This is a genomic window from Sulfitobacter sp. KMM 9851 (genome assembly GCF_057178245.1).
The window spans coordinates 1,874,367-2,100,087 of the sequence record NZ_CM169991.1; the positions used below are offsets into that span (position 1 = coordinate 1,874,367).

Here is a 225,721-nt window from a genome sequence, read left to right on the forward strand (position 1 = left end):
CGGCGACCACGGCGGGCATCGGGGCCTATCATGCAGGTGTTGAGTGGTCGTGGTGGCCGGGACCAAGCTCTTGCTCCGGCGGGGGGCTTGACCTTGGCGGGATGGACGGCGGCACGCTGCTGTCGATGGATGCGCCAAGCGGGCTGGTGATGTGCGATGCGATTGTCTGGCAGTTTCTGGGTCTGTCGATGGCAGGCTGGAACGCAGTATTGTCTTTGGTGCTGCTGGGGCTGTGGTTGGCAGCACTGCGGCGCCCGGCATAATCAACGACCAACAGAGACCTATACTGTCACGGGATCAGGCGGTGATTCTGGCATCGCTATTCGAAATGCAAAATCAGCTATCCACTTTGTATAAACCATGACCAATATGGTCACTATGCTACCTTGTCATTGATCACATCGACAGCATACTCCCTAGGGCATCACCTTAGGAGCCTCAAAATGACACATGAAAAAGACTGCATCCTTCTGGGCGTTCCCATGGACAGCGGCAAACGCCGCCGCGGTTGCCTGATGGGGCCAGACGCCTATCGCACCGCCGGGCTGGAAGGCGCGCTGCGCGATCTGGGGCATCAGGTAACGGATCGCGGCAATGTCGCCCCTGCCCCCTATCATGCCAAGTCCCACGCCAAGACCCACGCGCTAGAGGAAACCATCGCTTGGACCGAAAGCCTCGCCGCTGCGGCGGATGCGGCGCTGGACGAGGGGCTGCCGATCTTTATGGGTGGCGATCACGCGCTGGCGCTGGGGACGGTTCTGGGGGCGATGAAACACGCCGAGCGGGTGGGACGCCCACTGTTTGTGCTCTGGCTTGATGCCCATACGGATTTCCACACCCCCGAGACCAGCGACAGCGGCAATCTGCATGGCACGCCGCTGGGCTATGTCACAGGGCGGGCGGGTTTTGACGGCTTTCCGGCGATCGACACACCACTGGCGCACGAAAACATCGCCATGATCGGATTGCGGTCGGTCGATGCGGCAGAACGTGCGGCCTTGCAGGAAACCACGATCACCTATGTCGATATGCGAGAGATTGACGAAAGCGGCATCGCCAAGCCGTTGCAACGCTTCCTCGACAAGGTCGAAGCGGCGGGCGGTATGCTGCATGTCTCGCTGGATGTTGATTTCCTCGACCCGTCGGTCGCGCCGGCGGTGGGCACAACGGTGCCGGGGGGCGCCACGGTGCGCGAAGGCCATCTGGTGATGGAGATGCTGCATGACAGCGGGCTGATGACCTCGCTTGATCTGGTCGAATTGAACCCGTTTCTGGATGAACGCGGGCGCACGGCCCAGTTGATGGTCGATCTGACCGCATCCGCATTTGGCCGTCGCGTATTCGACCGGCCCACCCGCGCATTTTAATAGAAAGACCCAAGACAATGACCAACCTGAAACCCTCCGACAAGGCCCTGGTGCCCTTTGTTTCCGTGCATCACATGATGAAGCTAATTCACCACATCGGCGTCGAAGACATGCTGCGCGGCCTGGCCGACTATATCGAAGCCGACTTCAGACGCTGGGAGCTGTTCGACAAGACCCCCCGCGTGGCAAGCCATTCTGAAAAGGGTGTGATCGAACTGATGCCGACCTCTGACGGCGATGTTTACGGGTTCAAATACGTGAACGGCCATCCTGACAACACCAAGGATGGGTTTCAGACCGTGACGGCCTTTGGCCTGCTGGCCAATGTCGGCAATGGCTATCCCGTGCTGTTGACGGAAATGACGATCCTGACAGCCCTGCGCACGGCGGCGACCTCTGCTGTGGTGGCGCGACTGCTGGCGCCCAAGGGCGCACATGTGATGGCGATGATCGGCAACGGCGCGCAGTCCGAATTCCAGAGCCTTGCGATGAAGGCGATCTGCGGCGTGGACGAAGTGCGGCTGTACGACATCGACGCCGCGGCCACGGCCAAATGCGCGCGCAATCTGGCGGGCCACGGCATCAAAGTGGTCGAATGCGCCAGCGCCGAAGACGCGATGCTGGGCGCGCAGATCATCACCACCTGCACGGCAGATAAACAATACGCCACGATCCTGACCGACAATATGGTTGGTGCCGGTGTGCACATCAACGCGATCGGCGGTGACTGCCCCGGCAAGACAGAACTGGCCCCCGCGATCCTTCACCGCTCGAACATCTTTGTCGAATTCCCCGAACAGACGCGGATCGAGGGCGAAATTCAGCAGCTTGACCCCGATCATCCGGTCACGGAAATCTGGCAGGTGCTGACCGGTCAGGCCAAGGGCCGCACCGATGACAAGCAGATCACGCTTTTCGACAGTGTCGGCTTTGCCATCGAGGATTTTTCGGCCCTGCGCTATGTCCGCGACCAAATCGCTGAAACAGGCCTGTTCCACCCGCTTGACCTGCTGGCCGACCCTGACGATCCACGCGACCTGTTCGGCATGCTGCAACGCGCGGGCTGATCCCCGCCGCCGTCAAGGATGTGGTCGGGCCTTATGGGACGGTGAATTCGCATCGCCCCCGGCCCGGCCACTACGTCAACTCTTTGTCACGTCATATCCATAGAGCCAGTCATAGGCCCCCAGCATCCTCCCAGGCGCCAGCCGTGATGCGACCCGCAGCCCCAGATGTGCCATGCTGCGGGTGACACCGGGGCGCAGATGATAGCGCGCGGCATTGCCCTGCGAGACTTTGATCACGCGGCGGGCGCGGTCATACCGGGCGGCCTGATACGCGGCCAGCGCCCGATCACGCGGCAGCCGGGCCAGACAATCGGCCAGCATCCAGGCATCCTCCAGCGCCATGTTCGCGCCTTGCGCCAGAAATGGCAGCGTCGGATGCGCCGCGTCGCCCAGCAGGGCCACACCGCCTTGATGCCAGCGTGCTGCGACCGGGTGGTGGTGTAGCCCCCACAGCGTCACCTCGCGCACCGCCGCGATCATCTCGCCCGCCTGCCCGGCAAACCCGGCAAAGGCATGGTGCAGGTTGGCCGGATCGTCGCGGTGGTGCCAGCCTTCGGCGGCCCAATCTTTGCGTTCTTCGACCGCCACAAGGTTGATCAGATGCCCCCCCCGCAACGGATAGCTGACCAGATGCCGCCCCGGCCCCATCGCCACGCGTGCCTCTGCCGGGTGGTCAAAGGTATTGGGAATCAGCGCCCGCCACGCCACCTGCCCGGAAAAGCGGGCAGCATCGGCGCCGTTCAACTGCACCCGGCCCACGGAATGAATGCCGTCCGCTGCGATCACCAGTTCGGCGCGCCGCTTGCCGCCTTGGGCCATCTGGACCTGCGGCAAGGTGTCGGGGCGCAGACTGGCCACCTGTGCGGCCATCTCGAAACTCACGTTTGCGCGGCGCGCGGCGCGTTGCAGCACCTCGATCAGGTCGGCCCGGTGCACGAAATAATAGCGCTGATCCTCGGCCAGCCGGGTCAGATCCAGCCGCGCCACCGCGCGACCGTTCAGGCCATCGCTTAACTGTACCGCCTGCCCGCGCACCGCGCCGCGCGCGGACAACCCAGCCCCCAGGCCCATGGCGCGCAGCACGGCCAGCCCATTGGGGCTGATCTGTAGGCCTGCTCCCACCTCTGCGATCTGGGTGGCCTGTTCAAGCAGGGTCACAGCCACGCCGCGCTGTGCCAGCAGGGCCGCTACAGCCAGCCCACCAATGCCGCCGCCAACCACGATTGCGTTTGAAATATCCATGACGTCCCGAAGTTCCTCGCCTGCGCCACCGCCGAAAACACAAACGCCGAAGCAATTGCTCCGGCGTTCGTATTATTGCTTGGCGAAAATCACTCGTCGCGGTGCACTTTTTCGCGCCGCTCGTGACGCTCTTGCACTTCCAACGTCATCGTGGCGATGGGCCGTGCATCCAGACGTTTCAGCGAAATCGGATCACCCGTAACCGAGCAATAGCCAAATTCGCCTTCGTCGATGCGCCGCAGCGCCGCGTCGATCTTGCCCACCAGCTTGCGTGCGCGATCCCGTGTGCGCAGTTCCAGCGCACGGTCGGTTTCTTCTGATGCGCGGTCTGCCACATCGGGAATATTGCGTGTCCCGTCCTGCAAGCCTTCGATGGTGTCACGGCTGCCGGCCAAAAGCTCGGCCTTCCAGTTCAACAGCTTGCGACGAAAATACTCCAGTTGACGGTCGTTCATGAACGGCTCGTCTTCTGCCGGACTATACTCATCCGGCAGGAACACTTCCTGCTTCATTTGTTTTTCCCCGGCGGTTCTCAACTCAGACATGTCGTGTCTGTCTCCCGATATCGCACTCTGCCGCAGCGTCTAACGCAGCAATTGCCGATTGTCACTACACAATCCCGCCGTTTTTTGCTTAAACCCCGTGGATCAAGCGCGCGTTACAGAAGGTTGAAAACAAGATGAAATTCCAAGGCACCCAAGATTATGTTGCAACCGACGATCTGAAAATCGCCGTAAACGCCGCTGTCACGCTGGAACGGCCGCTGCTCGTCAAGGGCGAGCCTGGCACCGGCAAGACCGAACTGGCGCGGCAAGTATCGACGGCGTTGGGTCTGCGGATGATCGAATGGAACATCAAATCGACGACCCGCGCGCAACAGGGCCTTTATGAATACGATGCGGTGAACCGTCTGCGCGATAGCCAACTCGGCGAAGAGCGCGTGCACGACGTGAAAAACTACATCCGCAAGGGCAAATTGTGGCAGGCCTTTGATGCAGATGAAAAGGTGGTTCTGCTGATCGACGAGATCGACAAGGCCGACATCGAATTTCCCAACGACCTGTTGCAGGAACTCGATAAGATGGAGTTTTTCGTTTACGAGACCGGCGAAACCATCAAGGCGGTCAATCGCCCGATCGTGATCATCACCTCAAACAATGAAAAGGAACTGCCCGACGCGTTTCTGCGCCGCTGTTTCTTTCACTACATCCGCTTTCCCGAGATGGAGACGCTGAAACAGATTGTCGAAGTGCACCACCCCGGTATCAAACAGGCGCTGCTGACTACCGCGCTGACCCAGTTCTACGAAATCCGCGATCAGCAGGGGCTAAAGAAGAAACCTTCGACCTCCGAAGTGTTGGACTGGCTGAAGCTGCTTTTGGCCGAGGACATGGACGCCGAAGACCTCAAGAAAGATGGCCCCAATGCCCTGCCAAAACTGCACGGTGCACTGTTGAAAAACGAACAGGACGTGCATCTGTTCGAACGCCTGGCCTTTCTCGCGCGCAGCCAGCGGTAGAGCTGCAACAGCGCGGCGGATAGATCACGACCGCGCTGATTTGCCTCGCTTTTATCGCAAAGCTTTCGTAGTCTGGGCTTGATCACGGGCAAAAAGACCCGGACACCGAGGCGAAAAAGGCAGGCAGATGATCCTACGAACCGCAGCTTTGCGGCGTGCACGGCTTTCGTTGCACGGCGCGTCGATACCGGCCCGAGTATGAGGGCGCGCGCGATCCTGCCGCTGGTGATGCTGCTCAACGCCTGTGTCCCTGCCTCGCATTCCGACGTTGCCACCCGGACCACGATTGCCCTCGCGCCGCTGCCCGCGATGAAGAACTTTGCCACCAGCGCGCCGCAGAGCCCGGTCAGGTCCAACCGTGATCTGGCGCAGGATTTCCTAGAACTGTCTTTTCAGATGGAAAGCGGTCGCGCCCTGCCCGTGCTTACCCGTTTCGAGGCGCCGATCACCCTGCGCGTGACCGGCACGCCGCCCGCAACGCTGGGCCCCGATCTGGCGCGGCTGATGTCGCGCCTGCGGCGTGAGGCCGGGATCAACATCACCGAAACGAACCGGTCCAACGCCAATATCACCATCGAAGCCGTCAGCCGCGACGATATCCGCCGGATGCTGCCCCAGGCCGCCTGTTTCGTGGCCCCCAATGTCAGCACCATGGCCGAATACCAGCGCGCCCGGCGCCAGCCCAAGACCAATTGGACCCTGCTGCAAGAGCGGCGCAAGTTGGCGATTTTCCTACCCAACGACGTCAGCCCGCAAGAGGTCCGCGATTGTCTGCATGAGGAGTTGGCGCAGGCGTTGGGGCCGCTTAACGATCTGTACCGGCTGCCCGATTCCGTGTTCAACGATGACAATGTGCATACGGTGCTGACCGGTTTCGACATGCTGATCCTGCGCGCCTATTACGATCCCGCCCTGCGGTCGGGCATGACGCGCAATCAGGTCGCCACCGCCCTACCCGACATCCTCGCGCGCATTAACCCGGGCGGCACCGGCCTGGCACCGCAACGCTCGGACGCGACGCCGCAAGTCTGGTCAGATGCCATGCAGACCGCTCTTGGCCGGGACACCAGCCGCAGCGCACGGCGCAATGCCGCGAATGACGCCATTCGCATTGCAACCCGGATGGGATGGCAAGACAACCGCCGCGCCTTTGCACATTACGCCATGGGCCGGGTGATACAGGGCGAAGACGCGCAAGCGGCCCAAGATCACTATGTCACCGCCGATCATTTCTATGCCCAGACCCCCGGTGCCGATTTGCACCGTGCCTATGTGGCGACCCAGATGGCGGCCTATGCCGTGTCCATTGGGGACGGCGCACAGGCGCTGCGCCTGATTGGGCCACATATCGCCCGCGCCGAACGCAGCGAAAACGCCGCGCTTCTGGCCACGCTGCTGCTGCTGAAATCCGAAGCACTTGAGCTGGAGGGCCGCGCGTCGGAGGCGCGCAGCGTCAGGCTGGACAGTATCGGCTGGGCGCGGTACGGCTTTGGCCCTGACTGGGCCGTGCGGGCCAAGCTGCGTGAGATCGCATCGCTGAACCCGCGCAAAGGATGAACGGACGAACACGATGATAGCAATTGGACTGGCAGTATTGGGTGCGTTGATGGGCGTCGTGACGGCGCGCAAACGTGGCGGCAATCGCAAGGACATCGCGCAATACGCGGCCGGTTTTGGCATCGCCTTTCTGGTAGTCGGCATGATTGTCACGGTTCTGTTGGACCGCGCCCTGACACTCTGATGGTGTCGCGCTGATGTTTTTGCCGTTCTTCGACCAGTTGCGCCGCCACGGCGTTCCCGTTTCCTTGCGTGAATTTCTGGCCTTCCTTGACGGCATGGCCGCAGGCTTGGCGACCTATGACGTAGAGGCGTTCTATTACGTTGCGCGGGTTTCGATGGTCAAAGATGAACGGAACATCGACAAGTTTGATCGTGCCTTTTCCGCCGCCTTTAAAGGCTTGGAAAACATAAGCTTGGACGATGTTCTTGAAGCGGTTGACCTGCCCGAGGACTGGCTGCGCAAAATGGCCGAGAAACACCTGACAGAGGCGGAAAAAGCCGAGATCGAAGCATTAGGAGGCTTCGATAAGCTTATGGAAACGCTTAAAAAACGTCTCGAAGAACAAAAGGGCCGTCATCAGGGGGGCAACAAGTGGCTGGGCACGGCGGGCACATCGCCGTTCGGCGCCTATGGTTACAATCCCGAAGGTGTCCGCATCGGCCAGAAAGAAAGCCGCCATCAGCGTGCGGTCAAGGTCTGGGACAAACGTGAATTCAAGAACTTGGACGACAATGTTGAACTGGGGACCCGCAACATCAAGCTGGCCATGAAACGCCTGCGCCGTTGGGCGCGTGACGGGGCCGCGGATGAGCTGGATCTGAACGGCACAATCCGCGCCACCGCCGAACACGGATATCTTGACGTGGTTACCCGGCCCGAGCGGCGCAATGCCGTCAAAGTGTTGCTTTTTCTGGACGTGGGCGGGTCGATGGACCCACATGTCAAAGTTGTCGAAGAACTGTTCAGCGCCGCGCGGTCAGAGTTCAAGCACCTCGAATACTTCTACTTTCACAACTGCCTTTATGAAGGCGTGTGGCGCGACAACCGCCGCCGCTGGGATGCGCAACAGCCGACACATGAAGTGTTGCGGCGCTATGGCCCGGATTACAAATGCATCTTTGTGGGCGACGCGTCGATGTCACCCTACGAGGTCGCCTATCCCGGCGGGGCCAGCGAACACTGGAACGCCGAAAGCGGGGCAACTTGGCTTGCCCGCGCGCGCGACCAATGGCAGAGCCATCTGTGGATCAACCCGGTGCCGGAACAACATTGGCCCTATACCCAGTCGATTGACATGATCCGCGAAATCTTTGGCCCCGATGCGATGGTACCAATGACATTGGAAGGTCTCAGCCGGGGCATCAAGGCAATGACCCGCTAACCGAAGCCCGAGGGGGAACTTTGCGCCGTGCGCGCCGTTGAGGTGGCAAGCAATGCGAAAGGAATATCCCATGGCTTCAATCATGAAATCAGGCAGCGCGAAATGGTCCGGCACCTTGAAAAAGGGCAAGGGCCACGTCTCAACCGAAACCGGCGTGCTGGACGACCAGCCCTACGGCTTCAACACCCGCTTCGAGGGTGCCAAGGGGACCAACCCCGAAGAACTGATCGGTGCGGCCCACGCGGCTTGTTTTTCGATGGCACTGTCGATGATCCTTGGCGAAAAGGATCTGACAGCCGACAGCATCGAGACCACCGCCGAGGTTTATCTTGAACCCAAGGACGGCGGTTTTCACATCCCGCGTGTGCACCTCAAGGTTCAGGCCAAGGTGCCCGGCGCCAGCGAAGAGGACTTTGCCGAAGCGGCCAACACCGCCAAGGAAAACTGCCCCGTGTCCACCTTGTTGAACGCCAAAATCACGATGGCTGCGGAATTGCTCTGACAGCCACCGGGCGCGCGGGTGATCTGCCACGCGCGCCCAACTTTCCCCTTGCTCCAGCTAGCAAAATAAACCGCCTGCGGAGGCATACGGCGCTTGCTCCTGCGCGCGCAGGCCCCATATTGGCAACATGATCCGCGTCTTGCCCATCTTGCTGGCGGTGCTATATGCGCTTGCCATGTACCGATTTTCCGCTTGGCGCACCGCGCGGGAACTCGACGCGCATTCTGCACCGCTGCTTGATCCAAAACTCAGCGACATGAGCAAACGTCTGGCGGACGCCCTCGATCTGCCGCGCATCAAGGTGCATCTGTATGAGATCGCGCCCGTAAACGGCTTGGCGGCACCTGATGGGCGTATTTTCATCACCCGTGGGTTCTATAACAAGTTCCGCGAAGGTGCGGTGACCGCAGAGGAACTTGCCAGCGTCATCGCGCATGAATTGGGTCATGTGGCGCTGGGACATTCGCGCCGACGTATGATTGATTTCTCTGGGCAAAACGCCCTGCGCACGGCGCTTGCAATGGTGCTGGGGCGGTTCGTTCCGGGCGTGGGTGTCTGGATCGCCAATGGGCTGACCACCCTATTGGCCGCGCGGCTGTCGCGCAGCGATGAATACGAGGCCGACGCCTATGCCGCTGCGCTACTGACCAAGGCCGGCATCGGGATTGCGCCGCAGATTTCATTGTTTGAAAAGCTAGACGCGCTTACTCAATCCGGCCAAGGCCGCCCGCCGGCATGGCTGCTGAGCCATCCCAAAACCGAAGAACGTATCGCGACCCTGCGCAAAATGCAGGCGCGGTGGGAGTTGGAATAGCTACGGGGTCAGCGCCTTGGCCAGCCGGGGCAGCCGCGCCTTCTTGAACAGGCTGCGCAGGTTCCAGTCCTGACCCGAGAGCCTGCGCGCCTCGTCCAGCACGCCTTGGGCAACGCCCAACACCAAATCGGGCTGCGCCTGCCAGATGCCATGCAGAAAGCTGTCGGGGTCTGCCCGGCTCAGCCCCTCTTCGGCAAGGATCTGGCGCGGGAAATCTTTTGCGTTGAGCGTAAGGATCATGTCGGCGCTGCTGGCCACTGCGACAGCAAGCACATGAATGTCATCGCCATCGGGCAACCACAGCCGCGCCTGCACCTCAGGTGCGGCGGGGTGTTCGGCCTGCGGCCATTGGCTGCGCAGCAGGGCAATTTCGCCCTGAGCCTGCGCTTCGCCCGCTGGCCCCAGCTTGATCGCAGCGCGCGCCCATTCGTCCAGGATGCGCCCCGACCAAATCGGCTCGAACACGCCTTGGCGCGCCACACCCACGACCATCTCGCGCATTACTGTCGGATACAGAACGCAGGTGTCGATCAAGACGCGCGTTTGGGCAGACATCAAAGGCGGAAGAACAGCGATTTCAGATAGCCGCTTTCGGCGAGTTGCGGCAGTTGCGGATGGTCCGGTCCGGCAAACCCGGTGTTGATCAGCACCGCGCGCCGCCCGGCCCGGCCAATCCCGCGCACCGATGCGGTGCGGAACTGTGCAAGGTCAGCGGCGTGGGAGCACGAACAGAGCCCTAGAACGCCATTTTCCGCAACCAGTTGCGCCGACAGACGTGCGACACGCTCATACGCGCGCAATCCTGCCTCAACCGCCTGACGCGACGGTGCAAACGCGGGGGGGTCGCAGATCACGACGTCGAATGTCGCCCCTTCGTCGCGCAGTGCTGTCAGCACGTCAAAAGCATCGCCCTGACGGGTTTCAAAGCGGTCCTGCATGCCCATCGCAGCGGCGCCGGCATTCGCCAGTTCCAGCGCAGGTGCAGAGCCGTCGACGGCCAGAGCCGACGACGCGCCACTGGCAAGTGCGGCCAAGGAAAAGCCACCAACATGGGCAAAGACATCCAGCACCCGTGCACCATTGCGCGCCAGATTGGCGGCAAAGGCGTGGTTTGGGCGTTGATCGTAGAACAGGCCGGTTTTCTGACCGCCGGTCAGATCGGCCATATAGGTGGCGCCGTTCATCGGCACCGGCAGCGGGCCGTCGGGGGCGGCACCGGCCAGCACGGCAGATACATCGTCAAGCCCTTCAAGGGTACGCGTGCGCCCGCCTGCGTTTTTCAACACGTTGGAAACACCGGTGACGGACTGCACTGCGGCCACCAATGGGGCGATCAGCGCGTCGGCCCAAGCGGCGTTTGGCTGGATCACGCAGGTATCGCCAAATCGGTCGATGATCACACCGGGCAGACCGTCGGCTTCGGCATGGATCAGACGGTAATAGGGCGCATCATAAAGCTGTGTGCGCAGCGCCAGCGCGCGGACCAGATGGGCCTCGAACCATGCCTGATCAATCTCGGCTTCCGGGTTCTGGTCCAGCATACGTGCGATGATCTTGGACGCCGGATTAACCGCAACCAGCCCCATGGGCGTGCGGTTCTCATCCTCCAGCCGTGCCAGCGTACCGGGGGCCAGCCCCTTGGTGCGGCGGTCGGTCACAAGTTCGTTGGCATAGACCCAAGGAAAGCCGTGGCGGATTGCGCGGGCATTGGCTTTGGGCAGGAGCCGCACCACGGGAAGCGTGGCGGGCGATGAGGCGGATGGGGTAAGGGGCGCTGTCATAGCGCCCCTCCTAGTCCTTTCGCAGCCTTTGGGAAAGGGTGCATTTGCACCTCGGTCCTTATGCGGCGGGTTTGTTCATTTCCTGGCGGATCACTTCGGCCAGATGGCCGGTGATGCGTACCTTTTGCGTTTGGCCGCGGGCTTCTGCATCAATCGCGCGCTGGCCGCCAAAGGCGTCAAGGTTGGCCTTAATTTCGCGGGTGGGGGCCAGGACCATGCCGGTTTCGGCGTGGCGCAGCGTCATCAGGAAGGTGATCGAATGTACACCGCCCACAGTATAACGGGCCTTTTCGGTCAGCGCATGAAAGCGTTTCACCTCGATGTCCATGATCGCGGGTGTTGTGCCCGTCATGTCTTTTACACCATGGTTCAGCGCCGCATCAAAGATCTTTTGGACCTGCTCGTAGCGGTTGCCGATCGGATCTTCGCGCCAGACGATGTCGCCTTGGGGGTAATAGCGGTTAGCTTCGGAAACTTTCAGCGTTTGCGGCACCGATACGCGCACATCGGTGACCCGCATGCTGGCGGCGACCGGCTGTACTGAGGTATCCAAGAGCGCCATACGCGGCGCGTGATCCAAGGATGCCGTGTTGGACAGGGTTGAGACCGTTTCCAGCGGCGCGTTGCGTGTCGGCAGGTCTGGTACAGCGCCACAGGCAGAGACCATGATGCCAAGGCCAAGTGCAGCAATCAGTTTCAACTTTGTCATTCTATCCTCGCTCCGGGCCCTAAGCCACTGTTCGATTGATCGGTGATGTGACCAATATGAGCGGAGAATGGGGCGTGATTTAGACAAATTGTTACTGATAAAGGGGCAATTGTGCGGCCAAGACTGCAATCAATCGGCACGTTCGCGTCGCGCAGCGGGTCAGTTGCGGTGGGGGTCAGTTGCGCAGGCGGCTGCGCCAGCCACCGCGGCGGCGGGGGGTGGTCACGGTGGTCAGCCCTTCGGTCAGGACTTCGGTCATCGGGTGCGGCTGATCCGGCGGCGCGTGCTGCGCCAGCAGGCGGCTGATCACCGCAGAGGTGTCAGCCCCCATCGGCAGTTTCAGCGCCCAGTCAAGAAAGATACTGCGGCACTCTGATTTGGTGATGCCCTCGATCCGGTAGGCTTCGCGGATCAGGCCGCCTGGGTCGTCTGGATCGGCTTGGGTCATTGCGGGTCCTTGTCTGCTGGTGCGTCGGTCGGTGGCAGTGCTGCCGTGATAATCCGGTCGCAGGCATCGTAGGTCTGGCGCATTTGCGTCTCAAGCGCGGTCAGGGTGTCGCATTCAAGCGCCCGGCACAGGAATGCCGCCCCCGCCTGCCCCAGATCGTCGCTGGCGATCGGATGCGACGACAGCAGCCGCGCGGCGCATTGCAGGGTCCATGCCATCGCGTATCCCTGTGTCAGCGCCTCGCAGCCAGCAGCGTCGATCACGCCGCTGTCGTGGGCGGCCTGCACCCCGGCGGGAATGTCCCGCGCGCCCTGCCCGGCAATCAGCAGACCAGCCTGTGCCAGCAGTTCGATATCTTGCAGGCGGCCCGCGCCGGTTTTGGCATCCCAGGGGCCAGAGGGGCTGCGCGCGGCGGCGATGCGGGCGCGCATCTCGGCCACGTCGGCCAGCACCTTGGCTGCGGGCGCGCTCTGGCTCAGGATCTCGCGGCGCAGGTGTTCCACATCTTCGGCCAGTGCCGCAGGCCCCGCAATCACGGCGGCACGGGTCAGCGCCAGATGTTCCCAGACCCAGGCCTGCGCCTTTTGATAGCTATCGAAACTGGCAAGGCTGGTGGCAACCGGCCCCTGATTACCCGAGGGCCGCAGGCGCATGTCGACATCATAGAGCTTGCCCTGCGACATTGGCGCGGTCATCGCGGTGATCATCGCCTGGGTCAGGCGTGCATAGTATAGTCGGGCCTGAAGGGGGCGCGGCCCGTCCGACGCATCTACCCCATCGGCATCGTAAATCACCAGCATGTCCAGATCAGAGGTGGCTGTCAGCCGCCCGGCCCCCAGCGACCCCATGCCAAGGATCACGGCGCCGCGCCCCGGCGGGGGCCCGTGCCGCGTGGCAAACTGATCCACCACCACCGGCCAAAGTGCTTGCAACACCGCGCGGGCCAGTTCGGCGTATTGCGCGCTGGCAGTCGCGGCATCGGTCAACCCGCGCAACAGGTGTACCCCGATGCGGAAATGCCATTCGCGGGCCCAGCGGCGGGTGCCGTCGAGCCGGGTTTCATAGTCGGCCTCTTGTGCCAGATGGTCTTCCAGCATCTTTGTCAGGGCCGCCTGCCCCGGCCAGTCGCTGAAAAAATCACCGCCGATCACCGCGTCGAATACACCTGAGTTGCGCGAGAGGTGCGCGGCAAGCGCCGGCGATGTGGCGACAATATCAATCAGCAGGTCGCCCAGTTGCGGGTTCGCCTTGAGCAGCGAGAACAGTTGCACCCCGGCGGGCAATCCCGCCAAAAACCCGTCGAAGGCCAGCAACGCCTCGTCCGGTTTGCTGGCCTGTGCCAGACGGCCCAGCAGCATAGGTTTAAGCGTGCCAAAGATATCGGCCCCGCGTTCGCTGCGCAGCGCCGGATAACCCGGCCAGCGTTCGAGTACGGAGGTGTCAAAGACATGTGGCACCCGGTCGGGCGCGTCTGGGGCGCTGCGCGAGGCGGCAAAGAAACCCTCGGTCAACTCGTGCACAGCACTGAGCCGCGCATTTAAATCGGCGCGCAGGGCATCGGTGCCCATGTCCATCATACAGGCCAAGCGATCAAAGCCCGTATCGTTTTCCGGCAGGCTGTGGGTCTGGGCGTCCTGCACCATTTGCAGGCGGTGTTCGACCGTGCGGTGTGCGCGGTAATGGTCCGTCAGCGCAGCGGCGGCCTCTGGCGGCACCCAATCCTTTTCGGCCAGCACGGCCAACCCTTCGCAGGTGCCGCGCAACCGCAGGTCGGAATCGCGCCCGCCTGCAATCAATTGGCGGGTCTGGGTGAAAAATTCAATTTCCCGGATGCCACCACGGCCCAGTTTCATGTTGTGCCCCGGCAGCGTGATCGGCCCGCCCAGCCCTTTGTGTTCGCGGATGGCAAGCCGCATGTCGTGGGCATCCTGGATGGCGGCAAAGTCCAGATGCCGCCGCCAGACAAAGGGGCGCAGCGTGGCCAGGAAACGGTTGCCCGCGCCGATATCACCGGCCGCCGGGCGGGCCTTTATATAGGCGGCGCGTTCCCATGTGCGGCCAAGGCTTTCGTAGTACCGCTCGGCCGCGTCCATCGACAGGCACACCGGCGTGACGCCCGGATCGGGCCGCAGCCGCAAGTCGGTACGAAAGACATAGCCCTGCGCCGTCAGATCACTGAGCGTCCCGCTCATCGTGCGGGTGGCGCGAATAAAGACGCTGCGGGCGTCGTGGAAATCGGCGGGGTCAAATCGGGTTTCGTCGAAGAGGCAGATCAGGTCGATGTCCGACGAATAGTTCAGCTCATGCGCGCCCATCTTGCCCATGGCCAGCACCACCATGCCTGCGCAATCGTGCAGATCATCCAGTGTCATCCCCGGCAGTTTGCCGCGTTTTATTGGGCCCATCAACGCGCTGCGCAGCGCCGCCCCGGAGGCGGCATCAGCAAAATCCGTAAGCGCCCCGGTAACCTGTTCCAACGCCCACGCGCCCCCCAGATCGGCAAGGGCCGTCATCAGGGCGACGCGGCGCTTGCCCTGTCGCAGCGCATCGGCAATTTGATCGGGGGCGTGGGTCGCGGCATCGGTAATGACCTGCGCCACGGCGCTTGCGGGGTCGTCCACGGCCCCCAGCAGCCAGTCCGTTTCTTTTTCAAGCAGGGCCATGAGATAGGGCGCGGTAGAGGCTGCGGCGCTAATGAGGTCGCGCGTTTCGGCAGGCAGATCGCCCACAAGCGCTGCGGCGTCATCGGCCCGCTGCTGCTGGTAGATACGCGGTGTTCGGGTGATCAAATCGGCAAGGGATTTGGCGTGGGGTATACCTGTCATACTGCCAGCTTTGCGATGTGGCGCGGGTGGCGTCAATGGGGTTGCGCCTACCGTGGGCTTTGGCCAGATTGCCGCGCGGAGGTGCCGACATGAGCAAAAGTCTGAAACGCGTACGTGCTGCCCTTGAGGGGGCTCGTGTGGCTGTCGATATCCGCGAAACCGCCCTGGCGCGCACGGCGCAGGACGCGGCGGATGCCCTGGGCTGTGGGGTTGACCAGATTGCCAAATCCATCGTGCTGCGCGGTGAGACGTCCGGCACTGCCGTGCTCTTCATCACAGCGGGCGGGCGGCAGGTCGATCTGGTCCGGGCTGCCGCGCTGGCGGGCGAACCTTTGGGAAAGGCCGACGCGGCACTGATCCGGGCGCAGACCGGCTTTGCCATCGGTGGGGTATCCCCGGTCGGTCACCTGACGCCGCCGCGCGTCTGGTTTGACGAAACACTGCTGACATTCGACCATATCTGGGCCGCCGCAGGCACGCCGCACCATGTCTTTCGTCTGTCACCCGATGAAATGGCACGAATTTCCGGCGCACAAGTCGCTGATTTTACATAGCCTTTCATAATAATGTAAAAAACATTCACATTAACCCTTGCAAGGGGGCGGGATAATGACAATCTATTCAATGTGAAAGACATTCACATCGAACAACGCACCAGGGCCGGTGAAAGGCCCACCAAAACCTGAAAGGCCTTTGTAATGAACACACTTACCTCCGAGCAGACCTACAGCGCCCGCCCCAGCTGGTTCGCCCGTGGCGAAAACTGGCTCGACGACAAGGGCAAAGGCGCCTGGATCGCCGCCATGGTCCTGGGGTTCATCTTTTTCTGGCCCGTCGGCCTCGCCCTTCTTATGTACATGATCTGGAGCAAACGTATGTTTTCCAAAAAATCCTGCAACCGCATGTCGGCACGCACCATGATGTCCGCCACCCGCAGCACCGGCAACAGCGCCTTTGATGCCTACAAAGCCGACACGCTGCGCCGCCTCGAGGAAGAGCAGACCAACTTTGAAGCTTTCCTGGAACGTCTGCGCGACGCCAAGGACAAGGCCGAGTTCGACCAGTTCATGGACGACCGCGCCAAGCGCAGCGACACCACAGCCGAAGCTTGATCAGCCCCCCCGGCCCCAAAGCCGGGGGGATCTTCACGACAGTACGCCCCCCAATTCCGGCCTACAGCCCATCAGATTTCATCAGGAGACCTTCATGACCCCCGACCCCGATCTGCATCCGCAATTCTACGATGGTGTCGTGACAAAACGCCTGTTGGCCTGGATCGTCGACACGGTTCTGGTCTTGTTGCTTTGTCTGCTGATCCTGCCGTTCACCGCCTTTACCGGGCTGTTCTTTTTCCCGTTCCTGTGGCTCGTGGTTAGCTTTGTCTATCGGGTGCTGACCATCACGGGTGGCTCTGCCACATGGGGGATGCGTCTGATGGCACTCGAATTGCGCGACAGCCGTGATCACCCTTTTGACTTTGGCACCGCGCTGATGCACACTCTGGGCTATTCGGTGTCTGTCGCCATGGCCCCGTTGCAGCTTATTTCCATCGTTCTCATGCTTGGCTCGGCCCGTCGTCAGGGGCTAACTGATATGGTGATGAACACGGCTGCACTTAACCGGCGCGCATAACGTTAAAGCTTTAGACAAACTTGTCCTTGGCGCGTGGCGACCGGATTGGTATCATCAGGCGATCAACTTCGGAATCCCATGCGCCATACACTTCCGCTCACACCGCAGTTCTACGTGACCGCGCCGCAGCCCTGCCCCTATCTGGAGGGCCGGATGGAACGCAAGCTGTTCACCGCCTTGCAGGGCGACAATGCCGCACGGCTGAACGACAGCCTGTCGGGTCAGGGATTTCGACGGTCGCAGAATGTTCTGTACCGTCCGTCCTGCGCAGATTGCGCCGCCTGCCTGTCGGCCCGGATCGACGTCAACGCCTTTCGCCCCAGCAAAAGCCAGCGTCGCATTGTCAAACGCAACGACCATGTGACGCGCCGCGCCACGTCGCCCTGGGCCACCGAGGATCAGTATGATCTGTTCCGCCGATACCTCGACAGCCGTCATGCGGATGGTGGCATGGCCGATATGGACGTGTTCGAATTCGCCGCGATGATCGAAGAAACGCCGATCCGCAGCCGGGTGGTCGAATACGTCGATACCCAGACCAAAACGCTGATCGGGGTTTGCCTGACGGACGTGTTGGGGGATGGGGTCAGCATGGTCTATTCTTTTTACACCCCCGACCGCCCGCGCGATGGGTTGGGCAATTACATCATCCTTGATCATATCGAGATCGCGCGCGCCGCCGGCCTGCCTTATGTCTATCTGGGCTATTGGGTCCCCGGCAGCCCCAAGATGGGTTACAAAGCCAAGTTTTCGGGGCTTGAGGTCTATATGGGCGGCGGTTGGCAAAAGATGCGCGACCCTGACGCGTTCAAACCGGACCGGCATCCGCTAAGCACCGATCCGATTGCGGAACAGGTCGCCAATATCTCACTGCCCGATATCGCGCGCAGCGACCGCGGCTGATGTGTTTTCGCTGAATGGGCGCGTCCGCTTCTGACCCTGCCCTGCGTCCCGTTTTGGCGGTTCTGGCTGTTGTCATCCACGATAATCACGTGCTGTTGGTGCAGCGCGCCAACCCGCCCGATGCCGGGCTTTGGGGGTTTCCGGGCGGCAAGGTCGACTTTGGCGAGGGTCTGTTGGCGGCAGCGGCGCGGGAATTGCACGAGGAAACTGGGGTGACGGCAACACCGCTGCGCGTGATCGACGCGCTGGATGCTTATGACGTGGCCGAGGATGGCGCGCTGCGCCAGCATTTTGCGCTGGTTGCGGTGGTGTGTACGTGGCAATGCGGTGACCCGGTGGCGGCGGATGACGCATTGGATGCGCGGTGGGTGCCTTTGGCAGGGCTGGACGGCGCGCTGCCGATGAGCCGCGATGTGGTGCGGGTGGCACGGCAAGCGGCGGCGGCGGCAGAGAAATTATAGGCCGCAGGTCAGCGCCCGATCGCATCCTATACGGCACAACAAAAAAGGGCACCCCGCGCGCCAGCCCTTTGCATTTAGTGGTGCATTTGAGCATTGCAGGGCCTCAAAGCGCAACGTCCGGTTTGAGCCCATACCTTAGGATTTTCTGAATTGCAGCGAATGTCGGCTACCATAAAAGGTCCGTAAAACCATAGCCTTCTTAGTTGCATTGATATTCATTATCCGTACCGTCTGTAAGATTAGAAAGAGCATCTTCCAGTTCGTGAATAACTGCGGGCCAACGGTTATCTGCTTCTCCTACTGGTGGCCAATGCCCAATCAAGTCTGTTCCCGTAGCGAAGGACACTGAAACTGCTGTTTTGTCCGGTAGTTGCCCCGTCAGTCTACAGAAATGTGCATCAGCATCGTTGCTATAGACAGGCAATCCGCGACGGCAGCTAACGGAAATCACTCGGTCAAACATACTCAGATTAAGTGGAAAATAGTGGGTCTCTGCATCGCCGCTCGCGATTCTCAGTTCAGAGTAATTTTTGCGCTCTTCGGGAGATTTGTACCATTCCAGACTATCCAAGCGAGAAGATACTGAAAGTTGCGCAATTTCCCAATCGGTACTTCTGCCCAACAGCAATTCAAGTACTGGCGGCGTACGAGAGCTTTCGGCGCCGCCAAAGCCGTTGTATGTAAAGCCTGTCAAAGTGAGAGGCGGCTGTCCGATCTGCCACGAAAGTGCTGTTAAATCAGTGGCTTCATCTGTGATACTCTTAAGCCGGATGCCACCGCTGTACAGTCGACCGTATTGAGGTAGCTGATACAGTTTTCCTTCCTTGCATACTGGTATGCGAACCGCCTCTTCTGCGAAGCTCTCACCACAGAGAAGACAAAGTACTACAACGTCTAGGCACAGCCCGGTGTAACCCTTTGCCTTCATAGTTCCCTCTTCACCAATTTTCTTGTGATGTAACAAAAAGCAGCAGTGCTCGATAGTGCATAGCTCGTTTGGAAAGCATCTGTTTGTTAAGGAGCTTTCTGAAAGCCGACATTGGATCGACTGCAATCCAAAGTCTGTTTCGTCCGCCAAGCCGACCTCCAGCGCGGAAGGCTCCCGAAGGTTTCTTCGGGAACCTTGGTTGGACATAGCGTTAGGTCCACAAGGAGGCCGGCCACGATCTACACTACCCAACGCAAAGGGCTGGCCCCGCGCGGGGCCAGCCCTTTTTCATGTCCCATGGTCTGCCGATCAGTTCGGGATCAGGTCCGGTACGATGGTCACGATCGCCGGGAACATCCACAACAGCGCCAGTCCGGCCACTTGGATCATCACGAACGGGATGATCCCACGGTAGATATGGCCCGTTGTCACGCTGGCCGGGGCCACGCCGCGCAGATAGAACAGCGCAAAGCCGAAGGGCGGTGTCAGGAACGAGGTTTGCAGGTTGACCGCAATCATGATCGTCACCCATTTGGGATCAAACGTACCGCCATAAATGACGGGCCCCACGATCGGGATCACGATGTAGATGATCTCGAGGAAGTCCAGCACGAAGCCCAGAATGAACAGCACCACCATGACGATAAGGAAGACGGTCAGCTCATTGTCAAAGCTCTTGAGGAACTGTTGGATGTAGTGCTCCCCGCCAAAGCTGATCACCACGAGGTTCAAAAGCTGCGAGCCGATCAGGATGGTGAACACCATCGAGGTCACTTTGGCCGTTTCACGCACCACCGGGCTTAGCACGCCGGAGGTATAAAGAATCCAGCACGAAAACAGCAGCCCGAACACCGCGTAGAGATAGGCACCATAGGCCACAAAGAAGGCGACCCAGCTTTCGAACGTCACACCGTCTTGATTGATGCGCAGGTCGAAATTGACCCCGACAAGGATGCAGATGACGATGGCCAACGTCGACCAGATGATCACCTTGGGCGATCGGTCCTGATCGCGCAGCTTGCGGTAGGCGGCCAGCATGAGCGCCCCACCTGCCCCCAGTGCCGCGGCCGGCGTCGGATTGGTGATGCCGCCAAGGATCGAACCCAGCACCGCAACGATCAGCACCAGCGGCGGAAAGACCACCCGGATCAGTTCGTTTTGCGAACAAATTTTGGTGGCAAAGACCACACCGTAAAGCACCATCGCCATCGGCAGCGCCATCAGCACCACCATCACGCCCGGGCTTGTCAGCGGGCCAACCAGCAGGACATCGACGAGGATGCAAAGCACCACACCGATGCCACCGATCATCAGCGGGCGACGATCTGCCGTGGGCGACACGCCCCGCGCAGTGGTCAGGAACAGTGTCAGCAGGATCAGGATGATCGCAGTGCCTGTGCCGACGGGGGCCGCCGAGGCGACCTTGGCCGCGCGCTTTTCGATCAGCGCCTCTTCGGACAGGCGTTCGCTTTGCTGGATGCCGCCCGCGTCATTGATGGCCTGTTGTTCGGCCACGGCTGCATCCCACTTGTCCTGGCCGTGCAGTTCGATCATCGAGACCTTGCATTGTTCACCCACATTGGTGCGCAGGCTGGCAGCATCTCCGATATCGGAAAAACTGGAAACCGTGGTCGATTGCCCGCCGACGATGCCGAAATTGCCCAGCAGCACTGTGCCTACGATGACCAGCACAGGCGCGCCAACAAACCAGGTAAAGGCTTCGCCTTTTGTCACCGGTTCGGCATTGGTGGACCCCATCGGAACCGCCGGCGCCTTGTCCGGGTTCAGCAGCGCATAGCCAAAGGCATAAAGCGCATAAAGCAGGGCCAAAAGGATACCGGGCAGCAGCGCCGCCTGAAACAGGGTGCCGACGGACACAACCGCCGGCTCACCCAGAAAGGTCAGCGCGTCGGTACATCCAGCAGAGGTAGCACGCGCCTCTTGGGCCGCGGAATAAAGATCACCCGCCAGTGTCCCCAACAGCACGATCACGATCGACGGTGGAATAATCTGGCCCAAGGTGCCAGAGGCCGCGATAACCCCGGTGGACAGTTCAGGCGAATAGCCGTTGCGCAGCATCGTCGGCAGCGCCAGCAGACCCATGGTGACAACCGTCGCACCCACGATCCCGGTGGACGCGGCAAGAAACGCACCCACAACCACAATCGACACGGCCAGACCGCCGGGCAGCGGGCCAAACACGCGCGCCATTGTGGTCAGCAGGTCGTTGGCGATCTTGGACCGTTCAAGCGTGATGCCCATCAGAACGAACATCAGCACCGCCAGCAGCGTTTCAATCGACTGACCCGCCAGCACACGTTCGTTCATGCGGTTCACGATAAAGGACACATTGCGGTCCAGCGCCACTTCCCACCCCTGCGGGAAGACGGATTCGCCGATGCGCGGCAGATCGGGATATCGGAACTTTGATATCGCGTCCGCCTTTACGCCCGAGTTGAGCAGATCACGGTAGGCCTGCGTCGACTGGTCAATGGCGTTGTGCACCATCAGCCCCGCACTATCGAGTGCCGCAATGATCCCAAAGGAAATAATACCCGCACCACCGATGGCAAATGCCACCGGAAAGCCCGAAAGGATGCCGCCGAACAGGCAGACAAAAACGATGATCAGGCCAATTTCGACCCCGTCGAGACCAAATAGCATGGAATGCCCCTTGAATTAATGCGTGCCTTCGTAGGCTTCTTCGCCCTCGCCCAGCGTGTCGCGGTCGAGATATTTATTTTCGCTCTCCGGCCCTTCGCGGAATTCCAGCAGCGCGCGGTAGAACACCGCGATCGCCTGTAGGATTACCATGGCGCAGAACGCGATGAGCAGCAGTTTGAACAGGAAATAGCCGTTGAACCCGTTGGGCGAGAACCCAATCGTCTCGACGTTCCATTTCAGCAGCTTGGCCTTGCGCAGCAGCAGCTCCAACCGATCCGATGCGGATGGGTTGGGCGTGACCAGATGCCGCCACAGAAAGAACCAGCCGTAAAGCCATGTCACGATCGCAAAAGGAATCATAAAGAACAGCGCGCCGAACATGTCGATCACACGTTTGGTGCGGAATTTCGCCCCGGCGTAGAACAGATCGACCCGCACATGCCCGCCCTGCACCATCGTGTAGGAGACGCACAAACAGACCACGAGCGCGTTGAAAAGCTTTAGTTCTTCTGCGAACCACGAGATGTCGAATTGCAGCGGGATGCCGAACCCGACAGAGATGTCAGGCCGGGTAAAGATACGCTGCATGAAGACGATGATGATCTGTTGCAGCACCATCAAAAGACCGGCCCAGGCGAACAAGCGGCCAACCCCGTTGGCAAAACCTTCGAGCGCGCGCACACAGGCCCACATAAAGCGGCGGTAGATCAGGCCAAAGAGGGTCACGATCAGCAGAAGCGTTGCCGCGACAAAGAACAGTTCGACCGAGCCGCCGTAATAGATAAAGCGCATCAGCGCTTCGCCATTCGACCAGTCCAGCCACATGCCCGGATTAAGCAGCGCCGCGAAAATGTTGTAAAAGGCTTCCAGGAAGTTGCCGAGAACGAATTGAATCATCCCGCCGTCCTGAAACGCGTCCAAACAGCTCAGCTTTGCGCCTTCCGCTGCCCGGAAAAATCCAGCGCATACTACGTCGTCTGCCATAAATCCCCCCTGGGTGACGTCGGGGTTGCCCCCCAAACTTTCACACCTGTCGTGTCCCCCGGCACAAGGCCGGTCGTCAAAAGGTACGAGGGGCCATGATAGGCCCCTCGCATCGTCATGTCAGGGTGATTAGCCCTGCCCCAGCACCCGCTGGCGCTGGTTGACATAGAAGGCATCCGACTTGGACAGCCATTCCGCGCTCGACTGCAACGATGTTTCGAAGCTGTTGCGGATGTCGGCGAACAGGGTGTCGTCCATGTTCTCGTCCATGACTTCTTTGGACGCGGCACCGAATGCATCCCAGACGTCGTCGGGGAACTGCATGGTTTTCACGCCCTGTTGCTGCAGACGCGCCAGTGCGGCACCGTTGTTGGCCAATGTTTCGGCCAGACCGGTGTGCGTGGTTGCCATCGCGGAATATTCGATGATCTTCTGCTGGGCTGGTGTCAGTTCGTTGAACACATCCAGGTTGACCGATGCGGTCAGGCCCGAACCTGGCTCGTGGAAACCAGCGGTGTAGTAAATCTTCGCAACTTCCTGGAAGCCGGCGCGTTCGTCGGCAAACGGGCCAACCCACTCCAGACCATCCAGCGCGCCCGAGGACAACGCCTGGTACAATTCGCCGCCCGGGATGTTCTGGACCGATGCGCCCAGTTTACCCAGCACCTTGCCACCAAGACCAGGCATGCGGAATTTCAGACCGTTGAAGTCGGCGGCAGAGTTGATTTCCTTGCGGAACCAGCCACCGGACTGCGAACCGGAGTTGCCGGCGAGGAACATCTTCATGTTGAAGATTTCACCGATCTGGTTGTGCAGCTCGTGGCCGCCGCCATGCAGATACCAGTTGGTCAGTTCCTGCGCGGTGGCGCCAAATGGCACGGCTGTAAAATACGCAAGGCCTGGGTGCTGGCCGAGGAAGTAGTAGTCAGCAGCGTGATAGATGTCGGCCTGACCGGAAGAAACCGCGTCAAAAACTTCGAATGCGCCAACCAGTTCGCCTGGGGCTTTCTTTTCGATGGTCAGGGTGCCGTCGGACATTTCATCAACCATGTTGTTGAAATATGTCGCGGCATCGTCCAGCACGGCAAAGCCGCGTGGCCATGCGGTAACCATTGTCAGGGTGCGCTTGCCTTGCGCATAAAGCGGTGCTGCCAGCGTGGTGGCCGCGGCGGCGGTGCCGCCAAGGGCAGATGTCTTCAAGAATGAACGACGATCCATAGGTGATACTCCTCCCGAGTAGATGCCCACAGCGCTTCATTGGGCGTGCAGGTCATTTCAAGTCTGGTTACACTAGCGATGCCGCCACGTTTGAAAATACCTACTACTACGTATGCCGGGCGCGGCGGGCCGGAATTTTCATAAATTACGCCGTCGAATTTGTCTAAGGCCCCGCGGTTTTCGGGAAAACGAATCAGCTGATAGTGCATCCTGCGCCCGCTCGGGGCTTTGATTCGCGGCGGATTCGGCGTATCGATTCGCGTCATGCGCCGTCTGCTTACCCTTTTCTCGTTCAGCTATGCCCAAAAGCTTACGCTTCTGGCCTCGGTCCCCTTGGTGGTGGCGGTTGCCGCGATTGCGGTGCTGGTAGCGATGCAGGCCCGCGCCTTGGCAGAGCGAGAGATCCGCACGCTTGAAACCCAGTTGATCGAGGCCAAGAAAGACGAGCTGCGCAATTACGTCACGCAGGCACGCAACGGGTTCTATTTCATCTACGGTTCCGCCGCGCCCGACGATGATGCGGCCAAGCGGCAGGTGGCACAGATCCTGTCGGCGATGATCTATGGCGAGGACGGGCAGTTCTTTGTCTATGATTACGACGGCAACGCGCTGGTCAGTCCGCGCCAGACCGACCGCATCAACTTTAACTGGTCGGGGCAGACCGACAGCGAAGCCACCCCAGTTGTCGACGAGTTGATCCGCATCGCACGGTCGGGTGCGGGCTATCACACCTATATGTGGCCAAAACCCAGCACCGGGGAAGATGCGCGCATGATTACCTATGTCACATCGTTCCCGTCCTGGCGGTGGGCCGTGGGTACGGGTGTGTTTATCGACGACGTGCTGGCCTCGGTCGCCACCGCGCGCGCCGATGTCGAAGCGCGCGTGCAGCGTACATTTGTCTATATCGTGGCGATTACGCTCGTGGCGCTGTTTTCGGTCTTTGCCACCGGTATGCTGATCAACCTGCGCGAACGGCGGCTCGCGGATGCCAAGCTTAAGCGGCTGACGCAACGTGTGTTTGACGCGCAAGAAGAGGAACGCGGCCGCGTGGCGCGCGAATTGCACGATGGCATCAGCCAGATCCTCGTCGGTGTGCGCTATGCGCTTGATAGCGCGCGGCGGCGGTTGGACCGGGGCGACGGCAGCGCCGCTGAACCACTGGGCAAGGGCATCGCGACGCTGGGCGATGCCATTTCCGAAGTCCGCCGCATCAGCCGTGATCTGCGCCCCGGTGTGCTGGACGATCTGGGCCTTGGCCCCGCGATCAAGACCTTGGCCGAAGATTTCGAGGCCCGCACCGGCATCACCTGCCAATTTGAAACTGTGGTGTTTCGTAACCGGCTGGACAATGACGCCAAGATTGCGCTTTACCGCATCGCACAAGAGGCGCTGACCAATATAGAACGCCATGCCGCAGCCAGTGTTGTGCGCATCGACCTGCGCGGCCACCGCCGTGGCGGCACCCTGCGGATCAGCGACAATGGCCGCGGTCTGCGCCCCGGTCAGCCCGCCAAAGCCCCCGGTCTGGGCCTGCGCAACATGCAAGAACGTATGGACCAGCTTGGCGGCACACTGAAAATTTCTGCCACCCCCGACGGCGGCACCACAATCGAGGCCACCGTGCCCCTGACCCACTTGTTGACCCCTGAATCCGGGTCGATGCCCAAAGAAAAGGCCGCTGCCGAATGACCATCCCACCCCGCACAGCGCCCCTGCCCGCCGATGCCGTGTCGCGTCCGACCCGCGTGCTGATCGCAGATGATCACCCGATGGTTGCCGAAGGTATTCAGTCAATTCTCGAAAGCTATGATGATATCGAGGTCATCGCGACGCTGCATACTGGCCGCGCGGTGGTCGACCAATTCGAAGCGCTGGCCCCCGATGTTATCCTGATGGATCTCAATATGCCCGATCTTGGCGGATTGTCGGCCACCGAGATCGTGCTCGAACGCCGCCCCGATACCCGCATCGTGGTCCTGTCGATGCACGACAATCCTGAATACATCGCCACCGCCCTGCGCCACGGCGCGATGGGCTATATCCTGAAAGACGTGCCTACCGACGAAATCAAAAAGGCGATTGATGTTGTCATGGGCGGCGCGCGCTATCTGTGTACCGGGGCACAAGGGTCAATCGCCCCAGAACGGAACGCAGCGCGCGAGGCGCTAACCGACCGCGAACAGACGATCCTGTTGCAACTGGCACAGGGCAAATCCAACAAGGACGTGGCCGGATCACTGGATATTTCCGTGCGCACGGTCGAGACCCACCGCAAGAACATCAAACGCAAACTGGGCATTTCCAGCACTGCCGGGCTGACACGCTATGCGATGGAACACGGTGTGTTGCAGGGCACCGGCGTGAAGCTGTGACCATCTGGTCCGATCAATTTCCGCCAGATTTTAGCAAAACATCCCTGTAAACCCACTTCGCGCAATAAAATGTCAAAATTTTTCACCCCTGCGACATAAATTTATGCGATTTGCCTGTTGACGCCCCTTTCCCCCGCTCATAATCTCACGCCACGCTAAAGGAGCCCGGAACATGACAACCCTAGTCGTCATTATTGGACACACGCGCATGGGCCGGTAACGGTTAACCATACTCTTTCCCATGCGCCCCCGTCACAACCGGGGGTTTTTTTATGCCAAACGCAAATATCAGATGCCTTACGGAGCAAGCACAATGAAACGCCAGATGACCGGAGCGAAAATGATCGTCCAAGCCCTGATTGACCAGGGTGTGGACACCATCTTTGGATATCCTGGTGGTGCGGTCCTACCGATTTACGACGAGGTGTTTCAGCAAAACTCGATCAAGCACGTGCTTGTGCGCCACGAACAAGGTGCCGTGCACGCCGCCGAAGGCTATGCGCGCTCGACCGGTAAACCCGGTGTGGTTCTGGTGACATCCGGCCCCGGCGCCACCAACGCCGTAACCGGGCTGACCGATGCCTTGCTCGATTCCATTCCGATCATCGTGCTGACGGGCCAGGTGCCGACCTTTATGATCGGGTCAGACGCCTTTCAGGAATCTGACACCGTGGGCATCACGCGCCCCTGCACCAAACACAATTGGCTGGTAAAAGAGACTGACAAGCTCGCCGGCGTGCTGCACGAGGCCTTTCATGTTGCCACCCATGGCCGCCCCGGCCCGGTGCTCGTGGACATCCCCAAGGACGTGCAGTTTGCCACCGGCACCTACACGCCGCCCAAACCCTCGACCTCGCATTACCAACCCCAGGTCAAGGGCGATTTGGAAGAGATCACCGAATTGGTGGCCGCTCTGGAAAAGGCCAAGCGCCCTGTGTTCTACACTGGCGGCGGGGTGATCAACTCTGGCCCGGCGGCAAGTCAGCTGTTGCGCGAATTGGTGGAGGCCACAGGCTTTCCCATCACCTCGACGCTTATGGGCCTTGGTGCCTATCCGGCCTCGGGTAACAACTGGCTGGGGATGCTGGGCATGCACGGCCTTTACGAGGCGAATATGGCGATGCACGGCTGCGACCTGATGATCAACATCGGCGCGCGGTTTGATGACCGTATAACCGGGGTGATCGACAGCTTCAGCCCGAAGTCCATCAAGGCGCATATCGACATTGATCCCTCGTCGATCAACAAGGTGATCCGCATCGACATTCCGATTGTGGGTGACGTGGCGCATGTACTCGAAGACATGCTCAAGATCTGGAAGGCCCGCGGTCGCAAGACCAACTCCGAAGCCGTGGCGAAATGGTGGAAACAGATCGACGAATGGCGCGCTGTCGATTGCCTGAAGTTCAAGCAGGCCGGCAAGATCATCAAACCGCAATACGCCCTGTCGCGGCTTGAGGCGCTGACCAAGGATCATGACCGCTACATCACCACCGAGGTTGGCCAGCACCAGATGTGGGCCGCGCAATACCTGAATTTCGAAGACCCCAACCGCTGGATGACTTCGGGCGGGCTTGGCACCATGGGCTATGGCTTTCCGGCCTCTATTGGTGTGCAGATGGCACATCCAGACGCACTGGTGATCAACGTGGCGGGCGAAGCGTCTTGGATGATGAACATGCAGGAAATGGGCACCGCGATGCAGTATGGCCTGCCGGTAAAACAATTCATCCTGAACAACGAACGCCTTGGCATGGTACGCCAGTGGCAGGAACTGCTGCACGGCGAACGCTATTCGCAATCATGGTCTGAATCCCTGCCCGACTTTGTGAAACTGGCCGAGGCCTTTGGCGCAAAGGGCATCATCTGCTCCGACCCCGACGATCTGGACGACGCGATCATGGAGATGATCAACCACGACGGTCCGGTGATCTTTGACTGTCTGGTGGAAAAGCATGAAAACTGTTTCCCGATGATACCGTCGGGCAAGGCGCATAATGAAATGCTGCTGGGGGGCGCGGATACCCAAGGCGTTATTGATGCCAAAGGTTCCGTAATGGTGTGATCCGTTTTCTTTTAAAGAAAACGGACCGGGATTTTCAAAAAATCCCGTTAGCAAGATAAAGAGGACAACAACATGTCAGCCCTAAAACTCAAAAAAGGTGCCACCTCGCACTCCGCCTATAACCTACGGCCCAACTTTTCGGACGTGATTGAACGCCACACCCTTGCCGTTCTGGTCGAAAACGAACCCGGCGTGCTGGCGCGGGTGATCGGGCTTTTTGCCGGGCGCGGCTATAACATCGACAGCCTGACAGTGGCCGAAGTGGACCACACCGGGCATCTGTCGCGCATCACCATCGTCACCTCTGGCACGCCGCAGGTCATTGAACAGATCAAGGCACAACTGGGCCGCATCGTGACCGTGCACGACGTGCATGACCTCACCGTTGAAGGTGCCAGCGTGGAGCGTGAGTTGGCGATGTTCAAGGTAATCGGCAAGGGCGATCACCGCGTCGAGGCGCTGCGGCTTGCCGATATTTTCCGTGCCAATGTTGTCGACAGCACGCTAGAAAGTTTTGTGTTCGAGATCACCGGCGCGCCGGAAAAGATCGACGCCTTTGCCGATCTGATGCGCCCCTTGGGTCTGGCCGAAGTGGCCCGTACCGGGGTTGCCGCCCTGTCACGCGGCGAATGATCTAATAACAATTACCCCGGTTGCGACTGTTGCCGGGGCTGCTCACCCCTTGCCCGCGTGCTGTGCGTTGCCCATCCGTGGCGCCGGTTCGATCCGTGGGGCAAAGGGGATGATCTGCGCGCTTTGGTTGGGGGCACTCGGGTAGCTCGGGCCGACTGTTCGGTTACGCAGTGCAGCGGGCAATTCCTTGGCCGCGCTCTCTTGCAGCAGACGCAGATTATACGCCCTACGCATGCGGCGTTCCTGATTGACATCAAACTGCACCATATCCCCGGCCTCTAGTTTCACCGCCGGCGCGTCCGCATGGGACGATCTCTCGTAGTAGGCTAGATCACCCTGATCTTCACACCAAAAAACCGCTTTATCAGCACCTTCGTCACACCAGAGAACCACACCAATCATTAAGATCCACCCGTTATTGTGTAATCTTTAGGTATCCTGCAACAATGCAGGGGTGTGAGGCACCGGAAATTCTGCAACGTAAGCTTGCAATTTGTGTCGATTTGCTTAGGGTCAAATACAAATTAGCATCACCCCTGACGCATTTTAGCGTCACCAAACCCCATGATGCGCCACCCCTTTGCGATCTGTCGGCCCTGCGCCGGCGGTTTAACTGTTTGTGAGGCACACCATGGCCCAACCGATGCGTTCTCCCGCTGAATTGCGCAGCATGTTTGGCGCAAATCTGCGCCGATTGGCCGAAGACTATGCGTCAATCTCTGAATTGTCGCGCCAGTTGGGCATCAACCGCACGCAGTTTAACAGGTACCTCTCGGGCGAAAGCTTTCCGCGGCCCGATGTGCTGGCCCGGATGTGCGCGTTCTTTGACGTCGACGCCCGTGTTCTGCTGGAACCCGTTGATCAGATTGCCCTGACACAGGATCCGATCAACAACCCGTTTCTGGGTGATTTTGTCGGCGCCGGCGCGCGCAATGTGCCCGCAAGCCTTTTCCCCAATGGGTTTTTCCGATTTTCACGCCGGTCTTTCGTCACTCACGACGTTTTCGTTACCGGGCTGGTCCGGGTGCACCGCGACGGCGAAAATACCTATCTTCGCGGATATGAAAACATCCAGGCGATGAAGATACAGAATCTGCCCACCACCGCACGCGCGCGCGAATTCCGCGGTATTGTGACCCAGCAAGAAGACGGCATCGCCATCATCGCGTCACGGCACAACACCATGACCTGCTCGTTCAATTACCTCAGCCGCGTGGCCTCGTTCGAAAACAACTTCTGGGTGGGCTATGTCACCCGCACAGTGCCTGAATCGGCAGGTGGGATGCGCGCCACACGGCTGGTCTATGAATACCTCGGGCATGGTATGAAAACCGCCCTGCCCGCCGCCCGTGCCTGTGGCTTTTCCAACGCTGCGGACCTGCTGCCGTTTCACCGACGCCTGCTGCGCCCCGACGATCCTTTTGTCTAGTCCGCCCGTCCGCGCGCGCGCTAGTTGTCAGATGTCGGCGGCGATAAAAACACGTCGCTGACGGCCCAGCCGCGCTAGACCTGTCCCTGCTAAGCTGACCACATCGTCAGGAGCAGCAGCATGGATCACACACCCCCCGATCTGGGCCCCGATCTCGCCACCGATCTAACCCGCGTCCGCCGCCCTGTTGCGCAGGCCAACGGATTGCCCAACGCGCATTACACTGATCCCGCCACCTATGATGAGGAACGCCGCGCGGTGCTGTTCGACAATTGGGCTGGCCTGGGCGTCGGCGCCGATGTGCCCGACATTGGCGATGCGCGGCCCGTGACCTTTCTCGGCGCGCCGCTCTTGATGCTGCGCGACCGTGACGGACAGGTGCGCGTGTTTCAGAACATCTGCCGTCACCGGGGCATGATCCTGGTCGACGCCCCGCGCCGGATCGAAGGCGCCATCCGCTGTCCCTATCACAGTTGGTGCTATGCCACCGATGGCCGCCTTGTCAGCACCCCGCATGTCGGCGGTCCGGGGCAGAACACCCACGAAGGCATCGACCGCGCTACATTAGGGCTGATCGAGGTACGCAGTCACATCTGGATGGACGTCGTTTATGTCAACATCTCTGGCACCGCAGCGCCCTTTGCGGTGGTGAATGCCGATCTGATCGCCCGCTGGGCCGAATTTGACCGCCCCCTGCACCACGGCGGGGCCGACAGCCGCTTTTCACTTGAGGTCGGGTGCAACTGGAAACTCGCGGTGGAAAACTACTGCGAAAGCTACCACCTGCCCTGGGTCCACCCCGGCCTCAACAGCTACTCCCGGCTCGAAGATCACTACCACATCGAAAACCCCGGCCAATACTCCGGCCAAGGCACCTTGGTCTACCGCCAACTGACCGGCGACGATGGTCAGAAATTCCCGGATTTCACAGGAATTTCAGATAAATGGGACACGGCGGCGGAATATATCACCGCTTTTCCCAATGTGCTGCTGGGGGTCCACCGCGACCATACATTCGCCATCGTGCTGGTCCCGCAAGGATTGGACCGGACGGTGGAACACGTGCATTTCTACTATGCGGACCCCAACACAGACCCCGCCCTGCGCGCGCGCAACACCGCCCAATGGAAAGAGGTGTTCGAAGAAGACATCTTTGTCGTCGAAGGCATGCAGCGCGGCCGTCACGCGCCGGGGTTTGACGGTGGGCGGTTCTCTCCGGCGATGGACGGGCCAACCCATCTGTTTCACGATTGGATCGCACGCCAGATGGAAACGTACCGTGGCACAGGCCGACAGGCGGCGGAATGAAAACCCTCGACGCGGCGCTGCTGGCGGCCCATGCGGCGGGCGACGGTGCGGCGCTGGTGCGGCTATACGCTCAGGCGGCAAAAGATGCCGCGACACCGGATGCCGCCGCCTTTTACTTAACTCACGCCCATGTCTTCGCGCTTGAGACCGGCGACACCACCGCCCCGGCCCTGCGCCAGCGGCTGATTGCGATGGGCCGTGAAAGCCCGCTGACCGCGCCGATACCGCCGCTCAGATAACGGGCGGTTGCCGCTGGGGATATGCGGTGGCGCCGTGCCAGTCCTCGGCCAGTTGCAACAGCCGGGCGTCACTGCCACGCGGGCCGATCAACTGTAGCCCCCCCGGCAGGCCAGCAGCCCCAAACCCGGCGGGCACATTAACGACCGGTAGACCAATCAGACTCGCCGGCACCACCACCTGCATCCAGCGGTGATAGGTATCCATCGTCACACCAGAAATTTCGCCCGGATGCACCTGCATCACGTCAAACGGCCACAGCTGCGCCGAGGGCAATACCAGCACATCCACCTTGTCAAACAACGCATGCGCGGCGCGAAACCAGTCCGATCGTTGCAGGCTGGCACGTTGGATATCCTGTCCCGAAAATCCCTGCCCGCGTTCCACTTCCCAGATCGCCGCAGGTTTCAACGCATCGCGCCGCGCCGGGTCGTCATGGGTCGCCCCCAAGGACGCGGCAACGGCAAAAGACCGCAGGGTGATCCAGCTATCCCACATCGCATCTGCATCAAAGGGGGGTGCGATGCTGGACACCCGGTGGCCCAGACCTGCCATCTGCGCAAGCGCCGCCTCTGACAACGCGGCAATGCCCGCCTCATAGGGCAAGGCCCCGCCCCAATCGCCAAGCCAGCCAATCCGCTGACGCGGCAGCGGCAGATCCAACTGCGGCAACGTATCGGCGGGATTGTTGCCATGGGGATGGCGTGGGTCCGCCCCGGTCATCACATCCAGCAACGCGGCCAGATCACGCGGGCTGCGCGCCATCGGCCCCGCAGTGGACAACTGATGCAAAAACATCTCGCCCTCCGACCCGCCCGGCACATCGCCCCAACTGGGCCGCATTCCATAGACATTGTTCCACCCTGCAGGATTGCGCAGCGATCCCATCATGTCAGAGCCATCGGCCACACAAACCATCCGCGAAGCCAACGCCGCCGCCGCCCCGCCCGAAGACCCGCCCGCCGATTTGGTTCTGTCATAGGGGTTGCAGGTCGCGCCATGCACCGGGTTGAATGTGTGGCTGCCCAAGCCAAATTCCGGCGTGTTGGTCTTGCCGATGATCAAGGCACCCGCCGCCCGCATCCGCGCCACAATGGGCTCGTCCCGCGTGGCGATCTGCCCAGCAAACAATGGCGATCCCTGCGAGGTCGGCAATCCCGCCGCATCCGCCAGATCCTTGATCGCCATGGGTATCCCATGCAACCACCCCTTGCGCGGCCCTGCATCCGCCGCCGCGGCTTCGGCCAGCAGATCATCAGCATCACGCAGCGACACCACGGCGTTCACAGATCCGTTCACCGCAGCAATCCGGTCCAACGTCGCCCGCATCACCTCAACCGCAGACAGCTCCCGCGCCGCCAAGGCCGTCGACAACGCCAGCGCATCCCACTCCAGAAACTCCATGCGCAGTTCTCCCGACTTTTTTGAGTCAAAAATACCCTCGGGGGGTTTGGGGGGCTGGCCCCCCAAAATTAAAAGCCGTGGGCTTGGGGGGCAGGCCCCCAAACGCTAGTTCCCCTGCGCTTCCGACCGGCTTTTGCCCGATACCGCCAGCGCCAGCGTCGCCCCCATCAACCCGTCCAGATCACCATCCAGCACACCCTTGGTGTCCGATGTCTCGTAGTTGGTGCGCAGGTCCTTGACCATCTGATAGGGCTGCAACACATACGACCGGATCTGGTTGCCCCAGCCCGCGTCACCTGCATTCTCATGCACTTCGTTGACCAGCGCCGAGCGTTTGTCCAATTCCATCTGATACAGCCGCGATTTCAGCGCCTTCATGGCAATATCCCGGTTCTGGTGCTGCGACTTTTCCGAGCTGGTGACAACGATCCCGGTGGGATGGTGGGTGATGCGCACGGCGGAATCGGTGGTGTTCACGTGCTGTCCGCCCGCACCGGACGACCGATAGGTGTCGATGCGGATATCGGATTGATTCACCTCGATCTCGATATTGTCGTCCACCACCGGATACACCTTGACCGATGTGAAGGACGTATGCCGCTTGGCCGCGCTGTCAAAGGGCGAAATGCGCACCAACCGGTGCACGCCGCTTTCGGACTTCAGCCAGCCATAAGCGTTGTGGCCGCTGATCTTGTAGGTGGCGGATTTGATCCCCGCCTCTTCACCCGCGCTCTCGGCCTGAAGCTCGACCTTATAGCCCTTCTTTTCGGCCCAACGCACATACATCCGCGCCAACATGCTGGCCCAGTCGCAGCTTTCGGTGCCCCCGGCCCCCGAGTTGATCTCAAGGAAACTGTCGTTGCCATCGGCCTCGCCGTCCAGCAGCGCTTCCAGCTCTTTCTGGGCCGCGGTTACGGCCAGGGCCTTCAGCGCGGCTTCGGCCTCGCTGATGACCTCCTCGTCGCCTTCCATCTCGCCCATCTCGATCAGTTCCAGATTGTCGGCCAACTCCTGCTTGATATTGTCATGCACCGCCATCGCATCGACCAGCATCTGCCGGTCGCGCATCAGCTTCTGCGCCGCTTCGGGATTGTCCCATAGGGTCGGGTCTTCGACACGGGCGTTAAACTCTTCCAGCCGGTAGGGGGCGGTCTCCACGTTCAAACGCTGCGCCAGCAAGTCCAGCGATTTGTTGATCTGGTCTGCCGTGTTCTGTGCCTCTGCGCGCATCTATGCCTGCCCTTAATATGTTTTGCGGCCCCGCACATCGGGGCCGCATGAGAGATAGACCAGCCCGGAACGGTCGGCAAGGGTGGCTGCCACCCCCGCGCCCGTAAGGTGGGGTTTCACCCCCAAGCCCCCGCTGCCTGTTAATAAAGCCCGCCGGAGCTGAGCGTGCCAAAGCTCGCCTTCGGCCCCACGGTCGCCTTCTTGCCCGTCGATGTCGTGACCTGTCGCCCCTGCTGCTGGCCCAGTTCCTCGACCAGCGGCAGATCAGCGCCCATGGCAAAACCGCCGTCAAAGGAGATGCCGAAAATCGGCTCTTCGCCGTCGCGGAAACATTCTGACACCACATTGCCCCCCGATGCGCCATCGCTCAGGCGCGCGCCGCTGAAACGGTCGATCTTTATGAAACGACACTGCTCCGGCACCTTGAATTCGCCACCGCCGTATTTTTTGATCGCTTGAGCCATGAACCGCTGGAACACCGGCGCACAAAGCCGTCCGCCACCGGCACCCCGGCCCATCGGGCGCGGCGTGTCGTAGCCGATATAACAGCCCGCCACGATGTTGGACGAAAAGCCGACGAACCACGCATCTTTTTCGTCGTTCGTGGTCCCGGTTTTGCCCGCGATTGGCACTGGCAGGTTGATCGCCCCACGCGCTGTGCCCCGTTCGACCACGCCGCGCATCATCGAGGTAAGCTGATAGGCCGTCACCGGGTCCATCACCCGTTCCCGGTTGGAAATCACCCGCGGCGCGACACCCGGTTCAAGGTTCACGTCTTTGCAATCGTAGCACTGACGCTCGTCATGTTGATAGACCGTGCGGCCGTAACGGTCCTGCACGCGGTCCACCAGCGTCGGCTGCACCCGTTCGCCGCCATTGGCAAACATCGCATAGGCCGACACCATCTGGTATAGCGTGGTTTCCTGACTGCCAAGTGCGTTGGCCAGTACCGGCGACAGGTCTTTGTAGACACCAAAGCGTTCAGCATAGCTGCCGACCACATCCATCCCGACTTCTTGCGCCAGACGGATCGTCATGAGGTTGCGCGACTGCTCGATCCCGGTGCGCAGCGGTGCCGGCCCGTAAAACTTGTGCGACGCGTTCTGTGGCCGCCAGACACCCTGCGGGGTATCGATCTCGATCGGGGCGTCGACAACGATGGTGGCAGGGCTATAGCCACTGTCCAGCGCCGACGCATAGACAAAGGGCTTAAAGCTCGACCCCGGCTGGCGGCGCGCCTGGGTGGCGCGGTTAAACACCGATGCCTGATAGGAAAATCCGCCCTGCATGGCGATCACCCGGCCGGTATCGACGTCCATCGCGACAAAGCCGCCCTGCACTTCGGGCACCTGCCGCAGCGTCCAGCGGATAAACTCACCGCTGGCGTCTTCGGTCATCCGGCGCACCAATACCACGTCACCCACAGTCAGCAGATCACCTGCAACCCGCGCCTGTGGCCCCAGCTTGCCGTCTTCGAGCCGCTTGCGCGCCCATTGCACGTCCTTGGCCGGAATCCAGTGGCCGTCGTCATCTTCGTCGACATTTTCGATCCCGACACGCGCGTCACTTTCGCCGACTTCCAGCACCACCGCTGGATACCACTGGTTTTCCAGATCAATGTCGCGCGGCACGCGCAGATCGGCCAGCGCCGCGCGCCAGCTTTCTTCGCTGCCCAGCTTGTCTGCGGCAATGGTCTTTTTCGTGCCGCGCCAGACACCTGTCCCGCGGTCGTATTGTTCGAGCTGCAGGCGCAGTGCATTCGCCGCAATCGGCTGCATTTCATTGTCGATGGTGGCGCGCACCGTCAGACCACCGGTAAAGAATTCGCCCTCGCCAAAGTTCTCGCTGAGCTGGCGGCGGATTTCATCGGTAAAGTAATCGCGCGGTGGCAATTCGGCCTTAAAGCTCTCAAAATCACCGTTCTGGACCGACCGCAGCGGCTGCGCTACTTCGCTCTCATAGGCGGCCTCGGTGATATAGCCGTTTTCCTTCATCTCGCGCAGCACAAAGTTGCGCCGTGCCATCAAGCGGTCCTTGGCGCGGACCGGATGATAATCCGACGGAGCCTTGGGCAGCGACGCCAGAAACGCGGCTTCATGCGGGGTCAGTTCGCCCAATGTCTTGTTGAAATAGGTCTGGCTGGCCGCCGCCACGCCGTAGGAGTTCTGACCTAGGAAAATTTCGTTCAGATACAGCTCAAGGATACGCTCCTTTGACAGCGTATCCTCCAACCGCGCGGCCAGAATGATCTCCTTGATCTTGCGCTCGGCCCGGCGATCACCGGACAGCAGAAAGTTTTTCATGACCTGCTGCGTGATCGTAGACGCCCCGCGCACGTCCCTGCCGCGCGATTTGACCGCGTCAATCGCCGCCGCCGCAATGCCGCGCAGGTCATAGCCTTCGTGGATGTAGAAATTTTTGTCTTCGGCGGAAATGAACGCCTGTTTCACCAGATCGGGGATCGTGTTGGCAGGCGCGAAAAGCCGCCGTTCCTTGGCAAACTCGTCAATCAGCCGCCCCTGCCCCGAATAGATCCGGCTAATGGTCGGTGGCGTGTATTGCGACAGTGATTCGTGGCTGGGCAGATCGCGCCCATACATCCAGAAAACCGCGCCGATGGTCAGCGCCACCATGCCGATGCTCATGGTCAGGGTCGTAAAAATACCCCCCAGGAAAGACAGGACAAATCGAAACACGTGTGCGGACCACCATTTTGGGCAAAGACAAGTCCGATGCTATACAGGAAGGTCGCGGCGGGGTCAAAACACAAGCCCGCCAGTCCGGGGCGGATACCCGCCCAGTTTTCCCGGGCAGGATGTCTGGCCTTTTATTGCCTTATCAACGGTTTAAGAGCGGCGTCATGGTCGCGCCACTTCAGGATCGCATCTGCCATCGCGGCCACCATGACCGCACGCCAAACCGGATCGCGCAGATTGGTCAGGTCGCGCTTGGAACTCAGAAAACCGATCTCGACCAGAACCGATGGGATATCCGCCGATTTCAGCACCGAAAATCCCGCCCGTCGCAACGGATGTCGGTTCATCGGGCCACCAGCCTGGGCCATGCCCTCTGCCAATGTCCGCGCCAAGGCTTCGGAGCGCGGTTCGGTTTCCTGACGCGCCAGATCCAGCAGGATACCCGCCACCTGATCATCCGATCCGGTCAGATCCGCGCCCGCGATGATGTCAGACCGGTTGTGCCGTGCCGCCAAATGTTCCGTTGCCTCGTCGCTCGCCTCGTCTGACAGGGTATAGACGGTGGCCCCCTTGGCCCCCCCTTGGGTCAGGATGTCGGCATGCAGCGAAATGAACAGATCGGCCTCGGCCTGATGCGCAATGGCCACGCGATGTTCCAGCGCCACAAAGATATCATCGTCCCGCGTCAGCAGCACATCCACACCACCGCGCCGCAGCACGTCGCGCAGCCCCCGTGCAAAGCTCAGCATCAGGTCCTTTTCCGCAACGCCATCGGTTTCCGCGCCGGGATCAATACCGCCGTGGCCGGGGTCTAGGACCACCAGAAAACGGTCTTCGTCGATCTTGGGCGGCGCCGGCGGCTTGGTCAGTGCCGCCGTCCAGGCCGGATCGACAGGGACACCCGCTGCCGCACTAAACGCCTCTGGCGTTACCGATTTCAGCGTGACCTCCAGGCGCGCCGTGCCGCTGGCCGCATCGACGGGCATGGCAATCTCGCCCGGCACCATCGGTTCGGCCAGATCAGCGACCAGCCGCGACCACCCCGGCTGAAACGCGCCAAAGCGCAGATCGGTAATGCGCCCCGCCTCGGGCAACAGATCACCGGGCAGCACGCCCGCCCAATCGGCCTCGCGAAAATCGACGACCAGTCGCGCGGGATCGTCCAGCAGGAACACCCGGAACGGCACGCCCTGGCTCAGCGCGACGGTCAGCTTGGTTTTGCCAAACCAGCCGTCGCTGACCCCGCTTGTGGCACCGTCGACGCGCGCCAATGCCGTCAATTCCTGCGCCTGCGCCGGTAAGGCACAGACCAGCATCACCGCCAGTTTTGTCAGTATTGCCCGCATCACCCTGCCCGCCCTTGTTTTGTCAGGTTCTAACATCTGCGCCCGGTGCAAACCAGCGTTTCAGCGCGCGGCCATAAAGCTCTGCAACCGCGCCAGCCCCTCTTCGATATCTGCCGTGCTGCGGGCATAGGAAAACCGCAGCGTGTGATGACCCCGCGCCGGGTCAAAATCCAGCCCCGGCGTGACCGCAACGCCGGCCTTGTCCAGAATTTCAGCCGCCAGCGCCCGGCTGTCGTCGGTGACTTTCGACACATCGGCATAGATGTAAAACGCCCCGTCCGGCGGCGCGATGTTGGTGAAACCCGCCTTGGGCAACCCTTCAATCATCAGATCGCGGTTGCGGCGATAGACGGTCAGGTTGGCTTGCAATTCATCGTCGCAATCCATTGCTGCCAGTGCCGCGATCTGGCTGGCGTGGGGGGCGCAGATAAACATGTTCTGGGCGATCCGCTCAACCACGCGCACCTGATCTTGGGGCACCACCATCCAGCCCACGCGCCAGCCGGTCATGGAAAAATACTTGGAAAATGAATTGATGACATAGCAATCATCGGTCAGCTCCAGCGCCGTGACCGCCTTTTTGTCATATTCGATGCCGTGGTAAATTTCGTCTGAAATGAACGACATTTCCTGCGCCGCGCAGGCCTCCGTCAGTGAACCCATCGCCGCCCGGTCTAACATGGTGCCAGAGGGGTTCGCCGGGGATGCGACCAGCAAACCCTTCAGATCGGCCCCAGCGAAATCCGCCGCTACGGGCTGCAACCGGTTTTCAGGTGCCGCGGGCAGATCGACGGGCTGCATGCCCAATGCGCTGAGGATCTGGCGATAGCTAGGATACCCCGGTGCACCAATGCCCACACGGTCGCCGCTATCAAAGAGTGAGGTGAAGGCCAGCAAAAAACCGCCCGACGATCCCGGCGTGATGACCACGCGCGCCGGGTCCAGATCGACGTTATACCATTCGCCATACATCTGCGCGATCCGGGCGCGCAAGGCGGGCAACCCCAGCGCCACGGTATAGCCCAGTGGCCCGTCCTGCATGGCCTTTTCCAAGGCTTTGACCGCCCCCTTCGGCGCACCGGTGCCGGGCTGGCCGACCTCCATATGAATGATATGGCGGCCTGCGGCCTCGGCGGCACTGGCGGCTTGCATGACGTCCATCACGATAAAGGGATCAACGGCGGATCGGGTTGAATTGCGCATGGGCTTGCTCCTACTGTCGGCATATGCTTTCACCGCGCCTGATGCCGGGCGTCAACCCTTGACCCCGCCAAAGAAAGGTCTGCCCATGTTCGCCCGCCTCCTCGCCCCCGCTTTTGCCAGCACCCTTGCCCTTGCCGCGCCGCTGGGCGCCATGGACCTGACCGAGTTGACAGAGGCCGAGCGCGCCCAATTCGGTGCCGAAGTGCGTGCCTATCTGATGGCGAACCCAGAGGTGATCATGGAAGCGGTGGCGCAGCTACAAAACCGCGAAGCGGAAGCACAGGCGCAGGCGGATTTCGATCTGGTATCCGTCAATGCAGATGAAATTTTCAACGATGGCTATTCGTGGGTTGGCGGTAACCCTGAGGGTGACATTGTGCTGGTCGAATTCCTCGACTACCGCTGCGGCTATTGCAAAAAGTCCCATAGCGAAGTGGCCAAGCTGCTGGAAACGGACGGAAATATCAAACTGATCGTCAAAGAATTCCCGATCCTGGGCGAACAATCTGTGCTGGCCTCGCGCTTTGCCGTTGCGGTCAAACAGGTGGCGGGCGACGAGAAATACAGGCTGCTGAACGATGCCCTGATGGAATTCAACGGTGACATCTCTGCGGCCACCCTGCGCCGCCTTGGCGACAGTTTTGAGTTGGACATGGACGCCATCGAGGCGCGCATGACCTCGCCAGAAGTAACGGCCGAGATCACAAAAACCCGCGAACTGGCGCAAAAACTGCAAATCAGCGGCACGCCAACCTTCGTGATGCAGGACGAAATGCTGCGCGGCTACCTGCCCTACGATCAGATGATGGCGCTGATCGAGGAAAAGCGCGGCTAATGATGCGCCCGTTTTGCGCAATCCTGTCCGCGATCTTTGTCGCGGGCAGTGCGCAGGCCGATACCGATTTCAGCGCGATGACCACTGCCGAGCGTCAGGTGTTTGAAACCGAACTGCGCGCCGCCATCCTCGCCGCGCCCGAAATTGTCGCGCAGGCATTGGCACAGGATAATCCAGCCGCAGGCGAGATGCGCCAGTACATTGACGATGATCTGGCCCTGCTGACCCGCCTTGCGCCCCGTATCCTGTCGGGCAATGATCTGGCACTGGTGGTGCGCAGAAACTGCCCTGACTGCGCCCGTGCAAAGTCAGAACTTGACGATATTTCAAATACTTCCGGCGCGTCGTTCATCCTTCATGATCTGGATGACCCCGACGTAGCGGCCTGGGCCGCCGAGCTTGGGATGGAGGAAGCGCCGTTCTATGTCCTGCCGCAGATGATCCTGCGCGGTCACATGCCCGCCGTCGTGCTGCTGCGCTATCTGGGCGCTGAATAACCCGTCAGTTTCACATCAATGTCGCCAGATAACCCGTTATTCTGCCGCATCTTTTTCAGCTTCGGCTTCTATCACCGCCGCGCGTTTCTCCACCTGTTCGACGATGTGATCTATCATTCCGTCATTACCAAGCTTATGGCTTTGCTTGCCTGCCAGATAGACCATGCCGGACCCAGCCCCGCCGCCGGTAAAGCCGACGTCCGTCATCAGCGCCTCGCCCGGCCCGTTCACCACACAGCCAATGATGCTCAGGCTCATCGGGGTCTTGATATGCTCCAACCGCTGCTCCAATGCCTCGACGGTTTTGATCACGTCAAACCCTTGCCGCGCACAGGACGGGCAGGAAATGATATTCACGCCCCGGTGCCGCAGGCCCAGAGACTTCAAAATCTCAAAGCCCATTTTGACTTCTTCCACCGGATCGGCAGACAGTGAGACCCGGATGGTATCGCCGATGCCCATCCACAACAGGTTGCCCATGCCGATGGCGGATTTCACGGTGCCGGAAATCAGCCCCCCGGCCTCTGTGATGCCCAGGTGAATGGGCGCATCGGTGGCGTCGGCCAACTGCTGATAGGCGGCGGCGGCCATGAACACGTCCGAGGCTTTGCAACTGATCTTGAACTCGTGAAAATCGTTGTCCTGCAATATCTTGATGTGATCCAGGCCCGATTCTACCATGGCGTCGGGACATGGTTCGCCGTATTTCTCCAGCAGATGCCGTTCCAGTGATCCGGCGTTGACGCCAATACGTATCGAACAGTTGTTGTCCCGCGCCGCGCGGATCACTTCTTTGACGCGCTTTTCGTCGCCGATGTTTCCGGGGTTGATCCGCAGACAGGCCGCACCTGCCTCGGCGGCTTCGATGCCGCGCTTGTAGTGGAAATGGATGTCCGCAACGATCGGCACCGACACGTTGCGCACGATCTCTTTCAGTGCCTTCGATGATGCCTCGTCCGGCACCGACACGCGCACGATATCCGCCCCCGCCTCGACGGCGGCCTGCACCTGCGCAATGGTGCCCGCCACATCGGTGGTCAGCGTGTTGGTCATCGTCTGGACAGAGATCGGCGCATCGCCCCCGACCGGCACATTGCCCACCATGATCTGCCGCGACTTGCGGCGGTAGATGTTGCGCCAGGGGCGGATGTGGTTAAGCGACATATGCGGCACCTTCAAGGGTTCAGGGCTGTTGCCCTTACCTAGTCAGGCCCGGTCACTTGTGCAATGGAAAGTGGGTCGCAGTTACTGCGTCTGGCAGGGGATCGCTGCCAGAACAGCAGGTTCGACCGACCCTTGCAGATCAGCAAACATCCGGCTTAGCGACTTGTCGACGGTGGGGTCAACGGGCTGATACAGTTCAGCCAAAGCCTGCTGGTGAAGTGGCACGTTCGATGTCACAGCGCCGCGCGGGCCAACGGGGCCATAGCAGCCATCCGCCATCGCGAAATAAAGCGCGCCGGATTCGCCGGTGCGCAGCGTTGCAGGCTCTTCGGTGGCCGGCACATCCCATGTGTCGCCCTTGTTCATCACACCCTCAAAGATGACGGTGCCATCGGCGGCCCGCACCCTGACCCACGACGGATAGGCGGCGACCATACGCACGGATTGACCTGTCGGTTCAACCACCTGCGGTACGGCGACACCGGCGGTCTGCACGGTTTCGGTTTCCGTGGGAGTCTGCCCCAGCGGCGACGTTAAACGGTCAGGCGACTTGAAATTACTAACCGACCGTGGGTCGATGCTGGCGATGGGTGCATCGCGTGCGACCAGCACCGGCACATCCAGCGCCTGCGGCCGATACAGCCGGTCCAGCGCATCGGCGCGCGGCGCGTCCATGGCGCTGGGTGCGGCCGGGTCATTGCTGGCATCCGGTGCGGGGGCCAATGCGCCATCCAGCGGATCAAGGTCAGACAGCACCACCGGCGTCTGGTCGACCTGGGCCACCTGCACACGCTGCACTTCTTTCAGAACGGTCCAGCCGCCAAACCCGATCGCAGAAATCAACGCGATCAGCACCAGCGACGATCCGACGGCACCCGGTTCGATCCGGCTCAGGAACCCTTCGCCAACCGGCACGAAAGGCGTGTTCGGACGGGCAAAAAATCTGCCTCTTTCGGGGTCTTGCGGCGCTCTTCGAAACTGGGTTTTTTCACCACCGATGCTTCGGCAGACATGCCATGTGCCACGGCAAACCCTGATTCTTTGCAGAATCCAGCAAAGGCCTGATCGGGGTCCATGTTCAGATAACGGGCATAGGACCGCACATAACCGGCAATGAAACCGGGCGTGTCAAAGGCATCGGGATCGCAATTTTCAATGGCAGCAATGTAGGAAGCTTTGATCCGCAATTCGCGCTGCACATCCAGCAGGCTTTTGCCAAGCGTGGCGCGTTCACCGCGCATCACATCCCCCAATCGCAACTCGAACGCATCAAACCCTTTGGGTTCAATCTGTTCTTCTTCAACGACTTTGGAGGACCAACGCCCGATCATCAATATGCCCCGCCCCTGTTTTCTTCGCAGCCATTACCCGAACACGCCCCGTCGATTCGGATTTGGTCTTTTCTTCCCGTAACTGTAGCATAAGGCAACGCGAAACACGAATATAGCGAATTTACCCTGCGGCTTCGGCACGATTCAGCGCACAATGCGACCACAGCCCGTCCATGGCGCGCACCAGCGCGTCCATCTCGCGCGGCCCGTGGACCGGCGACGGGGTAAAGCGCAGACGTTCGGTGCCGCGTGGCACCGTGGGATAGTTAATCGGCTGTACGTAAATGCCGTGATCCGCCAGCAGCATATCCGACAACAGCTTGGTATGGACGGGGTCGCCAACCATCACAGGCACGATGTGGCTGCCATGGTCGATGATAGGCAGGCCCATACCTTTCAGCCGCAATTTCAACACCTTAGCTTGCTGCTGATGCTTTTCGCGCAGTTCGGGCGCGCGTTTGAGATAGGCAACCGACGCGGCGGCACCTGCGGCAATCGCAGGCGGCAGCGAGGTGGTAAAGATAAAGCCCGGCGCATAGGATCGGATCGCGTCACACATCTTTGCGCTCGCCGCGATATAGCCGCCCATGACGCCAAATGCCTTGGCCAAAGTGCCATTGATGATGTCCAACCGGTGCATCAAACGGTCGCGTTCCGCCACACCGGCACCGCGCGGGCCATACATGCCCACGGCATGTACTTCGTCGATATATGTCAGGGCGCCGAATTCGTCGGCCAGATCACAGATCGCCTCAATCGGGCCAAAATCACCGTCCATCGAATAGATCGATTCAAAGGCAATCAGCTTGGGTGCGGCAGGGTCGTCGGCCTCTAGCAATTCGCGCAGATGGGCGACGTCGTTGTGCCGGAAAATACGCTTCGCACCGCCGTTGCGGCGCACACCTTCGATCATGCTGGCGTGGTTCAGCGCGTCGGAATAAATGATCAGACCGGGAAACAGTTTGGGCAGTGTGCTGAGCGTGGCGTCATTGGCGATATAGGCGCTGGTGAACAACAGCGCGGCCTGCTTGCCGTGCAGATCGGCCAATTCGGCCTCAAGACGTTTGTGATAGACGGTGGTGCCGGAAATATTGCGTGTGCCGCCCGACCCGGCCCCGGTGGCGACCAGCGCCTCCTGCATTGCTTCTAGCACAACAGGGTTCTGCCCCATGCCCAGATAATCATTGCCGCACCAGACGGTGATGTCCTGCTCGGTTCCGTCAGGGCGTGTCCAGACCGCGTGGGGAAACTGGCCGTTGCGGCGCTCGATGTCGATAAATGTCCGGTAACGACCTTCTTCATGAAGGCGCGCAATCGCCTGATCCAGCTTTTCTGTATAGTCCATTGCGCCTCTCCATCTGGCCGGAATGGCGGCGGCCGGGGCGCGCTGCCATATTCAGGTTTTAGAATGATTACAGAATCCTGCGCCCGGCATCAACGTCTTATCGCCCCCGATCAAGGGGCGACTTGTCGCAGGCAGGGCATTTTTGCCCCAATTTGCCGCCGCGCGGCACGGGTATGGAATTCCTGACTGAGCACGCGCGTCGACATTATGTTATTAAATTTGGCATACCGCTCTGTGCTGCGGGCTCTGTTCGCCGCCCAGTCGCCACCTGTTCACGGCCCCTTCAACGGTGCTTTGACCGTTTACCATTTTGCACAATTTGCATTTCATCACGTCCCCCCACCCGTCTACTTTCACGAGGTGTGTCATGGCTCTTTTCTACCCGCCGCTGCTCTTGCTGTTGCTGATGATACTGTCTGCCGCCGGATATGCTCTTGCCACCATCGGGATGCAGCTTTCATCGCAACAGCTGCATCCCGCTGCCGCGATGGTCATCCTTTTGGGTCTGGGGGGGGCCGCCTGCGCCGAAATTGCGCTGCTGCGGCAGGCAAGCCTGCCTATGGTCTACCTCGGTGTCATCCTTGGCGAGACCGTGCTGGTCCTGACCTACGCCGCCTGCCTTCAGGGTGGTATCGCCGTCAGTCAGGTTTTCGGCGCGGCGCTGGTGGTGGCGGGATTCGCGCTTGTCTCAACTCACGGCTGAACGCCGCAAGATATTGCGTTGCCTTTCAAAGGGCACGCCCTATGTCGAAAAAACATGACCTGTTGCAACGCCCTTCCCGCCTGCGACGCATTGTGAAACAAGCTGCTCCGTTCATCATTACCGCAGCACCATTTTGTTCGAGGCCCCTTTGTGATTGCACACGCCCACCCCGCGCAAGAAAAACGCCTGCGCGCGCTTTATGACTACGATATCCTGGACACGCCCCGTGAAGCGGATTTTGACGAAATCGTCGCTTTGGCTTCGCGCATCTGCGAGGCTCCGATTTCGGTGGTCAACCTGATCGACAAGGACCGTCAGTGGTTCAAAGCCGAAGTGGGCCTGAACGCGCGCGAAACGCCGCTGGACACCTCAATCTGCTCGCACGCGATCCTACAGGATGATTTCATCGAAATCCCCGACACGCTGGCCGACAGCCGGATGGCCGACAATCCGCTGTGTACCGCCGAAAACGGGTTGCGATTCTATGCAGGGTCTCGGCTGCTGTCAGCCGACGGGCTGCCTATCGGCACCCTGTGTATCCTCGACACCAAACCGCGCCGCCTGACCGACTTGCAGCGTAATGCCCTACAGGTTCTGTCGCGTCAGGTGATGAAGCAATTGGACCTGCGCCGCGCCCTGCGCAACCAAGCGACGTTGCTGCACGAGGCCGATCACCGCGTCAAAAACTCGCTTCAGACCCTGACGTCGATTGTCCGGCTCTATGGGCGCAAGTTTGAGGACCCGCACGCCAAAGAGGCGCTTGACGCCATCCAGCGCCGTATTGCGGCCGTCGGTGCGCTGCACGGCGAACTGCAATCCTCGCAGGGGCTCGACCAGATCAGCGCGCAGCTTTTCATGACGCGGGTCGTTGACCTGTTGCAGGAAACCGCACCAGAGAACATCGCCCTCACATGCGCCGTGGATGATACGAACCTCAGCCCGGCCAAAGCATCGGCGCTTGGCATGATCGTCAGCGAATTTGTCGCCAACGCCATCAAACATGGTTTTCCGGGCGACGCAGCCGGGCAAATCGATATCACCCTGCGCCTGTCAAACGGCAAGTTCACCCTGATCTGCCGGGACAACGGTGCGGGATCGAACGCAGCGGCGCAGAAATCGTCACACCTCGACGGCCTCGGCAGCAGTCTGATGGCCGCCGCCGCGTCACAGCTCGGCGCCACGCTGGACAGTGACCTGACGCCGCAGGGCAGCCGCCTGAGCCTGACCTTTTAAGACGCGCCCTGCGACACGCGCGCAGCACTGCACGGGCGGAAACGCGCGTGTTAGAACCCAATGGCGCGCGCAATCGCGACGGGGCGGATACCCCACTGGACACGCCCGGGCGGGCTGTTACCTTCGCGACAATTCACACGCGCCACAGGAGCCGCCCAAATGTCCCTTGATGATGTCCTCGCCCGGATCGACAGCGATCTGCCCGCCGCCACGGAACGCCTGCTTGACCTGCTGCGCATCCCCTCGATTTCGACCGACCCGGCGTTCAAAGCCGATTGTGACCGCGCTGCCGACTGGTTGGTGGCCGATCTGAAATCCATGGGCGTAGATGCCGCCAAACGCGCAACCCCCGGCCACCCGATGGTTGTGGGCCATGTCGGCGAGGGCACGCCGCACATCCTGTTCTACGGCCACTACGACGTGCAGCCCGTCGACCCGCTGAACCTGTGGGACCGCGACCCCTTTGATCCCGCCGTCGAAGAGACCAAGGACGGCACGGTGATCAGAGGCCGCGGGGCGGCAGACGACAAGGGCCAGTTGATGACGATCATCGAGGCCCTGCGCGCCTGGAAAGAGGTCAAAGGCGACTGGCCCTGCCGCATCACCTTTTTCCTTGAAGGCGAAGAAGAATCCGGCTCCCCGTCCCTTGTGCCGTTCATGCGCGAAAACGCGGACGAACTGAAAGCCGATGTCGCGATGATCTGTGACACCGGCCTGTTCCAAAGCGAGACCCCCGCCGTGGTGACCATGCTGCGCGGGCTGCTGGGCGAGGAATTGACGATCACCGGGCCTGACCTTGATCTGCATTCCGGCATGTACGGCGGTATCGCGATGAACCCGATCCGCGTGCTTGGCCGCATCATCGCGTCGCTGCACGACGATACTGGACGCATCACCGTGCCTGGGTTTTATGACGGTGTGCCTGAACTGTCAGACGAACTGGAAGCGCAGTGGCAGGGGTTGGCCTTTGATCACGATCGTTTCCTCGGCGATGTCGGGCTAAGCCAGCCCGCCGGGGAACAAGACCGCACCCCGCTCGAAATGATCTGGTCGCGCCCCACCTGCGAGGTAAACGGCATCTGGGGCGGCTATACCGGCGACGGGTTCAAGACCGTGCTGCCCAGCCAGGCCCATGCCAAAATCTCGTTCCGGCTGGTGGGCACCCAAGATCCGCTGGCGATCCGCGAGAGCTTTCGCAAGATGGTGCAAGACGCACTGCCTGCCGACTGCAAGGTCGAATTCCACGGCCACGGCGCCAGTCAGGCCTCGGGCGTTGACATCACCGGAGCGATGTTTGAACCGGCGCGCCGCGCGCTTAGCACCGAATGGCAGGTGCCTGCCGCCTATATCGGCTGTGGTGGGTCGATCCCAATCGCCGGGCATTTCCAGAAGATTCTGGGAACAGAGCCGATGTTGATCGGCTTTGGCAAAGACGATGATGCGATCCATTCGCCCAATGAAAAATACGACATGGAAAGTTTCCATAAAGGCATCCGCAGCTGGGCGCGGATTTTGGATGCCTTGACCTGAGCGTTACAACCGGGGGGCCAGCCCCCCGGACCCCCCGAGGGTATTTACAACTCAAAAAAGCGAAAAGAGATGCCTGACGCAGCCCTGCGCACCAACCGATCCGTGGCGCGCGGGGGTGGCATCGGTGTTTACCCCGCCGCAGCCTGCTGCGCCTGCTGGTATTCCAGTACTTCCCACCGGGACGCGGGCACCGCAAAAGGCGGGTTGAATTCGGAATGAGAAAACGACCCGATGTTGATCCCCAGTCCCAGCGTCGCGCTGATGCCGCCGCCCTTGAACTTGAACAATTCCCGCTCGTGGGTGTCCTTGACCATGAATTCATTGCCTGCGATTTCGGCCAGACCACCGGTGACGCCAAATGAAATCTCATTCACCGTTGCACCGCGCAACTGCTTGGCCGCAAAGGGATTGAGAATGGTCAGATGTCCGTCAACACTGCCGCCGGCCGCGCTGGCCAGCGCCGCGCCAATCGACTCACCGTCGATATCCAGACTTGCGCCGATCGACACGCCAACCCCCAGCCCGGTCGCCAGACTGGCACAACACAACTGCAAGCTTGGGCTCCAGAACCGCCAGAGCGCGGCATGTGCGCTGATCACCGCACCGATTCTGCCGCTGGTCACGATATCGATCCGCCAGTCGCGTGTGGGCGTGGTAAACGCAGGATGATCCATAGCAATGCTCCTGTTCAATTTGGACATTATAACCCAGACGGCCTGCAATTTTGCAGTTTATTAACAAGGGGCGCGGGAATTCTGCCCGGATATGGATTTTGTTGCCCGCCTTGGCCCCGTCTTTGGGTGATGCTGCCATGATTGCTTATCTCACCCTGTTTACGGCGGCGCTGGTGGCCGCGACGGTGATGCCGCTGCAATCAGAGGCGGTGCTGGTCGGGCTTTTGCTTGCCCAAACGCATCCGGCGCTGATGCTGATCCTTGTGGCCACACTGGGCAATGTCGCGGGGTCGATCATTAACTGGTATCTGGGGCGCGCGCTTTTGCGGTTTCAGCACCGGCGCTGGTTTCCCTGTTCCACGCGGCAACTGGACCGTGCACAGCACTGGTATCGCCGTTGGGGGCGCTGGTCGCTGCTGGCAAGCTGGGTGCCGGTTGTTGGTGATCCGCTGACCGTCATGGCCGGGGTGCTGCGCGAGCCGCTGCTGCCCTTCGTGGTGCTGGTCACGCTGGCCAAGGGCACGAGATATCTGGTGCTGGCCGCCCTCACATTGCCGTGGCTATGATACAGGGCGCACAGGGCCCCGCAGGGCAAAAACTCTGAACCATCTAAGGGAGGAAAGTGGCGCGGTTGACGGGGCTCGAACCCGCGACCCCCGGCGTGACAGGCCGGTACTCTAACCAACTGAGCTACAACCGCGCGATGGGGGCGGAATAGGTGAGCCTGCCGCGCGGGTCAAGCGCTATCTGCATCTTGTTTGGTGGTTTCAGCAGCCACCGTCCTTTTTGGGTGAAAACCGTGCCGTAACCGCTTTGCAACGAACCCAGCGCACACCGCGTTAATGCCCGTCTTCCCCAGCCGGGGCACACTGGGTGGTGTACAGTTGGTGCACGCCGGGTGCACAGGTTGTGACATGCGATAAAGCACTGATTCTGAACAGATTAACGCAGATTTCCATACCAGAGTGGCAACGCCCTTGCGGGAGTTGCGTCACATCACATCTGGTCTGGAAATATGCAGCGGTGGCGCGGTTGACGGGGCTCGAACCCGCGACCCCCGGCGTGACAGGCCGGTACTCTAACCAACTGAGCTACAACCGCCCACTGCGCGCTCTGGGCGGACCCAAAGCGTTCGGTCGTAATAGGGTCCCTCCCCCGCGCCGTCAAGCGTGCTTTGTCGTAATCTTGTCGGAAAATTGCATTGATCTGCTTCGCGCCTACAGGGGCCGAGGAATGTAGCCGGGCGTGCCGGGTGAAAACGTTTGTTGAGTGGGGATTGGGGCCATTAATCGCCGCCCCGGGTTGGCCGCGCAACGCGCGGGCCTTGGTCGGGTCACTTACGTCGGCGATGGTCCGTTGCGATAGTGGGAATATCCAGAAGCGGCGTAATCATGTCAGACGTTGTGGTGGCACGCTCATCGCGCTTGCAACGCGACAGTCGTTCCGGGAACTTTGTCTTGAGATGTGATTGGTGGGTCGTGAGAGACTCGAACTCCCGACATCTTCGGTGTAAACGAGCACTCTTCTAGGCTAACAGGTTGATATTAAATCTTAAAAGTTTCCCAAGAATGCCCATCATTTACCCACTTATCCCCTGCAAGTCGGGTAGTATTGGGAAACATCTTTTCAGATATTTTTGGCAAAGTTTTGGGTCGATCGCCCGCCAATCAAACTCGAAAAATTGCTGTAATGTAAAAGAATTTCACCCAGATCGAAGATGACTGCTACCGGCCCTTACTGGCCAATCGCCCACCGAGGAGTTGCCGTGCTGCGGCGTTTGCATTGCTGCCTTTGGTGAATTGCGACTAGCCAAGTTTGCTCGGATAATTTACCGGTTGTGACAGATGAACTATCACGAGCTTAGCGTTTAGGAGATTACTGGTGAGGCCAATTCGTGTAGCAAGTTTCTTTGCAGGTGCGGGCGGCCTCGACCTGGGCTTCAAACAGGCAGGCTTCGACATAGTATATGCTTCTGATATCGAGAGCGATTGCTGCGAAACGCTCCGTCTCAACCGTGGCTTCTCGACTTCTGACAAATCAGATATTCACTGCGGCGACATCCGAACAACCGACCTCAGCACTTTACCAGACAATATTGATCTCGTTGTTGGTGGACCTCCTTGCCAGAGCTTTTCTGCGTCTGGACGAAGAGCTGGCGGTGCCGCTGGAAGATTGGACGACCGAGGCAACCTCTTCGAAGCATACCGTGACATCATAAGGTATCTGAAGCCTAAGGCTTTTGTCTTTGAGAACGTGAGAGGCATTCTAGCAACCAACAAAGGTCAAGACTGGATCGCTATTGTCGCCGCGTTTAACGAACTTGGCTATTCAGTGAATTATCGGCTGTTGGATGCCGCAGATTATGGTGTCCCGCAACACCGTGAACGCATGTTCTTAGTCGGGCATCGCTCAGGCAAACCATTCTTATTCCCACGTCCACTGTTTGGACCTGACTCTTGCGATAACACACCACACATCTCCCCCAAGGATGCCTTCAAAAATCTGCGAATACGAAATTCAGAAGCTGATGGTCTGAAATTTGAGGGCGGTAAATATTCTCATCTTTTGCCAGAAGTGCCAGAAGGTCAAAACTACCTGTTTTTCACAGCCAAGCGCGGACATCCAAATCCAGTTTTTGCGTATAGGTCTCGGTTTTCTGATTTCCTCTATAAGGCCCATCGCGGGTATCCGATGAAAACCATCATAGCCAGCCCTGGCAAGTACACCGGGCCACTTCATTGGGACAATCGTTACTTTTCGATTAGCGAATACAAGGCGATCCAAGGCTTCCCTCAGGACTATGTTTTCTTCGGTGAGCGGGCATCTGTCGTGAAGCAGATCGGCAATTCCGTTTCTCCAAAGATTGCGTTTCGTTTGGCTCAAGCAGTAGCACATCAGATTTTCCAAGCGTCACCGGAGCTGGATCTGATAGGCGCGGAAGAGCACCTAACTTTCGATCGCAGAAAAGGGGTTAAGGCAGCGAAAACGCGTGTCCTGCATGGACAAATCCAGAAAAAGCGCAATGGAAGCGCAATCATTGCGAAGGGTGAAAAAACCTTCCAGTTCTCATTGTCACCTCGCGGTTCAACAGCACCCAAGGTCAACGTAGAAGGTACCGCGAAAGATGATAGGCATCATCTAGACGTCTTTTTTGAGGCTCGTGGTACGCTGAGCGCAGAGGTAGTTATTGACGTGTGGTCCTCGGCCCGCGACTTTTCAGGTGTTCCAACTGCAACATTGAACCTATCACTTTACGGAACTGGGCTAAACGCCCCGCAGCTTCTGTGGAATGCCGTTGACGAGTGGGTCCGATCAGTCAGTTCATTCGGCTCTCTGTTTGAGCTGTACGGACACTTCACAGAACCATACCCCTTCTTTCAAGTTTCAAAATTTCAAGCGCCAAAAAACGACGCAATTCTTCAGTTTGCAAGGTACGTCTCTGATTTCGATCGTTGCTCTAAATACTTAGACAAGAGCGATCTTATGAACGAACTCGCGGACACATTCCAAGCTTCAACATTTGATGAATTGGCAACGTCTTTAAGAGCGATGAGATACGATGTGAGAACCCGCGAGACAAACATCGCCATTCCGAACGGCAAATATATGATTGCGTACCCATTCACGTTACCTCAAAGCAAGCAGATGAATTTTTCAGTCAAACAGCCCAAGAATGCAAGAATGTCGGCTTCATACGTTACAGAGAAACGAGTTTCCCGTTGAGTGACTACACAGACCACAATTACCTTATCCTACAAGCACTAAACGAAGCTCTTGTTGTTGGGGACGAAGTGGATCGCAACGATGCTGCAGATAAAACTTTCGGTCTTCCTGAAGGTCTTAGGGGCAACTTGGATTCAATGAATGACAAGGCGGATAGCTCTGCTACGGCTGCGTTCACTAACTTGGTTACCGGAATTGCAATTAAGATTGCATATCCAGAGATAGATGTTCGCTTTCACCAGATTCAGATACAGGACCCCCAGCACTTTAACCATCGTGGGGTAAGTGAAAATATCGTCTATCCTTTCCTCCGAGATCAGGACTTTGATGGGGCTAAATCTGGTTGGCAGACTCGAACCTTGGAGCGCCCCAAACCTTATATTCTTACCTATGACGAGAATATAAGAGCAGTTAAAGACGAGTTTTTAGCTTGCTATCACGCACTTGAAGAAGAAGGCGCTGATGCAAGGCACATGCTCAATTATCTGTTTCTGGGACAGGTCATTCGTCGAAACGCTAAGAAGATCGATCTGATCGAACCGCGAATTGACGATATCAGTACCATTATGGGACATTTCGAAGCTCATTTCTTTGCTGAATATAAGTCTCGTGGTCAATCAAGATTGCCGGTTTTGGCGCTGCACAGTCTTTACAAGCTCATTATGCCTGAACTTAAGCGTTTTGAGGGGTTGGACCTTGCAAATCTTGAGCTTCACAGTGCCGCCGACTCTCAGACTGGTGCCACAGGCGACATCGAGATTAAAAACAATGACGGCTCAGTCTTCGAAGCGATTGAAGTTAAACACGGTATCCCAATTTCGCTCGATCTTGTAGCGGACGCGGCAAAGAAACTGGTGACCCGTCGTGTTGACCGGTTTTACGTACTTACAACTCATAAAAATTGTGGGCAGACAGATGAAGTAGCCGCAAAGATTAAAGAAGTAAGAGAACGCACCGGCTGCCAAGTTATCGCAAATGGTGTGATACCGACTATGCGGTATTATCTTCGTCTAGTACAAAATCCGGCTGACATATTTCCGCACTATACTTCGTTACTCAAAGTTGAACCGGCTATTTCGCATGAGCACCGGGTGAAATGGAACGACATCGTTTTACCGGACTGAGACAGTACTGGGTTGATACGCGACCAAACTTGTTCCCGTTCGAGTGCTGCGGTGAACGTCAGCTCCTTCGTAGTGATAGATGTATTAGCGCTCTCGCAGAAATTGGCTGCAGTCCGCCAATTCTCACAAAGCTGAACTGATCAGCTCTAGTTCAAAGTTAGCTCTACCGCCTTTTAGAGAACTCCACTGATAAGGGAGAGGTCGAGAGTTCTATTCTCTCCAGCAACACCATTTATCCATTGCTATTGTTTAATGATTTGCGCTGCGACACCTTGCCGGAAACTGCTGCCTTGCAGAACATTGCAAGAAAATGCCGCCCAAAACCATCCGTCCATGCACAATTCCCATATACTTTAGCGCGGGCGTTCTCGATCTGTGCAATTGTTTACACCCCGATCCGACCCACGGTCCAAGCCCCCTTGCGACGGCTCCGCCACTGACCTAGCGTGCCGAAAAGTCGAAAGGATGGCGACATGAAACCTCTGATCCTAGCCGTATTGCTGGCCACCCCCGCAATCAACGCCCAGGGCAAACCCCTTGCCACTCAGGTCATCAGCTGCTGGAACCGCGACGCACTCAGTACATCAGCCCAGGCTGCGACCGTTACCGTTGGGTTTCAGGTAGCCAGCGATGGCCTTCCGATCGCCGACAGCGTCCACCTCATTAGCTGGCAAGGCGACATCGATGTCGCAGTTCCTCAAGCCTACGCTGCCGCAAAGCGTGCGATCATCCGCTGCGCCTCAAAAGGCTATGGCGCGCCAGGCCATCAGGAACTGACATTCGCCCCTGACGGGATCCGCGACAATCGCGCCTTGTTGCCGATCGGGACTTAAAGCGCGCAGCTGCGCACCGGCACCCCTGCGGCTTTATCCTCTGCCTGGCCGATGATGCAGTCGATCGCCACGATTTTGCCCGCGTTGGCGTCGTTTACTTCAACCAGCTCCACCATCACCAAGCCGACATCGCCTAGGTTGGACAAGTCGCGGTCCGGAATCGTGGCCGGAACTCGCAAATCCGCAGGCACGTCAGGCACAATCATGCGCAGTTCGACCGGTCGCGCGCCGCAAGAGGCAAGCCACAAGGTCGCGAAAATCATCAGGCAAAGGCGCATCGAAATTCCCCTTTCGAAAAGCGTCACGGATGGTTTCATATTTTGCAGAGGCGACGGCCATCCGCGCCCGCTCCTTTTGCGCCACGATCGCAGCGCCCTGGGCCAGGGCCATCTGGTCTTCGCGCAGGGCTAGGTTGCGCGACAGCCGCGCATTGTCCGCCTCTAACGTGGTCAGCTTGGCCGATTGACGCCACAGCGCGCCGGTTAGCATCAGGCACCCTATCAGCGCCGCGACCAGAGCCGCGATCGTGATGCGGGTCAGCATTGCGCCGCCCCCCTTGCCTGCGCCATCACGTCAGCCCCGCCATGCACAGCTGGTATTCATCCGCCCGCCGACGCGCCAGGCCGCGCACGACGCGACCGCCCGCCCGGTTCCACCAGGTCAAAGCCTCGCACCCACCTGCGACGTCGCCTGCGTTAAGCCGCCGCGTCGCGGTGCTGCGCCCTGCCCCGCTGATCCCGACGTTCCACGCCAGCGACACATAGGCGGCATCGCGCTCCGGCGTCAGACGGTCAGCGATCGTGGTGCCGGAAAAATACCTGTGCAGCCCTTCGCGATACTCAACCAGGCCCGCTTCCAGCATCGCATGGCACTCCGCATCGGTCTTATAATCGCCATTCTTCACCCCGCGCGTTTCGCCGTGGCAAATGGTCCAGACAGGCGGGCGGGCAATCCGATCGAGATAGGCCCGGTTTTCCTTGCCTTCCCATTTTGCCACCAGCGGCACCGCTACCAGCAGAAACGCCGCAACCGTGACACCAGCCGCGCAGCGCAGCTTGTGATCGCCGACGCCCTGGTCTTTGATCCGCCCAACGACACCATAGATCACCAGGGCGATACCGGCCCACCACCACAGGCGCGGGTTGGTATCGCGCCCCGTCAGCCAGAAGATGATTTCAGGGGCCAGCAGGCACAAGACACCCAGATAATTGGCCCACATGCTATGCGCGCGCCAGGCGACACGCTTCCAGTTTGGGATTAGTCTCACTCGACGTTCCTTTCGTTTAAAATGCGTCGCAGCAGGCCAGTGCTTTCGCGCTGGTCCGCTTTGATTTCCTGCAGGGATTGGTAAAGGGTTTCGTACTGTGTCCGCGTCTGTGTCATCGTGTTTTCCAGGGTGCGGATGCGGATCTCCATACTGGCCCGCGACACCGCGGCATCCGACGATGCACGGCCCATTTCATCCATCTTGGTGGTGATGCTGGCCAGCTGCACCCCGACATAAAATCCGACACCCACCAGGCCGGTCGCCATTGTCCAGGCCAGCCCCTTATTTATCGTGATCCCCCGATCCGAATTTTCGATCCGTTGCGTCATTCATTTGTCCCTTGCTCGATGCCATTTTAGGCGGTCTGTTTTTTTGGCTGGCCAGGTCGATTACGCGATCGCTGGCCAGTGGGCCCCATCGGTAATATCGGCCGGGATGGTTTCCATGTCTTTCAGGGCGCGCGCAGCAAACACATGCGCCGCCTCATGCGCAGCTGCCGCCTGACCAAAGGCAAAGCAGGTGGGCGCGGTCATTGCGATGATCTCATTTTCGGCAGTGATCCACGAAAATGGATCCGCGCCGCCGTGCCAATAGAGGCTATCAAGATCCGCGCCGCCGATCAGGGCAAACTGCGCCAGCGTTGCGGCCCCGGCGATGCGGGTCTGGCTTTTCAGGTCAAAGTCGAATGCTGCGCCTTGGAACGTGAAGTTCTGCGCCAGGCGCCGGTCGCGTTCCTGGTTGATCTGGCGTTTCAGAATGGCGCGCTGCACGTTGTCCGTCAGGCCAAGTTCTTCCGCAAAGGTCCGTACCGGCTGGGGCGCAATTTCGTCCAGCGTTTCCACCTCGATCAACTCGCGCAGCTGATAGGGCATGTTGTAGGTGTCGATGATCAAGTCGCGTGTCAGTGGGTCTTGTGACCGCACGGCATAGGCTGCGACGGCGTTCATACGGTGGTCTGTGGGGCTGGCAAGGCTGATGGCCAGCAAAGTGATGGCATAGGGCCATGGTGCCGCTGTTTCATAGGTCTCTGTGTAATGCTGTTCGACAACACCGGCTGCGGCGTGCTGGGGGCGAAGGGTCTGCATGATGGATGCCTTTATGCTGGGGGTGGCGGGGCCACGAGGATCGTGGCGTCATGGGTGAAGGATGCAAAATCAGGATCAGACCAACCTTTGGTCCAGCGGTTTGCTGACTTGCGACGGATCTCCAATGTGGAATCGTCGACCTGCGCGACGTAAACGGCCCAAGAGCTGTTGTATGACCCATTCTGATAGTGGTCGTAGAAGTTGGTCCACTGCGGGGTTGCTATCCACGCATCGGGAATGGCCATGCCAATGTCGATGCTTTTGGAAACGCCCGTACTCAAGACGGTGTAAATATCCGCCGCCACAACATAGAGGTTCTTCAGGATTGGCAGTTGCTTATGACGGCTGTCGAACGTGACGTCGCCCGATGCCGAAAACGTCTGCAACCCATAACCTTCAGGGGGCGAGGACGGCGGGATGACGGAGGCCATGCGATACTCAATTTCGCTGCTGGCCTGATCGTGAAAGATGATGTGATAGGCACCTTCGTTAGTGCCATCATGGTGACCAATGCAGGCGTAGTAGTAGACCCCGCCATCAGACAGTCGGTAGAAACCGATATCGCCGTAATCCCACATCTGATTGGGACACACGTAGACCTTGCTGGTGGCTGGCATGATCTGTTCAATTGTCCCGGTCGAAAGATATCGAGATTCTTGGCTATTTGTCCCGCCCACATAGGTGATTAGGGCGCGTGTCGTGGGGAAAGCGTGTTTCGCAAGCCCGTCAATTCCGGCAGGTTTGATACTGAACCCGCGCGCGCGCTCATACATCGCCAGCCCATCATCGACGATAAGTTCGCCTAATTCGTTTCTAAATTCAGCGCCGTAGGCCATTGCAACGCCCAATCATTTGTAATGGATCATGTTGACGACGTAATCCGGTCGCCGCACGTAGGCTGTGCTGCCATCGTGATTGGTCGCTGGGGTGACGGTCAGTTTCTTGGTGGTGTTGTCCCATGCCAGTGTCGGCATTTGGCTCATAGAGGCGTAGATATGACCCACGCCAGGACTTGTAGAGCCATAGGTGGTCGGCCCAAACGGGCTTGCGAGAAACGGGATAGCCTTCGGGTAAAACGTAATCGCGCCGATCTTGTCGTCAAATTCCGGCACCGAGATATCGCCGGAATAGCTGTACCCAATGTGCAGGGTCTTGATCAGGCGCGTCAGTTTGCGCAGCCCGTAGATTTCCAAGTTCCCGCCCGCGTCGCGGGTTGCCAGACCATACGCCATCAGCCCAGGTTCCCCAGCTTGACGCGAACCACACCCGCAGCGTCATAGACCTCGATCACATCGTCTTGAATTTCGATGCGCTCACCTGACGCAGCACTTTTGAAATGCCCGATATTGGCGCTGATGGCGGACAGTTCTATGACGTCCATTTTGTCGGCAGTGACCGAATTTGTTACCAGCCTTTTACCGTCGAAATAGCTGATACCGCGCGGCAGGTATTGGCTTGGTTGGGTTGCATTGGCATGGGTGACGGCGAACATCGGGTGATGGATGAACATGAAGCTATCGGCCCCCGATAAGGTGCCAAACTTGCGGATAATGATGCTCACAAAGCGCGCATTGGCGGGGGCTTTCGCGATCAGAAACGGGCGCTGCCATGAATTTGGGTCCGTCGATGATCCGATATAGGTTGGCACTGCGGCGCTGGGGGCGCTGATTGAGGCTTTGTTGGCGTCCCGCCACTGCAAGTACAACTGGCCTGTGCAGCGGTGGGCGGCGATATAGGCTGAAAACTCGTAAAATGTGTTGGGTTCGACCTCGATATAATCGTAAGCGCCTGTTTCCAGCAGGTGGCGCAAGTAGACGTCGCTGTAACCACTTGCAGCAACACCAGTTTGGTGCATCTGCAAGGTGGGGCGGATACCGTCGGTAAAAGAGTTGCTGGGCTCCCGCAAAGACATCGTGGTTTCCGCCCCAGCAGCACCCCATCCCTGAAACAGGAAGTAAGCGGGGCCATCTGATAGATCCGTGTTTTCGAGCAGGTTGGCATTGCTGCCCACGGACATGTGCGACAGGGAAACAGTGCCATCCAAGATGATATTGGTGGCGGCGATGCGCGCGATCGAGACGGATCCGGCTGAACCGTCCGCCGCAATCAGATCTAACAGAGACACTTCACTGCCCGCCTGGGCGCGTATCAAGTAGCCTGCGCTGGCATTGCCTTCCAGGTCAGCGATTGCTGTCCCTTGCGCTGTCACAGTGGCCGGGACGCCGCCAGCTGTTACGCCTAGTTGGCTTAGTAGTACGCCAAAGATCGTGCCAGTCAGAGTGTCGCCACTAAGGGCCGTGATATCCGTGATGTTGCCCTGCAATTCTCCGATATCGACGCCCAGATCGGTGCGCGCCTGGGCGATGGCGCTGTTTGTATCCACAGCGGTCAGATAGTTATTTGTCAGGGTGGCAGACAAGGACGCCACTTCGCCCGACACATTGGCGGCATCAGTGATGTCCGCCACATCGACCAGTTTCATCTCGATTTCTTTAGAGGGATCACTGTAAGAGGATGGGAAGTAGACCATGGGCAAAATGTAAGCGGCATCGGCACCCGTCGCGATATAGGTCTGCTCAAACACTTCCCAGGTATCTGCGGCAGTAAACGTGTGATCGACGGTCCCGGATACCGAAACAAAGGCATAGGCGCCATTCATCTTGCGGAATTGGCTTTTCAAATGTGGCCCGACACCAAAGGCGCCGACATGCCGCGCAGCGATACGGATGCGGTAAGTATGTCCCGCCACGTAGCGCAAATACCCCCTTGGGGCCACATGTCGGTTAGACGCCGCTCCCGCGCTGTAAAGAACCCGACCCGCGCCCACGACAGTGCGGAAAAATACAAGGTTAGAGACACCTCCCTTGCTGTCTGGCGCACCGGTTAGCGCGTGTGACCAGTATTTATCGTCTTGTTCAAAGGTCGATGGCAGGGTGTTGATCTGCCCCAGCGTGATTTCTGCTGAGAGGCTGGTTTCCAGACCGTCAATATCGCCATCCACCCCTTCAAAGGCACTGGCCAGATCCCCCCCACGAAACCACTCACCAGGGCATTGTGATCATTTCGGATGTCCTGGGCATACTGATCGACCTCCGCCACATCTGTGGCAAGCTGGTCAGCCGCCATCTGGGCCGCATCGATGGCGTCTCCGACCTCCTGGTCCAGATCGACAAAGCCGGGCCGCAGATCGGGTGCGGTCACAGTTTTCCAGATCGACCAATCTGTCGGGCGCGGGCTGTCGGGAATGAACTTGGCGCGAACCTCGTATTCCACAGCAGGTAGGATGCCGTTTGAGATATAGACCTGGCCGTCGCTGACAGTATCCGATCGGGCTGGATCCAGCGCCACGCCGGTCGCCTTCACCCGCAGTTCGAAGGTGATCGATCGCACGTCGCCAATATCGCCATTCCAGACCGCCTGAATGGCCGGTCGCCGACCCGCGCCGGTTTCATCAGCCAGGCTGGCAGGATTGACCAGAAAACCTTCGACCTCCTGCACCGGAATAGGCTGCGGCAAAAGCCCTGGCACAGCTGGGGGCGTAAAATCGACAGCTGTGTCGAATACGTAGTCAGCCGGATCCACTTCGGTCAGATCGACAATCACATCAGCATCCGGCAGATCAATGACGCCATCGACGCGGAATTGCTTATCCTGGTACCCGTTGCGCACCGATGTCCAGGCAATGACATCGCCCGGTTCTAGCGGCCAGAACTTTGGCGGCAGGTGAAATGTGTGACGCCGCGCCCGGCGCGCCTCATTCAGCGCCGCCTGCATCAGGCGCTGCGCCTGCTCTGCATAAGGTACAAAGTCGAGTGATACATCGACCAGCAGCCGCCGCCCGCCGTCTTCGGCTTCATAGTCGGCCCGGTAGAGCGGTGGGGCTGTCTCGACCTGCCATCCGGCCGCAGGCGATGGATATTTTGCTGACACGCCGTTGACTGTTTCGGCCAAGCCCAGGAAGGGTGTGAAGCTCTGGTCAGATCTCGACAGGATGTCATCATCGGTCAGGGTCGCGACCGGCGCATCTGGCGCGCCGGCAAACAGCTTATAGACCCCGCCCGCATCCGACAGCCGCCCGTTGCAAGCTGTCAAAAGCCCTTGGATGGCAGTGTGAATTTCTGCGTTGACGGGAATTTCCCCAGAGGCGCGAAACAGCGCTTCGGACCCGCCTGCCCCCTCGACCCCGCTGGCGCATTTGGCCACCTGGGCAATCCAGTGCGCGGCAGGTAACTGTGCCTCTGCCACGCCCTGCAGCCCATAGAACCATTCGCCGTTGTAGCGGATGCCGCGCAGCACGTTGTAAAGCTGGACCGCGACGTTTTCACTGGGCTGCCAGGTCGACGCGTCATTCCACCGCTGCGCGCCGCTCCCGCCGACACTGCTGTCTTTGGAAATGTCGTAAAGCGGGATCCCTTGAACCTCGAAAAGGAAGGTCGGGAACCCGTTGCGGTAAAGATCCGCATCGATGTGCGCGCGCACAATGACATAAGACTTGCCATATCCGACAGCGGTCGCGTCCCAGGGCCGCTCCAATGATGACACATGATCCGTCAGCCAAGGATCTGCAGCTGTCTGGGTGCCATTGTAAAACTTGAATTGCAGGCGGTTTTTATCCAACGCCCCAGCGGGCGATTGTGGCTTGATAAACTCGCTGGCCGACACCCATCCATCCACGCCATCAACCAGCGTCACAGCGGCACCGTTTACCCAAAGGCCGGTCACACCGGCGCAGGGCAGATCCGCCAGTGTGATCACCCAGGTCATCCACCCGTTGGGGGCTGTAGCGCCAAATTGCGATGTGTTGGCGTAGGTCAGAGATCCTGCTGTCGCATAGCGCCCGACAATAAAGGCCTGCGGCACATCGGCCCCGCGATCCAGTTGGCCCTTGATCCCCAGCCGATCCGCCCCGTCCTTTCCTGACAGCTTCTGCGCCAGGGCGGACAGACCCAGGCTGGCGACGGATTTCAGCAGGAAGGTGCCAACCGCGCCCCAGGTCAGGCTTGCAAAGAAAGACCCGACCGCAGCCGCGATCGAACTGAAAATAGCCATCTACAGAACCCTTGAATATGTTATTTCACTGGGCGCAAAGCCCGCGCGCGCATAAAGCCGATCGAGCGATCGCCCTGACAGCGCGACCATTGATGCCCTTGCGCACCCCATACCCTGCGCCCAATCGAGATAGGCCCGCAGGATCCGCAGCACTGCGCCCCCGCCGCGATGCGCCGGATCGATCCAAAGCCCCAGCTCTGACGCGATGGCGACCGGCGACCAGGGCGACCGGCAGACGGTTGCGCAAAACACGCCGCGCGCAGCACCATCCACATCCACCACCAGGACCAGGTAGCCCCCCGACGCGATCATCGCGCGAAAGGATCCATCCAGGTAGTCGCGATCGATCGGCAGATCCGGCTGCGCGACAGCCAGAAACTGGCCTGCCATCTGCACCAAATCGGGAATGTCGCGACCCTCGGCAGGTCGGATCATGTGTTGCGACCCAGCAGTCGATCCAGGCTTCCTGGGATTGGGGCGACAGGCGGCGTCGGGTTCTGCTGTGACGCGTTGCCCCACCTGATTTCCCATGTTCCGACCGCTGCAGCATGTCGCGAAAAGCTGTCGCCCGGTGTGCGTCTTTGCTGATCCGCATGTGATCGCGTGGCTGTGTTGCGGCGGCTCATTTCTTGGCTGTGGCCTAGGCAGGTCAGCTTGATATTGCCCGCCTGCGCCTCTGATGGTGTGATGATTTCAACGCCATCCACAAAACCAACAAAGCGCGCAAAGGCGGGGGCCAACTGGACCAGGGAGGCTGGCGCAAAAAGCCCGCGGAATATCTCGACCCGCGCCTGTTTTACCGCATAGCTGCGGATCAGGTCGCTCGCGTTGGAAATTTGGCTCATTGAGACATCAACCGTCTGCACCGTAAGATTGCTGGTCATCGGCACCTGCGAAATATCGATCAGCCCGCCCGCCCCTTGAAAACTGCGCGCGGCCTCGATGCCGGTGCGCGGATCGATCACCTGGGCGGTTACCTGGCCCAGGTCAGACCAGAACCCAACCGGCACCACGGCTTGGGTGGCGATGTCGCGCACTTCTAACCAGAGAAAGTCGCGGATGGTCACGCTGCGCGCCTGCAGCGCCGTCAGCGCGCCCGCAGGTAGGGCTCTCATGTGATCACCTGCGTGGCGGACCAGGATAGGGTATCGCGCAGCCCATCGACGGGTGATCGCAGCACCGTGCCAGGATCGACCATAAAGCGCGCGGGCGCATAGCGCAGCACCACCGGCATCGCCACCACGATCGATGGGCGCAGGCCAGGCCGGATCTCGAACCAGGGACTAAGGCCGGTGCCAGCGGCGACACTGGTTTGCGCCGCGCGCAACAGATGCAGGTTGGTGCCGTCATCGATCGACAGCCAATCGCCCTTGGTCAGGACGAAACCCGCAGGCAGGCCGGTAATGCGCAGCGCCAGGCGATCGGTTCGGATGCTGTGGATGGTCACCCCTGTCAGCAAGGACAGCTTGTCAGAGGCGGGGAAAGGCCGCGCCGGGTCATACCCTTCAAACAGCTGGCCACCGTTTTCGAGAGTTAATAGATCCGCTTCAACCTCGCCCGCGCGATCGCGCTCCATCGCCGTGGTCAAGTAGAAGACCTGCCACAACAGCGGCCCCAGGTCTTTCACCAGAGTGACACCGCCTGCGCTGCGGCTGGTTTCCTGGCGCCACAATGGCTTAATGCGCGGCGTGGTCGCGGGAAAGGTCAGACCGGCTAGGATGTCGGTGCGCGGAAATGTCAGGGTCATGTGATCATTCTCCGCTTCTTGCCCATGTTCACTGTGTTGATGACGCGGCCTTCGAACTCCGCATGGGCGCGCGCCAGGGCCGCTTCCAGACGCTGCACTGCGCCCACATCCGCGCCACGCGCATCGATGTTGTAAACTGGTGCGAAAGTGGCCCCGCCACCCAACGCGCCGCGTGTTTGGTTGGCGTTCAAAACTCGCGCGCCGCGCGGCATGTTCACCAGCTCCGGCCCGCGTTCGCCAACCATTGTTAGCCCGCCTCTGGCGTAGGGTGTGCCGGTTGCCAATCCTGGTATTTTGAAATTCGCAAACAGGCCCGTGACTGCGCTTTCGGCAATGATACTGGCCAGGCTCGACAGAACGCTGGCCAACGCCTCTTTGAAGGACATTGCCCCGGTGATCAGCCCCTGGAACGCCGACGACACCGACGACTTGAAAGTCTTGAACCCTTCGGCGACTTCATCCAGCGCGGGTTTGATTTCCTTGATCTTGCTGGCAGCACCGCTTTTGCCGTTGCCACCGCCCCCAGCACTGTCGGCCACGCCATCAAGGGCATCGGCCAACTGATCCGCTGCGTCAGCAGAGCCCTCGGTGTCGGTTGTGAAGCGGCTCTTGAATAAGGCCCATGCGGTTGCGCTCTTGTTCGCGGCTTTGAAGTTCGCAGTGGCATTATTTGCTGCCGCAATAGCGGCCGTCTCGTGGGCGCCAGCAATCTCCTCCAAACCGCGTTGCAGGCCGCGTCCCTTCGGAAGTTCTATCTCAAAACCCATAGCTCCCATGATTTTCTCGATCGGGCTGTTCAGGATCATATCCACGAAGTCGGAAAGAACGTTCGCCATCGAAATGATCGACTGAACAAAGCCATTGGCCATCTTATGCCATACAGCTTCGGCTACATTCCCGAACCCGACCAAATATGCGGCCATGTCGGAAAACACCGCCCGCATCAAATCGCCAACGGCAGAAATGGCATTGCCCCAGCCGCCTGTCCCTTTGACCAGCCGACCAAACCAGAACACAAGTTCGCCTGCCGCCACGACGAGCGCGCCGATGCCCGTCCGGATCAGCGCGCCTTTCAGGAAGACAAGCGCGCCCGATAGGGTGGCGGTGGCCAGCTTGGCCGCCACCAGCGCGCCGACATACCGCACCCCGAACCCAGTCACCGCCACTGCGACATAGGTGCCTAGCCGTTCGATGTTGTCGGCAAGCCCGTCGATAAGGGTGCGCAACAGCCCGCCTTCGCGCAGGCTGTCGGTCATCGCCTGGGCCATCGCCCCAAGTGCAGGCACCAGGGCGATCGCCAGCTGCTGCCCAGCATATTGACCGATCAGCCCAAGCCGCCCGATCTGGTCATTTGCCTGCTCGATCGCAGCGGCATCGGTGCTGCTGATCGCCAGGCCATAGTCCTCGATGTCTTTGCGCGCGTTGCGAAAGACATCACCGCCCGCCAGGACTGCCAGAACCATTTCCCGATTGCGGACCCCCAGATCCTGCAGCACGACGGAGGCCTGACCCGTAGACAGGCCCAAAGCCTTGATCCGGTCGGCAATCAACGCGACCTTTTCATCCGCTTCCAACCCGGCCAGATCTTTTGCGGCGAGGCCCAACGTACCCAGCGCGCGCGCGGATGCTTTACTGCCCTTCGTGATCTCGCGGTCCATCGTCTGGACCCCATCGGTCAGAGTGGACAGCGAAACGCCCGCTTCCCCCGCCGCCAGTTCCAACGCGCGGAAACTGCCGATCGATGAGCCAAGCCGCCGTGCCGCTTTTGCAGACTTGTCGATTTCTTGCGACCCTTTCAGGGCGGCGGCATAGATCGCGCCGCCCATTGCCGCCGCGACACCCGCCACAGCCACAAACTGATTGCGCATCGCCAGCAGCGGCTTTTGAACCCGCCGCGCACCGCTTTCGAACTTGGCGCTGTCCAGCCCAAGATTGACGCGAAGCGCGCCGATGACAGATGATGCCATTAGTGTTTCCTCATTAAAGCGCGGTCGACGCGATCCCAGGCGGCAAGACAGGCTGCAATCTCGGCCCGCTTGTCTTTCTGCCCCGTCACAAATTCATCAAACGGGATAGGCTTTTCCATGTGCGGCAGCATGGCAGTGAACCAGATTTCGGCGCGCCGGTCCTGGCTGCGCAGCGTCGCACCCGCCATTTCCAACATGTAAAGGCGTGGCGTGATGTGCCAGAAGCGCGCCGGGTCGAAACCCGCCGCGATGTAGCGCTTCAGAAGGTCAGAAAGGTCTAGGCCGCTGCCTTCTTCGGCCTTTTCCCGTTTCCCGGCGCGCCCTCCGGCACATCGGGAAAGCTGTTGCCCATCAGCTTTGGCAACACATCCGCGTTTTCCGCGATGATGTCATCCGCCAGCCAGCGATCTGCATCCTGCGCATGGTAGCGCTGCAGCGCGCCCAAGAACAAATCAGACACGATCGACAGGTCTGGCACCCAAGACGGCCCTGCCCCCTCTGGCGGATCCAACCGATCGAGAACGTCCAGGCCATGTTTGGCCTGTAGATCTGCCAGGACCGACATGCCGACGAACAGCGTATAACTCTTGCCCCCTGCGGTGACCGTTAGCTTGCCTTGCACATGGGTCATGCAATCACCCGCGCGTTTGCGGCCTGGCGGTCCTGAATCTTAATCGCCAGGTTTGCCATCGCCTTGTCCCCGACGGAACCGCTTGGGGTGTAGCTGTTGACATAGCCGCGATAGGTGCGGCGCGCCGATGTGCCAGCGGGGTCGATGTTGAACTCGATCAACACCTTTTCCTTGGTCCCGGCAGCGGTCAGGCCCGCCAGTTCTTCCAGGATCACATCGCCAGGATCAGCGGCCCAATACTGCTTTTCCTGCGCCCAATCGGCGACCGGCAACAGGCCAGGCGTGGTTTCCCGCGTCCGCCCAGGCGATTGCATATGCGTGACGTCGGTGTCTTCCGGCACCTGGTCAGGGAATGGCAGACTTTCGAAACCGAAAATCTGCGTGAAATTGTAGGTGCCCGGCGTGACGTCATCCTCGCGCCCGATCCACAGTTCCCAATCATGGACGATATCGCCCTCGAAGTCTTTCTGCGCCATTTACTCGGCCTTCCATGCTGTTGAAAAATCCAGGCCGACGCGGTAGGGGCGCTCGGCTTCGTTTGAACCGCCTTCGCGGCTGTCTCGCGTGGCCACATGGGTGACCAGGCGGAAACGTCCGGCGCGGTGGCAGTGCAGCAGGCTGATGACAGCCCGCGACAGCGCTTTCGCAGCCCCGTAGGTCAGGCCGTAGCAATCGACTTGCACCCGACCTTCAAACAGACGGTTACGCCCGTTCATGTGAAACCCTTCGATGTTGGTGATCACATTCAACACAAGGGCCGGATAACCCGCGCCCTGGGGCCGTTCACCCCAATCGATGCGATCCCCAACCAGGGCTGCAACGGCAGTGTCTGCCAGCAACAGCGCCCTAAAATCTTCTTCCATCGATCAGCCCCCAGCTGCGCGCGCGGCCTTGCGTTCGGCGCGCTTGATGCTCTGTTCCAGTTCCGCCCAGAGTTCCCGGCTCAAACGGTCCAGCATGGCCGTCTGGTCCTGATCCCAGGCGGGGCGCATGAAGGGATGCGGCGCGGAATGTTCAGTCCCGAACTCGACCAGATGGCCATGCCGCCCGCCCGCGCCGAGGTCATAAGATGGCCCCAGGAACATTTCGATCGATGCCCGCTCGTCGCGGAACATGCGGCGATGTTTGCCCGCCTGACGCTTGGCCAGCTTGGTGCTGACCGTGATCGAGCCTTTGAGCGCGCCGGTCTTTTCCGGCACCCCGGCCTTGGCGGCCTCGACCATCGGCTCTGCGGCCTTTTTCAGCGATCGCCGCAACACGCCCTTGCCTGCGGACCTGCTCAACTGATCCAGGGCGTCTTCCAGCGCTGCAAACCCTTGGGTTTCCATGGTGACCGTCATGCGCCCGCCACCCGCGCGCCTGCGGTGATTTCCAACCGCCAGCGATTGCCGATGTCTTTGATGCCAAAGATCGCATAGGTCGCGCCGTCACAGACCAGCTGGTCTTTTGGCGTGATGCCGCGCGTCAATTCCATGGATGGCACCACAAAACGGCTGGTGATTGTCGCCGACACTTCGCCCGCGCGCAGCCGCTCTGCATCACTGATATCGACCTTTCCCGCCCACAGCTCTGGGCCGTGGTCTTGGAAGGCATCCACTTTGGTGAAACCGTCATCGCTCTGCACCGCGCGGCGAAACTGAATCCGGCTGTCGAGTTTCATTGCCCCCGCCATTCGATCAACCCGTCACTCGGGGGCGGCGATAGCGCACCTGGTTCATCAGCGCGCGGATGTGAAATGACACTTGGGCCGGTTCCACCCCTTCCAAGGCGATGCCCGCGTCGCGGAATTCCTTCACCATCATGATCACCGCCTGGCGCTGTTGCTGGGTCGGCGCACCGCCGACATTGGCCGTCACCCGCGCCCCGCGCGCGCCCTGCAACGTTGCTGCCAGATCATCCGGCAGCAGCAGCTGCGGTTCATCCTGGCCCTGCACCACATAGGCGCCCCCGGCATCTGTGCCGGTCCAGATCCCCTGATCGTCTTGCCATTCCACCAGGGCCAGCGAATTGACCGGCCGCACCGGAAACCACCAGCGCGAATAACACCCCTGCGGCAGATCGAATTGATAGTCCGCCGCCGCCATGGGATGCGCCGTGCCTGTCTCGACCACGGCAGTCGCCGATGCGATCAGATCAGTGATCAGCGCATCATCGTCGGTTTCGATTTCAAGCATGTGAATGGACCGCTTAAACTCGGAAACTGTCACCGGCCCTGCAGCCGCCGTGGTCAGGTTCTTCATGTCCTGCAGACCCTACGACTTGGCCGCAGTGTCGGCACCCTGCGCGGGTGGTTCACCCTTGCCGGTCTTTTTCTCCTGTGCAGCGGTGGCGACTTTGGTAGCTGCTTCGGCTTCGCCATCATTATCGGCAGAACCCGCCGACACTGCGGCTTCACGTTTCGCCAGTGCTGCTTCACGGGCATCGAGCGCCGCGGCCTTTGCCGCAAAACCGGCATTGGCATCCTCGATCATCGCTTTGGCTTCTTCGGTACCGATCCGGTCCAATTGTTTGGCAAACTCTTTGTCAGCCGTTTCGTCATAGGGGCGCGCCACCGATGTCAGCTTGGCCGCTTTTTCGGGGTCAAATCCCGCGATGTCGCCTTTAACGTAGGGGCCATGCCCCTTGAAAAACTTCATGACTACTTTGGTCATCTGATCGTCCTTTTCAGTTTGAAACATTAATATACAGAAGGGGCGCGGCCCCCTCTGCCCCCGCGCGTGGCAGGTCGGTTTTTCGGTGGCGCGTTAGAGCGACCAGCCAGCGCCCGTCAGCTTGGCGATGGCTTCGTCATGACGCGGGGCGAAGTCGTGCTCTTCGATCGCGCGCATCAGGGTCAGATCGTTCTGATAGGCTGATACCGTGTCACCGCTGGTGTCGACGTAAGCCGCTTCGGTAGACGACGAGATCATCAGCTTCATACTGTCGCCGACCATCAGGTCATTGAAATCAGCAAAGAACACTTCGGTCTCATTGCCACCCACGCCCAGGTTGTCTGGCAGTTGCGATGTGGTCTTGATCGGGTAGCCCAGCAGCGTGTTGTTCTGGTCGATTGACGGGAACAGGTAAGACCCATGATCGGGCTCACGCAGGCTTGCCAGAAAGTTGCGGGTCGATGCGCGCATGATCCAGCCCGGCTTGATCATACCTACGTTGGCATCCTGCACCTTCGACACCATGCGACGCAGAGCCGATTCAACAAGTGCCGCCGTATTCGCCACCGCCGTCTGGGTGTGAGCCGCCAGAACCCAGCCGCCCATCCCTGTGGGGGTGTTGGCGGTGCCATCGCCGCGCAGAAATGCCAGGTCTTTGCGCAGGCCCATGACATCGAGCATGTCGTCGCGCACCAATTGCATCACGGCAGCACCACTGTGGCGTAGCAAGGCATTGCCGACCGGCACCAGGGTGCGCAGGGTTTTGAAGCTCTGGTCGACCTTGTCGAAAGTCGGTTCGCTTTCCGGTGTGACAAAGTTTTCCGCACCGTAGTTGGCGGTAGCACTGGTGGCTTGGCGGGCGTGGCGCACCTCCCCAGCAGGCATGTCGATGACGCGCGCGCCAGAATTGATCACCGTGACGCGTGGCTTCAGCAACTCGATCACCTCTGCGGCCTGCGCTTGCGGGATGGTCACACCACCCGCGCTGTCACTGGCCCCCGACAGGGCAGCGGACATCCCACTGTGGCCGTCTTTATCAAGGCGCGCGACCGCACGATCCTTGTCGCCGTTGCTGTTGGCCAGGGCGTGCACCATGAAGGCAAATCCAATGCCTTTGTCGTTTGGATTGTTGGCAACTGCGGGTGTCGTGGGAGTTGCAGGGTTATTAATTTCTGACAGGGCAGATGTGGCGTTCGCCGCCTCTACATCTTCGGCGCGTTTGACAGCTTTGTCGGCACCTTCAAACGCAGCCTTGGCCGCATCGAATGCGGCCACCGCCTCGATCATTTCGGCCGCATCAGCGGCCATGCCACCTTCTTCAAGTTCCGACAGAGCAGTCGCGCAGGTCTGCAAAGTTGTCGCCGCTGCTTTCCGGTCGCGTCGGTAGTCGTTCACGTCTTTCATGTTCCAAACTCCATGGAAAAGATGCCGCTTGCGCAGCACAAATATCCCGCCGCGATGGACAGGTCGAAATACACCGATGTGATGTTGGTGTTAGGTTGCCGCGCGCGCTGTCGCGGCTGCGGCCAGGGCGGCATAGGCCCGACTTTGCGGGCGTGGTGCTGGCGCGTTCGACGCCATTACGCGGGCATAAAATGCATCGCGGGCTTCGATCGTATCGACCAGACCGCGCGCGACGCCCTGGTCCGGGCCAAACACCGCGCCACCATCTGCCGGATCATCTGTCACAGACAACTGCGCCACCAGCTGGGCGGCATCGATGCCGCGCCCCGCCGACACAGCGGTGTGAAATTGCGCCTCGGTTTCATCCAGCGACCGGCGCAGCTCCGCCATGCCCTCAGCGGTTGCCGGGTCTGGGTTCTTCGCACGCGCGTGGCTCGACGACACTTCAAACCACCGATCCCCCCAGCTGTCGGTGGCCTGCGGCGATGTGGCGGTCAGCCGCACCCCAATCGACCCAACCAGCGCGCCTGGCGTGATGGCAATATCTGTGGCTTGCGATGCCAGCCAATAGGCCGCCGATGCCGACAGCGGATTAATCAGCACATGCACCGGCTTGACCGCCGCCGCCGCCGCGACCGCCGATGCAGCGCCCTCAATGCCCAGCACCATGCCGCCGGGGCTGTCCATGTCCAAGACAATGGCGCTGCAATCCTCATTGGCCACCAGATCCGCCAGACTACTTTCCAGCCCCTGATACGTGGTCCAGCCCATGTACTTCTCGAACAGGAACATGTTGGGCGTCAGCAGCCCGCGCACAGGCACGATCCCCAGGCCGCGCGACACCGCGTAGCGTTCGCCGCGCTCGACCGCGATCACATCGCCCGCATGGGCTTGCATCTTGTCGATCGGCAGATCGAACGCCAGCAGAGCGTCACCGCCATGATGCGACAGCGCCATCGCGCTGGATTGCAGATAGTGTCCGACTGTCCTGCGTGTCATGGCTTAGTCCTTTTTTTCGGTTTCTGCATCGCGGGTCATGTTCGCCGCAGGGTTCAATCGGTCATCATCACCCCCGTCGGTCACCGGCAAGTTGGCGATGCGCTGCGCGGTGTTGGCGGTCATGATCGGGCCGCCAACTGCTTTGGTCAGCGCGTCATATTTTTCCTTGGTGGTCGGCTGCAGCAGCGCGCCAAAGTCGTGGCGGAAAAACAGGCCTGCACGGCGCTCCGCTTCGGTCAGCAGCCCCATGGCATATTCCGCCTCGATCAAAGATGACCAATGCATCAGGCAGTCGGTCAGATAGTCGATCGCCTGCTGTTCGCCGTTGGCCTTCACCCCGTATTCCAGCATCTGCAGCTTGCTGGGCGGCATCCGGTACACCGCCGCGATCTGCTCGCGGTCAAACTTGCGGCTGGCCAGTAGTTCTTGATCGGCGGCCGACAGGTCCAGGCTTTCGATACTGTCGCCCGCGCCAATGATCGGAAACCCTTCGGTTTCTGGATCTGTCAGGGCGTTGCGGATGCGCTTGCCGTTGCGGCTGTAGGCTTCGGCGTCCTCATAAACGTCTTCCATCTTGATCACCGCGCGCATCGTGGTGCCGGAGGCTGTACGCGCCGCCGCTTCCTGGCCCGCCAGTGCCAGCCCAAAACTTTCGCCCGCGACCTCGATCGGGCTGCGCCCGGTCCAGCCATCCTCTGGCATGTAGCGCAGGTTAACCATCGAGCGCGACGGTACCCGGCGCCTGACCCCTGCCCCATCTTCAAAATCAAATACCCGGCTGCGGCCCGCCTTGAACATCGACACATGGTCAGGATTGATCGCCTCGATCAGCTCCAATTCGCCGCCACCATCGCGCGGCGCATAGCCATGCCCACGCCCCCGGATGCAAAAGGCATAGACCAGGGCAAACCGCAGCACCCGCGCCGACACGCCGGGCGATGCCTCGACGTTCATCAGATAGGCCGCAGGGTGATCGCGCACCCGTGTTTCACCTCCCTCGCCGTCTCGCTGGTACATTTTCAGAGGCACCTTGCAGTGATCCCCGGCGATGTTGTTGGCGCAGGCAAAGACCGTGGCGTGGCGCTGTGCGATCAGCCCTGTGGCGCGCGGCAGGGTCCGCACCCGCGACTGCCCGCCATAACCGATGTTGAACACCGCGCCATGCGGATCTCGGGTGCCGGATGTTGCGGCAGCTGCGATGACAGGTTCAACACGCGCCATCCGTTCGGGCTTGCGCCGTGTCAACAGACCAGAAAACATGCTCATACAACCTCAATTTCCCGCGCTTTGCGCTTACCTTCCTGTGCCTCGGCCCGTCCCACCGCCATGATCATGGCGACAGCGGCGTCGATCCGGCCACTCGATTTTTTCTTGTTCGGCTTCACGTTCTCTGCAGCGTCCTCATCGCGGTGGACATTGCCCACCTGCCAGGCCAGCACCGGGTTACCCCCGTGCCGAATGCTGCCTTGCACCACCCGTTCCTCGACCCGCTTCATCGGCTCCGACATCGAGGCATAACCCTGGCGATGTTCCACCATCGGGAACCGGCGCTGGTCCAGCCGCTTGGCCAGGTTCTTCATGCCCCACGGGTCGTAAGCAACCTCACGCAGATCAAACTTGGCCCTGATCCATTCCAGCCGCTCGGCGATCTGATCCTCGTCGATCACACCGCCGGCATGTACTTCCAGCCAACCTTGATCGCGCCAGCCCACAAACTCCCGCTTTTCTTTCTGCGCCCGCTTGATAAAGCCCTTCGGCCCCTCTGGCAGAAACGTATAGGCGATCAAATAAATCACCCCATCCACCGGCACCGCCACCACGATCGCCGTGGTGTCGATCTTGTTCGACAGGTCCAGCCCCACCCATGCTGGCCGCCCATAGAGTTTGCGGATGTCGATCGGCGCCGACCCCAGGCCCGCATCCCAACTGTCGCGGTCGATCCACATTTCTGCGCCTTCGGTCCACAGGTTAAGGTGGAACCGTTTGAAGTTGGGCATCCGGCCCGCAATCAGCTGGGCGTTCTTGGCCTTGCCCTCAACAAACGAAAGCTTCTTTGATACCCCCAGGTTCGGATTACCCATGGCCCAGGCAACCGGGTCCATTGGGTCACTGTCCGGGTGCGGCTCTGCCACATAGCCAAAGAACGCGTCATCCTGGACGGCCCCACGCAGAACACTTTCAGCATAGCCCCTGATTTCGCCGCACAGGCTGGTCCGATCATGGCCCGCCGTTGTGATGATCCAGTCGATCGGCTGGCCCCGCGCAGCCATACTCTCGATGATCGTTTCCTCAAGTTCACGATCGGTCCAGCGGTGCATTTCGTCTCGCGCTACAAAGCTTGGATTGATGCCATCGCTGCTGTCACCGTCCCGGCTCAGACAGGATATCGACCCATCAAAGCGCGGGGTTTCAATCACGGTCCGCCACACATCCATCATCTGGCTCAGAAACGCTGACCGCTTGATCATGCGCTTCACTTCCTTGAACAACAGCCCCGCCTGGTCTCTGGTTGTCGCCGCGCAATAAGCTTGCGGTGCGGCCTCCCCATCGAACAACTGGGTGTAGATCATCGGCAGCGCCGTCTCTGTCGTCTTGCCGTTCTTCTTGCCCACCTGGTTGTAAGCGGTCGTAAAACGGCGCAGTCCGGTCGCCTCATGTTTCCAGCCAAACATCGAGCCGATGCGAAACTGTTGCCACGGCTCCAGGGTCAAAGGCTGACCCGCCATGGGCCCGACCGAATGCTGCAGCATCCCGCCAAACCGGATCGGGCGCATCGCCGCTTCACCGTCAAAGACCAAGCCGCGATCGGCGCCGGTTTCGAGATCCATCAGGTGGCGCTCGCAGGCCATCCGCACCAGGTTGCCTGCTACAATCTTGCCCGCCAGCACGTCCTGCGCATATTGCGTGACCGGGTGCTCAGCCTTTCCCATTCAACATGCTCACAACGTCATCGAACAGATCACCCTGCCCTGCCGCGCCCAGTCGCTTTTCGTCCACCGGCGACATCCCGAACAGCGCGCCGATCCGCTGCATCTGCCCCAGCGCTTCCTGTTGCAGCCCCCAGGGAGCCGTCTTTTTCTGCTGCTTCCCATTCCGGGTCATCGTCTCATAGTAGAGACCTTCCATCACCAGGCAGTGGGTGGCCTGAATGAAATTTGATACACTCTCGCAGTACCCCGCGAACAAATGGACATGATGCGGCTCTAGCCGATCCTTCGCGACCAGCTGGCCCGCCAATTCGTCCCATACCATGCGTGCATCGTCGCTCATGAAGTCCGGCGCATCTGGTACATGCTTCTTGGCATCCCCCTTGAAAGGCACAACCGTGCCAGCGTTCGGCTTGCGTCCTTTCATTTTATCATCCTCTTGCCAGTCCCATGGGCTTTACCCCTGGGCTTTTTTCTCCAATTTCAAACGCACGAAAGGAAATGTCCCCACGCCGGTCCTGTCCAGAACGGATAAATTTTCAGACCACCCCCGGGGGAAAACTTCATGTGTTTAAAGATGCGGAACAAAGCACAAGTTTGTAGGCTTACGACAACTTTAAGAGTTTTCGCAAATTTCCCACACCTAAGAAGACGCGCTCACTTGGTAGAACCTTCATGCCAAACCCTGATCGTTCGAGTCAGGATCTGCAAAGCACGGCCTCTGCTAACTCTAAAATCCAGAAACGCAAAATGTTCTGAGAACATTGCATTGGTTTGCCCGTCGACAATGAACTCGTACCGTCCGCCATCGTCTTCATAGGCTGGGTCATATTCGACAACGCGCCATGCCCCAAGGAATTCGCCGTCTCGGGTAATGACATCACCACCTGCAAGATTAAGCGCGTATCCACTTTCCATCCACTCATCGTGGCCTACGAAGTTTATTGGATAAATCAAGTCCATGCCGACGTTGATAGATCCACGAAAGGATTCTCGCAAACTCCTTCACTTGTCATACACGCCGTGGAAAACCTCACGCGCCGTCTTGCGGCTGTGGCAGGACTTGCACAGCGCCTGCCAGTTGGACCGGTCAAGGAATAACCGCCTGTCACCCTTGTGCGGCCTGATATGGTCCACTTCTGTTGCAGGCTCGACCGCGCCCAGTTCGGCGCAGTCCACGCAGAGCGGGTTGCGCCGCAGGTACTGGAGCCGTCCAGTGATCCAGCTGTTCAACTTATACAGCTGTCGATGCGCTTGCGCATGATCCGACAGTTGGGCAGTAGATCGCCGCTCTGCCAGCTTAGCTGCGCGCCGCGCCTCGTGATCCTCACAATGCGCCAGTCCCTCGATTGCCAGATCATCGCAGCCCGCAGCAACACAGACCTTGCGCAACGCCATGACACACCCACCTGATTGATTGATAGCCAACAAAAATGCGCCCTGACCGTCTCCGGTGGGCGCATTTGTTGATGATGTCACAAGTGATACAAATCACCGATGTAAGCGTCAAGTGCCTTTCGGGACCTCGCTGCCAGAGTAGCCGCGCATACGGTCCAGCGCGGCGCATAGGGCGCGATGGAGCGCTGTTTTGTTTCCAACGTAGTCAGACCAGCCACACGCAATTAAAATCCCGCTCAATGTCTCACTGTCCACACAGAACAGATGCACCAGCCGCTGATCCGTGATGTTGCGCGCAGGTTGACCCATCGTCCCACCGCGCCGCGATGGCCGCACCCGCCGCACCGCCATCGCGGTTCCCGTTCCGATCCTGCGCTGCAACCGGCGCAACTGCTGCATGTCGGCCAGCATCGCTTCACTGACACCGCCTGCCCCAACGCCTCCGCCACCCGTCCCGCCGATCTGCGACAACTTCAACCCGGAGCTGGCGCAGCGGTCGAAGAGGTCACGGTATTCCCGACCCACATCGATCTGCCCCGGCGTATAGGGCGCGGGCTGCTTGCGCTGTACCGCCTGCAGTTCAGCCTTGTGGAAAGCATCCTGCACCATCATGGCTGCGAAGCGACCCACCTTTTTCGTCACCACATTGCCCGCATCCGTGATCACCGTCTCGCGCGGATGAAACAACAGCACCGGGCCGCGCGCCGGGGCCGCAACAATCTGTTCACGATCGCAATGCACCGGCACTTGCGCCTGACGGTCCATCAGATGCCGCAACACCTGGTCCCGATGGTGTTGCGTGACTTGATCAGGCCGGATGCCAAAACGTTTGGCGACCTCGATGTCGACGGCGGGCGGGCAAGAAATACGCGCGGCCATCATGCTGCGGCCCCCGCCCGGTTTGCTGCATCACCCAGCCCTAGATCCCGGGCTTGGGTGCAGCGGGCAATCTCTAACTGACGCGCGTCATACCATGTTCGATCCGCAGCCGACATGTCGCGCCCTCGATCATATCCGGCCTGCAAGTCTTCAGCTCGGCGCAGGTTATCCCGCGCGGCGTCGCGGATGCCTGACACCACGAAACTGCTTGGCCATTGACGGTTAGCGCGGAGCCACCGCATCAACTCCGGCGCAAAGCCTTGCGCCAAAGCCTCCTGACCAAGCCGCGCCGCAAACACTTTGCGGATCAAGGGCGATGCATCCGCCTGTGGTGGCTCGATCCGCCGCGCCTGTTCCAGCACCTTTGTTGCCAGCGGGAACCGATCACGGTCCTTGCCGCCGCCGCGCCCGGCCATATCTTCGGCCAGCGCGCCCAGGCCATCATCGCTCATATAGGCCAGTCGCTGGCACAACTCGTCCTGCATCGCGGCAAACAGTGCCTTGGTCATGCCTGCTGGCTTCATCAGCCCCATACGCTCCAATTGGTCTATCAGCAGGTGCCGCACCCGCTTTTCTCCGTCCTTCTGTGCCTGTTCGTCCATGCCTCTACCCCTTTTCTCAGCCTGCTACGTTTCAACCCGTCTCACCATTTGCGTCCTGCCGCGCCCCTGGTTTCTTATATTGTCGTGTCCTGTCTTATGGTGCGGGACACATAGATTCCTTAAGTCGCCGTTATGTCCTGCTATGTGTCCGCGACTGTCCCTATGTGTCCCGAGACACATAGGGACACACGTCATTCCCTTTGTGATTTCCGAAAGAACCCGCTGGCGACCTTCTCAAGACAAGCTTGAATGGCCGCATGAAACTGCGCCTCCGTGCGGCGCTTGTTGCCTTCGCGGTCCATCGCTTCGCGGATATGGGCATCGACCCAATAGACTTGCGCTGGCTCCATCGCGATCGACGGGGCTACGCCCGCCAGGGCCACCGACAGCCGATCGAGACGTTTGCGCGCCGATGCGCCGTCCGTGCGCGCCGCGTTCATTTCCTTGCGCGTCAGAGCCTCCAGCACCACGCGGGTGACGGTCTTGTGCATCAAGCGCACCGTGCCGTCGTCGCACTCGCAAGGATGCCAGCCGTGCAGCACACCATAGGGCCGCTCGACCAGTGCCTTGAAGGTTAGCGGATCGACCGCAGGCACCAGCATTCGCGCCAGCCGCGCATGATCATTGGGTAGCGTTCCGACGGGCGTTTGCTCATGAGACATCTGCACCAGGTCGAACCACATGCCCTTGACCTCATGTGTCGCATTCCAGCGCAGATCGGAGTTCAGATAGCGCCGGAACTCCCATGCGATAAACCCATGGCTGTCGAGGCGCACCGATGAGGAAACCGGGTATTCCTCTAGGTGATCTTTCTCAACGGGGATCAGATGCGGAACGGTCATGTTGAAACTCCGTTCCGGCGCGTGATTTCTCGATCGAGATACCAGCGCGCCTTCTCCAGGTCCTGAATGGGCGCACCCTTTGCATCGGCGCGCCAGATGTCTTTCAGCGCGTTTCCGAGATTGAAATTCATATGCTCGGCGACGGCGATGCATTCCACGCCGGACGGATGACCCGTGTAATGCGGCGGATGGTTGACTGCTCTACTCATGCCCCGTCACCTCGTTGGCGCGGTTGGCGCGGTTGGCGCAGGCTTCTGCGTTCACCTCTCCATCTGTGCTATCTACCTGTTCACAAAAGTGATTCAGAATAGGACAACTTGATGAACCAAGAAGAGATTGAAGCGCTTCAACAGCGTCTGGAATGTCTTGAAAACCAACAGGAAGAGCATGTTGCAGTCCTAAAGGATGTTCGCAAAATGCTTCTTCGAGTTGCTTCCCGGCAATCAAGGCTAAAAGCCATGGCGGGATTTCGGCAGAGCAAATCGCCCTTTCAAGCGAAACTCTGGCAATTTTTGCTTGATGAGGAAGTCGACCCTGATCAGGGCATCCTGTATCTGACCCGAGACTGAACAGAACTTCAGCGTTGTATTCATCTGCATATTTCAAGGCCACTTTCGCAACCCAAGCGATGATCTCCTGTTGAACCTCATGCATGAGACACCTCGTGTCCTGTGCAAGCGCGGGGATTTCCCGAAATTGAGCGTTGCAAGGCGCACAGCGCTTTGCCACCGTTGGCCTGATCCGTAACCGCCTCTGCGTTCTGGTTTGGACGCCACGCGGCAAGGCGCTCCGGGTGATCAGCCTGCGCAAACCCAATACCCGCGAATGGAAACGATATGAACAAAGTTAAACCCCTGACGAATAAAGACGGCGAAGCCCGTGAACTCGACGAGGCGTTTTTCCAAAACGCCACACGCGGGCGACCCGTCCTGCCTGATGCTGCGAAGAAGGTGCGCGTCAACCTGGCGCTGGACCCGGAGGTCGCAGCGGCGCTGCGTATGGCTGAAGGGAATGCAAGCAAGCGGGTCAATGATCTGCTCCGCGAGGATCTGGGGCTGCGGGACTGACACCGCACCCTGCCAACTCGACTCGAACCCGGCGATCGACCGGCCACGCACTTTGAAACTGCGTGACGTACCGCCGTGCCGCACTAGCCAGGTCCATCACACCCGCGTCGCGCCGCTCGTACTGCAGGAACATCATTCGCCACCGTAGAGCTTGTGGAAAAATTTTTCCGACCGGCGGTGCCAGCGGCGCGAACGCCGCTGCCACTTTGCCGCAATCAAATCGGCGCGGGACGACCACGCCTGAAACCAGATTGCCGCGATGCGCGTACGGAGCCTCATGCCGCCCGCCCCCCGCGCACACCGTCCAGCGCACATTCGACACCGGCCAGCACCATCACCGCGGTGACATAGCTTAGCGCCGCGTCATTCTCGCAGTTCAGCCAATTGGTGATCTGTCGCTCGGACACGCCCAAAACGGGCGCCCCCAGCCGGGCCACTTCGGTATTCGACACCGCTGGAAAGGCGCGCCACAGCAGCGCCGCGAACCATTTGCGCGACAGGTTTTTGTGTCGCCCGCCAAGAAAATCGCCGCGCCGTGCATTTCTGGAAAGATTTTTCCGCATGTTCACTCCATGTTTGACCTGTGAGTGATCAAACGATGGAACAACAACCTGAAGGGCGGGACGGGGTGCGCAGTTGGCGCACCCCTTTTCGTTTGAGTTGGAGACCAGGGCGGCGGTCATGCGGCGGAACCCTTTTCGAAGTCGGACACCCAGCCGGAAACCGTTACTGCACCTTCGGTAAATGTTTGAATTTTTACTGCCTTGTCCCAAGATGGCCGCGCCTGCTGTTTAAGCCAGCGGTTAACTGTAGGTTGCTTCACACCAATGGCCTCGGCAAACTTTGCTTGCGTCATTTTGGTGTTATCGAGATATGCAGCTAGTTCTTCCATGCCAGATATATACGTCCAACGTATTTACTAAGTCAATACGTCCAACGGATAATATACGCGCGCAGGGCTATACCAAAATTCCAAGCGGGCGCATAAACTGGCAATGAGAAACCTAAAAACCATCCGCCAATCAAAACAGATGACCCAAGCCGTCTTGGCCGAGAAAGCCAAGGTGAAACAGGCGACCATCTCAAGGATCGAACAGGGCATAAACAACCCGTCTCTCGATGTAGCGCAACGAATTGCTGATGCGCTAAATGTCAGTGTTGTCGAACTGTTTGGCCTCCCCGAACTTGAACAACGGGTACTGCAAGCCTTTCGCGAAGCATCTCCAGAACGGCGTGCCGCGCTACTAACTCTTCTGGGCCCAGACACCTAAAGTCGGACAGGAGTTGATTCCCCTCGAGATGTCGCAGTGATGCCCACAATTGACACTTGTATTCATTCAAGATCGTAGCCCTTCAAATGTTCCCGTAATGTTCTAGCATGACGGGTTCCCCTGGGGTAACATTTTTCTTTTCATATACGCCAGACGTATTGACCTGAATATACGCAACACGTATACACGGCTCTATCTTCCATTTTGGATATGGAGCTTTGATGACTACTCACACCCTAAAGGTCACCGTCTCATGCGCAGCCCATGCGCGCGGCGTTCTGATCGACCCCGAACGCTGCGCCAGCAATCCGAGCCTGCGCACAATTGCATGGCTGATCCTGAAATCCGAACGCGGCCAAACTGTGCACCAAACGCGTTTAGACGACATGCGTCATGCATGATCCAAACAGCGCAGCCACCCGCATCCCCTTTGATGATCTGCCCCTGCCCCAACAAGCAGGCATCCTATGCAATGAACCGCAGTTCCAGCAGTTCGCAGGAGCGCGCACCATCAAGTCCGGCATCCAACTCAGCCCCACCGCATCAGCGGAATATCTGCGCACCATCTGCCGCATCACGTCACGCCGGGATTTGGAAACCGACACCGCCGCCGCCGCCCGATTTGCTGCCCTTCGCACCGAATTTGACGCATGGCGCGGGCGCATTGCCCGTCCACGCGCCTGACCCGTCACCTGCCGGGGCAGATCTCCCTTGCCCCACACCTCGCCGGGGGCCACACGCCCCCGGCCTTTTCTTCAACCAGAAAGGACGCGCGTCAGATGCCCGGCAAAATCCCGATGAAACCTGACCCCACTTTTGATCAGGCCGCTGACAACGCATACCGCGCGACCGCCGACGAGCTGCGCCAATTTGTCGAACGCATTGAACGGCTCGATGCCGAGAAAAAGGATATCGCAGACCAGGGCAAAGAGGTGATGGCCGAAGCCAAGGCGCGCGGATACGACACCAAGGTTTTGCGCAAGATCATCGCCCTGCGCAAACGCGACAAAGACGACATCGCCGAAGAAGAAGCTGTGCTGGAAATGTACCGCGAAGCCCTTGGCATGTGATGCCTGCCCCTCCCAAGAAAGGATCAGCCCAGATGCCATTTACCCGCAAGCCCGGCCAGCCGCCAACCTATGCAGAACAATATTTCGAACTACCGCACCCGAAACGGCTGTCCACTCGCATCGGGCGGGCGCTGACCCCGGTGATCGCCGTGGCACTGCTGCTGGGCGCATTGGCCATCATCGCTGCGAAGACCATCTGACCCATGCCGACCCCACCCGAATATTGCAGCGTTAAGACGATCGCGGAACAGCTCGACTGTTCTGTCTCGACTGTTGAAAGCTACACAAATCGTGGCCTCTTGCCGCAGCCCAAGAAGCGCGGCACACTGGTGAGGTGGAAATGGACAGAGGTGCAGGCGATGATGGATGGGCTGGAAGAAGCCGAGAAACAGCCGCAAGATCCCATTTTGCGCGCTATCCATGCCAGCTGATATCGCACTGGACAAATACGTCCAGCCAAAGAAAGCGCGCGGGCGGCTCTACTATTATTTTCGGGTAGTCCGGGCCGACACGACCGAGTTTCGCAAGCCCCTGCCCCACCCCTTTGATGATGGCTACCGCGCCGCATACCGGATCGCCCATACGGAATGTTTTGGCAACGCGCCGATTGACCTGAATCCTACAGATGATCTTGGCTTCGAAAACCTCATTGATCAGCACAAGCTGCACCCAAAATACCAAAACCTAAGTAAAGACAGCCGTGCGTTGCGCGATCTGGCCTGCACACTGCTCCTGACTACGTTTAATGGCTTTCTACCTCGCGACATTCGCCCGCTGCATATGCAAGCCCTCTATGACAAGCTTTCAAGCCGCCCCGCCACGGCGAACCGCCGAATGGATGATATGTCTGCTATGTTCGCCTGGGCGCGGCGCCGGGGCTTTTGCGACATCAACCCATGTGAGCGCATCGAGCGGGTTCAAACCAGCAACGGATATGAACCTTGGCCCGCCTGGGCGATCGAGAAACTATTCACAGAAGGCAGGTCGCACATCGTCAAAGCAGCGGTCGCGGCGATCTATACCGGCCAGCGCCGCAATGACTGCCTACGCCAGTTGCGCCCCTCGCAGATCACCGATGGCGTGTGGTATGTAAAACAGGGCAAGACAGGCAACCCGACGCCCATTCCACTGCACCCAATGGTTTTAGCCATGGTGGATCTACACCAGGAAGAAATGCGCGCAGCGGGCAGGATCGATCCAAATGAACCGATCCTAAAGACGTCACGCGGCCAACCATGGGCATCAGGCTTTGGTGCGTCATGGGCCAAGGAACTTGAACGGCTGGAACTGCACCAGGTTGAGCCGCGCCTGACCTATCACGGGTTCCGCACAACTAATGCCACGTTGATTGGAAATGCGGTGGCAAAAAGCGAAGTGATCTTTGGCGGGATTGAGCGAGTCAAATCTATGTTGGGCCACCTGTCTGACCGCATGGCCGAACACTACGCGCGCCGCGCGGTTCAAGAACATACAAATGCCGAAACCATCATGCTTTTACCCGATTTTGGGAAATAGCCTGTCGGCGTGACCGGCCTTCGTTACGCCATCTCCCGAACGCTGTACTGGCCCTAAAGGAACATTCAGCCGAGCCGAGCGTCGATGCCACTAACGGACCACAGCGGACCTTTCCGCTTCCTCAACAATACCGCGGTGCAGCCCTTCATTCCGGACATTCGCTGCGGCGGCAAAATGTAAGAGGTGTTAGCCACTGTCGTCAGAGCTTCACGGCGTTAGCTCATCAATGTGGGCGGCGGGATCCTCGCTGGCGATGGCTTCCAAAGTGGCTTTGAAAAAGGTGCATGGCTCGACATTGTTCAGCTTGCAGGTCTCGAAATGCGAGGCGATGCGGCCCCAGTTGCGCCCGCCTTCATCATGCCCCGCAAAGAGCGCGTTTTTGCGGTTCAGTGCAATCGGACGGACGCTGGGATTCACGATATAGCTGTCCATCTCGACAGTGCCACCTTCAGCTTTGGCGTTGCTACCTTGAGTGGATTGTCAGATACTGAAACCAACAGGTAATTGGAGATCAAAGTGAAAGCAATTTCGTTCTTTAACAATAAGGGTGGGGTCGGAAAAACCACATTGACAGGAAACATTGCAGCTTACTTTGCTCTTGAAATGGGAAAAAAAGTATTGGTTGTCGATTGTGACCCGCAATGCAACTTGACTCAATTCATCTTGGGGGACACCAAAACTATCGATCTGTACTGGCCCTCTGGAAGCGACAAGGAGAAAACCCGTACAAAAACCATCTTGGACATCGTTCAACCGATTCTTGATGGCGATGCGGATATTGACAAATCAGTGAAGCCGCTCAAGGCACGGACCAACAGATTTGGTGTAGACCTTGTTCCTGGTCATCCAAAGTTCTCTCTATTTGAAGACCAGCTATCTTCTGCATGGGCAGAACTTCCCACAGGTAAGGCGGGCGGTTTTCGAGTTTCAAATTGGCTCCGGTCCTACCTAGCAAGCGTGGCGTCTGATTATGATTTTGTGTTTGTCGATGTGAGCCCGTCCCTCGGAGCCCTCAACAGATCAGTATTGTTGAGCGTAGACCATTTTATCACGCCGCTTGGTGCTGATGCGTTCAGCGTATTAGGAATCAGAAACATCTCTAGGTGGATGTCTGGTTGGATTGATTACTACAAGGTAGGATTGGAGCAGTCAGAACGCCTCAATCCTAACGCGCTGAAAAAATTCTCTATTCCTACGGAAATACCAATCTCAGAGGGTTTCATCGGATTTACGCTACAGCAATATATTGCGAAGGCAAAAGCTGGAGTGCGCCGACCAACGAAAGCATATGAGAGGATCCTCGAGGACATTCCGTCAGAAATCGATATATATCTGACTACTTTCTTGTCGCATCCCGATAAAGAATCGCACTTGGGTGATGTCCCTAACCTATACAGTCTTATTCCTCTTGCTCAGGGTGCTAACGCTCCCATTATTTCGCTCAAGTCCAAGGATGGCCTCGTTGGCAGTCAGTTCAGTCAAGCACTTCGGTACAAAGAAATAATCGGAGAACTTGCCGAGCAGATTGCAGCGAGGGTTTAGGATATGGTGAACTGGCCAGATGCGCTAGTAAGGGAAGCTGCGGAGAGGCGGGTATTGGTTTTCCTTGGCTCGGGATTCTCTAAGGCTGCCGTTCCTACGCTTCCTACTTGGGGCGCACTTCTCAAAGAGTTGTCCAAAAAGTTGCCGACCGCCAAAAGTAAAACATTGGTGGCCAAACTCATACGCCAAGGTCGCTTACTAGATGCTGCCGAACTCATTACATCAGGTGTAAATGCTCCTGACATGAATAACTTGCTGCGCGATCGATTTCAACTTCGCCCTCCGCCATTGAGTGACATCTATAACGACCTTCTACAAATCGATCCGAAGACAATAATTACCACCAATTACGATGAGTTGATTGAGAAAAATTTCGACCACTATAGTGGTGGGGGATCAAGCCACTCCATTCGCACACAAACCTCTAAGAGCCTTCTCGCTGATCTTCGTTCGCCAGTTCGCAGCATTGTCAAACTACATGGATGCATCACAGAAACAGACCATATTGTGTTGGACAGGCGATCATTTTTCAAAGCTCAGGCGGAAAATGTTGGCTTTTTTGATATCGTCAGATCCCTGATGACTGTAAACACTGTACTATTTCTAGGTTATTCTATGAGCGATCCAGATATTCAGCTAATTTTGGAGAATACGAATATGTCTTCGTCTTCCACAAATCCGCACTACGCTTTGGTGCCAAAATTTGAACACCCTTCTCTAAAGAGTGCCAATTCCGAAACTTACAATACTGCGTTTCTGGAGTATCCGGCGGGTGACCATGCAAAATTCCCATTGGCTCTAAGTCAGCTAAGGGAACAAGTTAGGCAAATGAGGGCTGATCGCGGGATACCCTAGATTTGCAGTGTCGCCATCCTGTAAGCAGGCAAACCATATCATCCAGCACATTCAAGAGCAGTAGGAGCAGACTTAGGACTCAATAAACCGATAGAAAATAATTGAGGAACTGGTTTTCCGTAACCTTCGTGAACTTCCGCACGTCAGCCAAAAGTCTGCTTGTGCTCTAGCGCCAAAAAGCTTCGTACCCGCGGTGAAGGTCCGCAATCCGCCCCTTGTGTCGAGGAACACGAACGGCCCGGAGCTGCCGTTCATGAATTGTGCAGGGGATGACCGCTCCCAGCCTATTGCTGCCCGTCGCCCTAGGCGAAGCGAGCCACCACATCCAGCCTTGAATGGCAGAGTACGGCGGGCTTTCATTCGGCGACCGGTTTTTTCACAATCCGCAGCATCGCATCGTAGTGCTTTCCATCACGCTCCCGAATATATTTCATTGCGCCATTTGCTGCGCGGTGGCTCTCTTCGACGGTAAGCGCGGGAAGCGAATTCACAGCCTCAATGTCACCATGCGACTCGATTTGGCATACTCGCTCAAGCTGGTTCATTTCCGCCTGATCTAACCCTTTGATCTTCCCGGAGTCGTCGAATAACGCTTCGGCGAAACTGGCTTTGTCCGGTGCAGCAAATGCCGTGAATATCTCCAGAAGCTTCCGGATCGCATTGGGCAACAGATACAGATAGTCGGTGCTCTTCTTGTCCGAAGCCTCGAACACGACGGAGAAAAGGTATTGGTATTCTGAGTCGTACTTCGCCAAGTGCGATGGCATCTTCACCAGCGCTGATTCTCGACTGCCTTTTCCATCGTCGCGGCAATCTACAAACAGCAACCCTTGAGGAACCGTATCCGCGAAGTTGACCCCTCGGAAGAAGGCTCGCTTCGCCATGTGCATGAGCTTGAGATTATGGGTCAAGAGGATGACCTGCGCGACACGTTTGGTGTGCTTCTTAATCAGGCCGAACGCGTAGGTCTGGGCATTGCTGTCGAGGCTCGACACTGGGTCGTCGATTACAACAACGAGCCTTTTCTTGTCCCGACCTTCGGCCCCAAATTGAGTTAGGAAGAAGCAGAAGGTTAGCGCGGTTTTCTCGCCCTCGCTGAGGTTCTGCGCGATCGAGCCATCCGAGCGAACCAATTGGTACCCTTCGTCCTTGGCCGCCAACCGGATTGAGTTGTGCCCGAGGTAGTCGTGAAGTAGTTTGTTGAGCTCGTTGGCCGCAATTCCATGTTTACGAATTGCATTGCGCAACGTTTCCGCCTTCTCTTTCAGATCTTTCGCCGTGCTTTGTGCTTTTTGGGCATCGTCTTCCGCCTCCGCCGCTTTTCGTTTCAACTGGCGGTATGAAGCTTGCTCGGCAAAGAGCACATGGGCCTTGAGTGCGTTGGCAGCGGCGTCTTTGCGTTGCCTAAACTGATCATTGATGGAATTGTGCTCGCTGATAACGGCGAGCAAACGGTTCTTGGCATCAATGAACCCGGCTGACCAGTCAACGCCCAAGAGCTTGGTCACGTTGTCGGGAACCGTTCGACTTGTCATAGGGTTCCGTTGGCGTTCCACAAGCGCTTCTTGCAGCTCCTTTATCGCCGTGCCAGTAGAAATGACCTCAGCCCGGAACGCCTTTTCGGCCTCGCCGAAGCCTTTGGCTAGAGTTGATTGAACGGCTGACTGCGATGGAAATCCCTCCAGCCACCCTCTCAGCAGCGAGCGTGACCGCCCGCACCATTCAATAGCCGCTGTCACTGCGTTTGTTTGCTCTTGCCAGCTCTCGCTGAACAGTGCCGCCAAGGTCTTTCTTCGTTGGTCTGATATCTCATTGCCACAATGAAGGCATGACACGAGCCGGTTTTCTTCGTGGTAGTGGTGGCCTTCAGCTACCCACGCCAACATGTTGGGGTGGGTGGTGAGGTCAGATGAAAGCTGCGCGGAGAAGTCCCGCTTAACCAGGTCACAAGCAGTTTTCAACTCGTCCAGAAATCCCTCGGGCAGTTCGAATGCTAGGTCAATTTTCGGAAGTGGGTCGGACTGACGAATGATCGCGCGGTACTCGTCAATATTGTCCTCCGCGAGGTTGTCTTGTTCCGTGAACTCTTTTTCGGAGTACTCGCGGTCGACATTTCCTCTATTGAATTGCTGAGTGTAGCCAGTACCTCTGGCGTCGCGCACGCGTCCGCCTATCTCTGTGCCTTTGTCCTTGTATCCTTTTTCCGCCGTTTCCTGCCTTGTCTTGGCTGCGCGAGCCTCGGCTGAGGCAGTTTCCAAGTCGGCTTCCAGCTGGCGCAGCTCGTTCACCTTTTCGATGTTCTCTTCGTCGATATGAAAGATCGGCAACGCCGAACCTTCATCCCATTGGAAATTGCGGGAAATGAAGTCCGAGTTGAAGACAAGGAGGTGGTTTCCAAGCGGATGTACTAAATTTGTTTCGGTTGATGTCGTTCCGTCGGAGAGCTTGGCCTGAAATTTCGCGCGATCATCAAGCCCATTGGCCAGCAAATTTGCTTCGAGCGAAGAAAATATGCGGGATAGGCTAGTCTTCCCTGATCCATTGAAACCATAAACAATTGTCTTTCGTGTGAAGTCGGCATCCGGGCTTTGAGGTTTGTAGTCGCGCCAAATACCTATGCCCGTGATCTGAACTAGCTTCTCTACAAAAATGGTTTCTGGCATTATTTTACCGCCATAATTTCTTGCGATCATAAAACAGGAAGATGCTTGCACATATTACGATGGGTTGCCAACACATCCATGTCGGCGGCAAACGCTGACGGCACTTTGCGAAGCCGGGCCTGAGACCACAAGTGCCATGTCTGCAAGCTGCGCGGTGCTGCCATTGGAGAAGAGTGCAGCGAAAGTCCGTTCTCCACCCGTGGTGCCGAACGACATGAACAGCCCAATCTGTGGAAAAGCTCTTTGCTGTGCCTACACATTCTCAAAACTTGGAACCTGTTCATTGGTCGGTAAAGCAGACCCTGAAATACGGGGGGCTTCTGCAAGACGTAGACGCCAGTTGCCCGTCAAACGTCGCTCAAAGGCTCTGCATCGGGGTTTTCTGGCAGTACACATCCCCGTTGGACATAAGCAGGTCGCGAAGGCGCGCAAGCCGATCACTACCTTCGTCTGAGCCCAAACTGGGGCCCTTGAAGACCTGTCCCACCGTAACGAATGCAACGCACTGAAACGCCCCGAAATCCGCAAATTGGGAAACACATTTGCCAGATTGGGAAACAAGAACAAATCAGAACTTGTTCGCGGGATTTATATCTATAAATTTCAAGGGGATAATGGTGGGTCGTGAGAGACTCGAACTCCCGACATCTTCGGTGTAAACGAAGCGCTCTACCAACTGAGCTAACGACCCGCTGCGCGTCTCATAGCCCAAGGTTGGGGCGGGCTTCAAGCCCCTAATGTCAGTCTGTGCTGCGTACTCTGTGCAAGATAAAAAACCACCCCCTGCCCGCCTGCCATATCGCGCAGCGCGTCGATGTCTTGGCCCAGCACAATCAGCCGCAGCATCCGCGAGGTGATGCCGTGGGTGACCAGGATATGCGGCGCCGTGAGCGTGGACAGAAACGCGCTGCAGCGGGCATGCAGGGCCGCAAAGCCTTCGCCGCCGGGCGCATGTTCGTACAGGTCATAGCTGTCGCGGGCGTCGGGTGTCTGGGCCATCAACGCATCGCGCTGCGCGCCGGCCCAGTCGCCAATACCAATCTCGCTCAGTCGGGGGTCGGTGCTGATGCCGTCAACCAGCCCTGCCAGCGCGATGGAGGCGGTGTGAAAGGCGCGGCCTTGGGGACTGGTGAGCGCGGTAAATCCTGTCAGATCACGGGCAGCGAGAATTCCGCGCTGTGCCTGTGCCTGCGCGCGACCCACGGCGGTAAGCGCAGAATCAAACCGACCCTGAAGCCGATTCTGCGCGTTCCATTCGGTTTCGCCGTGGCGCAGGATATAGAGCGGCGGATAATCCGTCACGTCCGCGCCTCCAAAACGGTTTCCCGACCGTTTTCAAGCAAATAGACACAGCCCTGTCGATTGCACAGCTGCCCCGCTTGCCCCAGGTCCAGGCCGCGCACCTCGGCCCGCAGCACCTGCCCCAGAAGACCATGCGCGACGATCACGCTGGGACCTGTCAGATCATGCAGGAACGCTTTGATCCGCGCGTGAAACGCGGCCAGCCCTTCGCCCTGCTCTGCCGCTTCGTAAATCTCAAGCGGTGCCGGGTCGGACGCGGCCCAGTCGGGGCGTGCGGACATGATTTCGTCCCGCGTCAGCCCCTGCCACGCGCCTGCGTGGATTTCCATCAGGCGCGGATCGGTCCGGTGCACCGCGCCCGCCAATGCGATCTCTGCCGTCTGCTGCACGCGCCCCAGGGGTGAGGCAAAGATAGCGGGGTGCTGCGCCAGAATGGGGGCCATGATCTCTGCCTGCCGCTGGGCGTCGGCGATACCTTGATCAGTCAGTGGGGAATCCAACTGCCCTTGCAGCCGAAAGGCACGATTCCAGACCGTCTGGCCGTGGCGCAGGAACCAGATTTTCGGATAGGGGGATGTCATGCCTGCTCCATCGTTGTTTGGGGCGGGTTATGTCATGTGTAGGCGGCGTCTACCAGCGGAACGACGGCGGGATTGGGCTAAGCTCTGAAGCGACCGGGGCTTACGAACATACGCAATGGTAAATGGAATGGTGGGTGATAAGAGATTTGAACTCCTGACATCTTCGATGTGAACGAAGCGCTCTACCACTGAGCTAATCACCCTTGCCGCGCGGATTATCCAATTGTGTCGGGGCTTGCAAGAGGGGCGCGGGAAAAATGCGCCTGCATCCCCTCCCCGGATCAATCGTCGCTGTCGTCACCGTCGTCGCTTTTGGACTTTTCGCCTGGGGCTGCCTGGCGGATCTTGGTGATCAATACGCGTCCGTTGGGCATCATGCGTTCCTTGCGCACCTTGATGCGCCCGAACGGCGGCAGGATAAGTTCGCGGTTCTCGCCCAGTGCCTCGCCAAGCACCTCAAGCATAGCCTCTACCACGGGCTTGGCGTCTTTCTTTTTGATCCCTGACCGGGCGACGACGCTGTCAATCAATTCCTTCTTACGCAGGACCGGGCCCAGGATCACCGATTGCGGCGCGTCTACCACAGTCGGGGTCGCCGTGGCGCTGGCCGGTGCCGCCTGGCTGCCCAGCGGCGACACAGGTGCATCCTTGGGCGGGCTGACCGGGCTGGCGGCTGTGGATTTCTTGGCCACCGCGGCGGGTGACTTGCGCGCGCTGGTGCCGGGTTTAGATGCTTTTGCGGGTTTTGCAGTAGACGTGCCTTTGGCCGCGCTACGTGTTGTCGTGCTCATGGTGGCCTCGCTGATAAACAGTTTATTAATTGGAAACAGTGTATCAAGCGTGGGCTTCGAAAGCTAGTAAATGCTTGCCTGCGCGTCGGTCGCGCGCTGCAAAACGCAAAACGCGCGCCCGGTTAAGGGCGCGCGTGATAGATGTGTGATGCGGTCGATCAGTGCGTCGTGGCCGCGTCGCCACCACCCGATTTCGACTTCATCGCGGCGGCTTCCGCCGCTTCCTGTGCGGCCTCGTCCCACTCGATCGGCTCTGGCACACGCACCAGCGCATGTTTCAGCACTTCGGACACGTGGGACACCGGAATGATGGTCAGCCCGGCTTTGACGTTGTCAGGGATATCAGGCAGATCGCGTTCATTTTCCTCGGGGATCAGGACAGTGGTGATGCCACCGCGCAGCGCCGCAAGCAGTTTTTCCTTTAGCCCGCCGATCGGCATCGCATTACCGCGCAACGACACTTCGCCGGTCATGGCAATGTCGCGCCGCACCGGGATCTGCGTCAGCACCGATACGATGGACGTCACCATCGCAAGGCCAGCACTTGGCCCATCTTTTGGCGTCGCCCCGTCCGGCACGTGAACGTGGATGTCCAGCGTGTCAAACTTCGGTGGCTTCACCCCGATCTTGGGACTGATCGACCGCACATAGCTTGACGCCGCGTCGATGCTTTCCTTCATCACGTCGCCCAGTTTGCCCGTTGTCTTCATCCGGCCCTTGCCCGGCAGGCGCAGCGCTTCGATCTGAAGCAGCTCACCACCGACCGAGGTATAGGCCAGCCCGGTCACGACACCAATCTGATCTTCCTTTTCGGCCAGACCAAAGCGGTGCTTTTTCACGCCAAGAAATTCCTCAAGATTGTCGCCGGTCACGGTCACGCTCTCGGCCTGTTTCTTGATGATCTTGGTCAGCGATTTGCGTGCCACCTTGGCGATTTCACGCTCAAGGTTCCGCACACCAGCTTCGCGGGTGTAATACCGGATCATACCACTCAAGGCACTGTCCTCGATCGAGAATTCCTTACTCTTGAGACCGTGGTTCTTGATCTGCTTGGCCACGAGATGTTGTTTGGCAATCTCCAGCTTTTCGTCCTCGGTGTAACCCGACAGCGGAATGATCTCCATCCGGTCAAGCAACGGCCCCGGCATGTTATAGCTGTTCGATGTGGTCAGGAACATCACGTTGGACAGGTCGTATTCGACCTCAAGATAGTGATCCACAAATGTGGAGTTCTGTTCCGGGTCCAATACCTCAAGCATGGCCGACGCGGGATCGCCGCGGAAATCCTGACCCATCTTGTCGATCTCATCGAGCAGGATCAGCGGGTTCGTCGTCTTGGCCTTTTTCAGCGCCTGGATGATCTTGCCGGGCATGGAACCAATATAGGTACGGCGGTGACCGCGAATTTCGCTTTCGTCACGCACCCCCCCCAGCGAGATGCGGATAAATTCGCGTCCCGTCGCCTTGGCCACAGATTTGCCAAGGCTGGTTTTACCCACGCCCGGAGGGCCGACCAAACACATGATCGGGCCTTTCATCTTGCTGCTGCGCTGCTGCACCGCGAGGTATTCGACAATCCGCTCCTTGACCTTTTCAAGGCCATAGTGGTCGTCATCCAGCACTTTTTGTGCGCGGCCCAAGTCTTTCTTCACGCGAGATTTTACGCCCCATGGGATCGACAGCATCCAGTCCAGATAGTTGCGCACGACAGTCGCCTCGGCGCTCATCGGGCTCATGTTTTTCAGCTTTTTAATCTCGGCGTCAGCCTTTTCGCGGGCTTCTTTGCTCAACTTGGTTTCGGCCACGCGGGCTTCAAGTTCAGCCACTTCGTTCTTGCCGTCCTCGCCATCGCCCAGCTCTTGCTGGATCGCCTTCATCTGTTCATTCAGATAATACTCGCGCTGGGTCCGCTCCATCTGCGACTTCACGCGAGTCTTGATCTTTTTCTCGACCTGAAGCACGGACATTTCGCCCTGCATCAGCCCGTAAACCTTTTCAAGCCGCTCAGAGATCGACAGCGTTTCCAGCAGGTCCTGCTTTTGCTCAACTTCAATGCCCAGATGCCCGGCCACGAGATCGGCCAGACGTGCAGGCTCGGCGCTTTCGCCTACGGCGGTCAGCGCCTCTTCGGGGACATTTTTCTTGACCTTGGCGTAACGCTCAAACTCATCTGCCACGGTGCGCAGCAACGCCTGCGTGGTGGCGGCATCGCCGGGCATCTCGGTCAGATATTCGGCACGCGCCTCAAAAAAGTTATCGTTTTCAAGGTATTCTGTGATGCGCACACGCGCCTGCCCCTCGACCAAAACCTTGACGGTGCCGTCGGGCAGCTTCAGCAGTTGCAGCACGTTGGCCAGCACGCCCGCCTTGAAGATACCAGAGGTATCGGGGTCGTCCTCACCGGGGTCGATCTGGCTGGACAGCAGGATCTGCTTGTCGTCGGCCATGACCTCTTCCAATGCGCGCACGGATTTGTCGCGGCCCACGAACAGCGGCACGATCATATGCGGGAACACCACAATGTCGCGCAGCGGCAAAACCGGATAAGACGCGTTCAATGGCTCTAACATGCTCAATTCCTTATCATAGCAAGACATCCAGGCCCCTGTCATAGGCAGCCTCGGGCGTCTCCTTTTCTGGACTGGATATGTGTGTACCCCGTCCGCCTGTTTCAATCCCCTTGCGGGGTTATTCCCCCCATCATCGCCCGCCCGGCGGGCAGAGGCAAGGATGCGTTTACTGCATTTTTCGCGAATTTTCTCTGGTCCCGGACGCATCTGAGATTTCGATGCGTCCGGGCGGTGTATATCAGACTTAAGCGTCTTGTGCTTCGAGTGCCGGATAGTCTGTAAATCCTTCTCGACCGCCACCGTAGTAGGTATCGGTATCGCCTTCGTTCAGTGGTGCGTCCTCTTTCCAGCGCTGTTCCAGATCAGGGTTGGCGATATAGGGGCGCCCCACCGCGACCAGTTCGGCACGACCCTGTGCCACGGCATCCAGCGCCATCCGGCGGTCATAGCCGTTGTTGGCCATATAGGCCCCGTCGAACATCGACCGCAGCACCGACAGGCTCTGCCCTTCTTCCAGCTTGCGCGACCCGCCTGTCGCCCCTTCGACAAAGTGCAGATAGGCAAGGCCAAAGCGGTTCAGCCCTTTGACCACATATTCAAAGGTCTGCTGCGGGTTTTCGTCCGAGATGCCATTGGCCGGCGAAAACGGCGACAGGCGCAGTCCGACACGGTCCCCGCTCCAGGCGGCGGTCACGGCTTCAAGCACGTCGAACAACAACCGTGCGCGGTTTTCGACATCCCCGCCATAGGCGTCCGTGCGGGTGTTGCTGCCTGTTTTCAGAAACTGGTCGAGCAGATAGCCGTTGGCGCCATGCACTTCCACACCGTCAAAGCCGGCCTTATGTGCCATCTTTGTGGCATGGACATAGTCGGCCACGATGCGCGGCATCTCGTCAAGCGTCAGGGCGCGCGGATCGGATGTGTCCTCGAAGCCGTTGGGGGTAAACGTTTTGACCCCCGCAGAGATTGCGGACGGCGCAACGGGCTTGGCACCGTCTGGCTGCAACGACGTATGGCTGATCCGCCCCACGTGCCACAGTTGCACGACAATCTTGCCGCCCGCCTCATGCACCGCGTCCGTCACCTTGCGCCATGCGGCGACCTGGCCTTCGGTGTGGATGCCCGGCGTCTGGAAATAGCCTTTGCCCTCGGGCGAAATCTGGGTGGCTTCGGTGATGATGATCCCGGCCCCGGCGCGCTGGCGGTAGTAATCGACGTGCATGTCGGATACTTCGCCGGTGTCATTATCGGCGCGGTTGCGGGTCAGCGGGGCCATGATCACCCGGTTCTTGGCTTCGATGGCGCCGGCGGTATAGGGCGTAAAGAGTGCGTCAGACATGCGATTGTCCTTTCAATGCGGTTTGTCGTTGCATTGGCACCTAAGCCCCCGCTGCGTTGCAGCAAGGGCGGGCGCGCACAATTTCGCGTGACGTCGTGTAAGTCGCGCTTACAGCCGCTCGATATCGCCCTCGGCCCGGCCCGCGTGGAAATCGGCCTGCCACTGGGTAAAGGTGCCGGCCGCGATGGCGCCGCGCATCCCCGCCATGATATCCTGATAATACTGCAGGTTATGCCAGGTCAGCAGCATTGAAGAGATAATCTCCTGGCTGCGGAACACATGGTGCAGGTAGGCGCGCGAATAGTTCTGGCAGGCCGGGCATGTGCACTGCTCGTCCAGCGGGCGCGGATCGTCCTGATGCCGCGCGTTCTTGATGTTCAGCACACCCTTGCGCGTGAACACCTGCCCCGTGCGGCCCGACCGTGACGGCAGCACGCAGTCCATCATATCAATGCCGCGCGCCACGGCACCGACGATGTCATCGGGCTTGCCCACCCCCATGAGGTAGCGCGGCTTATCTTCGGGCAGCATGTCAGTGGCGAAATCGAGACAGCCAAACATCGCCTCCTGCCCCTCTCCCACGGCCAGACCGCCCACGGCATAACCGTCAAAGCCGATGTCGCACAGCGCCTTGGCGCTTTCCTCGCGGAAATCTTGCTCAAGCCCGCCTTGCTGAATACCAAACAGCATGTGCCCCGGACGGTCGCCAAAGGCATCCCGGCTGCGCTGCGCCCACCGCATCGACAGGCGCATGCTTTCGGCAATGCGGTCGCGGTCTGCAGGTAATGCGGGGCATTCGTCGAAACACATCACGATGTCACTGCCCAACAGCGCCTGAATCTCCATCGACCGTTCCGGCGTGATCTCGTGTTTGGACCCGTCGATATGGCTTTTGAAGGTCACGCCGCGCTCTGTCAGCTTGCGCAGATCGGCAAGGCTCATCACCTGAAAGCCACCGCTGTCGGTCAGGATCGGCCCCGCCCAGTTCATGAACTTGTGCAGCCCGCCGAGCGAGGCAATCCGCTCTGCCGTCGGGCGCAGCATCAGATGGTAGGTGTTGCCCAGCAGGATGTCTGCCCCGGTGGCCGCAACGCTTTCGGGCATCATCGCCTTGACGGTCGCTGCCGTGCCGACGGGCATGAAAGCGGGCGTGCGGATGTCACCGCGCGTTGTGCGGATCACCCCGGTGCGGGCCATACCGTCTGTCGCGGCACGTTCAAAACCTGTCTGTGTCATCACTGTCCCCTGCCTGACTTGGGCCTGACTTGGGCCTGATCTGGCGCGATAAACCAGTGGCGGGAAACTTGCAATAAAGGTAAAATGCCACCAGATAATCAATATACATATATTTCAAAGGATTACGATTTTGGACATCGAAGAAATGCTGCTGGACGCTTTGCAGAACAATCTCGCCTACCTGCTGCTGGCTGTGTTGGTCGTGGTTCTGATCCTGAAGGCGGTCAAGATCGTACCGCAGTCAGAACAACACGTGATCGAACGGTTTGGCCGGTTGCGGTCGGTGCTTGGACCAGGGATCAACATGATCGTGCCCTTCATTGACCGGATTGCCCATCAAATCTCAATTCTGGAACGGCAGTTGCCCATCGCCAGTCAGGATGCGATCACCCGCGACAACGTGCTGGTGCAGGTCGATACGTCAGTGTTTTACCGCATCATCGAACCGGAAAAGACCGTGTACCGTATTCGCGACGTCGATAGCGCCATTTCCACCACTGTCGCAGGCATCGTGCGCGCCGAAATCGGCAAGATGGACCTCGACGAGGTACAGGCGAACCGCAGCCAGTTGATCACGACGATCAAGGCCAATGTCGAAGACGCGGTGGACGACTGGGGCATCGAAGTGACGCGCGCCGAAATTCTGGACGTCAACCTTGATCAGGCCACGCGCAACGCGATGATGCAACAGCTTAACGCCGAACGCGCCCGCCGCGCGCAGGTAACCGAAGCCGAAGGCAAGAAACGCGCCGTCGAACTGGGCGCGGATGCCGAGCTTTATGCCTCTGAGCAAACCGCCAAGGCCCGCCGCATCCTTGCCGATGCCGAAGCCTATGCCACCAAGGTTGTGGCCATCGCGATCAATGAAAACGGGCTTGAGGCGGCGCAATACCAGATCGCGCTGAAACAGGTCGACGCGCTTAACTCCATGGGCAACGGTGCTGGCAAACAGACAATCGTCGTACCGGCCCAAGCGCTGGAAGCGTTTGGAGATGCCTTCAAGCTGCTCAAGGGCAAAGGCTGATGGCAGATTATCTGACTCTCTGGTGGGTCTGGCTTTGTGCCGCACTTGCGCTGGCGCTGATCGAATTGCTGCTGCCCGGCTCCATCTTCCTCGGCTTTGCGTTGGGGGCGCTTGCGATGGCGTTGGTGGTGGGGGTGTTCAGCATCACAAACGTGCCTGCTCTGTTGGCCCTGTTCGCGGTGCTGTCGCTGGTGGCCTGGATCGTCCTGCGACTGGCGTTTAAGCGGCAATCCAGCGGCATGCGTATCGTGACACGCGACATCAACGACAACTAACAATTGCCCGCGCGCCCTTGACCTGTGGCGCGCGCGGCTACATTCCCTTGCTATGTGGACTTTGCACCCTCTCGCGCGCCTGCGCCCGTTTCTGTTGGCGGCCCTGCTGGTGCTGGTAACGGCATTCGCCGCCACGGCGCAGGAAAAATGGTTTGAAACTGAAGAGTTGAACCCCGGCCTGCCGCCCAGCCCCCGCACGCTTGACCGGGCCACACCGATGGCGACGATGGAGAACTTCCTGTTCCACACATCGCGCGGTCACTACAGCGAAGCGGCCAATCTTCTTGACCTGACCGATCTGCCGCGTGCAGATCAGGGCGTCTTGGGGGCCGAACGTGCGTTTCAGTTGTCGGTGATCCTGGAACGCAAGGTCGTGATCCCGTGGAAAACGCTGGCTGACCGCCCCGACGGCTGGCTGTCGGGTTCGTCCGAAGACAATGATACCGGCCGCGTGCGCCGATCCCTGTTGATTGATCGACTGGAACTGGACGGCCACCTTGTGCCGCTGCGCCTTAACCGGATCAAACCGGGGCCAAACGGCACGGCGGTATGGGTCATATCGCGCCAAAGCGTCGACAACATCCCGCGCCTTTACGAACGCTACGGTCCGACCCGGCTTGAGGCGGCCTTGCCCGAATGGGCCAAGGTACGCGCCTTTTGGGGCATGTACCTGTGGGAAGTGCTGTTCTTGCCGTTTATTGTGACCCTTGCCGGGGTCGCGGGCTGGGCTGCCTTTCGCACGATGGGTCACCTTGGCACGGTGTCGAAACAGCGATGGATGCGCTTTGTGTTTCGGTCTTTTCGCTGGCCTGCGGCAATCGCGCTCTGTGCGTTCATGATTGGCACCGCGACCAGCCGCATTCTGGTCGTGTCGGGCCTGATTGATGCCGTGCTTAGCCCACTGTTGACGATTGCCTATGTGCTGGCCGGAACGCTGGCCATCGTGATGATCTTCGACGAGATTTTTGACCGTATCAGCCCCAATGACGCGCTCGAGCTTGCCGATCCGACGAATTCGCACATGCGCGCCATCGCGACAACTATTTCGGCCGCGCGCAAGGCCGTGATCGTGATCGCGGTGCTGGCGGCGGCTGGTGTCATCCTTGTTTCCATCAACACCGCCAATACGCTGGGCCTGTCGCTGCTGGCGTCTGCCGGGGCGCTGACCATCGTGCTGGGTTTCGCTGCGCGCGAAGTGCTGGGCAATATCCTTGCCTCTGTGCAGATCGCGCTGAACCGTTCCGCGCGCATCGGCGATCAGTTGATCTTTGAAGGGCATTTTTGCACGGTTGAAAAGATCCACTTCACCTATGTTCAACTGCTGAACTGGAACAACGTCCGGCTGATCGTGCCGGTCAGCTATTTTGTATCCGATGCCTTTGAAAACTGGTCCGTCGAAGACCAAGGGATGATCCGGCCGATTTTTCTGACGCTGGCGCAGACCGCCGATGTGGCCGCGCTGCGCCGCGTGTTCTTTGACTTGTTGGAGCGTGAAAACCCCGCAGACGTGGCACCGATGTCGCGCGCCAAGGTGCATGTGACCGAACAGGACGTCTTTGGCATCAAGGTTCGGTTTGAACTGCCCACCGCAAACGCCGCGACATTCTGGGAGATCGAATGCCGCGTCCGCGAGGGGCTGTTGGCCGCTGCCGCAGAACTGCAATTAAAAGATGGCAAAGCAATTTTGCCACCGATGCCAATCGACAAACCAGCGCCTTGATGCGCCCCCAGCGACAGGATAGGCACGGCACTTCATGCGTCACAGGAGCAGGTCATGGATAAGTTAACATTTGGCTGGGAAGAGTGGATTTCCCTCCCCGATCTGGGCCTGCCGGCAATCAAAGCCAAGGTCGATACAGGCGCGCGAACATCCGCCCTGCATGCCCATGATATTGAGGTTTTTGGCCCCGCGTCCAAACCGCGTGTGCGGTTCAACGTGCATCCGATCGCCGGGCGCGAAGACATTTCGATCACCTGTTCGGCTCCGATCATCGACCGCCGCGAGGTGACATCGTCGAACGGCGAATCTGAGCAGCGGTTCGTGATCACGACGACGCTGGACGTCGCCGGGCATAGCTGGCCGATCGACGTGACCCTGACCAACCGCGCCGGCATGGCCAGCCGCATGTTGCTGGGCCGTCAGGCGCTGACAGAACACATCAACATCTCGGCAACCGAGCGGCGTTTGCAACCTGATCTGTCCTATGACGTTTACCACACTGCCGCCGTGCGCAAGACGGCACCGCAGCGCGCGCTGCGCATTGCCGTACTCAGCCGCGAGGACAATTATTCCACCCGGCGTCTGGTCGACGTCGGTGAGGCGCGCGGCCACACTGTCGAGGTCATCGACACGACACGCTGCTACATGGCGATCAATCAACTGGCGCCCGAAGTGCACTACGATGGCAAACGCCTGCCGCGTTATGACGTGGTGATCCCGCGCATCGGTGCGTCCATCACGCCCTATGGCACCGCCGTGATCCGCCAGTTCGAAACCATCGGCACCTATTGCGTCAACGGCTCTGCCGGGATCACCGCCAGCCGCGACAAGCTGCATGCGCATCAGGTGCTGGCATCCAAGCGCATCGGCATGCCCACCACCGCCTTCGCCGCCTCGCCCAAGGACACATCGAACCTGATGGCCCTTGTCGGCACCGCTCCCCTGATCGTGAAACTGCTGGAAAGCACCCAAGGCAAAGGCGTCGTTCTGGCCGAAACCAAGAAAGCCGCCGAAAGTGTGATCGACGCCTTCCGCGGGCTGCGCGCCAACTTTCTCGTACAGGACTTCGTCAAGGAAGCGGCGGGCGAAGACATCCGCTGTCTGGTAATCGCGGGCAAGGTCGTGGCAGCGATGAAACGCACCGGGGCCGAAGGCGATTTTCGCTCGAACCTGCACCGGGGCGGCTCGGCCCAGGTGGTGCGCATCTCCAAGGTTGAACGCGACACTGCCGTGCGCGCCGCGCGGGCTTTTGGGCTGAACATGTCAGGCGTGGACCTGCTGCGCTCTTCCGATGGGCCAAAGGTGCTCGAGGTCAACTCCTCCCCCGGTTTTGAAGGCATCGAAAAAGCCACCGGCAAGGACATCGTGGGCAAGCTTTACGATGAGATCGAAGCGCGGGTGAAACCACAGCCTGCCCGACGCCGCAAAGGCGCCTAAATCCAAGCCACTTGCGCAGGTTCCTTGCCCGGTTAATGTTATACTGGCACCCACAAGGAACCTGCTCATGCGCTGTTTTATCCTGCCGCTTCTTGCCCTTGGCCTGCTGCCTGCCGCCGTCTTGGCCGATTGTGCCAGCGACGATGAAATCGCGGCCTTTGTCGGGTCGGCCCGCGCCAAGACACCCGCCGCAGCGCTGGTGCCCAATGGGTCGATGGCTGATGCGCTTTGCACCCAGGGCAAGCTGGCACAGGCGCTTGAGCCTGCAATGGGGCCGATCATTGGCTACAAGGCCGGGCTGACGAGTGCCGCCGCACAGGAACGCTTTGGCGCGACGGAACCGGTGCGCGGACTGCTGTTTGAAAAGATGATGGTCGAGGACGGCGCATCCGTACCACTGCAATTCGGTGCGGTCCCGGTGGTCGAGGCCGATCTGGTGCTGGTGGTCGGGGACGCCACGATCAACGATGCCTCCTCCCCGGCCGAGGTCATGGCCTATGTCAGCGCGGTGCATCCGTTTATCGAACTCGCCGATCTGGCTCTGGCCAAAGGTGAACCCCTTACAGCGGTCACCCTGACCGCGATGGCCGTGTCGCCCAGACTTGGGGTTTTGGGGGCAGCGATTCCGGTAGAGGATGCAGTCACTATGGCCAACGCCCTTGAGGCTATGACCGTGACCCTCACCAATTTTGACGGCGACGTGGTGGCATCGGCCCCCGGTGCCGCCGTACTGGACCATCCGGCCAATGCAGTGCTTTGGCTCGTTGCAAATGGTGTGACACTGCAAAGGGGCGACCTGGTATCGGTCGGCTCATTCGGCCCGCTGACCCCGGCGGCCCAGATGAGGGGCGGCGCGCGCGTCACCTATACCGGGCTGCCGGGTGACCCCAGTGTCTCGGTCTACTTCCTCGACTGACCTTGCGAAGACAGTTCTTCCGTCCCGCCACTTTACGCCCCGTGCCATAATCCCTATATAAAGAGTCGAGAATAACGCGAGGCTCCCATGACCGACCAGACTCAGCCCCTTGAAGGCACGCCATTGATTGCACCTTCCTCTACCGATCACCCACTTTACGAGTTTGTGGTCGAGGCATGCCGTTCGGTGTATGACCCCGAAATTCCGGTCAATATCTACGAGTTGGGTCTAATCTATACCATTGATATCAATGACGAAAGCGAAGTGAACATCAAGATGTCACTGACTGCACCCGGCTGCCCTGTGGCCGGGGAAATGCCTGGCTGGGTTGCTGACGCGGTTGAACCTATCGCCGGCGTCAAGCAGGTGGATGTTGCGTTGGTCTGGGAGCCGCCTTGGGGAATGGATATGATGTCGGACGAGGCCCGGCTTGAATTAGGGTTCATGTAAACCTCCCCTCGGCGCACGCGCGGATAACCGCTGGTTGAATTACAAAATCAAACATCATTTGACTGTCATCATAACGTCGTGAAACCGTTACTTGTCGGCACCATTCAGGCCGCGATAACTCTTTCACAAACGGATGACATTATGCGCCCTTTTGCTGCTCTTACCGCCCTCGCCCTGATCCCCGGATTTGCCCTTGCTGACGGCCATGCGACCGGCACCGCCACAAGCTATGGGCCCCGCCCGGCGTATCTCGTCGACAAACTGCCCGCCGGTGATCTGAAAGACAAATTATCCGCCTGCATGGGCCAAGAGGCGTCACAGACCCATTTTTCCATCGGCCACCGTGGCGCCCCGCTTTTGTTTCCTGAACACACGGTGCAATCCAACGTCGCCGCAGCGCGCATGGGGGCCGGTATTCTGGAATGTGACGTCGCGTTTACCGCCGATCACGAACTCGTCTGCCGCCACGCCCAGAACGACCTGCACACCACCACAAACATTCTGGTGTCCGATCTGGCGGGCAAATGCACCACCGGTTTCACCCCCGCCAACGGGGACACGCCCGCCAATGCCGAATGCCGCACGTCCGACCTGACGCTGGCAGAATTCAAGACCCTGATCCCCAAGATGGACAGCGCCGACAAGACCGCCACCACCGCCGAGGAGTATCAGGGCGGCGTGGCTCCTTTCCGCACCCAGCTTTATTCCGATAAGGCCGATCTGATGACCCATGCGGAATCGATCGCGCTGTTCAAATCGCTTGGTGCAAAATTCACGCCCGAGCTGAAAACCCCCTCGGTTGAGATGCCGCATGACGGGTTCACGCAAGCTCATTATGCCCAAAAGATGATCGACGAATACAAGGCCGCCAATGTGCCCCCGACCGACGTCTGGGCCCAAAGCTTTAACCTCGATGATGTGCTTTACTGGATTGAAAACGAACCGGAATTTGGCAAACAGGCGGTCTATCTCGTTGAATGGTCCGACGGGTTTGACGAACAGAACCCCGAAACCTGGACCCATGATTTTGCCGATCTCAAAGCCAAGGGCGTGCAGTATCTCGCGCCATCGCTCAACATGCTGCTGACCAACAAAGACGGCGCGATTGCCGGGTCCGACTATGCCCATGCCGCCAAGGATGCCGGGCTGACATTGATCGCCTGGACACTGGAACGCTCCGGCCCGCTGGCCTCGGGTGGCGGCTGGTATTTCCAGTCCGTCGGCGACATCGTCAAGGACGACAGCGATTATCTGGTGGCGTTGGACGTACTGGCACAGGACGTGGGCGTGGTCGGTGTATTTTCCGACTGGCCTGCCACTGTGACCTATTACGCCAACTGCATGGGGCTCTAATCCTCCCCGAAACCTGCGCTTGCGCACCTTGGTGCAGCAGGGCCGCCCCCATCCGCGGGGCGGCCCATTTTGTTTTTGCACCTTGGCTCACGACCCACTAAAGTTTGACGAAACAAGGGGCAAGCCATGGAAAACTGGGCGGTTTTTACCGGCGACATCGTGAAATCCAGCAAGATGTCGCGGGCCGAACTTGACGCCGTGTTTGCCGGTTTGGCGGATGCCGCGCAGGCGATCAGCGATTGGCAAGACGCTCCTGCCCGCCTGACCCGGTTTCGCGGTGACGGCTGGCAGATGGCCGTGCGCCCCGATCTATCTTTTCGCGCCGCTTTGGCCGTGCGCGCCGCCGTGCGCCACGCCGGCAAGGGGTTTGACACCCGCATCGGCATTGGCATCGGCCCGGGTGCTATCCCCGCTGCGGATCTTTCGGGGGCGGATGGCCCGGCGTTTGTGCGCGCAGGCCATGCGCTCGACACGATGAAACGCACCACCCGAATGTTTGCCCCTGACGCGCCGCTGGCCCTGCGCGTGGCCCTGCCGTTGGCCGACCAGATTGCAGGCGGCTGGACCCCACGTCAGGCCGAAATCGGTTTCCTGCTGCTGCCCCCCGCCGGGCCCACCCACGCCGAAGTGGCCGAACAACTGGGCCTGACCCGGCAAACCATTCAAATTCAGGCCGAAAATGCAGGGTTTCCGGCATTGTTCGACGTTTGTGACATCGTTGAAGACCAAAATAGCAGATGAAATCGTCTGCTTTAACAAATAGCAGATGAAATCGTCTGCTTTATACAATAGCAGGCGAATTCACCTGCCTTAGCCTTTGGACCCGCCGATGCTTGACCCAATGATCGCCACCGCAGCCGCCCTGATCACCGCGCATCTGCTGGCTGATTTTGTGTTCCAGACCAACTGGATGGTGGCCCAAAAACACCGCCCGCTGGTACTGGCGCTGCACGGTGTGATTGTCTTTTCCCTAACGGTCCTGGCGCTCGGCGGGGCTGTCACGCTGGCGGCGGCCCTTACGGGAGTGCATCTGGCGATCGACGCCGTAAAGATCTACGCGCTGTCCGACGAGCGCCGCGATCACCTGACCGCCTATCTTGGCGATCAGGCCGCACATCTGGTCAGCATCGCCGTGGCCGTCTGGTGGTTGCCCAACGCCTTTGCCACAGGGGTTTGGGCCGCGCACGCCACCACCCTGCTCCCGGGCGCGGTTTTTCTGTGTGGCTTGATCCAGGCCACGCTGGCCGGTGGCCCCGCCGTGGGCGGGCTGATGGCCCCTTACAAGGCGCAGGCACAACCGGGTGGATTGGAAAACGCTGGCAAAATCATCGGGTTACTAGAACGCGCACTGATCTATCTGATGGTGATGATTGGCGAACCCACCAGCATCGGTTTTCTGATTGCCGCCAAATCCATCCTGCGTTTTGACACCGTGTCAAAGGACCGCCACGTCAGTGAATATGTCATCATCGGCACGTTGGCGTCTTTTGGCTGGGCTTTGATCGCCGCCTTTGCAGCCCAAGCGGCATTGAATTACCTCTAACCGCTTGAGATTGCCCCTCACGAGGCTTACCTTGGTGGCAATAGGAGATTTCTCATGTTTGGCATCCCCGGCAAGCAAGCCGTTACAATGACACCCAAAGCCGCTGGTCAGATTGCAAAGCTCATGCAATCGGCGGGCCACGCGGGGCTGCGCATCGGCATCAAAAAAGGTGGCTGTGCGGGTATGGAATACACCATGGAATACGTCGAAACGGCGGATCCGAACGACGAAGTGGTCGAACAGGACGGCGCATGTGTGATGATCGCACCGATGGCGCAAATGTTCCTTTTCGGCACCGAAATCGACTATGAGACGACGCTGCTCGAGTCTGGCTTCAAGTTCCGCAACCCCAACGTAACAGAGGCCTGTGGTTGCGGCGAATCCATCAAGTTTGACGAAGCCCTGAGCGCCAAGTGAGCCTTGGCGCGGCAGACATTGCCTTTGCCCGCGATCTTTTCTCAGACCTGCCCGATGTCACCACCCGCCGTATGTTCGGCGGTATGGCGCTTTATACCCAAGGGGCGATATTCGCGCTGCTGCGCTCTGACGGGCAAATCTTGCTTAAGGCGCGCGCAGATTTTGCCGAACGTCTGGCCGGGATGGGCGCGCAACAATGGACATACACCCGCAAGAACGGCGCCGCCGCCGCCATGCCCTATTGGAGCCTGCCGGACGCCGCCCTTGACGACCCAGCGCTGGCCTGCGACCTAGGCCTGCAAGCGTCACAAACAGATCAGGATTAACCACATGCGCACCAAAATCGCCGCTGGCAACTGGAAGATGAACGGCACCGCCGCCGCCCTGACGGAGATCACGGCATTGGGCGCGCGCCTGCCCCAGAACCCGCCACAGGTGGTGATCTGCCCGCCCGCGCCGTTGCTTTTTCGCGCGGCCGAAGCGACCCGCGGCAGTGGTATCGCCATTGGCGCACAGGATTGTCACAGCGCGGCATCCGGCGCCTTCACCGGCGACATCTCTGCCGAAATGATCGCAGACAGCGGTGCCACACATGTGATCGTGGGCCATTCAGAGCGCCGCGAGGCCCATGAGGAATCCAATGCCGATGTACGCGCCAAAGCTAAATCCGCCTGGACCGCCGGCCTCACCGCCATCATCTGCATCGGCGAAAGCGGCGACGACCGTGCCGCCGACAACACGCTCGACATCATCGCGGGCCAGCTCTCAGGCGCCATGCCGGACGATGCAACGGCCACCAACACCGTGATCGCCTATGAGCCGATCTGGGCCATCGGCACCGGCAAAGTGCCAAGCCTTGATCAGATCATCGAGGTGCATGATTTCATCCGCACCCGCCTGATCACCCGCTTTGGCGAGAATACCGGCAACGCGATCCCACTGCTTTATGGCGGGTCGGTGAAACCCACCAACGCCGCCGAGATATTCCGCGCTGACAATGTCGATGGGGCATTGGTCGGGGGTGCAAGCCTTAAGGCAGATGATTTCGCACCCATCATCGCAGCACTAGCAGCATCCTAAGACAAGCAAGGGGCGGCGCACCAAGGTGATGCGCCGCCCGCTTTATGTCGTTTACATGCGTTCATCTGGCAAGGTGAACCAAGGGGGCGGCACATCACTAAGGATGCGCCGCCCTTTTGTCATTTCGTGATGATCTCAGGCCCCATCATGAGTGTTGGTAGCCATGTCGACAGGATCGGGATGTAGGTCACCATGATCAGGAAGACAAAGAGCACGGCAGTGAACGGCAAGGCTGCGCGGACCACGTTCATCATCGGCATATTGGCCACGCCCGACGTCACGAACAAGTTCAACCCCACCGGCGGCGTGATCATCCCTATTTCCATGTTCACCACCATGATGATCCCGAGGTGAATAGGGTCGATCCCCAGTTCAATCGCGATGGGGAACACCAGCGGCGCGACGATGACCAACAGGCCCGACGGCTCCATGAACTGCCCGCCGATCAGCAGGATGACGTTGACAATGATCAGGAACATGATCGGCCCAAAGCCTGCGTTCAGCATTGCCGCTGAAATCTGCTGCGGGATCTGTTCATCGGTCAGCACGTGTTTGAGGATCAGCGCGTTGGCGATGATGAACATCAATGTCACCGTCAGCTTGCCGGCCTCGAACAGCGTGTCACGCACATCGCGGTGCCAGAACACCGACAGCAGCGCCATGGGCCGTTGCATCAGCGACAGATTGCGCCCTTCGCCTTTTACATGCAGCGGGCCCATGTCGCGGTAGATGAAACAGGCAATGATAAAGGCATAAACCGCCGCCACCGCTGCCGCCTCTGTGGGGGTAAAGATACCGCCATAGATGCCGCCCAGGATGATGACGATCAAGAACAGCCCCCAGCCCGCCTCGCGGCCCGAGCGCAGCACTTCACCCCAGCCCAGCCATTCGCCTTTCGGCAGGTTGCGCAGTTTGGCGATGGCGTAGATCGTGATCATCAGCATGGAGCCTGCCATCAGCCCCGGAATGACGCCCGCAAGGAACATCCGGCCCACCGACACATCCGTGGCGGAGGCATAGACCACCATCACGATGGAGGGCGGGATAAGAATGCCCAGCGTGCCGGCGTTGGCGATAACGCCAGCGGCGAATTCCTTGGTATAGCCGACCTGCCGCATGCCCGCGATCACGATGGAGCCGATGGCCACAACGGTCGCTGGCGACGAGCCTGACAGGGCGGCAAAGAGCATACAGGCAAAGACGCCGGCAATCGCCAGACCGCCGGGCAGATGCCCAACAAGTGCGATGGAAAACCGGATGATCCGCCGCGCCACGCCGCCCGTCGACATAAAGCTGGACGCGAGGATGAAGAACGGGATCGCCAACAGCGTGTAATGCCCTGCCATTGCTTGAAACAAGGTCTGCGCGATGGAGGCCAGCGAGGTGTCGCTCAGCACCAGCAGGAACATGATCGACGACAGACCGAGGCTGACCGCGATCGGCACACCGATCAGCATCAGGCCGACAACCATGGTGAAAAGGATAAAGACTTCCATGGCTTATGCCCCTTCGTTCATGTGCTTAACAGCTTCGACATCGTCTTCGGCCTCGTGGCTGACGATCATGCTTTCCTGCTGCCCACGCAGCACGCGCAGGGTGGCCTGTACGAAACGAAACAGCAGCAGCGCCATGCCGATGGGCAAGATCGCGTAAGGAATGAACCGCGGCAGCTTTTCGTAACGCTCGCCCTGGTTCATCAGCGGTTCGATAAAGCGCAGCCAATCAGGAATCGGGGTCTCGGCCACTTCGTACCAGGCCTGATCGCGGCTATTGGCAAAACCGGTGGGAAACCAGCGGCCTGTAGTGGCATCCATGCCCGCAAAGGGGGCCCAGTAATCCCACGCACCTTTCATCAGAAAGACCGAGTAGATGATGCACAGCACCCCGACCAGCACTGCCAGCATCTTGCGCGGGCCATGGTCAAAGAGGTTAATCACCGCATCGACACCGAGATGCGCTGTGACCTTGACGGCATAGCTGACCCCGAGAAGCACCAGCCAGGCGAACAGAAACGTCGTCGCCTCCAGCCCCCAGATGATCCCGGTATTAAAGCCATAGCGCAGCACGACGTTGATGAATGTGATGATTGTCATAAGAGCCAGGATCACCGCAATCGCGGTTTCCTCGAATTCATGCACGATCCGGCCCAGCCGCCCGCGCGGTTGATACTGCGACGCCATCCCTCGTCCCCCCTTAAATTTTGTGAATATTGCTCAGCGCGAGGCCCCCGCGATGGGGGGCCTCGCTGTCTGATGATGCACTGTGGTTAGTGCTTTTCGTTGATCGCTTGGGCCGCGTCGATGTTTTCCTGGCCCACGTCGCCAATGAACTGTTCCCAGACGGGTTTCATCGCGGTGAGCCATTCGTCACGCTGTGCGGCGTCCAATTCGACGATCTTGCCGCCGGCATCGAGGATCGCCTGACGGGCGTCCGCGTCTACCTGGCTTACGGCGGCGTTACGCTCGACCGTCACTTCGTCGATGATGGTGCCAAGCTGCGTGCGCACGTCTTCTGGCAGGCTCTCCCACCAGTCGGTCGAGGTCACGACCATATAGTCGAGCACGCCGTGGTTGGTTTCAGTCGTGCCATCCTGCACTTCGAAAAACTTTTGGCCATAGATGTTGGACCAAGTATTTTCCTGCCCATCCACAACGCCAGTCTGCAACGCGCCGTAGACTTCCGAGAAGGCCATCGGCTGCGGGCTGACGCCAATCGCTTCCATCTGCGCCTTGATCACTTCGGACGGCTGCACGCGGAACTTCAGACCGTTTGCATCCGATGGCGACACCAGTGGCTTGTTGGCCGACATCTGCTTCATGCCATTGTGCCAGAAACCCAGACCGACCAGGCCGCGGCGGGCCATCGATTCTTTCATCGACTGCCCGGCTTCGGAGTTCTGGAATTCATCAACCGCTTCGATGTTCTTGAACACAAAGGGCAGATCGAACAGGCGGAAGACCTTGGTAAACTGCTCGAACTTGGACAGCGATGGGGCTGCAAGCTGCACGTCGCCTTGCAGCATCGCTTCAAGCACCTTGTCATCGTCATAAAGCGTGGAGTTCGGGAAAACTTCCATGCAGGCTTTGCCATTCATCTCGTCGTTCACGCGCTGTTCCAGCAGCGATGCAGCCAACCCCTTGGGGTGTTTGTCGGAGTTGGTCACATGGCTGAACTTGATGACAATTTCGCCATCATCGCAGGCAGCGGCAACAGCACCCGCGCTGACGGTCATTGTCAGGGCCACAGTGGCAGCGGTCAAAATCTTCATGGTGTCTCCTCCCAGAGAATTAGAATCATGTCTCAGGCAGTCCGTGTCAGGCTGCGCTACGGCATAAAACCGCGCGACGCGGCGCATCACAAGCATGTGTACCTATCTGAAGAGAGACCCGCAAAATCGGCTTTATTTCAGCGCGTTGAAGGGTAATCTTAAACCAGCGAAAAATCAGCACAGACGGCTTTGTGCGAAAATCCGCACAGACGCACGGCGTATTGTGCGGGATTTCGCACAATACGCCGTGCGCGTCAGCTGCGAAACTCTTCGGGCCGGATGCCATAGCGGGTCAGTTTGTCATAGAATGTCTTGCGCGGCAGCTTTAGCGCCTCAGCGGCGGCACTGGCTTGCCCTCCCGCGCGGCGCAGGGCCGCCTCAAGCAAGGATTGTTCGACTTGGGCCATCTGTTCAGCCAACCCCAGCCCTGCATCCGGCGCGACGTCGTCAGGCAATCCCAACACGAACCGCATCGCCGCCGACATCAGCGCGCGGGCGTTACCGGGCCAGTCGCGCGCCAAAAGGCCCGCCACCACCTGTGGCGTCACCTCGGGTGGGCGCAGGCCGGATTGCTCGGCCGCTTGGTCGACATATTGCCGGAACATCACCGGGATATCCTCGGGCCGGTCGGCCAATGCCGGCACCCGCACTGGCAGCACCTCAAGACGGTAGTAGAGATCGGCATTGAACTGTCCGGCCGCCACCACCGGGACCAGATCACGGGTACTGCCCGCAATCAGCCGCGCGGGGGTGCGCCCCTCTAACGCTTCGCTCAGCGCCAGTTGGCATTGTGGCGGCATCTGCGCAATTTCGTCGATAAACAGCGACCCGCCCTTGGCATCCGCCAGCGCCGCCGCCAACGTATCCGCCGCCAACCCCGCAGCCGCGCGTTTTACAAACGGCGCTTTAGACCGGACAGAACTGAGATGAATAACCTCCGCCACCTTGGAAATACCGCTGCCCGGCGCACCGTTGATCAATACCTCGCCTTCGGTCTGGGCCACCAGCCGCACCCGCTTGCGCAGCGCATCTGACATCTCGGACGTGCCAAACAGCATCCGCGCCGCCGGGTCACCCGTTTCTACCAGATGCCGCAGGCGACGGTTTTCCAACACCAGCGCGCGATTTTTCAGCGCCCGTTCGAGCACCGCCAGCAGATCACCCGGCGCACAGGGTTTTTCCAGAAACCCAAAGGCACCCTGCCCCATCGCCGCCACGGCCATCGGAATGTCACCTTCACCCGTCAGCAGAATCACCGGCAGATCGGGGTCCTTTTCCTGCGCATATTGCAGCAGATGAAACCCGTCGCGCCCCGGCATACGGATGTCCGACAAGATGACCCCGTCAAACTTGGCGCTGATCCGGTCCTTTGCAGCCACAAAAGACCCCGCCGTCAACGCCGTCAGGTTCGCCAATTCCAGCGTCTGTGCCAGCGCCTCGCGCACCGCCGCATCATCATCCACCAAAAGCACTGTGTTGGTCACGCCCTCGTCCCTTCCGTGCTCTCCGGGCCCTCGGCCGCCCGTTCCAGCGTCACCGAGAACAGCGCCCCACCTTCGGGGCGGTTGCTGCCCCGGATCTGGCCGCCAAAGCTTTGCACGATGCCATAGCTGATCGACAGGCCCAATCCCATGCCCCCCGTCTTGCTCAGCGTGCTGCCTACAGATTTGGTGGTATAGAACGGGTCGAACACCTTGTCCGGCATTTCGATCCCCGGTCCGCTGTCACGCACATTTACCACCAGTTTGCCGCCCTGCTCGATGTCGATTGACAGCTCTTTTTCTGCGCTTGCGGCCATGGCATCAACCGCATTGGTGATCAGGTTGACAAATACCTGCCCCAGCCGCACCTCGCCGCCCCGCACCCAGATCGGGGCCGCAGGCGGATCATAGTGCAAGGCTACCCCCGCCTCGGCCACATGCGTCTGCGTCAGGTCGATCGCAGATTGCAGCGCCGCGGCCAGATCGACCCGCCCCTGCGGATTGCTTTCCTGCCGGGCAAAGGCGCGCAGATTCTGAATGATGCGCCCCATGCGCCGCGCCATGTCCGAGATGCGGGCGAGGTTCTCTGTCGCGCGCTCGGGATTGTCGCGCTCCATGAACTGCACCGCGTTTTCCGCAAAGGATCGGATCGCCATCAGCGGCTGGTTCAGTTCATGACTGATGCCCGCCGACATCTGCCCCAGCGCGCTCAACTTGCCCGCCTGCACCAGATCGGCCTGCGCGCGTCGCAGCGCAGCGGTGCGGCGGGTCACGCGCTCTTCCAACTGTTGATTGGCCTGCGCCAGTGCGCGCCGCCGCTCCGCCGCAAGAAACAGCAGCGATCCAAACGCCAGACACAGCGCCGCCACCGCCGCTGCCTGCGCCTGGGCCAGACGCCGTGTCTGCGCCACATCAAGCAGCACATGCCCCGTCATGCCGATCACCGGCAAATCACGCGTCAGATGCAGCGCGCGCTGTGGCAGGTACGGCCCCCAGCCCAAATGCCAGATCTCGTGCCTGCCGATATTCTGGCTGTCAAAGTCGCGCACATCGACCTCGCCTGCCGGCACCAGCCCTGCCGCCCGGTCCAGCGCACGCCAGAACAACAGCTCGGAACGGTTACTGATGTAAACGGTGCCGCCAGCATCCGTGAAAAACGCCGCCGGATTGCTGCCGCGCCAGTTGTAGTCGATGCCGTTCAAATCGGTCACCACAACCACGGCACCCACCACCTGTCCCGCAGCGCCAAAGACCGGGGCGGCGTGGAAAAACGCGCGCCGGGTCAAAGGCTCTGCCGGGCCATGGCCCCAGCCAAGAGCGCCGGCATCCAACGCGCGCCGGACATGGCGCTGACCGCTCAGATCGCGGCGCAGCGCACCCTGCGCCGCCACTTTGATCCAGCCATCGGGGCCCACCACCAGCACATCCAACGCCGTGGCCTTGTCCGCCACCGCCTGCAACACCGCCACCGCGCCGGGATCACTGCGCCCGGCCAGTTCGGCCTGCACCACCGGATGCTCTGCCATGATCACCGCCAGATCGCGGTAGCGCTGCAACTGTCCCACCAGACGGTCGCTGGCCAGTGCCAGATCGGCCTGACCGCGTGCGGACAACTGATCCATCCCCTGCAAATAGCCATAGCGCCACACCGCCCCGGCCAACGCCGTCACGGTCACGAGGAAAATCAGGATCAGGCTGGCGCGGCGGCGCATTCCGTCAGTCATGTCGCCAGATTGCACATCACGCCCCGCCCTGACCAGTTACAGCGGCAACATCGTGGTCGATTTGATCTCTTCCATCGACAGCAACGCAGTGACGTTATGTACCTTCACCTCTGAAATCAGCGCCTGATAGAACACGTCATAGGCGCGCGCGTTCTTGACCCGAACCTTGAGGATATAGTCGATATCGCCCGCCAACCGATGCGCCTCCTGCACTTCGGGTCGGTCGCGCAGCGCCTTGAGGAAAGCCGCCTGCCACGCCGCCTCATGCTCTGACGTGCGGATCAGGACAAAGAAACACGCCTCAAACCCCAACGCCTCAGCGTCCAGCACCACGGTCTGTTGCCCGATCACCCCGGCCTCGCGCAGCTTGCGGATGCGATTCCACACCGGCGTCTTGGACGAGCCTACTTCACGGGCAATATCATCAAGTGACTGGCTGGCATCGCGTTGTAACTGCGCCAGAATTTTCCGGTCTGTCTCGTCTATGCGGACACTCATTCTCTACTTCCTTGCTTGCACGGGGGCTTTGTTCCAAATCCCCGACCCATCAGAACGGACGTTCTTATCTCCGCGCCCATCTAGCGCAATATCGGGAATATTTCCTATATATGAGTTCAAGTCAAACGCAACAGCAGGGCGCTTCATGGATCATTTTCCCATCTTCCTCGCCACACGTGGCCAGACCATCGCCCTTTCCGGTGGCGGCGATGCCGCCTTGGCCAAGCTGCGCCTGCTGATGAAAACCCAAGCCGCAATCCACGTATATGCGCCGACCCCCGCACCCCAGATTGCGGATTGGGATGCGGCGGGCAGAATTTTCCTGCACCGCCGCGCTATTACTGCGGGTGACCTGCCCGGTGCCGCATTGTTCTATGCCGCCGACGAGGACGCCGCGACCGATGCCGCCACCGGCGCGCTGGCGCGGGACGCGGGCGTTCTGGTCAATATCGTCGACAACCTGCACGACAGCGCCTTTATCACCCCGGCCATCGTCGATCGTGACCCCGTCACAATCGCCATCGGCACCGAGGGCGCGGCACCCGTGCTCGCCCGCGCCATCAAGGCCGATCTCGAAGAACGCCTGCCCACCACCCTTGGCACCCTCGCGCGCATTGGCAAAGGCTTTCGCAAGCTGGCCGATGCCCTGCCCATGGGCCGGGCCCGCCGCGATTTCTGGCGAGACTATTATTTTACCACTGGACCGCGTGCCATCGCCGATGGCCCGAATGCCCTACGCCCCGCGCTGGATGCGCTGCTGGACGATCACTTGGCCCGCGATGCCCGCCCCGGCCATGTGGCATTCGTCGGCGGCGGCCCCGGCGACCCTGAACTGCTGACGCTCAAGGCACGTCGCGCGCTGGATGAGGCCGACGTGGTAATCTATGACCGCCTGATCAGCGCCGAAATCCTCGAGCTGGCCCGCCGTGAGGCGCTGATGATCGACGTCGGCAAGGAAGGCTTCGGCCCTTCGACACCACAGGGAACGATCAATGACCTGCTGGTCAAACACGCCCAAAGCGGCGCGCAGGTGGTGCGACTAAAATCTGGCGATGCCACCATCTTTGGCCGCCTGGACGAAGAGATTGACGCGGTCGATACCCATGGCATTGGCTGGCACATCGTGCCGGGCATCACCGCCGCCTCTGCCGCCGTGGCCAGCATCGGCCAGAGCCTGACCAAACGCGGGCGCAATGCCTCGGTGCGGTTCCTGACGGGCCATGACATGCAGGGGTTTGCCGATCACGACTGGGCCGCATTGGCGCGCCCAAATGAGGTCGCCGCGATCTACATGGGCAAGAAATCCGCACGTTTTGTACAAGGCCGTTTGATCATGCACGGCGCGGATCGTGCCACGCCTGTGACGGTGATCGAAAACGCCTCGCGCGCGGATCAGCGGGTTTTGAAAACCACGCTGAACGATTTACCGCGCGATCTGGCTGATGCCGATATGTCCGGCCCCGCGCTTACATTTTACGGCCTTGCCCCGCGCGCCGCGGCACAAGCCGTCACTGAAATCCCGCTCGAGGAGATGGCCTGAGATGCCCAAACCCTTCACCCCCAAAGTTGTCACCGCCAATGCCCTGCTCGAAGGCGATGTGATCTATCAGACCGCCACCGGGTGGACCCGCGATCTGGCGCAGGCCGAGGTGCTGACCGATGAAGCCGACGCAGATTTGCGCCTGATCGACGCCCTACAACAGCAAAGTCACGTTGTGGGCGTCTATCTGGCCGATGTCGACACCAAGGGCGCTGCACCGCGCCCGACGCATTTCCGCGAAGATTTCCGCGCCAAAGGCCCATCCAATTATGCCCACGGCAAACAGGAGACCCTGTAAGATGTACAGCTATACCGAATTTGACGATCAATTCCTCGCCGCGCGCAACGCCCAGTTTCGCGCCCAGGTCGAACGCCGCATTGATGGGTCCCTGACCGAGGATGAATTCAGACCCCTGCGTCTGATGAACGGGCTCTACCTGCAACTGCACGCTTATATGCTGCGCGTGGCGATCCCTTACGGCACGCTCAATTCGGCGCAGATGGACCAGCTCGCCTACATCGCCGAAAAATGGGACAAGGGGTACGGCCACTTTACCACCCGCCAAAACATCCAGTACAACTGGCCCGAATTGCGCGATGTGCCAGACATGCTCGATGCCTTGGCAGAGGTAAAGTTGCACGCAATCCAGACATCGGGCAACACCATCCGCAATGTTACTGCTGACCATTTTGCCGGTGCCGCGGCGGATGAAATAGCCGATCCGCGCCCCATTGCCGAATTGATCCGTCAGTGGTCCACCGACCACCCGGAATTTCAGTTCCTGCCGCGTAAGTTCAAGGTAGCCGTGACAGGTGCCGCCGCCGACCGCGCGGTGATCAAGGCGCATGACATCGGTCTGCGCATTGTTGAGCGTGACGACGTGCAAGGTTTTGAGGTCATCATAGGCGGTGGCCTTGGCCGCACCCCGATGATCGGCAAGGTGCTTTATGAGTTTGTCAGCGCAGACGATCTGCTGCCCACACTTGAGGCAATTGTCAGCGTCTACAACGTGCTGGGCCGCCGCGACAATAAATACAAGGCCCGCATCAAAATCACGGTGCATGAGAATGGCATCGACGACATCCGCACCCGCGTCGACGCGCAATATGCGCTGATCCGCCCGCAGTTCACCGGTGTTGATCAACAGATGCTGTCGCGCATCGAGGCCGACTTTGCCGCGCCCACCTTCAAAACCGCCTCCCTCGCGACCTATGAGGCTGCCTATACCAACGATCCGGTCTTCCGCGCTTGGGCCGATACCAACCTCGCCGAGCACCGCGCGCCGGGCTATGCTATCGTGTCGATCAGCCTCAAAGCCCACGGCGCGACGCCCGGCGATGCCTCGGCCGATCAGATGCGCGTGATGGCAGAACTGGCGCGCAGATACGGCCACGATGAATTGCGCATTAGCCACGAACAGAACGTGATCCTGCCCCATGTCCACCGCAGCGACCTACCCGCTCTGCATGCTGAACTGAAGGCCGCGAAACTCGCCACCGCCAACATCGGGTTGATCAGCGATATCATCGCCTGCCCCGGCATGGACTATTGCGCCCTGGCCACGGCACGGTCGATCCCCATCGCCCAAGAAATTGCCACCCGCTTCGACGAATTGAAGCTGGAGCATGACGTGGGTCCGCTCAAGATCAAAATCTCAGGCTGCATCAACGCCTGCGGCCACCACCATGTTGGCCATATCGGCATCCTCGGCCTCGACCGTGCAGGCGTGGAAAACTACCAGATCACGCTCGGCGGCGACGGCACCGAAGACGCGGCGATTGGCGAACGCGCCGGCCCCGGTTTCTCGGCGGAAGACATCGTGCCCGCCATTGAACGTCTTGTCATGGGTTATCTCGATCTGCGCCGCGACCCCACCGAGACCTTTCTGCAAACCTACCGCCGTCTGGGTCTCGCCCCCTTCAAAGCAGCGCTCTACCCCGAAGCCGCCGACACGGACCGGGCCAATGCCGCTTGACCAGCCTGTGTTTCATCCTTTTTCAAATACCTCTGCGCCGCCGTCAGAAACACTGATCGCGGCCCAAGAGCGGGCGGCGCGCCTCAACAACGAACTGCGCCACCACAGCGCAACAGACGTGATCCGCCGCGCAACGAATGAGATCGACAATCTGGCGCTGGTCTCCAGCTTTGGTGCGGAATCGGTGGCGCTGCTGCACCTGGCCGCGATGGTCGAACGCGATCTGCCGGTGGTGTTCATCGACACCGAAATGCTGTTCGCCGAAACGCTGGTTTACCAGCAGGAACTGACCGAACGGCTGGGCCTGCGCAATGTCACGATCCTGCGCAGCGCTGAACTGGCAACCCAAGATCCCGACAACACGCTCCACCAATACGATACCGATGCCTGCTGTGCCCTGCGCAAAACCCGGCCTCTACAAGCGGCGCTGGCGGGATATGATGGCTGGATCACCGGGCGCAAGCGGTTTCAATCAGGTACACGTTCCGCGTTGGAGTTTTTCGAGGTGGAAACCCCGGCCAATGCCGCCCCACGGATCAAGGTGAACCCGCTGGCCTATTGGGCGACGTCTGATGTGGCCGACTATATCACCGAAAACCGCCTGCCGCGTCACCCGCTGGTGGCGCAGGGATATCCATCCATCGGCTGTGCGCCCTGCACCTCGCCTGTGGCCCCCGGCGAAGACCCCCGCGCGGGCCGCTGGCGTGATCAAACCAAAGACGAATGCGGCATTCATTTTGTGAACGGCAAAATGGTGCGAACAGGAGGAACGACATGAGCGTTATCGTAACCGATGCGGGCTTTGGCCCCGACGACTGGACCCACGGCTATTGCGGTGAAGGGGCGGCCAATGACTGCCGCGCGATTGACCTGCCGTCTGACAGTGACGCCACCAAGATAGACCTGACCCCGGCGGTGCAAATGATCCGCGTCGATTTTCCGTCTTCCGCTGATGGACGTGGCTTTTCCATCGCGCGCACCCTGCGGCTGCGCGGCTACAAGGGCCGGTTGCGTGCCCGTGGTCATGTTCTGGCCGACCAATACGCCATGGCGCGGCGGTCGGGTTTTGACGAGGTCGAGATCGACCATGCGCTGGCCGCACGCCAGCCTCAGGACCAGTGGCAGTTCCGCGCCAACTGGCAGCGACACGATTATCAGGCCCGCCTGCGCGGGTCCGTCGCGGCGGAATAACACCGCCCACGTTGCCCTCGCCCGTTCCATCCCCTAAGTAAGGACCGCAAGCCACCTTGTGGATATATTCATGACCGAGCAGACCAAAGTGAACCAAGCCAACGCCCGCCCCGTTCCGACATTGCCGGACGCCCAGACCGTCACATCGGTGACCCACTGGACGGACCAGCTTTTTTCCTTCCGCGTGTCGCGTCCGGCATCACTGCGGTTCCGCTCGGGTGAGTTTGTGATGATCGGCCTCATGGGCGACCCGCACCCCGAAACCGGCAAGCAAAAACCACTGCTGCGGGCCTATTCCATCGCCTCGCCTGCCTGGGACGATGAGCTGGAATTCTATTCGATCAAAGTGCAGGACGGTCCGCTGACGTCCAAGCTGCAACACATCCAGCCCGGCGATGACATCATCCTGCGCCCCAAGCCTGTGGGCACACTCGTACATGACGCGCTGCTGCCGGGCAACCGGCTGTGGATGTTTGCCACCGGCACCGGCTTTGCGCCTTTTGCCTCACTCCTGCGCGAGCCGGACACCTATGAGAAATTCGACGAGGTCATCGTGACGCATACCTGCCGTGATGTGGCAGAACTGGAGTATGGCCGCCAACTGATCGACGGGTTGAAGTCGGACGAGCTGATGCAGGAGTTGATCGGGGCCGAGAACCTCGGGAAAATCCGCTACTACCCCACCACCACCCGCGAGCAGAGCCCCAAGATGGGCCGGATCACCACGCTGCTACAGGACGGCACGGTGTTTGCCGATCTGGGCATCATGCCGATCTCTGCCGCTACCGACCGCGCGATGGTCTGCGGCAGTCTTGGGTTCAACAAGGACATCATGGCAATCCTCGAAGGGTTCGGCCTGACCGAGGGTGCCAATTCGGACCCCCAGCACTTTGTGGTCGAAAAAGCCTTCGTCGGCTGAGACAGATAGGCACGGAACAAGCGCAGGGCGCGCCGGGCAGTTTCTGTACCACCCTTTTCAGCACATCTTTCGTGCTAATGGCGGTTGCCGGCCCTATGCCGCCAGCGACCGCCGCAGCGCCATCGTCGCCTCTATCGCCGCCAGCACCGCCACCAATACCAACAACGGTACCGTGCCAACCTCGACGATCATCCAGCCTGCCACCAGCGGAAACCCGAATATCCCGATGAAATACGTCAGCGCGAACAGTTGCAGCGTCTGCGCGCCCAAATCCTCGCGGGCGTCACTGGCCGCGACCGAAACAAGGATCGGATAGGACACCCCGTAGCCAAGCCCAAACAGAACCGCGACCAGCAGATAGAGCGGAAAGCTCCCCCCGCTGAAAATGAACAACACCACGCTGAAGCACATGATATATTGCAGCAGCGCGATGGTTCTGTAGGGATTATCGCCGCCCTTGAACCGCGCCAATACCAGCCGCAACAAGACGACCGTGCCAGTATATGCCAGGTAAAACTGCGCATAATCCAATCCCCGAGCGTCTGCGAATACCGTCTGAAAATTATTCAGCCCGGCAAACACACTGGCCCCCAGACAGACCATCGTCACCGGCAACACGGCGCGCGACCGCATCACCCCCGCCAAGGCGGCAAGCGTGATGCGTGACGGTGCTTCGGCCCGTGGGCTTAGGGCATTGGCCCTGATCGGCGCATCCAGGAGGAAAAACATCACCGCGCTGACGAGACATAAGACCGCCGTCACGCCAAAGGCCGCACGCACCGAATAACCCGCGCCTTCGAGCACCGAGGCCAGCACCGGCGACAGCCCAAACCCGGCCATCACAAAGACCGACAGCAACGTGAAATACCGCACGCGTTCGTCCGGGCGCACCAGCCGGGTCAACACGATGGGCCCCAGCGAATACGTCAGCCCCCAGCCAAAGCCCAATAGCACACTCGCCGCAACCAGCCCCGCGTCCACAGCGCTGACATTTGCGTATAAAAATAACGCGGCAGAGATCGCAATACAGGCGACACCCAATGTCCGTTGCCGCCCGAATACATCCGACAAATGACCCGAAAAATAGACTGTCACCAGCGTGGCCAGCGTCGTGACCAAGAGCATGGCACCCACGACCTTTTCATTGGCGCCGAAACTGTCGAACAGGCGCGGCAGCATGAAGGTCAGACCATACGCACCAGCCTGGAGGAATATCGCGGCAAAAAACAGTAGAAACAGTACCAACCGTGACATGCGCGATACCTTTTCCGCAGGGGCAACTGGGACCGGGATAGCAAGCGACCAGAGGTGGATAAACCTAAAATCGCGACGCCGCGCGCGTTTGGCGCAAATTCCGATGTCACAAATGAAGAGGCCGCCCCCGGTATCCCGAACGCGGCCTTGATCGTTTTTATGTGGTCAGCTCAGATATTCAGCGCCGTGCGCACCTGCTCGAGCAAGGTTTTCAGCACCTCAGGATTGTCCTGTGCGGCCTTCAACCCCTTGATCAGAGTTGCCTTTTGGACGGCGCCCAGATCAGACTGTTCGATCATCGTACTGACCTTCTCAAGGTCGAAACCTGCAACCGTCAATGCTTCGGCATCGGCCTCAACGACGGCCTCGGTGGTCGTGTCGGCAGTGGCGGTTTGGGTCGTGCCCGAAGCGTTGTTGCCAGATGCGGCATTGTCGGTGGCCGTATCATTAGTGGTCGGCGTGCTATCGGCTTCGACGGCGGTCTGGGCGTCGGCTGCTGCATCTGCTTCAACCTCGGCCTCCACCTCTGCCTCGACTTCGGCCACATCGGCGGCGGAGTCATTGGCTACGGCGGTGGCGTCGTCCACGGCTTCGGAAATCACATCGGCGGCTTCCTCTGCCGCTGCGGTCACTGCGGCGCCCGCCTCGGCTGCGACTTCACCGACAACTTCGGCCGCTTCGGCAGTGGCGTCCACTGCGTCAGCAACCGCCCCCTCAACAACAACAGTCGCTTCCCCTGCCGCTTCAGAGGCGCTTTCCAGTGCTTCGGGCGCATTAACCGCCTCGGATGCATCGCTTGCTACCTCTTTGGGGTTCTTACCAGTGTAGAGCATATAAGCCCCCAGCGCGATAACAGCCGCAACGACGATCCAGATCAAATTCTTCATTATAGTGTCCCCTCAATGAAAGGCCGGATGTGCTAAAACACATCTACGCGCCCATTATGAGGCCAATTGCGCGGCAAATGCAAAAGGTGCAAGAGAAAATCAGCCCCAAAGCCCCCTCTAGCCCAATTTTGCCGCTTGAAGAAGCCCGTCCCCCCGTTTAGTTTGCAATCTCGAAATTCGTCAACAATCTAAGGACCATCACCATCGCTCGCAGACCTCATAATGCGCCGCCGCAACGCGACACCGGCCCGCGCATCAACGACAAGATCCGCTCAAATGAAATCCGCCTTATTGGTGCGGACGGTGAGAACGTCGGGGTTGTGACCCCATCGCGTGCCATGGAAATGGCAGAGGAAGCCGGACTTGATCTGGTTGAGATCTCGCCCAATGCCAATCCTCCCGTGTGTAAAATCATGGATTTTGGCAAGTTCAAATACGAGACGCAAAAACGCGAAGCCGAAGCGCGCAAGAAGCAAAAGATCATCGAAATCAAGGAGGTCAAGTTCCGTCCGAACACTGACACCAATGATTACGAAGTCAAAATGCGCAATGTTTTCAAATTTCTTGAGAACGGCGACAAGGTTAAGATCACCCTGCGTTTCAGAGGCCGCGAAATGGCGCACCAGAATCTGGGGCGCGAACTGCTTGAGCGGGTTGCCGAAGATACCAAAGAGCATGGTCGGGTCGAGAACTTCCCCAAGATGGAAGGCCGCCAGATGGTTATGCTAATCGGACCTCTGCCGAACAAGTAACCCTTCTGGGTCTTCTCATCGTGCGCTCAAGGGCGCACGACTGCCAGACCTCAGCATTAGCTGCGCCAACGCCTTGGACTTCTCATCGTGCGCTCAAGGGCGCACGACTGCCAGACCTCAGCATTGGCTACCCCAACGCCTTGGAAGACCGCCAGATGGTTATGCTGATCGGACCTCTTCAGAATAGATAGTTTTATACGAGCCGTAGAGATACTTGCGCTCCTAGATATAAAAACGCCCCCGGATCGCTCCGGGGGCGTTTCGCATTTTATGGCTGGTGCAGCGCGTTAGCGCAGCAGGCCGGTGATGTTACGCACAACCGCGCGGCGGTTGGCGGCCTCGGCTGTCGATGTCGGCACTTTCAATGCGCTTTCACCATAGCCTTGGGTGATCATGTTTTCCGGTGGCACGTCAAAGTACTCGGTCAGTGCCAACGCCACGGTTTCCGCACGGCGGTCCGACAGAGCCAGGTTGTAGGACGCATCACCCACGGCATCGGTGTGACCTTCAACAAGGATCACGGTGCGTGGATCGTTCTTGATCAACTGACGCAGTGTTGCGCCGATCTTGGCAAGCGACTTGGCCTGCTCAGGCTGAATTGCGGCCGAACCTGTTGGAAAGCGGACAGCGTCCAGTTCCAACTGTGGTGCCAGCGACCGGACTTCCTTGATCTCGCGCACCTGGCGCAGAGAGAAGGTGCGATTCTGGTCCGAGCGAAGTTCCGACTGCAAGGCAGCCAGCAGTGCCGCTTCGTCCTGACCGCTGGTGGTCCGGAAGTTTTCACGCACCTGCGGCAGGTCGTTTACCACCACTTCGCGCTCTTCAACCAGATCGTTGACCAAGATGTATTCGTTGCCTTGTGCGTCGACATGGACGCGGCGCAGAACCTGACCATCGCGCGCGCGGATCGTAACGATCTGCGTGTTATCGGGCTTGGTCACGATGGTCCGTGTGGAGCCATCATCAAAGGTCTGTGTCTGAACCTGGTCACCGGGGCGACGGATCAGAGCGTTGTCATCTTTCAGCACCCGCAGATCGCCATTGGGATCTTCGATCACAACGCGGTCACCTGACCGGCTGACAACTTTGTCGCCGTTTTTCAGCACGGAACCAACAACCACGGCACCCAGACCCAACAGCAACGCCTTTTCGAAATTGCTCAGACCGGAGTCGTCGTTCGAAGCGGCAGCGGCGGCTTGGCCGGCTGCGGTTACTTCAGTGTCAAAGTCTTCGTCGGAGCTGCGCACGTCCTCTTCGGTCACCTCTTCGGTCACCATCTCGGCGTCGGCATCATTTGCCTCGGCTGCGGCAGCGGCAGCAGCAGCGGCTTCACGTTCGGCACGGCGTTCGGCGCGACGCTGCTCACGACGCTCGGCGCGGCGCTCTTCACGTTCGGCTTCCGCCTCGGCTTCGGCCTCGGCCTCAGCTTCTGTTTGCTGTTCTGCGGCGGCAGCAGCTTCTGCTTCGGCGGCGATACGCGCCTCTTCCGCAGCGGCTGCTTCGGCGGCTTCAGCTTCTACAGCAGCGGCCTCAGCGGCGGCGGCATCGGCTGCATCCTCTTGGGCATCAGCGGCGGCTTCGGCTTGGGCTTCCTCAGCAGCAGCCGCATCAGCAGCGGCTTGCTCGGCGGCGTCAGCATCAGCAGCAGCTTGCGCTTCGGCTTCCAGTGCGGCTTCGGCTTCTGCATCAGCAGCGGCCTGCGCTTCTGCGTCGGCTGCGGCTTGCGCATCGGCCTGAAGTGCCGCTTCAGCCTCGGCATCAGCGGCAGCCTGAGCGGCCTCATCGGCAGCGGCCTGAGCGTCGGCAGCAGCAGCGGCCTCGGCTTGTGCAGCAGCAGCGGCGTCAGCTTCCAACGCGGCAGCAGCCTCAGCATCCGCAGCAGCCTGAGCTTCCGCCTCGGCGGCGGCGTTGGCCTCTGCATCTGTAGTTTGGTCGGTCAGCGTATCAAGAACGCCATTGGCCTGATCCGCAGCCAGACCGGACACAACGCGCAGTTCATCAATATTCGCGACAACCTGACCTTCCAGGTTACACGGAAATTCAGAAGCAGCGTCAACCGGGCCACAAACGGGCAGGTTTTCCTGGGCAAAGGCCCCATGCGGAAAGGCGAGCGCAAGGCTCAACCCCAGCGATGTCGTTGATTTTAGTATCTTTTTCATTGTTTGGTCCTCACGGTTACAGATACGCCGTTCGGGCAGCGCTTGTCCTCTAACGCACAGTGAGGGTTGTGGTTCCGCTATCCAATATCATCCAAATGAAAAAGGCCGCGCTTCCGATTGGAAACGCGGCCTGCGCCTTGAAAAAGGAGGCGAATTTTCAGCCGATGGCGTCGACCGCCCGGCGTGTCATGACGCCGCACAGATGGGCGCGGTACGCCCCTGTGCCATGCAGATCGCTGATCATGTCATCACCCGGCAGCGTCAGCCCGTCCAGTGCGCCCGCCGAAAAATTCCCCGACAATGCGGCTTCGGCCTCGGCCCAGCGGAATACACCGCCATTTGACGCACCGGTGATCGCCACCCGCACCCCATCAGAAAATTTGGCGACAAAGGCCGCGACCAACGGAAAGCGCGAGGCAGGCTGAATGAACTTTTCGTAATGCGCGCCCTGCGGCACTGGAAAGGTCACCGCCGTGACAATCTCGCCCTCATCCAGAGCGGTTGAAAACATGCCCTGGAAAAAATCATCCGCGCCGATTTCGCGCCGGTCAGTGATAATGGTAGCCCCACTGGCCAGCGCACCCGCCGGATAACAGGCCGAGGGGTCGTTATTGGCCAGCGACCCGCCGATGGTGCCGCGGTTGCGCACCGCAGGATCACCGATGCGCGCCGCCAGACCCGCCAGCGCCGGATAGTGATCTGCCGCGTCGAGCATCACGGTCGCGTGGGTGGTGCCCCCGCCGATCCACAGTTGGCCGTCGTCCGCCCTGCGGACCCCTTTCATCGCGTCGATGCCCGTCAGGGACACCAGCACAGACGGCATTGCCAGACGCGCCTTCAGGGTTGGGATCAAGGTCTGCCCCCCGCTTAACGGCTGGGCCTCGTCGCGCCCCAGTGCCGTGACTGCATCGGCCACATTGGCGGGCCGTTCTATCTCAAACTCGTACATCTGCTGTCCTTCCCTTCGGGGTCCGCAATCGCGCCAGTCCCCTGTTCATCTTGCAAAACAAACCTTCGCGGGGCGACCGGGGGGAATGACACCCCCGGTTGCCCGCAGCAGCCACTTACGCTCATCCCTGCATCGCCGCCCAGACCCGCGCCGGACTGACCGGCATATCAATATGGCCGACGTCCTTGCCGCCCGACCGCATCGCATCCAGCACCGCGTTAACCACCGCCGGGGGCGATCCAATCGCCCCTGCCTCGCCACAGCCTTTCACCCCAAGTGGGTTGTGCGTACAAGGCGTCTGACAGGAATGGTCTACCGCGTAGAATGGCAGATCACTGGCACGCGGCATGGCGTAATCCATGTAGGAGGCGCTGAGCAACTGACCGTCAGCATCATAGGCGCAGTTTTCCATCAACGCCTGCCCAATGCCCTGTGCCAAGCCACCATGCACCTGCCCGGTCACGATCATCGGGTTGATCACATTGCCAAAATCATCCGCCGCCGTGAACCGTTCGATCGTGACCTGCCCGGTATCGGGGTCCAGTTCCACTTCGCAGGCATAGGCCCCCGAGGGATAGGTGAAATTCGACGGGTCATAAAACGCCGTTTCTTCCAGCCCCGGTTCGATCTCTTCCAGCGGGTAGTTATGCGGCACATAGGCCGCTAACGTCACGTCGCCCCAAGCGACGGATTTATCCGTGCCTGCGACGCTGAACGCCCCGTCTTTCAGCTCGATATCACTTTCAGACGCTTCCAGCAGATGGCTGGCGATCTTCTTGGCTTTGGCGATGATCTTTTCCGTCGCCCGCACGATCGCACTGCCGCCAACGGCCAGCGACCGCGACCCATAGGTGCCCATGCCCATCGGCACTTTGGCGGTGTCGCCATGCACGATATCAACCATGCCTTCATCAAGGCCGATCATATCGGCCACAACCTGTGCAAAAGATGTCTCATGCCCCTGCCCGTGGCTGTGGCTGCCGGTCATCACGACCAAACCGCCCGTGGCGTTGACCCGCACGGTCGCAGATTCGTAAAGCCCCGCACGCGCGCCCAACTGGCCCACAAGGTTCGACGGCGCGATGCCGCAGGCCTCGATATAGCAGTTCACGCCAAATCCGCGCAGCCGGCCTTTGGCCTCGCTTTGCTTGCGCCGCGCGGCAAAGCCCGCGTGGTCGGCCAGCTCTTCCATCTTGTCCATCGTGGCGTGGTAATCGCCGGTGTCGTATTCCACCGCCACCGGGGTGGCATAGGGAAATTCGGTGATGAAGTTCTGCCGCCGCAAAGCGATGGGATCGACGCCGCGTTCATGCGCGGCCTTGTCAATCAGGCGTTCAAGCTGAAAGGTCGCCTCGGGCCGCCCGGCGCCGCGATAGGCGTCCACCGGCACCGTATTGGTAAAGACCGCCTTGACGTTCACATAGATCAGCGGTGTCCGGTAGTTGCCCGCCATCAACGTGCCGTGCAGCCATGTCGGCACCGACGGAGCAAAGGTCGACAGATAGGCCCCCATGTTGGCATAGGTATCGGTGCGGATCGCCTGGAAGTTATTGTCCGCGTCCAGTGCCAGTTCGATCTTGGTCACATGGTCGCGGCCATGGGCGTCAGACATAAAGGCTTCAGAACGGCTAGAGGTCCATTTCACCGGGCGGCCAACCGCCTTGGCGGCAAAGGTGCAAAAGGCCTCTTCCTGGTAGTGGAAAATCTTGGTGCCGAAACCACCACCCACATCGGGCGAGACCACGCGCAGCTTGTGTTCGGGGATGCCCAGCACAAAGGCCCCCATCAGCAGACGGATCACATGCGGGTTCTGGCTGGTGGTGTATAGCGTGTGATCGCCGTCAGCACGGTTGTAGTCACCGATCGCCACGCGCGGCTCCATCGGGTTGGCGACAAGACGGTTGTTGACCAGTTCAAGCGTGGTGACATGGTCGGCCTCGTCAAAGGCCTTGTTAACCGCGTCCTTATTCTCTTCGACGAAACCCCAGTCATAACAAAGGTTTGATGTCAGATCGTCATGCACCTTGGTCGCGCCATCCTTGACCGCGTCTTTCATGTTGATCACGGCGGGCAATTCATCAATTTCGACCACAATCGCCTCGGCCGCGTCGCGGGCCTGGGCCAGCGTTTCGGCAACCACGGCGGCGATGGGTTCGCCCACATGGCGGACCTTGTCATGCGCCAGAACAGGGTGGCGGGGTTCCTGCATGACCGCGCCGTGCTTGTCCGTTATCTGCCATCCGCAGGGAATGCCGCCCACTTCAGTGAAATCAGCACCGGTAAAGATCTTGACCACACCGGGCATGGCGGCAGCCGCCGTAGTGTCGACAGAGGTGAGCCTGCCATGCGCCACGTCAGAGCGCAGAAAGAAAACATGTGCCTGTCCGCGCATGTTGATGTCGTCGCAATAATTTCCGGCGCCTGTCAAAAAACGCACGTCTTCGCGCCGCTTGCTGCTGGCACCAATGCCGCTGCTGGGCTCTAGATCCTTTGGCATGTCTTCCCTCCCTTGGGTGGCGGTGCAGCGAGGCTGCACCCTACGATGTATCGCGCCTTGGCCCCGAAAGGTGGCGGCCTCCTCCTCCACCACCATCCGGGTCATTTGCTTGCTGCGTTATTCAGCCGCCAGCGTGCCGACCTCCTGACCGGATGCTGCCATGATCGCCTTGACGATGTTGTGATAGCCGGTGCAGCGGCAGATGTTGCCGTCGAGGTAATGGCGCACCTCGGCTTCGCTGGGCTTCGGGTTATCCTTGAGCAGGGCCGCGGCGGACATGACCATGCCCGGCGTACAAAAGCCGCATTGCAGCCCGTGGTGATCCTGAAACGCCTGCTGGATTTTGTTCAGCGTGCCATCGGCGGCGGCCTGCCCTTCGATGGTGGCAACCTCGGCGCCCTCGGCCTCTATGGCGAACATGGTGCAGGCTTTGACCGCCTGCCCGTTCACATGGACCACGCAGGCCCCGCACTGGCTGGTGTCACAGCCGACATGGGTGCCGGTCAGCCCCAGATCATCCCGCAGGAACTGCACCAGCAGCGTGCGGCCTTCGACGTCACCCGTTGCGGGTTTGCCGTTCACGGTCATCTTGACCTGCGTCATGTTCTTCCTCCCGGTAAATGCGTGTGTTGAACGCAGTTAAACACGCAGGCGGCGTGTTGAGAATAGCAAACTTTGAGGGCATCGCTACTTGGCGGTGCGGGGGGCGCGCGGTTGTGGACGGGTCGGGATTTCCTTGAGCAGGCCGCCCACACCCATTCCGGCAATATCGGCGCAGGTGACCGCGATGCCGCAAATGACGCGCGACAGCACCCAGTCGGCGCCGTTCAGGGCTGGCGAGCGGGCACACCCCGGCAGGCCGATCACCGGGCGGTTGTGCAGATCGCCAATGAACAGCAGGTTCCCCGGATCGACCGGCATGCCGAAACGTGCGACCTGCCCGCCCGCGGCGCGCAGGGCGGCGGGGGCGATGTCATTTGGGTCAGAGGTGGCCGATCCGGTAAGGATCAAGATCAGATCGCTTGTGGCGTCCGAGATCGCCCCGGCCAGCGCGGCGACATCATGCGGAACCGTGACGGTGTTTTCCAGCGTTACGTTGAGCGCGGTAAGCCGCGCCTCGATCGCTGCGCGGCCCTTGTCGCCGGCACCGCCTGAAACTTCGGTGATGATCAAGGTGGCGCTGTTCAGCTTGGGCGAGGCAAGCGACAGTGCACCTTGCGGTGCGGCAGCGCAGGCTTTGAGCAGCGCGGTGTCGGCCACGGCGTAGGAAATGATTTTGATCGTGGCAGCCATGCCGCCTTTGGCTAGTTGCTGATAGGGGGGCACGGTGGCGAGGGTGATCATCGGGTCCACGGCATTGACCTGCGCCAGCGCTACGGCGTCCAGCGTCACCACCCCTGCCCCCTCGGCCAGCAGGTTAACGCGGCCTGTAAAGGCATCTGTCATGCGCAGCCCCGGACCGCAAAGCCGTGCGGCCAGCCGCGCTGCGGCAGCGTTTTCGTCAACGTCCCCGGGGCCGAGCCGCGCCACCGTGACTTCATCCAGCCCCATGTCCGCCAGCACCGCGACGTCTTGTACCGTCAGCACATGCCCCTTGCGCAGCCGTCCCTTGGGCAGGGCGATCGAGTGGGCGAGCGTGGTCCCTGCGGCCCTTGCGATGGGGGTGGGTCCAAATTTCATGGACGGCGCAGCCCTTGGATCATTTCGGCGAGGATCGAGACCGCGATTTCTGCCGGGCCGGAGGCCCCAATGTTGAGCCCGATGGGGCCGTGGATACGGGCGGTCTGGTCAGGGGTGAAGCCGGCGTCCGTCAGACGTTGCTGGCGTGCAGCCTGGGTGCGCGACGACCCCAGTGCGCCGATATAGTAAGCGCCGGAGTTTAGCGCCACGTGCAGCGCTGGGTCGTCGAGTTTAGGATCATGCGTCAGCAGGGCCACGGCGCAGCGGGCGTCGAGGCCAATGGCGTTAAGTGCGGCGTCGGGCCAATCGTCGATCAACCGTGCATCGGGAAACCGGGCGGGCGTGGCAAAGGCCGGGCGCGGGTCGACGACGATCGGGTCGAAACCTGCGGCGCGGGCCATCTGTGTCAAATGCTGCGCGATATGCACGGCGCCGACCACGATCAGACGCAGTGGCGGGTTGTGAATGGCGACAAAGCGCGCGCCGCTGTCGTCTATGCCAGAGCGGTCAGCGCGAAACCGGTCGGCGTGAAGCCGGTCGGCGTTAAACTGGTCTGCGGGGCCATCTCGCGTTAGCGCGCGATCACTGCCGTCAAGCGCCACCTCGTAGGCGACAGGCACACGATCCGCGCGCGCCGCCACCAGATCGCGCAGCATGTCAGGCGGTATGCCGTCGGCACCCACGGGTTCAACCAGCACCTTGATCGTGCCGCCACAGGCCAGCCCCACTGCAAAGGCATCGCCGTCGCTGACGCCGTACTCCAGCAAACGTGTCTGGCCGTCCTGCAGCGCCGCGAGCGCCTCAAGCACCACGGCCCCTTCAACACAGCCGCCCGAAACCGAGCCCGCCATGGTGCCGTCTGCTGCCACTGCAAGCTGCGCGCCCGCCCGGCGCGGGGCCGAGCCCCAGGTTTCGATCACGGTGGCCAGTACGGCGCCCTGCCCGGCCTCGACCCAGCGCAGCGCCTGTTCGGGTATCTGATCCATCACATCCTCGCTGGCCCATTGTCCGCCCCCACCCTGTCGCGGCACATGGGGCAAGGTCAACTCACAACCCGCAGATGTTTGGCCCGCCATGCTTCGGCTTGCACGCAGTGCGGCGCGGCACTACATCTGGGACATAGATTGCACAACCAAGCGGAGCCTATCCATGCCCATGCAAGCCAGCGAAATCGAAGACCTGATCCGCGCCGCCTTTCCGCAGGCGAAAATCACCGTCGAGGGCAATGACGGGGTGCATATGGCCGCTATGGTCATCGACGAAAGTTTTCGCGGGATGAACCGGGTACAGCAGCAGCGCGCCGTCTATGCCGCCCTCAAAGGCAAGATGGACGGGTCCAACGGCGAATTGCACGCGCTGGCGCTGACCACCAAGGCGCCGGAGTAGACCATGTGGATCTGGGTCATCGCTGCTGTGTTTGCGGGGTTCGTCGCTGTGGCGTATGTCCAGCACCGCGCGCGGCGGGGCATCTATACCCCGTTGGCCCAGCGTCAGCCGCCCGTTACAGGTGCCGGTGAAAAGACCCCGCTGGGCATGGAAGCGACCGATCTGGATGCCATCGCCAGCACCAACCGGCGCAACGAAAGCCTTGAGCGAGGGCACACAAGCTGGACGCGCCGCCGGGGGGGCTTTTTCCTTGGGGGGGCGGATGTGGATGTGCGGCCCTGGGCCGACGATGAAACCTACGCGCGGCGCTATTTCACCGCGTTCAAGAAATCAAAGACAAAGGATGAATAACATGAGCGATGCCGCAAGCCGGATCAAAGAACAGATCACCAGCAACGACGTGGTGCTGTTCATGAAGGGCACCAAGGAAATGCCGCAGTGCGGGTTTTCCAGCCGCGTGGCCGGGGTGCTGAATTACATGGGTGTGGAATTTGCCGATGTGAACGTATTGGCCGATGATGGCATCCGCCAAGGGATCAAGGATTTCTCGGATTGGCCAACGATTCCACAGCTATACGTCAAGGGCGAGTTTGTCGGTGGCTGTGACATCATCACCGAAATGACCCTGTCGGGCGAGCTGGATGCGCTGTTTTCCGAAAGCGGCGTGACGTTCGACAAGGACGCGGCAGACAAAATCCGCGAAGCCAACGGGTAAGCAGACCTGCTGACGCTAAAGAAGATCTCAGACACCTCGGATGGGCACGCCCGCCGGGGTGATTTGTTTTGGTGCTGACTGCGGGGAGTGTGGGGCTGGTTTTACCTCAGCACGATCCTGGACGATTACAGTCGGCACATCGTTTCGTGGAACCTCTGCACGACGATGCGGGCTGAGGATGTGACAGAAACGCTGGACTTGGCGCTGCAAGCGTCGCGTTGCGACCAAGTGCATGTTGTCCACATACCACGCCTGCTGAGCGACAACGGGTCCAGTTATGTCTCTGGGGAGCTGGCGGAGGCAGAGGCATGAAGCACTAGCGTGGCGCGCCTTACCACCCACAAACCCAGGGCAACATCGAGCGCTGGCACCAGACCCTGAAGAACCGCATCTTGCTGAAAAACTACGTCCTGCCCGGTGATCTTGAAGCCCAATGAGAAGCCTTCGTCGACCACTACAATCACCAGCGATATCACGAGACCCCGAATAACGTCACGCCCGCTGACGTCTACTTTGGCCGCGACAAAGCCATTCTAAAACAACGGGAACGGATCAAACGTACGACACTCGAAACGCGACGCTTGCATCACAGACAAAGCGCCGCATAATCAAACCAACCAGATGAGCCAAACCCTCTCTTAGTTTAAGCCACTCTTGGACCCAAAAACTCTGGCGACAGACAGTAGCTGCTTCAGCGTCCGCCGCTGCTTGCGAGACTTGCATACCTCCGTCTTCAACCAGCCAGCCACTTTCTCCGCGTAAGGATCAAGGTTGCTCTGCCGCTCTGGCGTCATGAACTGTGGCTCGATCGTGCCCGCGTTCAGATATTTTGTAATCGTATTGCGCGACAAACCAGTGCGTCGCGCGATTTCACGGACCGATAGTTTCTCCCGCAAAGACATCCGTCGAATAATATTTCCAAAGTCCCATGTGTATCACTCCGCCGCTCCCCGTTGCGCATCGCGCTGGGGGAAGGGTCACATGGCTCAAATCTCAGTGGAAATCATACTGCTATCCGGCTCAATTCTGCGCGGAAATCTAAATAAATTGTTTCGTATATTCATTTACCCGTCATCTTTGTTAGGCAGAATGTACACAAATTGGAGGCGTCATAGGAGGCAGGTCATCCGAAAAAATAGAATGTCACCAGCATCCAAAATATCCGGTTCTTGCAATGGTATTTGCTTAGTTGAGTTTTACACAGAATAGGCTGAATAGTATTGCGCACCTGACCCAAACGGAAATTTATACTATGTTAAATTCATTGAAAATACTCCTTTGCAGCTTACTGGCAATCATACTCCTCGCGGCAGGCTATTCTGCTCTGCCACGTGTCACGGACCCTGATCCGGCCTACGGCGTAGAATTGAAAAAATCAGACATTCTCTCGACAGAGGTTGTGGCTGCAATTGACGATCATTTTGAAAATGACAGCACCCACATCGACGTCATCATGGCAGTGCAGAACAACGAATCTATTTATGAATATGGTGATGTCACACGCATCATGAATGGTGCGTCCACCCGCAAGGCCGTGTTGAGCCTGCTCTATGGTATTGCAATTGACCAAGGGCTGATCGACCTAAATATGACGCTGGCGGAGCTTAATATTGATGAAAACACACCGCTAACGGACCAAGAAAAAACCGCGACCATTCGCGACTTACTAATGGCTCGCTCTGGTATTTATCTGCCCGCCGAAGGGGAGCATGACAGCCAAATCACAGATCGCCCTGCACGTGGCTCTCATCTGCCTGGCGAGTTCTTCTTTTCCAACAACTTTGATTACAACGCGCTTGGCACAATCTTCATACAGGAAACCGGCCAATCGATTGGCCAGTTTATGCAGGACAACCTTGCAGAACCCCTTGGCATGCAGGATTTTGACGCAAATAACGTCGTGATGGGTGATCCATGGTTTATGCCAACCAATGGCTCTCAACACGATATGTATTATATGTATACAAGTGCGCGCGACTTTGCCCGGATCGGTGCAATGGTGGCCAATAATGGGATGTGGGATGGCAAACAGGTCGTGCCTGCAGACTGGATTACGCTCAGCACGTCTCCGCTAAGTGCTTTGAACAACAGCGGTCGGTATACCGCATCGGGATACATTTGGTGGATCGATGAGAACAGTAACACGGTTTGGACGGACGGCTACGGGGGTCACTATATGCTGATCGATCCAGCGAGAAACCTAACGGTCGTTCAGCGCACATTTAGCGGCAACTCTTTGCTGTCGACTGGCCTTTGGCTCGCAAAGTCTGATCGTAACGCCGCGCATCCCAAATACATGTTTCATGCCTACACGATGATGATTGAGAAGCTGGATCAGCTAAAATAGAGGCGATGTCTAAATCACCCCTTTTTGCCGGCCGCTCACACTGAAAAGCAGGATGGAGCATCAAGAACAAAACTGACCTGAGCCCCAAGACGCAAGTCTACTTAAATTTCGCCTGCCTAACTTCCGCAACAGGATGCTGCCTCTCGTCAGGTTGCACCCCGAACTTGGGTAGAACGCTGCCGTCCCAACCTTCGAACGGCACGCTCGCATTCAAAGCATTGATAACGGCTTCCTCCACCAAATCGGCAGTTGCGAGAAAAAAACCGTCAAGACGGTCATTGCGCAAGTGCTCTGCTGGGGTAACCGATCTTTTGGCCGAATAATCGGTCATGTTTTTTGTCGAAACAGCAACGGCGATGTCCCCACTGCCATGACCGTAAAAGCTGCCCAACCGGCCCAGTCCCGCAGCCGAACGGCGGGCAACGCGGGAAAGCTGATTGGAATTTAGCGGCGCATCCACAGCGATGACAATAACGATCGATCCCTTGTCTTCAACATGGGGAAGTTCGCCAAGGCGCAGCCCGCCCTCCTTGTCCCGCATCTGCCTGGGATCACCAAAATTAGCAAGAACCAGCGCCCCGATGGTAAAATTGCCGGCATCTTCGATATGCACCCGACGTGATGCCGTGCCGATACCACCTGCATGGCCAAAGGTACGCATGCCAGTGCCTGCCCCCACGGTCCCCTGTTCTACTTCGGGCGCACAGGCTTGCAGGGCGTCACGAGCCATCTGCCTGTCCACGCCAATCTTCTGGATATCGTTCACTGATCCGTCGTTGCATTCCAACACAAGCGGGTTGACCGTTGGATGACCGCGCCCGATCCGAGGGTTTTCAGCGATGGCGCAGTCAATCAATTCCTGTGCGCAGGCATGAACACCAAAAGTGTTGGTCAGGAGTAAAGGCGTTTCGATCTCTCCCAGTTCGGCAAGCTGGGTCAGACCCAATGCCTTGCTAAAGCCATTGATGATAGCACAGCCTGCAAAGGGCCTCTTTAGATAATGATTGCCGTCATGAAACCTGATTGCCGTCACACCCGTTCGGGCTGTGCCGCGCAGGTTCTGCGTATGGCCGACTTTTACACCATCCACATCCGAAATGCGGTTATTCGGCCCCGGTAGAATTGAATATTTTGTCATGGTATCCTAGTTTAGGTCGATCTTGGGGTCCAATGCATCGCGCAAACCATCACCCAATATATTGAAACTCAGGACAGTAAGAAAAATTGCCATCCCCGGAAAGAACGTAACGTGCCATTCACCGGCCATCATATATTCTCGGCCCGTAGAAAGCATCGCACCCCATTCGGGGATTGATGGTTCAACCCCTAATCCGATGAAACTCAGGCTTGCTGCTGTCAGGATCGAAGTACCCATACGCATGGTAAAGTAGATGATCACGTTTGATGCGACCCCGGGAAGAATGTGACGGAACATCAAAACGCTGTTTGACGCGCCCACCGCACGCGCACTTTCGACATATGTGGCTTGTTTCAGCGCCAACGTCCCACTGCGCACGATCCGCGCAAAGATCGGCACACTGAAAACCGCGACCGCAACAATCACATTACCCAGACCCGGGCCCAGGATGGCGACGATCCCAATGGCCAGCAGGATACCGGGAAAGGCGAACAAGACGTCGCATATTCGCATGATAAATGCGTCGATGTAGCCACCGTAAAAGCCGGCAATCAACCCAAAGGCCACGCCGATCAACGCACCGACTGTCACCGACGTAAATCCGATGAAAAGCGAGAGCTTGGCCCCTTCGAGCAAACGGGCAAGGATATCGCGTCCGAATTCATCAGTACCGGCCGGGTGTAGCAGGTTGGGTTTCGACAAGATGTTATCATAGTCGAAATCCTGTGGCCCAAAGCTCAGCACATAAGGTGAAACCACGGCCGCAACCAACATGAGTAAGATGAACGACCCGGCAACCAGCGCTACACGTTGGTTGCGCATCTTGCGCACAAACTCACTTAGCGGTGAACGTACCGAGAGCTTTCTGGGCAGAGGTGTATCTGTAGTAACCGACATATCGACGTCCAAACTTATTTGTATCTGATTGTTGGATTGATCACGGCATATAGCACGTCGACCAGCAGGCTAATCAGCAGAAATTGCAGAGAAAACAACAGGATCTCGGCCTGAACCACCGCGTAATCGCGATACTGGATTGCCTCAATCAAGATCGAACCAAGTCCAGGCCAGCGGAATACGCGCTCGACAACGATCGACCCGCCCAGCAAAAAGCCAAATTGCAGACCAATCATTGTGACCACAGGGATCAACGCATTGCGCAGCGTGTGCTTCCAAACGACAACCTTTTCCGACAGTCCTTTGGCACGTGCAGTGCGCACATAATCTTCTCGGTTAACATCAATCATAGCGGACCGGGTAAAGCGCGCCATTACGGCGGCCACGCCCGAACCCAAGGTGATAGAGGGGAGCACAAGATCAATCGGTTCGTCGAATCCACTGGTTCCAAACCACCCGAGATTCACCGCAAAGATTTCAATCAGCAAAAGCCCAAGCCAAAAGTTTGGCATCGATATTCCTGAAATCGCAAGAACCATGCCAGCATTATCAGCAATAGAACCGCGTCGTACCGCCGAAAAAACCCCGAGCAGCAACCCAATGACCAAGGACCAGCCCAAAGCCGCGCTTGCCAGCCAGAATGTTGGCCAAAACGCGCGCCACAATACCTCTGCTACAGGTTCTTGAGTTCGAAAGGACGTGCCAAGTTCGCCTTGCAGAACGTTGCTCACGAACCGCAGGTATTGCATGATCAGCGGATCATCCAGGCTGAGAGACCGACGCACCGCTTCCACATCTGCAATGGTTGCGGTTTCGCCCGCAATCATACGAGCGGGGTCGCCAGGCAGCGCATGCACGAACAGAAACACGAACACAGAAATCAGAAAAACGACTGGTACAAGAGAGAGTACCCGTCTCGAAATATACTGAAACATTCAGTTCCACTCCTAACTGTTGGAGCCGCCTACGAAGAGGCGGCTCCTTGACCGGATTTAGTTATTTAAATTCGGCGTAGTTATAGGAAAGGTGACCGTCCGGCGTGATAAACAGACCATCTACCTTTTCGGACTGCGCGCTTAGCACATTGTCGGTCCCAAGCCATACAACAGGCGCATCTTTCCAGATATGTTCCTGCGCGATCTTGTAGGCTTCGGCGCGCTTCTCATTATCCGCAGTGTTCAATGCTGCCTGGATGTTTTCCTCTACGGTAGGGTTCTCATAGAACGCCATGTTGTAGATCTGCGGAATCCAGCCTTCTTTGCCATATACAGGGCGGATATGCCAATCGGCGTCACCAGTAGAGGGCGACCAACCACCGATAACCATATCGTATTCGGCCTCTTCAGGGCTTTCGATCCGAAATACTTTTTGTGATCGTGTCGCGGATTCCATAGGCACAATTTTGGCATTCACGTTAATCTGCGAAAGCTGCTGTTTCAGGAATTGAAGCAGACGAACACCTGCGGTCGAGTTCTGCCCCCAGATTTCCACGTCCATACCATTTTCATACCCCGCTTCCTTCATCAGGGCGCGGGCTTTTTCGAGGTCAAAGTTATACGGCTCCTGCGCGGAATAATGTGCTGTATTCGGGGCAATAGACGAGGTCGGCTCCGCCCCGTGACCAGAATACATGACCTTGACAAAGGCCTTGTTATTGAAGGCGTAGTTAAAGGCTTGGCGCACGCGGACATCTTTGAACTTGTCTTTGAGCAGGTTCATGGACGCGGTCCAGACGCGGATGCCGTCTTTCTCATTTACAATATACCCATCGGCTTCCTTCACGGCCTCGGCCAGTTCAGGTGGCAGCGTAAAGACATATTGCACTTCGTCTGATCTCAGCATCGCCACACGTGTGCCGCTTTCGGATACCGGGAAAAGAGTGACCTTATCGACCTTGGGCCAGCCTTCTTCCCAGTAGTCGTCATTCTTCACCATGGTGATCCGCTCACCGGGAACCCATTCAGAATACTTAAAAGGCCCGGTCCCTACGGGGTTTTTCGATACGTCCTTGCCCCATTTTTCCAATGCGGCAGGGCTATGCATGACCACCGAAGGGTGGGCAATGGTGGCGATCATGGCGCCAAACGGTTCTTTCAGGATGATCTTGACTGTTTCGCTGTCGATCACCTCGACGCGATCTACGTTCTTCATCAAACTGTTACGTTTCAGATTGAGCGACTGATCCGCCATGCGCTCAATATTTACTTTCACAGCGTTAGCGTTGAAATCGGTGCCGTCATGAAACCTGACACCTTTTCTCAACTTGAAAGTGAATTCGGTGGCCGCCTCGTTTGCTTCCCAGCTTTCTGCCAGTTCGGGAACAATGTTGAGGTGCTCGTCAAAACCGATCAGGCGCTGAAATATCCCCCCCTGCGCGATATAATCGATCGAGTTATTGGAATCCTGCGGGTCGAAATGGGAAATGGTCGCATGAATTGCAATATTCAGATCTTGCGCCAAGACCGCGGTTGAACTCAACAGTCCGGCGCTCAGCGCACAGGCCATAAGGCTGGGTTTAAGCCATATATTCATTGTTATTCCTCCTAAGTTGGTGATTTGGTCGTTTTTTTTGTTTGGTAATACTTGTCCGCTCAGTAGCGGCCACCGACACTGTGTTGGGCCACAAGATGTCCCGCCGCGACCTCCACAAGCGGGGCGACCTGGGGCGCATCATCAACAGACCTGATCGGGCTGGGCATTTCGCTCTGATCAAGCATGGTTGGTTTGCGGACGAACAGTGGGTCGGGGACCGGTGCAGAGGCCAGCAGATGCTTGGTGTAGGCATGTTGCGGGCTTTCAAATACCTGCCGGCGGGTGCCTATCTCAACAATTTGCCCAAGATACATCACGGCCACCCGGTGGCTCATACGTTCGACGACCGCCATGTCATGAGAGATGAACAAGAAGCTGACGTTGAACTGTTTTTGGATGTCCATCATCAAGTTGATGATCTGCGCCTGAATTGACACATCCAGTGCCGAAACGGACTCGTCTGCGATAATCAACTTGGGATTTGTGCTTAGCGCGCGGGCAATGCAGATACGCTGCCGCTGCCCGCCTGAAAATTCATGTGGATAGCGCTGCGCGGCCTCGGGTGGCAGACCGACCTGCTCCAACAGCCAGGCAACACGATCATCTACATCACGTCCCTTGGCGGTCTTGTGAACCAACATCGGTTCGGCAATTGAAAAGCCCACCGTCAGGCGTGGGTTAAGTGACGCATAGGGGTCCTGGAAAACCAGCTGGATATCCCGCCGCAACAGCTGCATTTTCTGGTGTGTTAGCCGGGACATATCCTGCCCATCGAAAATCAGCTTGTCGCACTGGGCTTCGACCAGCCGCAGGATCGATCGTCCCGTTGTTGACTTGCCGCAACCGGACTCGCCAACGATTGCAAGTGTCTCTTGGGGCCACAGGTCAAAATCCAGTTTTTCTACCGCATGAACACGGGAGCGCACCTTGCCGAAGAACGAGCGGTCTACGTCAAATCGGGTGGTTAGGCCCCGCACACTCAAAAGCGGCTGAGACGTTGCGTCAGCGACCGGCGCGATCGCAGGTCCATGAGCGCCGGGCGACGCTCCAAAAGGCAGCGGTCCGTCAATGCCCCGCATAGAACCAAGCCGGGGCGCCGCAGCCAAAAGAGACTTTGTATAAGAATGCTGGGGGTTTGCGAAAATTTCGGCGACCGGTCCTTCTTCGACCTTCTCGCCGCGATACATCACAATCACCCGGTCAGCAATTTCTGCCACCACGCCCATGTCATGGGTAATAAACAGGATGGTCATCCCGAGGTCTTTTTGAATTGTCCGTAGCAACAGCAAAATCTGTGCCTGTACAGTCACATCAAGTGCTGTGGTTGGTTCATCCGCGATCAAAAGCTGCGGCTGACAACACAGCGCCATTGCGATCATGACGCGCTGACGCATACCCCCCGATAGCTGATGCGGATGTCGCTTCATCACGGTGCTGGCATCTGGGATGCGAACCGTTTGCAGCATATCGATCGCAATATCATATGCCTTGTCGCGGCTGACATCCTGGTGCGTCATGATTGCTTCCATGATCTGGTCACCAACAACAAAAACCGGGTTCAGCGATGTCATGGGCTCCTGAAATATCATCGCAATTTCGTCACCACGAATGGACCGCATGCGGTCATCGCTCAGGCGTGCCAGATCGACTGCTTCGCCGGATCGCAAGCGGAACTGCATCTGTCCCTTGTCGATGACACCGCCGCCGTTCTCGACAAGACGCATCATGCCGAGAGACGTGACAGATTTACCCGATCCGGACTCGCCGACGATGGCAACCGTCTCGCCGTGCTTCAATTGGAAGTCCAGCGATTTGACGGCCTCGATACGTCCCGATGACGTTTCGAACGAGACACAAAGATCCCGTATTTCAGCCAACAGCTGGTCTTCCATAATCGCCTCCAAAACTGGGTAGTCGCCGCTTTCGAGATCGGCTGCCCTTGATAATTTGAAGGAGCTTACGCACAGGAAGATCGGCTTGACCAAAGCCGTTAGCACATGAACTATGCCGATTACGCATAGTTGGTCACCTTGGCCGAACTAAAGTGCTTTACTGCCCCATGCGACGATCAACCAATTGGTTTCGCTAGACAAACAAAGGTAAAATGAATGGAAATAAAGTGGATCGAAGACTTCCTGTCTTTGGCGCGAACACATAATTTCTCACGCTCTGCGGAAGAGCGGAATGTCACCCAACCTGCTTTTGGTCGCCGGATTCGGGCACTGGAACGGTGGCTTGGAACAGATTTGGTAGACCGGCGAACCTATCCAATCACGCTGACGGTCGATGGCCTTCAGTTTCGAGAAACTGCAAGTTCGGTTCTAGCTGAGCTTTACCGTAACAAAGCCGCATTTGCGAAATCCACAATTGATTTCAAACCTGACATAAAGATTGCCGCCGCCAGTAATCTTGTCCTTACCTTCCTGCCTGGTTGGTATTCTAGACTGGCGACAACGATGCAGCCCTTCACGCTGCGCGTCGGGACTGAAAAGTTTCATGACATGATCGACGACCTGACAAGCGCCGAAATTGATCTTGTCGTACAATATTACCACCGCGAGGTGCCGCTGCTGATGGACACCAACCTTGTCGAATGGCTGACCCTCGGGACGGAACGCTTTCGGCTATACTCAACCACCGACGAAGCCGGCAAAGCGGCGCACAATCCACACGGGGACGTTCCCATTCCCCTGTTAGCCTATTCCAACGATGGCTATTTTGCCCAGATTACATCATGTGTCCTCAAGAACTCTGAAACAGACATGGCGCCGCGTAACCACGTTGTTGAAAGTCCGACCGCTGATTTCCTACTCAAATTTTCAGCGACCACCTCCGGTATCCTTTGGCTGCCCGAAAACGGCGCAAAACAGGCCGTTAAGGATCATACACTGATCCCGGTTGGTGATGGGGTCTGGGATACTGAAATGGAAATACGTATGTTTTTCCGGCGCAACGTCGCAAATCCGCTGACCTCGAAAATCCTAGATGTCTTGCGTCGGACCACCAAATCCGCCCTCAAGGCTTCGCTGCAGGAACCATCAATGAAATAGCGGCAAGTGTCTGAATGGCACTTGCCCAGTCCTCAGACACAAAAGACACCGTTTCAGCCGCTTCACGTTTGATATTCGAGATCATCGTAGCGCAATCCGCCAGATGCTGACTTCTCAGTTCGACTATCGCATTCAACGGCAGCGCGATCGGGCTGGACGGACGGGTACGGCCGATATTAGACACTGCATGTTTTACGCCGTCCTCGATCAGCAGACGGGATTTTTCAGGCGACAGCGAATTGGCACTATAGGCCCCCACAGCATCTTTCACCCGAATGAACCGCGTATCAGGGAATTGATCAGCGATTTCCGCCTCGTAGAAATTGTCACCACTGGTCGCCAGAAACGGTACACCCAGTGATGCCGCATATCCCGCGAAAAGTGTTGCCTCTCCAACGCCAACACCATTCATCGTGATGCTGCGAAAGGCCGCGCTACTGATGGTATGGGCAAACTGTCCGAACGCCCCCGCACGGGCGTGCCAGCCAATCAACACGATACCCGCGCAACCTTCATGCACCCCTTCGATCATCGAAAACGGCCTTGGCTTGCCCGAGATCAAGCGCGCCCCGGGATGCAGGTCTTCGCAGATCATGTTGCACATAGATCCATGTGAATCGACAATCGTAACCTTGTCGGCCCCAGCCGCAAATGCGCCGCGCGCAGCGGCGTTCGCCTCCCCAGTCATCAAGCGGCGCGCAAACTCGTATTCGGGGTTACCCTTTGATTGTTGCACCCGCTCAGTGACGCCAGCGACACCTTCAATATCTACGGATATTAGAATTTCCATCTGCCTCACTCCGATCCAGATCCAATGCAGAATTTAGCCTCTGTTCAGGCCACAACGCCAATGCCAATTGCACACTTGCCATGTCGAGTTTGCATTGGGTGCTGATAGGCATCTGTGTAAACATCGACCCAGCTCCGGTGACCAACTGAAAGGACCTTCGTATGTCAGAGCAGGAATGGGCAATCGCGCTGCATGGAGGTGCCGGTCAAATTTCGCGCGATCGGATCACCCCTGAAAAAGAGACCGTATTTCGAGCGGCCCTTGCTCGGGTGCTCGAAATTGGAACGACGCTGCTGGACCAGGGCGCGGATGCCCTGGACGCTGTCGAGGCGGTGGTAAAGGCGTTGGAGCTCGACCCGCTGTTCAATGCCGGTCGCGGTAGTGTTTTGACCAGCGACGCTACCTTTGAGCTCGATGCGGCAATAATGCGCGGGTCCGACCTGCAGGCCGGGGCGGTCATCAACGTCGGCCACATCGCCCATCCGATTTCGCTGGCGCGATGTATTCTTGAAAACTCTGACCATGTCATTTTAGCCGGAGATGGTGCAGAAAGATTTGCCCTTCAACACGGTTTCCAAATGGTCGGCCCCAGTTATTTCGACACCCCGCACCGGCGCGAGCAACTTATGCAGGCAAAGGAAGCGGCCACAGTTTCGCTAGATCACAGCGATTTCAAATATGGCACGGTTGGGGCTGTCGCGCGCGATATCCGGGGGACCCTCGCCGCGGCAACGTCAACCGGTGGCATGACGAACAAACACCCCGGCCGCGTCGGTGACACGCCACTGATCGGTTCAGGCACCTATGCGGACAATGCCACATGCGCAGTGTCAGCTACAGGTCACGGCGAAGCGTTCATTCGGATGTGCGTTGCTCGTGATATTGCCGCGCAAATTGAATATGGTAACGTCTCGTTGGCTGATGCGGTACACAAGAAGGTCTTTGTCGATCTGCCTAAAATTGATGGCTCGGGCGGCGTAATTGCCGTCGGAAGGACTGGATTGCCCATACTGTCATTCAACTCCAACGGCATGTTCCGTGCAAAAGCCGGACAGGGCAGCCAACCTCTAATTGCAATTTTCGGTGATTGATACGAACCGCACCAACTATCACATCTTGCAGATCGTTGTTGGTTGAACGGATTACGCCGCCGGGCGAAGTTTGAGATACCAATGCGATAAACGTCAGCAGCGTCAGTATAGATTGAGGCAGTGCCAAGGTGTTGGCCGGGAAGCGATCAGGCTTTGGGTCAATCGCTTTGGTCGGCATTTCGCAGATTGCATCCGTCGGGATCGACCGCGACCGAACGCGGCAAGAGGCACCTGGACGAAGGTATGATCACAATCCGTGGCAAAAAGCACCGGCTGTGGCGCGCGCTCGACGCCAATGGCGACGTACTCGATTATCTTCTTGAAACGCGTCGAAACGCTAAGGGTGCAGAAAGCTAGAGTAGAGGTCACGGCGAAAAAGGTGGTTTCTGCCAGTGTCAGAAACGCGTTCCAAAATCCATGTTTTCAAGCTGTTCTGCTATTTGTCCTGCGATCTGAAATAAATCGGACGCCAGGTCAGACGCCCAAAGCAGATGCGCAACCGATCGTTCCATGTCCGGCACCGGCGCAGGTCGCGCAGGATGTAGCGGTATTCGATGAAGTTAATTGTGACCGGATTGTTGGTCTCGATGTTCTCGGTCAACCCATAGATGACCGCATCTTCCTCGCGCTGGAACGTGCCGAACAGCTTGTCCCAGATGATCAGCACGCCACCGTAATTCTTGTCTAGGTATTTTCGGTTCGATCCATGATGGACGCGGTGGACCGAAGGGGTGTTGAATACCTCATCCAGCCAACCCAGTTTGCGCACGCGCTCAGTATGAACCCAGTGCTGATACTGCGCCACCAGAACAAGGCCGATGATGGCCTGAAACGGGTTGAACCCCAGCAGAATCATCGGGATCAGGAATATCCATTCGAACAGACCCTCGATCCAACTGAGCCGAAAGCCGACCGTCAGGTTATAGTCCTCTGACGAATGGTGAACGCTGTGACTGGCCCAGAGGATGCGACGCTCGTGCTCGATCCGGTGCAGCCAATAGTAGGTAAAATCCGCCGCGACAAAGGCGATGATCCATGTCCACCAGAGCATCGGGATTTCCCAAGGCACCAGCCAATAAAATGGCAGCAGTCCGATCAGTCCGATTGACGCAAACACGGTTCCCTCAAGCACCTGCCCGACAACGAAGATTGCGCAGTTCGCCGCCGTGTCCTTCCAACGCCGCTCCTTGTGGGTGATCAGATCGAGAATAACTTCTCCGACTGTAAGGGCCAAGTTTATCAGAAATATCGCGCCGACGATGGCCATCAATGACGAGGTGGCAAAGGTATCTACGATCGCATCAATGGTCATGCCCGACACTCCTCATCCGAACGAAAGCCGCAGGCAAAGCCGTGAACCCCGGGTTTGTGCATTTTCATTTCCGCATACCTCTGCTATTGATTCGGTGAACGACTGTTCACTGGATAGTCTGCACATGTGCGAATGAAAGGGTCAACATGGTAGATGAGGTGCCCCAGCGGACCAACCGCGACGAAACGACACGCGCGCGCCGCGCACTGCTGGTCGAGACGGCAATCACCTGTTTTGTCGAAAAGGGGCTTGCCCGAACGGGAATGCGCGACATCGCGAAACACGCTGGGGTGAGTGTCGGGAACCTCTACAACCACTTTCCGGGCCGTGACGATCTGATCGCCGAGATTGCGCAGATCGAAACGGCAGGAGTGGATGACATCGTGGCGCAAGTCGCCAAATGCGCCGACCCGCACAAGGCCATTGATACCTTCGTCAAAAGCTACTTTCTGTATTGCGCCGACCCCGTTTCGGCGGTCCTGACCGTCGAGATCACTTCCGAAGCCCTGCGCAATCCGGCGATAGAGGACCTGTTCAGCGGTAACCGGGCACTGCTGGTCAATACGCTGACAAAGGCGCTCTCGCAAAGCAGCGCAGACGCCAACCGCGCACCAGAGATTGCCGGTCTGGTCATCGATACTATCGAGGGGTTCGCGCTGCGGATCGGGCTGACCGGAAAAAAGCCACGTAAGCGAGATGTCGAGGCACTGATGTCCTTTGTGCGTAACGCCCTGACGCCCGGTGTTATCTGATATGCGCCGTTTGCTGTTGATCTCTGCCGGTCTTGGCGCAATTGTCTTGTTCGGTCTCGGTTCAATCGTCGCATTTTCGCGCATCACCGATTTTGAGTTGCCGGCGGTTGCGCAGCAAACCGTCTCGTTTAGCGACAGCGGCAACAGGCTGGAAGGAACGTTGATCACTGCGTCTGTCGATGGTCCCACCGTGCTTTTGATCCATGGCGACGGCGCGCAGGACCGATGGTCCGCCGATGGATATCTGCCGCTCGTCAACACGCTGCTAGACGCCGGAGTTTCGGTGTTCAGTTGGGACAAGCCGGGTGTGGGTGCTTCCACGGGAAATTGGCTGCATCAGTCCATGACCGACCGGGCCAATGAGACTGTTGCCGCCCTCGCCGCGGTGCGGCAGGTCGCGGGCTTCCAAGACCGCACCATCGGTCTGCTTGGGTTTTCACAGGCTGGCTGGGTTTTGCCGCGCGTCCCCGCGCTGACGGATGATGCCTCATTTCTGGTCTTGATGGGCGGCGCTATCAACTGGCAGGCTCAGGGGCGATACTACACCACCATTCGGCTAACGCGCGAAGGTCAGACATCGGCGCAGATCGCGGCCGAACTGCCGCGACAAGCGCAGGAACAGAGGGAGTGGTTCGGGTCCGACGCAACATATGCGGATTACCGCGCTGCAATTCGGCCGAAGAACAGGTTTCTGTCAGCAGACAGGTTTCGTTTTGTGCAATTGAACTACAGGGAGGATGCCCGCGACAACATCGCCAAATTGGCCTTGCCAATTCTGGTTCTGTCAGGTGCCGAAGACCTTAACGTTGACCCGCAGGAAACCATCGCTGTCTACACGCAGCTTTTGAAAGCTGTGCATCCGCTTAGTGCATTTCATCTTGTGCCGAACGCGACCCATTCGCTGATGTCGGCCAGCTATCTTAACTACCAACTGCCGGATCAAATTCCGCTTATGGCGCAGGCAAGGTTCATCCTGGCGGGGCGTGATGCCTACGAGGGGGATGTTCTGAAAACCGTTACTGACTGGATTTTTGACGTTTCGCAGGCTGCGCCATGATGATGCGCCCCCCCCGCGTGCAGCGGTCACATTCTACGCTAACAAAAACCTCACTCAAAACCTAAGCCGTTGCTGAAGGTTTTTGACACTGCTCCTGATAGCAGACATTCAGCAAACACGCAGCATCAGCGATTTTGGGCTCGAACCAGACCTTCTCTGCGCAGTGCATCAGGGCCGGAAGTGCGGGACAAAGTGTGAATTCGCTGCGCTTGCGCCAATGTCTGCTTTTTGCATGTTGGCTCGCTAAAGTTCGACTGAGCTTTGTTTCACTGGGATGGATCGAACAACGGGTGAGTTCGTCATGCCGACTGGCATACAGGCAAGTCTTCCGTTTCCTACGTTCTGTCTTTCCTCGAACAGTTTAGACAGTTGATGGTCAAGACACGACCGGCGGCAATTTCGGTTAAGATTTCTTTCGCGTATCACGATTGATCGGATAGCCGCTTGCCGGGCCTTTGACCGGCTGAACCAGCATCCGATCGAGCCATAGGTCACGCGTTGTCCGGAATTGTTCGATCCCGATCGACATACCATCGTGCCCGGCTTTTGGCTGCGCCTTGTAGGTCCCAAGCAACCTGTCCCACCAAGGAAGGTTGAAGCCAAAATTGCTGTTAGTCTCCTCCGGTATGATCGAATGATGGACGCGGTGCATATCTGGCGTGACCACAACCAAGCGGAGGAAACGGTCGACAAGTATCGGCAGCCGGATATTGGAGTGGTTGAACATCGCAGTTGCGTTCAACAGGACCTCGAAGATTAACACTGCCACAGCAGGCGGGCCCAAAGCCATAACTACAGCCAGCTTGATCCCCATCGACAGCAAAATTTCAACCGGATGAAACCGCAAGCCCGTGGTGACATCAAACTCGAGGTCAGCGTGATGCATACGGTGCAACCGCCACAACACGGGCACCGCATGGAACATGACGTGCTGCAGATAGATGGCCAGATCAAGCACGACGATCGAGACCAGAACCGCAACCCACCCCGGCGCTTCGATGACATTGAACAGCCCCCAGCCGCGGTCCTGAGCGATCATGGCCAATCCGACTGCGAGGATCGGGAAACTCAAACGCAGGACAATAGTATCGATTACAACGAGGGCCATATTGTTCGTCCAGCGGATCACCCGCGGAATTTCTCGCCTGCGCCGGGGTGCTGCAAGTTCCCATAGGGCCATCGCCACCAGAACGCCGAGAAACACGATGAGGCGTAGTTGCGGTTCACTGACAAGAAGGGGTTCAGTCATCGGTTCTGTTGGAGCTTTCGTATTGCAGTCCGCACGGTGCGAACGTCAGGTAACGGTGAACTGGCCCATCATACCAGCATCTTCATGCTCGAGGATATGGCAGTGAAACATGAACGGTGTCTCGCGGCTGGCGGGCTGATCGAACCGGGCGAGGATCTCGGCCTCGCCAGGCACCAGTACGGTGTCTTTCCAGCCGGTGTTCTCGGGTCGCGGAGGGCCGCCGTTCTCGGTCACGACCCTAAACCGCACACCATGGACGTGAAACGGATGCGCGACCATGCTGCTGCGGATTTGCCAGCGTTCCACGGTTCCTCGGGCGACCTCGAAATCGATCCGGTCCATCTCGTAGGGGCGCCCGTTGATGGCAAAGCCACCGCCGCCCATCATCATGCCGCCCATGCCCATGTCGAGCGAGACCTGCCTGGTGGTTGCAATCTCGGCACCCGACAGGTCCTCGGGTGCACCGTCCAGTTGGTCTGGCAGGCGAATAATCCGCGTGGCGAGCGTCGTGTCAGTGTCGAACTGCAGGATGCCGTAGGCTTGGCCCGGATCACTCATCAATATCGGCGCTTTGTCTCCGGCGAAATCGACAAGGATCTCGGCCCTTTCACCGGGCGCAAGGCGCAGAGTGTCGATTGAAACAGGCGTAGGGAGGAAACCGCCATCCGTCGCTACCAGATGCATCGCGCGCATATCGTCGAAAAACAGCGTGTAGATGCGGGCATTCGAGCCGTTGAGCAGGCGTAAGCGCACGATCCCCTGCGGCACGACGGCCGTCGCGCCCGCCTGACCATTGACGAGCATCCGGTTCCCGGCAAACCCGTGCATTACGTCCATCATGGACGGGTTATAGACCATGCGTCCCGATGCATCGAAGCGTCGATCCTGTAAAACGAGCGTCAGATCGTCGATCCCGTATGTGGAGGGCAGACCGCGCGCATCGTCCTGCCCGTCCGTCACGTGGATGACCCCGGCCAGTCCATAGTAAACCTGCTCTGAAGTTCGTTCATGGATGTGCGAGTGATACCAGATGGTTGCCGGATCCTGTGCAATTGTCATCTCGGGCTGCCATGTGCCACCGGGTGCAATCGCAAGATGGGGGCCGCCGTCATGCTCTCCGGGGGCCAGAAGGCCGTGCCAATGCGTACTGATGGGCTCGTCGAGAGTATTCTTCACCTCGGCCGCGAGATCGCCGTTTTGCATCAGGATGGTCGGGCCCAGATACCCCTGATTGTAGCCCGCCGTCGGTGTGGCAGGCCCGCCGAAAAAACTGCTGCTGCCTGACGTCGTCGTCAGGGACAGCCGCCCCGTCGCCCGCGTATCAAGAAGCGGCGGCATGGCGAGGCGCGTTTGCGGCGTTTGCCCTTGTGCAAAGGCGCGTTGGGCTGGCGTTTGGGAAAGGACGCCAGCGGTCAGGATCGCTGCGGAGGTCGAAGTCAGGAACTTGCGTCTTTTCATGCTGATCTTTCAAGGCTGGGGTAGAAGTGTCGCTACGGTCGCGCTCGCCATGAAAGGGCAGAACACATCACGTATCATTCAGCCAGAAGCTTCTTGCGTTCAGTGAATTCGGTAGAATCGATCTCACCCTTGGCATAGCGCTCCTTAAGAACAGACAGGGCTCGGTCATGCGCCGCATGACTTTTCGAAGCGGGTCCGGTCGCGCCGGACAGCCCCAGGAGATATATGATCCCCGCAACGATCCCGACAACGATCAAAATCATGAAGATCGGCCCAAGCATCATTCCAAACCCTCCCCACTGGCTACTGCCCCACATCATGTCATGTCCATGATCGTAAAAGCTGTTTCGACCCGGGATTTCCCCGACCTCTGCCATCGCCGACGTCGCGGCGACGCTGAGCGCACCCGCCATGCCCGGGACAATCGCCTTATTCCTAAATTTCATCCTGTAACTCCTTTTGCGCGGCATCGACTGCGACCACCTATTCCGCTTTGATTATATGAGCGAAACGGCGCGCAGACCTTGATGTGTATCAAGAAGGCAGTGACAAAGTACTATAGCATGCAGCGCAGATACACAGGCGCGGATCGCGCGACGACTCCACTGGGATGGCCGCGCTTGAGCCATTTCGATGCAGCCTTTCCAAGTCAGCGTCTTCCAAACCCACCAATAAGGATATCATTGCAGTGAGCTACACCATCAATCGCAAATTCAAAGACTCGACTTTCGACAACATTGACGCCCGCACTCGCCAAGCCCTTGCGGACCACGGCTTCGGCGTACTGACCGAGATCGACGTCAAAGTGACGATGAAAAAGAAGCTCGATGTCGAGATGCCGTCCTATCGCATCCTTGGTGCGTGCAACCCGAAAATGGCCTACTCTGCCATCGAGATCGAGCCGCGGGTCGGTGCGATGCTTCCCTGCAATGTCATCCTGCGCGAGGTTGAGGGCGGCGTTGAGGTCAGTGCCGTCGACCCGGTGGCGTCGATGCAGGCGATAGAAAACGCTGACCTGACGGCCGTCGCGGGCGAGGTCCGTGACCTTCTGGTGAAGGCCGTAGAGGCGATCTGAGATGAGTCTGCGCGCGGCGATCCTCGCAGCGTTGGCGATCCTCGGGATCGCCCTGCTCGCCGTGTGGCTGTTCGCGCCATCGTTGTTAACCCAAGCACGTGGGCTGCTGGACGCCGAGCGTCTCGATATGCTGGTGGCGCGCGCAGGCATTTGGGGGCCCGTCGTGATCGTCACGCTTATGACCGTCGCGGTCGTGGCCAGCCCGATCCCGAGCGCGCCGATCGCGCTGGCAGCCGGGGCCGCCTACGGACATCTTTGGGGGACGGTGCAGGTCGTGATCGGTGCCGAGCTCGGGGCGCTGATCGCGTTCGGCTTGGCGCGAATTCTGGGGCATGATGTCTTGCGACGGGTGTTTGGCGATCGGGTTGATGCCGGTCTGCTCGGGTCCCAAACCGCATTGACGGCGACAGTCTTGGCCAGCCGCCTCATGCCATTCGTATCATTCGATATAATCAGCTACGCGGCGGGGCTTAGCAAACTGCACTCCTGGCGCTTTGCGCTTGCAACACTGGCTGGCATCATTCCGGCCAGCTTCCTGCTCGCCCATTTCGGTGGCGAGGCGGTCAGCGGCGATTTCGGACGGGCGACATGGGCGGTGCTTGGCCTTGGGCTTTTGACGGGTTTGCCGCTGCTCTGGGTGGGGCTGCGGAAACAGCCTGAAAAAGGCACGCCCGACTACTAACGGAAATGACTTGAGCTTCCAGCCCCTGGAGGCGTCATATTACGATAGAATCAGAAAGGTTCGCACACCATGAACCACGATCACCATCACACTGCGTCCGAAATACCGACAGGAACCGAGACGGCGAAGGACCCCGTTTGCGGGATGGAGGTCGCGGTCAAGCCCGACGGGCGACACGCGGATTTTGAAGGCGAGACTTTCCATTTCTGCTCTGATAAATGTCAGACCAAGTTCAAGGCCGACCCGTGGCACTACGCCTCGGGTCGGGCCGCTAAACAGACAAAGGCGGCACCCGCCGACGTCCAGTATACCTGCCCGATGCACCCCGAGATTATACGTGATGCGCCTGGGGCCTGCCCGATCTGCGGCATGGCGCTGGAGCCAATGGTTCCCTCGGACGAGCCAAGCGAGGAGCTGACCGATTTCACCCGCCGGATGTGGATCTCGGCGGCTGCGGCGGTGCCGCTGATCGTCCTGACGATGGGAGGAATGGTCGGCCTGCCGGTGCGCGACTGGATCGGGCATCAGATGACCAGCTATCTGGAATTTGTGCTGGCCACGCCAATTGTGCTTTGGGCAGCATGGCCATTTTTCAAGCGGGGCTGGGATTCCGTTGTGAACCGCTCGCCCAACATGTGGACGCTGATCAGCCTTGGTGTAGGGGCGGCATACCTCTATTCAATCTTCGCAACCTTCCTGCCTGGCCTGTTCCCCGAGCAGTATCGAATGGGCCACGGCGTCGGCACATACTTCGAGGCGTCTGTCGTGATTGTGGCGCTGGTCTTTGTCGGTCAGGTGCTTGAACTGCGCGCCCGTGAACGCACAGGTGATGCGATCCGCGCGCTTCTGGACCTCGCACCTAAAACCGCGCGGCGTATCTTGCCGGACGGCAATGAATACGACGCGCCACTGGAAAACATCATGGAGGGTGATCATCTGCGCGTGCGCCCCGGCGATGCGGTGCCGGTTGATGGAACGGTGGTCGAGGGGCGTTCCAGCTTGGACGAAAGCATGCTGACCGGCGAGTCCATGCCCGTCGAAAAGGGTCCGGGCGACGCGGTGACTGGCGCCACAATCAACAAGAACGGATCACTGGTGATCGAAGCGGGCAAGGTCGGCGCAGATACTGTGCTGGCGCAGATCGTGACCATGGTGTCGAACGCACGGCGGTCACGTGCCCCAATCCAGGGACTGGCGGATCGGGTCTCGGCCATATTTGTCCCGACGGTTGTGGGGACTGCGACCTTTGCCTTCGTCATGTGGATGATTTTTGGCCCCGAACCCGCACTGGTTTTTGCCATCGCTTCAGCGGTCTCGGTGTTGATCATCGCCTGCCCTTGCGCGCTGGGATTGGCCACGCCGATCTCGATCACCACAGCGGCAGGACGCGGAGCGCAGGCGGGCGTGCTGGTCAAGGACGCCGAGGCGTTGGAACGCATGGCAAGCGTCGATACGCTGATCGTAGACAAGACTGGCACGCTGACCATGGGCAAGCCGACGCTGACCGACACGGTGGCGCTGGGGGATATAGCCGAAACAGACCTGCTGTCGCTGGCCGCGGCACTTGAACGCGGGTCCGAGCATCCTCTGGCCGAAGCGATTGTCGAAGGGGCCGAAGCGGCGGGCGCAGCGCGTCAAGATGCCACCGACTTTGAGGCCATCACTGGCAAGGGTGTGCGCGGACAGATCGGCGGACGCGCCGTCGCGCTTGGCAACACCGCGATGATGCAAGAGATGGGGCTGGACACGGGCGCGGCCGAGGCAAAAGCCGATGCCCTGCGCGCCGAGGGAAAGACGGCGATGTTCATCGCGGTCGACGGGGCGCTGGCGGGTATCGTGGCCGTGGCCGACCCGATCAAGGACAGCACCGCGCAGGCGATAAAGGAACTCCACGCCCAAGGGCTGCGCGTCATCATGGCGACGGGCGACAACGAACGCACGGCGCAGGCGGTGGCGGGCAAGCTCGACATCGACGAGGTGCGTGCGGGCGTCCTGCCGGAAGACAAGAAGGACCTGATCGACCAATTGCGGAGGGACGGCCACAAGATTGCCATGGCAGGTGATGGCGTGAATGACGCGCCCGCGCTGGCCGCTGCCGATGTCGGCATTGCCATGGGCACCGGTGCCGATGTGGCAATGGAAAGCGCCGGGATCACCCTGCTTGGCGGCGATCTGATGGGCATCGTGCGGGCGCGCAAGTTGGCGCGGGCGACCCTGCGCAACATAAAGCAGAACCTGTTCTTCGCCTTCGCCTACAACACGCTTGGCGTGCCCATTGCAGCAGGTTTGCTTTACCCCGTCACGGGCCTTCTACTCTCACCGATGATCGCGGCAGCCGCGATGAGCCTGTCGTCCGTCTCGGTGATCAGCAACGCGCTGCGTCTTCGGCGGGTTGATCTTTAGACGAGAAACACTGTGGAAGAGCTAAGGCCGACATTCGCCGCGTTGCAGAATCTTTGCGGAGAGGGCTGTTTGGAGACGTTCGCTGCAGACCGGCCCGATGGCGGCTCTGCGGACCAAGCGGCCATTCGCTGTAACCGTACGAATGGCTGGTTGTGACGGGTATCGATTGACAGATCTGGGCAGTTTCGGCATCGCACTCGAAAGCCCATGGTAATGAAGCGCATCTCACCAATTATTGCCAAAAACCACATCAGAAGCGGAACAGCTATGACCACGAAAATTCTGATTGATCGTAGAATGAACTTGCTCGGGAGCATCTGGATGGTCGCGGCGATGGCTATATTTGCCATTGAGGACGCATTTGTGAAAGCGGCATCCACCACGCTGTCGGTCGGGCAGATCTTGATAATCTTCGGTTTGGGCGGGGCTGCTGTGTTTGCGGGTTTGGCACGCTTCAATAGCGAACCCCTATTCGTGCAAGATGTCGTATCGCGCCCGATGCGCATCCGCGTGGTATTCGAAATTGTCGGCCGCTTATTTTATGTCCTTGCCATTACGTTGACGCCATTATCCGCCGCGACGGTTATCTTGCAGGCAACCCCGCTGGTGGTTGTCGCTGGTGCCGCATTATTTTTCGGCGAAAAGGTCGGATGGCGCAGGTGGTTTGCGATCTTTGTCGGTTTGATTGGTGTGGTTATTATTATTCAGCCGGGTACAGACAGTTTTTCGGTGCTGTCGATTCTTGCGATTGTCGGCATGTTTGGTTTTGCAGGGCGTGACCTTGCGAGCCGTGCGGCCCCCGCCACGCTTAGCACAAATATCCTCGGCTTGTACGGCTTCCTGTCGATTGTGGTCGCTGGCGGGGTTTTCTCGATCTGGGAAGGTGCGATATTTCTTTTCCCTGACATTGAGACGTCCTAGGGTCAGGACTCATAACCAGAATATAACCGTTGCTGCGAGAGCGATTGCTGACAGGAAGACCTTTGGGCAGCGGTCATAACGGGTTGAGACACGTCGCCAGTCTTTGAGCCTGCCGAACATTCTTTCGATGCGGTTGCGGCGTTTGTATCGTCGCTTGTCATACTTGACGGTCTTCTTGCGCGATTTGCGCCCCGGGATGCAGGGTTTGGTGCCCTTATCTGCAAGGGTTTCGCGGAACCAATCAGCATCATACCCTCGATCAGCGAGAAGCCACTCCGCCTCAGGCAGGCCGTTCATCAAAGCCGCAGCACCAGTATAATCGCTGACCTGCCCAGCGGTTATGAACAGGCGGACAGGACGGCCGCTGGTGCCTGTTACAGCATGCAGCTTGGTGTTCATGCCGCCTTTAGTCTGCCCAATCAGGCGTCCACGCCCCCCTTTTTCAACCGCAGGCTGGAAGCCGTGCGATGCGCCTTGAGGTATGTTGCATCAATTGAGATAGTTTTGTTATCAGGGTCTTGTTCGGCCAATCCCATCATGATCCGGGCAAACACGCCCATATCACTCCAACGCTTCCAGCGATTATACAACGTCTTTGGTGGGCCATACTCCGTTGGTGCATCGCACCACCTTAAACCATTGCGATTGATGAAGATAATGCCACTCAGAACACGCCTGTCATCAACGCGAGCACGACCTCGGCTCTTAGGAAAGTAAGGCCGCAGACGCTCCATCTGCGCCTCATTCAGCCAGTATAAGTTGCTCATAATATCCCCCAAAACTGGGGATCGTAAATCATGACAACGCGACAAGCTCAATCGATTAATGGGTCCTGACCCTACTACCTGTTAGGGGCAATCCTCGCTGGTGTCGGCGCCTATTCGTGCCTTATGAAGGCAATGCGCACTGGCGAAGTCTCTGCTGTGACACCCTTCAGATACACAAGACTGCTTTTCGGTATATCGCTGGGTGTTGTGATGTTCGGAGAACACCTGAGTTCCGCAATGGTGCTCGGGTCAAGTATGATCGTTTTTTCTGGTTTGTTCATCCTTTGGCGTGGAAAAGCGGCAGGGTAGCTTAATAAGGAAACGACTCGACCCGCGCAGCTTTGGCAATGCGGCGTCACTGACCTGTTGAATGAACCTCTGTGGTCAAAGCTATACCGGCTCCAAAAACACATCAGCGGCCATTGGTGCATCGCGCAGCGTTGGTCAGAGTGGGGCTCTCTTCCGTCCTTCGCTGCATCTCGCGCCAACGTCGGCTTTTGACGTTCATCTCGCGCCGAACACGAACCTACAACCGATTGATCTTTAAGAGCCCCTATCTTTTGCTCCGCGCAGCCAGCACGGTTTGCGCGATCAGGCTGCCCTGTCGCGTGGGGCCGGATATCTCTCCGGGTTCATTTCATAGTGGAAGGGCCGTTAAAAAAGGCGGCGCCGCCAGATCGGATATATAAGACGGGGTGTCACGCCCGCATGTTCACTGCAATCAACATGGCCCAAGCGGGGCCTTTGATCCTGTGGGTGCCGAGGGGGTGAAAGTCCCCCGGCGGGTAATCGCGATTGGCACGGGTTTTACCGGCCATCCCTTAGCATGTCGTGACCCCACCGCGCGTTGCGCGGGTATGTCAGCCTTCGATTGCGGTGATCATATCCACCCGGCGCGCGTGGCGGCCACCCTCAAATTCGGTGTCGAGAAACGCATCGACAATCTCGATCGCCAGCCCCCGCCCGACGACGCGCGCCCCGAGTGACAACATGTTGGCATCATTATGCGCGCGGGTCATCCGGGCAGAAAAGGGATCAGAGCAGACGCCGCAGCGGATACCCTTGACCTTGTTGGCCGCCATCATGATCCCCTGCCCGGTCCCGCAGATGATGATGCCCAAGCGGCAATCGCCAGACGCGACGCGCTCTGCCGCCGCTTCGCCGTGTTTGGGGTAATCGGTGCTTTCGTCCGTCGCGGGGCCGATGTCGACCACCTCCCAACCGCGCTGCGCGACATGGGCGGCGATTTCCTGTCTGAGGGCGATGTCGGCGTGATCGCTGGAAAGGACGATGCGGTTGTTGGATGTCATGGTGAAACGCGCCTGTTTGCTGGTCTGATCGGAATAGGGCGCGCGTGATTTCGCGCGCAGGGGCCTCAGACCATACCTGAGGCCGCGCCGCAATGCCCCCTATTCCTGCGGCGTGCAGCTTTGATAGATCGGCGACGTGGTCCCGGTGGCCCCGTCTTTCCTGCTTAGCGTCGCGGTGCCCTGATGTTCCCACCATTCATAAGACGACCTATCCGACGGCCAGCCATAACGTGCACCCGAACCTGTTGGCAGGGTTTGCAGGTTAATCAGGCGGCCCTCAATATAGAGAACGGCAATGCTGGTATCCACGTCGTTGACATAGACAACCGGCACGGACACGCCCCGGTCGCAGTTATATGTCACGCCGATGACATCGGCGGCGGCAGGCGATGCCAGCAGCAGCCCCACCGCGCCAGCAAGGCGGGTCATCACGTGGCGCTGACCTTGTCGTCGACCTCGGCGGCCAGCGCTTCGGCACGCGCGGCCAGTTCGGCCAGCGTGTCCTTGACCGCCTGCGGCACCACCGGCACCTCAATGCGCTCTGGCTCTACCTTGACGTTGCGCAATCCGGCGAGTTCGGCCTCGCGTTCAGCGAGTTCGGCGCGCACTTCGGAAATGCGGTCTTCGACGCTGGCGGTCTTGTCGGCCAACAGCAGTCCCGCCATCAGCAGCATCCGCGCCTCAGGCATCCGGCCCACCTGATCGCTCAGCACCTGGGCCTCGTCATCCAGCATCTTGGCGGCGGCATGCAGATAGCTTTCCTCGCCCTCCTGACAGGCGACCTCGAACTGGCGGCCTCCGATCGTGATCCGTATCTCTGGCATCAGGCGTCCTCCTCTGCGCTGTTGTCGGCGTCAGATCCGTCAATCAGCGGGGTCAGCGCGGTCAGGATCGCGCTGGCTTCGGCCACATCGGCGGCGCGGGCGGCGCGCAGACCGTCCAGTTCGGCCAGCATCGCCTTGTTGATCAAATGCGGTTCGCCCACGCCTTCGGCATTGGCGTTGCGCAATTTATCGCAGGCATCGACCAGTTGTTCATTGGCGCGGCGCAGGCGCTGCAACTCGATATCGAGTTGGGCCATCCGCGCCTTGCCCTCTGACACCTCGTGGCGCAGGGCCGCCAGATCGGTCTCCGACTTGGATTTGAGCGCGCGCACCCGTTCGGTCAGCTGCGCATTGGCGGTGCGTTCATCCTCTAACGCCTGCACCATGTTGGCGTCTGGCGCGGCGCTGGTACTGCCCAGCTGTTCCAGCCCCTGCGCCACCCGGTCCATGGCGGCCGTGATGCGGCGCTGATATTCGTCTATGTCGCTCATGCCCTCGGATACTCCCTCAGTTACCCAATGCCGTAAATCCTGTCAAAGCCCGCCCGGCGCGGCGAATCGCCCTTTGCGGTCCGTTCCGGCAATCCTACCCAAAGACTTTAGTAATTGCGCCCCCCTTTCATTACAGCCACTTGGCAGACGGAGTTCATCCGCATAGCCGCGCACCGCCGCCGCAACGGGCCAGTTCCGCTTGAACTTTGCCGGATCGCTGGTATGCACGGGCGCAACCCTGACACAGCCCCAAAGGAACCTCCCCGTGGATCTGACAGCCCTCGCCCGCGCCCATCCTGACCATTGGTCAAAAGCCACCGCCATCCGTGCGCTGACCCTTGATGCGGTCGCTGCCGCCAATTCCGGCCACTCCGGCATGCCGATGGGCATGGCAGATGTCGCCACCGTCCTGTTTGAAAAGCATCTGAAGTTCGACGCCGCGAACCCGCTGTGGCCGGACCGCGACCGGTTTATCCTATCGGCGGGCCACGGCTCCATGCTGCTGTATGCGCTGCTGCACCTGACGGGTTATGAACAATTCCCCATCGAAGAGCTGCGCAACTTCCGCCAGATGGGCGCGCGCACGGCCGGCCACCCCGAGAATTTCCTTGCCGATGCGATCGAAACCACAACCGGGCCACTGGGTCAGGGCATTGCCAATTCCGTGGGTTTCGCCATGGCCGAAGAAATCCAGCGCGCGCATTACGGTGCCAAGGTTGTCGACCACTTCACCTATGTCATCGCCGGTGACGGCTGCCTGATGGAAGGCGTGAGCCAAGAGGCGATCACACTGGCCGGGCGTCATAAGCTGGGCAAGCTGATCGTGATGTGGGACAACAATAACATCACCATCGACGGCCCCGTCACCCTGTCGGATCACACCGATCAGGTCGCGCGTTTCCGGGCCGCGCAGTGGCACGTGATCGAAATCGACGGCCACAACCCAGATGAGATTGACGCCGCACTGACCGAGGCCAAAGCCTCCGACCTGCCGACCATGATCGCCTGCAAGACCCACATTGCCCTCGGTCACGCGGCACAGGACACGTCCAAAGGTCACGGCGCATTGACGGACGCGGGCCAGATGGCCGACGCCAAAGCCGCCTATGGCTGGAAAACCGGCCCGTTCGAAGTGCCGGCAGATGTGAAATCAGCCTGGGAAGCAATTGGCAAACGCGGCGCCGACGCGCGCCGTGACTGGGAAGAACGGTTCGACAAGATGCCCCACGCCAAACGCGAGACATTCAACCGCGCCCTGGCCGGGGACATGCCCAAGAAGCTGAGCGCGACCGTCAAGGCGTTTAAAAAGCAGATGACCGAAGCTGCGCCCAAGATGGCAACCCGCGCGAGCAGCGAAAAGGTGCTTGAGGTGCTGAACCCGATCCTGCCCGAAACCGTGGGCGGCTCTGCCGATCTGACCGGGTCGAACAACACGAAAACCGCAGATCTGGGTGTGTTCGACGTTGATAACCGGGGCGGTCGCTATGTCTATTGGGGCATCCGCGAACACGGTATGTCATCTGCGATGAACGGCATGGCACTGCACGGCGGCATCCGGCCGTACGGCGGCACCTTCATGTGTTTCACCGACTACGCCCGCCCCGCGATGCGTTTGGCAGCCTTGATGCAGATCCCCACCACCTTTGTGATGACCCACGATTCCATTGGTCTGGGCGAAGACGGGCCAACCCACCAGCCTGTCGAACACCTGGCCATCAGCCGCAGCACCCCCAACACGATGGTGTTCCGCCCTGCGGATGCGGTCGAGACTGCCGAGGCATGGGAAATCGCCTTTACCTCCAAGAAAACCCCGTCGGTGCTGTCACTGACGCGCCAAGGCCTGCCCACCGTGCGGCTGGAGCACAAGAACACCAACCTCACCGAAAAAGGCGCCTATGTGCTGGCGGATGCGGAAGGCAAACGGCAGGTGATCCTGATCGCCAGCGGCTCTGAGGTGCATGTTGCCATGGCGGCGCGCGATGTGCTGCAGGCCGAGGGCATCGGCACGCGCGTTGTATCCATGCCCTGTATGGAACTGTTCGCCGCGCAGGACGACGCCTACCGCAAACGCGTGCTGCCCGGTGGGGCCGTGCGCGTGGGCATCGAAGCCGGTGTGCGCCAGGGCTGGGACCAGTGGCTGCTGGGCGAGCGTGGCAAATTCGGCAAGGCTGATTTTGTCGGGATGGACCGGTTTGGCGCCTCCGCCCCGGCGGAAGAGCTGTTCGAAAAGTTCGGCTTTACTGTACAAAACGTTGCAGCAAAGGCCAAGGCACTTCTCTAAGCCTTACCGCAGCGCGACATGTAAACCCCTGCCCGTCACCGGGCGGGGGTTTTGCGTTGCCTAGGGGTCTGGTGCAGACACCGCGCAGGGCCCGGGGTTTTGCGTCCCAAACCCAAATGTCGCGCGCAACATCAGCGAGAAATCGCCGCTCCAAATATAACCCAGAGTTGCAAAGAGAGAACTTTAGTGCTTTCTTAGCGTTTGAAGGCTAAAACAACCCAAGCGCGAAATATACGCGCCCTGCCCCTTGAACCCGTGTTCACAGTGACGAAAGGTCTGCCCATGTCCGTTGCATATCTTCTTGGTGGCACGATTGTCGGGGCTCTGGCTGCTTTGGTCTGGCTGATCGTCGGTGGCAGCGTTGCGGGGGCTGTGGGTATGTATATGCTCGCCGGTCAAACAACCTTTGTTGCGATGGCCGCCCATGTCGCGTTGACCGATACGGTCCGCACAGGCTGAACGCACGTCCCTTCCCGCGTGAAATCATCTGATAAGCTCTGCGGGGGTCCGGGGGCAAACCCCCGAAGTACCCTACAGGTTTCACGCAGGTGTATTTAGAAACACGTTAGCAATCTGGCCTCGGGATCACACCGCCGCGCGGTGAAAGATCCGCCGCCAGATCGGCGTGATTACTTTTTCCCCCAGCGGGATCAGCGCCAGACCAAGCAGCAGGCCGAACACCCCGTCAATAGCTGCCTTGGTAGTCCATTCCGTCGCGCCGGTAAGCGCGCCTGGCACCGCATCGCCTGCCATCACCGCAATATCGTGAATCCAATGGCCCAGCGTGCCATAGCCCAATTCCTCAAACCCATGAATGATGATCGACCCGCCGACCCAAAGCATCGCGGCTGTCCCGACCACCGTCAGCAATTTCAGGAACCCCGGCATACCGCGCACCAGACCGCGCCCGATGCCACGGGTCGCGGCAAGACGACCCCGGTTGGCCATGGCCAGCCCCAGATCATCCATTTTAACAATCAACGCCACCGCGCCATAGACCGCCACCGTGATCATGATGGCAACGGCAGCCAGCGTTGCCGCCTCCAGCCAAAAGGAACTGGGCGGGATCGCGGCCAGCGCGATCGTCATGATTTCGGCAGACAGGATGAAATCGGTCTTGATCGCACCTGCGGCTTTTTGTTCTTCCAGATGCGCGGGATCGTCGGGCACCGCATCATGGCCGGGATAATCCTCGTGGCCCTTGGATAGCCCAATGGCATGGGCGACCTTTTCTGCCCCTTCAAAACACAAATAGGCACCCCCCAGCATCAGCAACGGTGAAATTGCCCAGGGCGCGAAGTTGGATAGGGCCAGGCCGGCGGGCAGCAAAAACACCAGCTTGTTGCGCAGCGACCCCTTGGTGATCCGCCAGATCACCGGCAATTCGCGGTCGGCGCTGAACCCTTGCACGTATTTCGGCGTCACGGCGGCGTCGTCGATCACAGCACCTGCCGCCTTGGCCCCCGCCTTGGCCGCCTGCCCGATCACGTCGTCGACACTGGCCGCTGCCACCTTGGCAATCGCAGCCACATCATCCACCAGTGCCAATAAACCGCTCATCGCTCGCCCCTTTTGCTGTAATCCAACCGAGGTAGCATGCCCACGGCGGCAGGCAAGCCCCCAAGCGCAGGTCGCGTCACACCCAGGTCACGGCAAAGCACCCGGCCCGAGGTTAACGCTAACATGCAGGTTTAACGCTAACATATGGAAAACATTTGGCTTTGCCCCTTTCCCCCATAGCCCGGCCACGGATATAGAGCGCCCAATCCATCAGAAAGGCACGCCCCCATGACCATCAAAGTTGGCATCAACGGATTTGGCCGCATTGGCCGCTGCACGCTTAGCCATATCGCGGCTTCGGGGCGTGACGACATCGAAGTGATCAAGATCAACGCCACCGGCCCGCTGTCGACCGCAGCGCATCTGATCAAATACGATTCCGTCCACGGACGGTTCCCCGGCGAAGTGAATATCGACGGCGGCTATATGAATTTGGGACAGAACGACATCGAAGTGATGTCGACCTACAACCTGGAAGAACTCGACTGGACGGGTTGTGACGTGGTGCTGGAATGTACCGGCAAATTCAACGACGGCAACAAGGCCCGCGTCCATCTGGACCGCGGTGCCAAGCGTGTTTTGCTCTCGGCCCCCGGTAAAAACGTCGACAAGACAATCGTTTACGGCGTGAACCACGACCAGCTTGAAAAATCGCACCGGATGATCTCGAACGGGTCCTGCACCACGAACTGTCTGGCCCCGCTCGCCAAGGTGATGCACGACGCCGTGGGCATCGAAAGCGGTCTGATGACCACGATCCACAGCTATACCGGCGACCAGCCGACACTGGACCGCCGCCATGACGACCTGTACCGCGCCCGCGCCGCTGCGATGGCGCTGATTCCGACGTCAACGGGTGCAGCCAAGGCATTGGGCGAGGTGCTGCCGGCACTTAAAGGTCGGCTTGATGGCACCGCGATCCGCGTGCCGACACCAAATGTCAGCGCTGTTGACCTGACGTTTCAGGCCAGCCGCGACGTGACCCGCGAAGAAATCAACGCCGCCGCGCGCGCCGCCGCTGAAGGGTCGATGAAGCGCGTGTTGGGCTATGACCCCGAGCAAAAAGTCAGCGTCGATTTCAACCACACTGAGGAAAGCTGCATCTTTGCACCCGATCAGACCATCGTCGTGGCTGGACGTACGGTGCGGGTGCTGGCCTGGTATGACAATGAATGGGCGTTTTCTGTCCGCATGGCGGATGTTGCCGTGGCGATGGGTCATTTGGGCTGACGCTTGCACGGCTGGCGCGCCCCTGTCATATCGGGGGTGCGTCAGCCGGAGAATGCCAAGATGACCAACCCGATCGCCAGCGTCCTGGCCCTGTTCCTTTGCGGCGCAGTCGTGGTGGATATCATCTATTTCGGCGACGAACATATGATCTATCTGGGCAAGAAACTGTTTGAACTGATCGAATGGATTGCGTTTTGGCGCTGAGCCGCCCGCGCGACCTGCCCGGCAAAAACATTGTATCGGTACTTTTTTCCGCACCCCTGCCCCGTTGACACCACCGCCACGGAGCGCATCTTGCCCGTGCAATTTGATCAAAAGGTGGCGCGATGACTGTGAAACTGGGCATCAATGGATTTGGCCGCATTGGCCGCAACGTGCTGCGCGCCCTGATGGAACGTGCGCCCGAGGGGCTGGAGGTGGTCGCGATCAACGACCTTGCCCCGCTGGAGACGCTGGCGCATCTGTTTGAATTCGACTCGGTGCATGGGCGGTACGGCAAGCCGGTCACCCTGACGGATACCACTATGGATGTGGGCCGCGGCCCGATCCGCGTCACGGCAGAGCCTGGGCCGGAAAACCTGGCCTGGGCCGATGTGGATCTGGTGCTGGAATGCACCGGGTTTTTCCGGGACCCCGCGCAGGCCGCGCTGCATCATCACAATGGCTCGAAACGAGTGCTGATCTCGGCCCCGGCCAAAGGTGACGTAAAAACAATTTGTTACGGCGTTAACCATGACCTGATTCAAGCCGATGACATGATCATCAGCAACGCCTCATGCACCACCAACTGTCTGGTGCCGGTGGCGCATGTTCTGGACGCGGCCTTTGGCATCAAGCGCGGGCATATGACCACGGTTCACAGTTATACCGGCACCCAGCCGGTACATGACCGCGCCCAGGACGATTTATACCGCGCGCGCGCCGCAGCCTTGTCGATGATCCCGACCAGCACCGGCGCGGCCGAGACGCTTGGCGTCGTGTTGCCGCATCTTAATGGGTTGATCACCGGTACTGCTGTGCGGGTGCCGACGCCCAATGTGTCCTGCATCGACCTGGTGGTAGAGTTGAACTGCGACACCACGGTCGAAGACGTCAATGACGCCATGCGCGCGGCTGCGGGTGGCGCATTGAAAGATGTGTTGGGCGTGACCGAGCGCAAGCTGGTGTCGACGGATTTCAACCACGACCCGCGCAGTGCAATCTTTGCCAGTGACCAGACGTCGATCCAGCAGGGCAATCTGTTGCGGGTCTTGGCGTGGTATGACAACGAATGGGGCTTTTCGAACCGGATGCTGGATACCGCAGGGGTTATGGCGGCGCAGATGTGACGTACACACCGAGGGAGCAGAACCCCAAGCCCGAGGCAACCTTTGTGGGGGCCAGCCCCCCAAACCCGACGTATCCATTTGGGGGGCCAGCCCCCCAAACCCCCCGAGGGTATTTGAGACCCGAAAAAGTATAAGATTTGGGTTTGTATCAGAGTTTCTTGTACCGTTTGATCAGTTCGGCGTTGACCGCAGGTGTGACGAATTTTGAGACATCGCCGTCGAGACGCGCGATTTCCTTTACCAGTTTGCTGGCGATGGCCTGATGCGTCGCCTCGGCCATCAGGAAAACGGTTTCGATGCTGTCATCAAGCTGGCGGTTCATGCCGACCATCTGGAATTCATATTCGAAATCCGACACCGCGCGCAGGCCACGGATGATGATCTGCGCGCCCACGTCGCTGGCGCAGTCGATCAGCAGGTTCTCGAACGGATGCACCACGATCTCGACCCCGGTTTCACGGGCCAGATGTACACATTCGGCCTCGATCATGGCGACCCGTTCTTCCAGACGGAACAATGGCCCCTTATCGCGGTTGATCGCCACGCCGATCACCAGCCGGTCCACCATCGGGGCGGCGCGGCGGATGATGTCGATGTGGCCCAGTGTGATCGGGTCAAAGGTGCCGGGATAAAGGCCAATACGCATGAGAAATCCTAATTTTGCCGCGTTGCGGCATAGCCAAGCATTTCACCGCCAGAAGCGCAACCCGGTTCGCGGTAGCAGATGGCGGCCTTAGTGGCCCATGATCATACCCTCAAGGGCCTGTTTCTCCATCGAAAGCTCCATTAGCTGTGCCTTGACCACATCACCAAGCGAGATCAGGCCCACCAGTTCGCCATCTTCGAGCACCGGCATGTGGCGGAAACGGCCATTGGTCATGGTTTGCAGAATCGCATCGGACCGATCATGGCGGCTGCAGGTGACCAATTTGCTGGTCATGATGCTTTCAACCGTCTTGGCCAGGCAGCCGGCGCCCTGTTTGCCCAATTCGCGCACGATGTCGCGTTCGGACACGATGCCGTCGGGGGTCTTGCCGTCTGCCGAAATGACAAGGGTGCCGATGCGTTTGTCGGACAGCATCTTGGCCGCTTCCGACACCAGCATACCGGGTGCGGAGGTGACGACCTTGCCGTCTGGCTTGGTCTTGAGAATTTGTGAAACCAGCATTTGGCATCTCCTTGCAGCGGCTGCGGACTATCCCCAGCGTCACCGGGAAAGCGTTTCCTGTCAAGCTTTTGCAACCGGCGCCGCACGGGCCTCGGACTCCAGCCGCGCGACCTCGACGCGCAATCCGGCGCTGAGGGCATCGGCAAAGCGGCGCAACCTAGCGTTTCGGCGGTCATCAGCGTGCCGGATGAGATAGAATGACCGCGTGAGGCTGACATGATCGGTCAAGACACGCCGCACGCCGGGGGTGGCAGGCAATGAAAAGTCATGTGCCACGCCGATGCCGCCGCCCTGCTGGATCATGCGGACCTGCACGGATACCGAATTTGACGCCAGCGCCACACGGCTCAGCCCCAGATCGGCGAGGTAATCCAGTTCACGGTCAAAGATCATGTCGGGGATATAGCCGACGATACGGTGGGCCTTTAGGTCCGCGGGGCTGGTCAGCGGCGGATGGGCGGCGAGATAGCTTTCAGACGCGGCCAGATGCAGGTGATAATCAGTGACCTTTTGCACCACCAGCCGCCCGGCAGTGGGAGCGGACACGCCGATCGCCATGTCGGCCTCGCGCCGGGACAGGTTGAACACACGCGGCAGGGCGACGATTTGCAAATCGACATCGGGGTTTTGCGCCGCAATCCGCGCGCAGACCTGCGGCAACAGATAATTCGCCGCGCCGTCTGGTGCGCCAATGCGGATTTGCCCCGACAAGCGATCGGTTGGTCCGGGCACCCCTGCGCTGGCGGCGCGCATGGCCTGTTCGGCCCGTTCGGCACGCGCCATCAAGTCAGTGCCTGCATCGGTCAGCGCATAGCCCTGCGGCGATTTGACAAAGAGCACCGCCTGTAATGACTTTTCCAACCGCGCCATCCGACGGCCCAGCGTTGCCGGGTCAAGACGCAGCACCTTGCCCGCGCCCGACAGGCTTGCCTCACGGGCCACGGCAAGAAAGAGCCGAAGATCATCCCAGTTCTGATGCATCGTTTGTCCCGCCTCACAATCCACATCTTGCAAAAATGCAAGACGGTTTTGATATCTTGCCCCTTTCCCTTGCCTTTTTGCAAGCCTATCCTACCGCCAAACACATAGAGGAGTATCCCATGCAAGAGATGACCCATTACCTGAACGGTGCACACGTCAAAGGCACCTCAGGCCGTTTCGCCGACGTTATGAACCCCGCCACCGGCGAGGTGCAGGCCAAAGTGCCGCTGGCCAATGGCGATGAGATGAACAAGGCCGTGGAATACGCCCAAGCGGCCCAACCCAAATGGGCCGCTACCAACCCACAGCGCCGGGCGCGGGTGTTGATGAAATTTGTCGACCTGCTGAACCGCGACATGGACAAGCTGGCCGAAGCGCTGAGCCGTGAGCATGGCAAGACCCTGCCCGATGCCGCCGGTGATGTGCAGCGTGGGCTTGAGGTCGTGGAATATTGCATCGGCGCGCCACAGCTGCTGAAGGGTGAGTTCACCGACAGCGCGGGCCCCGGTATCGACATGTATTCCATGCGTCAGGCGCTGGGTGTGACGGCGGGCATCACGCCGTTCAACTTTCCCGCCATGATCCCGATGTGGATGTTTGCCCCGGCGATTGCCTGCGGCAATGCCTTTATCTTGAAACCATCCGAGCGTGACCCATCAGTGCCGCTGATGCTGGCAGAATTGTTCGAGGAAGCCGGTCTGCCCAAGGGTATTTTGCAGGTTGTGAACGGCGACAAGGAAGCGGTTGACGCGATCCTGCACCATGATGTGATCCAGTCTATCGGCTTTGTCGGGTCGACCCCGATTGCGGAATATATCTATGCCACGGGCTGCGCGAATGGAAAGCGCGTGCAGTGTTTTGGTGGGGCCAAGAACCACATGATCATCATGCCGGATGCCGACATGGATCAGGCCGCTGATGCGCTGATTGGTGCAGGTTACGGTGCGGCGGGCGAGCGCTGCATGGCGATTTCGGTGGCTGTGCCGGTGGGCGATGAGACCGCCGACCGTCTGATCGAAAAGCTGGTGCCCCGGATCGAAAAGCTGAAGGTCGGGCCTTATACATCTGGCAATGATGTGGACTACGGCCCCGTTGTGACCGCTGCCGCCAAGGCCAATATCGAACGTCTGGTGCAGTCTGGCATCGATCAGGGCGCCGAACTGGTTGTCGACGGGCGTGATTTCAAATTGCAGGGCTATGAGGATGGTTTTTTCATCGGGCCACACCTGTTTGACCGCGCCACCAAGGACATGGACATCTACAAGCAGGAAATCTTTGGCCCCGTGCTGACCTGTGTGCGTGCCAAGGATTATGAAGAGGCGATCGGCCTGGCGATGGACCACGAGTATGGCAACGGCACCGCGATTTTCACCCGTGATGGGGATGCGGCACGTGACTTTGCCAACCGGATCAACGTCGGCATGGTCGGTATCAACGTGCCGATCCCGGTGCCGCTGGCCTATCACACCTTTGGCGGCTGGAAGAAATCGGTCTTTGGTGACCTGAACCAGCACGGGCCGGATGCGTTCAAGTTCTACACCCGCACCAAGACCGTGACGGCGCGCTGGCCGTCGGGCATCAAGGAAGGCGGCGAATTCTCCATCCCTGTGATGGAATAAAACGACGGGGGGTGGCCGCGGGGTCACCCCCCCTTGCAATATTCTCGCAAACATTGGAATTTAACACGTGTTCAATAACCAACATTGAGGGGGATCAGCGGTGGATTTTGCACTAAGCGAGGAACAGACGGCGATTTTTGATATGGCCTATGCCTTTGGCCAGGAAAACATCGCGCCTTTTGCCCAGAAGTGGGAAAAAGACGAAACCATCCCCAAGGAGCTGTGGCCCAAGATCGCTGAACTGGGCTTTGGCGGTTTATATGTGTCCGAGGATGCGGGCGGTTCGGGGCTGACGCGGTTGGATGCCACGCTGGTGTTCGAGGCGCTGAGCATGGCGTGCCCGTCTGTCGCGGCATTCCTGTCGATCCACAATATGTGCGCCAAGATGCTGGACAGTTTCGCCAGTGACGAGCTGAAATCGCGGATCATGCCGGATGTGCTGAGCATGAACACCGTGCTGTCCTATTGCCTGACCGAACCGGGATCGGGGTCGGACGCTGCCGCGCTCAAGACCAAATGCGAACGCACCAACGAAGGCTATACGCTGAACGGGACCAAGGCGTTTATCTCGGGCGGTGGCTATTCCGATGCCTATGTCGCGATGGTGCGCACGTCGGACGATGGCGCGGCAGGTGTGTCGACCGTCTATGTTGAGGATGGCACGCCGGGGCTGTCCTTTGGCGGGTTGGAAGACAAGATGGGCTGGCGCAGTCAGCCGACCTCGCAGGTGCAGTTTGACGATTGCAAAATCCCGGCGGGCAACCTTGTTGGCGAAGAAGGCAAAGGTTTTAAATACGCGATGATGGGGCTGGATGGCGGGCGGTTAAATATCTCGGCCTGTTCCTTGGGCGCCGCGCAGACCGCGCTGAATGCAACGTTGCAGTACATGGGCGAGCGGCAGGCGTTCGGCAAACCGATCGACCAGTTTCAGGGGCTGCAATTCCGGCTGGCGGATATGGAGATTGAGCTTCAGGCCGCGCGCACCTTCTTGCGCCAAGCGGCGTGGAAGCTTGACACCGGCGCGCCGGATGCCACGAAATTCTGCGCCATGGCCAAGAAATTCGTGACCGAGGCCGGCAGCCGCGTGGTGGATCAATGTCTGCAACTGCATGGCGGCTATGGCTATCTGGCGGATTATGGCATTGAAAAGCTGGTGCGCGATCTGCGGGTGCATCAGATTTTGGAAGGCACCAACGAGATCATGCGCGTGATCGTGGCCCGCGACATGCTGAAAAACCGCTGAGGAGCCAACCGATGAGCGATATCAATATCCGCATCACCGGGCGCGCGGGCCGGATCACGCTGACACGGCCCAAGGCGTTGAACGCGCTGAGCTATGACATGTGCATGGCGATCGATGCCGCACTGATCAAATGGCGCGATGATCCGGCGGTGGCAGTGGTGATCATCGACGCGATGGGTGACAAGGCGTTTTGCGCGGGCGGTGACATTGCCGAGTTGTACGAGACCGGAACCAAGGGCGATTACGCCTATGGCCGCCGGTTCTGGGCCGATGAGTACCGGATGAACAACCGGATTTTTGCCTATCCCAAACCTGTGGTGTCTTTCATGCAGGGCTTTGTCATGGGCGGTGGTGTCGGCATCGGTTGCCACGGCTCGCACCGCATTGTCGGTGACAGCACGCGCATCGCCATGCCCGAATGTGGCATTGGGCTGGTCCCTGACGTGGGCGGATCGCTGTTGCTTGCGCTGGCACCGGGGCGTTTAGGGGAATACCTTGGCACCACAGGCACGCGGATGGCGGCGGCGGATACGATTTATGCAGGGTTTGCGGATCATTATATCCCCGAGGGCGATTGGCCCGCGCTGATTGCCCAGCTTGAGCAGAGCGGCGACGCAGAGGGTATTGCGGGTACCCCCCCCGCCCCCGGTACCCTACAGGGCCAGCAGGCGCAGATTGATGCCACCTTTGACGGGGAAGCGCTGGAGGACGTGATGCGAAATCTTGCCCGGCCGGAGGGCGATTTTGCGGCTGATACCCTCAAGGTGATGCAGCGCGGCTCGCCTTTGTCGATGGCTTGCACGATCGAGATGATCCACCGCCTGCGCGGGCCGGCGCTGAGCATGGCCAAGGCGCTGGAGTTGGAATACCGCTTTACCTTCCGCGCACAGGAACAGGGTGATTTTATCGAAGGTGTGCGCGCCGCGATCATCGACAAAGACCGCAAGCCGCAGTGGAAACACGCCGGGCGCGACGTGCCGCTGGCGGACGTAAGCGCGATGCTGCGCCCCTTGGGCAAAGACGCATTGAATTTGGAGGACGAGGCATGAGCAATCTGACAATCGGTTTTATCGGGCTGGGCAATATGGGCGCGCCGATGGCCGCCAATCTGGCTAAGGCGGGGCATGATGTGCGCGGTTATGACGTGGCGGGCACCACCGCCGCAGGCGTCAGCGTTGCCAAGGACATTGCCGACGCTGCGACCGGCGCGGACGTGGTGATCACCATGCTGCCCAATGGTGCGATTCTGCGGCAGGTTGCGGTACAGGTGATCGAGCATATCGCCGAGGGCGCGCTGTTTATTGATTGCTCGACCGTAGATGTCGAAAGCGCGCGCAATACGTCGGAAGCGGCTGAGAACGCAGGTATCCTAGCGGTTGACGCGCCAGTTTCGGGCGGCATCGGCGGGGCCGAAGCGGGCACGCTGACCTTTATGGCCGGCGGGTCAGAGGCGGCCTTTGCCAAGGCGGCACCGCTGTTTGAGATCATGGGCCAAAAGGCCGTGCATTGCGGCGACGCGGGTGCGGGTCAGGCCGCGAAAATCTGCAACAATATGATCCTGGGTGCGACGATGATCGCCACCTGCGAAGCCTTTGCGCTGGCTGACAAGCTGGGGCTGGACCGGGCGCGGATGTTCGATGTGGTCAGCACCTCGTCCGGGTATTCGTGGTCAATGAACGCCTATTGCCCGGCACCGGGGATCGGGCCGAAATCACCCGCCGACAATGGCTACAAGCCGGGGTTCGCAGCGGAATTGATGCTCAAGGATCTGGGGCTGGCACAGCAGGCGGCGGAAATGGCCGATGCTGACACGCCGATGGGCGCGCTGGCACAAGAGCTTTATGCACGTTTTGTGGACGAAGAAGGCGGCAAAGGCATGGATTTCTCGGCCATGCTGCCGCGATTTGAAAAACGCGGGCGGCGCGGCTGAGGTCGCAAACAGGCATCTATGGCGGGTGACATCACTTAGGCTGGGGGGATATGCCAGCCAAAGGATGCCGCCATGCCCCTCCCCTTTCACCACTTCGCCGCCGAGTTGACCCATGACGCCCTGCCAGAGGACGTGCGTCAGGTATTGCGCCGGTCGTTCACCGATACGATGGGCGTTGCGGCCGTGGGCTCGACCACCCGCATGGCCGATGTCGGGCGACGGGGCGCGATGGCGCTGTTCGGTCCCGGTGGCGCGGGTGCCTCGCGGATCGTGATGCATGGTGGCCGGGTCAGCCCGGCGGGGGCGGCCATGGCCGGGGCCATGACAATCGACGCGGTCGATGCCCACGACGGTACGTCATACTGCAAAGGACATGCCGGATCGGCGGTGTTCCCCGCCCTGCTGGCCATGGCCGACGCCGCGGCGTCACCAATGACCGGGGCCGAGTTTACCGCCCTTCTCGCTGTGGCATATGAGATCAGCTATCGCGCCGGTCTGGCACAACACGCCACCTGCGCCGATTACCACACCTCTGGGGCCTGGACGGCAGTGGGCGTCGCCGCAAGCTGCGCGCGCGCCTTGGGGTGTACGCCAGCGCAGATCCGCCATGCCGCCGGGATCGGTGAATACCACGGGCCGCGCAGCCAGATGATGCGCTGCATCGACCATCCGACCATGCTGCGCGACGGTGTCGGCTGGGGCGCGCCGTCGGGCCTGACGGCGGCCTACCTCGCGGCAGAAGGATTTACCGGAGCGCCCGCGCTGACCTGCGAAGCGGCGCCGGCTTTTTGGGACGATCTGGGAGAAGCATGGCGGCTGGTCGAGCACACGCATTACAAGCCCTACCCCTGCTGCCGCTGGGCGCACCCGGCAATCGACGGGGCCGCCGCCCTGATGGCAGAGCACGGGCTGCACCACACACAGATCGCAGGCGTCGAGATTAAGACGTTCCACAACGCCACACGGTTGGCCGGGCATGAACCCACAAGCCCGGACGAATTTGGCTATGCCATCGCCTTTCCGGTGGCAGCGATGATCGTGCGCGGACAGGTCGGTGTGGCCGAACTGGCCGAAGACACCCTGCGCGACCCCGACATCTTGCGGGTCAGCCGCGCCACCACGCTGGTCGATGATCCACATTTCACGCGCATTTCCGATGGCAAACGCTGGGCGCAGGTGACGCTAACCCTGCACGATGGGCAGCGCGTCACCGATGCGGCGCGCACCCCGCGGGGCGATGCGGACCTGCCACTGTCTGACGCAGCGATTTCGGCCAAATTCCACGGTTTCGCCGATCCGGTCTTGGGCCACGTGCGGGCGGCGCAGTTGGAAGACCTAAGCGGACGGTTTGACAGCCTCGATACGGCGGATTTCAGCGCCTTGCTTGACCTGTGCCTTGCGGCCCCCTGAGCAGACGGAACCAACCCATGCGCCATTCGTTAGGGTCAGAGTGAAACCGGAGGAACAGCATGCGACGCATATTACTTACGACGCTGATTTGTAGCGTATCAACGGCGGTCATCGCCGCGCCAGCCATCGCCGCGCCGCAGGTTCAGCGCATGGTCGGCTGGCATGTCGGTGACGACAGCACGGATGCCCAGATTTGGCTGGCCAAGGACGACAAGGGCAAAAAGCCGAAACACGCGAAAAATAAAGGGAACGACAAGGGCAAGGCGCACGGCAAAAAGAAAGATCACGATCAAAAAGATCACGATAATAAGGCAAAGGTCGAAAAATCGGACAAGGGCGACAAGATCAAGGTCAAGGGGGCGCACAGCAAGGGGGACAAGGATTTTGACGCCCGCGTCGAACGGTTTATCAAAGACCGTGATAGCACCGCCGCTGCACTGCTGGAATCGCGCGCGCCCAAAGGTCGCGACATGGCGCTTTTGCTAGGTGCCGCAGGCCTGCTGTTGGCTGGGCCGGACATAAACGTGGTCACCCTACCCCAGGACGAACTTATCACTTACCGTAACTGCCCACCAGGACTGGCCAAGAAGGACCCGCCCTGCGTGCCGCCTGGCCTTGCCAAGAAGGGTGTCACATACGATGAATGGGCGCGATATTCAGACGCGGATTACGACCGCCTGCTCGACGAACAACGCCGCCCCTATCTGGATGAGGACCGCCTGACCGACCGTGAATTGCTGCTGTTGGATACGCAGCAGATCGCGCGCCTCTACGGGCTTGACCCTGCGCCGCAGGGGCAGCGCTATGCCCTGATCGACGGGCTGCCAGTGCTGTTGGAAGACAACGACTATTCAGCGCTGTTGCGGATCAACGAATTGGCGCGCGTGGCAGATATCGGCGCTGGATTGAATGTCGCTCCGACGGCGGCCTTGACCCAAGAGGAACTGATGCGGCTTTACCGGCTTCCTGCCCCGCAGGACGGCTATAACTACGCCGTTCTGAATGGTCAGGTGATCGCATTACAGGACAGCGCGTATGAAACCCTGCAATTGATCCGGATTGCGCGCGCCGTGCTTTAGACGCGACAACATGCCGCCTGTGCCGGGGGGCGCTGTTCCCCCGGCACTTAACAAAACCAGTTTGGTACGTTCTAGACGGCGGTTATTCGGCTGCCACCTTGGTGCGGTTCGTCAGCATGGGTTTGAGATACTTACCCGTATAGCTTTCGGCGACCTCGGCCACTTCTTCGGGCGTGCCTGTGGCCACGACCCGACCACCACCGTCGCCACCTTCGGGTCCGATGTCGATGATGTAATCGGCGGTCTTGACCACGTCGAGGTTGTGTTCGATCACCACCACCGAATTGCCCTGATCAACCAGTTCATGCAGCACCTCGAGCAATTTGCGCACGTCTTCGAAATGCAAGCCGGTGGTCGGTTCATCAAGAATATAAAGCGTACGCCCGGTCGAGCGTTTGCTAAGTTCCTTGCTGAGTTTCACGCGCTGCGCTTCACCGCCCGACAGCGTGGTCGCCTGCTGGCCCACCTTGATATAGCCAAGCCCGACGCGCATCAGCGCATCCATCTTTTCACGGATCGACGGAACGGCGGTGAAAAACGACTGAGCGTCCTCAACCGTCATGTCAAGAACGTCTGCTATGCTCTTGCCCTTAAAGCGAACTTCCAACGTTTCGCGGTTGTAGCGCGCGCCTTTGCATGTCTCGCATTCGACATAGACATCGGGAAGGAAGTGCATCTCGATCTTGATCACCCCGTCGCCCTGACAAGCCTCGCAACGCCCACCTTTGACGTTGAAGGAAAAGCGTCCTGGCTTGTATCCCCGCGCTTTGGATTCGGGCAGACCCGCAAACCAATCACGGATTGGGGTAAAGGCCCCCGTATAGGTCGCAGGGTTTGACCGTGGGGTGCGGCCGATAGGGCGTTGGTCGATGTCGATGACCTTGTCGAGGTGTTCAAGTCCCTTGATCGTTTCGCAGGGGGCCGGCGTTTGGCGTGCGCCGTTAAGGTTCATCGAGGCAGTTTTGAACAGGGTCTCGATCGTCAGGGTGGATTTACCGCCGCCCGAAACACCCGTCACACAAACAAATTTTGCCAATGGGAAATCCACGGTGACATTTTGCAAGTTATTGCCGGTCGCTTTGACCACCTGAACCTTCTTCTTGTTACCCTTGCGCCGCGTCGCGGGCACCGCGATTTTGCGCGCGCCGGTCAGATATTGACCGGTGACCGAATTCGGGTCCGCTGCAACCTGATCAGGTGTGCCGTGGCTGACAACCTGGCCGCCATGCACACCGGCGCCGGGACCGATGTCAAAGACGTAATCCGCCTCGCGGATCGCCTCTTCGTCATGTTCTACGACAATCACCGTGTTGCCCTGATCGCGCAGGTTTTTCAGCGTATCAAGCAAGCGGTCGTTGTCGCGCTGATGCAACCCAATCGAAGGCTCATCGAGCACATAGAGAACGCCCGTCAGGCCCGAGCCGATCTGGCTCGCCAGACGGATGCGCTGGCTTTCGCCGCCACTTAATGTACCACTTGAACGTGCCAGCGTAAGGTATTCTAATCCCACATTATTCAGAAACCCAAGACGTTCACGAATTTCCTTGAGAATGGCGCGGGCGATCTCGTTTTTCTGAGCGGTAAGGCTGTTTGGCACCGTCTCGCACCAGGCATAGGCCTCGCGGATCGACATCTGCACCACCTGGCCCGCGTGCAGGCGCATTTCAGGCTTGCCATCCGCTGGACCGATCTTAACCGCGAGGGCTTCGGGCCGCAGGCGATAGCCCCCGCAGGTGCCGCAGGGCCGGTTATTCTGATAGCGTTCAAATTCTTCGCGAATCCAGTTGCTGTCGGTCTCGCGATAGCGGCGCTCCATGTTTGGGATCACGCCTTCAAAGACACGGCTGACCTCGTAAACGCGGCCACCCTCGTCATAGCGAAACTTGATCTCTTCCTTACCAGAGCCGCGCAGAAACACCTGCTGCACCTTCTCGGGCAGGTCTTTCCACTTGGTTTTTTGGTCAAATTTGTAATGCTTTGCAATAGCTTCTATCGTTTGCTTAAAGTAGGGAGACTTGCCCTTGCGCCAGGGTGCCAACGCGCCGTCATAGATCTTCAAGTTCTGATCGGGCACCACAAGACGTTCGTCAAAGAACAGCTCCTTGCCCAGACCATCACAGGACGGACAGGCGCCAAACGGTGCGTTAAAGGAAAACAGCCGCGGTTCGATTTCAGGTATGGTAAAGCCGCTCACCGGGCAGGCAAATTTTTCGCTGAAGGTATAGCGATCCGGCTCGCCGTCGGTCACGGCGGTTTCAAGGATGGCAATACCATCGGCCAGATCCAGGGCGGTGCGCAGGCTGTCGGCGAGCCGGGTTTCCAGACCCTCGCGCACCACAATCCGGTCGACCACAACGTCGATATCGTGGCGAAACTTCTTGTCCAGCGTCGGCGGCTCGTCGAGATCGTGAAACTCGCCGTTTACCTTGACGCGCTGGAAACCCTGCTTGCGCAATTCAACGAATTCCTTGCGGTATTCGCCTTTGCGGTCGCGGACGATCGGGGCAAGCAGATAGGCACGGGTGCCCTCCTCCATCGTCATGATCCTGTCGACCATATCCTGTACCTGCTGGGCCTCGATCGGTTTGCCGGTGGCGGGGCTGTAGGGCGTGCCGACGCGCGCAAAGAGCAGGCGCATATAATCGTAAATCTCGGTCACGGTGCCGACGGTCGAGCGCGGGTTTTTCGAGGTGGTCTTTTGTTCGATGGAAATGGCAGGGCTGAGGCCGGAAATGTGATCGACATCCGGTTTCTGCATCATGTCAAGGAACTGGCGCGCATAGGCGCTTAGCGATTCGACATAGCGCCGCTGCCCTTCGGCATATATCGTGTCAAAGGCGAGCGAGGATTTACCCGAGCCGGAAAGACCGGTGATAACAACCAGTTGGTCGCGCGGAATATCCACGTCGATGTTTTTCAGGTTATGTTCGCGCGCGCCGCGGACTTCGATATTCTTCTGCTCAGCCATCACATGCCCCCATTAACGAGTTGTACATAGGTGCTGTTGTAGGATTCTCCAATGGAAAAATGAGAACTAAAGGGGAACGTCATGCCGCCCGCGTAAAACCGCCAGGTAGATGTGCAGCACCAGCGCGGCGGCAAAGGCGAGCCCGGCAAAGAGTGGCAGCGCGCCGTAACCCAGCCCGACGAGCCCGGCGGCCATCACCGGAGTGCCCAGAGTATTGCCAAGGTTGCCCATCTGCGCCATCGCCCCGTTGGCCTGTGCCTGTGTGGCAGCGCCGGGGTTGAGCTGTGGCACGGCAGCAAAACTGGCGCCCTGGATCAGCCCCATAGCCCCGGCAAGGCTGAGACACGCCAGTGCATCGCCCGGAGAAAGCCACAGCCAGATCATGCAAAGCAATGACAGCGCAAACCCGGTCTGCACCACCTGCACCGCGGGTATGACACGCAGCAGCGCCACGCCGACGGTCATGGACACGGCAATACTCATCAGTGGCATCGTCCCCATGATCATGCCACGCCATTCTTCATCCAGATAGGGCGGCAGAACGGTCAGGATCGACACGAAACTGAAGGTGTAGAACAGCCAGCCAGCCGCCGGGGCAGCGATATGGGGCGAGCGGTAGATGGTGACGTGGTCGCGTAGGATGCGGAGCAGCGACAAGGACGGCTGCGGCCCTTCGTTCGGCAGTGCGCGCAGACGGGCCGACAGGTAGAGCGCGAAAAAGGCCATGTAAGCGGCGTGGGCCGCGAATAGCGCCGGAAGACCAACTGACAGCGCCAAAGGCCGCCCGCCCCAGGTAAGCACGGCGAATGCCACGCCAAAGAAGGTGCCCCAAAGCGTGAGCGTAAAGCCACGATCCTTGGGCGCGCTAAGTTGAGCGATCAGTGTGGGTGCGGCAACGACGATGGCCAGATGCGACAGCCCTTCGGCCACACGGCTGGCCAGCATCCAGCCCAGCGGTGGTGTGAACGCCTGAAAGGCCGACACCGCCGCGCCGAGCCATAGGGCAGCCAGCAAGGCGCGGCGATAGCGTATCCGCGCAACCAGCAGTCCGGCCACAACACCAAATATGATACCGACAAACCCGACCAGCGACACGATAAAACCGTTTCCGGCGCCCGCCTGCGGATATATTCCCGGCAGCAAATCAAAGATCACGCTGACCTTGCCATATTGTGCCGCCGCCCCAAGGCCCGCGCCCCAGAGGGCTAAGATTAGGGGATAGGGCGTTTGGTGGGTCATGGGCGGGGCAACTCACTGTGGCAACGGGCCCAGATAGGCAGGTTCGGTAGCGCTGCACAAGCGGGGCTATGGCGGCAGTTCACTGCGCAGAGCGGCGCGATGACAAAGCGGGCAATGCCACCGGGCGGGCAAATCCCAATACGTCCGAGGCTTTTCGCCACCACGTATTCGCCGCTTTTAAGTGACCCTGAGCCAAGCGAGTCCGCGTCGCAAAAACGGGTGTGACATAAAAAATCCCCCTGCCGATGCGGCAGGAGGATTGCGTGTTTGGTGCCGATGCGGGCAATAAGCTAGATGTGAATGGCCCGCCCGTAGGCGTCGAGCACCGATTCATGCATCATCTCGCTGAGTGTCGGATGTGGGAAAACGGTGTTCATCAGGTCTTCTTCGGTGGTTTCCAACTGGCGTCCCACCACGTAACCTTGGATCAGTTCGGTCACTTCTGCGCCAACCATATGCGCGCCCAGCAGTTCGCCGGTTTTCGCGTCAAAGATGGTTTTCACCATCCCCTCGGCCTCGCCCAAAGCGACCGCTTTGCCGTTGCCAATAAAGGGGAAGCGCCCGACCTTGATGTCATAGCCCTGCTCTTTTGCCTTGGCCTCGGTCAGGCCCACGCTGGCGACCTGTGGATGGCAATAGGTACAGCCTGCGATGCTTTCGGGTTTGACGGGATGCGGGTGTTTGCCCGCGATCAGTTCGGCGACCATCACGCCCTCGTGGCTGGCCTTATGTGCCAGCCAGGGCGCGCCGGCGATGTCGCCAATGGCAAAGACGCCATCCACAGCAGTGCGGCAGTATTCATCGGTGACCACATGGGTGCGGTCGATTTTTACACCCAGGTCTTCCAGGCCCAGGCCTTCGACATTGCCGACGATACCCACGGCGGAAATCACGGTGTCAAAATCGTGCTTCTCGATCTTGCCGTCGATCTCGATATGGGCGGTTACCTTGCCCTCGGCGCGGTCCAGCTTCTTGACCATCGCCTTTTGCATGATCTTCATGCCTTGCTTTTCAAACTGCTTTTTTGCGAATTTCGAGATGTCTTCGTCTTCGACCGGCAGCACGCGGTCCATGACTTCGACAACCGTCGTGTCCGCGCCCAGCGTATTATAAAAGCTGGCAAATTCGATGCCGATGGCGCCCGATCCGATGACCAGAAGTTTCTTTGGATCATGCGGCGGTTGCAAGGCGTGGCGGTATGTCCAGACACGTTTGCCGTCAGCCTCAAGCCCCGGCAATTCGCGCGCGCGCGCGCCGGTGGCCACGACGATGCTCTTGGCCTCAAGCGCGTCAGTACCCTTGTCAGTTTGGACGCTGACCTTGCCTTTCGCGGTTATCTTGGCCGTGCCCATGATAACCTCGACCTTGTTTTTCTTAAGAAGGTGCTTCACCCCGCCTTCCATCTGCTTGGCCACCCCGCGCGACCGTTTGACGATGGCATCCAGATCATAGGCAATCTTGTCGGCGGCGAGTCCGAATTCCTTGGCGCGGTGCATCATGTGGAACACTTCGGCAGAGCGCAGCAAGGCCTTGGTCGGGATACAGCCCCAGTTCAGGCAGATCCCACCAAGGTTCTCACGTTCGACGACGGCCACGCTCAGGCCCAGTTGCGCGGCGCGGATCGCCGCGACATAGCCGCCCGGCCCCGCGCCGATCACGATCAGATCAAAGGTTTTGGCAGCCATGGCAGGACCTCACGTTTGTAGGATTGCAAATATAGTTTACCATTAAACTACATTTGCAGCCACGACAACAGCGAGAATCGTATGGTCAGGACTGCGCCTAGGCTGCTTTCTTGGCGGCCTGCAATTCACGCACCGTCTCGCCGTAACCGCCTTTGGCGAGATATGCCGTTTCAGGCGCGGTAAAGCTGCGCGAGAGGGCCTCGTTGCGATAGGGAAAACGCCCGAACTGGCGGATAACCTCGCGGTGCGCGCGGGCGTGCAGCATGTTGTTTTCGCGGGTTTCGGGCATACGTTCGCAGATCAGGCGCACACAACGGTCCTGATCGCACAGGTTTTCCGAATGCATCAGCGGCATATAAAAGAACTGGCGGGCCGGTTCGTCGATGCGCATGTCCCACCCTTTGTCGATGGCGGATTTTGCGGCGGCAAGGGCGGCGCGGTCGGTGGCGAATGACCGGGCGTCACCGCGGAACATGTTACGCGAGAGTTGATCGGTCAGGATAATATAGGCCAGAGACCCGGTGGGATAGGTCAGCCAGAGCGCGAACTTACCGGCGCGGGCATCTTCCCAGCTTTCCAGAAAACGCGCGCGGATCTTGTCATCCAATGCATCCGACGCTTCGTACCAGCCCTTTGGGCCAACCTCGTCCAACCAGAAACTCAATATCTCTTCCGGGCCTATCATCCTGCACACTCCTTTGCCGTGCTTGGCGATTGTTCTTCAGGTTAAGATTGTCTTAACCCAAAAGCCTACTCACGTTTTGTATCAACTGCGACATAGTTAACGCTATCAGGGCCGTTTTCCGCCTCTTCTATCGCATCCTGTTCGGCCTCAATGGCGTATTCCTGTGCAATTTCAACGGCCACGCGGGTGGCGGCGGGGTAGATTGGCACGTAGTTGCCGGTCTCTTCCACAGGCACTGCGGCACGCTGGGTCTTGCGGTAGGTGGCGTAGAAGGCCAGCACCACAAAAAGCACCGCGGTGAACAGGTAAAATCCGCCCGGCCCCAGTTTTGTACCCATCATCCACCCGGTAATGATCGGCCCCAGAATCGCCCCTAAGCCGTTGATAAATATCATTCCTCCCGACGCCGCAGCCATGTCTTCGTGTTCAAGAAAGTCATTGGTGTGCGCAATCAGCAACGAATAAAGCGGGTTGGACATGCCCCCCACCACAAAGGCCGACCCCAGCAGGATTGGAAAGACATGCCCCATCCACATGCCCAAAATGGACCCACATGCGCCGATCAATGCGGTGATCACAATCAGGTTGCGGCGGTCCATCCGGTCAGACACCCAGCCGATGGGATATTGCAAGATCACGGAACCTACAAAGAACATTGCGACAAAAAGTGAGATTTGAGCAACAGTTAGCCCCGCTTCGGCGCCGTAAACCGAGGCCATGCCAAACTGCGCCGAGAAGACTCCGCCGAGCAGGAACATACCAACACACCCCAGCGGGGAAAATTCCATGAGGGCGCGCAGGCTCATCGGTTTGGTCGTGTCGAAGGCCGGCGTGGGGCTGATCGACAGCAGAATGGGCGTGACCGCGATGCTGACCAGCACCGAGGGGATGACAAAAAGAACAAAACCCGATGGGTCTGCCGTCAGCAGCAACGCCTGCGCCACCACGATGCCCAGTGTCTGCACGATCATGTAAAGCGACAGCGCCTGGCCGCGATTTTCGTTGGTAGCGGCGTTGTTCAGCCAGCTTTCGGCGGTGACGTAAACGGCGGAAAAGCAAAAGCCGATCAGCACCCGGCCCAGGGACCAGACGATGGTATTGGGAAAGGTGGGATAAAGGATCATCACTGCCGAGATCAGCGAGGCAAGGGCGGCAAAAACGCGCACATGCCCCACCCGGCGGATCATGCCGGGGGCCATGCGCGACCCGCCCAGAAAACCGACGAAATAGGCGGACATGACGATGGACATCTGAAAGGTCGAAAACCCTTCGATACCACCACGGATACCCAGCAGCGTGCCCTGCATGCCGTTGCCGACCATCAGCAGGCACATGCCCAGCAAAAGCGCCCATGCGCCGGAGAGTACCTGAATCATCTGGCCGTTCCCTTATTCATGCCCGACCTCCCTGAACCCTGCGGCAGCCCTAGTCACCCTCGGGGGCGACATTCAAGCGGGTTTTTGCGCCTCTGGCAGCAACAGCGACGAATCGCCGTAGGAAAAGAAGCGATATTGCGCCGCAATGGCATGGGCATAGATGTCCTTGACCGCCTGCACGCCCATCAGGGCCGAGACCAGCATCATCAACGTCGATTTCGGCAGGTGGAAGTTGGTCATCAGCCCATCAGTGACGTTGAATGTAAAACCCGGCGTGATGAAGATATCAGTGTCGCCTTCCCATGCCTTGATCTGCCCCCCGCGTGCCGCAGTTTCGATTAGGCGCAGGGCGGTGGTGCCAACGGGGATCACTCGGCCCCCGGCGGCGCGGGTGGCGGTGATTTCATCCGCGGCCTGCGCGCTGACCTGCCCCCACTCGGCGTGCATCTTGTGCTGGGTGATGTCATCGACCTTGACCGGCAGGAAGGTGCCCGCGCCCACGTGTAGGGTGACGTGGCTAAATCCGACGCCTTTGGCTGCCAGGGCCGCAAGCAAAGCTTCGTCAAAATGCAGCGATGCGGTGGGCGCCGCGACGGCACCGGCGTTGCGGGCGAAAACGGTCTGATAATCGGTCATGTCGCGGGCATCCGCCGCGCGGCGGGCGGCGATATAGGGCGGCAGAGGCATGGCCCCGGCGGCATTCAAAGCGGCGTCAAAATCATCGCCCGTGCAGTTAAAGCGCAGATGCCCCTGCCCGTCGTCAACCGCGTCCAGAGTGGCGCGCAGATCGTCGGAGAAGATCACCTCTTCGCCGATTTTGAGCTTGCGCAGAGGTTTGATCAACGCAGCCCAGGTGCCATCGCCGCGCGGCTCAAGCAGTGTTACTTCGATCCGGGCCTGCACGGCGCCTTGGGCCGAGGCGCGGTGGCGCAGGCCGGACAGGCGCGCGGGGATCACGCGGGTATCATTCAGCACCAGTCGGTCGCCGGGGCGCAGCCATTTGGTCAGATCGGTCACATGACGGTCGTGCAGCGTCGGGCCATCCGCAACCAGCAGCCGTGCCGAGGACCGGGGGCTGGCGGGCCGCGTGGCGATCAACGCCTCGGGCAGGTCAAAATCGAAATCGGACAGTTTCATCGTGCCGCACCTTTGCTCTGGCCGTCATCATTCGTCAGGCTGTGAGGGGGCGCTTAGCGTCCCTCGTTGCGCTGGACAACCGGTTTATCGCGCGCCTCGGGTGCGGGTGGCAGGGTGGATTGCCCCTGCCCTTCGACCACAGGCAGATCGGGCGGCGGCGCGCGAAAGATATCGCGGAACATTCCCGGCGTCAGAGCCGACAGCGGATTAACCGACACGCTGGGTGATTTTGCCGGGCCGGTCAGACGGTAGTTGAACCCGATCAACCCCTCGCCCTTGCGCGTCAACACGGCGCCAATGCCATTCAGCAGATAGACCGGCGAAATCACGCCCTGCATGTCGACCAAGCCACTGTCGAGCGCATAAAGCCCGTCCATCGACAGGCCCATCGACGCGCCAACGGCGCTGGCCTTGGTCAGGGTCAGGCGGTTGGGGGTCAAGCGAAATTCGGCTTCGACGTCGTCAAAATAGATGCCGTCGCCATTCAGTTCGTTCACCAGCCCGACCACCGACACTGCATTCAGCAACGCGGCAATGCCCGGCGCGTCCTTAATCCGCACGTCGCCGACCGTCAGACGCCCGTCAAACGCCCCGCCAGAGCCCACGGGCAGCAAGGTCAGCGACAGATCACCGCCCACCACTTGTTTCAGCAGCCCGGCAGAGCTGAGCACGCCGCCCGCGTCTTTGGAGATCAGCCGCACCGCGCTGCGTCCGCTCTGTGGCTGCACCCGGCCCTGAACCGGCGTGCCGCCGTTCAGTCGTGCCTCGAATGTGCCGTCCATACCTTTGGACGTGTCAAATTGCCCCCGCATCCCGGTCAAGGCCACCGTGTCTGTGATCTGCAATCGGTCCAGCGCGACCTGCATCGGCGGGCCGGGAGGTCTATTGCCCTTGGACGTACCAAATTCGGCACGGCGCAGATCAAGCGTGCCACCGCGCAGCACCACCTGCACCGGTTTGCCCGCACCGCGTCCGATCAGATCAACCGGGATATCGAGCCAGTTGCCCAGCCGCAGCCTGTCAATGCGCAGCCGGTCCAGCGCGCCACCGGGGTGCAGTGCCACCGACCCCGCCGCGCGCAGGCCCGCGCCTTCGATCTGGATGGCGTCGACCTGGGGCGTATCCCCCAGCCGCCCGGCCAGTCGCAACAGCCCATCAGCACTGCGAGGCTTGGCCCAGGACAGCTGTGGTACGGACAGGCCGACGCCCCTCAGGTTTGACTCAAGTGCAAAGCGCGGAGCGGCGCCGCGTTCAAAATCAAGTGCGATCTCGGCCTGCCCGCTGCCGCTGAGCGTGCCGGGCGGCAGGGTAATGCCAAAGGCATCCATTGTGGCTGGGTCAAGCGTTATTTGCCCTTTCAGGCTGCTCTTGGTCGACCCTGTGCCGATGGGCTGTGACCAGCGGCCATTAAAGGCCACGCCGTCAATCTGCCCCGGCCCGCCGATACTGACGTTCGTGTTGTTCGCCTCGATCGTCAGATGCGGCGCGCGCAATTTGCGACCCTTGATAAGCATGTCACTGGACAGCGACAGCAGATCACCGTTCACATGATAGGTCACATCCGTCGGTTTGCCGCCTTTCTTGAGCGGCACCGCCAGCGTCCCGGTTAGCACCGCCTCGCCATTGGCCAGTGTCACGGGCAGGCCAACCTTGTCCATCACCTGCATCGGCGGCTGGTTGAGCAGAGATAGGGCCGCGGTAAGCGTGGACCGGGTGCTGAGGCGGACCACCGACGGCGCGCCATCTTTGACCCGAACATCGGGGATGATGAAGGACGACCCCTGCAATGTCACCGCCCCGCCCTGTGGTGCGACCACCTGGCCACCGTCCAACGTCACGACGAGACGGTTGTCGGCCAAGCTCATGTGACCGCGTGCGCCGCTGATATTTGGCATGGTTTTCATGAAACGCACCTCGGCCTCGTCATAGTCAAAGGCGACATAGGTCTGCGGCGCGGTGCCGGGGGCCGTGCGCAGGGCGAGATCAATGTTGCTGGCGGCGCCCTTGATCAGGTTTTCGTCCAGCCACTTGCGGGTCTTGGGTTTGACCCCCTCGGGCCAGAGCGTCAGCAGGCGCTCTGGGTCGAGCGCATCCATGCGCCCGTCCAACGACAAGCGCCAGCCCCGTGGTGCCGCTTCAAGCGCGCCGTTGACGCGCAGGGTCTTGCCCTGATCGCTGATCTGCAACCGCCCCACCGTCAGCCGGAACGGGTTGAGTTGCAGTTGCAGGTCGATGTCGGCCTCATCCAGTACAATGGGTTCGGCATAGACGCCGCCGGGATTGGCACGCAGATCGCGCAGGGTGAACTGCGCCACCAGCGTGCCGGGGATACCGCCCGCCACCGCGCCCAGCTCTGCCGCGCCGGACAATTGGCCGGACACCCATTTGCTGTTGAGCGTGACATCGTCAAAACGCAGCACTTGCTCTGCCGGATCATAACTGAAGTAGCAGCGCGCGCCGTCAAAGGGGATCGGTTTGGTGCGGGCATTGGGCTGCACGGCCCCTGCCCCGATCTGAAGCGTGGCGTTCAGCGGTGCAAAGGTGCCGTCAGACCGGATACCGCTGCGCACCGCGCCCGAAATCTGCGCCCGCACCACGTCGAGCCAGGCAAAGGCCGGGCCTTGGGCCGCGATGTCACGCGCCGCGATCCCGTCGAAGGTCACGCCGAAATCCGCCGCCGTGCCGCCCACCTGACTGGTGTAGTTCGCAGCCAGTGTCGCCACGCCGCTGCCACCGCTGAGCACCGCAAGATCCGCCGAAATCGCCAGCGCATCACCGTCACGCGACAGCCGCATGCGCCCGCCGTCCCCCGTCCAGGCCAAGCCCGACCGCATGTCTTCGTAGCGCAGGGTGAGTGCGCGGACCTCAATACTGTGCAGCGCGCTCAGCGCGGGGGCGGCCAGCACCTGATCAAATTCGCCGATCAACTGCGGCAGGGTTGCCGCCTCGCGCCGGGGCGAGGTCAGACCGCCCCCCGCGCTAAGCGCCACCCGCCCGTTCTGGCCGCGCCGCAGGGTTGCCACGACCCCCGACAGGTAGATGTCGCGCGGCTGCACCCGTCGATCCAGCAGCGCCTGCATGGACAGCGACGCCTTGAATTCGTTGAAGGTGACAATTTCGTCACCCTCCGCCGTAATCACGGCGACATCGCGCAGGCGCACGCGCGGGCGCCATCCTTCGTCGACAACAAATTCCATACTGCCAAAGGTCACCCGCGCCAGCGGCAGGGCCTGCGCAATCCGCGCTTCGATCCGCTGTTGCACCCAGCCGGGCGCGGTAATTGGCCGCCCGGTGAAGTAGATGATGCCGCCCGCGCCGCCGATCACCAGCAGCAGCATCGCGGCCAGCGAAACCAGCCCGGCACGGCGCAACCGGCGGCGGCGCGGCGTAGGTGGTGTGGGGGAAGGTGCTGGCGCGTCGCTCATGTCGGTCCGGTCTGGGGTGGTCGCTTTGACGTCGTGACGTCGCTTGCAGTATGACAGCCCCATGAGGCCCTTCACAAGCCAAGGAAAATCACATGCCCGACATCAGCGACACCGCACCCGATTTCAGCCTACCCGTCACCGGAGGCGGCGATATTACGCTTTCGGCGCTGCGCGGCGGACCCGTGGTGCTGTTTTTCTACCCGCGAGACGACACGCCGGGCTGCACCACCGAATCCATTGGGTTTTCCGAGCGGCTGGGCGATTTTGCCTCCGCAGGCGCACAGGTCTTTGGGATTTCGCGCGATACGCTGGCGAAACACGATAAATTCGCCGCCAAACACGGGCTCACGGTGCCGCTTCTGTCCGACATCGACGGCACAGTGACCGAAGCCTATGGCGTCTGGGTCGAAAAGAACATGTACGGCAAGAAATCCATGGGGATCGAACGTGCGACATATCTGATCGGCGCTGACGGCACGGTCGCGCAGATCTGGCGCAAGGTAAAGGTGCCGGGCCATGTCGATGCGGTGCTGGACGCGGTGCGCGCGCTGTGATGCCGCTGGCCCAGATGGCCGAGGCGGTGCTGCGCACCCCTGATGGCCGCGCCAAGACCGCCTTGTCGCGCGACTATGCCGCGCAGTGGCAGGCCGCGCGTAGCGCCGGGGAACGGCCCGAGATTGGCACCGCTGCCCCGCCGATGCACCCGGCCCGGCCTGCCCGACCCGAACTGCTGTCGCCCCGCGACGTGCCCCGCCGCCGCCCCGGCACCCCCGAAGGGCGGATCGCGCTGCTGCACGCTGTGGCACATATTGAGTTGAACGCCGTTGACCTGCACTGGGACGTGATCGCGCGGTTTGCCGATGTGCCCATGCCGATTGGGTTTTTCGATGACTGGGTCAAGGCGGCGGATGAAGAATCCAAGCATTTCAACCTGATGTGCGACTGTCTTGAGGAATTGGGCAGCCATTATGGCGCGCTGCCCGCCCATGCCGGGATGTGGCGCGCGGCTGAGGATACGGCGGATGACCTGATGGGCCGGCTGGCTGTGGTGCCAATGGTGCTGGAGGCGCGCGGCCTTGATGTAACGCCCGGCATGATCGAAGTGTTTCGCCGTGCGAAACAGACCAGTGCCGTGGCGGCATTGGAAACCATCTATGCCGAGGAAGTGGCCCATGTCGCTTATGGCAGCAAATGGTTTCATTTTCTGTGTGGTCGCTTTGACGAAGACCCCAAGGACCGCTTTCATGCCCTTGTGCGCAAGTATTTCCATGGCGACCTGAAACCGCCCTTCAATGAGGAAAAGCGCGCCGAAGCAGGGATTCCGCCTGATTTTTACTGGCCGCTGACCGCCAGCGGCCAACCTTAACGCGCGACGCCAAGTCTTTGGGATCGGCGGTTTTTTGCCCATATGCAACATAAGAGGGGAATGCCGCGCACGCTTGGGCCATCAGGGTTGCCCCATTGGCGGTCACTGGCTATTGACGTGGCTGACAACACGTGGCGGGGAGGCCTGGTTGTCGATGGGACGAAATGAGGGACGACACAGTGCGCACACGGCTTGCCATCAAGATCCATGCTCTGCTTGAGCATTATTTTCCTGAACGCCGTGTTTTCCTGAAGTCCGACAACGATACCCGATTCATTCGCCTGCGCCCCGGCACCCAGATTGTGGCCTTTACCGGCTCTACCCTCCTTGTGGCATGGGCCATCGTGGCCACGGCCATTATTTTGATGGACAGCATCGGTTCGGGCAACTTTCGCGAACAGGCTAAACGCGACCAGCGCACCTATCAGGCCCGGCTGAACGATCTTTCTGCCCAACGCGATGGCCGCGCCGAAGAGGCACTGGCCGCGCAAGAACGCTTTAACGCCGCGCTTACACAGATTTCGGTGATGCAATCAGAGCTGCTGTCCTCCGAGACCCGCCGCCGCGAGCTGGAAACCGGCATCGAAGTAATCCAGTCCACCCTGCGCGACACCATGAAAGACCGCCAGACGGCGCGCAATCAATTGGCTGATCTACAGGGCAATCTGGAAAGTGGCAGCAATGGCACCATCCAGGTCGCCGCCAGCAACGCCCCGGTCGATTTCCTGGCCGAAGCGCTGGCGCGCACCGCCGCCGAGCGCGACCAGATCAGCCGCGATGCGCAGGACGCGCTGCTGCAGGCCGACGATATGGCGCAGCAGATTGCCCTGATGCGCGACCAGAACGATGCAATCTTCCGGCAGCTCGAAGAGGCAATGAGCGTTTCTGTCGCCCCGCTGGACAAGATGTTCCGCAACGCAGGTATGCCGACCGACCGCATCCTTGCCACCGTGCGCCGCGGTTATTCCGGCCAAGGCGGCCCGATGACACCGCTGACATTCACCACCCGCGGCGAAGAGCTGAGCCCTGACACCCTGCGCGCCAATCGACTGCTGGGCCAGATGGACCGTCTGAACCTCTATCGCATTGCCGCGCAAAAAGCGCCCTTTGCCAAGCCGGTTAAATCCTCATTCCGGTTTACCAGCCAGTTCGGCTATCGCCGCGATCCAAAGACCGGCGGCCGCCGCATGCATTCGGGCGTCGATTTTGCCGCAGGCATGGGTACGCCACTTTATGCCACCGCTGACGGTGTGGTGGTGCATTCCGGTTGGCAATCGGGTTATGGTCGTCTGGTTAAGATACAACATGAGTTCGGCATCGAGACTCGTTATGCCCATATGTCCAAGCTGCGCGTAAAAGTAGGCCAAAGGGTCTCGCGCGGGCAGCATATTGGTGATATGGGAGCATCTGGACGGGTCACCGGTGTCCACCTCCACTATGAAGTCCGCGTAGGTGGCAAAGCTGTTAATCCCATGATCTATATCAAGGCTGCAAACGATGTTTTCTAAGAGCAAAATCAACGATCCCGCCCCAAAAGACGCCGATGCGTCCAAACCGGCGGCCCCTTCTACTGCTTCGGCATCGGCGGCCCCCGCCGCGCCCAAACCCAATGAATTCAAGGCCAGCGCCCCAAAGGCGAAACCGCCTGCTTCGGTGTTGTCGTCAGATTTGCATGTGACCGGCAACATGAAAACCACCGGCGACATTCAGGTCGAAGGCACGGTCGAGGGCGACATCCGCGCGCATTTGCTGACCATCGGCGAAACCGCCACGATCAAGGGCGAAGTGGTTGCAGATGATGTGGTGATCAACGGCCGCATCGTGGGCCGTGTGCGCGGCCTCAAGGTGCGCCTGACGTCGACGGCACGGGTCGAGGGTGACATCATCCACAAGACTATCGCCATTGAATCCGGTGCGCATTTCGAAGGCTCCGTGCAGCGTCAAGACGACCCGCTGAACCCCGGTGCAAAATCCGCGCCAGCGCAAAAGCCGAACCCAGCCTCCTAAGGGCAGTCTGACATGACTGACATCAAGGCGCCGCAGGCCCCTGCGGCGCCTGTTTTTTTGCCCGATTTCTGCGCGCCCGCTGCCCGGCCCTTTGTGCTGGTGGCAGCAATCCTCGCCTCGGCATTGGGGTTTATCGACGGGACGGTTGTGGCCATCGCCCTGCCCGCCATGCGCGCCTCGCTGGGGGCCGATCTGGTGCAGGCACAATGGATACATAACGCCTATATGCTCACACTATCGGCGCTGATCCTGGCGGGCGGCGCGATGGGCGATCGCTTTGGCCTTGCGCGGGTCTTTGGCGGCGGAATTTTGCTCTTTGTCGGGGCGTCAATCCTCTGTGCATTGGCCCCCACGCCCGATTTCGTGATTGCCGCGCGCACAGTGCAGGGCATTGGCGCGGCGGTTATGGTGCCGGGATCGCTGGCGGTCATCGCCCGCGCCTATCCGCGCGCCGAACGGGGCCGGGCCATTGGCATATGGGCCGCCGCCTCAGCGCTGACCACTGCTGCCGGGCCGATCATCGGCGGCCTCGCGCTCAGCTTTGGCGGGCCAGAAATGTGGCGCGCGATCTTTGCCATCAACCTGCCGCTTGGTGCGCTGGCGCTCTGGTTGCTTTGGGCCAAGGTCGGGGCCGATTCCGCCCGGTCCAGCACGCCGCCCGACCTGCCCGGCGCGCTGACTGCAACGCTGGCCCTGCTTTGCATCGCCTGGGGGCTGACACAACTGGGCCAAGACGGCGGCACCGTCGGCCTGTGGCTAACCGCAGGCGGGCTGCTGTTTGGGCTGTTTCTGTGGATCGAATCCCGCTGTTTAGCGCCGATGATGCCGCTCAGCCTCTTTGCCAATCGCATATTCTCAGCCGCCAACCTGATGGCCTTCACCCTGTATTCCGCGCTGAACATCATGTTCTTTTTCATGCCTATGACCTTTATCGCCGGTTGGGGTGCAAGCGAAATCGAAGCCAGCGCCACCTTCGCGCCGATGTCGGTATTCTTATCGCTGCTATCGGCGCGCGCGGGTCGTCTGGCTGACCGCATCGGCCCGGCCCCCCTGCTGGTTCTGGGCAGTCTGTTTGCCGCAGCGGGCTATGCTGCCATGGGCTTTTACGCCCATGAACAAGACCTCTGGCGGCGCGCCCTGCCCGCCATGTGTCTTGTGGGCTTTGGTATGGCGCTGGTGGTGGCCCCGCTGTCGACTGCTATCATGGCTGCCGTCCGTGAGGATCAATCGGGCATTGCATCGGGCATCAACAACGCGGTCACGCGCATGGCGGGGCTGATTTCGGTGGCAGCGGTGGGCGGACTTGTCGCCAGCCTGTATGCGGGCGCAGGCGGTAGGGCCAGCTTTGGCGTATTATCAGACAGCGCAAATCACAGTATGGCGATGAATCACGCCTTTGCAGGTCTTGCCTATCTCGCCGCAGGTCTCTGCACACTCAGCGCCTTGATCGCCGTTGTGGGGCTGGGCAAGACAATGCGTTGGTAATCCCCTGCTTTTTCGGGTCATAAATACCCTCGGGGGGTCTGGGGGGCAGCGCCCCCCAGCCTGTCGTCACTCGGTAACAGTGACCTTTTGCATCACGTCAGGCTTGGCCGGTGGCTCGCCACGTGCAATTGCGTCCAGCACGTCCAACCCTTCGGTAACCCGGCCGACGACCGTGTATTGTCCGTTCAGGTTATAGCCTTCGTCGAACATGATGAAGAACTGGCTGTTGGCACTGTCCGGGCTCTGACTGCGCGCCATGCCCACAACGCCACGGTCAAACGGCACATCCGAAAATTCGGCCTTCAGGTCCGGCAGGTCAGACCCACCGCGCCCGGCACCGGCAGTGTTTTCGCCGGATTTGCCGTACTGAACATCACCGGTCTGCGCCATGAAACCGTCGATCACGCGGTGAAACACCACGCCATCATAGGCACCCGCCTCGGCCAGCTCGGTAATGCGCGCCACATGCTGTGGTGCCACGTCTTCAGCCAGGTCGATGGTGATCGTGCCGTTCGCCTCGCCCGCGACCTCGATCTTGAGGCCGCTGGCAGCGGCAGCGGTGCCGAGCAGCGCCAGAACGGCGCCTGCGCCCAATAGCTTACGCATCTGCGGCCACCTTGACGCTGATCATCCGGTCGGGGCTTGCTGGCGGCTCGCCACGTGTCAGCGCATCAACATGTTCCATCCCGGAAATGACCTGACCGTAAACGGTGTACTGACCGTTCAGGAAATCATTGTCCTTGAAGTTGATAAAGAACTGGCTGTTGGCGCTGTTTGGATTTGCCGAACGCGCTGCACCGATCGAGCCACGCGCATGTGGCACCTTGGAAAACTCTGCGGGTAGATCGGGCATATCCGACCCACCGGTGCCAGCAGCGCGCAGGTTAAAGTTGTCTTCCATGTTGCCGTTGGCGACATCACCGGTCTGGGCCATAAAGCCCTCGATCACGCGGTGAAAGGCCACGTTGTCATATTTGCCGGCACGGGCCAGTTCTTTCATGCGTTCCACATGTTTCGGCGCCAGGTCGGGCAGCAGTTGAATGGTGACGGTGCCGCCTTTCAGCTCCATCAGGATGGTGTTTTCGGGGTCTTTGATCTCGGCCATGCCGCGCTCCTTGTCATAAACGTCCGCAGTTACCTAGGCGGCTTCAGTCCAATTGCCAAGCGTGTGCATTGACGCGCGGGCAGATAACGGCAAAACACAGCGCAACAGATGACATTTAGGGAGAAAGCGGTATGGCCTGGAAAACACTGGATGACATGGACCTCAGCGGCAAACGGGTGCTGGTGCGTGTGGACATCAACGTGCCTGTCGAAGCGGGCCGCGTCACCGACACCACCCGCATCGACCGTATCGTGCCGACGGTGAATGATATTCTGGCCAAGGGCGGCACCGTCACGCTGATCGCGCATTTTGATCGCCCCAAGGGCAAGATCGTCCCCGAGATGAGCCTGTCCCAGGTCCTGCCCGCGCTCAGATCAGCCCTCGGGCGCGAGGTGACATTGGTGCAGACGCTTGAGGATGCCGCCCTTGCCAAGGGTGAGGTGCTGCTGCTGGAGAACATCCGTTTCCATCCCGGAGAGGAGGCGAATGACCCCGCCTTTGCCGCCCGGCTTGCTGCTTTGGGCGATATCTATTGCAACGACGCCTTTTCCGCCGCGCACCGCGCCCATGCCTCGACCGAGGCGCTGGCGCGGCAACTGCCTGCCTGCGCCGGGCGGCTGATGCAGGCCGAACTTTCGGCGCTAGAAGCCGCACTTGCCAAACCAGAGCGCCCGGTGGGCGCGGTGGTGGGCGGGGCCAAGGTGTCGACCAAGATTGCACTGCTGGAGAACCTCGTGAACCGGCTTGACCTGCTCGTGATCGGCGGCGGCATGGCCAATACCTTTCTTGCCGCGCTGGGGGCCGATCTGGGCAAATCCCTGCAAGAGCCAGATTATTTCGGCACCGCCAAGGACATCATGGCCCAGGCCGACAAGGCCGGTTGCCGGGTGATCCTGCCCGTTGACGGGCTGGTGGCACGTGACTTTGCCAAGGGCGCTGCACACGACGTCATCAAACTGGGCCCTGACACCACGTTGGACTCCGATCAGATGGTGCTGGATGCCGGACCCGATACCGTGGCGCTGGTCGAGGTTGCCTTTGCAGGGTTGCGCACCCTGATTTGGAACGGCCCGATGGGGGCGTTTGAGATCCCGCCCTTTGACACGGCCACCGTGGCCGCAGCGCAGGCGGCGGCACGTCAGACCCGCGAAGGCACACTGACATCCGTGGCTGGTGGCGGAGATACCGTGTCTGCGCTGAACCAGGCAGGCGTTGCCGAGGATTTCACCTATATCTCGACCGCCGGTGGGGCATTTCTGGAATGGATGGAGGGCAAGACATTGCCCGGCGTCGCGGCCCTGGGCTAATCATGGCAAACAGCGGGCCGCTGCCCCCTACGCGGCCCGCAAACCTCGCATTTTTCCGCTGAAAACAACATCTTTCGCGAATCAAGGGATTCACATGGCGATTCGCCTGTGTCATACTGTTGTTACGCCCACCAAGAGGCGACCCAGAGGCACAGATCATGACACGCACCCCACGCCCCGCATTTGGCACCCTGCTGTTTTTCGCCATCGCCTTTGCGTTGAGCCTCTACTTCACCTTTGCCGCCGTGCAGGGTGATTTTGGCCTGTTCCGCCGGGCCGAAATTGTCGCTGAAAACCAAGACCTGCGTCTGCGCCTGGCCGAAGTGCGTGCCGATGTTGCGCGGATGGAAAACCTCACGCACCGCCTGTCGGACGATTATCTTGATCTTGATCTGCTTGACGAACAGGCCCGCAAGGTCCTTGGCATGGTGCGCACGGATGAGATCGTCATCCGCTGATCCAGCGTTTCTGGTGTTCTGCCCCTTGCAATCTTGACGTTTCTCTGGCCAGATTTGCCTTGTGGGGCGCGATTTTCACGTCGTGCCACAAAGCCACTCGCATTCCTGTACGGAATGGGATAAAGAATAGTTTAACGCTAAACTATTTTTGGCACCCTGACCTGCGCTGACGGAGGAGACGCCCATGGCCGCAAGGAAATCGACCAAGAAACCGAATGTTTCGCCCGAGGAATTAACCGCCTTCTACAAGGACATGCTGCTGATCCGGCGGTTTGAGGAAAAGGCGGGCCAGTTATACGGCATGGGTTTGATCGGCGGCTTTTGCCACCTCTATATTGGGCAAGAAGCGGTCGTGGTCGGCCTTGAGGCCGCCGCCGAAGAAGGTGACAAGCGCATCACATCCTACCGCGATCACGGCCACATGCTGGCCTGTGGCATGGACCCCAACGGCGTCATGGCCGAATTGACGGGCCGCGAAGGTGGCTATTCCAAGGGCAAGGGTGGCTCCATGCATATGTTCTCGAAAGAGAAACATTTCTACGGTGGCCACGGCATCGTCGCGGCTCAGGTGCCGCTGGGTGCTGGCCTCGCCTTTGCCGACAAATACAAAGACAACGGGCGCGTGACGTTCACCTACTTCGGTGATGGTGCTGCCAACCAGGGCCAGGTCTATGAGGCGTTCAATATGGCCGCCCTATGGAAGCTACCGGTGATTTTTGTCATTGAAAACAATCAATACGCTATGGGGACATCGCAACAGCGCTCGACCTCAAGTGCCGAAATCTGGGAACGCGGCCGCGCCTTTGGCATTCCAGGTGAGGCGGTGGATGGCATGGACGTGCTGGCCGTGAAGGCCGCAGGCGAAACCGCCGTGGCCCACGCCCGCAAGGATGGTCCCTACATTCTTGAAATCAAAACTTACCGCTACCGCGGCCACTCCATGTCGGACCCGGCAAAGTACCGGACCCGCGAAGAAGTGCAAAAAATGCGCGACGAACGTGACCCCATCGAACAGGTGCGCAGCCTGCTGCTGACCGGCAAACACGCAACCGAAGACGATCTCAAAGCGATTGATAAAGAGATCAAAAAGGTCGTGAACGAAAGCGCTGAATTCGCCAAGGAAAGCCCGGAGCCAAATCTCGATGAGCTTTGGACCGACATCTATGCAACCGACGTTCCGCAGGAGGCCTGAAGCAATGGCAACCGAAATTCTCATGCCCGCCCTCAGCCCCACTATGGAAGAAGGCACGCTCGCAAAATGGCTGGTCAAGGAGGGCGACACTGTCTCCTCCGGTGACATCCTGGCCGAAATCGAAACCGACAAGGCCACGATGGAATTCGAGGCCGTCGATGATGGCACCATTGGCAAAATCCTGATCGCCGAAGGCACCGAAGGCGTAAAGGTAAACACCGCCATCGCCGTGCTGCTTGAAGAAGGCGAAAGCGCGGACGACATCAAAGACGCGCCCAAAGCCGAAGTCGAAGCCAAGACCGACACCGCAGAGGCAAAACACAGCGCCCCGGCCGAGGCCAAGAGCCAGCCCAAGCCAGCGGCAAGCGAGAAACCCGCAGCCCCCGCCCCCGATACCAACCCCGATTGGCCGGAAGGCACCAAGTTGAAACAGCAGACCGTGCGCGAAGCCTTGCGTGACGGTATGGCCGAAGAAATGCGCCGCGACGAAAACGTGTTTCTGATGGGTGAAGAAGTGGCCGAATATCAGGGCGCTTACAAAATCTCGCAGGGGTTGCTGGATGAATTCGGTGCAAAACGCGTGATTGACACGCCGATCACCGAACATGGCTTTGCCGGGATCGGTGTCGGCGCGGCCTTTGGCGGTTTGCGTCCAATTGTCGAATTCATGACCTTTAACTTCGCCATGCAGGCGATGGACCAGATCATCAACTCTGCCGCCAAGACTCTGTATATGTCTGGCGGTCAGATGGGCGCACCCATGGTATTCCGTGGCCCCAATGGTGCCGCGGCCCGCGTCGGCGCACAGCACTCTCAGGATTATGCCGCTTGGTTCATGCAGATCCCGGGCCTGAAGGTCGCGATGCCCTATTCCGCGTCGGACTATAAAGGTCTGATGAAATCAGCGATCCGCGATCCGAACCCGGTGATCTTTCTCGAAAACGAAATCCTTTATGGGCGCAGCTTTGATGTCCCGGATGTCGAGGATTACACAGTTCCCTTTGGTAAGGCACGCATCTGGCGGACCGGCAGTGACGTGACAATCGTCAGCTTTGGCATCGGCATGACCTATGCCCTGCAAGCCGCCGAGAAACTGGCCGAAGAGGGTATTGAAGCCGAAGTCATCGACCTGCGCACCCTGCGCCCGATGGACACGGACACGATCCTGAAATCTGTCATGAAAACAAACCGTTGTGTGACAGTCGAAGAAGGCTGGCCGCAGGGCTCCGTCGGCGGCTACATCTCAACCGTGATCATGCAACAGGCGTTCGATTATCTGGACGCGCCGGTGATCAACTGTACCGGCAAGGACGTACCAATGCCCTACGCAGCCAACCTCGAAAAACATGCGCTGGTGACCACCGATGAGGTGATCGAAGCCGTGAAACAAGTTACTTACAAATAAGGAGCGGAACATGCCCACAGAAATTCTCATGCCCGCCCTCAGCCCCACGATGGAAGAAGGCACATTGGCCAAATGGCTGGTCAAAGAGGGCGATACCGTCGCCTCCGGCGATGTCATGTGCGAGATCGAGACCGACAAGGCCACGATGGAGTTTGAAGCGACAGACGAAGGGGTGATCGGCAAGATCCTGATCGCCGACGGTACCGAAGGGGTCAAGGTCAACACCGCCATTGCCGTGCTTCTCGAAGACGGCGAAAGCGCTGACGACATCAAGACCCCCAGCAAGGCACCCGACACGCCAGCCAAGGTCGACACGCAAGACACACCTGCCAAGGTCGACACACAAGACACACCTGCCAAACCCACGGAACAATCCAGCGAACCCGCTCCGGCCAAAGCCGATAGCGTCACACCTCCCGCCCCCAAAGACGCAGACGGCACCCGCATTTTCGCAACTCCCCTCGCCCGGCGCATCGCGGCGGACAAGGGTTTGGAATTGTCCGACGTCAAAGGGTCCGGACCCCGTGGCCGTATCGTCAAAGCGGATGTAGAAGGGCTTTCCAAATCCGACGCGCCCAAAACCGCTGCCGCTTCGTCGCCTGAGGTGACCACACCCGCCGCGGCACCAGCCGCAGCCCTTGCGTCTGGCCCATCGGCTGCCACGGTCGCCAAGATGTACGAAGGCCGCGACTACGAGGAAGTTTCCCTCAACGGTATGCGCAAGACCATCGCTGCGCGTCTAACCGAAGCCAAACAAAGCATCCCGCATTTCTATCTGCGCCGTGACATCCAACTGGACGCGCTGCTGGCTTTCCGCGGTGATCTGAACAAACAGCTCGATGGGCGCGGCGTGAAGCTTTCGGTCAACGATTTTGTCATCAAAGCCTGCGCTTTGGCCCTGCAAGCCGTCCCGGACGCCAATGCGGTCTGGGCCGGTGACCGCATCCTCAAGCTCAGACCATCCGACGTGGCCGTGGCCGTAGCGATTGAGGGTGGTCTCTTTACCCCCGTCCTGCAGGACGCCGAGACGAAGTCCCTGTCTGCCCTCTCGGCACAGATGAAAGACCTCGCCGCCCGCGCCCGTGATCGCAAGCTTGCGCCACATGAATACCAGGGCGGCAGTTTTGCAATTTCCAACCTCGGCATGTTCGGGATCGACAACTTTGACGCGGTGATCAACCCACCACATGGTGCCATTCTGGCCGTGGGTGCGGGCGCGAAAAAACCAATCGTTGGCAAAGACGGCGAGATTGCCGTGGCCACCGTGATGTCTGTCACGCTCTCGGTCGACCACCGGGTTATTGACGGGGCATTGGCGGCTGAACTGCTCAACGCAATCAAGGACAACCTCGAAAATCCGATGGTCATGCTGGCATAAACCGCCAGCACCCGTCTCTTTTTGGTTTTAATATTCCTCGGGAGTTTGAGGGCAGACAGCCCTCAATCGCCGCTCCTGTAAGGAGCGGCAAATATAAAGCAAAAGCCGGGGCTGATGCCCCGGCTTTTTCATGTCTAAAAACCACTCGAAAATTAGCGTTGATCAGGCCCAAACATGTGGTTCATCGACACCGCAGGTTGATCACAGCCCGCCTCACCAACAATCCGCGCCGGAATTCCGGCCACCGTCTTGCACGGTGGCACTGCCTCCAATACGACAGAACCCGCAGCGATGCGGCTGCAATGTCCAACAGTGATGTTACCCAATACCTTTGCCCCGGCGCCGATCAGCACCCCATCCCCGATCTTGGGGTGGCGGTCCTCTTCTTCCTTGCCGGTCCCGCCAAGCGTCACGGAGTGGAGCATCGACACATTGTCGCCCACGACAGCCGTTTCACCGATCACGATGGAATGGGCGTGGTCGATCATGATCCCTTTGCCGATTTTGGCCGCCGGATGTATATCAACGCCGAAAATCTCACTGACACGCATTTGCACGAAATAGGCCAGGTCACGCTTGCCCTTGGTCCAAAGGTGATGCCCCACACGGTACGCCTGCACCGCTTGGTAACCCTTGAAGTACAAAATCGGCTGCAACAGCCGGTGGCAGGCGGGGTCACGTTCGTAAATTGCCATCAAGTCAGCGCGCGCCGCCGAGATTAGATCGGGGTTCTCCGCATAGGCGTCGTCGACCATTTCGCGCACCACCATCATCGACATCTCGTTCGACGATAGCTTGGCGGCCATACGGTAGGACAACGCTTTTTCGATTGATTTGTGGTGCAGGATACAGGCGTGGACAAAGCCGCCGATCAGCGGCTCGTCGCGCACCGCAGCTTCGGCCTCTTGCTGGATCTTATCCCAGACAGGGTCCATCTTGGCGATGTTTCTACGTGGTTCGGCCATAGCGCAGTGTCCCTCTTGCTGTCGTCAGCTTACCTCATGCAACAGCATCGAACCAAATGTAAATCCGCAATGCCATTCAATTGTCATGTGGGGATGTAACCGGAACTTACAAGTGTTGGGCCCGGCGCGCGGCGATTTGCTGCACCACCAGCGCGATGCAGCGACAATAGTCATCACTGTCAAAGCCCGGCTCGCGCGGCATCCGACCCGCCCACGCCGCCGCCAGCAATGTGCCATTTCCCCAAAGCGGATGCGGACGGCCCATTCGCCGGGTATAGCAATCGGCGTAATGTGCACGTACCAGCATCCGCCCGCAGACCCGTGCGCGCGCGCCGTCCGGTATTGTCAGCAAAGCCCGCGCCGCTGCTGTGACATCGGAGTAGAGCACTCTGCGCATCAGATTTCGATATCAATCCGTGCCGCCAGCCCCGGACCGTAGGCCGCAGATAGCTGCGCGACAGTGACCGTAATCGCGCCTGCACCGCCATCTGCTGACCGTTCTGCCGCGCCGTAGGTCCAGCTTGGGGTCACCACGATCTCTTCGCGGATCACAACGCCACCATTACGAACGCGCACCAGATAGCTTTCGCGTTCTTCGCCCAATGGCACCTCTGACGTGTCCCAAGTATCGCCATCCACGCGGGTACGTCTGACCCATGTCAGGGCCACGTCCCCCCCGGCAGTCACAGTGCTGCGCAGGTGCACGGGGCTCAATGGTCGCAAGCCGTTGCCGTCAAAGGCGTGCACCTCATGACGGTACGACGGGTCGTCAAAAGGCCGCCGTGCAGGCCCGATGCGGTAGTGCTGCGCAACGCGCCGCAAGTTCGGACTAAGCTCAATCTGCTGCGGCACGCCATTCATCAACACAAACTGCGAACCGGCCGGCCAAGCATCGGGCATCAGCGCATCACTGCCTGCCTGCCCCCGCAACCGGGTTTTCAGCCAATAGGTCTGCGGCGCCACAAGTTCTGCCTCGGCAAACTGGAACAATTCCCAGTTGTCCGTGCTGCCGTCACCGATGGCGGCCAGATTGGCGCCACTTAACAACGCATCCATGCCCACGGATTCAAGCGTGCCGCTGGCAAGCTTTACTTCCAGAACATCGCCGCGATCAATCACACCTGACATCGCCGCGCGCATCACACTCTGTGTGATTCCGAAGGTCGCGCGGGCGGGCACCACCGCGTTGAGCTGATAATCGGAATCGGTGTTCGCGCGGTACACTGCGACAGATCCGGGCCAGGGCTGGGCGGTGATTGCAAGATGTGGCGCATGGGGCAACTCATCGCCGCGCAAAAGTGGCAAATCCATGAAAACAGGCACCACAGGCACCGGCGGCACAAAGGGGCGCATCCGGGCCAGCCCATCGTCGATCGGTGCTGCCGCATAGACCTCAGGCTCAATTCGGACCGCCTCGACCAGCAGCAAATCGGCGTGATCCAGGCGGTCGATTCGGTAGCGGCCCGGCGCCTCCTGCCCCTGTGCGGGCAACTCGATTACATCGCCCGCCCCCAGCGCCATGCGCGAGGGCGGTAGCGCTAGCCGCACCGCCTCGCGCGCAACACGCGCTTCGGTCAACCAGCGCTCGACCACCTGACGCCCCTCACCACGTGTGAGCGCCATGTTGAGCTCTGAAGCCGCCACTGCATGTGTCGCTTCGTCCGCCAGAACCGCTTCTTCCGAAACGACGTCAAAATCACCATCCGCCTGCACAAACCGCAGCCGCATCCGGCCGGACACTTCTGCTTCTGCTTCGCGCAACTGTTCGGTGATCCCGTCCAGATCAGCGCTGACAGCCAGCATCGCCGGATCCAATCTCACAGCCTCTCGACCGTCGCGCATCCGAAAAACCAACGTCCCGTCGCGTTCAATCGCATCGAACCCATAGCGGATCATCAAAGGTTGCAAGGCCGCCCGCGCCTCAGCCACTTGTTCTACCGCATAGCCGCGCACGTAGCCCAGCAGCGCCTCGGTATCGAAATGCGTGACCCCGGCGCGCCGACAAATCTCACCCACGACAGACGCCAGCGACCGCGCCGACGTGCGCCCATTGATCCAATGCCCCCGGGCATAGTTCTTGCCATCGCTCCACAGCTCGCGGTTGTTGGGAAAATGCGGATAAGGCCGCACATCCCACGCCCAGACAAAGGCCCGCGACATGTCCAACATCCGCCCCTCATATTCTTCGGACATCGGGTTATGCGCCTCGTCGCGCCAATACTCCGAGACCGCGCGCAGGTATTGCATTTGCATCAACTCATCCCGCGCGCCCGTCGACTGATGCGGCAAAGCATTTTCAGAGCTTTTCAGATCAAGGAATTTGTTTGGCTCGTTGGCGCCTTTGTCCACAGCAGCGCAGCCATATTCGTCCACCCAGGCGGCGTCGAATTGCGGCCCGCGCAGACCCTCTGGGTCATGTGCCGTATGAACCGTCGCCACGGCACCATTCGGCCAGACCAGCCGCTTGCGCGTCGCCTCCCAGGCCGGACGCCGATCCGGCGGGCTGCATGCCAAAATGCCGCTGTCGCCAAATATCATTACCTCGCGCACCTGTTCGATGGTCTCACCAACCAGCGCCACACGCGCGCAGGCCCCCGCGTCAAACGGCTTGCTCCCCTCGACCTTGCTGCGCACCCATTCTGCCCCGGCCCGGGTCTTGCCCGCCCCGCGCCCGCCCATGATCACCCAGGTCCGCCAGTCCCCCTCCGGCGGCAACTGGTGATGCATCGCCCAGAACTCGAACAAAAAAGGGAGAGCCAAAAGCTCTCCCTCATCCAGATCATTAAGAAACTGGGCCTGGGTCTGCGCATCTTCGCAGGCGATCCAGTTTGCACCCGATGTCAGCCCGTGCGGCATCAAGATCAAGGGCATATCCCCCCTGTGCGATTCCAGCTTGTTTGTTTCGACAGTCATTCAGGTCAATCTCCGCTCTCACGCAGCTCGCCAACATGGTCTTTGCCTCAGACACACATTTGCTCACCGCAGTTTGTTTGATTTCCTTCCCGGACTGGGCTTTTTCCAGCAAATCTTCAAACTCTCGGCGCAACGCAGCGATAGAAAGCTTCAGACCGCGCAAAACCTCTGCACATTCTTTTACTTCTTGTTCCGGGGTAATTATCATCATTGCTCATACCTCTCGTTGGTCTCCCAACCGAGCAGACACAAAAAAACGGCCAACAGGGTCACCCCCGCAGCCGTTCGCCCACGTCTCCTAGCATGTCACAAGTTGTACGTCAGACCGTTCGCAAAGTCAAGAAAAACTGTGTTACCAAAACCCTGTAACACCGCGCGATCATTAATAAATTCTTAACATAGACCGAAAACGGGCCCCACTGTCAGGCGGGGCCCGATGTTTGTTTAGTTCCCACCTGTAGACGCGTTTCCCGCCGCTTCCGCGCCGCGCTCCGCTTCGATCTTGCGCCAGTTGGCGACGTTGCGGTTATGCTCGTCCAGCGTCACGGCAAAGGCGTGACCGCCGGTACCGTCAGCCACAAAGAACACAAAGTCACTCTCATCAGGCTGCGCAGTCGCCATCAGGCTGGCACGCCCGGGGTTGGCAATCGGGGTGGGTGGCAGCCCGGGGATTACATAGGTATTCCACGCGGTTTCCTTGCGCAGCTCAGACTGACGCAGCCCACGGCCCAATACGCCTTTGCCCTCGGTCAACCCATAGATCACCGTGGGGTCCGTCTGCAGACGCATACCTTGGTTCAGGCGGTTGATGAACACGCTGGCCACCTGTTTGCGCTCCTCCGGCACACCGGTTTCCTTTTCAACGATAGAGGCAAGGATCAGCAACTCTTCCGGCGTGGTGATCGGCAAACCGGGATCACGCGCTTCCCATGCCGCAGCCAGCAAAACCTCTTGCGCTGCCTTCATCTGTGCCACCAGTGCTGCTCGGTCATCGCCCGGACGCAGTTCGTAACTGTCCGGTGCCAGCGATCCTTCGGCAGGAATCTCTTCAACCTTACCAGTCAGTTCCTCGACGCTCTTCAATCCTTCGATCACTTGCCAGCTGGTCACACCCTCGGCCAGCGCCACACGAAACCGCGTGTCGTTCTTCTTGGACAATTCGGTATAGACAGTCGGCACGTCTTCGGCGCCCGGCTCGAACTCGGCCCGTTCAACGAAGCGGTTGGTCACAGGATCAAGCTCGCGCAACTGCACGCTGATCCGGTTCACCCCGATCCGATACACGACCTCGGTCCCACAGGTACTTGCGCCGCCCCTGGTCACCACATCCACGATACCCGACATCGAGGTTTTCGGCTGAACCAGAAAACTGCCCGCCTTCAAATTGCTGGTTTTTTCCTCATAGTCCGCCCCAAGCCGAAAGATAGCGGCCGAACTGACGGCTCCCTGCTCTTCTAGGTCATGACTGACCTTGCGCATGTTCGACCCGCGCTCGACCTGCAAACAGATCGCCTGCTCCAGCGGTCCCTCAGCTTGGTATTGCGCCTTCCCCCACAGGATGACACCGCCCAGCAGAAAAAGACCGACCATCAGAAAAGTGACGGCATTTGACGCGATATTACGCCACATCAGCTGACTTTCCCGAAAAGAACCGACGCATTCGTACCGCCAAAGCCAAAGGAGTTGCTCAAAGCGATGTCGATCTTGCGCTCGACCTTCTTGTTTGGTGCCAGATCGATCTTGGTCTCAACAGCCGGGTTATCAAGGTTGATCGTGGGCGGTGCCACCTGATCGCGGATCGCCAACATGCAGAAGATCGCCTCGATCGCGCCTGCCGCACCCAAAAGATGCCCTGTGGCCGACTTGGTCGATGACATGGTAACCTTGCCCGCCGCATCACCCATCATGCGCTCAACAGCGCCCAGTTCGATGGTATCGGCCATGGTCGATGTGCCATGTGCGTTGATGTAATCAACATCGCCCGGCTCCAGACCCGCATTCTTCAGCGCTGCGCGCATCGACCGCTCACCGCCTTCGCCAGTCTCTGACGGTGCGGTGATGTGATAGGCGTCGCCGGACATGCCATACCCCAATACTTCGGCATAGATTTTGGCACCACGGGCTTTGGCGTGCTCATACTCTTCCAACACCACAATACCGGCACCTTCACCCATAACAAACCCATCACGGTCGATGTCATAGGGGCGGCTGGCCTTGGTGGGGTCGTCGCCGCGCTTGGTCGACAGCGCCTTGCAGGCATTAAAGCCGGCAATCCCGATCTCGCAAATCGCGGCTTCGGCCCCGCCTGCAATCATCACGTCGGCGTCGCCGTATTTGATCAACCGTGCAGCATCGCCAATCGCGTGCGCGCCTGTGGAACAGGCGGTCACAACCGAATGGTTCGGGCCCTTAAATCCATAGCGGATCGACACCTGACCAGAGATCAGGTTGATCAACGCACCGGGTACAAAGAACGGGCTGACGCGGCGCGGACCCTTCTCGTGCATCATCACGGCAGTATTGGCGATGGAATTCAGCCCACCAATGCCAGACCCGATCAAGACGCCCGTGCGCTCAAGATCTTCGGCGTCGGTCGGCATCCAACCTGAATCCTCGACCGCCTGCTGTGCGGCGGCCATGCCGAACAGGATAAAGGTATCAACCTTGCGCTGCTCTTTCGGCTCCATATAGGTGTCGGCGTTGAACGTGCCGTCGCTGCCATCGCCCAACGGTACTTCGCAGGCATACTGCGTCACCAGTTTGCTGGCATCAAACCCGGTGATTGGCCCCGCACCCGATTGCCCATCCAGTATCCGGGACCAGCTCGCCTCGACCCCGTCCGCCAGCGGCGTCACCAGCCCCAAACCTGTTACTACTACTCTGCGCATATCCAAGCCCCTTGGTATTTTATCGCGTTGACAGGCTATACCTTGTGGAACAGGAATTGTTCAAGGGTTCAGCGCATCGCGCGCGCGACACATCGCCCAGAAACGCCAGATAATACGGCCTTAGTTGTTCGTTAGACCGGTGGCCCCTTGCGCGTCAAAAGCAGAACCTTGTCACCCAGATACTCGGTGTCGCGCAACAGACTGTAGCCAAGCGCTTCGGCAAGGCGCAGTGACGCGTGATTGTCCACATTGATCAAGCACACCGTGCGGCCTGTGATAACCCGGTCGAACCAATCATGTGCCGCCCGCGCCGCCTCCAGCCCAAGGCCCTTGCCCTGGGCCTGCGGCTCCAAAACCCACCCGGCCTCTGGGTAGGCATCAAAATCCTCACCCAGTCCACGGGACCGAAAGAAAAAACCGGTCTGCCCGGCCATCTCCCGCTGTCCGTGGATCTGAATCGCCCACTGGCCGAAACCGACGATCTGCCAATGGCCTGCATTTGCCAGAAAAACATCCCATGACAGCGATTTGCTCCGAGGTTTGCCGCCGATGTGGCGGATAACGTCAGGGTTCGCCCAAATTTCGGCAAAGTGGCCGAAATCCTCGGCACGCATCGCGCGCAAGGTGGTACGGGCGGTATTGATCGTTGGAATGGTCCGGGACATGGGGGGTGAATTGCCTTCACACTTGAACTGCTGCCTGCGCTTAGAATTGCCCGCTGACAACACGTGGTACAAGACCCTCATTCGAAAAAAAAGAAAACGGCGTCATTCCGCTAGGAACAACGCCGCCGTTATCTTTTTACCGCCGACCCAAGGCCGACAAAACCCGCTTAAGAGGCTTCGTTGATGAACTTGACCGCGTCACCAAACGTCTGGATGTTTTCAGCGGCGTCATCGGGGATCTCGATGCCGAATTCTTCTTCGAACGCCATCACCAGTTCCACGGTGTCGAGGCTGTCTGCGCCCAGATCGTCGATGAACGACGCATTCTCGGTCACTTTTTCCTCTTCAACACCTAGGTGTTCCACAACGATCTTTTTCACGCGGTCTGCGACGTCGCTCATAATAAGTCCTCATGTCTTCGGGCCATTTTGGCCCCTTTTGGTTTCCGCCCGCTGTTGAGCAGCGTTTGAAGGGTGCCCCAAAAGGGGCGGCTATTATCCTTGTTCGCACAAGGTAGATGGGGCAATCAAGCACCCATCTTCAGGATTCTGCGCTCCCTTTAGCATATGCCACGTTCTTGGCAAACGCTATTGCGGTGCAGTCTCACAACATGGCCATGCCGCCATTCACATGCAAGGTGGTACCGGTGACATAAGCGGCCTCGTCACTTGCCAGGTAAATCACTGCGGCAGCGATCTCATCAGGGTTGCCCATGCGCCCGGCGGGAATTTGCCCCATGATTCCAGACTTTTGCTCATCGGTCAGCTTGTCTGTCATGGCTGTGGTGATGAAACCCGGTGCCACGGCGTTGACGGTGATACCTCGGCTTGCGACCTCGTAGGCCAGTGATTTCGACATGCCCACCATCCCTGCCTTTGACGCGGCATAGTTGGCCTGACCGGGGTTGCCCGTGGCACCCACAATCGACGAAATGTTCACAATGCGGCCCCAGCGCGCCTTCATCATGCCGCGCATGACGCCCTTGCACAGCTTGAAGGTGGCGGTCAGGTTGACGTTCAACACCGAATTCCACTCATCATCCGACATGCGCATGAACAGGTTGTCACGGGTGATTCCGGCGTTGTTGACTAGAATATCTACCGATCCCATTGCCTCTGCCGCCTGTTTCGGCAGCGCGTCGACCGCTTCCAGATCGCTCAGGTTGCACGGCAGTACATGCGCGCGCGCGCCCAATTCGGCTTTCAGGGCCTCCAGCGGCTCTGTCCGGGTGCCCGACAGGCCCACGGTGGCGCCCTGTGCGTGCAGCTTGCGCGCGATGTCGGCACCGATGCCGCCAGACGCGCCGGTGATCAGTGCATTCTTTCCTGTAAGATCAAACATGTGTCTTCCTTTATTCTTTAACTGTCAGGGCTGCGTCAGCAGGCCGTAGTGGCTGATTTCTGCCGCTGTCATGTCGTGTATCCCGTCCGAAGGCGCCGCCTGCAAGGTAAACCAGTAAAACGCATCGTTGCCCAGCATGTCCGCGACATAGCGGCGGGTCATCTGGTGTTCGGGCGATCCTGCGGGATAGCTGCTGCCTTCACGGTAACCGTTGCGCCACGAATGCACCCCCAGCCGCGCGCCCGGTGCCATGCTGCGGCGGGTGCCTGCCAGAAACAGGTCCACACCGCCAGAATCGACCACGCTGTCGCGGCGCAGATGCGTCGCCATCCCCAGCGCGCGCAGCTGATAGCCCATGTCGATCGTGGCCGCCCCATCAATCGACCCGTCGATCTGCGTCAGCACGACGGTATCCACCTGCGGATTGGCAACGAGCATGCGCTTGAAATTCGCCGCCGTTCGGCTGGTGATTGTGCCAGACAGCAGCAATTGCCGACCCTGCACCTGCATCTGGGTGCCGTCCGTGGCGTTTTCGATCGTGCCACAGGCGGCCAGTAGCATTAACACCAGCCCGGCGCAGGCCGCTGCCAGCCGTCTCATGCTGGAAGGGCCGTGGCGTCACGGGCGCCCAAGGCATAGCGGATCACGTCCACGTAATCGAACGCCAGCGAGATTGTGATGGTGACCATCACCACCCAAATGATCCGACGCGGCCAGACCGGCATGTAATCCTTGCCCTGTTTACGGTAAAGATAGGCCACCAGCGGCGTCCAGATCAGCACGTGCGGCAGACCCAACAGTTTGACATAGCCCAGTTGGCCAAAAAGCCCGTAGACCGCCGCCGCGGCAAGAAAGCTCGACAGCAGTGTCACAAGACCGACCACCCGGCTTTGCCGCCAGATCAATAGCGCGAAAGGCAGTACAAAGGCGCCGATAAACAGCCAGTTCAGCCACCATGCGACCCATGTCGGCTGCAAAGCGATTGCGTCTTCAAAACTCATGATGCCACCTCCTGATGCGCCGCGCTCAGGCGTCCCGCGCCGCTTCGACCTCTGCCGGTGTTCCGACGGTGCGGGTTACGATGTCCTTGTTGATGCGGCGGATCATGCCCGTCAGGGCCTTGCCTGCACCAATTTCCCAGATTTCGGTCACACCCTGGTCGGCCATCCACTCCACCGACGTGCGCCAGCGCACCCGGCCCGTCACCTGATCTACCAGCAAGGACCGGATCAGCTTGCTGTCGCTCAGCCCGGCGGCCAACACATTGGCAACCAGCGGCACCGCCGGATCGTTGAAGTCAACCTCATCAAGAGCGCGCGCCATCTCAGCCGCGGCGGGCTTCATCAAGGCGCTGTGAAACGGCGCGGAAACTGGCAATATCAGCGCCCGTTTGGCGCCTGCTTCCTTGGCCAGCTCCACGGCGCGCTCAACGGCGGCTTTGTTGCCAGAAACCACGTTCTGCGCAGGATCATTTTCATTGGCGACCTGGCAAACCTCGCCCTGCGCCGCCTGTTCGGCCACTTTTTCGGCCTCTTCAATGCCCAGCCCAAGGATCGCTGCCATTGCGCCTTCACCCACCGGAACGGCGGCCTGCATCGCCTTGCCGCGAATCCGCAGCAGGCGCGCAGTATCGGCCAGCGATACCGAACCAGCGGCACAAAGCGCGGAATATTCACCCAGACTGTGACCCGCGACAAAGGCTGCCTTGTCGATACCAATGCCCTCGGCCTTCAATGCCGCCATTGCTGCCATCGACGTCGCCATCAGGGCCGGTTGTGCATTTTCGGTCAGGGTCAGGGTGTCAATATCGCCTTCCCAGATGATCTTGGATAGGTCTTGCCCCAGCGCCGCATCGACCTCGTCAAACACGGCCTTCGCGGCGGGATAGGCCTCGGCCAGCTCGCGGCCCATGCCGATGGTCTGGGCGCCCTGCCCCGGAAATACAAATGCGATGGTCATGGTATGGTGTCTCCTGCGGAATTTGCCCCAGATGTAGCCTGCGCCGCAGGTGCAAACAAGACTGCACGGGGTCTGTGCGCGCATTGCCATTGTGAGCCAATGGCCGCGCCGCTACATATCGGCAACCCTGTTTCGGAGCCCCTCCATGCCGTTTTCCAACACCACACTGCGTTTTGGCAGTGTCACCAAAGCCTTTCACTGGCTGACCGCGCTGCTGATCCTCACCTTAATCCCGCTGGGCTGGTATGCTGACGAATTGCCCTATGAGACGGCGCCCGAACTGGCCCGCAAGGCATGGCTGTTTTCGCTGCATAAAACGCTGGGTGTCAGTGTCTTTTTCGTCGCCCTGTTGCGCATCCTGTGGGCCGCAACGCAGCCCCGGCCGGGACTGTTGAACGCCGACCACAAGCTCGAAGCATTTGCTGCTGAAACCGTCCACTGGCTGCTTTACGGTGCGCTTGTCATCGTGCCGCTGTCGGGGTGGATCGGCCATGCCGCCGCTGCGGGATTTGCACCGATCTGGTGGCCGTTCGGCCAGAACCTGCCGCTGGTGCCAAAAGATCCAGCAATCGAACATATCGCGAGTGCAGTACACTTTTATGCCGGTCGGATGCTAATCCTCGCGCTTTTGCTGCATATCATGGGCGCGTTAAAGCACCATGTGATCGACCGCGACGCCACCCTGCGCCGGATGCTGCCCGGCACGCCCGCCCTTGGCCCGCTGCCCCCGCAGACCCATAGCCGCGCCCCAATGGTTGCTGCGTTTGTGCTTTGGGCGGGTGTGATTGCGCTGGGTTCGGCACTTGCCAGTGGACAGGAAACGGCCAGTGACAGCCCCAAACTGGCCCAAGTCGCGTCCGAATGGCAGGTGCAGGACGGCAAGATCGCGATCACGGTGACCCAGTTCGGCAGCGCCGTCAGCGGCAGTTTTGCTGACTGGACCGCCGACATCCAGTTCGACGAAACCGCAACCGATGGCAATCATGGCGCGGTCACCGTGACCATCGCTGTCCCGTCACTGACACTGGGATCGGTCACATCGCAGGCGCTGGCGGCTGACTTTTTTGATGCAGCAACATTTCCAGTTGCTATCTTTAAGGCCGACATCATCGCTGTGCCGGATGGCTATGCCGCCGAGGGCACGCTGACGATCAAGGACAAGACGGTGCCGCTGACCATGCCATTCCTGCTGGCACTGAACGGTGATGTCGCCGAAATGCGTGCCGATCTGACGCTGGATCGGCGTGACTTCGGCATCGGTGACAATCTTGCCGATGACAGCAATCTGGCATTCGGCGTGGCAATCAACACGAGCCTGCACGCCCGACGCGCAGAATAGGGTCCCGTCCCCACACATATCTGTTGGATGCACAATTGGACCCATAACGGAAAAAGCCACCGCGCCTGCCATGGCGCGGTGGCTTTTGATCGCATCAGATGGTGGCGGGGTTATTCGGCCTTGCTGGCTTCGATCGAAATGCGCAGGTTAACTTCGTCGCTCACGTAGGGCGCGAACATGCCCAGATCAAAATCAGAACGCACCACTGTCGCCGTCGCGTCAAAACCGGCCCATGGTTTGCCTTCCATCGGGTGATCGCCCATCTGGTTCAGCTTGGCGTCCAGCACGACAGGCTTGGTCACACCATTCATGGTCAGATCGCCGGTGATATTTGCCGTGTTTTCGCCGGTCACTTCGATCGCGGTGGATTTAAAGGTGACCATGTCGCCTTCTTTGGCGCCAAAGAAATCATCGGACATAAGGTGGTCTTCGCGGGCCTCCCAGCCAGTGAACATCGACATCACAGGGATCGATACGTTGACCGTGGATTGTGCCGGATCTTCAGCGTCAAAGCTGATCTCGCCCTCGAACCCGCCGAAAATGCCGGTTGTCGTGGAAAAGCCAAGGTGCTGGTAGTCAAAGACCACCTGGCTGTGGCTGGGGTCAAGAACGTAGGTGTCAGCAGCAAGGGCGCCGTTTGCGCCAAGGGCAAAGGCAGCAGCAAGATATAGTGATTTCATCGGTGTCTCCAGTGTGTATGCCGTGTTGAACGAATATACGGTCAAGTTGGCGTTTCACAGGCAGACAACAACTCCGCACCACTCCACAGGGTCTGCGCGGTAATGAACAGAAATATCAAATAATTCTTATCTCAGGCCAGTTTACCGGCGTCTTGCAGGCCTGCAACAAGGCTGTTCATGGTGCTTCGGTCAGTCAATGTGACCTCGACCAGAAAATTGTCGTTTTCGTCCCAAAGACGCAGATGCGCACCACGGTGTTCCGCCCGCGACAGATCGCCAAAACGGCATCGGCCCAGCACGGCACGTTGACCTTCTTGGCCCTCACGCACCAGACGCACTTCGCGGCGGATCGTATCAATCTCAACTTGCGGGGCGCGCGGCGCCGCGCTGGCCTGCAACAGACAAAGCCCGGCAAGGACCGCCGTTACCGACAAAATCAGCTTGAACAATAACACCCCCTCTTCGCCAGCGGCACTGGGCATCAGCCACAGCCCCACCGCAGCCAATGTCAAGGACGCGCCCGCAAGGCGCTGCACCGCGCGCACCAACAGCCGACTGCCATCGCCAATGCGGGCTGCGTCTGCGATTGACGGATCGGGCGGCATGAAATCAGCGGTTGCGGTCATTTGATAACCTCTTGAATAAATTACTAGGAACACTTTGAAACTCAAAAGCGACAAAATCTGGACGTCCCTGCGGCACCGTCAAGGCCATGTCACGGCAACGCAATGTCGCTTCACCCGTTAAAGACGGGTTAATGGGGCGCTCTACCAGCCGTCAGACGGCCCCTGCCCGCCAGCAAAGCCGCGAGGGCTTGTCTGGGCTGATATTCCGTGTATATCAGCCCTTCCTTTGCAAAGGATATGAACCGCGCAGACTCTCGTGGTGGGGCCGCAAAGGAATACATGCCTCGCCTATGAAATGCGCCTTGATATAAATATAGGAGTACGCATGCCGCTATATGAGCATGTCATGATTGCGCGTCAGGATTTGTCCAACACGCAAGCAGAAGGCCTCATCGAACACTTTGGCACCGTCCTCGCGGACAACGACGGCAAGCTCGTCGACAGCGAGTACTGGGGCGTCAAAACGATGGCCTACAAGATCAACAAAAACCGCAAGGGCCACTATGCCTTCCTGCGTTCGGACGCACCTGCGACCGCCGTTCAGGAAATGGAACGCCTGATGCGCCTGCATGATGACGTGATGCGCGTTTTGACCATCAAGGTCGAAGAACATGCCGAGCTGCCATCCGTGCAGATGCAGAAACGCGATGAGCGCCCAGACCGTGGCGAACGCCGCGAGCGCCGTTGATTAACGCTTGAAGAAAAGGACATAAACCATGGCTGCAAAACCATTTTTCCGCCGTCGCAAAGTGTGCCCCTTCTCGGGCGACAACGCACCAGCGATCGACTACAAAGACACACGTCTGCTGCAACGCTACATCTCTGAGCGTGGCAAGATCGTGCCGTCCCGCATCACCGCCGTATCGGCCAAGAAACAACGCGAACTGGCCCGTGCCATCAAACGCGCGCGTTTCCTCGCCCTGCTGCCCTACGCCGTGAAATAAGGAGCAAAGCACATGCAAGTTATCCTTCTGGAACGAGTGGCCAAACTGGGCCAGATGGGCGAAGTCGTCGACGTAAAGTCGGGCTACGCTCGCAACTATCTTCTGCCACAAGGCAAAGCGCTGTCGGCCTCCAAGGCCAACATCGAAGCGTTTGAGGGCCAGAAAGCCCAGCTTGAGGCACAGAACCTTGAGACCAAAACAGAAGCCGACAAAATGGCGGAAAAGCTGAACGGTCAGCAATTCGTTGTGATTCGTTCCGCTTCCGACGCGGGCGCGCTTTATGGTTCCGTCACCACCCGTGACGCCGCCGAAGCCGCAACTGCCGAAGGTTTCACCGTCGACCGCAAGCAGGTTGTTCTGGGTCAGCCGATCAAGGAACTGGGCCTGCACGATGTACAGGTTGTTCTGCACCCCGAAGTCGAAGCCACAATCCAGCTGAACGTTGCACGTTCCGCGGAAGAGGCCGAGCTTCAGGCGTCTGGCAAATCCATCCAGGAAATGGCAGCCGAAGAAGAAGCGGCAGCCGAGTTCGAGATTTCTGAACTGTTTGACGATATCGGCTCTGCCGCGTCGGACGATGACGATCTGGGCGACGCCGTTCGCACATCGGACAACGAAGAAGACGACAGCGCAAACGCCTGATCGCCTTTCTCGAGCTAAAAACAAACGCCGCGCAGGAAACTGCGCGGCGTTTTTCGTTATCCCCAGACACGACGATACCCACCCTTTCACCGCAGAATTGTGATAGACTGGTCAGGTATAGGATGGAGGTAACGATGCGCTACATCACGATTACAACCTGGGAAATTGCCGACGGGGCCGATTACAATCTTGCTCTGCGCGCAATCGAGGAAAAACGCCTGCCCGCCCTCAAGAGCTTTGGCGCCAGCCGTGTCACTGTCGTACGGACCAGCGATCGCACCAGTGCAGCGATCACGGAATGGCCTGACAAGGCGACACGCGACGCTGCAGAGCTCAAGATCGACGAAGTGCGCCGGTCAGTCCACAAAGACGATCAGACCCGCATGACAGGCGAAATGAAGGGCGAGATCGTCGCGGACGTCTAGCGCGGCAATCGACCGAATGATCCGCGGCTAAATCATCGCAGCGCTGGGGCGCGGCGCCGTGGGCGGCGTTTTTGCGGCGCTGACCCTGCACGATCGCTTAGCGATATCGGGGGAATCCCGATCGCACCGGATATGCGGATTTCCGCCATCGGCCTCTACTACAGGATAAACCTGCCTGCCCCAGCAGCGCTAACCCCCTGCCAAATCGACAAATTTTGCCACTACGGCAAGGAGCCGCGCATCCCCTGCCAGCGTCTTGCCCGAAAGCGGCGACCGCGCCATGCTCCGGCAGTTTCAACAACTCCAGTGTGCTGCATGCCTCAGACAACTCGACGCGTCTTTTTATCGCTGATCGCGGCTTCTATGCTTACCGCCTGTAACGCCGCCCCAGACGTCGCCCCCGCCCGCCCAGCTGGTCCGCCGCTCCATCCGAATGAGACGCCCGAGCTACGGCAGAAGATCAACTACTGGTCCGATTTCTACGATGTCCCGCGCCCGTTGGTACATCGCCTCGCGATCCGAGAAAGCACCCATAACCCAAAGGCCCGCAACGGCCCCTACTATGGGTTGCTGCAAATCCTGCCCGCCACCGCGCGCGGCATGGGGTTCCAGGGGCAGCCGACTGATCTCCTCGATCCTGATACCAATCTGAAATATGCGGTGAAGTACCTGCGCGGTGCCTGGCTGCTGTCTGATGGTGATCATGGCACAGCGGTGAAATGGTACGCGCGCGGCTACTACTACGAGGCCAAGCGTCGCGGCATGTTGGTGCAAACCGGCCTGCGCAAGGGCTGAATTCAATTCATTCTTGTCACACGGCGGACATGGGATCAGGCTATGGGGGTGTTACAGCAAAAGGAACGCCGCCATGCCTCTCCGCCTTAACCGCCGCCATTTCCTTGCCGGGTCTGCCGGGCTGCTGGCCCTGCACCCGTTCTCCCTGCGCGCAGCGTCCAATCAGGCCCACCTGCGGCTGATGGAAACAACCGACCTGCATGTGCATGTCTTTCCCTACGACTACTATGGTGACAAGCAGGTCGACACTGTCGGCCTTGCCCGCACCGCCAGCATCATCAAGGATATCCGCGCCGAGGCCACCAACACGCTGATGCTCGACAACGGCGATTTTCTGCAAGGCAATCCGATGGGCGATTACATCGCCTACGAGCGCGGGATGAAAGAGGGTGACATGCACCCGGTCATTCAAGCGATGAACACCGTTGGGTTCGACGCCTCTACCCTGGGCAATCATGAATTTAACTATGGCCTTGAATTCTTGATGAAATCCTTAGCCGGGGCTGATTTTCCGGTGGTCAGCGCCAATGTCGTCAAGGAAATGGGCAGTGATCCCACCAAGGACGTCACGCTGGTCAAACCCTATGTCATTCTTGAGCGCATGTTGACCGATGGCGCGGGCACGGCACATCCGATCAAGATCGGTCTCATCGGCTTTGTCCCGCCCCAGATCATGAACTGGGATCGCCGCCATCTGGAGGGCAAGGTACAGACCCGCGACATCCTTGCCACCGCCCGCGCCTATGTGCCGCAAATAAAGGAAGCCGGGGCCGATATCATCATCGCGCTGTCACACTCGGGGATCGGGGCTGCAAAAGAGGATGAACTGATGGAAAACGCCTCTGTCCCCCTGGCTGCCGTGGATGGAATCGACGCGATCCTGACCGGCCACAGCCACCTTGTGTTCCCGTCGGGCACATATGCAGATTACGCGGCGGTGGATGCCGAAGCGGGAACGATCCACGGCAAACCCGCCACTATGGGCGGGTTCTGGGGCAGCCACCTGGGGCTGATCGACCTGATGCTGGAACGCGACGGCAACAGTTGGCGCATCGCCAGCCACAGCGCCGAGGCGCGGCCCATCTCGCAACGTAACGAAGACCGGTCTGTGACCGCCCTCGTGGAAAGCGCCCCTGCGGTGCTTGCCTCTGTACAGCAAGCGCATGATGAGACGCTGGCCTATGTGCGCCGGGCGGTGGGCAAGACGGACGCCAATCTGCACAGCTATTTCGCGCTGGTGGCAGATGACCCGTCGGTGCAGATCGTGTCGAATGCGCAGATCTGGTACATCGCGCAGATGATGAAGGGGACCGCGCATGAGGGGTTGCCGATCCTGTCAGCCGCCGCCCCGTTCAAGGCGGGGGGCCGTGGTGGGCCTGAGTATTACACCGACGTGCCCAAGGGCGATGTGGCAATCAAGAACGTGTCCGATCTGTACCTTTACCCCAACACCGTGCGCGCTGTGCGGGTGACGGGTGCGCAGGTCAAGGATTGGCTAGAACGCTCTGCCGGGATCTTTAACCAGATCACACCGGGCAGCGCCGATCAGCAGCTGATCAACGACAGCTTTCCCAGCTACAACTTTGATGTGATCGACGGGGTAACCTATCAGATCGACCTCAGCCAGCCCTCGAAATTCGGCCCGAAGGGAGAGCCAGAGAACCCGGACACCAGCCGTATTGTGAACCTTCAGTTCAAGGGGCAAGACATTGATCCGGCGGCGGAATTCATCATTGCAACCAACAACTACCGCGCCTCTGGCGGCGGCGATTTTCCGGGTGCCAAGGGCGACACCATCGTATTTGAAGGCCCCGACACGAACCGCGACGTGATCGTGCGCTACATCGTCGAGAAGGGAACCATCAGCCCGCGCGCCGACGCCAATTGGGGCTTTGCCCCGCTTGCGGGCACCACGGTCCTGTTTGCCACGGGCCCCAAGGCCGCCGATTATCTGGACGAGGTCAAAGGCGTACAGATGGAAGCGGCGGGCGACGCGGCGGACGGGTTCGCGCAGTTCCGTATCACCTTGTAACGCAGTGGCAGGCGGTCGCAGAAGGCCCGCCTGCCGGGCCGTCATACCGGGGCGTGACAGACCGCCTCGATGTTGTTCCCATCCGCATCGTGCACGAAGGCGCCGTAATAGTCGGGGTGGTACTTTGGCCGCAACCCCGGTGCGCCATTGTCGCGGCCCCCGGCGGCCAGCGCGGCCTTGTAAAACGCATCCACCTCGCCCCGGTTCGCGGCTGCAAAGGCACAGTGGAGCGGCGGCACCTGTGCGACCCCTTCACTGACCCAGAAATCGGGGCTTTCGCGGCCATAGCCTAACACCTGTTTGCCGCCGGTATGCTCTGCCGGAACCTCGAGCAATACCTTGGCCCCCAAGGTGCCAAGGCAGGCATCGTAGAACCGACGGGCCGCGGCAATATCCGAAACCTGAATGCCGAAATGATCAATCATCTTTAGTCCTTTCAATATGCTGACAGGACACCAGTAACACGGGATGATGACAGCGGGTGGCAGCAGGGGCTGCCGCGCAACGTACGGTGGGGCCGGCAACGATTGCGGGTGAATCGTAGGTTAACGCCATAAAAACCGGGATTTTGGCGGTATGATTTTTGTACACCGACTGTACACCGCGCGTACCGCAGCGATGCTGCGGTTATTTGGGTTAACGAGGCGTGCGCTAAGTGTGTTGCCAGAGGGTTAATGCGCACGCGCAGGGGGGGTTGATCCTATCCCCCGAACGAAAAAGGCCGCCCCGGATCGGAGCGGCCTTTCTTAAGTTATCTGACGATGCGGTCAGACTTATTCGTCTTCCAGTGCCTCAACGGCCTTTTGCAGATCGTCCTTGGAAACCTCTTTTTCGGTTACCTTGGCCTGCTCGACGATGTGATCAACAACCTTGTCTTCGAACAGCGGCGCGCGCATTTGCTGCTGCATCTGCTGGTTCTGCTGTACGAATTCAAAGAACTGACGTTCCTGACCAGGGTACTGACGCGCCTGGTTCATAATCGCCTGTGTCATCTCGGCATCGGTCACCTGAACTTCGGCCTTCTGGCCCAGTTCGGCCAGCAACAGGCCCAGACGCACGCGGCGCTCGGCCAGCTTCTTGTGCTCGTCCGTGGTTTCGATTTCGGGGTGATCGTGGCCCTGAACATCGGGGTTTTCTTCGTGCCACAGTTGGTGCGCGATCTGACCGGCTTCGGCGTCGACCAGCGATGGCGGCAGGTCAAAGCTGACCAGCTTGTCCAGCGCATCGAGCAGCGCACGTTTCATCACGGCGCGGCTGGCACCGGCGTATTCGGCCTCCAGACGCTCACCGATCTGCGATTTCAGCGCGGCGAGGTCTTCGGCACCGAATTTGGTGGCCAGTTCGTCGTTGATCTCGGCGGCGACGGGTTCTTTCACCTCTTTGACGGTGCAGGCGAATGTCGCTTCCTTGCCGGCCAGATGCGCGGCTTGGTACTCATCGGGGAAGTTCACGACGACAGACTTCTCTTCGCCTTCTTTCGTGCCGACCAGTTGCTCTTCGAAACCGGGGATGAAGGAGTTGGAGCCCAGTACCAGCGGATAATCTTCGGCAGCGCCGCCTTCGAATTCTTCGCCGTCAACGGACCCTTTGAAGTCGATCACAATCTGATCGCCATCCTTGGCTTTGGAGCCTTTCTTGCGGGCTTTGAAGTCCTGCGCGGTCTCGGCAAGGTTTGCCAAGGCTTCGTCGATTTCCGCATCGCCTGCTTTGACGGTCATCTTTTCCAGCTTGATCTTGCCCAGATCAACTTCGGGAATTTCGGGCAGCGCTTCGTAAGACATGCTTACTTCGACGTCATCGCCTTCTTTCCAGTCTTCGTTGGTCATCTTGACCTCGGGCTGCATCGCAGGGCGGTCGCCGGACTTTTCAAAATGCTCGGACATGGCGCCATCAATGCTTTCCTGCATCGCTTCGCCCATAACCTTTTGGCCAAACTGCTTTTTCAGCAGCGCCATTGGAACCTTGCCTTTGCGGAACCCCTTCATCTCAACTTCGGGCTGCGCTTCGGCCAGTTTTTCGTTAACCTTGGCTTCAAGCTCTGCGGCGGTAACGGTGATGTTGTAACCGCGTTTCAGACCTTCGTTAAGCGTCTCGTTGACCTGCATGTTTGCTCCATAGAATAAGGCCGCGCCGACTGTGGCGCGGGCAAAAAATTTCTGCCCTTCTATGGGTGTTGACGCCTGCGTGCAAGGGGAAGACGCACCTGTCGGCAGGATCAATCCACCTATGCGGCCATGGGTAGGCAAATCGCGGCGATTGGCGGTGTTAATCCCGGCAGCGCCGTGGCCCGACAACGCAGATCGGCCCCACCCCGCATCCGATAGGCCTGCTAAAGCTTGGCATAGCTCCGGGCGGCTTGTTTGCATTTGAACAGAAGTTTGTTGCTCAGGTCGACAACCGCCATCAGCCCCGCCTCGTCCAGCGCGGCACCTGCGGCGACATCATTGGCAATCTGCGCAAATGGGTCCCAAAGCTGGCGCACACCGGCGAGTTTTTTGGCCAGTCCCGGCGCCGGTGGCATTATGCCGACAGCAGGGTTGCCTCTTTCCAGCGCATCTTGCGCCTCTGAAAAGGCGGCAAGCGTGCCTTTCAGGCGCGACAGCATTTCGGCCCGGTTTATGTTGAGGGCAACAAAGCAGATTTCCTTGGTCAGCTTTTGCGACAACATGATCTGGCGCCTTGCCAGTTCGATTGTCTGGCTCAGCATTCTGTTGCCTTTGGGGCCGTGGGCCTGTTCCACCGCCCGCATCGTGGTGTTTGATAGGGCGAGCAAAGGGTCGCTAAGCGCCAGTATCTGGCCGACGGGGACCGCGTGCAGATCACCTGCACCAACCTGTAGCGTGGCCGCCCGGTAGGTGGCAAACACCGCTGCCACAGTATCCAATGCGGCCAACACATCGGGATCTTCCTCAGGGAGGATGGCCATGTTTTCATCACCGGTGCGCAGGGCCATCATCGTGGCGTGAAACAGATCCGCCGAACCGCGCGCCTTGTCTGATTCCGATCCGGGATCAATGCCGCCCATGACAAGACAGACGGAGCGCCCCATCTGTTCGGTGAGAAGGCGCTGGCGATCAGCCAGCTTGACCTTGTTGGCGGCGCTGCCTTCGACCGTGGTCGGCTGTACCTGCGCATCGACAGGGGCCACTGTCGACAGCCACAGGGCTGCCAGCAGAAAGAACAGAAGTTTGCAGTGCCGCATCACATTCGCCCATAGCCGTGTTTAATCGGCATGTTGCGCAGAAGGGTCTTAAGAAGACGTAAGTTTGTCGGAGGCGATCACGTCCACAGCAAAACTATCAGATAGCCAACATAGGCCAACATCAATGCCGCACCCTGCCAGCGCGTAACGCGTGCGCCCATCAGCGCACAGGCAATCAGAGCAAGCGTTGCCGCCAGCATGATCCAGACGTCAAGTTCGACGATACGCGCCGAGACCGCAACGGGGTGGATCACCGCCGTTACACCGAGCACGCCCAGAATGTTGAAGATGTTGGACCCGACCACGTTGCCGAGGGCCACATCACTTTGACCGCGCCGCGCCGCGATGACCGAGGTCACCAATTCGGGCATAGAGGTGCCTACAGCCACGATGGTCAGCCCGATGACCGTTTCGGAAATACCAATGGTCTGGGCCAGCGACACGGCGCCCAGCACGAGGAACCGCGCCGATAAGATCGTGACAACCAATCCGCCCAGCACCAGTACAAACGCCATTCCTGCTTTGGGCCCCTGGCCCGCCGCCGGCACTGCGATCTCGGGCGACGTTGCGGGGTCTGCCGCCGCGTCTGTTTTGAATGTGTAGATCAGGTAGGCCGCCAAGCCAGCGATACATATCATCCCTGCCCCACGCGACACCTGTCCGCCCAGCACAACCCAGATGCACAGCAGTGTCGCCGCCAGCAGAACCGCCCCATCGCGGTAAAAGGTGCCGCGCGCAATGGCCACGGGGGCGATCACTGCCGTCAGGCCGAGGATCAGCAGGATATTGGCAATGTTTGAGCCGACGATGTTGCCAAGGGCAATGCCCGGTGCCCCGGCCAGCGCGGCCTGCACAGAGGTGACCAATTCAGGTGTCGACGTGCCGAACCCCACGATCGTAAGACCGATCACCAAGGGGGAAATCCCCCAGCCCTGTGCCAGCGCTACGGCACCGCGCACAAGAATTTCGCCGCCCCAGACCAAACCGATCAGGCCGCCAACAACGTAAACTATATCCATTAAAATTGCCCAAGGCCGCGCCTAAACTCACGCCGCGGCGGCCGCGCGGACCATCGGCAAATGGTCCTGATCTGTGTGGACTTCAAGCCCCCGCGCCCGGCATATTCGCGCCCCCGCGGACAAATGTCCACCGAGGGCGCAACCCGGTCACATGCCCAGGGCTTCTTTGTACATTTCGAGCACCGCTTCTTCTTCGGCAATGTCGTCCTTGTCGCGCTTGCGTAGGGCGATCACCTTGCGCAGCACCTTGACGTCATAGCCGCGCGATTTCGCTTCTGCCATGACCTCTTTTTGCTGTTCTGCGAGGTCTTTCTTTTCGGAATCCAGACGCTCGATCCGCTCGACAAACTGGCGCAGTTCGTTGGCGGTCACGCGGTAGGTGGCATCGCCGACGGTATCGACGACTTCGGGATTGGTGCTGGTGTCGCTCATGGGGGGCTCCTTAGGGGACGGCTTGGCGTGTGTGACTACAAGGCGCGCGGCGCGCCCGCAAGCGGGACTTGCCCGCGCGCGACGATTGGCGTAGCTCTGCCGCCATGGAAAATGCTGATACAAACCCGTTTGAACTGCTGATCTGGTCCGGCGCGGGCCTGTCCCTGCTGGGATTGGTCGGCCTGATCTGGTGTATTCTGAAGGTCAGCCGGGCAAAACGCGCCGGGTTGGACGATGATGCGATGCGCGATGTGGTGCAAAAGGCGCTGCCGGTGAACATGGGGTCGCTGTTTTTGTCGGTGATCGGGCTGATGATGGTGATCCTGGGGATTTTCCTGGCCTGATCTGACCGGCTTGGGTTGGCATCGCGGTGCAACCTTGGCTGGACAGCGAAGCCCCATCTGCGTAAATCGTTCCATGGACATTCGCCAAATCACCCCCCGCTATTTTGTCGCCCCGCAGATTGACGCGGGCGATATGGAAGCTCTGCGCGCGCAGGGCATCACCCGTATCCTGTGCAACCGCCCCGATGCCGAGGTGCCACCCAGCCATCAGGCTGCCGCGATCCGCACCGCCGCCGAGGCTGCTGGCATCGCCTTTGAGGAACAACCTTTGACGCATCAGACCATGGTGCCCGAGGTGATCGCACGCAACCGCGCCCTGGGCGTGGAGAGCGATGATACAGTTCTGGCCTACTGTGCCTCTGGCACCCGGTCGACCATCGCCTGGGCGCTTGGCCAGGCGGGCACGATGGATGGGGATGCCATTGTCGAGGCCGCGCGGCAGGGTGGATACGACCTCAGCAACATCCGCCCCATGCTGAACGAAGCCTTCTGTTAGAGTAGCGGTCCCCCGGCGGCGCCTATCCGACCTGAAATTCAGGCAGGTCCGGGAGGGCGTCGTCATCGCCATCCAACCCCGGCAGGTCAGACATATCGGGCATATCTGACAGGTCAGGCAGATCGCCCATATCAGGCAGGTCTCCCATATCAGGCAGATCGCCCATATCAGGCAAATCGCCCATATCAGGCAGATCGCCCATATCAGGCAGATCGCTCATGTCGGGCAGATCATCCATCATCGGCGCAGCGATGGCCGCGCCCGGTGGGGTGGCGCCGTGGCGGCGTTCAAAGCGTACCTCCGGCAGGTTCAGTTCCGCGCGGTCACTTGCGCGGCGGCGGGGCTGGGTCATCGGTGTGGGCTGGTGATTCAACCGCACGGCACGCATCCCGTTCAATTGCCCCAACGCCCCTCTGGCCAGACCACGACCGCCCGGTTCCAGCACTTTTACATCGTCGAACGAACAACTGGGTAATGTGAGCATATCCCCAGCCTTGAACCCACTGATCGCGCTGAGGGGCAAGGACATACGCGCCAACCCGATGTTAAGGGAGACATGCAACTCCATGACATTGTTCAGCAATATCTTGGGCGATTGAGTCGCGACCGATCCCTGCCCGTCTGCACCCATCTCGTCCGACTGACCCGCGGACGCGTCACTGTCGGACAGCAGCGGCAGGCACAGCAGCATCTGGCCCTGTCGTACCCCGCCCGCAATATCGACCGTCAGATGCAATATTCGGTAGTCGGGGGCATCCAGTGCCATCAGCATCAGCCGCAGGTCTTCGGAACGAGCGCCGAAACGATAGCCTTCGATCCAGCGTTGATCGGCCGGGGTATCAGGTAGCGACGCCACAGCGTCGAGCAGGGCATCGACAAAGGGTGCGCAGATGGCGGCGTCCGTGCTGGTCAGGCTGCGGGTCGCGGCGTCGGCACCTTGCAACACTTTGCCCATGGTCTGCTGCTGGATCAACGCCCCGACCAACAGCGGATCAAGTACCACCGCGCCGCGACGACGCGCCGGACCGTCAAGCAACATCAGCAACGACCCTGCCTCGAATGCCTCGGCAAGGGTGTCATTGCTGCGTTCCTCGACCCGCACAGCAAGCACGGCCATCGCCATGTCGAACAGATCGTTCGCCACCTTGGCCACGGTCACGCGCAACGCCTTTGACAGCGACATTGCACGCGCCTGATGGCCTGCCCGCCCCGCCTGTGCCTTGCGGCGCAGCGGCGAAGACGGGGTTGTTCCCGGCTGTGTTGCCTGTTCATCGGCTGGTATTTTTGCCTGATCTTCTGCCATCGCCTCCACCCGCATTACGCGGTCCTTTTACGATGCTTAACCGGGAATTGGTTACCATCGCATTTATGATAGGCGATCAAGTGGCACTGGCGGCGCCAAGGGCAACCGCAGACGGAAACCGGTGCCATCCAGATCGGGCCGGTAGGTAATGTCACCACCCAGGCGCGTCATGATTTCGCGGCAGATGGCAAGGCCAAGACCCGCGCCTTCACCCTCTACCCCGCTGATACGAGAGAATTTTTCAAAAATTAGCGCCTGCGCGTCGGTCGATATCCCGACACCGTTATCGACAAAATCAATCTGCACCGCGTCGGTTGTGCGTTGGACAGTGATCGTCAGTCTGGGGTCATCTGCGGCACAGTATTTTCGGGCATTGGCGACCAGATTGATGAAAACCTGTGCCAACCTGTCCAGATCGGTGGTCAGGATCACATCGTCAGCGGCCGGGTCACGAGCAACCGACAGCGGCTTGGCCGCGCCCGCCTGCGCCGTGGTCACCGCCTGATCCAGCACCAAACCCAGATTTCCCCGCCGCAGGTTCAGCGTGACCTGACCGTTTTCCAGCACAGACAGATCCAGCAAATCGTCCAGCAACCGCGTCAGGCGAATGGTTTCGGTATGGATGATCGAGGCATAACGGGTTTTATCCGACGCCAGCAGGCCCTTGGCGTCGCGCAGAATTTCCGAAAAAGATCGGATCGAGGTCATCGGCGTGCGCAATTCATGGCTGATCTGGCTGAGAAAACTGTCTTTTTGCAACGACAGTTGCGTCAGCTTTTCATTTGCATCGCGCAGTTGCGCTGCGGTTTCTGTCAGTTCGCGCGATTTGGTTTCGAGCTGACTGGAGTATTCCAGCATCTGTGCGGATTCGTCGGCAACCGCCAGCAGGTCGTGGACCGACACAGAAGCCCCCCCGACGATCTGCGCCACCATCGCATGGGCGGTCGCCGCCCCGACCGAGGCGGCCAGTTCACGTTCCAATGCCTGCACAAACTGCGGGGTTGGTTCCGGCAATCGCCTGCCGTGTCCCTGTGCGCGCGCGGCGGTGGCAAAAAACGACTGTGCCTCGGCCGCGCCCAGAATGCGCTGCGCCATGATCATCAGGTCCTCACTGCCCGCGACAGAGGCCGTCCACCCCCGTGCGGGGCTGGAATGATCAAAGACATTCACAAACTGCGCGCCCTGCAAGCGTTCCAGCGGCGCGGGAAAGGTAAAGAGCGAGACACCAATAAATATCAAGGAGTTGAGCGACAGGCTCCAGACAACGGCGTGCACCGTCGGGTCCATTCCGGTGACGCCAAACAGGGCCTCGGGCCTGAGCCAGAACAGGCCAAAAAGCCCCGTCTGCAAGGTGGCAGGCGTCAGGACGGCGCCCGCGCCAAAGCTGGGCAGCAGCATCGTGAACACCCAAAGGGCAAAGCCGACCCCCAGCCCGCAGAGCGCCCCCATCCGCGTGGCGCCGCGCCAGAAAATCCCGCCCAGCAGGGCGGGCAGAAATTGGGCCACGCCGCCAAATGAAATCGTGCCGATGGCCGCCAATGCGCCGCTGCCGCCGGAGGCGCGGTAATAGAGGTATCCCAACGCGATGATAAACAGGATCGACAGGCGCCGCGCGAGGATCACGACACTGCGCACGTCACCCGATTGTGTGGCCCCATCGCGGCGCAGCGTCAGCCATATCGGCATGACGATATGGTTGCTGACCATGGTCGACAGCGCCAGCGTTGCCACGATCACCATCGAGGTCGCCGAGGAAAAACCGCCGAGAAAGGACAGCATCGCCAGACCGTTGTAGCCTTGGCTCAGCGGCAGGCTGAGCACGAAGAGATCCGGGTTGGACCCTTCGGGCATCAGGTCTAGGCCCACGACCGCGATCGGCACGACAAACAGGCTCATCAACATCAGGTACAGCGGAAAGGCCCAACTGGCGATTTGCAGGTGTCGTTCGTCATCGTTTTCGACAACCAGCACCTGAAACATGCGCGGCAGGCACAAAAATGCGGCCGCCGACAGCATCGTCAGCGCCGCCCAGCGGCTGCCTTGGACCTCCCATTGCCCGATGTCCGACGCGTCAATGCGCGCAAAGGTCTGCTCAAGCCCGCCAGCCAGCCCCCAGACGACGAAAATCCCCACCGCCAGCAGCGCCAGCAGCTTGACCACGGCTTCGACAGCGATGGCGATGACGACGCCGTGGTGGCGTTCATTGACGTTCAGGTTACGGGTGCCGAACAGAACGGTAAAAAGCGCCAGCCCGGCCGCGACCCACAGCGCCGCCTGCCCGCGATTGATGACGTCGCTGCCGGCCTCGACCAGTGGCACATTGGGGGCGGCAAAAATCGACAGTGACAGGATAACAGATTGCAATTGCAGGGCAATATAGGGTGTCACACCTATCACTGCCATGACCGTGACGACGATCGCCAGCGTGTTGGATTTGCCGTAACGCGATGAAATCAGATCGGCAATCGAGGTCACGCGGTGGCTGCGCCCGATCCGCACCAGCCTCCGCAATATCCACCACCAGCCGATCATTACCAATGAGGGACCGAGGTAGATCGTGACATATTCCAGCCCCGAGCGCGCAGCATATCCAACCGCGCCGTAAAACGTCCAAGCGGTACAATAGATCGACAGCGACAGCGTATAGACCAGCGGCGAGCGCAGCAACCAGCCGCCCCGCCCCCGCAATGCCGCGCGTTCGGCGGCAAAGGCCACGATAAACAGCCCCGCCACATACAACAGGCAGACGATGACGAGCTGGTTCAGCGACACCATTACGGATCGGGCTTTGTGCGGGGGGCGGCGCCGTCGACCGGATCGAGGGTGCGCCGCCAAAGCGCCCATGTGGCGATGATCAAGGCAGCCCAGACACCAAATAGATAGCGCAGCGCGACGCCTGTGGTGACGCGGTCAGATGTCAGCGCATCGGCACCGTCGGGCGGCACGGGCCACAGCAACGGTACCATCCACAACAGCAGCCCCAACAGCGGCAGCAGGCGTACCGCATCCATCATCCGGCGCAATCGGTAGCTGCGGCGCTCAAGAAAGATGGGGGATTGCGCCATTGCCCCGCCTCAACCTGAAGTCAGATCGCGCACCGCATCCAGCATATCGGCATTGGAGAACGGTTTGGTCATAAAGCGGCTGACGCCGGCCTGTTCGGCCATCACCCGGTCACGGCTTTGGCCGCGCGCGGTCAGCATCAGAATCGGCAGATTGGCCAGCGCCGGATCGGCGCGCAGATCATGCAGTA

At 59.6% G+C, this 225,721-nt stretch carries 231 protein-coding genes, 5 tRNA genes and 5 pseudogenes (2 of these 241 only partly in view); 106 read left to right on the forward strand and 135 right to left on the reverse strand.

The window, feature by feature from the left end:
- The 3 genes from AC1965_RS09185 to AC1965_RS09195 form a co-directional block, all read left to right on the forward strand.
- Nucleotides 1-263: the 3' portion of a disulfide bond formation protein B gene (locus tag AC1965_RS09185; RefSeq protein WP_483883577.1), read on the forward strand. Its footprint begins 205 nt before the window's first position; only the last 263 of its 468 coding nucleotides appear in the window; its start codon lies beyond the left edge, outside the window; its stop codon occupies nt 261-263.
- A 180-nt stretch (nt 264-443) separates the two neighbouring features.
- Complete coding sequence (rocF, locus tag AC1965_RS09190) at nt 444-1,367, forward strand: arginase (protein ID WP_483883578.1); 924 nt, start codon at nt 444-446, stop codon at nt 1,365-1,367.
- A 17-nt stretch (nt 1,368-1,384) separates the two neighbouring features.
- Complete coding sequence (locus tag AC1965_RS09195; protein WP_483883579.1) at nt 1,385-2,434, forward strand: ornithine cyclodeaminase; 1,050 nt, start codon at nt 1,385-1,387, stop codon at nt 2,432-2,434.
- A gap of 75 nt (nt 2,435-2,509) precedes the next feature.
- On the opposite strand, the gene AC1965_RS09200 is transcribed toward AC1965_RS09195, so the two are convergent.
- Together AC1965_RS09200 and dksA are read right to left on the reverse strand one after the other, a co-directional pair.
- Nucleotides 2,510-3,676: an FAD-dependent monooxygenase gene (locus AC1965_RS09200; protein ID WP_483883580.1), complete on the reverse strand. Its 1,167-nt coding sequence runs from the start codon at nt 3,674-3,676 to the stop codon at nt 2,510-2,512.
- Between the two features lie 89 nt (nt 3,677-3,765).
- Nucleotides 3,766-4,188, reverse strand: a complete 423-nt coding sequence (gene dksA, locus AC1965_RS09205; RefSeq protein WP_483887020.1) for an RNA polymerase-binding protein DksA — start codon at nt 4,186-4,188, stop codon at nt 3,766-3,768.
- A gap of 167 nt (nt 4,189-4,355) precedes the next feature.
- Here dksA and AC1965_RS09210 point away from each other — a divergent pair, with 167 nt between their 5' ends.
- From AC1965_RS09210 to AC1965_RS09235, 6 genes are all read left to right on the forward strand, one after another.
- Nucleotides 4,356-5,195, forward strand: a complete 840-nt coding sequence (locus AC1965_RS09210) for an AAA family ATPase (RefSeq protein WP_483883581.1) — start codon at nt 4,356-4,358, stop codon at nt 5,193-5,195.
- 198 nt (nt 5,196-5,393) lie between these two features.
- A complete protein-coding gene (locus tag AC1965_RS09215) occupies nt 5,394-6,752 on the forward strand; it encodes a DUF2927 domain-containing protein (protein WP_483883582.1) in 1,359 nt (452 codons plus the stop codon).
- Between the two features lie 13 nt (nt 6,753-6,765).
- Nucleotides 6,766-6,936 (forward strand): apolipoprotein acyltransferase, encoded by a 171-nt coding sequence (locus tag AC1965_RS09220; RefSeq protein ID WP_483883583.1) that lies wholly within the window; start codon nt 6,766-6,768, stop codon nt 6,934-6,936.
- Nucleotides 6,937-6,949: 13 nt separating this feature from the next.
- Nucleotides 6,950-8,137, forward strand: coding sequence for a vWA domain-containing protein (locus tag AC1965_RS09225; protein ID WP_483883584.1), 1,188 nt, complete (start codon nt 6,950-6,952; stop codon nt 8,135-8,137).
- A 70-nt stretch (nt 8,138-8,207) separates the two neighbouring features.
- Nucleotides 8,208-8,639 carry an OsmC family protein gene (locus tag AC1965_RS09230; RefSeq protein ID WP_483883585.1) on the forward strand — a complete coding sequence of 144 codons (432 nt, stop codon included), beginning with the start codon at nt 8,208-8,210 and terminating at the stop codon, nt 8,637-8,639.
- A 127-nt stretch (nt 8,640-8,766) separates the two neighbouring features.
- A complete protein-coding gene (locus AC1965_RS09235; RefSeq protein WP_483883586.1) occupies nt 8,767-9,453 on the forward strand; it encodes a M48 family metalloprotease in 687 nt (228 codons plus the stop codon).
- On the opposite strand, the gene AC1965_RS09240 is transcribed toward AC1965_RS09235, so the two are convergent.
- From AC1965_RS09240 to AC1965_RS09260, 5 genes are all read right to left on the reverse strand, one after another.
- Nucleotides 9,454-10,008, reverse strand: a complete 555-nt coding sequence (locus AC1965_RS09240; protein ID WP_483883587.1) for an RSP_2648 family PIN domain-containing protein — start codon at nt 10,006-10,008, stop codon at nt 9,454-9,456.
- Entirely contained in the window at nt 10,008-11,234 is a 1,227-nt protein-coding gene (locus AC1965_RS09245; RefSeq protein ID WP_483883588.1) for an RSP_2647 family RNA methyltransferase, read from the reverse strand. Before AC1965_RS09245 ends, AC1965_RS09240 begins: the two co-directional genes overlap by 1 nt.
- 58 nt (nt 11,235-11,292) lie before the next feature.
- Complete coding sequence (locus tag AC1965_RS09250; protein ID WP_483883589.1) at nt 11,293-11,943, reverse strand: DUF6778 family protein; 651 nt, start codon at nt 11,941-11,943, stop codon at nt 11,293-11,295.
- A 175-nt stretch (nt 11,944-12,118) separates the two neighbouring features.
- The gene (locus AC1965_RS09255; protein ID WP_483883590.1) at nt 12,119-12,391 is read right to left on the reverse strand and encodes a hypothetical protein; all 273 of its coding nucleotides are present in this window, start codon (nt 12,389-12,391) and stop codon (nt 12,119-12,121) included.
- A complete protein-coding gene (locus tag AC1965_RS09260) occupies nt 12,388-15,216 on the reverse strand; it encodes a [protein-PII] uridylyltransferase family protein (RefSeq protein ID WP_483883591.1) in 2,829 nt (942 codons plus the stop codon). The genes AC1965_RS09255 and AC1965_RS09260 overlap by 4 nt, the downstream gene beginning before the upstream one ends.
- Nucleotides 15,217-15,305: 89 nt before the next feature.
- On the opposite strand from AC1965_RS09260, the gene AC1965_RS09265 reads away from it, so the two are divergent.
- The 5 genes from AC1965_RS09265 to AC1965_RS09285 all read left to right on the forward strand — a co-directional run bounded on the left by AC1965_RS09265 (nt 15,306) and on the right by AC1965_RS09285 (nt 18,212).
- Entirely contained in the window at nt 15,306-15,770 is a 465-nt protein-coding gene (locus AC1965_RS09265; protein WP_483883592.1) for a YbaK/EbsC family protein, read from the forward strand.
- A gap of 144 nt (nt 15,771-15,914) precedes the next feature.
- A complete protein-coding gene (locus AC1965_RS09270) occupies nt 15,915-16,328 on the forward strand; it encodes a DUF2852 domain-containing protein (protein ID WP_483883593.1) in 414 nt (137 codons plus the stop codon).
- Nucleotides 16,329-16,422: 94 nt separating this feature from the next.
- Complete coding sequence (locus AC1965_RS09275; protein WP_483883594.1) at nt 16,423-16,848, forward strand: RDD family protein; 426 nt, start codon at nt 16,423-16,425, stop codon at nt 16,846-16,848.
- A 78-nt stretch (nt 16,849-16,926) separates the two neighbouring features.
- Nucleotides 16,927-17,751, forward strand: coding sequence for an arginyltransferase (locus tag AC1965_RS09280; protein WP_483883595.1), 825 nt, complete (start codon nt 16,927-16,929; stop codon nt 17,749-17,751).
- 14 nt (nt 17,752-17,765) lie between these two features.
- The gene (locus AC1965_RS09285) at nt 17,766-18,212 is read left to right on the forward strand and encodes an NUDIX hydrolase (protein ID WP_483883596.1); all 447 of its coding nucleotides are present in this window, start codon (nt 17,766-17,768) and stop codon (nt 18,210-18,212) included.
- A gap of 199 nt (nt 18,213-18,411) precedes the next feature.
- On the opposite strand, the gene AC1965_RS09290 is transcribed toward AC1965_RS09285, so the two are convergent.
- The 4 genes from AC1965_RS09290 to AC1965_RS09305 all read right to left on the reverse strand — a co-directional run bounded on the left by AC1965_RS09290 (nt 18,412) and on the right by AC1965_RS09305 (nt 24,006).
- Nucleotides 18,412-19,290: a hypothetical protein gene (locus AC1965_RS09290; RefSeq protein WP_483883597.1), complete on the reverse strand. Its 879-nt coding sequence runs from the start codon at nt 19,288-19,290 to the stop codon at nt 18,412-18,414.
- 159 nt (nt 19,291-19,449) lie between these two features.
- A complete protein-coding gene (locus AC1965_RS09295) occupies nt 19,450-21,804 on the reverse strand; it encodes a TRAP transporter large permease subunit (protein WP_483883598.1) in 2,355 nt (784 codons plus the stop codon).
- A gap of 15 nt (nt 21,805-21,819) precedes the next feature.
- Nucleotides 21,820-22,788: a TRAP transporter small permease subunit gene (locus AC1965_RS09300; protein WP_483883599.1), complete on the reverse strand. Its 969-nt coding sequence runs from the start codon at nt 22,786-22,788 to the stop codon at nt 21,820-21,822.
- Between the two features lie 129 nt (nt 22,789-22,917).
- A complete protein-coding gene (locus AC1965_RS09305; protein WP_483887021.1) occupies nt 22,918-24,006 on the reverse strand; it encodes a TRAP transporter substrate-binding protein in 1,089 nt (362 codons plus the stop codon).
- 264 nt (nt 24,007-24,270) lie between these two features.
- Between AC1965_RS09305 and AC1965_RS09310 the strand changes: the two genes are divergently transcribed.
- From AC1965_RS09310 to ilvN, 4 genes are all read left to right on the forward strand, one after another.
- Nucleotides 24,271-25,698, forward strand: coding sequence for a cache domain-containing protein (locus tag AC1965_RS09310; protein WP_483883600.1), 1,428 nt, complete (start codon nt 24,271-24,273; stop codon nt 25,696-25,698).
- On the forward strand, nt 25,695-26,381 hold the full coding sequence (locus tag AC1965_RS09315) for a response regulator transcription factor (RefSeq protein ID WP_483883601.1): 687 nt from the start codon (nt 25,695-25,697) through the stop codon (nt 26,379-26,381). The genes AC1965_RS09310 and AC1965_RS09315 overlap by 4 nt, the downstream gene beginning before the upstream one ends.
- Nucleotides 26,382-26,694: 313 nt before the next feature.
- Nucleotides 26,695-28,446 (forward strand): acetolactate synthase 3 large subunit, encoded by a 1,752-nt coding sequence (locus AC1965_RS09320; protein WP_483883602.1) that lies wholly within the window; start codon nt 26,695-26,697, stop codon nt 28,444-28,446.
- Between the two features lie 72 nt (nt 28,447-28,518).
- Nucleotides 28,519-29,079 (forward strand): acetolactate synthase small subunit, encoded by a 561-nt coding sequence (gene ilvN, locus AC1965_RS09325; RefSeq protein WP_483883603.1) that lies wholly within the window; start codon nt 28,519-28,521, stop codon nt 29,077-29,079.
- 42 nt (nt 29,080-29,121) lie between these two features.
- Here the strand turns inward: ilvN and AC1965_RS09330 are convergent, their stop codons facing one another.
- Nucleotides 29,122-29,481: a hypothetical protein gene (locus tag AC1965_RS09330; RefSeq protein ID WP_483883604.1), complete on the reverse strand. Its 360-nt coding sequence runs from the start codon at nt 29,479-29,481 to the stop codon at nt 29,122-29,124.
- Between the two features lie 241 nt (nt 29,482-29,722).
- Here AC1965_RS09330 and AC1965_RS09335 point away from each other — a divergent pair, with 241 nt between their 5' ends.
- From AC1965_RS09335 to AC1965_RS09345, 3 genes are all read left to right on the forward strand, one after another.
- Entirely contained in the window at nt 29,723-30,508 is a 786-nt protein-coding gene (locus tag AC1965_RS09335) for a helix-turn-helix domain-containing protein (RefSeq protein ID WP_483883605.1), read from the forward strand.
- A 120-nt stretch (nt 30,509-30,628) separates the two neighbouring features.
- Nucleotides 30,629-31,816, forward strand: coding sequence for an aromatic ring-hydroxylating oxygenase subunit alpha (locus tag AC1965_RS09340; RefSeq protein WP_483883606.1), 1,188 nt, complete (start codon nt 30,629-30,631; stop codon nt 31,814-31,816).
- Entirely contained in the window at nt 31,813-32,055 is a 243-nt protein-coding gene (locus tag AC1965_RS09345) for a hypothetical protein (RefSeq protein WP_483883607.1), read from the forward strand. Before AC1965_RS09340 ends, AC1965_RS09345 begins: the two co-directional genes overlap by 4 nt.
- Here AC1965_RS09345 and AC1965_RS09350 read toward each other — a convergent pair.
- From AC1965_RS09350 to AC1965_RS09370, 5 genes are all read right to left on the reverse strand, one after another.
- Complete coding sequence (locus tag AC1965_RS09350; protein ID WP_483883608.1) at nt 32,048-33,457, reverse strand: amidase; 1,410 nt, start codon at nt 33,455-33,457, stop codon at nt 32,048-32,050. The two genes, AC1965_RS09345 and AC1965_RS09350, sit on opposite strands and share 8 nt — an antisense overlap.
- A 105-nt stretch (nt 33,458-33,562) precedes the next feature.
- Entirely contained in the window at nt 33,563-34,687 is a 1,125-nt protein-coding gene (prfB, locus tag AC1965_RS09355) for a peptide chain release factor 2 (protein WP_483883609.1), read from the reverse strand.
- A gap of 140 nt (nt 34,688-34,827) precedes the next feature.
- Nucleotides 34,828-37,383: a penicillin-binding protein 1A gene (locus AC1965_RS09360; protein WP_483883610.1), complete on the reverse strand. Its 2,556-nt coding sequence runs from the start codon at nt 37,381-37,383 to the stop codon at nt 34,828-34,830.
- A gap of 131 nt (nt 37,384-37,514) precedes the next feature.
- Complete coding sequence (locus tag AC1965_RS09365; RefSeq protein ID WP_483883611.1) at nt 37,515-38,729, reverse strand: N-acetylmuramoyl-L-alanine amidase; 1,215 nt, start codon at nt 38,727-38,729, stop codon at nt 37,515-37,517.
- A 60-nt stretch (nt 38,730-38,789) separates the two neighbouring features.
- Nucleotides 38,790-39,932 carry a pyridoxal phosphate-dependent aminotransferase gene (locus AC1965_RS09370; protein WP_483883612.1) on the reverse strand — a complete coding sequence of 381 codons (1,143 nt, stop codon included), beginning with the start codon at nt 39,930-39,932 and terminating at the stop codon, nt 38,790-38,792.
- A gap of 85 nt (nt 39,933-40,017) precedes the next feature.
- Between AC1965_RS09370 and AC1965_RS09375 the strand changes: the two genes are divergently transcribed.
- Together AC1965_RS09375 and AC1965_RS09380 are read left to right on the forward strand one after the other, a co-directional pair.
- The gene (locus tag AC1965_RS09375; RefSeq protein ID WP_483883613.1) at nt 40,018-40,767 is read left to right on the forward strand and encodes a DsbA family protein; all 750 of its coding nucleotides are present in this window, start codon (nt 40,018-40,020) and stop codon (nt 40,765-40,767) included.
- Nucleotides 40,767-41,264, forward strand: coding sequence for a disulfide bond formation protein DsbA (locus AC1965_RS09380; RefSeq protein WP_483883614.1), 498 nt, complete (start codon nt 40,767-40,769; stop codon nt 41,262-41,264). The genes AC1965_RS09375 and AC1965_RS09380 overlap by 1 nt, the downstream gene beginning before the upstream one ends.
- A 36-nt stretch (nt 41,265-41,300) precedes the next feature.
- Here the strand turns inward: AC1965_RS09380 and ispG are convergent, their stop codons facing one another.
- From ispG to hemA, 3 genes and pseudogenes are all read right to left on the reverse strand, one after another.
- The gene (gene ispG / locus AC1965_RS09385) at nt 41,301-42,428 is read right to left on the reverse strand and encodes a flavodoxin-dependent (E)-4-hydroxy-3-methylbut-2-enyl-diphosphate synthase (RefSeq protein WP_483883615.1); all 1,128 of its coding nucleotides are present in this window, start codon (nt 42,426-42,428) and stop codon (nt 41,301-41,303) included.
- 81 nt (nt 42,429-42,509) lie between these two features.
- Nucleotides 42,510-43,759, reverse strand: a pseudogene (locus AC1965_RS09390) (helix-turn-helix domain-containing protein).
- A gap of 121 nt (nt 43,760-43,880) precedes the next feature.
- The gene (gene hemA, locus AC1965_RS09395) at nt 43,881-45,104 is read right to left on the reverse strand and encodes a 5-aminolevulinate synthase (RefSeq protein ID WP_483883616.1); all 1,224 of its coding nucleotides are present in this window, start codon (nt 45,102-45,104) and stop codon (nt 43,881-43,883) included.
- A gap of 367 nt (nt 45,105-45,471) precedes the next feature.
- On the opposite strand from hemA, the gene AC1965_RS09400 reads away from it, so the two are divergent.
- The 3 genes from AC1965_RS09400 (at nt 45,472) to AC1965_RS09410 (ending at nt 48,570) form a co-directional block, all read left to right on the forward strand.
- Nucleotides 45,472-45,807, forward strand: a complete 336-nt coding sequence (locus AC1965_RS09400; protein ID WP_483883617.1) for a 5-aminolevulinate synthase — start codon at nt 45,472-45,474, stop codon at nt 45,805-45,807.
- 150 nt (nt 45,808-45,957) lie between these two features.
- Nucleotides 45,958-47,040: a sensor histidine kinase gene (locus AC1965_RS09405; protein ID WP_483883618.1), complete on the forward strand. Its 1,083-nt coding sequence runs from the start codon at nt 45,958-45,960 to the stop codon at nt 47,038-47,040.
- Nucleotides 47,041-47,199: 159 nt separating this feature from the next.
- On the forward strand, nt 47,200-48,570 hold the full coding sequence (locus AC1965_RS09410; RefSeq protein WP_483883619.1) for a M20/M25/M40 family metallo-hydrolase: 1,371 nt from the start codon (nt 47,200-47,202) through the stop codon (nt 48,568-48,570).
- Between the two features lie 128 nt (nt 48,571-48,698).
- On the opposite strand, the gene AC1965_RS09415 is transcribed toward AC1965_RS09410, so the two are convergent.
- Nucleotides 48,699-49,244, reverse strand: a complete 546-nt coding sequence (locus AC1965_RS09415; protein WP_483883620.1) for a hypothetical protein — start codon at nt 49,242-49,244, stop codon at nt 48,699-48,701.
- 137 nt (nt 49,245-49,381) lie between these two features.
- Between AC1965_RS09415 and AC1965_RS09420 the strand changes: the two genes are divergently transcribed.
- Nucleotides 49,382-49,810 carry a YqaA family protein gene (locus AC1965_RS09420; protein WP_483883621.1) on the forward strand — a complete coding sequence of 143 codons (429 nt, stop codon included), beginning with the start codon at nt 49,382-49,384 and terminating at the stop codon, nt 49,808-49,810.
- A gap of 57 nt (nt 49,811-49,867) precedes the next feature.
- Here AC1965_RS09420 and AC1965_RS09425 read toward each other — a convergent pair.
- Nucleotides 49,868-49,944 (reverse strand) — tRNA-Asp (locus AC1965_RS09425).
- Nucleotides 49,945-50,268: 324 nt separating this feature from the next.
- A tRNA-Asp gene (locus AC1965_RS09430) sits at nt 50,269-50,345 on the reverse strand.
- Nucleotides 50,346-51,125: 780 nt separating this feature from the next.
- Between AC1965_RS09430 and AC1965_RS09435 the strand changes: the two genes are divergently transcribed.
- The 4 genes from AC1965_RS09435 (at nt 51,126) to AC1965_RS09450 (ending at nt 54,924) form a co-directional block, all read left to right on the forward strand.
- Nucleotides 51,126-52,967, forward strand: a complete 1,842-nt coding sequence (locus tag AC1965_RS09435) for a DNA cytosine methyltransferase (protein WP_483883622.1) — start codon at nt 51,126-51,128, stop codon at nt 52,965-52,967.
- Nucleotides 52,964-54,091, forward strand: coding sequence for a hypothetical protein (locus tag AC1965_RS09440; RefSeq protein WP_483883623.1), 1,128 nt, complete (start codon nt 52,964-52,966; stop codon nt 54,089-54,091). The genes AC1965_RS09435 and AC1965_RS09440 overlap by 4 nt, the downstream gene beginning before the upstream one ends.
- 156 nt (nt 54,092-54,247) lie before the next feature.
- Nucleotides 54,248-54,322 (forward strand) — tRNA-Ile (locus tag AC1965_RS09445).
- A gap of 242 nt (nt 54,323-54,564) precedes the next feature.
- The gene (locus AC1965_RS09450; RefSeq protein WP_483883624.1) at nt 54,565-54,924 is read left to right on the forward strand and encodes a hypothetical protein; all 360 of its coding nucleotides are present in this window, start codon (nt 54,565-54,567) and stop codon (nt 54,922-54,924) included.
- On the opposite strand, the gene AC1965_RS09455 is transcribed toward AC1965_RS09450, so the two are convergent.
- The 33 genes from AC1965_RS09455 to AC1965_RS09615 all read right to left on the reverse strand — a co-directional run bounded on the left by AC1965_RS09455 (nt 54,921) and on the right by AC1965_RS09615 (nt 79,026).
- The gene (locus AC1965_RS09455; RefSeq protein WP_483883625.1) at nt 54,921-55,130 is read right to left on the reverse strand and encodes a hypothetical protein; all 210 of its coding nucleotides are present in this window, start codon (nt 55,128-55,130) and stop codon (nt 54,921-54,923) included. The genes AC1965_RS09450 and AC1965_RS09455 overlap by 4 nt on opposite strands.
- Nucleotides 55,117-55,467 (reverse strand): hypothetical protein, encoded by a 351-nt coding sequence (locus AC1965_RS09460; RefSeq protein WP_483883626.1) that lies wholly within the window; start codon nt 55,465-55,467, stop codon nt 55,117-55,119. Before AC1965_RS09460 ends, AC1965_RS09455 begins: the two co-directional genes overlap by 14 nt.
- A gap of 25 nt (nt 55,468-55,492) precedes the next feature.
- Nucleotides 55,493-56,191: a lysozyme gene (locus tag AC1965_RS09465; RefSeq protein WP_483883627.1), complete on the reverse strand. Its 699-nt coding sequence runs from the start codon at nt 56,189-56,191 to the stop codon at nt 55,493-55,495.
- Nucleotides 56,188-56,520, reverse strand: coding sequence for a hypothetical protein (locus tag AC1965_RS09470; protein ID WP_483883628.1), 333 nt, complete (start codon nt 56,518-56,520; stop codon nt 56,188-56,190). The genes AC1965_RS09465 and AC1965_RS09470 overlap by 4 nt, the downstream gene beginning before the upstream one ends.
- 60 nt (nt 56,521-56,580) lie before the next feature.
- Nucleotides 56,581-57,276 (reverse strand): DUF4376 domain-containing protein, encoded by a 696-nt coding sequence (locus AC1965_RS09475; RefSeq protein ID WP_483883629.1) that lies wholly within the window; start codon nt 57,274-57,276, stop codon nt 56,581-56,583.
- 11 nt (nt 57,277-57,287) lie between these two features.
- A complete protein-coding gene (locus tag AC1965_RS09480) occupies nt 57,288-58,112 on the reverse strand; it encodes a hypothetical protein (protein WP_483883630.1) in 825 nt (274 codons plus the stop codon).
- 12 nt (nt 58,113-58,124) lie between these two features.
- Nucleotides 58,125-58,508: a hypothetical protein gene (locus tag AC1965_RS09485; protein ID WP_483883631.1), complete on the reverse strand. Its 384-nt coding sequence runs from the start codon at nt 58,506-58,508 to the stop codon at nt 58,125-58,127.
- Entirely contained in the window at nt 58,508-60,277 is a 1,770-nt protein-coding gene (locus AC1965_RS09490) for a hypothetical protein (protein WP_483883632.1), read from the reverse strand. Before AC1965_RS09490 ends, AC1965_RS09485 begins: the two co-directional genes overlap by 1 nt.
- On the reverse strand, nt 60,160-62,325 hold the full coding sequence (locus AC1965_RS09495; RefSeq protein ID WP_483883633.1) for a phage tail protein: 2,166 nt from the start codon (nt 62,323-62,325) through the stop codon (nt 60,160-60,162). Before AC1965_RS09495 ends, AC1965_RS09490 begins: the two co-directional genes overlap by 118 nt.
- Complete coding sequence (locus AC1965_RS09500; protein WP_483883634.1) at nt 62,326-62,715, reverse strand: N-acetyltransferase family protein; 390 nt, start codon at nt 62,713-62,715, stop codon at nt 62,326-62,328.
- 41 nt (nt 62,716-62,756) lie between these two features.
- Nucleotides 62,757-63,440 carry a hypothetical protein gene (locus tag AC1965_RS09505; protein ID WP_483883635.1) on the reverse strand — a complete coding sequence of 228 codons (684 nt, stop codon included), beginning with the start codon at nt 63,438-63,440 and terminating at the stop codon, nt 62,757-62,759.
- The gene (locus tag AC1965_RS09510) at nt 63,437-64,072 is read right to left on the reverse strand and encodes a hypothetical protein (protein WP_483883636.1); all 636 of its coding nucleotides are present in this window, start codon (nt 64,070-64,072) and stop codon (nt 63,437-63,439) included. The genes AC1965_RS09505 and AC1965_RS09510 overlap by 4 nt, the downstream gene beginning before the upstream one ends.
- Entirely contained in the window at nt 64,069-66,039 is a 1,971-nt protein-coding gene (locus AC1965_RS09515) for a hypothetical protein (protein WP_483883637.1), read from the reverse strand. Before AC1965_RS09515 ends, AC1965_RS09510 begins: the two co-directional genes overlap by 4 nt.
- Entirely contained in the window at nt 66,039-66,236 is a 198-nt protein-coding gene (locus AC1965_RS09520) for a hypothetical protein (RefSeq protein ID WP_483883638.1), read from the reverse strand. The genes AC1965_RS09515 and AC1965_RS09520 overlap by 1 nt, the downstream gene beginning before the upstream one ends.
- An 80-nt stretch (nt 66,237-66,316) precedes the next feature.
- On the reverse strand, nt 66,317-66,670 hold the full coding sequence (locus AC1965_RS09525) for a hypothetical protein (RefSeq protein WP_483883639.1): 354 nt from the start codon (nt 66,668-66,670) through the stop codon (nt 66,317-66,319).
- Nucleotides 66,667-67,146, reverse strand: a complete 480-nt coding sequence (locus AC1965_RS09530; RefSeq protein ID WP_483883640.1) for a phage tail protein — start codon at nt 67,144-67,146, stop codon at nt 66,667-66,669. The genes AC1965_RS09525 and AC1965_RS09530 overlap by 4 nt, the downstream gene beginning before the upstream one ends.
- Entirely contained in the window at nt 67,147-67,533 is a 387-nt protein-coding gene (locus AC1965_RS09535) for a DUF3168 domain-containing protein (protein ID WP_483883641.1), read from the reverse strand. It abuts the gene before it with no gap.
- A gap of 3 nt (nt 67,534-67,536) precedes the next feature.
- Entirely contained in the window at nt 67,537-68,010 is a 474-nt protein-coding gene (locus tag AC1965_RS09540) for an HK97-gp10 family putative phage morphogenesis protein (protein WP_483883642.1), read from the reverse strand.
- Nucleotides 68,007-68,330, reverse strand: a complete 324-nt coding sequence (locus AC1965_RS09545) for a head-tail adaptor protein (protein WP_483883643.1) — start codon at nt 68,328-68,330, stop codon at nt 68,007-68,009. The genes AC1965_RS09540 and AC1965_RS09545 overlap by 4 nt, the downstream gene beginning before the upstream one ends.
- 16 nt (nt 68,331-68,346) lie before the next feature.
- Nucleotides 68,347-68,910, reverse strand: coding sequence for a head-tail connector protein (locus tag AC1965_RS09550; protein ID WP_483883644.1), 564 nt, complete (start codon nt 68,908-68,910; stop codon nt 68,347-68,349).
- Between the two features lie 12 nt (nt 68,911-68,922).
- Nucleotides 68,923-69,321: a hypothetical protein gene (locus AC1965_RS09555; protein WP_483883645.1), complete on the reverse strand. Its 399-nt coding sequence runs from the start codon at nt 69,319-69,321 to the stop codon at nt 68,923-68,925.
- 93 nt (nt 69,322-69,414) lie between these two features.
- Complete coding sequence (locus AC1965_RS09560; protein ID WP_483883646.1) at nt 69,415-70,725, reverse strand: phage major capsid protein; 1,311 nt, start codon at nt 70,723-70,725, stop codon at nt 69,415-69,417.
- Nucleotides 70,726-70,815: 90 nt separating this feature from the next.
- Complete coding sequence (locus AC1965_RS09565; RefSeq protein ID WP_483883647.1) at nt 70,816-71,724, reverse strand: S49 family peptidase; 909 nt, start codon at nt 71,722-71,724, stop codon at nt 70,816-70,818.
- 3 nt (nt 71,725-71,727) lie between these two features.
- Nucleotides 71,728-72,990 (reverse strand): phage portal protein, encoded by a 1,263-nt coding sequence (locus tag AC1965_RS09570; RefSeq protein WP_483883648.1) that lies wholly within the window; start codon nt 72,988-72,990, stop codon nt 71,728-71,730.
- Nucleotides 72,987-74,654, reverse strand: a complete 1,668-nt coding sequence (locus AC1965_RS09575) for a terminase large subunit (protein ID WP_483883649.1) — start codon at nt 74,652-74,654, stop codon at nt 72,987-72,989. Before AC1965_RS09575 ends, AC1965_RS09570 begins: the two co-directional genes overlap by 4 nt.
- Entirely contained in the window at nt 74,641-75,078 is a 438-nt protein-coding gene (locus AC1965_RS09580; RefSeq protein ID WP_483883650.1) for a phage terminase small subunit P27 family, read from the reverse strand. The genes AC1965_RS09575 and AC1965_RS09580 overlap by 14 nt, the downstream gene beginning before the upstream one ends.
- A gap of 230 nt (nt 75,079-75,308) precedes the next feature.
- Nucleotides 75,309-75,614: a hypothetical protein gene (locus AC1965_RS09585; RefSeq protein WP_483883651.1), complete on the reverse strand. Its 306-nt coding sequence runs from the start codon at nt 75,612-75,614 to the stop codon at nt 75,309-75,311.
- Between the two features lie 42 nt (nt 75,615-75,656).
- Nucleotides 75,657-76,049, reverse strand: a complete 393-nt coding sequence (locus tag AC1965_RS09590; RefSeq protein ID WP_483883652.1) for an HNH endonuclease signature motif containing protein — start codon at nt 76,047-76,049, stop codon at nt 75,657-75,659.
- Nucleotides 76,050-76,157: 108 nt separating this feature from the next.
- Nucleotides 76,158-76,931 (reverse strand): hypothetical protein, encoded by a 774-nt coding sequence (locus tag AC1965_RS09595; RefSeq protein ID WP_483883653.1) that lies wholly within the window; start codon nt 76,929-76,931, stop codon nt 76,158-76,160.
- On the reverse strand, nt 76,928-77,530 hold the full coding sequence (locus AC1965_RS09600) for a hypothetical protein (protein ID WP_483883654.1): 603 nt from the start codon (nt 77,528-77,530) through the stop codon (nt 76,928-76,930). Before AC1965_RS09600 ends, AC1965_RS09595 begins: the two co-directional genes overlap by 4 nt.
- Before the next feature lie 191 nt (nt 77,531-77,721).
- Complete coding sequence (locus AC1965_RS09605) at nt 77,722-78,372, reverse strand: hypothetical protein (protein ID WP_483883655.1); 651 nt, start codon at nt 78,370-78,372, stop codon at nt 77,722-77,724.
- Nucleotides 78,369-78,581 carry a DUF3310 domain-containing protein gene (locus tag AC1965_RS09610; RefSeq protein ID WP_483883656.1) on the reverse strand — a complete coding sequence of 71 codons (213 nt, stop codon included), beginning with the start codon at nt 78,579-78,581 and terminating at the stop codon, nt 78,369-78,371. Before AC1965_RS09610 ends, AC1965_RS09605 begins: the two co-directional genes overlap by 4 nt.
- Entirely contained in the window at nt 78,574-79,026 is a 453-nt protein-coding gene (locus AC1965_RS09615; RefSeq protein ID WP_483883657.1) for a hypothetical protein, read from the reverse strand. The genes AC1965_RS09610 and AC1965_RS09615 overlap by 8 nt, the downstream gene beginning before the upstream one ends.
- A 49-nt stretch (nt 79,027-79,075) precedes the next feature.
- On the opposite strand from AC1965_RS09615, the gene AC1965_RS09620 reads away from it, so the two are divergent.
- Together AC1965_RS09620 and AC1965_RS09625 are read left to right on the forward strand one after the other, a co-directional pair.
- On the forward strand, nt 79,076-79,222 hold the full coding sequence (locus AC1965_RS09620; RefSeq protein ID WP_483883658.1) for a BrnT family toxin: 147 nt from the start codon (nt 79,076-79,078) through the stop codon (nt 79,220-79,222).
- The gene (locus tag AC1965_RS09625; protein WP_483883659.1) at nt 79,209-79,439 is read left to right on the forward strand and encodes a BrnA antitoxin family protein; all 231 of its coding nucleotides are present in this window, start codon (nt 79,209-79,211) and stop codon (nt 79,437-79,439) included. The genes AC1965_RS09620 and AC1965_RS09625 overlap by 14 nt, the downstream gene beginning before the upstream one ends.
- 132 nt (nt 79,440-79,571) lie before the next feature.
- On the opposite strand, the gene AC1965_RS09630 is transcribed toward AC1965_RS09625, so the two are convergent.
- The 3 genes from AC1965_RS09630 to AC1965_RS09640 all read right to left on the reverse strand — a co-directional run bounded on the left by AC1965_RS09630 (nt 79,572) and on the right by AC1965_RS09640 (nt 80,331).
- Nucleotides 79,572-79,718 (reverse strand): hypothetical protein, encoded by a 147-nt coding sequence (locus AC1965_RS09630; RefSeq protein ID WP_483883660.1) that lies wholly within the window; start codon nt 79,716-79,718, stop codon nt 79,572-79,574.
- Nucleotides 79,715-80,002, reverse strand: coding sequence for a hypothetical protein (locus tag AC1965_RS09635; protein ID WP_483883661.1), 288 nt, complete (start codon nt 80,000-80,002; stop codon nt 79,715-79,717). Before AC1965_RS09635 ends, AC1965_RS09630 begins: the two co-directional genes overlap by 4 nt.
- Before the next feature lie 116 nt (nt 80,003-80,118).
- Complete coding sequence (locus AC1965_RS09640; RefSeq protein ID WP_483883662.1) at nt 80,119-80,331, reverse strand: helix-turn-helix domain-containing protein; 213 nt, start codon at nt 80,329-80,331, stop codon at nt 80,119-80,121.
- A gap of 103 nt (nt 80,332-80,434) precedes the next feature.
- Here AC1965_RS09640 and AC1965_RS09645 point away from each other — a divergent pair, with 103 nt between their 5' ends.
- The 7 genes from AC1965_RS09645 to AC1965_RS09675 all read left to right on the forward strand — a co-directional run bounded on the left by AC1965_RS09645 (nt 80,435) and on the right by AC1965_RS09675 (nt 83,295).
- Entirely contained in the window at nt 80,435-80,710 is a 276-nt protein-coding gene (locus AC1965_RS09645; RefSeq protein WP_483883663.1) for a helix-turn-helix domain-containing protein, read from the forward strand.
- Nucleotides 80,711-80,931: 221 nt separating this feature from the next.
- Nucleotides 80,932-81,111 (forward strand): hypothetical protein, encoded by a 180-nt coding sequence (locus AC1965_RS09650; protein WP_483883664.1) that lies wholly within the window; start codon nt 80,932-80,934, stop codon nt 81,109-81,111.
- Nucleotides 81,104-81,394 carry a hypothetical protein gene (locus AC1965_RS09655; RefSeq protein ID WP_483883665.1) on the forward strand — a complete coding sequence of 97 codons (291 nt, stop codon included), beginning with the start codon at nt 81,104-81,106 and terminating at the stop codon, nt 81,392-81,394. Before AC1965_RS09650 ends, AC1965_RS09655 begins: the two co-directional genes overlap by 8 nt.
- Nucleotides 81,395-81,489: 95 nt before the next feature.
- Complete coding sequence (locus AC1965_RS09660) at nt 81,490-81,780, forward strand: DUF2312 domain-containing protein (RefSeq protein WP_483883666.1); 291 nt, start codon at nt 81,490-81,492, stop codon at nt 81,778-81,780.
- A 32-nt stretch (nt 81,781-81,812) separates the two neighbouring features.
- Nucleotides 81,813-81,980 (forward strand): hypothetical protein, encoded by a 168-nt coding sequence (locus AC1965_RS09665; RefSeq protein WP_483883667.1) that lies wholly within the window; start codon nt 81,813-81,815, stop codon nt 81,978-81,980.
- Between the two features lie 3 nt (nt 81,981-81,983).
- Nucleotides 81,984-82,211: a helix-turn-helix transcriptional regulator gene (locus AC1965_RS09670; protein ID WP_483883668.1), complete on the forward strand. Its 228-nt coding sequence runs from the start codon at nt 81,984-81,986 to the stop codon at nt 82,209-82,211.
- Complete coding sequence (locus AC1965_RS09675; protein WP_483883669.1) at nt 82,147-83,295, forward strand: tyrosine-type recombinase/integrase; 1,149 nt, start codon at nt 82,147-82,149, stop codon at nt 83,293-83,295. Before AC1965_RS09670 ends, AC1965_RS09675 begins: the two co-directional genes overlap by 65 nt.
- Nucleotides 83,296-83,502: 207 nt before the next feature.
- Here the strand turns inward: AC1965_RS09675 and AC1965_RS09680 are convergent.
- Nucleotides 83,503-83,739: pseudogene (locus AC1965_RS09680) on the reverse strand (transposase domain-containing protein); the annotation flags it as partial.
- A 72-nt stretch (nt 83,740-83,811) separates the two neighbouring features.
- Here AC1965_RS09680 and AC1965_RS09685 point away from each other — a divergent pair.
- On the forward strand, nt 83,812-84,837 hold the full coding sequence (locus tag AC1965_RS09685; RefSeq protein ID WP_483883670.1) for a ParA family protein: 1,026 nt from the start codon (nt 83,812-83,814) through the stop codon (nt 84,835-84,837).
- A gap of 3 nt (nt 84,838-84,840) precedes the next feature.
- Nucleotides 84,841-85,692, forward strand: coding sequence for an SIR2 family protein (locus tag AC1965_RS09690; protein ID WP_483883671.1), 852 nt, complete (start codon nt 84,841-84,843; stop codon nt 85,690-85,692).
- A 356-nt stretch (nt 85,693-86,048) separates the two neighbouring features.
- Here the strand turns inward: AC1965_RS09690 and AC1965_RS09695 are convergent, their stop codons facing one another.
- The 9 genes from AC1965_RS09695 to tgt all read right to left on the reverse strand — a co-directional run bounded on the left by AC1965_RS09695 (nt 86,049) and on the right by tgt (nt 96,174).
- On the reverse strand, nt 86,049-88,355 hold the full coding sequence (locus tag AC1965_RS09695) for an AAA family ATPase (protein WP_483883672.1): 2,307 nt from the start codon (nt 88,353-88,355) through the stop codon (nt 86,049-86,051).
- Between the two features lie 615 nt (nt 88,356-88,970).
- Nucleotides 88,971-89,046 (reverse strand) — tRNA-Val (locus tag AC1965_RS09700).
- Nucleotides 89,047-89,081: 35 nt separating this feature from the next.
- On the reverse strand, nt 89,082-89,657 hold the full coding sequence (locus AC1965_RS09705) for a histidine phosphatase family protein (protein WP_483883673.1): 576 nt from the start codon (nt 89,655-89,657) through the stop codon (nt 89,082-89,084).
- Nucleotides 89,654-90,238 carry a histidine phosphatase family protein gene (locus AC1965_RS09710; protein ID WP_483883674.1) on the reverse strand — a complete coding sequence of 195 codons (585 nt, stop codon included), beginning with the start codon at nt 90,236-90,238 and terminating at the stop codon, nt 89,654-89,656. The genes AC1965_RS09705 and AC1965_RS09710 overlap by 4 nt, the downstream gene beginning before the upstream one ends.
- A gap of 128 nt (nt 90,239-90,366) precedes the next feature.
- Nucleotides 90,367-90,441, reverse strand: a tRNA-Val gene (locus tag AC1965_RS09715).
- Between the two features lie 78 nt (nt 90,442-90,519).
- A complete protein-coding gene (locus AC1965_RS09720; protein ID WP_483883675.1) occupies nt 90,520-91,029 on the reverse strand; it encodes an HU family DNA-binding protein in 510 nt (169 codons plus the stop codon).
- Nucleotides 91,030-91,187: 158 nt separating this feature from the next.
- The gene (gene lon, locus AC1965_RS09725; RefSeq protein ID WP_483883676.1) at nt 91,188-93,599 is read right to left on the reverse strand and encodes an endopeptidase La; all 2,412 of its coding nucleotides are present in this window, start codon (nt 93,597-93,599) and stop codon (nt 91,188-91,190) included.
- A 244-nt stretch (nt 93,600-93,843) separates the two neighbouring features.
- A complete protein-coding gene (locus AC1965_RS09730; RefSeq protein ID WP_483883677.1) occupies nt 93,844-94,938 on the reverse strand; it encodes an alkene reductase in 1,095 nt (364 codons plus the stop codon).
- A 108-nt stretch (nt 94,939-95,046) separates the two neighbouring features.
- Complete coding sequence (gene tgt, locus AC1965_RS09735) at nt 95,047-96,174, reverse strand: tRNA guanosine(34) transglycosylase Tgt (RefSeq protein ID WP_483883678.1); 1,128 nt, start codon at nt 96,172-96,174, stop codon at nt 95,047-95,049.
- Between the two features lie 145 nt (nt 96,175-96,319).
- Here tgt and AC1965_RS09740 point away from each other — a divergent pair, with 145 nt between their 5' ends.
- From AC1965_RS09740 to tpiA, 12 genes are all read left to right on the forward strand, one after another.
- Nucleotides 96,320-97,198 (forward strand): SPFH domain-containing protein, encoded by an 879-nt coding sequence (locus AC1965_RS09740; RefSeq protein ID WP_483887022.1) that lies wholly within the window; start codon nt 96,320-96,322, stop codon nt 97,196-97,198.
- On the forward strand, nt 97,198-97,473 hold the full coding sequence (locus tag AC1965_RS09745) for an NfeD family protein (RefSeq protein ID WP_483883679.1): 276 nt from the start codon (nt 97,198-97,200) through the stop codon (nt 97,471-97,473). Before AC1965_RS09740 ends, AC1965_RS09745 begins: the two co-directional genes overlap by 1 nt.
- A gap of 52 nt (nt 97,474-97,525) precedes the next feature.
- On the forward strand, nt 97,526-99,193 hold the full coding sequence (locus tag AC1965_RS09750; RefSeq protein WP_483883680.1) for a mechanosensitive ion channel domain-containing protein: 1,668 nt from the start codon (nt 97,526-97,528) through the stop codon (nt 99,191-99,193).
- Nucleotides 99,194-99,247: 54 nt separating this feature from the next.
- Nucleotides 99,248-100,630: a 30S ribosomal protein S6--L-glutamate ligase gene (gene rimK / locus AC1965_RS09755; protein ID WP_483883681.1), complete on the forward strand. Its 1,383-nt coding sequence runs from the start codon at nt 99,248-99,250 to the stop codon at nt 100,628-100,630.
- 67 nt (nt 100,631-100,697) lie between these two features.
- Nucleotides 100,698-101,546: a 2-keto-4-pentenoate hydratase gene (locus AC1965_RS09760; RefSeq protein ID WP_483883682.1), complete on the forward strand. Its 849-nt coding sequence runs from the start codon at nt 100,698-100,700 to the stop codon at nt 101,544-101,546.
- Nucleotides 101,547-101,633: 87 nt separating this feature from the next.
- On the forward strand, nt 101,634-101,996 hold the full coding sequence (locus AC1965_RS09765; RefSeq protein ID WP_483883683.1) for an SUF system Fe-S cluster assembly protein: 363 nt from the start codon (nt 101,634-101,636) through the stop codon (nt 101,994-101,996).
- A 141-nt stretch (nt 101,997-102,137) separates the two neighbouring features.
- Nucleotides 102,138-103,349, forward strand: coding sequence for a glycerophosphodiester phosphodiesterase family protein (locus tag AC1965_RS09770; protein ID WP_483883684.1), 1,212 nt, complete (start codon nt 102,138-102,140; stop codon nt 103,347-103,349).
- Nucleotides 103,350-103,475: 126 nt separating this feature from the next.
- Entirely contained in the window at nt 103,476-104,090 is a 615-nt protein-coding gene (locus AC1965_RS09775; RefSeq protein WP_483883685.1) for a hypothetical protein, read from the forward strand.
- A gap of 100 nt (nt 104,091-104,190) precedes the next feature.
- Nucleotides 104,191-104,892 (forward strand): DUF3307 domain-containing protein, encoded by a 702-nt coding sequence (locus tag AC1965_RS09780; RefSeq protein WP_483883686.1) that lies wholly within the window; start codon nt 104,191-104,193, stop codon nt 104,890-104,892.
- A 54-nt stretch (nt 104,893-104,946) separates the two neighbouring features.
- A complete protein-coding gene (locus tag AC1965_RS09785; protein WP_483883687.1) occupies nt 104,947-105,309 on the forward strand; it encodes a HesB/IscA family protein in 363 nt (120 codons plus the stop codon).
- Entirely contained in the window at nt 105,306-105,635 is a 330-nt protein-coding gene (locus tag AC1965_RS09790) for a TfoX/Sxy family protein (protein ID WP_483883688.1), read from the forward strand. The genes AC1965_RS09785 and AC1965_RS09790 overlap by 4 nt, the downstream gene beginning before the upstream one ends.
- Before the next feature lie 4 nt (nt 105,636-105,639).
- Complete coding sequence (tpiA, locus tag AC1965_RS09795) at nt 105,640-106,389, forward strand: triose-phosphate isomerase (RefSeq protein WP_483883689.1); 750 nt, start codon at nt 105,640-105,642, stop codon at nt 106,387-106,389.
- A 119-nt stretch (nt 106,390-106,508) separates the two neighbouring features.
- On the opposite strand, the gene AC1965_RS09800 is transcribed toward tpiA, so the two are convergent.
- The 6 genes from AC1965_RS09800 to AC1965_RS09825 all read right to left on the reverse strand — a co-directional run bounded on the left by AC1965_RS09800 (nt 106,509) and on the right by AC1965_RS09825 (nt 113,360).
- Nucleotides 106,509-107,885, reverse strand: coding sequence for a TRAP transporter large permease (locus tag AC1965_RS09800; protein WP_483883690.1), 1,377 nt, complete (start codon nt 107,883-107,885; stop codon nt 106,509-106,511).
- A 3-nt stretch (nt 107,886-107,888) separates the two neighbouring features.
- Nucleotides 107,889-108,569 (reverse strand): TRAP transporter small permease, encoded by a 681-nt coding sequence (locus AC1965_RS09805; protein WP_483883691.1) that lies wholly within the window; start codon nt 108,567-108,569, stop codon nt 107,889-107,891.
- 86 nt (nt 108,570-108,655) lie between these two features.
- Complete coding sequence (locus tag AC1965_RS09810; RefSeq protein WP_483883692.1) at nt 108,656-109,657, reverse strand: DctP family TRAP transporter solute-binding subunit; 1,002 nt, start codon at nt 109,655-109,657, stop codon at nt 108,656-108,658.
- Between the two features lie 254 nt (nt 109,658-109,911).
- On the reverse strand, nt 109,912-111,141 hold the full coding sequence (locus tag AC1965_RS09815) for a sigma-54-dependent transcriptional regulator (protein WP_483883693.1): 1,230 nt from the start codon (nt 111,139-111,141) through the stop codon (nt 109,912-109,914).
- Nucleotides 111,138-112,862, reverse strand: coding sequence for a sensor histidine kinase (locus tag AC1965_RS09820; RefSeq protein ID WP_483883694.1), 1,725 nt, complete (start codon nt 112,860-112,862; stop codon nt 111,138-111,140). The genes AC1965_RS09815 and AC1965_RS09820 overlap by 4 nt, the downstream gene beginning before the upstream one ends.
- A gap of 36 nt (nt 112,863-112,898) precedes the next feature.
- The gene (locus tag AC1965_RS09825; protein ID WP_483883695.1) at nt 112,899-113,360 is read right to left on the reverse strand and encodes an Lrp/AsnC family transcriptional regulator; all 462 of its coding nucleotides are present in this window, start codon (nt 113,358-113,360) and stop codon (nt 112,899-112,901) included.
- A 145-nt stretch (nt 113,361-113,505) separates the two neighbouring features.
- Here AC1965_RS09825 and cysG point away from each other — a divergent pair, with 145 nt between their 5' ends.
- The 6 genes from cysG (at nt 113,506) to AC1965_RS09855 (ending at nt 118,986) form a co-directional block, all read left to right on the forward strand.
- Nucleotides 113,506-114,900, forward strand: coding sequence for a siroheme synthase CysG (cysG, locus tag AC1965_RS09830; RefSeq protein ID WP_483883696.1), 1,395 nt, complete (start codon nt 113,506-113,508; stop codon nt 114,898-114,900).
- 1 nt (nt 114,901) lies between these two features.
- Nucleotides 114,902-115,198 (forward strand): DUF2849 domain-containing protein, encoded by a 297-nt coding sequence (locus AC1965_RS09835; RefSeq protein WP_483883697.1) that lies wholly within the window; start codon nt 114,902-114,904, stop codon nt 115,196-115,198.
- 1 nt (nt 115,199) lies between these two features.
- Entirely contained in the window at nt 115,200-116,876 is a 1,677-nt protein-coding gene (locus tag AC1965_RS09840) for a nitrite/sulfite reductase (protein WP_483883698.1), read from the forward strand.
- Nucleotides 116,866-117,654 (forward strand): phosphoadenylyl-sulfate reductase, encoded by a 789-nt coding sequence (locus AC1965_RS09845; RefSeq protein WP_483883699.1) that lies wholly within the window; start codon nt 116,866-116,868, stop codon nt 117,652-117,654. Before AC1965_RS09840 ends, AC1965_RS09845 begins: the two co-directional genes overlap by 11 nt.
- Entirely contained in the window at nt 117,651-118,067 is a 417-nt protein-coding gene (locus AC1965_RS09850; protein WP_483883700.1) for a DUF934 domain-containing protein, read from the forward strand. The genes AC1965_RS09845 and AC1965_RS09850 overlap by 4 nt, the downstream gene beginning before the upstream one ends.
- Before the next feature lie 70 nt (nt 118,068-118,137).
- A complete protein-coding gene (locus tag AC1965_RS09855) occupies nt 118,138-118,986 on the forward strand; it encodes a ferredoxin--NADP reductase (RefSeq protein ID WP_483883701.1) in 849 nt (282 codons plus the stop codon).
- A 93-nt stretch (nt 118,987-119,079) separates the two neighbouring features.
- On the opposite strand, the gene AC1965_RS09860 is transcribed toward AC1965_RS09855, so the two are convergent.
- Together AC1965_RS09860 and AC1965_RS09865 are read right to left on the reverse strand one after the other, a co-directional pair.
- Nucleotides 119,080-120,240, reverse strand: coding sequence for an MFS transporter (locus tag AC1965_RS09860; protein WP_483883702.1), 1,161 nt, complete (start codon nt 120,238-120,240; stop codon nt 119,080-119,082).
- Between the two features lie 170 nt (nt 120,241-120,410).
- Complete coding sequence (locus tag AC1965_RS09865; RefSeq protein ID WP_483883703.1) at nt 120,411-121,127, reverse strand: hypothetical protein; 717 nt, start codon at nt 121,125-121,127, stop codon at nt 120,411-120,413.
- A 290-nt stretch (nt 121,128-121,417) separates the two neighbouring features.
- On the opposite strand from AC1965_RS09865, the gene infC reads away from it, so the two are divergent.
- Entirely contained in the window at nt 121,418-121,879 is a 462-nt protein-coding gene (gene infC, locus AC1965_RS09870) for a translation initiation factor IF-3 (protein ID WP_483887023.1), read from the forward strand.
- 287 nt (nt 121,880-122,166) lie between these two features.
- Here the strand turns inward: infC and AC1965_RS09875 are convergent, their stop codons facing one another.
- From AC1965_RS09875 to AC1965_RS09900, 6 genes are all read right to left on the reverse strand, one after another.
- Nucleotides 122,167-124,038, reverse strand: a complete 1,872-nt coding sequence (locus tag AC1965_RS09875) for an OmpA family protein (protein ID WP_483883704.1) — start codon at nt 124,036-124,038, stop codon at nt 122,167-122,169.
- A gap of 157 nt (nt 124,039-124,195) precedes the next feature.
- Nucleotides 124,196-124,987, reverse strand: coding sequence for an FAD binding domain-containing protein (locus AC1965_RS09880; RefSeq protein WP_483883705.1), 792 nt, complete (start codon nt 124,985-124,987; stop codon nt 124,196-124,198).
- Nucleotides 124,988-125,108: 121 nt separating this feature from the next.
- On the reverse strand, nt 125,109-127,484 hold the full coding sequence (locus AC1965_RS09885; protein ID WP_483883706.1) for a xanthine dehydrogenase family protein molybdopterin-binding subunit: 2,376 nt from the start codon (nt 127,482-127,484) through the stop codon (nt 125,109-125,111).
- A gap of 117 nt (nt 127,485-127,601) precedes the next feature.
- The gene (locus tag AC1965_RS09890) at nt 127,602-128,087 is read right to left on the reverse strand and encodes a (2Fe-2S)-binding protein (protein ID WP_483883707.1); all 486 of its coding nucleotides are present in this window, start codon (nt 128,085-128,087) and stop codon (nt 127,602-127,604) included.
- Between the two features lie 84 nt (nt 128,088-128,171).
- Nucleotides 128,172-129,164 (reverse strand): molybdopterin-binding protein, encoded by a 993-nt coding sequence (locus AC1965_RS09895; protein ID WP_483883708.1) that lies wholly within the window; start codon nt 129,162-129,164, stop codon nt 128,172-128,174.
- Nucleotides 129,161-130,150, reverse strand: coding sequence for an XdhC family protein (locus tag AC1965_RS09900; RefSeq protein ID WP_483887024.1), 990 nt, complete (start codon nt 130,148-130,150; stop codon nt 129,161-129,163). The genes AC1965_RS09895 and AC1965_RS09900 overlap by 4 nt, the downstream gene beginning before the upstream one ends.
- A 163-nt stretch (nt 130,151-130,313) precedes the next feature.
- On the opposite strand from AC1965_RS09900, the gene AC1965_RS09905 reads away from it, so the two are divergent.
- From AC1965_RS09905 to AC1965_RS09920, 4 genes and pseudogenes are all read left to right on the forward strand, one after another.
- Nucleotides 130,314-130,550, forward strand: coding sequence for a BolA/IbaG family iron-sulfur metabolism protein (locus AC1965_RS09905; RefSeq protein ID WP_483883709.1), 237 nt, complete (start codon nt 130,314-130,316; stop codon nt 130,548-130,550).
- A 3-nt stretch (nt 130,551-130,553) separates the two neighbouring features.
- Nucleotides 130,554-130,901 (forward strand): hypothetical protein, encoded by a 348-nt coding sequence (locus tag AC1965_RS09910; protein WP_483883710.1) that lies wholly within the window; start codon nt 130,554-130,556, stop codon nt 130,899-130,901.
- 1 nt (nt 130,902) lies between these two features.
- Entirely contained in the window at nt 130,903-131,265 is a 363-nt protein-coding gene (gene grxD, locus AC1965_RS09915) for a Grx4 family monothiol glutaredoxin (protein ID WP_483883711.1), read from the forward strand.
- Nucleotides 131,266-131,355: 90 nt separating this feature from the next.
- Nucleotides 131,356-131,873: pseudogene (locus AC1965_RS09920) on the forward strand (transposase); the annotation flags it as partial.
- A gap of 75 nt (nt 131,874-131,948) precedes the next feature.
- Here AC1965_RS09920 and AC1965_RS09925 read toward each other — a convergent pair.
- Nucleotides 131,949-132,167 (reverse strand): annotated as a pseudogene (locus AC1965_RS09925) (helix-turn-helix domain-containing protein); the annotation flags it as partial.
- A gap of 350 nt (nt 132,168-132,517) precedes the next feature.
- On the opposite strand from AC1965_RS09925, the gene AC1965_RS09930 reads away from it, so the two are divergent.
- Nucleotides 132,518-133,612 (forward strand): serine hydrolase domain-containing protein, encoded by a 1,095-nt coding sequence (locus AC1965_RS09930; RefSeq protein ID WP_483883712.1) that lies wholly within the window; start codon nt 132,518-132,520, stop codon nt 133,610-133,612.
- 97 nt (nt 133,613-133,709) lie between these two features.
- Here AC1965_RS09930 and AC1965_RS09935 read toward each other — a convergent pair whose 3' ends face one another.
- The 5 genes from AC1965_RS09935 to AC1965_RS09955 all read right to left on the reverse strand — a co-directional run bounded on the left by AC1965_RS09935 (nt 133,710) and on the right by AC1965_RS09955 (nt 140,071).
- Nucleotides 133,710-134,702 (reverse strand): P1 family peptidase, encoded by a 993-nt coding sequence (locus AC1965_RS09935; protein WP_483883713.1) that lies wholly within the window; start codon nt 134,700-134,702, stop codon nt 133,710-133,712.
- Nucleotides 134,703-134,756: 54 nt separating this feature from the next.
- Nucleotides 134,757-135,572, reverse strand: coding sequence for an ABC transporter permease subunit (locus AC1965_RS09940; protein WP_483883714.1), 816 nt, complete (start codon nt 135,570-135,572; stop codon nt 134,757-134,759).
- A gap of 89 nt (nt 135,573-135,661) precedes the next feature.
- The gene (locus tag AC1965_RS09945) at nt 135,662-136,582 is read right to left on the reverse strand and encodes an ABC transporter permease subunit (protein WP_483883715.1); all 921 of its coding nucleotides are present in this window, start codon (nt 136,580-136,582) and stop codon (nt 135,662-135,664) included.
- 61 nt (nt 136,583-136,643) lie between these two features.
- A complete protein-coding gene (locus tag AC1965_RS09950; protein ID WP_483883716.1) occupies nt 136,644-138,179 on the reverse strand; it encodes a glutathione ABC transporter substrate-binding protein in 1,536 nt (511 codons plus the stop codon).
- A 59-nt stretch (nt 138,180-138,238) separates the two neighbouring features.
- Nucleotides 138,239-140,071, reverse strand: coding sequence for an ABC transporter ATP-binding protein (locus tag AC1965_RS09955; RefSeq protein ID WP_483883717.1), 1,833 nt, complete (start codon nt 140,069-140,071; stop codon nt 138,239-138,241).
- Between the two features lie 216 nt (nt 140,072-140,287).
- Between AC1965_RS09955 and AC1965_RS09960 the strand changes: the two genes are divergently transcribed.
- Entirely contained in the window at nt 140,288-141,229 is a 942-nt protein-coding gene (locus AC1965_RS09960) for a LysR family transcriptional regulator (protein ID WP_483883718.1), read from the forward strand.
- Here the strand turns inward: AC1965_RS09960 and AC1965_RS09965 are convergent.
- Entirely contained in the window at nt 141,195-142,019 is an 825-nt protein-coding gene (locus AC1965_RS09965) for a M55 family metallopeptidase (protein ID WP_483883719.1), read from the reverse strand. The genes AC1965_RS09960 and AC1965_RS09965 overlap by 35 nt on opposite strands.
- 161 nt (nt 142,020-142,180) lie before the next feature.
- On the opposite strand from AC1965_RS09965, the gene AC1965_RS09970 reads away from it, so the two are divergent.
- Nucleotides 142,181-143,110, forward strand: coding sequence for an isoaspartyl peptidase/L-asparaginase family protein (locus tag AC1965_RS09970; protein ID WP_483883720.1), 930 nt, complete (start codon nt 142,181-142,183; stop codon nt 143,108-143,110).
- A gap of 130 nt (nt 143,111-143,240) precedes the next feature.
- A pseudogene (locus AC1965_RS09975) lies at nt 143,241-143,458 on the forward strand (DDE-type integrase/transposase/recombinase); the annotation flags it as partial.
- 88 nt (nt 143,459-143,546) lie between these two features.
- On the opposite strand, the gene AC1965_RS09980 reads toward AC1965_RS09975, so the two are convergent.
- Nucleotides 143,547-144,422 (reverse strand): sterol desaturase family protein, encoded by an 876-nt coding sequence (locus AC1965_RS09980; RefSeq protein ID WP_483883721.1) that lies wholly within the window; start codon nt 144,420-144,422, stop codon nt 143,547-143,549.
- A 146-nt stretch (nt 144,423-144,568) separates the two neighbouring features.
- Here AC1965_RS09980 and AC1965_RS09985 point away from each other — a divergent pair, with 146 nt between their 5' ends.
- Together AC1965_RS09985 and AC1965_RS09990 are read left to right on the forward strand one after the other, a co-directional pair.
- Nucleotides 144,569-145,174, forward strand: coding sequence for a TetR/AcrR family transcriptional regulator (locus tag AC1965_RS09985; RefSeq protein ID WP_483883722.1), 606 nt, complete (start codon nt 144,569-144,571; stop codon nt 145,172-145,174).
- Between the two features lies 1 nt (nt 145,175).
- Nucleotides 145,176-146,231 carry an alpha/beta hydrolase family protein gene (locus AC1965_RS09990; RefSeq protein ID WP_483883723.1) on the forward strand — a complete coding sequence of 352 codons (1,056 nt, stop codon included), beginning with the start codon at nt 145,176-145,178 and terminating at the stop codon, nt 146,229-146,231.
- Nucleotides 146,232-146,634: 403 nt separating this feature from the next.
- Here the strand turns inward: AC1965_RS09990 and AC1965_RS09995 are convergent, their stop codons facing one another.
- From AC1965_RS09995 to AC1965_RS10005, 3 genes are all read right to left on the reverse strand, one after another.
- Entirely contained in the window at nt 146,635-147,480 is an 846-nt protein-coding gene (locus AC1965_RS09995) for a sterol desaturase family protein (RefSeq protein WP_483883724.1), read from the reverse strand.
- 45 nt (nt 147,481-147,525) lie between these two features.
- Entirely contained in the window at nt 147,526-148,938 is a 1,413-nt protein-coding gene (locus AC1965_RS10000; protein WP_483883725.1) for a multicopper oxidase family protein, read from the reverse strand.
- A 74-nt stretch (nt 148,939-149,012) separates the two neighbouring features.
- Nucleotides 149,013-149,384 (reverse strand): SHOCT domain-containing protein, encoded by a 372-nt coding sequence (locus tag AC1965_RS10005; RefSeq protein ID WP_483883726.1) that lies wholly within the window; start codon nt 149,382-149,384, stop codon nt 149,013-149,015.
- Nucleotides 149,385-149,626: 242 nt separating this feature from the next.
- Between AC1965_RS10005 and AC1965_RS10010 the strand changes: the two genes are divergently transcribed.
- From AC1965_RS10010 to AC1965_RS10025, 4 genes are all read left to right on the forward strand, one after another.
- Entirely contained in the window at nt 149,627-150,013 is a 387-nt protein-coding gene (locus tag AC1965_RS10010) for a DUF302 domain-containing protein (protein WP_483883727.1), read from the forward strand.
- Between the two features lies 1 nt (nt 150,014).
- Nucleotides 150,015-150,695 carry a TVP38/TMEM64 family protein gene (locus tag AC1965_RS10015; RefSeq protein ID WP_483883728.1) on the forward strand — a complete coding sequence of 227 codons (681 nt, stop codon included), beginning with the start codon at nt 150,015-150,017 and terminating at the stop codon, nt 150,693-150,695.
- A gap of 69 nt (nt 150,696-150,764) precedes the next feature.
- The gene (locus AC1965_RS10020; RefSeq protein WP_483883729.1) at nt 150,765-153,098 is read left to right on the forward strand and encodes a heavy metal translocating P-type ATPase; all 2,334 of its coding nucleotides are present in this window, start codon (nt 150,765-150,767) and stop codon (nt 153,096-153,098) included.
- A 267-nt stretch (nt 153,099-153,365) separates the two neighbouring features.
- Nucleotides 153,366-154,019: a DMT family transporter gene (locus AC1965_RS10025; protein WP_483883730.1), complete on the forward strand. Its 654-nt coding sequence runs from the start codon at nt 153,366-153,368 to the stop codon at nt 154,017-154,019.
- A 9-nt stretch (nt 154,020-154,028) separates the two neighbouring features.
- On the opposite strand, the gene AC1965_RS10030 is transcribed toward AC1965_RS10025, so the two are convergent.
- A protein-coding gene (locus tag AC1965_RS10030; protein ID WP_483883731.1) for an IS5 family transposase occupies nt 154,029-154,786 on the reverse strand; the annotation gives its coding sequence in 2 pieces (ribosomal slippage) (nt 154,029-154,465 and nt 154,465-154,786; 759 coding nt in all).
- A gap of 132 nt (nt 154,787-154,918) precedes the next feature.
- On the opposite strand from AC1965_RS10030, the gene AC1965_RS10035 reads away from it, so the two are divergent.
- Nucleotides 154,919-155,095: a hypothetical protein gene (locus AC1965_RS10035; RefSeq protein ID WP_483883732.1), complete on the forward strand. Its 177-nt coding sequence runs from the start codon at nt 154,919-154,921 to the stop codon at nt 155,093-155,095.
- A 551-nt stretch (nt 155,096-155,646) separates the two neighbouring features.
- Here the strand turns inward: AC1965_RS10035 and rpiB are convergent.
- The 4 genes from rpiB to AC1965_RS10055 form a co-directional block, all read right to left on the reverse strand.
- On the reverse strand, nt 155,647-156,096 hold the full coding sequence (rpiB, locus tag AC1965_RS10040; protein ID WP_483883733.1) for a ribose 5-phosphate isomerase B: 450 nt from the start codon (nt 156,094-156,096) through the stop codon (nt 155,647-155,649).
- Nucleotides 156,097-156,195: 99 nt separating this feature from the next.
- Nucleotides 156,196-156,525: an MliC family protein gene (locus AC1965_RS10045; protein WP_483883734.1), complete on the reverse strand. Its 330-nt coding sequence runs from the start codon at nt 156,523-156,525 to the stop codon at nt 156,196-156,198.
- Entirely contained in the window at nt 156,525-156,920 is a 396-nt protein-coding gene (locus tag AC1965_RS10050; protein ID WP_483883735.1) for a cell division protein ZapA, read from the reverse strand. The genes AC1965_RS10045 and AC1965_RS10050 overlap by 1 nt, the downstream gene beginning before the upstream one ends.
- Nucleotides 156,920-157,411 (reverse strand): hypothetical protein, encoded by a 492-nt coding sequence (locus tag AC1965_RS10055; protein WP_483883736.1) that lies wholly within the window; start codon nt 157,409-157,411, stop codon nt 156,920-156,922. Before AC1965_RS10055 ends, AC1965_RS10050 begins: the two co-directional genes overlap by 1 nt.
- 265 nt (nt 157,412-157,676) lie before the next feature.
- Here AC1965_RS10055 and tkt point away from each other — a divergent pair, with 265 nt between their 5' ends.
- Nucleotides 157,677-159,692 (forward strand): transketolase, encoded by a 2,016-nt coding sequence (gene tkt / locus AC1965_RS10060; protein ID WP_483883737.1) that lies wholly within the window; start codon nt 157,677-157,679, stop codon nt 159,690-159,692.
- 282 nt (nt 159,693-159,974) lie between these two features.
- On the forward strand, nt 159,975-160,151 hold the full coding sequence (locus AC1965_RS10065) for a hypothetical protein (RefSeq protein WP_483883738.1): 177 nt from the start codon (nt 159,975-159,977) through the stop codon (nt 160,149-160,151).
- A 126-nt stretch (nt 160,152-160,277) separates the two neighbouring features.
- Here AC1965_RS10065 and AC1965_RS10070 read toward each other — a convergent pair whose 3' ends face one another.
- Nucleotides 160,278-161,252, reverse strand: a complete 975-nt coding sequence (locus tag AC1965_RS10070; RefSeq protein ID WP_483883739.1) for a DUF808 domain-containing protein — start codon at nt 161,250-161,252, stop codon at nt 160,278-160,280.
- Nucleotides 161,253-161,480: 228 nt separating this feature from the next.
- Between AC1965_RS10070 and gap (AC1965_RS10075) the strand changes: the two genes are divergently transcribed.
- From gap (AC1965_RS10075) to gap (AC1965_RS10085), 3 genes are all read left to right on the forward strand, one after another.
- Nucleotides 161,481-162,482: a type I glyceraldehyde-3-phosphate dehydrogenase gene (gap, locus tag AC1965_RS10075; protein ID WP_483883740.1), complete on the forward strand. Its 1,002-nt coding sequence runs from the start codon at nt 161,481-161,483 to the stop codon at nt 162,480-162,482.
- Nucleotides 162,483-162,542: 60 nt separating this feature from the next.
- Nucleotides 162,543-162,686: a hypothetical protein gene (locus AC1965_RS10080; RefSeq protein WP_483883741.1), complete on the forward strand. Its 144-nt coding sequence runs from the start codon at nt 162,543-162,545 to the stop codon at nt 162,684-162,686.
- A 122-nt stretch (nt 162,687-162,808) separates the two neighbouring features.
- Nucleotides 162,809-163,810 (forward strand): type I glyceraldehyde-3-phosphate dehydrogenase, encoded by a 1,002-nt coding sequence (gene gap, locus AC1965_RS10085; RefSeq protein ID WP_483883742.1) that lies wholly within the window; start codon nt 162,809-162,811, stop codon nt 163,808-163,810.
- A 148-nt stretch (nt 163,811-163,958) separates the two neighbouring features.
- Here the strand turns inward: gap (AC1965_RS10085) and coaD are convergent, their stop codons facing one another.
- From coaD to AC1965_RS10100, 3 genes are all read right to left on the reverse strand, one after another.
- The gene (gene coaD / locus AC1965_RS10090; RefSeq protein WP_483883743.1) at nt 163,959-164,456 is read right to left on the reverse strand and encodes a pantetheine-phosphate adenylyltransferase; all 498 of its coding nucleotides are present in this window, start codon (nt 164,454-164,456) and stop codon (nt 163,959-163,961) included.
- Nucleotides 164,457-164,543: 87 nt separating this feature from the next.
- On the reverse strand, nt 164,544-164,978 hold the full coding sequence (locus tag AC1965_RS10095) for a CBS domain-containing protein (RefSeq protein WP_483883744.1): 435 nt from the start codon (nt 164,976-164,978) through the stop codon (nt 164,544-164,546).
- Between the two features lie 60 nt (nt 164,979-165,038).
- Nucleotides 165,039-165,959 (reverse strand): LysR family transcriptional regulator, encoded by a 921-nt coding sequence (locus tag AC1965_RS10100; RefSeq protein WP_483883745.1) that lies wholly within the window; start codon nt 165,957-165,959, stop codon nt 165,039-165,041.
- A gap of 119 nt (nt 165,960-166,078) precedes the next feature.
- Between AC1965_RS10100 and AC1965_RS10105 the strand changes: the two genes are divergently transcribed.
- The 6 genes from AC1965_RS10105 to AC1965_RS10130 all read left to right on the forward strand — a co-directional run bounded on the left by AC1965_RS10105 (nt 166,079) and on the right by AC1965_RS10130 (nt 173,240).
- Complete coding sequence (locus AC1965_RS10105; protein ID WP_483883746.1) at nt 166,079-167,578, forward strand: CoA-acylating methylmalonate-semialdehyde dehydrogenase; 1,500 nt, start codon at nt 166,079-166,081, stop codon at nt 167,576-167,578.
- A 100-nt stretch (nt 167,579-167,678) separates the two neighbouring features.
- Nucleotides 167,679-168,821: an acyl-CoA dehydrogenase family protein gene (locus tag AC1965_RS10110; protein ID WP_483883747.1), complete on the forward strand. Its 1,143-nt coding sequence runs from the start codon at nt 167,679-167,681 to the stop codon at nt 168,819-168,821.
- 11 nt (nt 168,822-168,832) lie between these two features.
- Entirely contained in the window at nt 168,833-169,870 is a 1,038-nt protein-coding gene (locus AC1965_RS10115) for an enoyl-CoA hydratase/isomerase family protein (RefSeq protein ID WP_483883748.1), read from the forward strand.
- 5 nt (nt 169,871-169,875) lie between these two features.
- Nucleotides 169,876-170,751 carry a 3-hydroxyisobutyrate dehydrogenase gene (gene mmsB / locus AC1965_RS10120; RefSeq protein WP_483887025.1) on the forward strand — a complete coding sequence of 292 codons (876 nt, stop codon included), beginning with the start codon at nt 169,876-169,878 and terminating at the stop codon, nt 170,749-170,751.
- A gap of 72 nt (nt 170,752-170,823) precedes the next feature.
- Nucleotides 170,824-172,161, forward strand: coding sequence for an MmgE/PrpD family protein (locus AC1965_RS10125; RefSeq protein WP_483883749.1), 1,338 nt, complete (start codon nt 170,824-170,826; stop codon nt 172,159-172,161).
- 59 nt (nt 172,162-172,220) lie between these two features.
- A complete protein-coding gene (locus AC1965_RS10130) occupies nt 172,221-173,240 on the forward strand; it encodes a transketolase (protein ID WP_483883750.1) in 1,020 nt (339 codons plus the stop codon).
- 82 nt (nt 173,241-173,322) lie between these two features.
- On the opposite strand, the gene uvrA is transcribed toward AC1965_RS10130, so the two are convergent.
- The 7 genes from uvrA to AC1965_RS10165 all read right to left on the reverse strand — a co-directional run bounded on the left by uvrA (nt 173,323) and on the right by AC1965_RS10165 (nt 185,755).
- On the reverse strand, nt 173,323-176,208 hold the full coding sequence (gene uvrA / locus AC1965_RS10135) for an excinuclease ABC subunit UvrA (RefSeq protein ID WP_483883751.1): 2,886 nt from the start codon (nt 176,206-176,208) through the stop codon (nt 173,323-173,325).
- A gap of 66 nt (nt 176,209-176,274) precedes the next feature.
- Nucleotides 176,275-177,447 carry an MFS transporter gene (locus AC1965_RS10140; RefSeq protein ID WP_483883752.1) on the reverse strand — a complete coding sequence of 391 codons (1,173 nt, stop codon included), beginning with the start codon at nt 177,445-177,447 and terminating at the stop codon, nt 176,275-176,277.
- A 290-nt stretch (nt 177,448-177,737) separates the two neighbouring features.
- Nucleotides 177,738-179,132 (reverse strand): dihydrolipoyl dehydrogenase, encoded by a 1,395-nt coding sequence (lpdA, locus tag AC1965_RS10145; protein ID WP_483883753.1) that lies wholly within the window; start codon nt 179,130-179,132, stop codon nt 177,738-177,740.
- 97 nt (nt 179,133-179,229) lie between these two features.
- Nucleotides 179,230-179,817 carry a DUF924 family protein gene (locus AC1965_RS10150; RefSeq protein ID WP_483883754.1) on the reverse strand — a complete coding sequence of 196 codons (588 nt, stop codon included), beginning with the start codon at nt 179,815-179,817 and terminating at the stop codon, nt 179,230-179,232.
- Nucleotides 179,818-179,882: 65 nt separating this feature from the next.
- Nucleotides 179,883-181,193 carry an MFS transporter gene (locus AC1965_RS10155; RefSeq protein ID WP_483883755.1) on the reverse strand — a complete coding sequence of 437 codons (1,311 nt, stop codon included), beginning with the start codon at nt 181,191-181,193 and terminating at the stop codon, nt 179,883-179,885.
- 72 nt (nt 181,194-181,265) lie between these two features.
- Nucleotides 181,266-182,330 (reverse strand): tRNA preQ1(34) S-adenosylmethionine ribosyltransferase-isomerase QueA, encoded by a 1,065-nt coding sequence (gene queA / locus AC1965_RS10160; protein ID WP_483883756.1) that lies wholly within the window; start codon nt 182,328-182,330, stop codon nt 181,266-181,268.
- Nucleotides 182,331-182,383: 53 nt separating this feature from the next.
- Entirely contained in the window at nt 182,384-185,755 is a 3,372-nt protein-coding gene (locus AC1965_RS10165; RefSeq protein WP_483883757.1) for a YhdP family protein, read from the reverse strand.
- 92 nt (nt 185,756-185,847) lie between these two features.
- Here AC1965_RS10165 and AC1965_RS10170 point away from each other — a divergent pair, with 92 nt between their 5' ends.
- From AC1965_RS10170 to AC1965_RS10190, 5 genes are all read left to right on the forward strand, one after another.
- Nucleotides 185,848-186,309 (forward strand): peroxiredoxin, encoded by a 462-nt coding sequence (locus AC1965_RS10170; protein WP_483883758.1) that lies wholly within the window; start codon nt 185,848-185,850, stop codon nt 186,307-186,309.
- The gene (locus AC1965_RS10175; RefSeq protein ID WP_483883759.1) at nt 186,306-187,121 is read left to right on the forward strand and encodes a ferritin-like domain-containing protein; all 816 of its coding nucleotides are present in this window, start codon (nt 186,306-186,308) and stop codon (nt 187,119-187,121) included. Before AC1965_RS10170 ends, AC1965_RS10175 begins: the two co-directional genes overlap by 4 nt.
- A 179-nt stretch (nt 187,122-187,300) precedes the next feature.
- Nucleotides 187,301-188,629, forward strand: a complete 1,329-nt coding sequence (locus AC1965_RS10180) for a DUF5930 domain-containing protein (protein WP_483887026.1) — start codon at nt 187,301-187,303, stop codon at nt 188,627-188,629.
- On the forward strand, nt 188,619-189,128 hold the full coding sequence (locus tag AC1965_RS10185; protein WP_483883760.1) for a bactofilin family protein: 510 nt from the start codon (nt 188,619-188,621) through the stop codon (nt 189,126-189,128). The genes AC1965_RS10180 and AC1965_RS10185 overlap by 11 nt, the downstream gene beginning before the upstream one ends.
- A gap of 12 nt (nt 189,129-189,140) precedes the next feature.
- Nucleotides 189,141-190,613, forward strand: coding sequence for an MFS transporter (locus AC1965_RS10190; protein WP_483883761.1), 1,473 nt, complete (start codon nt 189,141-189,143; stop codon nt 190,611-190,613).
- A 66-nt stretch (nt 190,614-190,679) separates the two neighbouring features.
- On the opposite strand, the gene AC1965_RS10195 is transcribed toward AC1965_RS10190, so the two are convergent.
- Together AC1965_RS10195 and AC1965_RS10200 are read right to left on the reverse strand one after the other, a co-directional pair.
- Nucleotides 190,680-191,219 carry a peptidylprolyl isomerase gene (locus AC1965_RS10195; protein WP_483883762.1) on the reverse strand — a complete coding sequence of 180 codons (540 nt, stop codon included), beginning with the start codon at nt 191,217-191,219 and terminating at the stop codon, nt 190,680-190,682.
- Nucleotides 191,212-191,718, reverse strand: a complete 507-nt coding sequence (locus tag AC1965_RS10200; RefSeq protein WP_483883763.1) for a peptidylprolyl isomerase — start codon at nt 191,716-191,718, stop codon at nt 191,212-191,214. Before AC1965_RS10200 ends, AC1965_RS10195 begins: the two co-directional genes overlap by 8 nt.
- A gap of 131 nt (nt 191,719-191,849) precedes the next feature.
- Between AC1965_RS10200 and AC1965_RS10205 the strand changes: the two genes are divergently transcribed.
- From AC1965_RS10205 to AC1965_RS10225, 5 genes are all read left to right on the forward strand, one after another.
- Nucleotides 191,850-193,025 (forward strand): phosphoglycerate kinase, encoded by a 1,176-nt coding sequence (locus AC1965_RS10205; RefSeq protein ID WP_483883764.1) that lies wholly within the window; start codon nt 191,850-191,852, stop codon nt 193,023-193,025.
- Between the two features lie 158 nt (nt 193,026-193,183).
- Complete coding sequence (locus AC1965_RS10210; protein WP_483883765.1) at nt 193,184-193,483, forward strand: FtsB family cell division protein; 300 nt, start codon at nt 193,184-193,186, stop codon at nt 193,481-193,483.
- Between the two features lie 184 nt (nt 193,484-193,667).
- A complete protein-coding gene (pdhA, locus tag AC1965_RS10215) occupies nt 193,668-194,675 on the forward strand; it encodes a pyruvate dehydrogenase (acetyl-transferring) E1 component subunit alpha (protein WP_483883766.1) in 1,008 nt (335 codons plus the stop codon).
- Between the two features lie 4 nt (nt 194,676-194,679).
- Nucleotides 194,680-196,080, forward strand: a complete 1,401-nt coding sequence (locus AC1965_RS10220; protein WP_483883767.1) for a pyruvate dehydrogenase complex E1 component subunit beta — start codon at nt 194,680-194,682, stop codon at nt 196,078-196,080.
- A 10-nt stretch (nt 196,081-196,090) separates the two neighbouring features.
- Nucleotides 196,091-197,458 (forward strand): pyruvate dehydrogenase complex dihydrolipoamide acetyltransferase, encoded by a 1,368-nt coding sequence (locus tag AC1965_RS10225; RefSeq protein WP_483883768.1) that lies wholly within the window; start codon nt 196,091-196,093, stop codon nt 197,456-197,458.
- Between the two features lie 152 nt (nt 197,459-197,610).
- On the opposite strand, the gene cysE is transcribed toward AC1965_RS10225, so the two are convergent.
- From cysE to fabD, 12 genes are all read right to left on the reverse strand, one after another.
- Complete coding sequence (cysE, locus tag AC1965_RS10230; protein WP_483883769.1) at nt 197,611-198,423, reverse strand: serine O-acetyltransferase; 813 nt, start codon at nt 198,421-198,423, stop codon at nt 197,611-197,613.
- A 106-nt stretch (nt 198,424-198,529) separates the two neighbouring features.
- Nucleotides 198,530-198,820: a DUF7742 family protein gene (locus tag AC1965_RS10235; protein WP_483883770.1), complete on the reverse strand. Its 291-nt coding sequence runs from the start codon at nt 198,818-198,820 to the stop codon at nt 198,530-198,532.
- The gene (locus tag AC1965_RS10240) at nt 198,820-201,294 is read right to left on the reverse strand and encodes a baseplate multidomain protein megatron (protein ID WP_483883771.1); all 2,475 of its coding nucleotides are present in this window, start codon (nt 201,292-201,294) and stop codon (nt 198,820-198,822) included. The genes AC1965_RS10235 and AC1965_RS10240 overlap by 1 nt, the downstream gene beginning before the upstream one ends.
- Nucleotides 201,206-201,547 carry a hypothetical protein gene (locus AC1965_RS10245; protein ID WP_483883772.1) on the reverse strand — a complete coding sequence of 114 codons (342 nt, stop codon included), beginning with the start codon at nt 201,545-201,547 and terminating at the stop codon, nt 201,206-201,208. The genes AC1965_RS10240 and AC1965_RS10245 overlap by 89 nt, the downstream gene beginning before the upstream one ends.
- A 233-nt stretch (nt 201,548-201,780) precedes the next feature.
- Entirely contained in the window at nt 201,781-202,965 is a 1,185-nt protein-coding gene (mltG, locus tag AC1965_RS10250) for an endolytic transglycosylase MltG (protein ID WP_483883773.1), read from the reverse strand.
- Complete coding sequence (gene fabF / locus AC1965_RS10255; protein ID WP_483883774.1) at nt 202,965-204,224, reverse strand: beta-ketoacyl-ACP synthase II; 1,260 nt, start codon at nt 204,222-204,224, stop codon at nt 202,965-202,967. Before fabF ends, mltG begins: the two co-directional genes overlap by 1 nt.
- 131 nt (nt 204,225-204,355) lie before the next feature.
- Complete coding sequence (locus tag AC1965_RS10260) at nt 204,356-204,889, reverse strand: GNAT family N-acetyltransferase (protein WP_483883775.1); 534 nt, start codon at nt 204,887-204,889, stop codon at nt 204,356-204,358.
- A gap of 167 nt (nt 204,890-205,056) precedes the next feature.
- The gene (locus tag AC1965_RS10265; RefSeq protein ID WP_483883776.1) at nt 205,057-205,290 is read right to left on the reverse strand and encodes an acyl carrier protein; all 234 of its coding nucleotides are present in this window, start codon (nt 205,288-205,290) and stop codon (nt 205,057-205,059) included.
- Between the two features lie 202 nt (nt 205,291-205,492).
- The gene (gene fabG, locus AC1965_RS10270) at nt 205,493-206,230 is read right to left on the reverse strand and encodes a 3-oxoacyl-[acyl-carrier-protein] reductase (protein ID WP_483883777.1); all 738 of its coding nucleotides are present in this window, start codon (nt 206,228-206,230) and stop codon (nt 205,493-205,495) included.
- A 24-nt stretch (nt 206,231-206,254) separates the two neighbouring features.
- Nucleotides 206,255-206,830 (reverse strand): COG3904 family protein, encoded by a 576-nt coding sequence (locus tag AC1965_RS10275; protein WP_483883778.1) that lies wholly within the window; start codon nt 206,828-206,830, stop codon nt 206,255-206,257.
- Nucleotides 206,827-207,231, reverse strand: coding sequence for a hypothetical protein (locus AC1965_RS10280; RefSeq protein WP_483883779.1), 405 nt, complete (start codon nt 207,229-207,231; stop codon nt 206,827-206,829). Before AC1965_RS10280 ends, AC1965_RS10275 begins: the two co-directional genes overlap by 4 nt.
- 25 nt (nt 207,232-207,256) lie before the next feature.
- Nucleotides 207,257-208,189, reverse strand: coding sequence for an ACP S-malonyltransferase (fabD, locus tag AC1965_RS10285; RefSeq protein WP_483883780.1), 933 nt, complete (start codon nt 208,187-208,189; stop codon nt 207,257-207,259).
- Nucleotides 208,190-208,334: 145 nt separating this feature from the next.
- Between fabD and AC1965_RS10290 the strand changes: the two genes are divergently transcribed.
- A complete protein-coding gene (locus AC1965_RS10290; protein ID WP_483883781.1) occupies nt 208,335-209,528 on the forward strand; it encodes a cytochrome b/b6 domain-containing protein in 1,194 nt (397 codons plus the stop codon).
- Nucleotides 209,529-209,638: 110 nt separating this feature from the next.
- Here the strand turns inward: AC1965_RS10290 and AC1965_RS10295 are convergent, their stop codons facing one another.
- Complete coding sequence (locus tag AC1965_RS10295) at nt 209,639-210,208, reverse strand: YceI family protein (RefSeq protein WP_483883782.1); 570 nt, start codon at nt 210,206-210,208, stop codon at nt 209,639-209,641.
- 131 nt (nt 210,209-210,339) lie between these two features.
- A complete protein-coding gene (locus tag AC1965_RS10300) occupies nt 210,340-210,834 on the reverse strand; it encodes a hypothetical protein (RefSeq protein WP_483883783.1) in 495 nt (164 codons plus the stop codon).
- A gap of 325 nt (nt 210,835-211,159) precedes the next feature.
- On the opposite strand from AC1965_RS10300, the gene rpsF reads away from it, so the two are divergent.
- The 6 genes from rpsF (at nt 211,160) to AC1965_RS10330 (ending at nt 215,672) form a co-directional block, all read left to right on the forward strand.
- Nucleotides 211,160-211,522, forward strand: a complete 363-nt coding sequence (gene rpsF / locus AC1965_RS10305; protein WP_483883784.1) for a 30S ribosomal protein S6 — start codon at nt 211,160-211,162, stop codon at nt 211,520-211,522.
- A gap of 28 nt (nt 211,523-211,550) precedes the next feature.
- Complete coding sequence (gene rpsR, locus AC1965_RS10310; protein ID WP_005852865.1) at nt 211,551-211,778, forward strand: 30S ribosomal protein S18; 228 nt, start codon at nt 211,551-211,553, stop codon at nt 211,776-211,778.
- 12 nt (nt 211,779-211,790) lie between these two features.
- Nucleotides 211,791-212,420, forward strand: coding sequence for a 50S ribosomal protein L9 (rplI, locus tag AC1965_RS10315; protein ID WP_483883785.1), 630 nt, complete (start codon nt 211,791-211,793; stop codon nt 212,418-212,420).
- A gap of 134 nt (nt 212,421-212,554) precedes the next feature.
- Nucleotides 212,555-212,845, forward strand: a complete 291-nt coding sequence (locus tag AC1965_RS10320) for a hypothetical protein (protein WP_483883786.1) — start codon at nt 212,555-212,557, stop codon at nt 212,843-212,845.
- 315 nt (nt 212,846-213,160) lie between these two features.
- The gene (locus AC1965_RS10325) at nt 213,161-213,640 is read left to right on the forward strand and encodes a transglycosylase SLT domain-containing protein (protein ID WP_483883787.1); all 480 of its coding nucleotides are present in this window, start codon (nt 213,161-213,163) and stop codon (nt 213,638-213,640) included.
- A gap of 73 nt (nt 213,641-213,713) precedes the next feature.
- Nucleotides 213,714-215,672, forward strand: coding sequence for a bifunctional 2',3'-cyclic-nucleotide 2'-phosphodiesterase/3'-nucleotidase (locus AC1965_RS10330; protein WP_483883788.1), 1,959 nt, complete (start codon nt 213,714-213,716; stop codon nt 215,670-215,672).
- A gap of 41 nt (nt 215,673-215,713) precedes the next feature.
- On the opposite strand, the gene AC1965_RS10335 is transcribed toward AC1965_RS10330, so the two are convergent.
- From AC1965_RS10335 to AC1965_RS10355, 5 genes are all read right to left on the reverse strand, one after another.
- A complete protein-coding gene (locus AC1965_RS10335) occupies nt 215,714-216,097 on the reverse strand; it encodes a VOC family protein (protein WP_483883789.1) in 384 nt (127 codons plus the stop codon).
- 348 nt (nt 216,098-216,445) lie between these two features.
- Nucleotides 216,446-217,777: a trigger factor gene (tig, locus tag AC1965_RS10340; RefSeq protein ID WP_483883790.1), complete on the reverse strand. Its 1,332-nt coding sequence runs from the start codon at nt 217,775-217,777 to the stop codon at nt 216,446-216,448.
- Nucleotides 217,778-218,001: 224 nt separating this feature from the next.
- Nucleotides 218,002-218,874 (reverse strand): type IV pili methyl-accepting chemotaxis transducer N-terminal domain-containing protein, encoded by an 873-nt coding sequence (locus AC1965_RS10345; protein WP_483883791.1) that lies wholly within the window; start codon nt 218,872-218,874, stop codon nt 218,002-218,004.
- 77 nt (nt 218,875-218,951) lie between these two features.
- Complete coding sequence (locus AC1965_RS10350) at nt 218,952-219,893, reverse strand: calcium/sodium antiporter (protein WP_483883792.1); 942 nt, start codon at nt 219,891-219,893, stop codon at nt 218,952-218,954.
- Nucleotides 219,894-220,040: 147 nt separating this feature from the next.
- Nucleotides 220,041-220,325: a DUF2312 domain-containing protein gene (locus AC1965_RS10355; RefSeq protein WP_483883793.1), complete on the reverse strand. Its 285-nt coding sequence runs from the start codon at nt 220,323-220,325 to the stop codon at nt 220,041-220,043.
- Between the two features lie 104 nt (nt 220,326-220,429).
- On the opposite strand from AC1965_RS10355, the gene AC1965_RS10360 reads away from it, so the two are divergent.
- Nucleotides 220,430-220,669, forward strand: coding sequence for a hypothetical protein (locus AC1965_RS10360; RefSeq protein ID WP_483883794.1), 240 nt, complete (start codon nt 220,430-220,432; stop codon nt 220,667-220,669).
- Nucleotides 220,670-220,742: 73 nt separating this feature from the next.
- Nucleotides 220,743-221,165, forward strand: coding sequence for a protein tyrosine phosphatase family protein (locus AC1965_RS10365; protein ID WP_483883795.1), 423 nt, complete (start codon nt 220,743-220,745; stop codon nt 221,163-221,165).
- A gap of 22 nt (nt 221,166-221,187) precedes the next feature.
- Here AC1965_RS10365 and AC1965_RS10370 read toward each other — a convergent pair whose 3' ends face one another.
- The 4 genes in view from AC1965_RS10370 to AC1965_RS10385 are tightly spaced (at most 48 nt apart) and all read right to left on the reverse strand, a layout consistent with a single transcriptional unit that may run on beyond the window.
- Complete coding sequence (locus AC1965_RS10370) at nt 221,188-222,483, reverse strand: FliM/FliN family flagellar motor C-terminal domain-containing protein (protein ID WP_483883796.1); 1,296 nt, start codon at nt 222,481-222,483, stop codon at nt 221,188-221,190.
- Nucleotides 222,484-222,531: 48 nt separating this feature from the next.
- On the reverse strand, nt 222,532-225,243 hold the full coding sequence (locus AC1965_RS10375; RefSeq protein WP_483883797.1) for an ATP-binding protein: 2,712 nt from the start codon (nt 225,241-225,243) through the stop codon (nt 222,532-222,534).
- Nucleotides 225,243-225,533 (reverse strand): hypothetical protein, encoded by a 291-nt coding sequence (locus AC1965_RS10380; RefSeq protein ID WP_483883798.1) that lies wholly within the window; start codon nt 225,531-225,533, stop codon nt 225,243-225,245. Before AC1965_RS10380 ends, AC1965_RS10375 begins: the two co-directional genes overlap by 1 nt.
- A gap of 9 nt (nt 225,534-225,542) precedes the next feature.
- Nucleotides 225,543-225,721, reverse strand: the 3' portion of a protein-coding gene (locus tag AC1965_RS10385; RefSeq protein ID WP_483883799.1) for a response regulator transcription factor. 190 nt of this gene lie beyond the right edge of the window; 179 of the gene's 369 nt are visible here — the last part of the coding sequence; its start codon lies beyond the right edge, outside the window — the gene reads right to left on this strand; its stop codon occupies nt 225,543-225,545.

Excerpts from the sequence above, each read along its gene's own strand:
- rocF (WP_483883578.1), top strand. The coding sequence starts at position 444 with ATGACACATGAAAAAGACTGCATCCTTCTGGGCGTTCCCATGGACAGC.
- AC1965_RS09195 (WP_483883579.1), top strand. The coding sequence starts at position 1,385 with ATGACCAACCTGAAACCCTCCGACAAGGCCCTGGTGCCCTTTGTTTCC.
- AC1965_RS09200 (WP_483883580.1), bottom strand. The coding sequence starts at position 3,676 with ATGGATATTTCAAACGCAATCGTGGTTGGCGGCGGCATTGGTGGGCTG.
- dksA (WP_483887020.1), bottom strand. The coding sequence starts at position 4,188 with ATGAAGCAGGAAGTGTTCCTGCCGGATGAGTATAGTCCGGCAGAAGAC.
- AC1965_RS09210 (WP_483883581.1), top strand. The coding sequence starts at position 4,356 with ATGAAATTCCAAGGCACCCAAGATTATGTTGCAACCGACGATCTGAAA.
- AC1965_RS09215 (WP_483883582.1), top strand. The coding sequence starts at position 5,394 with ATGAGGGCGCGCGCGATCCTGCCGCTGGTGATGCTGCTCAACGCCTGT.
- AC1965_RS09220 (WP_483883583.1), top strand. The coding sequence starts at position 6,766 with ATGATAGCAATTGGACTGGCAGTATTGGGTGCGTTGATGGGCGTCGTG.
- AC1965_RS09225 (WP_483883584.1), top strand. The coding sequence starts at position 6,950 with ATGTTTTTGCCGTTCTTCGACCAGTTGCGCCGCCACGGCGTTCCCGTT.
- AC1965_RS09230 (WP_483883585.1), top strand. The coding sequence starts at position 8,208 with ATGGCTTCAATCATGAAATCAGGCAGCGCGAAATGGTCCGGCACCTTG.
- AC1965_RS09235 (WP_483883586.1), top strand. The coding sequence starts at position 8,767 with ATGATCCGCGTCTTGCCCATCTTGCTGGCGGTGCTATATGCGCTTGCC.
- AC1965_RS09240 (WP_483883587.1), bottom strand. The coding sequence starts at position 10,008 with ATGTCTGCCCAAACGCGCGTCTTGATCGACACCTGCGTTCTGTATCCG.
- AC1965_RS09245 (WP_483883588.1), bottom strand. The coding sequence starts at position 11,234 with ATGACAGCGCCCCTTACCCCATCCGCCTCATCGCCCGCCACGCTTCCC.
- AC1965_RS09250 (WP_483883589.1), bottom strand. The coding sequence starts at position 11,943 with ATGACAAAGTTGAAACTGATTGCTGCACTTGGCCTTGGCATCATGGTC.
- AC1965_RS09255 (WP_483883590.1), bottom strand. The coding sequence starts at position 12,391 with ATGACCCAAGCCGATCCAGACGACCCAGGCGGCCTGATCCGCGAAGCC.
- AC1965_RS09260 (WP_483883591.1), bottom strand. The coding sequence starts at position 15,216 with ATGACAGGTATACCCCACGCCAAATCCCTTGCCGATTTGATCACCCGA.
- AC1965_RS09265 (WP_483883592.1), top strand. The coding sequence starts at position 15,306 with ATGAGCAAAAGTCTGAAACGCGTACGTGCTGCCCTTGAGGGGGCTCGT.
- AC1965_RS09270 (WP_483883593.1), top strand. The coding sequence starts at position 15,915 with ATGAACACACTTACCTCCGAGCAGACCTACAGCGCCCGCCCCAGCTGG.
- AC1965_RS09275 (WP_483883594.1), top strand. The coding sequence starts at position 16,423 with ATGACCCCCGACCCCGATCTGCATCCGCAATTCTACGATGGTGTCGTG.
- AC1965_RS09280 (WP_483883595.1), top strand. The coding sequence starts at position 16,927 with ATGCGCCATACACTTCCGCTCACACCGCAGTTCTACGTGACCGCGCCG.
- AC1965_RS09285 (WP_483883596.1), top strand. The coding sequence starts at position 17,766 with ATGGGCGCGTCCGCTTCTGACCCTGCCCTGCGTCCCGTTTTGGCGGTT.
- AC1965_RS09295 (WP_483883598.1), bottom strand. The coding sequence starts at position 21,804 with ATGCTATTTGGTCTCGACGGGGTCGAAATTGGCCTGATCATCGTTTTT.
- AC1965_RS09300 (WP_483883599.1), bottom strand. The coding sequence starts at position 22,788 with ATGGCAGACGACGTAGTATGCGCTGGATTTTTCCGGGCAGCGGAAGGC.
- AC1965_RS09305 (WP_483887021.1), bottom strand. The coding sequence starts at position 24,006 with ATGGATCGTCGTTCATTCTTGAAGACATCTGCCCTTGGCGGCACCGCC.
- AC1965_RS09310 (WP_483883600.1), top strand. The coding sequence starts at position 24,271 with ATGCGCCGTCTGCTTACCCTTTTCTCGTTCAGCTATGCCCAAAAGCTT.
- AC1965_RS09315 (WP_483883601.1), top strand. The coding sequence starts at position 25,695 with ATGACCATCCCACCCCGCACAGCGCCCCTGCCCGCCGATGCCGTGTCG.
- AC1965_RS09320 (WP_483883602.1), top strand. The coding sequence starts at position 26,695 with ATGAAACGCCAGATGACCGGAGCGAAAATGATCGTCCAAGCCCTGATT.
- ilvN (WP_483883603.1), top strand. The coding sequence starts at position 28,519 with ATGTCAGCCCTAAAACTCAAAAAAGGTGCCACCTCGCACTCCGCCTAT.
- AC1965_RS09330 (WP_483883604.1), bottom strand. The coding sequence starts at position 29,481 with ATGATTGGTGTGGTTCTCTGGTGTGACGAAGGTGCTGATAAAGCGGTT.
- AC1965_RS09335 (WP_483883605.1), top strand. The coding sequence starts at position 29,723 with ATGCGTTCTCCCGCTGAATTGCGCAGCATGTTTGGCGCAAATCTGCGC.
- AC1965_RS09340 (WP_483883606.1), top strand. The coding sequence starts at position 30,629 with ATGGATCACACACCCCCCGATCTGGGCCCCGATCTCGCCACCGATCTA.
- AC1965_RS09345 (WP_483883607.1), top strand. The coding sequence starts at position 31,813 with ATGAAAACCCTCGACGCGGCGCTGCTGGCGGCCCATGCGGCGGGCGAC.
- AC1965_RS09350 (WP_483883608.1), bottom strand. The coding sequence starts at position 33,457 with ATGGAGTTTCTGGAGTGGGATGCGCTGGCGTTGTCGACGGCCTTGGCG.
- prfB (WP_483883609.1), bottom strand. The coding sequence starts at position 34,687 with ATGCGCGCAGAGGCACAGAACACGGCAGACCAGATCAACAAATCGCTG.
- AC1965_RS09365 (WP_483883611.1), bottom strand. The coding sequence starts at position 38,729 with ATGCGGGCAATACTGACAAAACTGGCGGTGATGCTGGTCTGTGCCTTA.
- AC1965_RS09370 (WP_483883612.1), bottom strand. The coding sequence starts at position 39,932 with ATGCGCAATTCAACCCGATCCGCCGTTGATCCCTTTATCGTGATGGAC.
- AC1965_RS09375 (WP_483883613.1), top strand. The coding sequence starts at position 40,018 with ATGTTCGCCCGCCTCCTCGCCCCCGCTTTTGCCAGCACCCTTGCCCTT.
- AC1965_RS09380 (WP_483883614.1), top strand. The coding sequence starts at position 40,767 with ATGATGCGCCCGTTTTGCGCAATCCTGTCCGCGATCTTTGTCGCGGGC.
- ispG (WP_483883615.1), bottom strand. The coding sequence starts at position 42,428 with ATGTCGCTTAACCACATCCGCCCCTGGCGCAACATCTACCGCCGCAAG.
- hemA (WP_483883616.1), bottom strand. The coding sequence starts at position 45,104 with ATGGACTATACAGAAAAGCTGGATCAGGCGATTGCGCGCCTTCATGAA.
- AC1965_RS09400 (WP_483883617.1), top strand. The coding sequence starts at position 45,472 with ATGGCTCTTTTCTACCCGCCGCTGCTCTTGCTGTTGCTGATGATACTG.
- AC1965_RS09410 (WP_483883619.1), top strand. The coding sequence starts at position 47,200 with ATGTCCCTTGATGATGTCCTCGCCCGGATCGACAGCGATCTGCCCGCC.
- AC1965_RS09415 (WP_483883620.1), bottom strand. The coding sequence starts at position 49,244 with ATGGATCATCCTGCGTTTACCACGCCCACACGCGACTGGCGGATCGAT.
- AC1965_RS09420 (WP_483883621.1), top strand. The coding sequence starts at position 49,382 with ATGATTGCTTATCTCACCCTGTTTACGGCGGCGCTGGTGGCCGCGACG.
- AC1965_RS09450 (WP_483883624.1), top strand. The coding sequence starts at position 54,565 with ATGAAACCTCTGATCCTAGCCGTATTGCTGGCCACCCCCGCAATCAAC.
- AC1965_RS09455 (WP_483883625.1), bottom strand. The coding sequence starts at position 55,130 with ATGATTGTGCCTGACGTGCCTGCGGATTTGCGAGTTCCGGCCACGATT.
- AC1965_RS09460 (WP_483883626.1), bottom strand. The coding sequence starts at position 55,467 with ATGCTGACCCGCATCACGATCGCGGCTCTGGTCGCGGCGCTGATAGGG.
- AC1965_RS09470 (WP_483883628.1), bottom strand. The coding sequence starts at position 56,520 with ATGACGCAACGGATCGAAAATTCGGATCGGGGGATCACGATAAATAAG.
- AC1965_RS09475 (WP_483883629.1), bottom strand. The coding sequence starts at position 57,276 with ATGCAGACCCTTCGCCCCCAGCACGCCGCAGCCGGTGTTGTCGAACAG.
- AC1965_RS09480 (WP_483883630.1), bottom strand. The coding sequence starts at position 58,112 with ATGGCCTACGGCGCTGAATTTAGAAACGAATTAGGCGAACTTATCGTC.
- AC1965_RS09485 (WP_483883631.1), bottom strand. The coding sequence starts at position 58,508 with ATGGCGTATGGTCTGGCAACCCGCGACGCGGGCGGGAACTTGGAAATC.
- AC1965_RS09495 (WP_483883633.1), bottom strand. The coding sequence starts at position 62,325 with ATGGCTATTTTCAGTTCGATCGCGGCTGCGGTCGGGTCTTTCTTTGCA.
- AC1965_RS09500 (WP_483883634.1), bottom strand. The coding sequence starts at position 62,715 with ATGGCAGGCCAGTTTCTGGCTGTCGCGCAGCCGGATCTGCCGATCGAT.
- AC1965_RS09505 (WP_483883635.1), bottom strand. The coding sequence starts at position 63,440 with ATGAGAGCCCTACCTGCGGGCGCGCTGACGGCGCTGCAGGCGCGCAGC.
- AC1965_RS09510 (WP_483883636.1), bottom strand. The coding sequence starts at position 64,072 with ATGACCCTGACATTTCCGCGCACCGACATCCTAGCCGGTCTGACCTTT.
- AC1965_RS09515 (WP_483883637.1), bottom strand. The coding sequence starts at position 66,039 with ATGGCATCATCTGTCATCGGCGCGCTTCGCGTCAATCTTGGGCTGGAC.
- AC1965_RS09520 (WP_483883638.1), bottom strand. The coding sequence starts at position 66,236 with ATGTTGGAAATGGCGGGTGCGACGCTGCGCAGCCAGGACCGGCGCGCC.
- AC1965_RS09525 (WP_483883639.1), bottom strand. The coding sequence starts at position 66,670 with ATGACCCATGTGCAAGGCAAGCTAACGGTCACCGCAGGGGGCAAGAGT.
- AC1965_RS09530 (WP_483883640.1), bottom strand. The coding sequence starts at position 67,146 with ATGGCGCAGAAAGACTTCGAGGGCGATATCGTCCATGATTGGGAACTG.
- AC1965_RS09535 (WP_483883641.1), bottom strand. The coding sequence starts at position 67,533 with ATGGAAGAAGATTTTAGGGCGCTGTTGCTGGCAGACACTGCCGTTGCA.
- AC1965_RS09540 (WP_483883642.1), bottom strand. The coding sequence starts at position 68,010 with ATGACGGTCACCATGGAAACCCAAGGGTTTGCAGCGCTGGAAGACGCC.
- AC1965_RS09545 (WP_483883643.1), bottom strand. The coding sequence starts at position 68,330 with ATGAAACTCGACAGCCGGATTCAGTTTCGCCGCGCGGTGCAGAGCGAT.
- AC1965_RS09550 (WP_483883644.1), bottom strand. The coding sequence starts at position 68,910 with ATGAAGAACCTGACCACGGCGGCTGCAGGGCCGGTGACAGTTTCCGAG.
- AC1965_RS09555 (WP_483883645.1), bottom strand. The coding sequence starts at position 69,321 with ATGACCAAAGTAGTCATGAAGTTTTTCAAGGGGCATGGCCCCTACGTT.
- AC1965_RS09560 (WP_483883646.1), bottom strand. The coding sequence starts at position 70,725 with ATGAAAGACGTGAACGACTACCGACGCGACCGGAAAGCAGCGGCGACA.
- AC1965_RS09565 (WP_483883647.1), bottom strand. The coding sequence starts at position 71,724 with ATGACACGCAGGACAGTCGGACACTATCTGCAATCCAGCGCGATGGCG.
- AC1965_RS09570 (WP_483883648.1), bottom strand. The coding sequence starts at position 72,990 with ATGAGCATGTTTTCTGGTCTGTTGACACGGCGCAAGCCCGAACGGATG.
- AC1965_RS09575 (WP_483883649.1), bottom strand. The coding sequence starts at position 74,654 with ATGGGAAAGGCTGAGCACCCGGTCACGCAATATGCGCAGGACGTGCTG.
- AC1965_RS09580 (WP_483883650.1), bottom strand. The coding sequence starts at position 75,078 with ATGAAAGGACGCAAGCCGAACGCTGGCACGGTTGTGCCTTTCAAGGGG.
- AC1965_RS09585 (WP_483883651.1), bottom strand. The coding sequence starts at position 75,614 with ATGGACTTGATTTATCCAATAAACTTCGTAGGCCACGATGAGTGGATG.
- AC1965_RS09590 (WP_483883652.1), bottom strand. The coding sequence starts at position 76,049 with ATGGCGTTGCGCAAGGTCTGTGTTGCTGCGGGCTGCGATGATCTGGCA.
- AC1965_RS09595 (WP_483883653.1), bottom strand. The coding sequence starts at position 76,931 with ATGATGGCCGCGCGTATTTCTTGCCCGCCCGCCGTCGACATCGAGGTC.
- AC1965_RS09600 (WP_483883654.1), bottom strand. The coding sequence starts at position 77,530 with ATGGACGAACAGGCACAGAAGGACGGAGAAAAGCGGGTGCGGCACCTG.
- AC1965_RS09605 (WP_483883655.1), bottom strand. The coding sequence starts at position 78,372 with ATGACCGTTCCGCATCTGATCCCCGTTGAGAAAGATCACCTAGAGGAA.
- AC1965_RS09610 (WP_483883656.1), bottom strand. The coding sequence starts at position 78,581 with ATGAGTAGAGCAGTCAACCATCCGCCGCATTACACGGGTCATCCGTCC.
- AC1965_RS09615 (WP_483883657.1), bottom strand. The coding sequence starts at position 79,026 with ATGCATGAGGTTCAACAGGAGATCATCGCTTGGGTTGCGAAAGTGGCC.
- AC1965_RS09625 (WP_483883659.1), top strand. The coding sequence starts at position 79,209 with ATGAACAAAGTTAAACCCCTGACGAATAAAGACGGCGAAGCCCGTGAA.
- AC1965_RS09630 (WP_483883660.1), bottom strand. The coding sequence starts at position 79,718 with ATGAGGCTCCGTACGCGCATCGCGGCAATCTGGTTTCAGGCGTGGTCG.
- AC1965_RS09635 (WP_483883661.1), bottom strand. The coding sequence starts at position 80,002 with ATGCGGAAAAATCTTTCCAGAAATGCACGGCGCGGCGATTTTCTTGGC.
- AC1965_RS09640 (WP_483883662.1), bottom strand. The coding sequence starts at position 80,331 with ATGGAAGAACTAGCTGCATATCTCGATAACACCAAAATGACGCAAGCA.
- AC1965_RS09645 (WP_483883663.1), top strand. The coding sequence starts at position 80,435 with ATGAGAAACCTAAAAACCATCCGCCAATCAAAACAGATGACCCAAGCC.
- AC1965_RS09650 (WP_483883664.1), top strand. The coding sequence starts at position 80,932 with ATGACTACTCACACCCTAAAGGTCACCGTCTCATGCGCAGCCCATGCG.
- AC1965_RS09655 (WP_483883665.1), top strand. The coding sequence starts at position 81,104 with ATGCATGATCCAAACAGCGCAGCCACCCGCATCCCCTTTGATGATCTG.
- AC1965_RS09660 (WP_483883666.1), top strand. The coding sequence starts at position 81,490 with ATGCCCGGCAAAATCCCGATGAAACCTGACCCCACTTTTGATCAGGCC.
- AC1965_RS09665 (WP_483883667.1), top strand. The coding sequence starts at position 81,813 with ATGCCATTTACCCGCAAGCCCGGCCAGCCGCCAACCTATGCAGAACAA.
- AC1965_RS09670 (WP_483883668.1), top strand. The coding sequence starts at position 81,984 with ATGCCGACCCCACCCGAATATTGCAGCGTTAAGACGATCGCGGAACAG.
- AC1965_RS09675 (WP_483883669.1), top strand. The coding sequence starts at position 82,147 with ATGGGCTGGAAGAAGCCGAGAAACAGCCGCAAGATCCCATTTTGCGCG.
- AC1965_RS09690 (WP_483883671.1), top strand. The coding sequence starts at position 84,841 with ATGGTGAACTGGCCAGATGCGCTAGTAAGGGAAGCTGCGGAGAGGCGG.
- AC1965_RS09695 (WP_483883672.1), bottom strand. The coding sequence starts at position 88,355 with ATGCCAGAAACCATTTTTGTAGAGAAGCTAGTTCAGATCACGGGCATA.
- AC1965_RS09710 (WP_483883674.1), bottom strand. The coding sequence starts at position 90,238 with ATGACATCCCCCTATCCGAAAATCTGGTTCCTGCGCCACGGCCAGACG.
- AC1965_RS09720 (WP_483883675.1), bottom strand. The coding sequence starts at position 91,029 with ATGAGCACGACAACACGTAGCGCGGCCAAAGGCACGTCTACTGCAAAA.
- lon (WP_483883676.1), bottom strand. The coding sequence starts at position 93,599 with ATGTTAGAGCCATTGAACGCGTCTTATCCGGTTTTGCCGCTGCGCGAC.
- AC1965_RS09730 (WP_483883677.1), bottom strand. The coding sequence starts at position 94,938 with ATGTCTGACGCACTCTTTACGCCCTATACCGCCGGCGCCATCGAAGCC.
- tgt (WP_483883678.1), bottom strand. The coding sequence starts at position 96,174 with ATGACACAGACAGGTTTTGAACGTGCCGCGACAGACGGTATGGCCCGC.
- AC1965_RS09740 (WP_483887022.1), top strand. The coding sequence starts at position 96,320 with ATGCTGCTGGACGCTTTGCAGAACAATCTCGCCTACCTGCTGCTGGCT.
- AC1965_RS09745 (WP_483883679.1), top strand. The coding sequence starts at position 97,198 with ATGGCAGATTATCTGACTCTCTGGTGGGTCTGGCTTTGTGCCGCACTT.
- AC1965_RS09750 (WP_483883680.1), top strand. The coding sequence starts at position 97,526 with ATGTGGACTTTGCACCCTCTCGCGCGCCTGCGCCCGTTTCTGTTGGCG.
- rimK (WP_483883681.1), top strand. The coding sequence starts at position 99,248 with ATGGATAAGTTAACATTTGGCTGGGAAGAGTGGATTTCCCTCCCCGAT.
- AC1965_RS09760 (WP_483883682.1), top strand. The coding sequence starts at position 100,698 with ATGCGCTGTTTTATCCTGCCGCTTCTTGCCCTTGGCCTGCTGCCTGCC.
- AC1965_RS09765 (WP_483883683.1), top strand. The coding sequence starts at position 101,634 with ATGACCGACCAGACTCAGCCCCTTGAAGGCACGCCATTGATTGCACCT.
- AC1965_RS09770 (WP_483883684.1), top strand. The coding sequence starts at position 102,138 with ATGCGCCCTTTTGCTGCTCTTACCGCCCTCGCCCTGATCCCCGGATTT.
- AC1965_RS09775 (WP_483883685.1), top strand. The coding sequence starts at position 103,476 with ATGGAAAACTGGGCGGTTTTTACCGGCGACATCGTGAAATCCAGCAAG.
- AC1965_RS09780 (WP_483883686.1), top strand. The coding sequence starts at position 104,191 with ATGATCGCCACCGCAGCCGCCCTGATCACCGCGCATCTGCTGGCTGAT.
- AC1965_RS09785 (WP_483883687.1), top strand. The coding sequence starts at position 104,947 with ATGTTTGGCATCCCCGGCAAGCAAGCCGTTACAATGACACCCAAAGCC.
- tpiA (WP_483883689.1), top strand. The coding sequence starts at position 105,640 with ATGCGCACCAAAATCGCCGCTGGCAACTGGAAGATGAACGGCACCGCC.
- AC1965_RS09800 (WP_483883690.1), bottom strand. The coding sequence starts at position 107,885 with ATGGAAGTCTTTATCCTTTTCACCATGGTTGTCGGCCTGATGCTGATC.
- AC1965_RS09805 (WP_483883691.1), bottom strand. The coding sequence starts at position 108,569 with ATGGCGTCGCAGTATCAACCGCGCGGGCGGCTGGGCCGGATCGTGCAT.
- AC1965_RS09810 (WP_483883692.1), bottom strand. The coding sequence starts at position 109,657 with ATGAAGATTTTGACCGCTGCCACTGTGGCCCTGACAATGACCGTCAGC.
- AC1965_RS09820 (WP_483883694.1), bottom strand. The coding sequence starts at position 112,862 with ATGACTGACGGAATGCGCCGCCGCGCCAGCCTGATCCTGATTTTCCTC.
- AC1965_RS09825 (WP_483883695.1), bottom strand. The coding sequence starts at position 113,360 with ATGAGTGTCCGCATAGACGAGACAGACCGGAAAATTCTGGCGCAGTTA.
- cysG (WP_483883696.1), top strand. The coding sequence starts at position 113,506 with ATGGATCATTTTCCCATCTTCCTCGCCACACGTGGCCAGACCATCGCC.
- AC1965_RS09835 (WP_483883697.1), top strand. The coding sequence starts at position 114,902 with ATGCCCAAACCCTTCACCCCCAAAGTTGTCACCGCCAATGCCCTGCTC.
- AC1965_RS09840 (WP_483883698.1), top strand. The coding sequence starts at position 115,200 with ATGTACAGCTATACCGAATTTGACGATCAATTCCTCGCCGCGCGCAAC.
- AC1965_RS09845 (WP_483883699.1), top strand. The coding sequence starts at position 116,866 with ATGCCGCTTGACCAGCCTGTGTTTCATCCTTTTTCAAATACCTCTGCG.
- AC1965_RS09850 (WP_483883700.1), top strand. The coding sequence starts at position 117,651 with ATGAGCGTTATCGTAACCGATGCGGGCTTTGGCCCCGACGACTGGACC.
- AC1965_RS09855 (WP_483883701.1), top strand. The coding sequence starts at position 118,138 with ATGACCGAGCAGACCAAAGTGAACCAAGCCAACGCCCGCCCCGTTCCG.
- AC1965_RS09860 (WP_483883702.1), bottom strand. The coding sequence starts at position 120,240 with ATGTCACGGTTGGTACTGTTTCTACTGTTTTTTGCCGCGATATTCCTC.
- AC1965_RS09865 (WP_483883703.1), bottom strand. The coding sequence starts at position 121,127 with ATGAAGAATTTGATCTGGATCGTCGTTGCGGCTGTTATCGCGCTGGGG.
- AC1965_RS09875 (WP_483883704.1), bottom strand. The coding sequence starts at position 124,038 with ATGAAAAAGATACTAAAATCAACGACATCGCTGGGGTTGAGCCTTGCG.
- AC1965_RS09880 (WP_483883705.1), bottom strand. The coding sequence starts at position 124,987 with ATGTACGAGTTTGAGATAGAACGGCCCGCCAATGTGGCCGATGCAGTC.
- AC1965_RS09885 (WP_483883706.1), bottom strand. The coding sequence starts at position 127,484 with ATGCCAAAGGATCTAGAGCCCAGCAGCGGCATTGGTGCCAGCAGCAAG.
- AC1965_RS09890 (WP_483883707.1), bottom strand. The coding sequence starts at position 128,087 with ATGACGCAGGTCAAGATGACCGTGAACGGCAAACCCGCAACGGGTGAC.
- AC1965_RS09895 (WP_483883708.1), bottom strand. The coding sequence starts at position 129,164 with ATGAAATTTGGACCCACCCCCATCGCAAGGGCCGCAGGGACCACGCTC.
- AC1965_RS09900 (WP_483887024.1), bottom strand. The coding sequence starts at position 130,150 with ATGGATCAGATACCCGAACAGGCGCTGCGCTGGGTCGAGGCCGGGCAG.
- AC1965_RS09905 (WP_483883709.1), top strand. The coding sequence starts at position 130,314 with ATGCCCATGCAAGCCAGCGAAATCGAAGACCTGATCCGCGCCGCCTTT.
- AC1965_RS09910 (WP_483883710.1), top strand. The coding sequence starts at position 130,554 with ATGTGGATCTGGGTCATCGCTGCTGTGTTTGCGGGGTTCGTCGCTGTG.
- grxD (WP_483883711.1), top strand. The coding sequence starts at position 130,903 with ATGAGCGATGCCGCAAGCCGGATCAAAGAACAGATCACCAGCAACGAC.
- AC1965_RS09930 (WP_483883712.1), top strand. The coding sequence starts at position 132,518 with ATGTTAAATTCATTGAAAATACTCCTTTGCAGCTTACTGGCAATCATA.
- AC1965_RS09940 (WP_483883714.1), bottom strand. The coding sequence starts at position 135,572 with ATGCGCAACCAACGTGTAGCGCTGGTTGCCGGGTCGTTCATCTTACTC.
- AC1965_RS09945 (WP_483883715.1), bottom strand. The coding sequence starts at position 136,582 with ATGTTTCAGTATATTTCGAGACGGGTACTCTCTCTTGTACCAGTCGTT.
- AC1965_RS09950 (WP_483883716.1), bottom strand. The coding sequence starts at position 138,179 with ATGAATATATGGCTTAAACCCAGCCTTATGGCCTGTGCGCTGAGCGCC.
- AC1965_RS09955 (WP_483883717.1), bottom strand. The coding sequence starts at position 140,071 with ATGGAAGACCAGCTGTTGGCTGAAATACGGGATCTTTGTGTCTCGTTC.
- AC1965_RS09960 (WP_483883718.1), top strand. The coding sequence starts at position 140,288 with ATGGAAATAAAGTGGATCGAAGACTTCCTGTCTTTGGCGCGAACACAT.
- AC1965_RS09965 (WP_483883719.1), bottom strand. The coding sequence starts at position 142,019 with ATGGAAATTCTAATATCCGTAGATATTGAAGGTGTCGCTGGCGTCACT.
- AC1965_RS09970 (WP_483883720.1), top strand. The coding sequence starts at position 142,181 with ATGTCAGAGCAGGAATGGGCAATCGCGCTGCATGGAGGTGCCGGTCAA.
- AC1965_RS09980 (WP_483883721.1), bottom strand. The coding sequence starts at position 144,422 with ATGACCATTGATGCGATCGTAGATACCTTTGCCACCTCGTCATTGATG.
- AC1965_RS09985 (WP_483883722.1), top strand. The coding sequence starts at position 144,569 with ATGGTAGATGAGGTGCCCCAGCGGACCAACCGCGACGAAACGACACGC.
- AC1965_RS09990 (WP_483883723.1), top strand. The coding sequence starts at position 145,176 with ATGCGCCGTTTGCTGTTGATCTCTGCCGGTCTTGGCGCAATTGTCTTG.
- AC1965_RS09995 (WP_483883724.1), bottom strand. The coding sequence starts at position 147,480 with ATGACTGAACCCCTTCTTGTCAGTGAACCGCAACTACGCCTCATCGTG.
- AC1965_RS10000 (WP_483883725.1), bottom strand. The coding sequence starts at position 148,938 with ATGAAAAGACGCAAGTTCCTGACTTCGACCTCCGCAGCGATCCTGACC.
- AC1965_RS10005 (WP_483883726.1), bottom strand. The coding sequence starts at position 149,384 with ATGAAATTTAGGAATAAGGCGATTGTCCCGGGCATGGCGGGTGCGCTC.
- AC1965_RS10015 (WP_483883728.1), top strand. The coding sequence starts at position 150,015 with ATGAGTCTGCGCGCGGCGATCCTCGCAGCGTTGGCGATCCTCGGGATC.
- AC1965_RS10020 (WP_483883729.1), top strand. The coding sequence starts at position 150,765 with ATGAACCACGATCACCATCACACTGCGTCCGAAATACCGACAGGAACC.
- AC1965_RS10025 (WP_483883730.1), top strand. The coding sequence starts at position 153,366 with ATGACCACGAAAATTCTGATTGATCGTAGAATGAACTTGCTCGGGAGC.
- AC1965_RS10035 (WP_483883732.1), top strand. The coding sequence starts at position 154,919 with ATGCGCACTGGCGAAGTCTCTGCTGTGACACCCTTCAGATACACAAGA.
- rpiB (WP_483883733.1), bottom strand. The coding sequence starts at position 156,096 with ATGACATCCAACAACCGCATCGTCCTTTCCAGCGATCACGCCGACATC.
- AC1965_RS10045 (WP_483883734.1), bottom strand. The coding sequence starts at position 156,525 with ATGACCCGCCTTGCTGGCGCGGTGGGGCTGCTGCTGGCATCGCCTGCC.
- AC1965_RS10050 (WP_483883735.1), bottom strand. The coding sequence starts at position 156,920 with ATGCCAGAGATACGGATCACGATCGGAGGCCGCCAGTTCGAGGTCGCC.
- AC1965_RS10055 (WP_483883736.1), bottom strand. The coding sequence starts at position 157,411 with ATGAGCGACATAGACGAATATCAGCGCCGCATCACGGCCGCCATGGAC.
- AC1965_RS10065 (WP_483883738.1), top strand. The coding sequence starts at position 159,975 with ATGTCCGTTGCATATCTTCTTGGTGGCACGATTGTCGGGGCTCTGGCT.
- AC1965_RS10070 (WP_483883739.1), bottom strand. The coding sequence starts at position 161,252 with ATGAGCGGTTTATTGGCACTGGTGGATGATGTGGCTGCGATTGCCAAG.
- gap (WP_483883740.1), top strand. The coding sequence starts at position 161,481 with ATGACCATCAAAGTTGGCATCAACGGATTTGGCCGCATTGGCCGCTGC.
- AC1965_RS10080 (WP_483883741.1), top strand. The coding sequence starts at position 162,543 with ATGACCAACCCGATCGCCAGCGTCCTGGCCCTGTTCCTTTGCGGCGCA.
- gap (WP_483883742.1), top strand. The coding sequence starts at position 162,809 with ATGACTGTGAAACTGGGCATCAATGGATTTGGCCGCATTGGCCGCAAC.
- coaD (WP_483883743.1), bottom strand. The coding sequence starts at position 164,456 with ATGCGTATTGGCCTTTATCCCGGCACCTTTGACCCGATCACACTGGGC.
- AC1965_RS10095 (WP_483883744.1), bottom strand. The coding sequence starts at position 164,978 with ATGCTGGTTTCACAAATTCTCAAGACCAAGCCAGACGGCAAGGTCGTC.
- AC1965_RS10100 (WP_483883745.1), bottom strand. The coding sequence starts at position 165,959 with ATGCATCAGAACTGGGATGATCTTCGGCTCTTTCTTGCCGTGGCCCGT.
- AC1965_RS10105 (WP_483883746.1), top strand. The coding sequence starts at position 166,079 with ATGCAAGAGATGACCCATTACCTGAACGGTGCACACGTCAAAGGCACC.
- AC1965_RS10115 (WP_483883748.1), top strand. The coding sequence starts at position 168,833 with ATGAGCGATATCAATATCCGCATCACCGGGCGCGCGGGCCGGATCACG.
- AC1965_RS10125 (WP_483883749.1), top strand. The coding sequence starts at position 170,824 with ATGCCCCTCCCCTTTCACCACTTCGCCGCCGAGTTGACCCATGACGCC.
- AC1965_RS10130 (WP_483883750.1), top strand. The coding sequence starts at position 172,221 with ATGCGACGCATATTACTTACGACGCTGATTTGTAGCGTATCAACGGCG.
- uvrA (WP_483883751.1), bottom strand. The coding sequence starts at position 176,208 with ATGGCTGAGCAGAAGAATATCGAAGTCCGCGGCGCGCGCGAACATAAC.
- AC1965_RS10140 (WP_483883752.1), bottom strand. The coding sequence starts at position 177,447 with ATGACCCACCAAACGCCCTATCCCCTAATCTTAGCCCTCTGGGGCGCG.
- lpdA (WP_483883753.1), bottom strand. The coding sequence starts at position 179,132 with ATGGCTGCCAAAACCTTTGATCTGATCGTGATCGGCGCGGGGCCGGGC.
- AC1965_RS10150 (WP_483883754.1), bottom strand. The coding sequence starts at position 179,817 with ATGATAGGCCCGGAAGAGATATTGAGTTTCTGGTTGGACGAGGTTGGC.
- AC1965_RS10155 (WP_483883755.1), bottom strand. The coding sequence starts at position 181,193 with ATGATTCAGGTACTCTCCGGCGCATGGGCGCTTTTGCTGGGCATGTGC.
- queA (WP_483883756.1), bottom strand. The coding sequence starts at position 182,330 with ATGAAACTGTCCGATTTCGATTTTGACCTGCCCGAGGCGTTGATCGCC.
- AC1965_RS10165 (WP_483883757.1), bottom strand. The coding sequence starts at position 185,755 with ATGAGCGACGCGCCAGCACCTTCCCCCACACCACCTACGCCGCGCCGC.
- AC1965_RS10170 (WP_483883758.1), top strand. The coding sequence starts at position 185,848 with ATGCCCGACATCAGCGACACCGCACCCGATTTCAGCCTACCCGTCACC.
- AC1965_RS10185 (WP_483883760.1), top strand. The coding sequence starts at position 188,619 with ATGTTTTCTAAGAGCAAAATCAACGATCCCGCCCCAAAAGACGCCGAT.
- AC1965_RS10190 (WP_483883761.1), top strand. The coding sequence starts at position 189,141 with ATGACTGACATCAAGGCGCCGCAGGCCCCTGCGGCGCCTGTTTTTTTG.
- AC1965_RS10195 (WP_483883762.1), bottom strand. The coding sequence starts at position 191,219 with ATGCGTAAGCTATTGGGCGCAGGCGCCGTTCTGGCGCTGCTCGGCACC.
- AC1965_RS10200 (WP_483883763.1), bottom strand. The coding sequence starts at position 191,718 with ATGGCCGAGATCAAAGACCCCGAAAACACCATCCTGATGGAGCTGAAA.
- AC1965_RS10205 (WP_483883764.1), top strand. The coding sequence starts at position 191,850 with ATGGCCTGGAAAACACTGGATGACATGGACCTCAGCGGCAAACGGGTG.
- AC1965_RS10210 (WP_483883765.1), top strand. The coding sequence starts at position 193,184 with ATGACACGCACCCCACGCCCCGCATTTGGCACCCTGCTGTTTTTCGCC.
- pdhA (WP_483883766.1), top strand. The coding sequence starts at position 193,668 with ATGGCCGCAAGGAAATCGACCAAGAAACCGAATGTTTCGCCCGAGGAA.
- AC1965_RS10220 (WP_483883767.1), top strand. The coding sequence starts at position 194,680 with ATGGCAACCGAAATTCTCATGCCCGCCCTCAGCCCCACTATGGAAGAA.
- AC1965_RS10225 (WP_483883768.1), top strand. The coding sequence starts at position 196,091 with ATGCCCACAGAAATTCTCATGCCCGCCCTCAGCCCCACGATGGAAGAA.
- cysE (WP_483883769.1), bottom strand. The coding sequence starts at position 198,423 with ATGGCCGAACCACGTAGAAACATCGCCAAGATGGACCCTGTCTGGGAT.
- AC1965_RS10235 (WP_483883770.1), bottom strand. The coding sequence starts at position 198,820 with ATGCGCAGAGTGCTCTACTCCGATGTCACAGCAGCGGCGCGGGCTTTG.
- AC1965_RS10240 (WP_483883771.1), bottom strand. The coding sequence starts at position 201,294 with ATGCCCTTGATCTTGATGCCGCACGGGCTGACATCGGGTGCAAACTGG.
- AC1965_RS10245 (WP_483883772.1), bottom strand. The coding sequence starts at position 201,547 with ATGATGATAATTACCCCGGAACAAGAAGTAAAAGAATGTGCAGAGGTT.
- mltG (WP_483883773.1), bottom strand. The coding sequence starts at position 202,965 with ATGTGGCGTAATATCGCGTCAAATGCCGTCACTTTTCTGATGGTCGGT.
- fabF (WP_483883774.1), bottom strand. The coding sequence starts at position 204,224 with ATGCGCAGAGTAGTAGTAACAGGTTTGGGGCTGGTGACGCCGCTGGCG.
- AC1965_RS10260 (WP_483883775.1), bottom strand. The coding sequence starts at position 204,889 with ATGTCCCGGACCATTCCAACGATCAATACCGCCCGTACCACCTTGCGC.
- AC1965_RS10265 (WP_483883776.1), bottom strand. The coding sequence starts at position 205,290 with ATGAGCGACGTCGCAGACCGCGTGAAAAAGATCGTTGTGGAACACCTA.
- fabG (WP_483883777.1), bottom strand. The coding sequence starts at position 206,230 with ATGTTTGATCTTACAGGAAAGAATGCACTGATCACCGGCGCGTCTGGC.
- AC1965_RS10275 (WP_483883778.1), bottom strand. The coding sequence starts at position 206,830 with ATGAGACGGCTGGCAGCGGCCTGCGCCGGGCTGGTGTTAATGCTACTG.
- AC1965_RS10280 (WP_483883779.1), bottom strand. The coding sequence starts at position 207,231 with ATGAGTTTTGAAGACGCAATCGCTTTGCAGCCGACATGGGTCGCATGG.
- fabD (WP_483883780.1), bottom strand. The coding sequence starts at position 208,189 with ATGACCATCGCATTTGTATTTCCGGGGCAGGGCGCCCAGACCATCGGC.
- AC1965_RS10290 (WP_483883781.1), top strand. The coding sequence starts at position 208,335 with ATGCCGTTTTCCAACACCACACTGCGTTTTGGCAGTGTCACCAAAGCC.
- AC1965_RS10295 (WP_483883782.1), bottom strand. The coding sequence starts at position 210,208 with ATGAAATCACTATATCTTGCTGCTGCCTTTGCCCTTGGCGCAAACGGC.
- AC1965_RS10300 (WP_483883783.1), bottom strand. The coding sequence starts at position 210,834 with ATGACCGCAACCGCTGATTTCATGCCGCCCGATCCGTCAATCGCAGAC.
- rpsF (WP_483883784.1), top strand. The coding sequence starts at position 211,160 with ATGCCGCTATATGAGCATGTCATGATTGCGCGTCAGGATTTGTCCAAC.
- rpsR (WP_005852865.1), top strand. The coding sequence starts at position 211,551 with ATGGCTGCAAAACCATTTTTCCGCCGTCGCAAAGTGTGCCCCTTCTCG.
- rplI (WP_483883785.1), top strand. The coding sequence starts at position 211,791 with ATGCAAGTTATCCTTCTGGAACGAGTGGCCAAACTGGGCCAGATGGGC.
- AC1965_RS10320 (WP_483883786.1), top strand. The coding sequence starts at position 212,555 with ATGCGCTACATCACGATTACAACCTGGGAAATTGCCGACGGGGCCGAT.
- AC1965_RS10325 (WP_483883787.1), top strand. The coding sequence starts at position 213,161 with ATGCCTCAGACAACTCGACGCGTCTTTTTATCGCTGATCGCGGCTTCT.
- AC1965_RS10330 (WP_483883788.1), top strand. The coding sequence starts at position 213,714 with ATGCCTCTCCGCCTTAACCGCCGCCATTTCCTTGCCGGGTCTGCCGGG.
- AC1965_RS10335 (WP_483883789.1), bottom strand. The coding sequence starts at position 216,097 with ATGATTGATCATTTCGGCATTCAGGTTTCGGATATTGCCGCGGCCCGT.
- tig (WP_483883790.1), bottom strand. The coding sequence starts at position 217,777 with ATGCAGGTCAACGAGACGCTTAACGAAGGTCTGAAACGCGGTTACAAC.
- AC1965_RS10345 (WP_483883791.1), bottom strand. The coding sequence starts at position 218,874 with ATGCGGCACTGCAAACTTCTGTTCTTTCTGCTGGCAGCCCTGTGGCTG.
- AC1965_RS10350 (WP_483883792.1), bottom strand. The coding sequence starts at position 219,893 with ATGGATATAGTTTACGTTGTTGGCGGCCTGATCGGTTTGGTCTGGGGC.
- AC1965_RS10355 (WP_483883793.1), bottom strand. The coding sequence starts at position 220,325 with ATGAGCGACACCAGCACCAATCCCGAAGTCGTCGATACCGTCGGCGAT.
- AC1965_RS10360 (WP_483883794.1), top strand. The coding sequence starts at position 220,430 with ATGGAAAATGCTGATACAAACCCGTTTGAACTGCTGATCTGGTCCGGC.
- AC1965_RS10365 (WP_483883795.1), top strand. The coding sequence starts at position 220,743 with ATGGACATTCGCCAAATCACCCCCCGCTATTTTGTCGCCCCGCAGATT.
- AC1965_RS10370 (WP_483883796.1), bottom strand. The coding sequence starts at position 222,483 with ATGCGGGTGGAGGCGATGGCAGAAGATCAGGCAAAAATACCAGCCGAT.
- AC1965_RS10375 (WP_483883797.1), bottom strand. The coding sequence starts at position 225,243 with ATGGTGTCGCTGAACCAGCTCGTCATCGTCTGCCTGTTGTATGTGGCG.
- AC1965_RS10380 (WP_483883798.1), bottom strand. The coding sequence starts at position 225,533 with ATGGCGCAATCCCCCATCTTTCTTGAGCGCCGCAGCTACCGATTGCGC.